This is a genomic window from Solibacillus merdavium (assembly GCF_014836935.1).
In the GTDB taxonomy this organism is placed as follows: domain Bacteria; phylum Bacillota; class Bacilli; order Bacillales_A; family Planococcaceae; genus Solibacillus; species Solibacillus ferritrahens.
The window spans coordinates 1-230,686 of record NZ_JACSPW010000002.1 but is presented as its reverse complement, the minus strand read 5'-3'; the positions used below and the strand labels follow the sequence as shown (position 1 = coordinate 230,686).

232 protein-coding genes, 1 tRNA gene, 1 pseudogene, 2 riboswitches and 3 other annotated features (1 of these 239 cut by a window edge) are annotated in these 230,686 nt (G+C 37.0%); of the genes and pseudogenes, 196 read left to right on the top strand and 38 right to left on the bottom strand.

Translation table 11 applies throughout. The features are described from left to right. Positions 1-560, bottom strand: the 5' portion of a protein-coding gene (locus tag H9632_RS04130; protein ID WP_191702842.1) for a coenzyme F420-0:L-glutamate ligase. It extends 631 nt beyond the left edge of the window; only the first 560 of its 1,191 coding nucleotides appear in the window; the start codon lies at positions 558-560; the stop codon falls past the left edge of the window. 152 nt (positions 561-712) lie between these two features. Between H9632_RS04130 and H9632_RS04125 the strand changes: the two genes are divergently transcribed. Both H9632_RS04125 and H9632_RS04120 read left to right on the top strand, forming a co-directional pair. After that, entirely contained in the window at positions 713-1,606 is an 894-nt protein-coding gene (locus H9632_RS04125) for a LysR family transcriptional regulator (protein ID WP_191702841.1), read from the top strand. A gap of 22 nt (positions 1,607-1,628) precedes the next feature. Continuing rightward, a complete protein-coding gene (locus H9632_RS04120) occupies positions 1,629-3,074 on the top strand; it encodes a DEAD/DEAH box helicase (protein WP_191702840.1) in 1,446 nt (481 codons plus the stop codon). Positions 3,075-3,421: 347 nt separating this feature from the next. Here the strand turns inward: H9632_RS04120 and H9632_RS04115 are convergent, their stop codons facing one another. Then, on the bottom strand, positions 3,422-4,315 hold the full coding sequence (locus H9632_RS04115; RefSeq protein WP_191702839.1) for a TetR/AcrR family transcriptional regulator: 894 nt from the start codon (positions 4,313-4,315) through the stop codon (positions 3,422-3,424). A 229-nt stretch (positions 4,316-4,544) separates the two neighbouring features. On the opposite strand from H9632_RS04115, the gene H9632_RS04110 reads away from it, so the two are divergent. Both H9632_RS04110 and H9632_RS04105 read left to right on the top strand, forming a co-directional pair. Next, entirely contained in the window at positions 4,545-6,071 is a 1,527-nt protein-coding gene (locus H9632_RS04110; protein WP_191702838.1) for a DHA2 family efflux MFS transporter permease subunit, read from the top strand. A gap of 89 nt (positions 6,072-6,160) precedes the next feature. Beyond that, the gene (locus H9632_RS04105; RefSeq protein ID WP_191702837.1) at positions 6,161-6,532 is read left to right on the top strand and encodes a VOC family protein; all 372 of its coding nucleotides are present in this window, start codon (positions 6,161-6,163) and stop codon (positions 6,530-6,532) included. Between the two features lie 47 nt (positions 6,533-6,579). Here the strand turns inward: H9632_RS04105 and rnhC are convergent, their stop codons facing one another. Next, positions 6,580-7,509 carry a ribonuclease HIII gene (gene rnhC / locus H9632_RS04100; RefSeq protein ID WP_191702836.1) on the bottom strand — a complete coding sequence of 310 codons (930 nt, stop codon included), beginning with the start codon at positions 7,507-7,509 and terminating at the stop codon, positions 6,580-6,582. Between the two features lie 264 nt (positions 7,510-7,773). Here rnhC and zapA point away from each other — a divergent pair, with 264 nt between their 5' ends. The 13 genes from zapA to H9632_RS04035 all read left to right on the top strand — a co-directional run bounded on the left by zapA (position 7,774) and on the right by H9632_RS04035 (position 22,736). Beyond that, entirely contained in the window at positions 7,774-8,034 is a 261-nt protein-coding gene (gene zapA, locus H9632_RS04095) for a cell division protein ZapA (protein ID WP_191702835.1), read from the top strand. A gap of 5 nt (positions 8,035-8,039) precedes the next feature. Then, positions 8,040-8,579 carry a CvpA family protein gene (locus H9632_RS04090; protein ID WP_191702834.1) on the top strand — a complete coding sequence of 180 codons (540 nt, stop codon included), beginning with the start codon at positions 8,040-8,042 and terminating at the stop codon, positions 8,577-8,579. 183 nt (positions 8,580-8,762) lie between these two features. Beyond that, entirely contained in the window at positions 8,763-10,478 is a 1,716-nt protein-coding gene (gene polX / locus H9632_RS04085) for a DNA polymerase/3'-5' exonuclease PolX (protein ID WP_191702833.1), read from the top strand. Positions 10,479-10,492: 14 nt separating this feature from the next. Next, positions 10,493-12,856 carry an endonuclease MutS2 gene (locus tag H9632_RS04080; protein ID WP_191702832.1) on the top strand — a complete coding sequence of 788 codons (2,364 nt, stop codon included), beginning with the start codon at positions 10,493-10,495 and terminating at the stop codon, positions 12,854-12,856. A 68-nt stretch (positions 12,857-12,924) separates the two neighbouring features. After that, positions 12,925-13,338 (top strand): DUF350 domain-containing protein, encoded by a 414-nt coding sequence (locus tag H9632_RS04075; RefSeq protein WP_191702831.1) that lies wholly within the window; start codon positions 12,925-12,927, stop codon positions 13,336-13,338. 446 nt (positions 13,339-13,784) lie between these two features. Then, a complete protein-coding gene (locus tag H9632_RS04070) occupies positions 13,785-15,476 on the top strand; it encodes a long-chain-fatty-acid--CoA ligase (RefSeq protein ID WP_191702830.1) in 1,692 nt (563 codons plus the stop codon). Between the two features lie 103 nt (positions 15,477-15,579). After that, complete coding sequence (locus H9632_RS04065; RefSeq protein ID WP_191702829.1) at positions 15,580-16,161, top strand: TetR/AcrR family transcriptional regulator; 582 nt, start codon at positions 15,580-15,582, stop codon at positions 16,159-16,161. Positions 16,162-16,176: 15 nt separating this feature from the next. After that, positions 16,177-16,950, top strand: coding sequence for an enoyl-CoA hydratase (locus H9632_RS04060; RefSeq protein WP_191702828.1), 774 nt, complete (start codon positions 16,177-16,179; stop codon positions 16,948-16,950). Between the two features lie 61 nt (positions 16,951-17,011). Continuing rightward, positions 17,012-17,785 (top strand): electron transfer flavoprotein subunit beta/FixA family protein, encoded by a 774-nt coding sequence (locus H9632_RS04055; RefSeq protein ID WP_191702827.1) that lies wholly within the window; start codon positions 17,012-17,014, stop codon positions 17,783-17,785. A 58-nt stretch (positions 17,786-17,843) separates the two neighbouring features. After that, on the top strand, positions 17,844-18,821 hold the full coding sequence (locus H9632_RS04050) for an electron transfer flavoprotein subunit alpha/FixB family protein (protein WP_191702826.1): 978 nt from the start codon (positions 17,844-17,846) through the stop codon (positions 18,819-18,821). Positions 18,822-18,993: 172 nt separating this feature from the next. Next, the gene (gene trxA / locus H9632_RS04045) at positions 18,994-19,308 is read left to right on the top strand and encodes a thioredoxin (protein WP_191702825.1); all 315 of its coding nucleotides are present in this window, start codon (positions 18,994-18,996) and stop codon (positions 19,306-19,308) included. 99 nt (positions 19,309-19,407) lie between these two features. Beyond that, positions 19,408-21,195, top strand: a complete 1,788-nt coding sequence (gene uvrC / locus H9632_RS04040; RefSeq protein WP_191702824.1) for an excinuclease ABC subunit UvrC — start codon at positions 19,408-19,410, stop codon at positions 21,193-21,195. Positions 21,196-21,231: 36 nt separating this feature from the next. Beyond that, a riboswitch (Lysine riboswitch) is annotated at positions 21,232-21,410 on the top strand. 93 nt (positions 21,411-21,503) lie between these two features. Next, positions 21,504-22,736: an aspartate kinase gene (locus H9632_RS04035; RefSeq protein WP_191702823.1), complete on the top strand. Its 1,233-nt coding sequence runs from the start codon at positions 21,504-21,506 to the stop codon at positions 22,734-22,736. Between the two features lie 125 nt (positions 22,737-22,861). Here H9632_RS04035 and H9632_RS04030 read toward each other — a convergent pair whose 3' ends face one another. Continuing rightward, a complete protein-coding gene (locus H9632_RS04030; RefSeq protein ID WP_191702822.1) occupies positions 22,862-23,278 on the bottom strand; it encodes a YslB family protein in 417 nt (138 codons plus the stop codon). A 272-nt stretch (positions 23,279-23,550) separates the two neighbouring features. On the opposite strand from H9632_RS04030, the gene H9632_RS04025 reads away from it, so the two are divergent. The 17 genes from H9632_RS04025 (at position 23,551) to H9632_RS03945 (ending at position 37,443) form a co-directional block, all read left to right on the top strand. Then, on the top strand, positions 23,551-24,168 hold the full coding sequence (locus tag H9632_RS04025; RefSeq protein WP_191702821.1) for a succinate dehydrogenase cytochrome b558 subunit: 618 nt from the start codon (positions 23,551-23,553) through the stop codon (positions 24,166-24,168). A gap of 87 nt (positions 24,169-24,255) precedes the next feature. Continuing rightward, entirely contained in the window at positions 24,256-26,001 is a 1,746-nt protein-coding gene (sdhA, locus tag H9632_RS04020; protein ID WP_191702820.1) for a succinate dehydrogenase flavoprotein subunit, read from the top strand. Positions 26,002-26,017: 16 nt separating this feature from the next. Beyond that, entirely contained in the window at positions 26,018-26,794 is a 777-nt protein-coding gene (gene sdhB, locus H9632_RS04015; RefSeq protein WP_191702819.1) for a succinate dehydrogenase iron-sulfur subunit, read from the top strand. Between the two features lie 195 nt (positions 26,795-26,989). Beyond that, positions 26,990-27,433: an acyl-CoA thioesterase gene (locus H9632_RS04010; protein WP_191702818.1), complete on the top strand. Its 444-nt coding sequence runs from the start codon at positions 26,990-26,992 to the stop codon at positions 27,431-27,433. Between the two features lie 69 nt (positions 27,434-27,502). Beyond that, entirely contained in the window at positions 27,503-27,724 is a 222-nt protein-coding gene (locus H9632_RS04005; RefSeq protein WP_191702817.1) for a helix-turn-helix domain-containing protein, read from the top strand. Between the two features lie 73 nt (positions 27,725-27,797). After that, complete coding sequence (locus H9632_RS04000) at positions 27,798-28,241, top strand: MarR family winged helix-turn-helix transcriptional regulator (protein ID WP_191702816.1); 444 nt, start codon at positions 27,798-27,800, stop codon at positions 28,239-28,241. 16 nt (positions 28,242-28,257) lie between these two features. Then, positions 28,258-29,058 carry a glutamate racemase gene (gene racE / locus H9632_RS03995; protein WP_191702815.1) on the top strand — a complete coding sequence of 267 codons (801 nt, stop codon included), beginning with the start codon at positions 28,258-28,260 and terminating at the stop codon, positions 29,056-29,058. 125 nt (positions 29,059-29,183) lie between these two features. Continuing rightward, positions 29,184-29,939, top strand: a complete 756-nt coding sequence (rph, locus tag H9632_RS03990) for a ribonuclease PH (protein WP_191702814.1) — start codon at positions 29,184-29,186, stop codon at positions 29,937-29,939. Next, a complete protein-coding gene (locus tag H9632_RS03985) occupies positions 29,936-30,529 on the top strand; it encodes an XTP/dITP diphosphatase (RefSeq protein WP_191702813.1) in 594 nt (197 codons plus the stop codon). The genes rph and H9632_RS03985 overlap by 4 nt, the downstream gene beginning before the upstream one ends. Positions 30,530-30,643: 114 nt before the next feature. Further along, on the top strand, positions 30,644-31,144 hold the full coding sequence (locus tag H9632_RS03980; protein WP_191702812.1) for a metallophosphoesterase family protein: 501 nt from the start codon (positions 30,644-30,646) through the stop codon (positions 31,142-31,144). 176 nt (positions 31,145-31,320) lie between these two features. After that, positions 31,321-31,394 (top strand) — tRNA-Arg (locus tag H9632_RS03975). Positions 31,395-31,804: 410 nt separating this feature from the next. After that, the gene (locus H9632_RS03970) at positions 31,805-32,398 is read left to right on the top strand and encodes a TetR family transcriptional regulator C-terminal domain-containing protein (RefSeq protein WP_191702811.1); all 594 of its coding nucleotides are present in this window, start codon (positions 31,805-31,807) and stop codon (positions 32,396-32,398) included. Between the two features lie 2 nt (positions 32,399-32,400). Next, the gene (locus H9632_RS03965; protein ID WP_191702810.1) at positions 32,401-33,099 is read left to right on the top strand and encodes an SGNH/GDSL hydrolase family protein; all 699 of its coding nucleotides are present in this window, start codon (positions 32,401-32,403) and stop codon (positions 33,097-33,099) included. A gap of 43 nt (positions 33,100-33,142) precedes the next feature. Further along, the gene (locus tag H9632_RS03960) at positions 33,143-33,961 is read left to right on the top strand and encodes an SDR family NAD(P)-dependent oxidoreductase (protein WP_225223668.1); all 819 of its coding nucleotides are present in this window, start codon (positions 33,143-33,145) and stop codon (positions 33,959-33,961) included. Between the two features lie 227 nt (positions 33,962-34,188). Further along, positions 34,189-35,331 (top strand): cation:proton antiporter, encoded by a 1,143-nt coding sequence (locus H9632_RS03955; RefSeq protein ID WP_191702808.1) that lies wholly within the window; start codon positions 34,189-34,191, stop codon positions 35,329-35,331. Positions 35,332-35,535: 204 nt separating this feature from the next. Next, positions 35,536-36,189, top strand: a complete 654-nt coding sequence (locus H9632_RS03950) for an SIMPL domain-containing protein (RefSeq protein ID WP_191702807.1) — start codon at positions 35,536-35,538, stop codon at positions 36,187-36,189. A gap of 192 nt (positions 36,190-36,381) precedes the next feature. Continuing rightward, on the top strand, positions 36,382-37,443 hold the full coding sequence (locus tag H9632_RS03945; RefSeq protein ID WP_191702806.1) for a YkvI family membrane protein: 1,062 nt from the start codon (positions 36,382-36,384) through the stop codon (positions 37,441-37,443). A gap of 40 nt (positions 37,444-37,483) precedes the next feature. Here the strand turns inward: H9632_RS03945 and H9632_RS03940 are convergent, their stop codons facing one another. Next, entirely contained in the window at positions 37,484-37,819 is a 336-nt protein-coding gene (locus H9632_RS03940; RefSeq protein WP_191702805.1) for a YwqH-like family protein, read from the bottom strand. Positions 37,820-38,124: 305 nt separating this feature from the next. On the opposite strand from H9632_RS03940, the gene H9632_RS03935 reads away from it, so the two are divergent. From H9632_RS03935 to H9632_RS03875, 13 genes are all read left to right on the top strand, one after another. After that, positions 38,125-38,418: a WXG100 family type VII secretion target gene (locus tag H9632_RS03935; protein ID WP_191700482.1), complete on the top strand. Its 294-nt coding sequence runs from the start codon at positions 38,125-38,127 to the stop codon at positions 38,416-38,418. A 148-nt stretch (positions 38,419-38,566) separates the two neighbouring features. Beyond that, positions 38,567-38,806, top strand: coding sequence for an EsaB/YukD family protein (locus tag H9632_RS03930; RefSeq protein ID WP_191700481.1), 240 nt, complete (start codon positions 38,567-38,569; stop codon positions 38,804-38,806). Between the two features lie 12 nt (positions 38,807-38,818). Beyond that, positions 38,819-40,147 carry a type VII secretion protein EssB gene (gene essB / locus H9632_RS03925; RefSeq protein WP_191702804.1) on the top strand — a complete coding sequence of 443 codons (1,329 nt, stop codon included), beginning with the start codon at positions 38,819-38,821 and terminating at the stop codon, positions 40,145-40,147. 65 nt (positions 40,148-40,212) lie between these two features. Further along, positions 40,213-44,685 (top strand): type VII secretion protein EssC, encoded by a 4,473-nt coding sequence (essC, locus tag H9632_RS03920; RefSeq protein WP_191702803.1) that lies wholly within the window; start codon positions 40,213-40,215, stop codon positions 44,683-44,685. After that, a complete protein-coding gene (esaA, locus tag H9632_RS03915; protein WP_191702802.1) occupies positions 44,682-47,426 on the top strand; it encodes a type VII secretion protein EsaA in 2,745 nt (914 codons plus the stop codon). Before essC ends, esaA begins: the two co-directional genes overlap by 4 nt. After that, positions 47,416-47,937, top strand: a complete 522-nt coding sequence (gene essA / locus H9632_RS03910) for a type VII secretion protein EssA (RefSeq protein ID WP_191702801.1) — start codon at positions 47,416-47,418, stop codon at positions 47,935-47,937. The genes esaA and essA overlap by 11 nt, the downstream gene beginning before the upstream one ends. A 49-nt stretch (positions 47,938-47,986) precedes the next feature. Beyond that, on the top strand, positions 47,987-48,289 hold the full coding sequence (locus H9632_RS03905; protein WP_191702800.1) for a YwqI/YxiC family protein: 303 nt from the start codon (positions 47,987-47,989) through the stop codon (positions 48,287-48,289). Then, positions 48,289-49,860: a ribonuclease YeeF family protein gene (locus H9632_RS03900; RefSeq protein ID WP_191702799.1), complete on the top strand. Its 1,572-nt coding sequence runs from the start codon at positions 48,289-48,291 to the stop codon at positions 49,858-49,860. The genes H9632_RS03905 and H9632_RS03900 overlap by 1 nt, the downstream gene beginning before the upstream one ends. Before the next feature lie 19 nt (positions 49,861-49,879). Further along, positions 49,880-50,665 (top strand): ABC transporter ATPase, encoded by a 786-nt coding sequence (locus H9632_RS03895; protein ID WP_191702798.1) that lies wholly within the window; start codon positions 49,880-49,882, stop codon positions 50,663-50,665. A gap of 13 nt (positions 50,666-50,678) precedes the next feature. Next, positions 50,679-51,128 (top strand): biotin carboxylase, encoded by a 450-nt coding sequence (locus H9632_RS03890; protein WP_191702797.1) that lies wholly within the window; start codon positions 50,679-50,681, stop codon positions 51,126-51,128. Beyond that, positions 51,125-51,574 carry a DUF5085 family protein gene (locus tag H9632_RS03885; protein WP_191702796.1) on the top strand — a complete coding sequence of 150 codons (450 nt, stop codon included), beginning with the start codon at positions 51,125-51,127 and terminating at the stop codon, positions 51,572-51,574. Before H9632_RS03890 ends, H9632_RS03885 begins: the two co-directional genes overlap by 4 nt. Positions 51,575-51,622: 48 nt before the next feature. Further along, complete coding sequence (locus H9632_RS03880) at positions 51,623-53,314, top strand: T7SS effector LXG polymorphic toxin (protein WP_191702795.1); 1,692 nt, start codon at positions 51,623-51,625, stop codon at positions 53,312-53,314. A 21-nt stretch (positions 53,315-53,335) separates the two neighbouring features. After that, entirely contained in the window at positions 53,336-53,809 is a 474-nt protein-coding gene (locus H9632_RS03875) for an SMI1/KNR4 family protein (RefSeq protein ID WP_008405100.1), read from the top strand. 268 nt (positions 53,810-54,077) lie between these two features. On the opposite strand, the gene tnpC is transcribed toward H9632_RS03875, so the two are convergent. Both tnpC and tnpB read right to left on the bottom strand, forming a co-directional pair. Further along, positions 54,078-55,640: an IS66 family transposase gene (tnpC, locus tag H9632_RS03870; RefSeq protein ID WP_318247666.1), complete on the bottom strand. Its 1,563-nt coding sequence runs from the start codon at positions 55,638-55,640 to the stop codon at positions 54,078-54,080. A 53-nt stretch (positions 55,641-55,693) separates the two neighbouring features. Continuing rightward, positions 55,694-56,047 (bottom strand): IS66 family insertion sequence element accessory protein TnpB, encoded by a 354-nt coding sequence (gene tnpB, locus H9632_RS03865; protein WP_191702794.1) that lies wholly within the window; start codon positions 56,045-56,047, stop codon positions 55,694-55,696. Positions 56,048-56,485: 438 nt separating this feature from the next. On the opposite strand from tnpB, the gene H9632_RS03860 reads away from it, so the two are divergent. The 18 genes from H9632_RS03860 (at position 56,486) to H9632_RS03775 (ending at position 67,994) form a co-directional block, all read left to right on the top strand. Next, positions 56,486-57,712: an IS110 family RNA-guided transposase gene (locus H9632_RS03860; RefSeq protein ID WP_191702793.1), complete on the top strand. Its 1,227-nt coding sequence runs from the start codon at positions 56,486-56,488 to the stop codon at positions 57,710-57,712. Between the two features lie 363 nt (positions 57,713-58,075). Next, positions 58,076-58,492, top strand: coding sequence for an immunity 70 family protein (locus H9632_RS03855; protein ID WP_191702792.1), 417 nt, complete (start codon positions 58,076-58,078; stop codon positions 58,490-58,492). A gap of 48 nt (positions 58,493-58,540) precedes the next feature. Then, positions 58,541-58,954, top strand: a complete 414-nt coding sequence (locus tag H9632_RS03850) for a hypothetical protein (RefSeq protein WP_191702791.1) — start codon at positions 58,541-58,543, stop codon at positions 58,952-58,954. 356 nt (positions 58,955-59,310) lie between these two features. Further along, positions 59,311-60,000, top strand: coding sequence for a hypothetical protein (locus tag H9632_RS03845; protein ID WP_191702929.1), 690 nt, complete (start codon positions 59,311-59,313; stop codon positions 59,998-60,000). Between the two features lie 11 nt (positions 60,001-60,011). Beyond that, positions 60,012-60,425, top strand: coding sequence for a hypothetical protein (locus tag H9632_RS03840; protein WP_191702790.1), 414 nt, complete (start codon positions 60,012-60,014; stop codon positions 60,423-60,425). 79 nt (positions 60,426-60,504) lie between these two features. Continuing rightward, positions 60,505-61,059, top strand: coding sequence for a T6SS immunity protein Tdi1 domain-containing protein (locus H9632_RS03835; protein WP_191702789.1), 555 nt, complete (start codon positions 60,505-60,507; stop codon positions 61,057-61,059). Positions 61,060-61,119: 60 nt separating this feature from the next. Continuing rightward, positions 61,120-61,521 carry a TolB-like 6-bladed beta-propeller domain-containing protein gene (locus tag H9632_RS03830; RefSeq protein ID WP_191702788.1) on the top strand — a complete coding sequence of 134 codons (402 nt, stop codon included), beginning with the start codon at positions 61,120-61,122 and terminating at the stop codon, positions 61,519-61,521. Positions 61,522-61,545: 24 nt separating this feature from the next. Beyond that, a complete protein-coding gene (locus H9632_RS03825) occupies positions 61,546-61,734 on the top strand; it encodes a hypothetical protein (protein WP_191702928.1) in 189 nt (62 codons plus the stop codon). Positions 61,735-61,836: 102 nt separating this feature from the next. After that, positions 61,837-62,031 (top strand): hypothetical protein, encoded by a 195-nt coding sequence (locus H9632_RS03820; RefSeq protein ID WP_191702787.1) that lies wholly within the window; start codon positions 61,837-61,839, stop codon positions 62,029-62,031. A gap of 20 nt (positions 62,032-62,051) precedes the next feature. Beyond that, entirely contained in the window at positions 62,052-62,558 is a 507-nt protein-coding gene (locus tag H9632_RS03815) for a DNA polymerase III (protein WP_191702786.1), read from the top strand. A 509-nt stretch (positions 62,559-63,067) separates the two neighbouring features. Next, positions 63,068-63,493: an SMI1/KNR4 family protein gene (locus H9632_RS03810; RefSeq protein ID WP_191702785.1), complete on the top strand. Its 426-nt coding sequence runs from the start codon at positions 63,068-63,070 to the stop codon at positions 63,491-63,493. A gap of 176 nt (positions 63,494-63,669) precedes the next feature. Continuing rightward, positions 63,670-64,023: a hypothetical protein gene (locus tag H9632_RS03805; RefSeq protein ID WP_191702784.1), complete on the top strand. Its 354-nt coding sequence runs from the start codon at positions 63,670-63,672 to the stop codon at positions 64,021-64,023. Between the two features lie 295 nt (positions 64,024-64,318). Further along, positions 64,319-64,651 carry a tRNA-Val4 gene (locus H9632_RS03800; protein ID WP_191702783.1) on the top strand — a complete coding sequence of 111 codons (333 nt, stop codon included), beginning with the start codon at positions 64,319-64,321 and terminating at the stop codon, positions 64,649-64,651. 313 nt (positions 64,652-64,964) lie between these two features. Continuing rightward, a complete protein-coding gene (locus tag H9632_RS03795; protein ID WP_191702782.1) occupies positions 64,965-65,441 on the top strand; it encodes a DUF2247 family protein in 477 nt (158 codons plus the stop codon). Between the two features lie 93 nt (positions 65,442-65,534). Next, positions 65,535-66,077 (top strand): T6SS immunity protein Tdi1 domain-containing protein, encoded by a 543-nt coding sequence (locus tag H9632_RS03790; RefSeq protein WP_191702781.1) that lies wholly within the window; start codon positions 65,535-65,537, stop codon positions 66,075-66,077. A 265-nt stretch (positions 66,078-66,342) separates the two neighbouring features. Then, positions 66,343-66,771 carry an SMI1/KNR4 family protein gene (locus H9632_RS03785; protein WP_191702780.1) on the top strand — a complete coding sequence of 143 codons (429 nt, stop codon included), beginning with the start codon at positions 66,343-66,345 and terminating at the stop codon, positions 66,769-66,771. A 262-nt stretch (positions 66,772-67,033) separates the two neighbouring features. Further along, positions 67,034-67,174 (top strand): hypothetical protein, encoded by a 141-nt coding sequence (locus H9632_RS18775; protein ID WP_225223666.1) that lies wholly within the window; start codon positions 67,034-67,036, stop codon positions 67,172-67,174. Positions 67,175-67,457: 283 nt separating this feature from the next. Further along, positions 67,458-67,994, top strand: a complete 537-nt coding sequence (locus H9632_RS03775; RefSeq protein ID WP_191702779.1) for a hypothetical protein — start codon at positions 67,458-67,460, stop codon at positions 67,992-67,994. Between the two features lie 400 nt (positions 67,995-68,394). Here H9632_RS03775 and H9632_RS03770 read toward each other — a convergent pair whose 3' ends face one another. After that, entirely contained in the window at positions 68,395-69,024 is a 630-nt protein-coding gene (locus H9632_RS03770; protein WP_014823221.1) for a hypothetical protein, read from the bottom strand. Positions 69,025-69,221: 197 nt separating this feature from the next. Here H9632_RS03770 and H9632_RS03765 point away from each other — a divergent pair, with 197 nt between their 5' ends. Then, positions 69,222-70,412: a M14 family zinc carboxypeptidase gene (locus H9632_RS03765; RefSeq protein ID WP_191702778.1), complete on the top strand. Its 1,191-nt coding sequence runs from the start codon at positions 69,222-69,224 to the stop codon at positions 70,410-70,412. A gap of 39 nt (positions 70,413-70,451) precedes the next feature. Here the strand turns inward: H9632_RS03765 and H9632_RS03760 are convergent, their stop codons facing one another. Beyond that, the gene (locus H9632_RS03760) at positions 70,452-70,733 is read right to left on the bottom strand and encodes a hypothetical protein (RefSeq protein WP_191702777.1); all 282 of its coding nucleotides are present in this window, start codon (positions 70,731-70,733) and stop codon (positions 70,452-70,454) included. Positions 70,734-70,915: 182 nt separating this feature from the next. Between H9632_RS03760 and H9632_RS03755 the strand changes: the two genes are divergently transcribed. Next, a complete protein-coding gene (locus H9632_RS03755; RefSeq protein ID WP_191700418.1) occupies positions 70,916-71,068 on the top strand; it encodes a YpzG family protein in 153 nt (50 codons plus the stop codon). A gap of 71 nt (positions 71,069-71,139) precedes the next feature. Here H9632_RS03755 and H9632_RS03750 read toward each other — a convergent pair whose 3' ends face one another. After that, a complete protein-coding gene (locus H9632_RS03750; RefSeq protein WP_191702927.1) occupies positions 71,140-71,328 on the bottom strand; it encodes a hypothetical protein in 189 nt (62 codons plus the stop codon). Between the two features lie 126 nt (positions 71,329-71,454). On the opposite strand from H9632_RS03750, the gene H9632_RS03745 reads away from it, so the two are divergent. Then, on the top strand, positions 71,455-71,658 hold the full coding sequence (locus H9632_RS03745) for a hypothetical protein (protein ID WP_191702776.1): 204 nt from the start codon (positions 71,455-71,457) through the stop codon (positions 71,656-71,658). A gap of 84 nt (positions 71,659-71,742) precedes the next feature. On the opposite strand, the gene H9632_RS03740 is transcribed toward H9632_RS03745, so the two are convergent. After that, positions 71,743-72,183: a cell wall hydrolase gene (locus H9632_RS03740; protein ID WP_191702775.1), complete on the bottom strand. Its 441-nt coding sequence runs from the start codon at positions 72,181-72,183 to the stop codon at positions 71,743-71,745. Between the two features lie 170 nt (positions 72,184-72,353). On the opposite strand from H9632_RS03740, the gene H9632_RS03735 reads away from it, so the two are divergent. The 5 genes from H9632_RS03735 to H9632_RS03715 all read left to right on the top strand — a co-directional run bounded on the left by H9632_RS03735 (position 72,354) and on the right by H9632_RS03715 (position 79,729). Then, positions 72,354-73,643 carry a LysM peptidoglycan-binding domain-containing protein gene (locus H9632_RS03735; RefSeq protein WP_191702924.1) on the top strand — a complete coding sequence of 430 codons (1,290 nt, stop codon included), beginning with the start codon at positions 72,354-72,356 and terminating at the stop codon, positions 73,641-73,643. Positions 73,644-73,812: 169 nt separating this feature from the next. Continuing rightward, positions 73,813-73,911, top strand: a riboswitch (TPP riboswitch). Positions 73,912-73,999: 88 nt separating this feature from the next. Then, positions 74,000-74,812: a bifunctional hydroxymethylpyrimidine kinase/phosphomethylpyrimidine kinase gene (thiD, locus tag H9632_RS03730; protein WP_191702774.1), complete on the top strand. Its 813-nt coding sequence runs from the start codon at positions 74,000-74,002 to the stop codon at positions 74,810-74,812. A 178-nt stretch (positions 74,813-74,990) separates the two neighbouring features. Beyond that, positions 74,991-77,354: a bifunctional 2',3'-cyclic-nucleotide 2'-phosphodiesterase/3'-nucleotidase gene (locus H9632_RS03725; protein WP_191702773.1), complete on the top strand. Its 2,364-nt coding sequence runs from the start codon at positions 74,991-74,993 to the stop codon at positions 77,352-77,354. 263 nt (positions 77,355-77,617) lie between these two features. Further along, positions 77,618-78,598 carry a CAP domain-containing protein gene (locus H9632_RS18770; protein WP_225223665.1) on the top strand — a complete coding sequence of 327 codons (981 nt, stop codon included), beginning with the start codon at positions 77,618-77,620 and terminating at the stop codon, positions 78,596-78,598. Between the two features lie 219 nt (positions 78,599-78,817). Beyond that, entirely contained in the window at positions 78,818-79,729 is a 912-nt protein-coding gene (locus H9632_RS03715) for a glycine betaine ABC transporter substrate-binding protein (protein ID WP_191702772.1), read from the top strand. A 77-nt stretch (positions 79,730-79,806) separates the two neighbouring features. On the opposite strand, the gene H9632_RS03710 is transcribed toward H9632_RS03715, so the two are convergent. Continuing rightward, positions 79,807-80,706: a MerR family transcriptional regulator gene (locus H9632_RS03710; RefSeq protein WP_191702771.1), complete on the bottom strand. Its 900-nt coding sequence runs from the start codon at positions 80,704-80,706 to the stop codon at positions 79,807-79,809. Positions 80,707-80,897: 191 nt separating this feature from the next. Between H9632_RS03710 and H9632_RS03705 the strand changes: the two genes are divergently transcribed. Next, entirely contained in the window at positions 80,898-82,205 is a 1,308-nt protein-coding gene (locus H9632_RS03705; RefSeq protein WP_191702770.1) for a globin-coupled sensor protein, read from the top strand. Between the two features lie 90 nt (positions 82,206-82,295). On the opposite strand, the gene H9632_RS03700 is transcribed toward H9632_RS03705, so the two are convergent. Continuing rightward, positions 82,296-82,973 (bottom strand): TraR/DksA C4-type zinc finger protein, encoded by a 678-nt coding sequence (locus H9632_RS03700; RefSeq protein WP_191702923.1) that lies wholly within the window; start codon positions 82,971-82,973, stop codon positions 82,296-82,298. A 132-nt stretch (positions 82,974-83,105) separates the two neighbouring features. Here H9632_RS03700 and H9632_RS03695 point away from each other — a divergent pair, with 132 nt between their 5' ends. After that, complete coding sequence (locus tag H9632_RS03695; protein WP_191702769.1) at positions 83,106-84,770, top strand: ribonuclease J; 1,665 nt, start codon at positions 83,106-83,108, stop codon at positions 84,768-84,770. A 275-nt stretch (positions 84,771-85,045) separates the two neighbouring features. Here H9632_RS03695 and H9632_RS03690 read toward each other — a convergent pair whose 3' ends face one another. Both H9632_RS03690 and H9632_RS03685 read right to left on the bottom strand, forming a co-directional pair. After that, the gene (locus H9632_RS03690; RefSeq protein ID WP_191702768.1) at positions 85,046-85,600 is read right to left on the bottom strand and encodes an integrase; all 555 of its coding nucleotides are present in this window, start codon (positions 85,598-85,600) and stop codon (positions 85,046-85,048) included. 290 nt (positions 85,601-85,890) lie between these two features. Beyond that, the gene (locus H9632_RS03685) at positions 85,891-86,142 is read right to left on the bottom strand and encodes a KGG domain-containing protein (protein WP_191702767.1); all 252 of its coding nucleotides are present in this window, start codon (positions 86,140-86,142) and stop codon (positions 85,891-85,893) included. Between the two features lie 423 nt (positions 86,143-86,565). Here H9632_RS03685 and H9632_RS03680 point away from each other — a divergent pair, with 423 nt between their 5' ends. From H9632_RS03680 to H9632_RS03660, 5 genes are all read left to right on the top strand, one after another. Further along, positions 86,566-88,362, top strand: a complete 1,797-nt coding sequence (locus tag H9632_RS03680; RefSeq protein WP_191702766.1) for a carbon starvation CstA family protein — start codon at positions 86,566-86,568, stop codon at positions 88,360-88,362. Between the two features lie 141 nt (positions 88,363-88,503). Next, entirely contained in the window at positions 88,504-89,253 is a 750-nt protein-coding gene (locus tag H9632_RS03675; RefSeq protein WP_191702765.1) for a carotenoid biosynthesis protein, read from the top strand. A 94-nt stretch (positions 89,254-89,347) separates the two neighbouring features. Next, the gene (locus H9632_RS03670; RefSeq protein ID WP_191702764.1) at positions 89,348-89,890 is read left to right on the top strand and encodes a lysophospholipid acyltransferase family protein; all 543 of its coding nucleotides are present in this window, start codon (positions 89,348-89,350) and stop codon (positions 89,888-89,890) included. A 13-nt stretch (positions 89,891-89,903) separates the two neighbouring features. Beyond that, entirely contained in the window at positions 89,904-91,004 is a 1,101-nt protein-coding gene (locus H9632_RS03665; RefSeq protein WP_191702763.1) for a glycosyltransferase, read from the top strand. Further along, entirely contained in the window at positions 91,001-92,449 is a 1,449-nt protein-coding gene (locus H9632_RS03660; RefSeq protein ID WP_191702762.1) for a phytoene desaturase family protein, read from the top strand. Before H9632_RS03665 ends, H9632_RS03660 begins: the two co-directional genes overlap by 4 nt. A gap of 8 nt (positions 92,450-92,457) precedes the next feature. Here H9632_RS03660 and H9632_RS03655 read toward each other — a convergent pair whose 3' ends face one another. After that, entirely contained in the window at positions 92,458-93,021 is a 564-nt protein-coding gene (locus H9632_RS03655) for a GNAT family N-acetyltransferase (protein ID WP_191702761.1), read from the bottom strand. A gap of 212 nt (positions 93,022-93,233) precedes the next feature. Between H9632_RS03655 and H9632_RS03650 the strand changes: the two genes are divergently transcribed. From H9632_RS03650 to H9632_RS03640, 3 genes are read left to right on the top strand one after another with little or no spacing between them, the layout of a single operon-like run. Beyond that, entirely contained in the window at positions 93,234-94,007 is a 774-nt protein-coding gene (locus H9632_RS03650; RefSeq protein ID WP_191702760.1) for an ABC transporter ATP-binding protein, read from the top strand. Positions 94,008-94,020: 13 nt separating this feature from the next. Continuing rightward, on the top strand, positions 94,021-94,950 hold the full coding sequence (locus H9632_RS03645) for an ABC transporter substrate-binding protein (protein ID WP_191702759.1): 930 nt from the start codon (positions 94,021-94,023) through the stop codon (positions 94,948-94,950). Positions 94,951-94,970: 20 nt separating this feature from the next. Then, positions 94,971-95,732 carry an ABC transporter permease gene (locus tag H9632_RS03640; RefSeq protein WP_191702758.1) on the top strand — a complete coding sequence of 254 codons (762 nt, stop codon included), beginning with the start codon at positions 94,971-94,973 and terminating at the stop codon, positions 95,730-95,732. Positions 95,733-95,748: 16 nt separating this feature from the next. On the opposite strand, the gene H9632_RS03635 is transcribed toward H9632_RS03640, so the two are convergent. Continuing rightward, positions 95,749-96,177, bottom strand: coding sequence for a winged helix-turn-helix transcriptional regulator (locus H9632_RS03635; protein WP_191702757.1), 429 nt, complete (start codon positions 96,175-96,177; stop codon positions 95,749-95,751). A gap of 207 nt (positions 96,178-96,384) precedes the next feature. On the opposite strand from H9632_RS03635, the gene H9632_RS03630 reads away from it, so the two are divergent. From H9632_RS03630 to H9632_RS03620, 3 genes are all read left to right on the top strand, one after another. Continuing rightward, a complete protein-coding gene (locus H9632_RS03630; protein ID WP_191702756.1) occupies positions 96,385-96,900 on the top strand; it encodes a DUF4242 domain-containing protein in 516 nt (171 codons plus the stop codon). Positions 96,901-96,920: 20 nt separating this feature from the next. Beyond that, positions 96,921-97,964, top strand: a complete 1,044-nt coding sequence (locus tag H9632_RS03625; RefSeq protein ID WP_191702755.1) for an acyl-CoA dehydrogenase family protein — start codon at positions 96,921-96,923, stop codon at positions 97,962-97,964. A 222-nt stretch (positions 97,965-98,186) separates the two neighbouring features. Next, positions 98,187-101,384, top strand: a complete 3,198-nt coding sequence (locus H9632_RS03620; protein ID WP_191702754.1) for a DEAD/DEAH box helicase — start codon at positions 98,187-98,189, stop codon at positions 101,382-101,384. A gap of 104 nt (positions 101,385-101,488) precedes the next feature. On the opposite strand, the gene H9632_RS03615 is transcribed toward H9632_RS03620, so the two are convergent. Both H9632_RS03615 and H9632_RS03610 read right to left on the bottom strand, forming a co-directional pair. After that, positions 101,489-101,938, bottom strand: coding sequence for a universal stress protein (locus H9632_RS03615; RefSeq protein ID WP_191700390.1), 450 nt, complete (start codon positions 101,936-101,938; stop codon positions 101,489-101,491). A gap of 136 nt (positions 101,939-102,074) precedes the next feature. Further along, positions 102,075-102,671 (bottom strand): biotin transporter BioY, encoded by a 597-nt coding sequence (locus H9632_RS03610; protein WP_191702753.1) that lies wholly within the window; start codon positions 102,669-102,671, stop codon positions 102,075-102,077. A gap of 205 nt (positions 102,672-102,876) precedes the next feature. On the opposite strand from H9632_RS03610, the gene H9632_RS03605 reads away from it, so the two are divergent. From H9632_RS03605 to H9632_RS03595, 3 genes are all read left to right on the top strand, one after another. Then, positions 102,877-104,340, top strand: coding sequence for a protein adenylyltransferase SelO (locus tag H9632_RS03605; protein WP_191702752.1), 1,464 nt, complete (start codon positions 102,877-102,879; stop codon positions 104,338-104,340). Positions 104,341-104,487: 147 nt separating this feature from the next. After that, complete coding sequence (locus H9632_RS03600) at positions 104,488-104,985, top strand: RNA polymerase sigma factor (RefSeq protein WP_191702751.1); 498 nt, start codon at positions 104,488-104,490, stop codon at positions 104,983-104,985. Then, positions 104,972-106,105: a hypothetical protein gene (locus H9632_RS03595; protein WP_191702750.1), complete on the top strand. Its 1,134-nt coding sequence runs from the start codon at positions 104,972-104,974 to the stop codon at positions 106,103-106,105. Before H9632_RS03600 ends, H9632_RS03595 begins: the two co-directional genes overlap by 14 nt. 38 nt (positions 106,106-106,143) lie before the next feature. Here the strand turns inward: H9632_RS03595 and nspC are convergent, their stop codons facing one another. The 5 genes from nspC to H9632_RS03570 form a co-directional block, all read right to left on the bottom strand. Then, positions 106,144-107,334, bottom strand: a complete 1,191-nt coding sequence (nspC, locus tag H9632_RS03590; protein ID WP_191702749.1) for a carboxynorspermidine decarboxylase — start codon at positions 107,332-107,334, stop codon at positions 106,144-106,146. Then, positions 107,334-108,563 carry a saccharopine dehydrogenase family protein gene (locus H9632_RS03585; protein ID WP_191702748.1) on the bottom strand — a complete coding sequence of 410 codons (1,230 nt, stop codon included), beginning with the start codon at positions 108,561-108,563 and terminating at the stop codon, positions 107,334-107,336. Before H9632_RS03585 ends, nspC begins: the two co-directional genes overlap by 1 nt. Positions 108,564-108,721: 158 nt before the next feature. Continuing rightward, the gene (locus H9632_RS03580; RefSeq protein WP_191702747.1) at positions 108,722-109,195 is read right to left on the bottom strand and encodes a hypothetical protein; all 474 of its coding nucleotides are present in this window, start codon (positions 109,193-109,195) and stop codon (positions 108,722-108,724) included. A gap of 108 nt (positions 109,196-109,303) precedes the next feature. After that, positions 109,304-110,113 (bottom strand): pyrroline-5-carboxylate reductase, encoded by an 810-nt coding sequence (gene proC / locus H9632_RS03575; protein WP_191702746.1) that lies wholly within the window; start codon positions 110,111-110,113, stop codon positions 109,304-109,306. Between the two features lie 157 nt (positions 110,114-110,270). Beyond that, on the bottom strand, positions 110,271-110,729 hold the full coding sequence (locus H9632_RS03570; RefSeq protein WP_191702745.1) for a hypothetical protein: 459 nt from the start codon (positions 110,727-110,729) through the stop codon (positions 110,271-110,273). Between the two features lie 260 nt (positions 110,730-110,989). Between H9632_RS03570 and H9632_RS03565 the strand changes: the two genes are divergently transcribed. From H9632_RS03565 to H9632_RS03380, 38 genes and pseudogenes are all read left to right on the top strand, one after another. Beyond that, positions 110,990-111,982: a DUF3196 domain-containing protein gene (locus H9632_RS03565; RefSeq protein ID WP_191702744.1), complete on the top strand. Its 993-nt coding sequence runs from the start codon at positions 110,990-110,992 to the stop codon at positions 111,980-111,982. A 108-nt stretch (positions 111,983-112,090) separates the two neighbouring features. Beyond that, complete coding sequence (tig, locus tag H9632_RS03560; RefSeq protein ID WP_191702743.1) at positions 112,091-113,380, top strand: trigger factor; 1,290 nt, start codon at positions 112,091-112,093, stop codon at positions 113,378-113,380. 401 nt (positions 113,381-113,781) lie between these two features. Further along, complete coding sequence (gene clpX / locus H9632_RS03555) at positions 113,782-115,053, top strand: ATP-dependent protease ATP-binding subunit ClpX (protein WP_191702742.1); 1,272 nt, start codon at positions 113,782-113,784, stop codon at positions 115,051-115,053. A 155-nt stretch (positions 115,054-115,208) separates the two neighbouring features. Next, on the top strand, positions 115,209-117,551 hold the full coding sequence (gene lon, locus H9632_RS03550; RefSeq protein WP_191702741.1) for an endopeptidase La: 2,343 nt from the start codon (positions 115,209-115,211) through the stop codon (positions 117,549-117,551). Next, positions 117,551-118,132: a ribosome biogenesis GTP-binding protein YihA/YsxC gene (gene yihA, locus H9632_RS03545; protein WP_191702740.1), complete on the top strand. Its 582-nt coding sequence runs from the start codon at positions 117,551-117,553 to the stop codon at positions 118,130-118,132. The genes lon and yihA overlap by 1 nt, the downstream gene beginning before the upstream one ends. 184 nt (positions 118,133-118,316) lie before the next feature. Continuing rightward, on the top strand, positions 118,317-118,490 hold the full coding sequence (locus H9632_RS03540) for a YjfB family protein (RefSeq protein ID WP_191702739.1): 174 nt from the start codon (positions 118,317-118,319) through the stop codon (positions 118,488-118,490). Positions 118,491-118,697: 207 nt separating this feature from the next. After that, positions 118,698-120,392 (top strand): phosphate ABC transporter ATPase, encoded by a 1,695-nt coding sequence (locus tag H9632_RS03535; protein ID WP_191702738.1) that lies wholly within the window; start codon positions 118,698-118,700, stop codon positions 120,390-120,392. Positions 120,393-120,472: 80 nt separating this feature from the next. Then, entirely contained in the window at positions 120,473-121,921 is a 1,449-nt protein-coding gene (locus tag H9632_RS19045) for an S-layer homology domain-containing protein (RefSeq protein WP_191702737.1), read from the top strand. Between the two features lie 12 nt (positions 121,922-121,933). Further along, positions 121,934-124,891, top strand: coding sequence for a VWA domain-containing protein (locus H9632_RS03525; protein ID WP_191702736.1), 2,958 nt, complete (start codon positions 121,934-121,936; stop codon positions 124,889-124,891). Between the two features lie 296 nt (positions 124,892-125,187). Beyond that, positions 125,188-126,546 (top strand): glutamyl-tRNA reductase, encoded by a 1,359-nt coding sequence (hemA, locus tag H9632_RS03520; RefSeq protein WP_191702735.1) that lies wholly within the window; start codon positions 125,188-125,190, stop codon positions 126,544-126,546. Positions 126,547-126,681: 135 nt separating this feature from the next. Then, positions 126,682-127,509: a cytochrome c biogenesis protein CcsA gene (ccsA, locus tag H9632_RS03515; protein ID WP_191702734.1), complete on the top strand. Its 828-nt coding sequence runs from the start codon at positions 126,682-126,684 to the stop codon at positions 127,507-127,509. Between the two features lie 18 nt (positions 127,510-127,527). Beyond that, a complete protein-coding gene (gene hemC / locus H9632_RS03510; protein ID WP_191702733.1) occupies positions 127,528-128,460 on the top strand; it encodes a hydroxymethylbilane synthase in 933 nt (310 codons plus the stop codon). Beyond that, complete coding sequence (locus H9632_RS03505; RefSeq protein WP_191702732.1) at positions 128,450-129,193, top strand: uroporphyrinogen-III synthase; 744 nt, start codon at positions 128,450-128,452, stop codon at positions 129,191-129,193. Before hemC ends, H9632_RS03505 begins: the two co-directional genes overlap by 11 nt. Beyond that, on the top strand, positions 129,190-130,170 hold the full coding sequence (gene hemB, locus H9632_RS03500; protein ID WP_191702731.1) for a porphobilinogen synthase: 981 nt from the start codon (positions 129,190-129,192) through the stop codon (positions 130,168-130,170). The genes H9632_RS03505 and hemB overlap by 4 nt, the downstream gene beginning before the upstream one ends. Before the next feature lies 1 nt (position 130,171). Continuing rightward, complete coding sequence (gene hemL, locus H9632_RS03495; protein ID WP_191702730.1) at positions 130,172-131,461, top strand: glutamate-1-semialdehyde 2,1-aminomutase; 1,290 nt, start codon at positions 130,172-130,174, stop codon at positions 131,459-131,461. 65 nt (positions 131,462-131,526) lie between these two features. Next, positions 131,527-132,180 (top strand): alanine racemase, encoded by a 654-nt coding sequence (locus H9632_RS03490; protein ID WP_191702729.1) that lies wholly within the window; start codon positions 131,527-131,529, stop codon positions 132,178-132,180. Positions 132,181-132,755: 575 nt separating this feature from the next. Then, positions 132,756-133,012 (top strand) — a binding site (T-box leader). 58 nt (positions 133,013-133,070) lie between these two features. Continuing rightward, positions 133,071-135,713, top strand: coding sequence for a valine--tRNA ligase (locus H9632_RS03485; RefSeq protein WP_191702728.1), 2,643 nt, complete (start codon positions 133,071-133,073; stop codon positions 135,711-135,713). 98 nt (positions 135,714-135,811) lie between these two features. Continuing rightward, positions 135,812-137,083: a bifunctional folylpolyglutamate synthase/dihydrofolate synthase gene (locus H9632_RS03480; protein ID WP_191702727.1), complete on the top strand. Its 1,272-nt coding sequence runs from the start codon at positions 135,812-135,814 to the stop codon at positions 137,081-137,083. Continuing rightward, complete coding sequence (locus tag H9632_RS03475; protein WP_191702726.1) at positions 137,080-138,336, top strand: bifunctional folylpolyglutamate synthase/dihydrofolate synthase; 1,257 nt, start codon at positions 137,080-137,082, stop codon at positions 138,334-138,336. The genes H9632_RS03480 and H9632_RS03475 overlap by 4 nt, the downstream gene beginning before the upstream one ends. Before the next feature lie 160 nt (positions 138,337-138,496). Then, entirely contained in the window at positions 138,497-139,096 is a 600-nt protein-coding gene (locus tag H9632_RS03470) for a translation initiation factor 2 (protein WP_191702725.1), read from the top strand. A 105-nt stretch (positions 139,097-139,201) separates the two neighbouring features. After that, positions 139,202-139,795 (top strand): Maf family protein, encoded by a 594-nt coding sequence (locus H9632_RS03465; protein ID WP_191702724.1) that lies wholly within the window; start codon positions 139,202-139,204, stop codon positions 139,793-139,795. 11 nt (positions 139,796-139,806) lie between these two features. Then, entirely contained in the window at positions 139,807-140,505 is a 699-nt protein-coding gene (gene radC / locus H9632_RS03460) for a RadC family protein (RefSeq protein WP_318247665.1), read from the top strand. 373 nt (positions 140,506-140,878) lie between these two features. Then, complete coding sequence (locus H9632_RS03455; RefSeq protein ID WP_191702723.1) at positions 140,879-141,895, top strand: rod shape-determining protein; 1,017 nt, start codon at positions 140,879-140,881, stop codon at positions 141,893-141,895. Positions 141,896-141,907: 12 nt separating this feature from the next. Continuing rightward, positions 141,908-142,825, top strand: a complete 918-nt coding sequence (gene mreC / locus H9632_RS03450) for a rod shape-determining protein MreC (protein ID WP_191702722.1) — start codon at positions 141,908-141,910, stop codon at positions 142,823-142,825. Next, positions 142,825-143,343: a rod shape-determining protein MreD gene (mreD, locus tag H9632_RS03445; RefSeq protein ID WP_191702721.1), complete on the top strand. Its 519-nt coding sequence runs from the start codon at positions 142,825-142,827 to the stop codon at positions 143,341-143,343. Before mreC ends, mreD begins: the two co-directional genes overlap by 1 nt. 92 nt (positions 143,344-143,435) lie before the next feature. Beyond that, positions 143,436-144,104: a septum site-determining protein MinC gene (locus tag H9632_RS03440; RefSeq protein ID WP_191702720.1), complete on the top strand. Its 669-nt coding sequence runs from the start codon at positions 143,436-143,438 to the stop codon at positions 144,102-144,104. Between the two features lie 87 nt (positions 144,105-144,191). Further along, positions 144,192-144,989: a septum site-determining protein MinD gene (gene minD / locus H9632_RS03435; protein WP_191702921.1), complete on the top strand. Its 798-nt coding sequence runs from the start codon at positions 144,192-144,194 to the stop codon at positions 144,987-144,989. 115 nt (positions 144,990-145,104) lie between these two features. After that, complete coding sequence (locus tag H9632_RS03430) at positions 145,105-145,644, top strand: hypothetical protein (protein WP_191702719.1); 540 nt, start codon at positions 145,105-145,107, stop codon at positions 145,642-145,644. Continuing rightward, on the top strand, positions 145,645-146,256 hold the full coding sequence (locus H9632_RS03425) for a site-2 protease family protein (RefSeq protein ID WP_191702718.1): 612 nt from the start codon (positions 145,645-145,647) through the stop codon (positions 146,254-146,256). A 45-nt stretch (positions 146,257-146,301) separates the two neighbouring features. Continuing rightward, positions 146,302-146,379: a sequence feature (ribosomal protein L21 leader region), on the top strand. Positions 146,380-146,393: 14 nt separating this feature from the next. Further along, complete coding sequence (gene rplU, locus H9632_RS03420; protein ID WP_191702717.1) at positions 146,394-146,702, top strand: 50S ribosomal protein L21; 309 nt, start codon at positions 146,394-146,396, stop codon at positions 146,700-146,702. Positions 146,703-146,717: 15 nt separating this feature from the next. Next, on the top strand, positions 146,718-147,059 hold the full coding sequence (locus tag H9632_RS03415) for a ribosomal-processing cysteine protease Prp (protein ID WP_191702716.1): 342 nt from the start codon (positions 146,718-146,720) through the stop codon (positions 147,057-147,059). Positions 147,060-147,072: 13 nt separating this feature from the next. Continuing rightward, positions 147,073-147,369 (top strand): 50S ribosomal protein L27, encoded by a 297-nt coding sequence (rpmA, locus tag H9632_RS03410; RefSeq protein ID WP_008405208.1) that lies wholly within the window; start codon positions 147,073-147,075, stop codon positions 147,367-147,369. 275 nt (positions 147,370-147,644) lie between these two features. After that, positions 147,645-148,169, top strand: coding sequence for a Spo0B domain-containing protein (locus tag H9632_RS03405; protein ID WP_191702715.1), 525 nt, complete (start codon positions 147,645-147,647; stop codon positions 148,167-148,169). A 5-nt stretch (positions 148,170-148,174) separates the two neighbouring features. Further along, entirely contained in the window at positions 148,175-149,464 is a 1,290-nt protein-coding gene (gene obgE, locus H9632_RS03400) for a GTPase ObgE (protein WP_191702714.1), read from the top strand. Positions 149,465-149,481: 17 nt separating this feature from the next. Then, positions 149,482-149,937 (top strand): ACT domain-containing protein, encoded by a 456-nt coding sequence (locus H9632_RS03395; RefSeq protein ID WP_191702713.1) that lies wholly within the window; start codon positions 149,482-149,484, stop codon positions 149,935-149,937. Positions 149,938-150,070: 133 nt separating this feature from the next. After that, entirely contained in the window at positions 150,071-150,943 is an 873-nt protein-coding gene (gene pheA, locus H9632_RS03390) for a prephenate dehydratase (RefSeq protein WP_191702712.1), read from the top strand. Positions 150,944-150,953: 10 nt separating this feature from the next. Beyond that, complete coding sequence (locus H9632_RS03385; protein WP_191702711.1) at positions 150,954-151,343, top strand: thiol-disulfide oxidoreductase DCC family protein; 390 nt, start codon at positions 150,954-150,956, stop codon at positions 151,341-151,343. 285 nt (positions 151,344-151,628) lie between these two features. Continuing rightward, positions 151,629-152,078, top strand: a pseudogene (locus H9632_RS03380) (FtsW/RodA/SpoVE family cell cycle protein); the annotation flags it as partial. Positions 152,079-152,130: 52 nt separating this feature from the next. Here H9632_RS03380 and H9632_RS03375 read toward each other — a convergent pair. Further along, positions 152,131-152,658, bottom strand: coding sequence for a transcription repressor NadR (locus H9632_RS03375; protein WP_191702710.1), 528 nt, complete (start codon positions 152,656-152,658; stop codon positions 152,131-152,133). A 124-nt stretch (positions 152,659-152,782) separates the two neighbouring features. On the opposite strand from H9632_RS03375, the gene H9632_RS03370 reads away from it, so the two are divergent. The 8 genes from H9632_RS03370 to H9632_RS03335 all read left to right on the top strand — a co-directional run bounded on the left by H9632_RS03370 (position 152,783) and on the right by H9632_RS03335 (position 159,931). Next, on the top strand, positions 152,783-153,766 hold the full coding sequence (locus tag H9632_RS03370) for a LysM peptidoglycan-binding domain-containing protein (RefSeq protein ID WP_191702709.1): 984 nt from the start codon (positions 152,783-152,785) through the stop codon (positions 153,764-153,766). 50 nt (positions 153,767-153,816) lie between these two features. Next, on the top strand, positions 153,817-154,599 hold the full coding sequence (locus tag H9632_RS03365; RefSeq protein ID WP_191702708.1) for a phosphotransferase: 783 nt from the start codon (positions 153,817-153,819) through the stop codon (positions 154,597-154,599). A 238-nt stretch (positions 154,600-154,837) separates the two neighbouring features. Then, complete coding sequence (ruvA, locus tag H9632_RS03360) at positions 154,838-155,458, top strand: Holliday junction branch migration protein RuvA (protein ID WP_191702707.1); 621 nt, start codon at positions 154,838-154,840, stop codon at positions 155,456-155,458. A 16-nt stretch (positions 155,459-155,474) separates the two neighbouring features. Continuing rightward, positions 155,475-156,479: a Holliday junction branch migration DNA helicase RuvB gene (gene ruvB, locus H9632_RS03355; RefSeq protein ID WP_191702706.1), complete on the top strand. Its 1,005-nt coding sequence runs from the start codon at positions 155,475-155,477 to the stop codon at positions 156,477-156,479. Between the two features lie 15 nt (positions 156,480-156,494). Then, positions 156,495-157,532, top strand: coding sequence for a tRNA preQ1(34) S-adenosylmethionine ribosyltransferase-isomerase QueA (gene queA / locus H9632_RS03350; protein ID WP_191702920.1), 1,038 nt, complete (start codon positions 156,495-156,497; stop codon positions 157,530-157,532). Between the two features lie 117 nt (positions 157,533-157,649). Next, the gene (tgt, locus tag H9632_RS03345) at positions 157,650-158,807 is read left to right on the top strand and encodes a tRNA guanosine(34) transglycosylase Tgt (protein WP_191702705.1); all 1,158 of its coding nucleotides are present in this window, start codon (positions 157,650-157,652) and stop codon (positions 158,805-158,807) included. Positions 158,808-158,929: 122 nt separating this feature from the next. Beyond that, a complete protein-coding gene (yajC, locus tag H9632_RS03340; RefSeq protein WP_191702704.1) occupies positions 158,930-159,190 on the top strand; it encodes a preprotein translocase subunit YajC in 261 nt (86 codons plus the stop codon). A 99-nt stretch (positions 159,191-159,289) separates the two neighbouring features. Beyond that, positions 159,290-159,931 (top strand): DUF421 domain-containing protein, encoded by a 642-nt coding sequence (locus H9632_RS03335; RefSeq protein WP_191702703.1) that lies wholly within the window; start codon positions 159,290-159,292, stop codon positions 159,929-159,931. On the opposite strand, the gene H9632_RS03330 is transcribed toward H9632_RS03335, so the two are convergent. Continuing rightward, complete coding sequence (locus H9632_RS03330; RefSeq protein ID WP_191702702.1) at positions 159,911-161,413, bottom strand: putative polysaccharide biosynthesis protein; 1,503 nt, start codon at positions 161,411-161,413, stop codon at positions 159,911-159,913. The two genes, H9632_RS03335 and H9632_RS03330, sit on opposite strands and share 21 nt — an antisense overlap. Positions 161,414-161,512: 99 nt before the next feature. Between H9632_RS03330 and H9632_RS03325 the strand changes: the two genes are divergently transcribed. The 9 genes from H9632_RS03325 (at position 161,513) to H9632_RS03285 (ending at position 171,939) form a co-directional block, all read left to right on the top strand. Next, positions 161,513-161,821, top strand: a complete 309-nt coding sequence (locus H9632_RS03325; protein ID WP_191702701.1) for a post-transcriptional regulator — start codon at positions 161,513-161,515, stop codon at positions 161,819-161,821. A 214-nt stretch (positions 161,822-162,035) separates the two neighbouring features. Further along, positions 162,036-164,306 carry a protein translocase subunit SecDF gene (secDF, locus tag H9632_RS03320; protein WP_191702700.1) on the top strand — a complete coding sequence of 757 codons (2,271 nt, stop codon included), beginning with the start codon at positions 162,036-162,038 and terminating at the stop codon, positions 164,304-164,306. Positions 164,307-164,416: 110 nt separating this feature from the next. Next, on the top strand, positions 164,417-164,791 hold the full coding sequence (locus tag H9632_RS03315; protein WP_191702699.1) for a LapA family protein: 375 nt from the start codon (positions 164,417-164,419) through the stop codon (positions 164,789-164,791). Between the two features lie 205 nt (positions 164,792-164,996). Beyond that, the gene (recJ, locus tag H9632_RS03310; protein ID WP_191702698.1) at positions 164,997-167,318 is read left to right on the top strand and encodes a single-stranded-DNA-specific exonuclease RecJ; all 2,322 of its coding nucleotides are present in this window, start codon (positions 164,997-164,999) and stop codon (positions 167,316-167,318) included. A 16-nt stretch (positions 167,319-167,334) separates the two neighbouring features. After that, the gene (locus H9632_RS03305; RefSeq protein WP_191702697.1) at positions 167,335-167,847 is read left to right on the top strand and encodes an adenine phosphoribosyltransferase; all 513 of its coding nucleotides are present in this window, start codon (positions 167,335-167,337) and stop codon (positions 167,845-167,847) included. A 196-nt stretch (positions 167,848-168,043) separates the two neighbouring features. Further along, a complete protein-coding gene (locus H9632_RS03300; protein WP_191702696.1) occupies positions 168,044-170,239 on the top strand; it encodes a RelA/SpoT family protein in 2,196 nt (731 codons plus the stop codon). A gap of 17 nt (positions 170,240-170,256) precedes the next feature. Next, a complete protein-coding gene (gene dtd / locus H9632_RS03295; protein WP_191702695.1) occupies positions 170,257-170,703 on the top strand; it encodes a D-aminoacyl-tRNA deacylase in 447 nt (148 codons plus the stop codon). A 70-nt stretch (positions 170,704-170,773) separates the two neighbouring features. After that, entirely contained in the window at positions 170,774-170,980 is a 207-nt protein-coding gene (locus H9632_RS03290; RefSeq protein WP_225223674.1) for a YuzF family protein, read from the top strand. Positions 170,981-171,045: 65 nt separating this feature from the next. Beyond that, positions 171,046-171,939, top strand: a complete 894-nt coding sequence (locus tag H9632_RS03285) for a manganese catalase family protein (protein WP_191702694.1) — start codon at positions 171,046-171,048, stop codon at positions 171,937-171,939. Between the two features lie 70 nt (positions 171,940-172,009). On the opposite strand, the gene hisA is transcribed toward H9632_RS03285, so the two are convergent. After that, entirely contained in the window at positions 172,010-172,771 is a 762-nt protein-coding gene (gene hisA / locus H9632_RS03280; protein ID WP_191702693.1) for a phosphoribosylformimino-5-aminoimidazole carboxamide ribotide isomerase, read from the bottom strand. Positions 172,772-172,932: 161 nt separating this feature from the next. Here hisA and recD2 point away from each other — a divergent pair, with 161 nt between their 5' ends. Together recD2 and H9632_RS03270 are read left to right on the top strand one after the other, a co-directional pair. Next, positions 172,933-175,428, top strand: a complete 2,496-nt coding sequence (gene recD2, locus H9632_RS03275; protein ID WP_191702692.1) for an SF1B family DNA helicase RecD2 — start codon at positions 172,933-172,935, stop codon at positions 175,426-175,428. 340 nt (positions 175,429-175,768) lie between these two features. Next, positions 175,769-177,001, top strand: a complete 1,233-nt coding sequence (locus tag H9632_RS03270; protein WP_191702691.1) for a NupC/NupG family nucleoside CNT transporter — start codon at positions 175,769-175,771, stop codon at positions 176,999-177,001. A gap of 77 nt (positions 177,002-177,078) precedes the next feature. On the opposite strand, the gene yeiL is transcribed toward H9632_RS03270, so the two are convergent. Continuing rightward, the gene (gene yeiL / locus H9632_RS03265; protein WP_191702690.1) at positions 177,079-177,747 is read right to left on the bottom strand and encodes a transcriptional regulator YeiL; all 669 of its coding nucleotides are present in this window, start codon (positions 177,745-177,747) and stop codon (positions 177,079-177,081) included. Between the two features lie 105 nt (positions 177,748-177,852). Between yeiL and H9632_RS03260 the strand changes: the two genes are divergently transcribed. From H9632_RS03260 to mtnN, 14 genes are all read left to right on the top strand, one after another. After that, a complete protein-coding gene (locus tag H9632_RS03260; protein WP_191702689.1) occupies positions 177,853-179,001 on the top strand; it encodes an MFS transporter in 1,149 nt (382 codons plus the stop codon). 54 nt (positions 179,002-179,055) lie between these two features. Continuing rightward, positions 179,056-179,263, top strand: a binding site (T-box leader). 66 nt (positions 179,264-179,329) lie between these two features. Then, on the top strand, positions 179,330-182,002 hold the full coding sequence (gene alaS, locus H9632_RS03255) for an alanine--tRNA ligase (RefSeq protein WP_225223661.1): 2,673 nt from the start codon (positions 179,330-179,332) through the stop codon (positions 182,000-182,002). A 117-nt stretch (positions 182,003-182,119) separates the two neighbouring features. Next, entirely contained in the window at positions 182,120-182,392 is a 273-nt protein-coding gene (locus H9632_RS03250) for an IreB family regulatory phosphoprotein (protein WP_191700322.1), read from the top strand. Then, positions 182,389-182,805, top strand: a complete 417-nt coding sequence (gene ruvX, locus H9632_RS03245; protein ID WP_191702688.1) for a Holliday junction resolvase RuvX — start codon at positions 182,389-182,391, stop codon at positions 182,803-182,805. Before H9632_RS03250 ends, ruvX begins: the two co-directional genes overlap by 4 nt. 152 nt (positions 182,806-182,957) lie before the next feature. Further along, on the top strand, positions 182,958-183,248 hold the full coding sequence (locus H9632_RS03240) for a DUF1292 domain-containing protein (protein WP_191700320.1): 291 nt from the start codon (positions 182,958-182,960) through the stop codon (positions 183,246-183,248). Between the two features lie 69 nt (positions 183,249-183,317). After that, positions 183,318-183,830 carry a DUF1292 domain-containing protein gene (locus tag H9632_RS03235; protein ID WP_191702687.1) on the top strand — a complete coding sequence of 171 codons (513 nt, stop codon included), beginning with the start codon at positions 183,318-183,320 and terminating at the stop codon, positions 183,828-183,830. A gap of 224 nt (positions 183,831-184,054) precedes the next feature. Further along, positions 184,055-185,146 carry an endolytic transglycosylase MltG gene (gene mltG, locus H9632_RS03230; protein ID WP_191702918.1) on the top strand — a complete coding sequence of 364 codons (1,092 nt, stop codon included), beginning with the start codon at positions 184,055-184,057 and terminating at the stop codon, positions 185,144-185,146. 209 nt (positions 185,147-185,355) lie between these two features. Continuing rightward, positions 185,356-185,988 (top strand): O-methyltransferase, encoded by a 633-nt coding sequence (locus H9632_RS03225; protein WP_191702686.1) that lies wholly within the window; start codon positions 185,356-185,358, stop codon positions 185,986-185,988. 5 nt (positions 185,989-185,993) lie between these two features. Next, positions 185,994-186,926 (top strand): peptidase U32 family protein, encoded by a 933-nt coding sequence (locus tag H9632_RS03220; protein ID WP_191702685.1) that lies wholly within the window; start codon positions 185,994-185,996, stop codon positions 186,924-186,926. Between the two features lie 15 nt (positions 186,927-186,941). Beyond that, positions 186,942-188,219, top strand: a complete 1,278-nt coding sequence (locus H9632_RS03215; protein ID WP_191702684.1) for a peptidase U32 family protein — start codon at positions 186,942-186,944, stop codon at positions 188,217-188,219. After that, complete coding sequence (gene udk / locus H9632_RS03210; RefSeq protein ID WP_191702683.1) at positions 188,220-188,855, top strand: uridine kinase; 636 nt, start codon at positions 188,220-188,222, stop codon at positions 188,853-188,855. Between the two features lie 351 nt (positions 188,856-189,206). Then, a complete protein-coding gene (greA, locus tag H9632_RS03205; RefSeq protein WP_191702682.1) occupies positions 189,207-189,692 on the top strand; it encodes a transcription elongation factor GreA in 486 nt (161 codons plus the stop codon). Between the two features lie 147 nt (positions 189,693-189,839). Next, positions 189,840-190,499, top strand: a complete 660-nt coding sequence (locus tag H9632_RS03200; RefSeq protein ID WP_191702681.1) for a YrrS family protein — start codon at positions 189,840-189,842, stop codon at positions 190,497-190,499. Positions 190,500-190,540: 41 nt separating this feature from the next. Continuing rightward, positions 190,541-191,233, top strand: a complete 693-nt coding sequence (mtnN, locus tag H9632_RS03195) for a 5'-methylthioadenosine/S-adenosylhomocysteine nucleosidase (protein ID WP_191702680.1) — start codon at positions 190,541-190,543, stop codon at positions 191,231-191,233. 130 nt (positions 191,234-191,363) lie between these two features. Here mtnN and sigK read toward each other — a convergent pair whose 3' ends face one another. Together sigK and pssA are read right to left on the bottom strand one after the other, a co-directional pair. Further along, positions 191,364-192,065, bottom strand: a complete 702-nt coding sequence (sigK, locus tag H9632_RS03190) for an RNA polymerase sporulation sigma factor SigK (protein WP_191702679.1) — start codon at positions 192,063-192,065, stop codon at positions 191,364-191,366. A gap of 83 nt (positions 192,066-192,148) precedes the next feature. Then, positions 192,149-192,688, bottom strand: a complete 540-nt coding sequence (gene pssA, locus H9632_RS03185; protein WP_191702678.1) for a CDP-diacylglycerol--serine O-phosphatidyltransferase — start codon at positions 192,686-192,688, stop codon at positions 192,149-192,151. 157 nt (positions 192,689-192,845) lie between these two features. On the opposite strand from pssA, the gene H9632_RS03180 reads away from it, so the two are divergent. The 12 genes from H9632_RS03180 (at position 192,846) to H9632_RS03125 (ending at position 202,456) form a co-directional block, all read left to right on the top strand. Beyond that, entirely contained in the window at positions 192,846-193,628 is a 783-nt protein-coding gene (locus H9632_RS03180) for a phosphatidylserine decarboxylase (protein ID WP_191702677.1), read from the top strand. Between the two features lie 34 nt (positions 193,629-193,662). Continuing rightward, positions 193,663-194,178, top strand: a complete 516-nt coding sequence (locus H9632_RS03175) for a YqeG family HAD IIIA-type phosphatase (protein WP_191702676.1) — start codon at positions 193,663-193,665, stop codon at positions 194,176-194,178. A gap of 52 nt (positions 194,179-194,230) precedes the next feature. After that, positions 194,231-195,334 (top strand): ribosome biogenesis GTPase YqeH, encoded by a 1,104-nt coding sequence (yqeH, locus tag H9632_RS03170; RefSeq protein WP_191702675.1) that lies wholly within the window; start codon positions 194,231-194,233, stop codon positions 195,332-195,334. Between the two features lie 37 nt (positions 195,335-195,371). Then, positions 195,372-196,202: a shikimate dehydrogenase gene (gene aroE / locus H9632_RS03165; protein ID WP_191702674.1), complete on the top strand. Its 831-nt coding sequence runs from the start codon at positions 195,372-195,374 to the stop codon at positions 196,200-196,202. A gap of 6 nt (positions 196,203-196,208) precedes the next feature. Continuing rightward, positions 196,209-196,514, top strand: a complete 306-nt coding sequence (gene yhbY / locus H9632_RS03160; protein WP_191702673.1) for a ribosome assembly RNA-binding protein YhbY — start codon at positions 196,209-196,211, stop codon at positions 196,512-196,514. 10 nt (positions 196,515-196,524) lie between these two features. Then, the gene (locus tag H9632_RS03155) at positions 196,525-197,118 is read left to right on the top strand and encodes a nicotinate-nucleotide adenylyltransferase (protein WP_191702672.1); all 594 of its coding nucleotides are present in this window, start codon (positions 196,525-196,527) and stop codon (positions 197,116-197,118) included. Continuing rightward, on the top strand, positions 197,087-197,647 hold the full coding sequence (yqeK, locus tag H9632_RS03150; protein WP_191702671.1) for a bis(5'-nucleosyl)-tetraphosphatase (symmetrical) YqeK: 561 nt from the start codon (positions 197,087-197,089) through the stop codon (positions 197,645-197,647). Before H9632_RS03155 ends, yqeK begins: the two co-directional genes overlap by 32 nt. Positions 197,648-197,653: 6 nt before the next feature. After that, positions 197,654-198,007 carry a ribosome silencing factor gene (gene rsfS / locus H9632_RS03145; RefSeq protein WP_191702670.1) on the top strand — a complete coding sequence of 118 codons (354 nt, stop codon included), beginning with the start codon at positions 197,654-197,656 and terminating at the stop codon, positions 198,005-198,007. Next, on the top strand, positions 198,000-198,737 hold the full coding sequence (locus tag H9632_RS03140; protein WP_191702669.1) for a class I SAM-dependent DNA methyltransferase: 738 nt from the start codon (positions 198,000-198,002) through the stop codon (positions 198,735-198,737). The genes rsfS and H9632_RS03140 overlap by 8 nt, the downstream gene beginning before the upstream one ends. Positions 198,738-198,864: 127 nt before the next feature. Beyond that, positions 198,865-199,512 (top strand): helix-hairpin-helix domain-containing protein, encoded by a 648-nt coding sequence (locus H9632_RS03135; RefSeq protein ID WP_191702668.1) that lies wholly within the window; start codon positions 198,865-198,867, stop codon positions 199,510-199,512. 84 nt (positions 199,513-199,596) lie between these two features. Then, positions 199,597-200,172 (top strand): ComE operon protein 2, encoded by a 576-nt coding sequence (locus tag H9632_RS03130; RefSeq protein WP_191700300.1) that lies wholly within the window; start codon positions 199,597-199,599, stop codon positions 200,170-200,172. Next, the gene (locus tag H9632_RS03125) at positions 200,141-202,456 is read left to right on the top strand and encodes a DNA internalization-related competence protein ComEC/Rec2 (RefSeq protein WP_191702667.1); all 2,316 of its coding nucleotides are present in this window, start codon (positions 200,141-200,143) and stop codon (positions 202,454-202,456) included. The genes H9632_RS03130 and H9632_RS03125 overlap by 32 nt, the downstream gene beginning before the upstream one ends. Before the next feature lie 48 nt (positions 202,457-202,504). Here H9632_RS03125 and H9632_RS03120 read toward each other — a convergent pair whose 3' ends face one another. Then, positions 202,505-202,678 carry a YqzM family protein gene (locus H9632_RS03120; protein WP_191700298.1) on the bottom strand — a complete coding sequence of 58 codons (174 nt, stop codon included), beginning with the start codon at positions 202,676-202,678 and terminating at the stop codon, positions 202,505-202,507. Positions 202,679-202,922: 244 nt separating this feature from the next. Here H9632_RS03120 and holA point away from each other — a divergent pair, with 244 nt between their 5' ends. Then, positions 202,923-203,933 carry a DNA polymerase III subunit delta gene (gene holA, locus H9632_RS03115; RefSeq protein WP_191702666.1) on the top strand — a complete coding sequence of 337 codons (1,011 nt, stop codon included), beginning with the start codon at positions 202,923-202,925 and terminating at the stop codon, positions 203,931-203,933. 120 nt (positions 203,934-204,053) lie between these two features. Here the strand turns inward: holA and rpsT are convergent, their stop codons facing one another. Next, on the bottom strand, positions 204,054-204,302 hold the full coding sequence (gene rpsT / locus H9632_RS03110) for a 30S ribosomal protein S20 (RefSeq protein WP_191700296.1): 249 nt from the start codon (positions 204,300-204,302) through the stop codon (positions 204,054-204,056). A gap of 164 nt (positions 204,303-204,466) precedes the next feature. On the opposite strand from rpsT, the gene gpr reads away from it, so the two are divergent. The 14 genes from gpr (at position 204,467) to H9632_RS03040 (ending at position 219,270) form a co-directional block, all read left to right on the top strand. Then, positions 204,467-205,495, top strand: a complete 1,029-nt coding sequence (gene gpr, locus H9632_RS03105; protein WP_191702665.1) for a GPR endopeptidase — start codon at positions 204,467-204,469, stop codon at positions 205,493-205,495. Between the two features lie 89 nt (positions 205,496-205,584). Then, entirely contained in the window at positions 205,585-206,406 is an 822-nt protein-coding gene (gene spoIIP, locus H9632_RS03100; protein ID WP_191702664.1) for a stage II sporulation protein P, read from the top strand. Positions 206,407-206,742: 336 nt separating this feature from the next. Further along, positions 206,743-208,572: a translation elongation factor 4 gene (gene lepA, locus H9632_RS03095; protein ID WP_191702663.1), complete on the top strand. Its 1,830-nt coding sequence runs from the start codon at positions 206,743-206,745 to the stop codon at positions 208,570-208,572. A gap of 121 nt (positions 208,573-208,693) precedes the next feature. Then, positions 208,694-209,038 (top strand): hypothetical protein, encoded by a 345-nt coding sequence (locus tag H9632_RS03090; RefSeq protein WP_191702662.1) that lies wholly within the window; start codon positions 208,694-208,696, stop codon positions 209,036-209,038. Between the two features lie 74 nt (positions 209,039-209,112). Further along, positions 209,113-210,648, top strand: coding sequence for a tRNA (N6-isopentenyl adenosine(37)-C2)-methylthiotransferase MiaB (gene miaB, locus H9632_RS03085; RefSeq protein ID WP_191702661.1), 1,536 nt, complete (start codon positions 209,113-209,115; stop codon positions 210,646-210,648). Beyond that, positions 210,645-211,082 carry a RicAFT regulatory complex protein RicA family protein gene (locus H9632_RS03080; protein WP_191702660.1) on the top strand — a complete coding sequence of 146 codons (438 nt, stop codon included), beginning with the start codon at positions 210,645-210,647 and terminating at the stop codon, positions 211,080-211,082. The genes miaB and H9632_RS03080 overlap by 4 nt, the downstream gene beginning before the upstream one ends. An 89-nt stretch (positions 211,083-211,171) precedes the next feature. After that, positions 211,172-211,372: an EAL domain-containing protein gene (locus H9632_RS03075; RefSeq protein WP_225223659.1), complete on the top strand. Its 201-nt coding sequence runs from the start codon at positions 211,172-211,174 to the stop codon at positions 211,370-211,372. Positions 211,373-211,490: 118 nt separating this feature from the next. Beyond that, on the top strand, positions 211,491-212,060 hold the full coding sequence (gene cotE / locus H9632_RS03070) for an outer spore coat protein CotE (RefSeq protein ID WP_191702659.1): 570 nt from the start codon (positions 211,491-211,493) through the stop codon (positions 212,058-212,060). A gap of 182 nt (positions 212,061-212,242) precedes the next feature. Further along, positions 212,243-214,861, top strand: coding sequence for a DNA mismatch repair protein MutS (mutS, locus tag H9632_RS03065; protein WP_191702658.1), 2,619 nt, complete (start codon positions 212,243-212,245; stop codon positions 214,859-214,861). A 13-nt stretch (positions 214,862-214,874) separates the two neighbouring features. Beyond that, entirely contained in the window at positions 214,875-216,752 is a 1,878-nt protein-coding gene (gene mutL / locus H9632_RS03060; RefSeq protein ID WP_191702657.1) for a DNA mismatch repair endonuclease MutL, read from the top strand. Between the two features lie 22 nt (positions 216,753-216,774). Next, complete coding sequence (locus H9632_RS03055; RefSeq protein WP_191702656.1) at positions 216,775-217,692, top strand: alpha/beta fold hydrolase; 918 nt, start codon at positions 216,775-216,777, stop codon at positions 217,690-217,692. Next, the gene (gene miaA, locus H9632_RS03050; RefSeq protein ID WP_191702655.1) at positions 217,685-218,584 is read left to right on the top strand and encodes a tRNA (adenosine(37)-N6)-dimethylallyltransferase MiaA; all 900 of its coding nucleotides are present in this window, start codon (positions 217,685-217,687) and stop codon (positions 218,582-218,584) included. Before H9632_RS03055 ends, miaA begins: the two co-directional genes overlap by 8 nt. Positions 218,585-218,664: 80 nt before the next feature. Further along, positions 218,665-218,892 carry an RNA chaperone Hfq gene (gene hfq, locus H9632_RS03045; RefSeq protein ID WP_191702917.1) on the top strand — a complete coding sequence of 76 codons (228 nt, stop codon included), beginning with the start codon at positions 218,665-218,667 and terminating at the stop codon, positions 218,890-218,892. A 75-nt stretch (positions 218,893-218,967) separates the two neighbouring features. Beyond that, entirely contained in the window at positions 218,968-219,270 is a 303-nt protein-coding gene (locus H9632_RS03040) for a rhodanese-like domain-containing protein (RefSeq protein WP_191702654.1), read from the top strand. Between the two features lie 127 nt (positions 219,271-219,397). On the opposite strand, the gene H9632_RS03035 is transcribed toward H9632_RS03040, so the two are convergent. Next, the gene (locus tag H9632_RS03035) at positions 219,398-220,006 is read right to left on the bottom strand and encodes a trimeric intracellular cation channel family protein (protein ID WP_191702653.1); all 609 of its coding nucleotides are present in this window, start codon (positions 220,004-220,006) and stop codon (positions 219,398-219,400) included. Between the two features lie 119 nt (positions 220,007-220,125). Here H9632_RS03035 and H9632_RS03030 point away from each other — a divergent pair, with 119 nt between their 5' ends. From H9632_RS03030 to glnA, 3 genes are all read left to right on the top strand, one after another. After that, on the top strand, positions 220,126-221,373 hold the full coding sequence (locus H9632_RS03030; protein WP_191702652.1) for a methionine gamma-lyase family protein: 1,248 nt from the start codon (positions 220,126-220,128) through the stop codon (positions 221,371-221,373). A 216-nt stretch (positions 221,374-221,589) separates the two neighbouring features. Next, positions 221,590-221,973, top strand: coding sequence for a MerR family transcriptional regulator (locus H9632_RS03025; protein WP_191700280.1), 384 nt, complete (start codon positions 221,590-221,592; stop codon positions 221,971-221,973). A 63-nt stretch (positions 221,974-222,036) separates the two neighbouring features. Next, positions 222,037-223,371, top strand: a complete 1,335-nt coding sequence (gene glnA / locus H9632_RS03020) for a type I glutamate--ammonia ligase (RefSeq protein ID WP_191702651.1) — start codon at positions 222,037-222,039, stop codon at positions 223,369-223,371. 95 nt (positions 223,372-223,466) lie between these two features. Here the strand turns inward: glnA and H9632_RS19110 are convergent, their stop codons facing one another. From H9632_RS19110 to H9632_RS03000, 4 genes are all read right to left on the bottom strand, one after another. Next, positions 223,467-223,748: a tyrosine-type recombinase/integrase gene (locus H9632_RS19110; protein ID WP_191702650.1), complete on the bottom strand. Its 282-nt coding sequence runs from the start codon at positions 223,746-223,748 to the stop codon at positions 223,467-223,469. Then, entirely contained in the window at positions 223,693-224,115 is a 423-nt protein-coding gene (locus H9632_RS03010) for a hypothetical protein (protein ID WP_191702649.1), read from the bottom strand. Before H9632_RS03010 ends, H9632_RS19110 begins: the two co-directional genes overlap by 56 nt. Positions 224,116-224,280: 165 nt before the next feature. Beyond that, complete coding sequence (locus H9632_RS03005; RefSeq protein WP_191702648.1) at positions 224,281-224,739, bottom strand: hypothetical protein; 459 nt, start codon at positions 224,737-224,739, stop codon at positions 224,281-224,283. A 563-nt stretch (positions 224,740-225,302) separates the two neighbouring features. Continuing rightward, positions 225,303-225,707: a gamma-type small acid-soluble spore protein gene (locus H9632_RS03000; RefSeq protein WP_191702647.1), complete on the bottom strand. Its 405-nt coding sequence runs from the start codon at positions 225,705-225,707 to the stop codon at positions 225,303-225,305. Between the two features lie 131 nt (positions 225,708-225,838). Here H9632_RS03000 and H9632_RS02995 point away from each other — a divergent pair, with 131 nt between their 5' ends. The 4 genes from H9632_RS02995 (at position 225,839) to H9632_RS02980 (ending at position 228,627) form a co-directional block, all read left to right on the top strand. Continuing rightward, on the top strand, positions 225,839-226,477 hold the full coding sequence (locus tag H9632_RS02995; protein ID WP_191702646.1) for a hydrolase: 639 nt from the start codon (positions 225,839-225,841) through the stop codon (positions 226,475-226,477). Between the two features lies 1 nt (position 226,478). After that, positions 226,479-227,186 carry a DNA alkylation repair protein gene (locus tag H9632_RS02990; RefSeq protein ID WP_191702645.1) on the top strand — a complete coding sequence of 236 codons (708 nt, stop codon included), beginning with the start codon at positions 226,479-226,481 and terminating at the stop codon, positions 227,184-227,186. A 78-nt stretch (positions 227,187-227,264) separates the two neighbouring features. After that, positions 227,265-227,810, top strand: a complete 546-nt coding sequence (locus H9632_RS02985; protein WP_191702644.1) for a 5' nucleotidase, NT5C type — start codon at positions 227,265-227,267, stop codon at positions 227,808-227,810. A gap of 121 nt (positions 227,811-227,931) precedes the next feature. Then, positions 227,932-228,627: a gamma-glutamyl-gamma-aminobutyrate hydrolase family protein gene (locus tag H9632_RS02980; RefSeq protein ID WP_191702643.1), complete on the top strand. Its 696-nt coding sequence runs from the start codon at positions 227,932-227,934 to the stop codon at positions 228,625-228,627. 86 nt (positions 228,628-228,713) lie between these two features. Here H9632_RS02980 and lexA read toward each other — a convergent pair whose 3' ends face one another. Continuing rightward, a complete protein-coding gene (lexA, locus tag H9632_RS02975) occupies positions 228,714-229,337 on the bottom strand; it encodes a transcriptional repressor LexA (RefSeq protein ID WP_191700274.1) in 624 nt (207 codons plus the stop codon). Positions 229,338-229,498: 161 nt separating this feature from the next. Between lexA and yneA the strand changes: the two genes are divergently transcribed. Together yneA and H9632_RS02965 are read left to right on the top strand one after the other, a co-directional pair. After that, on the top strand, positions 229,499-229,846 hold the full coding sequence (yneA, locus tag H9632_RS02970; protein WP_191702642.1) for a cell division suppressor protein YneA: 348 nt from the start codon (positions 229,499-229,501) through the stop codon (positions 229,844-229,846). After that, positions 229,833-230,489: a YneB family resolvase-like protein gene (locus tag H9632_RS02965; RefSeq protein WP_191702641.1), complete on the top strand. Its 657-nt coding sequence runs from the start codon at positions 229,833-229,835 to the stop codon at positions 230,487-230,489. Before yneA ends, H9632_RS02965 begins: the two co-directional genes overlap by 14 nt. Positions 230,490-230,686: the final 197 nt, after the last annotated feature.

Genomic DNA, 230,686 nt, shown 5'->3' with positions numbered 1-230,686 from the left:
ATCGTTTTTGCGTTGTTTGAGAAAATTACTTCAACTTCAGCGCCTTGTTCAATGATTAATTCTTTATAATATTCGATGTAATCCACACCTGTAAATGTATGTTTGTTGTAACCGAAATGGCCACGGAATTCAGCTTCAGTTAGCACATCTGTCCAAGGATTAATTCCTTTTTCATCAAGCTCATCCAATGTAACTAAATGGTTACCTACTTCATCAGAAGGGTAGCTTAGCATAAGGACGATTTTCTTTGTGCCTCCTGCAATTCCTTTTAAAATGTTTGAGAAGCGATTGCGCGAAAGAATTGGGAAAATAACACCTACTGTATCATCTCCAAATTTGGCTTGTACATCTGATGCGATATCTGAGATTTTTGCGTAGTTTCCTTGTGCGCGTGCCACAACAGACTCTGTTACAGTTACAATATCACGATCTTCAATAGCATAGTCTTCTGTCTTTGCTGCATTTAACGCTGTATCAACAACGATTTGAACAATATCGTCCCCTTCATTAATAATTGGGCCACGAAGACCTCGTACAACCGTTCCTACTACACGTTCCAAAATAATCTCTCCTTCAATAGCTGTAAGTTATATTTTAATGGTTTTGCTTACGAAGAAACAAAACTTGAGAAATCTCACAATGTTTACTATAACTCGTTCATGTGATATAAGTAAAATTAATAATTCTAATATCAGATATAAGTGAGGGTTATATGATTATAAAGTTGGAAGCTTATCGCATATTTAATGAAGTGAGTCGAAATAAAAGTTTTTCAAATGCAGCGGCAGCGTTGTACATGACACAGCCAGCAGTTAGCCAGTCCATTTCAAAACTTGAAAAAGAACTTGATATCATTTTATTTAATAGAACTCCAAAAGGGGTAACATTAACAGAAGAAGGCGAGCTGTTACATGAATATGTCAATTCCGCTCTTGGTATTTTAGACGCTGGGGAAGAAAAAATTGCCGAATTTAAAAACTTACGTACAGGCGTTTTACGTATTGGTGTGGGGGATACAATTTCAAGGTACTTTTTACTGCCCTATTTAGAAGCATTTCATATTAGATATCCTGGCATTAAGTTAAAGGTTCTAAACGGTACAACAAATGAAATATTAGCTTTTATTAAGTCTGGGGAAGCGGATTTAGGCATTTGTAATCTGCCAATACAAGATCCTCAGCTTCAAGTTATCCCTTGTAAGGAGATTCATGATATATTTGTGTGCGGACAAAAATATAAAAACTTAACGAAAAAACCGATTCGGCTCGATATGCTTATGAAGCTGCCATTAATTTTTCTTGAGAAAAAGGCAAATTCTCGTAATTATGTGGAAAACTATTTAAAAGAACAAGGCTATACAATTTCACCTGAATTCGAATTGGGCTCACATGATTTAGTATTGGAATTTGCGAAAATCAATTTAGGTGTCGCTAGCGTAACAAAGGAGTTTGCAACCGACTACTTAAAAAAAGGTCTTTTATATGAAATTGAGCTCCAACAGCCAATTCCTAAGCGCAGTTTAGGGATTGTCCATTTAAAAAATGTTTCACTTTCAAAAGCAACGAGAAAATTTATCGCCATTGTTGATCCGGGAATCATTCATTAATAGAAGAAAATGAGGAATAAATATGACAACTAATTTTAACGACTATTCATTATCACCAGAATTACAGCGTGCGCTTAAAGATTTGGATTACAGCACACCGACTGAAGTACAGCAAAAGGTTTTGCCCCATGCTTTAAAAGATGAAGATTTAATCGTAAAAGCACAAACAGGAAGCGGGAAAACTGCCGCATTCGCGATTCCAATTTGCGAAAATATAGAATGGATAGAAAACAAGCCACAAGCGCTAGTATTAACACCGACACGTGAACTGGCTGTCCAAGTAAAAGAAGAATTCACAAATATTGGACGCTACAAACGTATTAAAGCGACAGCATTGTACGGGAAGCAGCCGTTCCGTTATCAGCAAGATGAACTAAAACAAAAAACACATGTTGCAGTAGGAACGCCAGGACGCGTATTGGATCATATTGAAAAGGGGACGTTAAAACTCGATAAAATCCGCTATGTAGTTCTTGATGAAGCAGATGAAATGCTTAACATGGGCTTTATCGATCAAGTGGAAGCCATTTTAGCACATGTTGACCATCGTGAAGTTATGATGCTGTTTTCTGCAACTGTGCCAGATACGATAAAAAAACTTGCATCCAATTATTTAAAGGCTCCGATTGATATCGAAGTGCACTCAGAGGAGGCTGCTCCGAAAATTGAGCATGCTGTGATTGAAGTACACGATGAGGAGAAAACAGCAGCTGTAGAAAAAATTGCGGTTGTTGAAAATCCGGATACATGTATTATTTTCTGCCGTACGAAAGACCGTGTTGATGCCCTCCATGATTATTTATATGACCGTGAGTACAGTGTCGATAAACTGCATGGCGGGATGGAACAGTCTACGCGTTTACTTGTCATGAATGATTTCAAGCGCGGGGATTTCCGTTATTTAGTGGCGACAGATGTTGCAGCTCGCGGCATTGATATTGAGAACATTTCACTGGTGATTAACTATGATTTACCAATGGAAAAAGAAGCCTATGTCCATCGTACAGGTCGAACAGGGCGTGCTGGCAAGCAAGGGAAGGCTGTCACGTTTATTACACCGTTTGAACATGAGTTTTTAGCAGGAATTGAAGAATTGATTGGGTTTACCATTCCCAAAGTGGATTTACCAACACATGAAGAAGTAGAAGCAAAGGCAGAAGCATTTGATAAAAAAATGCAAAGTCGACCACAGAAGAAAAAACAAAAGAATGCAAAGGTTGATGCAAACATTACAAAGCTCTACTTTAATGGCGGTAAGAAGAAAAAGTTGCGTGCCATTGATTTTGTCGGGACGATTGCAAAAATTCCTGGCATGACTGCAGCAGATATCGGCATTATTACAATATTAGATACGTCCTCATTCGTGGAAATACTAAATGGGAAGGGCAATCTCGTATTAAAAGCGATGAAAACAACGCCAATTAAAGGTAAGCAATTAAAAGTGCATATTTCGACGAGCAGTAAATAGTTTAAAAAGAAGCTAGAACAGAAGTAGAAATTTCAAACGATAAGGAGAAACCCATATTAAGAAATGGATACTTTATAAAATTGATTGAAATGGAGGGGCGAGTGTAGCTGACGGCTAACGCCTTTCGCTACAAGCAAAGCTTCCTACGGGAATAGCGAAATTATTTTTGCGACGAGTAACCGCAGGAGCCTGACGCCTGAGACTACAGGCTCAGGCCACGCCCGTGGAAATCGTCCCCGGAATGGAAATCAATTTTGTGCACAGCAAAAAAGCACCATTTTTCTCTTAGAGAAAAATGGTGCTTTTGGTTTCTATCCCATCATCTTTTATTGTTTAAATGAGCCTGTTTATTTGGTTTCCTCATTTTTGATATAAAACCATAATAAATTTGCAAGCTCGACATTTTCCCCAGCATGCGGTGTATTTGTAAAAGCTTCACGAAATGGCTTTAGCAATGCTTCAATTACGGCAATACGTAACTCATCGCGCTGTAGCTCATCTAGAATGCTTTCCGTAAATTGAGCTCCCACCCCATTTGCGGCATCCAATTTTAACTGGTCAAGAAACCCTTGCACTTTTTCAATTAAATCGCTCTTTGTAACCGATTGGTAAATTTTTTTCTCTTCAACTAGTTGAAGAGCATCTTGAGTAATTAATATTTCGCCATTTTCCAGCATGGAAGGATAAATTGCTTTAATATTGCGAAGTGCAATCCTTAAAATTCTCTTCGGATCAATCATATCCCTATAAAATAAGCGATGACAATACGTTAAATGATGCACCATCGCGAAAAACAAAATAGCGAGCTCAAGAGTATAGGGACGTACTTTTTCGCCAAAGATATCGGTGAATCGATTAGATACCCATTCTATTTCCAGTAAGCGATAGCGCTCTAATAATTCCCGGAGTTCCTTATCGTTCGACTGAAAAATATTTTCGAACACGGATGCTAAATTTTGTTTCTTGTTTATTTGCATAAGTACGAGGATTTGTTCCAACAATAAATTTTCATCTGTATTATCTTGGTTTAATAGCATTTCATGGCGTAACAAGCTCGCTTCATAACGGGTTTGCTCCATAATTGCTGTAAAACATTCCACTTTTGAAGAAAAATAATTATAGAAAGTCCCTTTGGATATAAGTGCTTTGTCCAAAATATCTTGTATTGATGTTTCATGGAAGCCTTTTTCAATAAAAAGCTGTAATGCACTATCGAGCACCTGTCTTTTTCGTTGATTCATGAGTTTCCTCCAAATAAATATATCCGATTAAGTGTGCATATAAAAAATAAATAGAAAAAAACGCTTCTATCTACTCTGATTTATACTCTTATTCTACTGTTTGAAACGTGTATTAGCAATGTTTTTAGACTTAGAGTATAAAATTGTTGTATTTATTGGACTCCGAGTATAAAATAGTTCGAGTATAGAAATAGGAAGTTTGAACGTATAAAGAAGGGAAATAAAATTTATGGATAAAACACAAGATATAAAGACATTTAAAAAACCTCCATATTTAATGATTGCTGTATTATTTGTCGGGGCGTTTGTAGCATTTTTAAATAACACATTATTAAACGTAGCCTTACCATCTATTATGGTAGCGTTTGATATTCAAGATTATTCAACTGTTCAATGGTTAGCAACAGGCTATATGCTTGTAAGTGGGATATTGGTTCCGGCTTCAGCATATTTAATTACAAAGTTCAGAACACGTCCTTTATTCATTTTATCGATGGCGATTTTCGTTATTGGTACAGCATTGGCCTCATTTGCGCCTAGCTTCGAATTTTTACTAGCGGGTCGTATGATTCAAGCTGCTGGTGCAGCAACGATGGCACCGATTTTAATGAACGTAATGCTGATTAGTTTTCCGGTTGAAAAGCGCGGGCAGGCAATGGGGATGTTCGGGTTAGTTATGGTACTGGCACCAGCAATCGGACCAACATTGTCAGGATGGATTGTCGAACATTACGACTGGAGCGTTCTGTTCAAAATGATTCTTCCAATTGCCGTTTTATCACTCTTACTGGCAGTTTGGAAACTGGAAGATGTCCTTCCAAATCGTGATGCTAAAATCGATATACTTTCTATTGTACTGTCTACAATCGGTTTTGGCGGATTATTATACGGCTTCAGTACAGCTAGTTCAGCTGGCTGGTCAGCAATAGAAGTATGGGGTACGATTGCTGCAGGGGCAATTGGTTTAGCGTGGTTTATCGTTCGCCAATTCAACTTAGACCAACCATTACTAGATTTACGAATTTACACATATCCTTCGTATGCAATGGCTTCTGTCGTATCAATGGTACTATCTGTAGCTATGTTCTCAGGGATGATTTTAACACCGGCTTATGTACAAAGTGTTCGTGGAATCGAACCATTTGAAGCAGGATTAATGATGTTGCCTGGTGCAATTGTGATGGGAATTATGTCACCGATTACCGGGAAGTTATTCGATCGATTCGGACCGCGTATTCTAGCCGTTATTGGATTAACAATTACAACATTGGCGACAGTAGGTTTAGGTTATTTGGATATCGATTCATCATATTTATATATCATTTCGGTATATACAATTCGTATGTTTGGTATTTCAATGGTAATGATGCCGATTATGACAAACGGTTTAAATGCATTACCAAACCGTTTGAATCCACACGGTACAGCGATGAACAATACAGCTCAGCAAGTTGCTGGAGCGATTGGTACAGCTGTCTTAGTAACAGTATTCAACTCTCATACAAAAACACGTGCAGCAGAAATTACGGCTGATCTGAAAGCAAATGCTTCATCTGCTGCCCAACCGACAGCAGAGCAAATTGCACAAATTCAGGCACAGGTAATGCAACAGGCAATGCTTGACGGAATTACATTCAGTTTCTACGTAGCAGCAGCTGTTACATTAGTTGCTTTAGTGTTAGCATTATTTATTAAGCGTGTTGACGTGACGAAACGCGAGGACTATACAGGTCCAGTGCCACTAAAAAATAAATAATCGGATCAATCGGCGGGAGTTTTTTGCTCCTGCCTTTTTTTATTTGATATAATTGGTAAAAATATATTTTATAAAAGAGGAGCAGAAAAATGATTGGACAAATAGGGCAAGTAATGTTGTATGTAGAGGACCAGGAGCAATCAAAAAAGTTTTGGACTGAAAAATTAGGCTTTACTGTAGTATCTGATATTAATAATGGAATGCGTATTATTACAATAGTGCCAAATGATAATGCACAAACAAGCATTGTTTTACATGATAAAAAGAAGATTGCGAAAATGTCTCCCGAGTTAAATTTAACGACACCTTCTTTAATGTTTTATGCTGAGAATTTAGATGATTTATATAGAGACTATCAAACTAAAGGAATTACAGTTGGAGAGTTTATGGAAATGCCTTTTGGTAAAGTATTTAACTTTGCCGATGATGAGGAAAATTACTTTGCAGTAATGGAAAAGTAACGTAAAAGAGATGACACCTATCAGGTGGCGTCAGCTCTTTTACGTCATTATTTTCTTTTTTGCAGGAGTTTCCGTGCTTTTTCTGTATTGGCAAAATGCCATTTTGTCATAGAACGAAGTGTCTCCTCTCCAAATTTCATCCAAATTTTTGCAGCCATGTCATCCACTTTACCACTTGCTCCTTTTTGAAGTGGAAAACCTGTAACTTTTGAGAGACGATCCATTTCCTTTAAAAAAGCATACCTTGCTAAAATTGATGCTGTCGCAACGGCTACATGCAGATTTTCGGCTTTTGTCGAGAACAGGACTTTTTCCCGTACAATTTCTTTCTCATTTTTAATGTGATTGTAATAAATTCCACGCTCTGCGAATTGGTCTATTAAAATATATTCAGGCGTCTCGGGGGCTATTTTAGTCAAAACATGCTTTATAGCCTGGTTGTGGAGCAGGGCTTTTATTTTACCTTGTGAATATCCTCGAGCCTGGATTTCGTTATATTTTTCATTGCGAAGTGTCAAAATGCTATGTGCACATACTTCCATTAAGTCTGGTGCAATTCGTCGCATATAATCGTCCGTTAATTGTTTCGAATCTTTGACCCCCAATTCCTTAATGAGTGCGATTTTGTCGGCAGGAACATATACTGCGGCTACCGTAACAGGTCCGAAGTAATCTCCTGTACCTGTTTCGTCTGAACCAATTACCGATAATGATGCAAAATCTTCAGGAAGCTTATCTCCTTTATTTGTCGCTACTTTAACTGGCGCTGAACTTGCATTCCCCCAGCGCGCTGCTTCTCGTTCTGCCCCGGCACCCTGAAACATTACTTTGCCTGATTTATAGGCGGTGATGGCTGTATCGGCAAGTTTCACTGCAAATAGTACTCCAGGAGCCTTTCGTTCAATAATAGCGTCTTTATAGAAATGGTGAATTGTTTGCTGTTGTTTTTCATTGCATAGTAAAACGATATTTGTCATAAGCGATCCTTTCAAAAAACATTCATTTTTAAGTAGTATAACTTTTGACGAAGGAAAGGGGAAATAGCAATTTGATTTAATGTTTCGATGAACATTATCGTAACGGTGTTGCGATAGTGAAATGGGAAATGTTATGATATACAATATGAAAATAGCATCGTTTTATAAAAAACAGCAATCGGGTTTGCTTTTAACCATTTCATTAAGTAAAGAATTGAAAAAGTATTTTCGTACTGTTTACATATTCTTTCTGGAGGGATTATTTTGGCTGAGCAAGAGAAGAATCGCATTTCCGTAGAAATATATGGCAATACATATAAAATGGTAGGAACAGAATCATCGGGCCATATGCGTCTTGTCGCTTCAATAGTAGATGACAAAATGCGGGAAATCGGTGCCCATAATCCATCATTGGATACAGCGAAACTTGCTGTACTTACTGCAGTTAATTCAGTGCATGACTATTTACTATTAAAAGAACAATTTGAAAAATTAGAAGAACAATTGAAACATTTGAAGGGTTGACATACATGTTAGATTTAATTATTTTTGCTGTCTTTATCATTAGCCTAATAGTTGGAGCGAAACGAGGACTTGTTGTCCAATTAATAAATATAGGTAGTTTTTTAATTGCTCTTGTTGTGGCTATAATTTATTATAAGCCGCTTGCAGAAAAATTTGTTCTATGGATACCATATCCTGGTTTTACAGAAGGTGCAACGATGACACTAGTACTCGACTCACTTGATGTCGACCGTACATTTTATCGTGTGTTTGCATTTGCAATTATTTTCTTTGCTGTAAAAATAGCACTGCAAATTGTTGGATCAATGTTTGATTTTTTAACGTATTTACCTGTGCTTAGTTCGTTAAACTTTTTATTGGGTGCAGTGCTGGGTTTTATTGAAATGTATATTATTTTATTTATTGGATTATATGTAGTTGCACTACTGCCAATTGAATCCATTCAATCTTTTATTGACGGATCTATTCTTGCCGGATTGATATTAGAGCATACACCAATTATTACGAGCATGTTTCAAAACTGGTGGTATATTTATAAAAACTAACTTATTCTAGTTAGTATCCTACAATCAGTATGAAGTTCTTGAAGAAAATCAGCGACGATATACACTAACAGCTGACTTATCTACGTCCAGGCGCAAATGCACCGAGGTGTAATGGATTGAAAATCATGCGAAAGCTTCTCTCGATTTTCGGGAGGAGCTTTTTTAAAGGGGAGGCAATTATTGATGAACAAAAAAATTATTATTCGTACTTTAGAGAAAATCGCGTTATATATGGAATTGCAGGCGGAAAATCCTTTTAAAGTATCTGCATTCCGTAAAGCAGCAGCTGCCCTCGAGGCGGATGAGCGTAGCCTAAGTGAAATAGATGATATTACTGCAATTAAGGGCATTGGCAAAGGTACTGCCTCGGTTATTATAGAACTGATGGAAAAGGGAGAATCCAGCGTATTAAAGGAACTGGAAGGAATCGTACCTAAAGGGCTAATACCGCTTATGAAATTGCCGGGCTTAGGCGGAAAAAAACTTGCGAAACTCTATCAGGAACTTAACATTGTCGATGCGGAAACATTAAAGAACGCGTGTGAAGCAGGAAAAGTACGTGAGCTGGCTGGTTTTGCGGCAAAAACAGAAGAAAAGATCTTAAAGGAACTTGAGAATTTTGGGACGCGAGCAGAACGTTTACCAATATGGCAACTTGAACCTGTAGTTTTGGAAATTAATGAGCTTTTGGCAAGCCTGCCTGAAGTTGAGCTCTTTTCGGTAGCAGGCAGCTTTCGACGAGTTGCAGAGACGAGTAAAGACATAGATTTTATCGTGGCTACTAAAGAATATGAAGTTGTTCGTGAGGCTATTTTTAAACGGCTGGCAATATTGGAAACAGTTGCTGCTGGTGATACGAAAGTGTCGGTGGTTTTAGACCGTGAAGAGCCGGTAAGTGTAGATTTCCGTCTAGTAAAGAGAGAAGAGTATGCAACAGCGCTTCACCATTTTACAGGTTCAAAAGATCATAATGTCCGCATGCGTCAATTGGCTAAATCATTAGGTAAGAAAATTAGTGAATACGGTGTCGAACAAGAGGATGGCACTATCGAAACGTTTGAAACAGAAGAAGCGTTTTTTGCTCATTTCAATTTGCCATTTATCCCGCCAACAGTACGGGAGAGTGGGAAGGAACTCGATCGCTTGGATGAACTGCAGGACTTAATAACGTTAGATAATATCGTAGCGGATCTACACATGCACACAACTTGGTCTGATGGCGCGCATTCTGTCAGTGAGATGGGGCATGCTTTAATGGAAAAGGGCTATTCATATGCTGTAATTACCGATCATTCTCAATATTTAAAAGTAGCAAATGGTTTAACTCCAGAACGGTTAGAATTGCAGAAGCTAGATATATATGCATTTAACAAGGCGAACCCTGACTTCAGACTATACCGTGGAACAGAAATGGATATTTTACCAGATGGTACACTTGATTTTGAAGATGACATGTTAAAAGATTTAGATTTCGTTATTGCATCCATTCATTCCAGCTTTACGCAATCTCAGGACAAAATTATGGCGCGTTTAAAAACAGCAATTGAAAACCCTTATGTCCATATGATTGCACACCCGACCGGTCGTATTGTAGGGCAGCGTGGAGGCTATGATCCGGATGTTCCACTTTTAATTGAATGGGCAGCAGAAAACGGTAAAATTTTAGAATTAAACGCAAGTCCATATCGTTTAGATTTAAGTATCGAGTATCTACAGCTTGCAATGGAAAAGAACGTTCCAATAGCAATCAATACAGATGCACATGCAATTGACCAATTACGCTACATGGATATGGGCGTTAAATATGCACAAAAAGCATGGTTAAAGAAAGAACTAATTGTTAATACATGGTCTAGAGAGAAATTCGAAGCATTTATCAAAAAAAATAAAGAAAAGTAATAGGAGGTGTTCTCATGATCGAACAGCGAGCATTGAAAACACTAGAATTTCATAAAGTACGTGAGCAAGTTTCCACATTTTGTACAAACTCTATAGGTAAACAGGCGATTGATGAGCTGGTACCTGAAACGAATTTTGAAACTGTTGTGGAACTACTGGAAGAAATGGATGAGGGACTTGCTATTTTACGAGTGAAAGGAAATGTGCCAATGGGTGGTATTTTTGATGTGCGGCCTCATGCACGACGCTCCCAAATTGGTGGTATGCTCAGTCCGATGGAATTAATGGAAATCGCAAGTACAATTCGTGCAAGCCGAATTTTACGTAATTTCATTGAAGACATCGAATCTGAGAATGCGATTGACATTCCTCACTTTATAGAACGGAAAGAACAAATGCCTGTATTGACGGCATTACAGCATGAAATTAATGATTGTATTGATGATAACGGGACAGTCCTTGATTCTGCAAGTGCTGCACTACGTTCGATCAGGCAGTCATTGCGATCAGAAGAGTCCAAAGTACGTCAAAAGCTGGAAAGTCTGACACGTGGGTCGAATGCAACGAAAATGCTGTCAGACGCGATTATTACTATTCGTAATGACCGATTCGTAATCCCAGTCAAACAAGAGTATCGTTCACATTATGGAGGGATTGTTCACGATCAGTCTGCTTCGGGTCAAACATTGTTTATTGAGCCTGATGCAGTGATTCAAGCGAACAACGAAGTACAACGTCTAAAAGTGAAAGAAAAGGCTGAAATCGAGCGCATTTTATCCGAGCTTACATTAAAGGTACAAGAAGTCGGTCATGAAATATTTGTTCTCGTGCAATTACTGGGAGAAATCGATGTAATTTTAGCAAAAGGGAAATATGGACAAGCGAATAAATGTACAATGCCAAAGATGAATAATGAAGGCTATACACGCCTAATACGTTCCCGTCATCCGCTTTTGCCAATTGAAGAAGCAGTTGCCAATACAATTGAATTTGGGCGTGATGTTACAGCAATTGTAATAACTGGACCAAATACAGGTGGTAAAACAGTTACTTTGAAAACAGTGGGGCTTTGTACGATCATGGCACAATGCGGCTTGCCTGTCCCAGCTCTTGACGGTTCGGAGCTAGCTGTATTTGAGCAAATTTTTGCAGATATAGGTGATGAGCAATCGATTGAGCAGTCCTTGTCAACATTCTCTTCTCATATGGTAAATATAGTAGATATTTTAAGTAAGTTTAATGAAAAATCTTTAATTTTATTTGATGAGCTTGGAGCAGGTACAGATCCACAAGAAGGTGCAGCGCTGGCCATTGCCATTTTAGATGAAACAGTAAATCGTGGCGCACGTGTTATGGCAACTTCGCACTACCCGGAGTTAAAAGCATATGGATATAACAGACCATTAGTTGTCAATGCAAGTGTAGAATTCGACGTAGAAACACTTAGTCCAACTTACCGATTATTAATCGGTGTACCAGGTCGTTCAAACGCATTTGAAATTTCCAAACGTCTAGGCTTGAAAACAAATATCATTGAACATGCGAAATCATTCACAGGTACAGACCGTCATGAAGTGGAGTCAATGATTGCGTCGCTTGAAGAAAGCCGATTGCGCTCCGAGCGTGAAGCAGACGAAGCACATATTTTACTCGAAGAAGCTCAACAGATTCGAGCAGAACTGGAAGAACGCCTTCGAATTTATGATGAGAAAAAAGAGAACTTAGAGAAAAAGGCGAAAGAAAAAGCACGTAAAATTCTTGATGAAGCGAAAAGAGAAGCCGAATCGGTAATTGAAGATTTAAGAAAAATGAAAGTAAATGCAGCATTAACTGTAAAAGAGCATGAGTTAATTGAGGCGAAAAAACGATTGGACAATGCAACACCAGTTGAAAATAAAGTACTGCAAAAGGCAGTTGCGGCCCGAGAACGTAAGCAAAACCTTCAAGTAGGCGACGAAGTAAAAGTATTAAGCTACGGACAAAAAGGGACAATTCTTCAAAAGGCTGGCAATGAGTGGGTAGTTCAAATTGGTATTCTAAAGATGAAATTACCTGAATCTGATTTAGAATATATGAAACCTGAAAAAGAGCAGGTTACTCGCCCGATGATGAATGTGAAAAATCGCAATAGCGTCGTAAAGTTGGAACTTGATTTACGTGGAGAGCGATATGAGGAAGCGCTCATTCGCACAGAAAAGTATCTGGATGATGCTTTATTAGCCAACTATCCACGCGTCTCGATTATCCATGGGAAAGGAACTGGGGCATTACGACAAGGTATTCAAAGTTTCCTGAAAAATCATAAGCGTGTTAAATCGTTTCGTTACGGTGAAGCAGGCGAAGGTGGTTTCGGTGTAACAGTCGTGGAACTAAAATAATAGTTGCTCCTTTTTAATTATCCGCTAATATTAGTAATAGGAAGAAAATTTAAAGGGGGTAAAATGGATTGCTAGGTTCAAATTTTTGGCACCATCCTCTCGTAGAAACGGCAGGCTATTTTAGTGTCGTAGTCCTTTGCTTATTCGTATCGATGATTTTGTTTGAAGTTGTAACAAAGTATAAAAATTGGGATGAAATAAAAAAGGGGAATGTCGCAGTCGCTTTAGCTACCGGCGGGAAAATTTTGGGTGTTTGCAATATTTTCAGATATTCCATTAATCAACATACATCCTTTATTGAAATGCTTGGCTGGGGTTTGTTCGGGTTTACACTGCTGATTTTTGCCTATTTTTTATTTGAATTTTTAACACCAAAGTTCAATGTTGATGAAGAAATAGCGGCAGATAATCGCTCGGTAGGTTTTATTTCATTTACGATTTCACTTGGTTTATCATTTGTAATAGGAGCAAGTATATCTTAGGAGTTTAAATATGGAAACTTTATCGAAAATACTAATAGCCGTCTGCATAATATTTCTAGTAGTCGGCATTTACTACATGGTGACCCTTTAGGCTTAGGAGCAAATGAACTAGCGTAACTGTTAGTTTGTTTGCTTTTTTTGTTGAATTTTTTACTGGAATATTATGTTATTCATAAAAAAGATTAATCAATACTATAATTAATACAGTAGTTGAAATAAAATTTTGAATGTTAAAAAATTTTACTGAAAAAGTATATTTCTATACTAAATGGGTGATCTCATGTCAATTTGCTACGATAATACTATAAAATCAAAAGTAAATAACGAGAAAATAAACGTATAAACGAGAATAAAATGTATAAATCTATGAAAATAGTTTGAAAGAATTTCCTTTTTTACTTATAATAATAAAAACAAGTAAAGCTTTAGCAAAGGGGAGAAGTTTTATGACAGAAAAAGTTTGGTTTTCGAGCTATCCGCAAGAAGTACCACATGTATTGGAACTGCCTGAATTTCCGGTACATCAATTTTTGACGCAGGCATATGAGTCTTTACCTAACAAAGTTGCTATACACTTTATGGGGCGCGAACTGACGTATAAAGAATTATATGAATCTGCAATGAAGTTTGCTAATTATTTACGTTCTCTAGGGGTGGAGAAAGGTGATCGAGTAGCAATCATGTTACCGAATTGCCCGCAGGCTGTAATTGCTTATTATGGTACGATGTACGCAGGTGGAATCGTTGTTCAGACAAATCCCCTTTATACGGAGCGAGAGTTGCAGTATCAAATGGCAGATTCGGGTGCTAAAGTTATTTTAGTAATGGATATTCTTTATCCTCGTGTAATGAAGATTATGAACAAAACGAGTATCGAAAATGTCATTGTTACAGGAATTAAAGATTACTTACCGTTCCCCAAAAACCTAATATATCCATTTATTCAAAAGAAGCAATATGGGTTTAGCGTAAAAGTGGAACATAGTGGCACTAATCATTTATTCACAGAAGTCATGAAAATGGCCAAAATGGATAAAATCGAGCTTGATTTTGATTTTGAAAATGACTTGGCTTTATTGCAATATACAGGTGGAACAACAGGGTATCCAAAAGGCGTTATGCTAACACACAAAAACCTTATTGCCAATACGATGATGTGTGATGCATGGATGTACAAATGTAAAAAAGGTGAAGAGTCAATTTTAGGAATCCTGCCTTTCTTCCATGTCTATGGTATGACGACGGTGATCATTTTATCGGTAATGCAGCAAGGTAAGATGATATTATTACCGAAGTTTGATGCTGAACAGGCTTTAAAAACAATCGATAAGCAAAAGCCTACATTATTCCCGGGTGCACCAACGATGTATATTGGTTTATTGAATCATCCTGATTTAGCAAAGTATGATTTATCATCGATAAAAGCTTGTTTAAGCGGTTCGGCACCATTACCTTTGGAAGTACAGGAGAAATTTGAAGCATTGACAGGCGGACGTTTAGTAGAAGGATACGGTTTAACTGAAACTTCTCCGGTTACACATGCCAATCCAATTTGGGAAAATCGTATAAATGGTTCAATCGGTTTACCGTGGCCAAATACAGATTCTGTAATCTTACGCTCTGGTGAAACAGAAATCCTGCCGGTAGGTGAAATTGGTGAGATTGCTGTTAAAGGACCTCAAGTAATGAAGGGCTACTGGAATCGCCCGGAAGAAACTGCGATGACTTTTGCTGATGGCTGGTTCTTAACAGGCGATTTAGGGTATATGGATGATAAAGGTTATTTCTATGTTGTAGATCGTAAAAAAGATATGATTATTGCTGGTGGTTTCAATATTTATCCGCGTGAAGTGGAAGAAGTTCTTTATGAGCACGAAGCAATTCAGGAATGTGTTGTAGCAGGTATACCTGACCCATATCGCGGTGAAACAGTTAAAGCCTATATTGTCTTAAAAGAAGGTAAGTCTGTTACAGATAAAGAGCTAAATGAATTTTGCCGGAAAAATTTAGCTGCCTATAAAGTACCACGTTTTTATGAATTCCGTGCTGAGCTGCCAAAAACAGCAGTAGGTAAAATTTTGCGCCGTACTCTTATCGATGAAGAAAAACAGAAAATGCCACAGCAGGAAGCAAAATAATTAATTGTAGAGCAAACTATTGACAGATTGAAGAACAAATTATAATATGAAAATATGAATGAATGGTCATTCATGTTTTCATATTTTTTTGGTGGTGATCAGCTTGAAACGAAATAAACCCAAATACATGCAAATAGTAGATGCTGCAGTCATAGCAATCGCAGAAAACGGCTATCATCAAGCTCAAGTTTCAAAGATTGCAAAACAGGCTGGGGTAGCTGATGGTACGATCTATTTATATTTTAAAAATAAAGAAGATATTTTAATTTCTGTATTTCAGGAAAAAATGGGTATATTCGTAGACAATTTACAGGCTATAATAAAAAGTGGGGATAGTGCTTCTGATAAGTTATGTAAGATGATTGATAATCATTTACACGTTTTATCAAGCGATCGGCATCTGGCAACTGTAACTCAACTTGAATTAAGGCAATCGAATAAAGAAATTAGACTGAAAATTAATGCTATTCTAAAAGAATACTTAATTTTACTTGATCAAATTTTAATTGAAGGTATGCTTAACGGTGAATTTAATCAAGCGATGGATGTTCGTATTGCGAGACAAATGGTATTTGGTACAATCGATGAAATTACAACGACTTGGGTAATGAATGACAATCGTTACAACTTATTGGAACAGGCTCCAAAAATACAGCAATTATTGTTAAATGCATTAAAAGCTTAAAGGGGATGTAGAGAAATGGAGTTTCTAAGTTGGAAAGTAGAAGAAGGTGTAGCTATTGCTACTATTTCAAGACCACCAGCCAATGCACTTTCACAAGGCTTAATTCAAGATGTTAATGCACTATTAGATGCTGTTGAAAATGATGAAACTGTACGTGTCATTGTCATCCATGGTGATGGACGATTCTTCTCTGCAGGTGCTGATATTAAAGAATTTACAAACGTACAGACTGGTGAAGAATTTACAGGATTGGCGAAAAAAGGACAAGACGTTTTTGAACGCGTTGAAACATTCAGTAAACCAGTAATTGCCGCCATTCACGGTGCAGCATTGGGGGGAGGGTTAGAACTTGCGATGGGATGTCATATGCGTTTCGTAACAGAATCCGCAAAACTTGGACTTCCTGAATTATCGCTTGGACTAATACCTGGTTTTGCTGGAACACAGCGTTTACCTCGCTATGTAGGTATGGCTAAAGCAGCCGAAATGATGTTCACCAGCGATCCGATTTCTGGAAAAGAAGCTGTAGAATGGGGCTTAGCAAACCGTGCTTTCTCTGATGAAGAGCTTCTGACAGAAACTTTAAAAATTGCGAAGAAAATTGCAAAGAAATCGCCAATTGCCTTAAAGGCAGCGATTCAAATGCTTAATTATTCAAAACCATCTTCCTACTATGATGGTGTAAATGCAGAAGCTAATAGCTTTGGGGATGTATTCGTATCAGAAGATGCAAAAGAAGGCATCCATGCTTTTATTGAAAAACGTGAACCAGTATTTACAGGAAAGTAAATAAATGTATCCGCCCCGTTTTTACGGGATTAAATTAAAAAGCTTTTAGGAGGTCTAGATTATGAATATTTTTGTATTAGTAAAACGTACTTTTGACACAGAAGAAAAAATCGTCGTATCAGGCGGTAAAATTCAAGAAGATGGTGCTGAGTTCATCATCAACCCATATGATGAGTATGCAATTGAAGAAGCAATTCAAAAGCGTGACGCATTAGGCGGTAAAGTAACAGTTGTGACAATCGGTGGCGAAGATGCAGAAAAGCAATTGCGAACAGCTTTAGCAATGGGTGCTGACGAAGCGGTATTAATTAATACAGAAGATGATTTAGATGAGCTGGACCAATATTCTTCAGCTTATATTCTATCAGAATATTTAAAAGATAAAGAAGCAGATTTAATTTTAGCTGGAAACGTAGCAATTGATGGTGGTTCAGGGCAAGTAGGTCCTCGTCTTGCAGATTTACTCGGAATTAATTACGTAACAACAGTTACAAGCCTTGAAATCGATGGAACGAATGTAAAAATTGTTCGCGATATTGAAGGGGACTCTGAAGTATTAGAAACATCTTTACCATTATTAGTAACAGCTCAACAAGGGTTAAATGAGCCACGTTACCCATCTTTACCAGGTATTATGAAAGCGAAGAAAAAGCCGCTTGAAGAGCTTGAGTTAGATGATTTAGATATCGATGAAGACGATGTTGAAGTAAAAGTAGAAACAGTTGAAATTTACTTGCCGCCACAAAAAGCAGCTGGTCGTGTATTAGAAGGGGATCTTTCAGCGCAGGTAAAAGAATTAGTAAACTTACTTCATAGTGAAGCGAAAGTAATTTAATAGAATATCAACTTGAGATACGAAAATTTTTACGAAGATGGTAATGGAGGGATATTTTATGACGAAAAAAGTTTTAGTGTTAGGTGAGGTTCGAGAAGGGAGCTTACGTAACGTTACATTTGAAGCAATCGCAGCAGGTTCAAAAATCGCTGACGGTGGAGAAGTAGTAGGATTATTAGTAGGGGATTCAGTAAATGATTTAGCTCAAGAGTTAGTTGCCTATGGCGCAAGCCGCGTAATTACAGTCGAGCATCCACACTTGAAAAATTATACATCTGACGGCTACAGCCAAGCTATTTTAGCGGTCGTTGAACAAGAAAGCCCAGAAGCAATTGTCTTCGGTCATACATCTTTAGGCAAAGACTTATCTCCAAAAATTGCCTCTCGCTTACAATCCGGTTTAGTTTCGGATGTAACAGATATCGAAGGTTCTGGCGATGATACAGTATTCATCCGTCCAATCTATTCTGGTAAAGCATTTGAGAAAGTAAAAATTAAAGACGGCGTAATCTTCGCGACAATCCGTCCGAATAATATCGCACCTTTAGAAAAAGACGGTTCTCGTACTGGTGAAGTATCGTCTGTATCAGTTGATATTACAAATTTACGTACTATCATTAAAGAAGTTGTTCGTAAATCAACAGAAGGTGTTGACCTTTCAGAAGCAAAAGTAGTAGTAGCAGGTGGTCGTGGGGTAAAATCCGAAGAAGGATTTGAGCCATTAAAAGAACTTGCCAATTTACTAGGCGGTGCAGTTGGTGCTTCTCGTGGTGCATGTGACGCAGAATATTGTGATTACTCATTACAAATTGGTCAAACAGGTAAAGTAGTAACACCTGACCTTTATATTGCAGCTGGTATTTCTGGTGCTATCCAACATATGGCTGGTATGTCGAATTCGAAAGTAATCGTTGCCATTAACAAAGATCCGGAAGCAAACATTTTCAAAGTAGCGGACTATGGTATTGTAGGCGATTTATTTGAAGTAGTACCAATGTTAATCGAAGAATTTAAAGCGCTTAAAGTAAACGCATAATAAGTAAGCTTCCCTCTTTTGAGGGAAGCTTTTTATGTCCGAAATAAATGGGAAAAACATGAAAAAAGACGGTGAAATATCCTGCGTTCATATTCCCGAGCATTTTACTACTTTTTAAATGGCAAAACATGCTATACTACAACCATATGTTATTGAAGGAGGCTATTTTATTATGGCAATTGTACACGGTACAGATCAAACTTTCCCACAGGAAATTTCAAACGGCACAGTTTTAGTAGACTTTTGGGCTGCATGGTGCGGACCATGTAAAATGATTGCTCCAGTTCTTGAAGAATTAGATGCAGAAATCGGTAACGATGTAAAAATCGTAAAAGTGGATGTAGATAACAACCAAGGCACTGCTGCAGATTATCAAATTATGTCAATCCCATCATTATTATTATTTGTTGATGGTGAATTAAAAGCAAAAACTGCTGGCTTCATGCCAAAAGAAGCTTTAATCGACTTTATTAACGATAACAAATAATTAAATTGTAAAGCCGTATGCCTAATAAGGTGTACGGCTTTTTTCTTATAGGACTATAAGTTAAAATAAAGTGAATGACATATCCAAATGGGTGAGAATATGAATGCAAATATTAAAGCAAAGCTAGAAATATTACCGAATGAGTCCGGCTGCTATATTATGAAAGACCGTCAAGGCACAATAATATATGTCGGCAAGGCGAAAGTATTAAAAAACCGAGTGCGTTCGTATTTTACAGGCAGCCATGATGGTAAAACAGCGAGATTAGTCAGTGAAATAGAGGACTTTGAATATATTGTAACTTCAAGTGATCTTGAAGCACTTATACTAGAGCTGAATTTAATAAAATTACATGATCCGAAATATAATGTGAAGTTAACAGATGATAAAACATATCCTTATATAAAAATAACGAATGAACGTTACCCTCGAATAATAACAACTAGGAAAGTAAAAAAGGATAAGGCAAAATATTTTGGACCTTATCCAAATGCGTATGCTGCCAATGAAACGCGGAAATTGCTCGATCGTTTATATCCACTTCGTAAATGTACACATCTGCCAAATCAAGTATGCCTGTATTATCATTTAGGGCAATGTTTAGCCCCCTGTGTAAAAGACATTGAAAAACAAGTATATGATGAAATGATTGGTGAAATTTCAAAGTTTCTAAACGGTGGTGTCGAAGAGATTCAAAATGACCTTCAGCAAAAAATGCTGGATGCCGCCGAAAAGCTTGAATTTGAACGGGCCAAGGAATTCCGGGATTTAATTGCACATATCGAGCAGGTTATGCAAAAGCAAAAAATAGTATCGGATGATTTGAGCAATCGAGATGTATTTGGCTATGCGGTCGAAAAAGGCTGGATGTGTGTACAAGTATTTTTTGTACGGCAAGGAAAATTAATTGAACGTGATGTTTCCATTTTCCCTATTTATAACGAGGCGGAAGAAGAATTTTTAACATTTGTCGGACGTTTTTACGAGCAGCCACATCATTTACTACCAAAAGAGATTTTCGTACCAAAGACAATTGATGGAACGATTTTGCAAAAGCTTTTAAATGTAAAGGTACAAACCCCAAAGCGCGGAACAAAAAAAGAGCTGGTCGATCTAGCGATGAAAAATGCCAATATTGCAATACATGGGAAATTCCAGTTAATTGAGCGGCAGGAAGAACGAACAGTAGGAGCTTGTGAAGCACTTGCCGAAGCTATGCAAATTCCATTGCCACTCCGTATAGAAGCTTTTGATAATAGTCATATGCACGGTGCGGATCCTGTTTCTGCAATGGTTGTTTTTGTTGACGGGAAGCCTGCAAAAAAAGAATACCGGAAATATAAAACGCGGGAAGCCGCAAAACATGATGATTATGGCGCGATGCAAGAGGTCATTCGTCGTCGTTATACACGAGTATTGCGGGAGAATTTACCACTACCGGACTTAATCCTAATTGATGGGGGAAAGGGACAAATGGAGGTCGCAAGAGAAGTAATTGAAGATGAGTTAGGATTAATGATCCCAATAGCAGGTCTTGCAAAAGATGATAAGCATAATACATCACAGCTGTTGTTTGGTGCTCCACCGGAAGTTGTACCTTTAAAACGGACAAGTGATGGATTTTACTTATTGCAGCGTATACAAGATGAAGTACACCGGTTTGCCATTACATTTTTGCGTCAACAACATCAGACGAATGCAATTACATCCGTACTTGATGGCATTGCAGGGGTAGGACCTAAACGTAAACAACAACTTATGAAGCATTTCGGATCGGTGAAGAAAATTCGTGAAGCAACTGAGCTGCAATTGCAAGAAGCCGGTGTCCCTGCAAAATTAGCAGAAGTGATTTATCGCCATTTTCACGAAGCATCATTGAATAAATAATAAGGTTATGTTACTATAAATGGTAATTCAATAGTTACTAATGATAGAGGTGCAGTATTAAAGAGTAAATTGCTCGAGGAAGAACAATTCCAGCGACAGCAATTGAAAGGGAATTCTGCCGAAGTGAAATGCGTATTGTTCACGTGTTTTGCTGGTTTTACATTTAAGAAATGTAAGATTGTCAGAACTTTATGTTCTGGAGAGCTATCCTGAAAAGCATATAAACTTTTATTTGTATTGACGGCGACTTTCCATGAACATATGGAAAGTCGTTTTTTTTTATGCGCAAAAATAAGGAGTGGAAGAGATTGCAAACAGTCGTAGTAAAGTTTGGTGGACCTATGTTGGCAACAACAGAAAAAATAGTACAGGTTGCAAAAAAGGTGATAAAAGAGCAAGGTCGCGGCATAAACTTAGTCGTTGTCGTTTCTTCGATGACACCCATTCGTCAAAATTTACGCCAATTTGCAGCGGAAATTACGCATGAACCGTCGAAGCGTGATATGGATGCATTAATCGCTACAGGAGCGCAGTTGACTAGTGCCCTTCTTGCAATAGCGATTCAAGAGCATGGTGGGAAAGCAGTTTCACTTGTCGGTTGGCAGGCAGGTATTCAAACGAATGAAAAATATGGTAATGCCCGGATTGATTTTGTAGATAATAAACGTATTGAAAAGCATTTTGAATTAGGAGAAATCGTTGTTGTATCAGGTTTTCAAGGAATAACAGAGACCGATAACATTTCGACATTAGGGAAAGGTGGATCTGAAACTTCCGCTGTTGCATTAGCGGTTGCTTTAAATGCGGAGCGTGTCGATATTTATTCATCGGTGGAGGGTATTTATACGGCAGATCCTCAGCGTGTTGAAAGTGCTACAAAACTTTCTGAGATTTCATATGATGAAATGTTGGAGTTTTCAAATTTAGGTACTAAAATTTTGCATCCTCGTGCGGTTGAGCTTGCAAAAAAATACAATATGCCAATCGTTGTACGCTCAGCTAAAGAGGATGTAGAAGGTACATTAATAAAAGGGGATGTAGACATGGAAAAGAATTTACTTGTGCGCGGGGTGGCATACGAATCTGATATTATTCGTTTAACAATTGGATATGATTCATATGAAACAGCGTCATTAGCCGAAGTATTTAGTGTTTTAGCAGAAAATGATATCAATGTTGATATTATTGTGCAGGCAGTAATTGATGGGATAAAGCCTACTATTTCCTTTACAATATCTAAAGTAGAGTTTGCAGAAGCTTTACGTGTATTAGAATCGAGTAAACTGTCACTAGGATTTAGTTTTGCAGATTTTGAAGTCGGTTTGGCTAAAGTATCGATTATTGGATCAGCGATGGCTTCGAATCCAGGAGTTGCGGCACGCATGTTTGCGCGTCTAGGACGTGAGCATATTCCGGTTAAAATGGTTAGTACATCTGAAATAAAAGTGTCAGTCGTTGTTCCACAAGAAGATATGGTGTATGCTGCAAACGCTTTGCATGAGGAATTTAATATAGCAATGAAGGAAGTTCCGGCTTCATAAAATAAGGTAGAAGATAAATTTAGAGCTTTCTTGGTGCTAATTAATAGTGATAATGCTATATTTATGATATTAAAGGAACTAAAAACTGTTGCTTTCTAAAAAAAAGCAACAGTTTTTAGTTATGCTCAAATCTTCTCTTTTAAATCCCACTTTAAAATGAATTTGACGTAATTCTTCTTTTCGATTTTTTCTACATAGCATTCGGTTAAGTAACCGAGTTGCTTTTGTTTTTGCTCGGCCAAAAAGCCAGCCTCTAAACGAAAACAGCGCTGCTCAATATTAATCGACATTTCCTCGGTTGTCATAAGTATGTAATGAAGTTCATCCTTTATTTCTTTATCTAAAATTAACTGACCCCAACCGGCCTCCCCAAAAAATGAAGGAAGCTCATCCATGGCAAATAGCGGAAATTTACGTGCGAGTTCTTTCCCTGCCCAATATAAAACATCTTCCTCATGCTTACCTAAAATCGATGGTAGAAGATGATCGCGAAGGATTTCATATCCAAAACTTGGAATCGTTTTCATTTTGTACCCCTCCATATTAAAAACCTCTTTCATAAATTTTCTTATAATTTTCATTCTTTCAGGAAGAAAATAGTTATAAGTAGAAAAAACTGGACTTTAAATAGCATAAATCCGTCTTTAAAATGATTATAAAATATCCCTCGTTACCTTGACGCTAGTATCTGTTGAGAGTACAATGGACATGTCATAATATTGTACCATGATGAAATGCGCAGTCAATAACACAACGTTTACAATTTTGAGGCGTTGCACATTGTGTATTTCAAGTACTAAGGGGGGTAACAGTTTTGTCGAAAGATCGTGAATTTTTATGGCGCCGCTTACACTCGTTATTAGGTGTAGTTCCTGTCGGGTTGTTCTTGGTGTTCCACTTAACTTTGAACTTCACTGCAGTTGGTGGTGAAGAGGTTTACAATAACGCAACAGGTATGATGGAATTAGTTCCACATTCGTTATTGTTAGCAATGGAATGGATTATTATCTATATTCCATTAATGTTCCACGGATTCTATGGTGTGTTTATTGCATTTACATCTACACACAATACGGGTCGTTTCAGCACATTCCGTAACTGGATGTTTGCTTTACAACGTTTTACAGGAATCTTCCTAGTAATTTTCATTGCGTGGCACATTTTCCAAACGCGTATTCAAAAAGCGTTTGGTGCTGAAGTTAACTTCGATATGATGGTGGAAATCGTTGACAATCCATTAATGTTGGCATTCTATATTGTCGGTATCGTTTCAGCAGCATTCCACTTAGCTAACGGCCTATGGTCATTCTTAGTAAGCTGGGGTATTACACAGTCTAAAAAATCTCAACAGATCGCAACTTATGTTACGTTATTATTCTTCGTAATATTGGCGATCGTAGGTGTTGCAGCTATCATCTCATTCGTAATTTAACTTGATCACTAATACACAGTTATAAAGGCAGTTCGAATGAATTATGAGTAAAAGTAATTAGCAATTAATGAGGAGTGAGAAATAATCATGGCAAAGAGTAAAGTAATCGTCGTTGGTGGCGGTTTAGCAGGCTTAATGGCTACGATTAAAGCAGCTGAAGTTGGTACTGCAGTTGAATTATTCTCGTTAGTTCCCGTAAAACGTTCACACTCTGTATGTGCACAAGGCGGAATTAACGGAGCAGTAAATACAAAAGGTGAAGGGGATTCTCCATGGATCCACCTTGATGATACAGTATACGGTGGAGATTTCTTAGCGAACCAACCACCAGTTAAGGGTATGTGTGATGCAGCCCCTGGAATTATCCACTTAATGGACCGTATGGGTGTAATGTTCAACCGTACACCAGAAGGTTTACTTGACTTCCGTCGTTTCGGAGGTACGTTAATGCACCGTACAGCATTCTCAGGTGCTACAACAGGTCAACAATTATTATACGCACTAGATGAGCAAGTTCGTGCACAAGAAGTTGCTGGTTTAGTTACAAAATATGAGCACTGGGAATTCTTGGGTGCTGTTCTTGATGATGAAGGCGTTTGCCGAGGTATCGTAGCACAAGATTTAAAATCTGAAGAAATCCGTTCATTCCGCGGTGATGCTGTTATTATGGCAACTGGTGGACCTGGTATTATCTTCGGTAAAACAACGAACTCTGTAATTAACACAGGTTCTGCAGCATCAATTGTTTATCAACAAGGTGCAACATATTCAAATGGTGAAATGATCCAAATTCACCCAACAGCGATTCCTGGAGACGACAAAAACCGTCTAATGTCAGAATCTGCTCGTGGTGAAGGTGGACGTATATGGACTTATAAAGACGGTAAGCCATGGTACTTCTTAGAAGAAAAATATCCTGCTTACGGTAACTTAGTACCACGTGATATCGCTACACGTGAGATTTTTGATGTGTGTGTAAATCAAAAACTCGGTATTAATGGCGAAAACATGGTATACTTAGACCTATCCCACAAAGATCCACATGAATTAGATATTAAATTAGGTGGTATCATTGAAATCTACGAGAAATTCGTAGGGGATGACCCACGTAAATTACCGATGAAAATCTTCCCTGCAGTTCACTACTCAATGGGTGGATTATGGGTTGACTATGATCAAATGACTGAAATCCCGGGCTTATTTGCTGCGGGTGAATGTGATTACTCACAACATGGTGCAAACCGTTTAGGTGCTAACTCACTATTATCAGCAATTTACGGTGGTATGGTTGCTGGACCAAATGCTGTGAAGTACATTAAAGGACTTCAAAAGCATGCAGAAGACTTACCAGAAGAGATTTACTCTCGTCGCGTACAAGAAGAAACAGAAAAATGGGAAGCTATCTTAAATATGGATGGTACAGAAAACGCTTACTTACTTCATAAAGAGTTAGGTGAGTGGATGACTGACAACATGACTGTTGTACGTGTTAATTCAAAATTAGAAGAAACTTATGCGAAATTAACTGAGTTACAAGAGCGTTGGGAAAACATCAACATTAACGACACTCAAAAATGGTCGAATCAAGGTGCCCACTTCACTCGTCAGTTAAAGAACATGCTATATTTAGCTAAAGTTATGACTAAGGGTGCATTATTACGTAACGAATCTCGTGGTGCTCACTATAAGCCTGAATTCCCAGAACGTGATGATGAAAACTTCTTAAAAACAACTATGGCGAAGTTCGACCCTGTAACGGGCGAGCCAATTATTTCTTATGCAGAAGTAGACGTTTCGTTAATTCCACCACGTAAACGCGACTACTCAGCGTAGAAAGGGGAACTAAACAATGGAAACAGTAAGTACTGAAAGAACAGTTAAGTTAGAAATCGTTCGTCAAGATAGTGAGAACGGTGCTACACGTGTTGAGAAGTTTGAAGTTCCTTACCGTCCAGGTATGAACGTTATCTCTGCGCTAATGCATATTCAAAAATACCCTGTTACTGCTGACGGTCAAAAAACGACACCGGTAACTTGGGATATGAACTGTTTAGAAGAAGTTTGTGGTGCATGTTCAATGGTTATTAACGGGCGTCCACAACAATCTTGTTCAGCATTAGTAGATAAATTAACTCAACCAATTCGCCTAGAGCCAATGAAAACTTTCCCGGTTGTACGTGACTTACAAGTAGATCGTGAGCGCATGTTCAATGCACTTAAGAAAGTTAAAGCATGGGTGCCAATCGATGGTACTTATGATTTAGGTGAAGGTCCACGTATGCCAGAACGTAAACGTCAATGGGCTTATGAGCTATCTAAATGTATGACTTGTGGTGTTTGTATGGAAGCATGTCCAAACGTGTCTGAAAAAGCTTCATTCATGGGTCCAGCACCATTATCACAAGTTCGTTTATTCAACACTCACCCAACTGGTGCAATGAATAAAGACGAGCGTTTAGCAGCAATTATGGGCGACGGTGGTCTTGCAAACTGTGGTAACTCTCAAAACTGTGTAGCTGCTTGTCCAAAAGGGATTCCTTTAACAACATCTATCGCTGCACTTAACCGTGCGACAACAGTTCAAATGTTCAAGAACTTCTTTGGTTCAGACCATATGGTTGACTAATAGAATAGATTTAAAAGACTCCCGCTTTGGTGGGGGTCTTTTTTTTATATAAAACTATCTGCTAAACAGTAACTCTTGTAAGAAAAATTCCCTATAACCGTTATCTCGTATTTATTCAAAATTACACATTATGCTATAATGAATGCATATTCATTATCAGGGGATGATGATTTATTTAAAAAGGGGGATATTTTTATGCGAGCTACATATATTCAAGACGTGAAAGAATGGGTGTCAGGATTTTCTTTTTCAACAAAAGTACGTATTCGTTTTTCCGAAACCGACATGTTTGGCCATGTAAATAATACGAAGGTATTTGCCTATTTTGAGTATGCGAGAATTGAATATTTTAAAGCAATGGGATTTAATTTCACAGGCGAAACAGAGGGTCAAAATATGTTTGTCGTTGCAGATATACAATGCGACTATTTGAAGGAAGTATTTTTTGACGAGGAATTGACAATCTTCGTAAAAACGGCATCAATTGGTACATCATCGTTGGATTTGCATTATATGGTGAAAAATGAAAAAGATGAAGTATGCTATACAGGGCGCGGAACGCTTGTACAATTGAATCATAATACGGGGAAAGGTGTCCCTTTATTAGAGGAGCAAAAAAAATTATTGCTTGGGAAATAGTTAAATGCCCTCACCTGCTTTGTATATTCGACATAATGTACAAGGAAGAGGATAGGAGGGTGTTGCAAAATGAATCGTCCGCAGCATCGTTCGCTGTTAACAAAAAGAGAACGTGAAATTTTTGAGCTTTTAATAAAGGACTATTCAACTCGGGAAATATCAGTAAAGTTAGGTATTAGTGAGAAAACTGTTAGGAATCATATTTCCAATACGATTCAAAAGCTGGGTGTATCAAGTCGTACGCAAGCAATTCTTGAGTTGTTACGTCTTCAGGAATTGTCGATATACTGATTGAAGACTTGCTATTTCACAAAAAAAACCTCAAAATAGAACTATGAAACGCATCGAGGAGTGAATGGAGTAGATGAAAGATAACAGCACACATAGCTCTGAATCTGTAGCAATCCTAGAAAAAGAATTAAGATATATATCCCACTTAATCAAACAAAAAGGTCGCGAAATACTAAGCAATTATACAATTACCCCACCGCAGTTTATTGCATTGCAATGGCTGCATGAATCTGGTGATATGACGATTGGTGACTTGTCGACGAAGATGTATCTAGCTTTTTCGACAACGACAGATTTAGTAGACCGGATGGAAAAAAATGAATTGGTACAACGTGTGCGTGACGAAAATGATCGCCGTGTTGTACGTATTCATCTTTTATCAGAAGGCGAACGAATTATTCAAGAAGTAATTCTTAAGCGTCAAGACTATTTACGGGATATTACAGAGGAATTTACCGAAGAAGAATTCGAGCAATTATCACGAACTTTACAAAAACTACATTTATTAATGAAATAGGATAGAGGCGGTACAAGTGAATGCCCCAATTGGTGTAATCGATTCTGGAGTTGGCGGTTTAACAGTGGCAAAAGCGATTATGGAGCTTTTGCCAAATGAAACAATATACTATATAGGTGATACGGCGCGCTGTCCATATGGACCTCGCACGAAACAAGAGGTACGTAATTTTACATGGCAAATGGCAAAAGTGCTTGAAAAGAAGAATGTAAAAATGCTTGTCATAGCATGTAATACTGCGACAGCCGTTGCATTAGAGAGTTTACAAAAGCATATGCCATTTCCTGTTCTAGGTGTAATTAATGCTGGGGCACGAGCTGCAATAAAAAAGACAAAGCGCAATGAAGTTGTAGTACTCGCAACAGAAGGCACGATTAAGAGTGGTGCATACGAACAGGCAGTAAAATCGTTAGCTACTAAAGCCACGATTATTCCACTTGCCTGTCCAACATTTGTTCCTCTTGTTGAAAGTGGCGAATATGAAGGACAATTTTCATACGATCTTGTCGCAAAAGGGTTAAAGCCATTGGAAGATGAGCGATTTGATACAGTCATTTTAGGCTGCACACATTACCCTATTTTACAAAAGCAAATAGAAGCAGCTGTTGGTCCACATGTTCATGTTTTGTCATCTGCTGAAGAAACGGCCAAAGATGTCGAAGCGATTTTAAGCTATAAAGGGCAGCTGCGTACAGATGCCGAACCACCGAAACATATTTTACATGCGTCCGGTTCTGTTCCAATTTTCCGTTCAATTGCAGAACGCTGGTTGGAGAATGACGAATTGGATATACGCAAAATTACATTTGAAAAGTAATTGAAGGCTCAGATTAGGCATTTTGTCTAATTTGGGCCTTTTTCCTTCTCTGTCCTGCATTTACGCTTTTGACCGTTCTGAAAGTGTGTTAAGATAAGTGCGCGAACAAATTGAGGAGGTCACGAATGACTAGACATGACTTACGAGCTGTGAATGAATTACGTCCAGTTCAAATTGAAAATAACTATTTAATGCATCCTGAAGGCTCGGTACTAATTACGGTTGGACAAACGAAAGTAATTTGTACAGCTACGATTGAAGAAAGAGTACCAGGTTTTTTACGTGGACAAGGTAAAGGCTGGATTACGGCTGAATATTCAATGCTACCACGCGCTACAGAGCAACGCACACGCCGTGAAAGCTCTGCAGGGAAGGTTAGTGGTCGCACAATGGAAATTCAACGCTTAATCGGCCGAGCATTACGCGCTGTCGTGGATTTAGAAGCATTGGGCGAAAGAACAGTTTGGATTGACTGTGATGTAATTCAAGCAGATGGTGGTACTCGTACTGCATCGATTACAGGGGCATTTGTAGCAATGTCACAAGCAATTGCCAAACTAGCTGCTGAAAAACCTTTCGTAAAATTTCCTGTAACGGACTATTTAGCGGCTACAAGTGTGGGCAAATTAGCTGAAATCGGTGCAGTATTGGATTTAAATTACGTAGAGGACTCAGCTGCCCAAGTCGATATGAATGTTATCATGACGGGTGCTGGCGAATTTGTTGAATTACAAGGTACTGGAGAGGAATCGACATTTACGCGTTCAGAGCTAAATGAAATGCTGGATTTAGGCGAATCAGGAATTTCGGAATTGATTGTTATTCAAAAAAATGCTTTAGGTGAAATCGCACAACTGATTGGAAAGGTGGAACCAAAATGAAACAGGTAGTCATTGCAACGAAAAACAAAGGGAAAGCAAAAGACTTTGAAGCGTTGTTTGAACCATTCGGCTATAAGGTTGTTACAATGTTTGATGTAGCACCTGATGTGGAAATTGAAGAAACAGGAACAACATTTGAAGAGAATGCGATTTTAAAGGCTGAAACATTAGCCAACTTATTAGGTCAAATGGTGATTGCAGATGACAGTGGTTTAGCTATCGATGCATTAAACGGTGAACCGGGTGTGTATTCTGCACGCTATGCAGGTGATCATGACGATGAAGCGAACATGGTAAAAGTACTGAAAAACATGAAAGATGTACCAGAAGAACAGCGTACAGCCCGTTTTTGTTGCGCATTAGCGATTGCAGGTCCTAATATGGAGACTAAAACGGTATTTGGTACATGTGAAGGTGTAATTGCGCACGAGAAGAAGGGAACTAACGGCTTTGGTTATGACCCGATTTTTTATGTGCCTGCTTTAGAGAAGCATATGGCCGAACTTTCAGCCGAAGAAAAAGGCGCTATATCGCACCGTGGTAATGCGATTCGCAAGCTTGCTTTACAGTTAGCAGAATTTCTAAAATAAGTGGTGTTTATCTTGCATTGTCATCTATTATAAAAAGAATTGTGCCATAACGATTGAATTTTTGATTCTTTCCTGTCACACTATGTATATAAATGGAAAGGATGTGGTTGCGAAATGAAGCTATTAATAATGAGTGATACACATGGTGACGAGGATATCATTGAACGTGTAAAGGGCTACCATCCAGACGCATATAAAATAATCCATTGTGGTGATAGTGAATTACCGTATGCCCATCCATCGATGCAAGAAATTGAGCGTGTGAAAGGTAACTGTGACAATGACCCAAACTATTTAGAGGAGATTTTATTCCAAATAAATAGCGACCGTGTGTATGTGACACATGGCCATTTATATGATGTGAAAAACTCTCCGATGAAGCTTGTTTATCGGGCTCAGGAGGTTGGTGCCCAAATCGTGTGTTTCGGTCATTCGCATGTGTTAACCGCTGAGTATATAGAAGATACTTTGTTTATTAATCCAGGTAGCTTATTGAAGCCCCGGCGCATTAAAGAAAAATCTTTTGTTACATTAACAATTACTGCAACACATTTTACTTTAGATTGCTATGATGATAATAATAATTTAATCGATCAATTGTTTTTTGAACGATAGATAAAGATGTGAAGCCTTTTTATCAAGGGGGGGGCTTCACTTTTTTATAGAGTCTTCTGGAAAGTGAATTTATTTTAGTTGAATAATAATTTTTATGGAATTGGTTGTTGACTTTCTAGTTAATGTACCATATAATAAAAATTGTCTTTAATACCAATTACGTTATTAAAGCAGTTGTCTCCATAGCTCAGCTGGATAGAGCACACGCCTTCTAAGCGTGCGGTCGTAGGTTCGAATCCTACTGGGGACGTATCTAATTTATGCGCTATAAATCGCAACAAAAAAACCTTCTAACAAAATGTTAGGAGGTTTTTTTGCGTTTAATATAACAATCTTTTTTATGCTTAAATAATTCCAAAAACATTATCTTATCTATCCGCTGTAACTGAAATATCTTCATTAATTAAAATGAATGTATCTCTAATTCTTATATAACTTTCAACAGCTTAATCTAGGTCCTGATCTTCTTCAAATATCTCTTCATTAACGTTTTTTTTTGAAGAATTCTTGAGATTAAAATGCTGAAGTTACCGGAGCCTAAATGAAAATGTTAATATTTAAAATTTTGTGAATTTATTAGTTTTACAATATATTTTCCGTTTAATGGAATATAATGAATTAGAACGGTCGTTCAATTCTTATGAAGAGGTTTGAGGTACTTTGAACAAAAGACGATATAACAGTGAAAAGGCTAAACGTGACATTATTGAAAAGGCAACTTTAATATTCTCACAAAAAGGATACAATCAGGCTTCTGTCCAAGAAATATCAAAAGCTTCCGGATATAGCAAAGGGCACATATATTATCATTTTGAAAATAAAGAAAAGCTATTCGTTTTACTAGCACAAAATACAATGCAAGATTGGTATACAAAATGGGCAGTGAAGGAATCCTCATATTCCACAGCAACTGAAAAGCTTTATGGAATTGGCAAACACGTCCTATATAACTATCAAACACCTTTATTAAAAGGCGGGCAAGAACTTGCCTCAAATCCAGCTTCTAGTTTGGAATCTATTAAAGCATTACATGATTTAGCGGTTATTCCGATGGGTGTTTATCGTGCAATACTTCAAGAAGGAGTGGAAAACGGAGAATTTGAAGAAGGAAATATTAATGAGTGGACCATACTTATCGGTACATGGTTAGGGGGATTATGTCAGTTAACAAATACTCAGGATTTACACTCACTTGAACCACTTTTTATTCAGGCCGTTACAATATTTTTAGCTTCTATTAAGAGGAGGATATAGAAATGAAAATTGCTTTAATTGGTGACAGTTTAACTGAAGGTCGTCCAGGGGTTTCTTTTCATACGCTATTAGAAGATAGGTTTCCGAACATCACTTTCGTTAACCTTGGTAAACCGGGGGAAACAGTGAAAAGTTTATATACACGCCTTTTAGATAAAAATTTAGAGGGAAATTATGATCTTTCTTTCCTTTGGATTGGCGTAAATGATGTCTATTCAAAATTGTTGAGTGTTCAAGCGCAACCCGTAGCGAAAGATAATGATGAATTTCAAGCCTATTATGAGAAAGTATTAGAGCTAGTTATTGCATCATCAAAGAAGGTTGTGACAGTTACCCCTGCATTAGTTGGTGAAAATATTGATAATGCTCCTAATAAAGAAATTAAAGAACTGAATCAGCTTATCCAATCCTTAGTACTTAAACAGAGCAATGTCAGTTTTCTAGATATCCAATCCGTTTTTTTTAATAATCTTTCGACAGTGAATAGCTCGGATTACATCAGTACAAAAGTATTGAGTGTTATGGTCGACGTTCTCTTTTATAACAAACCTTCAAGAATAGATAAGAAATCAAAAAAACGTGGTTTGCAACTTACATTAGATGGTATACATCTTAATAGTACGGGTGCGCAGCTTGTTGCAGACATTTATACATCTGAAATAGAGCAGTTGCTTAAAAACAGCCAACAAGAGGTTCAGTAAATCGATTTAGGCTTGGAGGTGTTAAATATAGGAGGGCTTAGTGATGAATAGAAAAGTTGCGGTAGTTACAGGTGGTGCTTCAGGTATAGGTAGGGCGATATGCTGTGAACTAGTTCGACATAATATATTTGTAATCATATCCGATATTAATGAAGAAGCAGGCAGGCTTTTTGAAGAAAATCTGAACAGTGTATCGGTAAAAGCGAGGTATGTTTATTTAGATGTCACTAAGTATGATTGTGTAGAGCGGCTACTAACAGATATATATAATGAATTTGGGCGTATAGATTATCTTTTTAATAATGCTGGTATCGCTATGTACGGTGAACTTTTTGATTTGACGATAGAGGACTGGAAAGAGATTATGGATGTTAATCTTTGGGGAGTCATTAATGGAACCCAGGTGGGCTATAACCTCATGAAAAAACAAGGATTCGGTCATATTGTGAACACCGCCTCGGCAGCAGGTTTAGGACCTTCTCCAGTATCTACAGCCTATGCGACTACGAAACATGCAGTTGTAGGCTTAACTACTTCGCTTCATTATGAAGCAGAAGAATTCGGTATTAAAGTAAGTGCACTTTGTCCTACGTTTGTTGATACCCCTATTTTTGAAGAAGCTAAAGCAATTAATATCAATAAATCCATTATATTAAAACAGCTAAAAAAGCAAAAAATGATGTCTCCTGAAAAGCTTGCTAAAATTGCAATAAGTGGCATTCATAGAAACAATCCCATAATCTGTCCGATGCCAATGCGTCGAACGATGGATATTTTTTTCACGCTTTTTCCATCAGCACATAAAGTAATGATGAGGTTAGTTTGTAAAGTGAGTAGGAAAGCTAGGATTCTTGAGAATTGAAGAGTCAAAAACTAAGATATTTTGCGACTTTGAACTGCTAAATTCACTTTAACACTGTCGAATTGTGTAAAATGATTGTGAAAAAGAAATAATCAGTACTTGCAATTAAAATGGCTAATATATTAATATATAAATAGGAACAATAAATTTAATAAATGCAAGACAAGGTGGAGTCGTAGTCAGCTACGGCACCGCCTTGTCTTTTTTGCATTTGAAAGGGGAAATTTATGTTTATTTTACAAATTGTTATTATTTTATTTGCTACAAAATTGGCAGGGCACTTAGCTGCTAGGTTAGGCCAACCATCAGTATTGGGAAAAATAATTGTTGGTATCATTCTAGGGCCGGCTTTACTTGGTTGGATTCACGATACAGAATTATTAGCGGTATTTAGTCAAATTGGAGTTTTATTATTAATGTTTTTGGCAGGACTTGAAACAGATCTTCAGGAAATGAATAAAAATAAAAAGGCAGCGATATATGTTGCATTAGGCGGTATTATTTTACCGATTATTTTAGGTTACGCGGGAGCCCAATACTACGGAATGTCTGCAGGAGAATCTATTTTTATTGGACTATTGCTTTCTGCTACATCTGTAAGTATATCTGTTCAAGCAATGCGTGAACTAGGCTGGTTAAATAGTAAAGAAGGTTCAACGTTACTGGGCGCTGCTGTATTGGATGATATAGTAGTCGTAATTTTAATTGCCATAGCAATGAGTTTCTTTGCAGGTTCGGATACGAATATTGGATTATTAATAGGGAAAAAAATACTGTTCTTTGCAATTTTAATCGTACTTGCAAAATGGTTTATTCCACATTTTATTCGTGCATTTAAGAAATTTAGAGTAACAGAATCAATATTGAGTGCAGGTTTGATTATTTGCTTTGGTTTATCGTACTTTGCAGAATTTTTAGGTATAGCGGGAATTATCGGTGCATTCTTTGCCGGTATTGCCATTGCACAAACGGAATTTAGAAAAGAAATTGAGCACAAAGTTGAACCAATCGCGTATGGAATTTTTGTACCGTTCTTCTTTGTTAGTATCGGATTAGCGGTATCATTCGATGGTATTGGGAATCAAATTGGGTTTATAGTCGTATTTTCAATTATTGCAGTTGTTTCCAAATTTGTTGGTTCAGGGTTAGGTGCCAAATTAGCTGGTTTCAATACGAAATCATCGATGGGTGTTGGTGCAGGAATGGTTTCCCGAGGTGAGGTTGCACTTATATTGGCTGCAATGGGACTTGAAGGGGGATTACTACCGGCAAATTATTATACTTCCGTGATTATCGTCATTATTGTAACGACAATTGTTACTCCGCCTTTACTAAAAGCAATTTTTGGCAAGAGAATTGTCATAGAGTAAGAAGAGGACGGGACATAATTAGGCCGTGCCCGTGGAAAGAGTAGTCAAAACGAAAAACAATTATCCCACAAAATACAATTTTTCTCTCCGGAGAAAAATTGTATTTTTATTTTGACCCACCCGGATTAAAAAGATCAGAAATTAAAATGAATTAATACTTACTCGCATAGTATGTTAAAAAACATTAGAAGAAAGGTGGGAGGTATGTATTATCCACAAATGAAGTATCAGCCATTACCTACTTCACGGGAAATGACAGTATCGGGTAATGGAGAAATTATGGTTCAACCAGATTATGCGCAAATTCAAATTGAAGTGCGTACAGAAGGGGATAACGTCAGTTCTGCTCAACATGAAAATGCGATTATTATGAATCGGGTTATTGAATCGCTCTTGAATTTGAATATTCGAAGAGATGAAATCCAAACGTCAGCTTATAATATATTCCCAACCTATGACTATATTGATGGAAAACAAGTATTAAGAGGATATGAAGTTCAAAATGCAATTACTGTAAAAATAGTGGATATTAATCAAGTTGGTACGGTTATCGATACAGCGACACGAAATGGGGCGAACCATGTATCGGGCATACAATTCAAAATAGAGCACGTAGATACTTACTATCGTCAGGCACTTCAGTATGCCCTGATTGACGCGTTAGGTAAAGCAAAATCCATGGCTGAAACGATGCATGCAACTTTAGAACCGTTACCTATAGAAATAATTGAAGAGACAAATACTGCTACTCCTATTCCATACAAAATGCTTCAACTAAGTAACCAACAGGCTGTTACACCGATTGAATCCGGATTGATAACAGTAACAGCTACTGTAAAAGTCAAATTTCAGTATTAGTGCAGTAAGTTAGATATTCTGATTTTAAGTTCCGATTTCAAGCAAATAAAAAATAGACATGAACCAAACTGTTAAGAACTTTTTCAGTTTGGTTTTTATTTTGTATTGCTTATTCTTTCATGTAAAAGCATGATTGGATCCTTTGTATACATAAAGTAACAATGATAAAAAGTGAAATAAAGAAGGTGCGTATTGAAAAAGAGTATACAAATTGCAGGTACATTTGTCAGTTTGGTAGTCGGTGCAGGTTTTGCTTCTGGACAGGAGATTATGCAGTACTTTACAAGCTTTGGACTAGTTAGTGTGTTTGGTTGTATTGTTGCAGCGATCATTTTTGCTTTCTTAGGCATGACACTTGCGCAAATCGGATCGGATTTGCAGACGACTTCCCATAAGGAGGGCATTCATTACATTGGCGGTCGTGCTTTTGGTCCGGTACTGGATTTATTAATTTCTATTGTATTATTTGGTATTGCGATTGTTATGTTCGCGGGTGCAGGAGCTACATTTAATCAAATGTATAATATGGAGCCGTCATTTGGAAGTATGCTAATGACTCTTGCAGTAGTTTTTACACTTTTACTAAATGCGAATAGCATCATCAACATGATTGCGGCATTAATGCCATATTTACTGGGCGTTATTTTTATTCTTTTGATTTATTCTTTATTTACAGTCGATTACTCAATAAGCGAGCTGAATATCCTAGCAAAAAAACAGCAATCTGCAAGCTCTCATTGGCTAACGAGCGCGGTATTGTATGTTTCATATAATATTGCTGCAGGGGCGGCCATGCTTATTCTAATGGGAGGAACGACAAAAGACAGAAAAGCTGCAAGAAGGGGTGGCGCTTTAGGAGGGGGAGTACTTGGCTTATTAATATTGCTCATTAATTTAGCTCTTTTTGCGAAAATGGATATTGTGGCAGGCGTGGATATGCCAACGCTTGAGCTAGCAAAACAAATTCATCCAACAGTAGGGAATATTATGTCCATCGTTTTACTAGCAATGATATACAGTACAGCGGTAGGCACACTATATATACTGGCAGTACGAATTGTAAAGAAAGAAAATTTAATGATGAAAATCATTGTGATACTACTTAGTTTAGTAGGTTTTGCAGCTAGCCTCATTGGCTTTACAACATTAGTCGGTAAATTGTATACCATTATGGGCTACCTCGGGATGGTGTTAATAGTGGCTATTGTATTGGCGCAAGTACGTATCTTACGTACCAACAAGAGAAAAACATAAAAACTAAAATGCAGAATTCCTCAGCTGGTAAATTTAACTCTTATATTGCTGCTTCAAGGCGGGCAATGATAGCTCGAATTGATTCGATTTCTTGACGGATTTTCTCCATCATGTCCAACAGTGCAGCAAATACGTTATTCAATTGTATATTTTGTATAGCTTCATAGCTGTTGAGAATTCCGTTGTTTCGAATATCATCAAATCGTGTTGCTAAACTCCCATTCCATGCCATTGTTGTTAATTCAGGTTTTGTCATAAGGTACTTATTGTTGGAAAATTCATTTTGCTTTCCTGTTAATTGACTATTGCACGTTTCCAAACGGTTTAAATGACTTTGCTTTTTATTCAACTCAGAATACCAATATCCTAACGACATTTCGTCACCTCATAATCTATTAGTTTTTGCGGATTAGCTTTTTAACTTAACTATTTTAGTTAATTTTAAGTTCTAAAATATGACTCCGATTTGGACTATACCTCATTAATATATCACAATTAAAAAATCTTAAACTGATATAGTTTGCTTATTTTATTAAATTAAAATTAGTATAAAACTCCTTTTTTACACAAATCTTGTTGACCTTGTTATTTTTTGGTTTATAAAATTAAAATACGGGTATTAAATTGCAGGATATATTTTACAATTTATACCTAAATAAACAAGAAAAAGGAGAGAATTTTATGTCAGGAATTATTCGTGTAACCCCAGCTGAGTTAGAAGCAATGTCCAATCGTTATGGAACTGAAAGTGCACAGGTTGAAGAGCAAATTTCACGATTAGATAATATGATTCAAGAATTACAGTCTATGTGGGAAGGTGAATCAAGTCGAGCCTTTGCAGATCAATACACGACTTTACGTCCATCAATTCAAGATATGCAACGACTTTTACAGGATGTATCTGTACAACTGAAAAATACTGCACATGCTCTTGCAGATGCAGATCGTCAAATTGCAGGGCAAATTCGCAGTTAAGTTTCATCTAGAATTAAGATTTAAAGAGCGTCGTATTCAGATGAAGGCGCTCTTTTCATTTGCTGGACAGTTTTGTTTTTGTTCCCTATAAATCGTCTTTCACTTTGAATTAGTCAACCTTACTTTGATTGAATGAGGTGAATATAAAATGTACATAGAGGTATCTATAGACTTAAAAAACTATAGCGAGGAGTGTTTTGATTTACGTCTGTCAAATTCCTATTCAGTCAAAGAGTTGGTCAATATTGTTTGGCAGGCAAAGTCAATAACATATCCTCCAAAGGAAGGTTATTGGATTCGAATTGTAAATAAACAAACCGTATTATCCGGAAATGACCTATTGGCAAATAGTGGTGTTACTACAGGTGATCGACTAGAAATCTTGTAAGGAGTCAAGCAGATGTCAAAAAAGAAACTATCCTATTTAGAAAAGCAATTAGAGGCTATCCTCAAGTTTGAACAAGATGAGATCACAATTACTTTTCAAAAAGAAAAAATAAAACTAGCAAATGAAATAGAAATTGCACTATTACAAGAACATAACCCTTTCATAAATAAAAGTATCACTTTAACAGATGATGAATTAATTTTCACCTATAAAAAAGAATCAAATTATATGACTTTTGGAGAATTGCGGAAATTAAAAGAACTAAGTCGCTGGATGTTTGCTTCACAAGTTTTAAAAGTGCAAAGCCGCCATTCATTTAACCGGCTCCACCTTATTGTATGCCCGGAAAATGTATTAATCGATGAAAGCTTAATGCCATATTTTCTACATTACGGGGTGAAGGAAAGCATTCCTCCCTATGAAAAAGACAGTAACCGAATTTGGAATGAAACGAAAGCGCTTATTGCTGCTGCAATTGATCCTAAATATACATTCGAACAATATATTCAGTTCTCTCAATCTATTGAACTTAGTCCCATTGCTGAAAAGGTAATGAGTGCTAAGGATGAAAATGAACTAAATGATACGATAAAAAAACAAATAATTCTACTGAAAAATGAAGAAAAAAAGCTAGTAACAGTTTCAAAAACAAAATGGAGCTGGGTACGTTACGGTATTGCAGGTCTTTTATTCGCACTTATACCTCTAGGAGCATATACAGGATATTCGGCACTAGTGCTTCAACCTCGTCAAGAAGCTTTTGTGGAGGTTCAGAATTCCTATCTTCAAGGAGATTATAGTGAAGTAATTAATAGACTGACAAATTATGATATTGAGCATATGCCTAAAGTTATACAGTATGAGCTATCGCTTGCTTATATCGTAAATGAAACATTGACCGAGGAGCAGAAAGAAAATGTCTTAAAGACAATAACGCTGCAGACAGATCCAAATTATTTTAAATATTGGATTTATATTGGCCGTGGACAGGCAGAGGAAGCATTAGCCTTAGCACGACAACTCGAGGATTTGGATTTAATAATGCTAGCTTTACTGCATTATGAGGAAACTGTAAAAGGAAACCTCGATCTGGAAAGTGAAGAACGAGAGCAGTTACTAGATAAAATTCAAACTGAAAAAGAGGAAGTAACGGAACAGCTTGAACAATTAAAAGAAGAACTCGAAATAGAGGAAGCAAGTTCCAGTAATAAAGATTCAACCAAAAATGAGGAAATAAAGTCTGAAAAACCAAGCACCAACAAACCAACCGCAGAGGAAAATAAGGAAGACAATGCGGGTTCTACAGATGCAGAAAGCGCGGATAATTCAACAGAAGAATAATTAATTTTAAATAAAGTTATTCCAACACTATTTAGTAGTAAAAGTCCCTATTAGAAGGTGATTTAATGAGTATGCTTTTGTTTTTTTATGATAACTATTACCAAGCGATACAACTGGATCAGATGAAAAGTAAAACCGTTACAGTTGGTCCCGATTCATCGCATACAGTGACGATTCAAAACTTACCATTTACAAATGGTTCACTACTGATTACCGAAGATTCCTTTGGCTTTACAGTAAAACAGCATGAAAAACTGCTTGGGAAAGTAAATCCGAAGCAATTTTTTGAATGGCAAGATGAAAAAAGCAATAAAAAACTGAAAATCATTCTATTTCTAGCCGTAACAAACAGCAATACCTATTTCATTGGAAATAGACAGGAAATTCTGTTTTCAACTAAGTTTGAAGAAGCAGATATCTTCTGGGAAGAAAATTACGAAAATACGCAGACGTTCTCACTAATAAGAGTAGAGAAAAAATGGCTCCTCGAAATATCGAATGAGAATCACCTATATATAAATGGTCAAAGAAAGTTTGCAAGTAAGGAAATACAAATTGGGGACATTATATTCACACCCTTTTTGATTATTCGACTTTTGGAAGAGGACGTACTCGAAATTAGCAGTTTTGAAAACTTCGATGCAACTCTTTCCAATATTATCGAACCTGCTTCAGAGATGAAAAAAAAGTATCCAATTTATAGAAGGACTCCAAGGATGGTATATGAGCTTCCGAATGAAAAAGTAACACTTTCTTTTCCTTCGCAAGAAAATGATCCTTCAGGTAGAGGGTTGTGGATAATAATTTTACCGCCGCTTGTAATGTTGATTGTTATGGGAATTGTAGCCGTTATTCAACCTCGAGGAATTTTTATTCTAATTACGATGGTTATGTTCGTTATGACATTAATTACATCATCGGTGCAATATTTTAAAGATCGCAGCAACGAAAAAAGAAAAAAAGAAAAGCGAATCCGTGTGTACACAGCTTATCTTGAGAACAAACGCCATGAACTACAGGAGCTGGCAGATAAACAGAAGTTCACAATGGAATTTCACTTTCCTACATTTGAACGGATGAAGTATTTAACAAATCAGATATCCGATCGAATTTGGGAACGATCTGTAGAAAGTGAGGATTTTCTACAGTTTCGTTTAGGAACTGGTACTGTTCCGTCGAGCTTTTCTATTTCGTTAAATTCAAATGATATGGCCAATCGCGAAATGGATAATTTAATCGAGCAGTCTCAGAAACTTGAAAAAGTATATAAAGAAATCGCTGACATGCCAGTTATCGCAAATTTAGCGAAAGGACCGATTGGATTAATTGGTAAAGATCGAGTAGTAAAAAAGGAAATACAACAGCTAATTGGTCAACTCGCCTTTTTTCATAGTTATCATGATCTCCGTTTTATTTTTATTTTTGATGAAGAAGATTATGCTCAGTTTGAATGGATGAAGTGGTTGCCGCATTTTAATATACCTAATATGTATGCAAGAGGACTCATTTATAACGAAAAAACGAGGGATCAGTTGCTTTCCTCCATTTACGAAATGGTTCGTGATCGGGATCTGAAAGAAGAAAAAGAGCAAATGCAATTTACTCCACATTTGGTGTTTATTGTTACAAATCAACAGCTCATCTCAGATCACGTTATTTTAGAGTACTTGGAAGGTGACCATACTCATTTAAATATTTCTGTCATAACTGCAACTGATGCAAAGGAAAGCTTATCTGACAATATATACACGCTCGTCCGGTACTTAAATGATACGGAGGGTGATATTTTAATTCAGAACAAAAAAGCGGTAAATATACCGTTTACATTAGATAGTCACCAAAAGGAAAACAATGAACGCTTTTCACGGATGTTACGTACCTTAAATCATCAAACGGGTATGACAAACTCCATACCAGATAATGTAACATTCCTTGAAATGATGAGTGTAAGAGAAGTAGAAGAATTAAATATCGCACATAAATGGATGGAGAATAAATCTTCCCAATCTTTAGCTGTACCAATTGGGCTTAAAGGCAAAGATGATCTTGTGTACCTGAATCTGCATGAAAAAGCTCATGGACCCCATGGTTTACTTGCTGGTACTACGGGTTCAGGGAAAAGTGAATTTTTACAATCGTACATTTTATCATTATCCGTTCATTTCCACCCGCATGAAGTAGCATTTTTACTGATTGACTATAAAGGCGGGGGAATGGCACAACCGTTTAAAAAATTACCGCATCTTTTAGGGACGATAACAAATATAGAGGGAAGCGTAAACTTTACAAATCGTGCGCTTGCTTCCATTCGAAGTGAATTAAAACGCCGTCAGCTTCTGTTTGACCGATATAATGTAACGCATATTAACGATTACACAGATTTATACAAACAACAACTCGCAGAAGAGCCGCTACCTCATTTATTTTTAATCTCGGATGAGTTTGCGGAATTAAAAAATGAAGAACCTGACTTTATTCGCGAACTAGTTAGTGCAGCCCGTATCGGAAGAAGCTTAGGGGTTCACCTTATTTTAGCTACCCAAAAGCCAGGTGGCGTTATCGATGATCAAATCTGGAGTAATGCTCGCTTTAAAATAGCCTTAAAAGTTCAGGATGCGACGGACAGTAAAGAAATACTGAAAAATACGGATGCTGCATCAATCACTGTTACAGGTAGAGGTTATTTACAAGTTGGAAATAATGAAGTGTATGATTTGTTCCAGTCGGCCTGGAGTGGAGCACCTTATCTTTCAGAACATTCAGGTGGTGAAGACGAAATAGCCATTGTAACCGATTTGGGGCTCATTCCTTTATCGAATATAGCAGCAAAGGAAAATAAGCAGAAGTCGATATCCGAAATTGAAGCGGTTGTTTCGAAAATTGAAGAAACACAAAATATATTAGGCGTTAAAAAGCTTAGAAGTCCATGGTTATCACCTCTTGAAGATAGAATTTATAATAATTCCTACACTTCGGAGGAGCGAAATCAAATTGCGATCGCTTTAGTCGATGAACCGGAAAAACAAAAACAAACGCCTTATTACTATCAAGTAATGGAAGATGGAAATATAGGTATATTCGGTTCAAGCGGTTATGGTAAATCTACGACAGTGCTTACGTTACTATTAAATATTGCACAGAACTATAGTCCAGAAGAAGTGCATTATTATTTAATGGACTTTGGGAATGGATCATTGCTTCCATTAAAACAACTTCCTCATACTGCGGATTTCTTCTTAATGGAAGAAAAGCGGAAAATGGAAAAGTTTATGAGAATGATCCGGGAAGAGATTATCCGGAGAAAACAGCTATTGCAACAGTTGGAAGTTGGTAACATTAAATTATATAACAGTGTTGCAGAGAAAAAGCTTCCGTTAATTTTTGTTGCTGTAGAAAATTTTGACTTTATAAAAGATGAAATGCCCGATTTCGAAACAAATTTCAATCAATTTGTAAGGGATGGACAATCATTAGGTATTTATATGATTTTTACTGCGACTCGTATTTCAGCAATTCGCCAAGCAGTAATGAACAATTTAAAAACGAAAATAGTTCATTACTTAATGGACCACAGTGAGGCGTATTCAGTGCTGGGTAAAACAAATCTAGCTCCTGAAACAATTCCTGGAAGAGCCATCATAAAGAAGGATGAAGTACATTTCTCTCAAATGTTCCTGCCGGCTAATGGGACAAATGATTTTGAAATGCTTGAAGCAGTAAAAGAAACCGTTAAATCATTAAAGGCCAAGTACCACGAGTATGCTGCCCCACAGCCTATTCCAATGCTTCCTAATGACTTAACATTAACGAAGTTTTCTGAGTATGTCCGGCTGGAAGGGCAACCACAAATTCTACCAATTGGACTGGACGAAGAATTTGTTCAACCTGTCGCAATTAATCTATTAACAAATAAACACTGCTTAATAATCGGACAAGCACAAAAAGGAAAAACAAATGTATTAAAGCTACTAATAACGACCGCTATACAAAAGGGATTAGGACACATTGCTGTATATGATTCTTTCGACAGAGGCTTGGCTACGTTAACAGAGAATGAGGTAGTGACACAACTAGAAGGAAAGGATCAAGTTGAGCAATGGTTGACCGCAATTGAAGAAGAGCTCGCTGCACGCGAAATGACCTACACTAATACAAATTTCAGTGATCGATCAGAACTCAATTTTGAGCCAATATTATTTGTAATAGATGACTTTGCACGATTCAACGCAGCTATGGATACTAGATTACAAGAACATATTGTAAAACTGATGAAGAATGCTAGTTATTTAGGATTTAACGTTATCGTTACAGGCAATGCGTCAGATATTTTGAAGGGCTATGATTCGCTGTCGGCTGAGGTTAAACAAATTAGACAAGCAGTCTTATTAATGAAGAAGTCCGATCAAACATTGTTCACACTTCCTTACGATCGTAAAGAAGAGGAGATCCAGGCAGGGTTTGGTTATTATGTTTTAAATAACAAAGAAATTAAAATACAACTCCCACTATGTGATGTTGAAAGGAAGATATACTCATGACGTCTCAAAAGAGGTTAATGTTAAAAATTGCAATCGTCATGATTTTGATTATCGGAGCCCCGATTATTTATTTCTTTGCAATAGGTGAAAATCCGTTTTTTGATGAATCAAATGGAACGAAAAATATCGCTGTTGTAAATGAAGATACAGGTGCAGAAAAGGAAGAAAATGCACTGGAATTCGGAAAAGAGGTAGCAACAGTTCTCACGACAGACTCTGACTTTAACTGGTCTGTTGTGAGTCGTAGCGCTGCTGAAAAAGGGTTGGCTGGTCAAGATTACGATGCAATCGTCTATATTCCATCAAATTTTTCAAAAAATATTATGACATATGAGGAACAACAACCAGTTAAGGCTGAATTTAAATATACAGTTGGCGGTCAATTAAATGCAGCAAATCGTGAGAAAGTATTACGTGAAATTGATAAAGCGACTGCACGTGTCAACGGGAAAATCGCTACTCTTTACTGGAGTTATGTATCTCAAGATTTAGAGAAGGTCCGTAATGAGTTTGATACGATTCTTCAAAAGGAAATAGAATTTTTAAATACAATATCGGAATTTTACCGTCCAAATTTAGCGAGCGTAGTAGGGGATATTGAAAGTCAAAAACAAATGCTAGAAAATCTAGCTTCAACTGTAAGTGGGACTCCGATCGATGGAAGTATTCAGGAAGCTGGAGAATTTGAAGTGCTATTATCCCAATTTGTATCGTATGTAAATGACTACAAAGAATATCATACGACCCAACAACAGCTATTACAGCCACTACAGCAGGAAAGTTTGCTTTCAGTAGTCTTTATGAAAAACGATCAGGAACCTCGATATAATGAAACGAAAAATTATTTGATTGATCACAACGATAGCATTAATGAAAACGTCCAAATGCTTGAAGATCAACTGGCAAAAAATAAGGAGAGTGTAAACAACTTAACTAGCCAGGTCGTTAAACAGAGAGAGGAAATTATCGACCTTTTAAATCAAGTGGAAGGCGAATTACTTGTTCAATATGAAAATCAATTAATTACGTTAAAAGATCAGCTAAATACTAGTTCACCTAGTCAAGTACAACCAATACAGGCTAAAAAAAGTGGAGATGAAAAAAACAATACGCGCCAATTTATCGCATCCTCTAAAATTGCAGCATTAGATTCTGAAAGAGATAAATTAATAAGCTTAATTCAAAATATTAATTCAGTGAAAGAAGAAGTAGTCATTGCTTCGGCAAATACAACTGAAACAAATGATGAAAATTCTAATAAAGAAGTTCTAGCTGTAAATGATCAACTTTCACAGCTGTCTTCTCAAATAGCTGTAATTGAATCAAATATTAATCAAATTCAACAGCAAGAAAGACAACTGCAAGAGGAGTTAATCGAGTCTCAAGAATCTCAGGAAGACGCCAAAGGAGATGAGCTGAAGCCTGAAATAAATGAATTCACAATTGTAGAAGAAGTAAAGCGAAAAGAATCTGAAATTATGAATTCACCATTGATGAATGGGGCGAAAAAGGAAAGGCTAAAAAGTGTTTTCTCTAAAACTATTGATAGAAACAATACAGCAATGCTCATGGAATATTACGGGGCATTAGCACAATACGAAACCATTTTAAAGACAAACTTAAGTGTAAATAACCTTTTAGTTATGAACAATGAAGGTTCAAGCATTCTAAATGAATTACAACAAGGGGTTCCGGATTCCCAGGAACAGTTAGTAAGTTTAGAGGAAGGTGTTAAATCTTTCTTTACAGAGTATACGGCCAAAGTTGACTCTGACTATGAGGCAATTTCATCACAAATTCAGGCTGTTGAGACAAGTGCTAACAATATGCAGAAAAGCTTGGATTCATTTATATCGGGTTCCACGGTATTTTCAGTACCACCTGCAGACGGCAATGCATTAGTTTCAAATCAACATAGTATTATTCAAAACTTAACAGCAATGAGTAACTCAATGAACAGTATTATGACTAATCAAGATAATATTATGCTCGTTACGAATGATTTGTATGCCAAAGCATCTAATGTAAACGCAGATACAAATGAACTAAATAATAAATGGAATGATAACGTAAGCACAACAGAAAAATACCGAAATGATATTCATAACGTATTAAATAATGCGTTTGTGGATGGACAAAGAAATGGGCATATATATGATCATTTATCAACACCGCTTACATCTACTAGCTTAAATGCAACGGTAGAAGAGAATAAAGTACCGCCAGTCATCGTACTTGTCATTGTATTAATTAGTAGTTTATTAATCGGCTACTTCTGCTACTATTTCAACAATAACAAACCGGGCGTACGTATCGCGTTATTCTCTTTATTAAACTTAATCGTCGGGTTGATTATAAGTATTTACGGCATGGAAATTTATTCTCTAAATGAAACAGGAACAATCGAGTGGACGATTTTCACTATTTTATTATTAGCTGCTGTATCGACAATTATTTTTGCAAGCTTCTCAATTGGACCTTTAATCGGTTGGTTTGTAAGTGTGGCAGTGATCGCGTTTTTCGTAACACCAATGTTAACATTGTTAGCTTCGAATCTAGATTATGAAGATCCGATGTCAAAAGTTTATTTATCGATTCAATACGGTCCGGAATCATTAATTATCCCTGCAAGTATTGTTTTATTGGTGATTATTGGAGTGTTTGCATTAATACCGTATATCGCAGGGAAAATCAAAAACCGTTCCAATGAACAAGATGAGGAACCTATGTATGAAATGTAAGATAGTAGTTGGTTTCTTTAGTTTATTTCTAATTTGGGGAGCTGGATTCATATTTGAAACCAGCTTCCCGTTGGATTTAAAAGTTGGAATGACTGGCTATGCATCTACCGACCTGTATAAATTGAATCCAAACGAATATAAAGAAAAAGAGTTTAAACATAATAAGGAATACCTTCATAATGAGGCTTTACTAGAGATTCGCAAAAATATTCGAGAAGAGCAGAAAAAACTGGATTTCCTGCCAAAGGATAATAACTCCAATGAAAAAATAAAGGAAGAACTCTTTATTAATAACTTTGAAAACCGTAAAACAATTGCTTATGAATCAACAAAATATCAATTATTCTCAAGCGAATTAAATGCTGCTAAAGAACAAGTTTCAAATGCAACGCCCATTAACCAAAGTAAAAGTAAAAATTTACGAATTATTTATATTGGTATATTAATAGTAAGTATTTTAGTTGTGCTAATTTGGCTTGTACCTAAAATGGTGCAAAGTGAGAAAAAATAAGAAATGGTAGGAGTAATGTCTAGATTCCATTAGAAAGGAGAGAGTACATTTGTCAAATGAAGTGAAAATCGTCTATGCGGATGTAGAAGAACAGCTATCTGTGATTGAAAATGCAGCTTCATCACTTAAGCCTACTGCAGAACTTCCGATTGAAGGAAATACATTAGATGTAGTAACAAAGTTAAACGAGCTCTCTATACAATTAGAGCAAATCTTAACAAGTTACCAAGCGGTGCTGCAAAATAATATTCAGACTACAAGAAATTCTGTTCAATATATGAAGGAGCAGGATCAACGTATTTCGACGAATATTAATGGCACCGTTTCTGGTCCGAGGAGGCTAATAGATTAATGAAAATACTAGATTCGAGTAATTTCCACAGTGGTATTTCACGAAATCTAACTATGCTAACAAGACTTGAGACAGAAATGAAAACAGTTGAAACATCCATTCAAGAGCTTATTCAGCTTGAGGAATCATTAAAGGGGCAAGGCGGCAGTGCAATACGAGCATATTATCAGGACTGTCATGTGCCCTTTTTGCAATTTTTCTATTTAGTTAAAGGTAATTTCCAGGATATTCTTACGCAAATGCAGTCAGCACTTGATAGCCTAGAACCTGATCGTAATGGATATATTCAACAATCATTCCTTGAAAATAATGTGGAGCAAGGTTTGAACAATGCAAAACAAATTACAGAAAGCCTAACAAATGAAACAAATACAATAATAGGTAGCGTTTCAGATATTGTACCGCTTCCGCAATTAAATGATTCCGAAGTTCATAATGAAATCCAAATGGCAAAAAAGCATCGCGATACAACAGTAGAAGATCTAAATACATTTGACAGCAGCCAAACCTCAGCTCTGACAGCTGTTGAGAGTGACTTTTTAGCAATGAATACATGGATAAAAGATTTGGAAACGATGATAGCGGAAGGTTTAACAGATGTGAATTTCCCTAAAGAGCTTTGGGCACAGTATGCTTCAACGACAGCGCTTCTCACGGGGTTAACGAGTAGAACCAATCCAGTAGATGGAGTAACAGAAGGGGCACCGGGAGAAAAGACCGGTAATGTCTCATCAGCTGATGAAACAATTATGGGATATAAGGAAGACACAGGTAATTTTAGGAGATTTAATACGGCTTTAAATGGAGCAGTTGAAAGCTTTGGAATGTTTATGGCGGGTAAAAAGGGTGGTTTGAAAATCGAGTTAGTACGTGATACACGTACTGGTGGACCTGCTTACCGTTTACGTGCTAGTAAAGAGGCACTTCACTATTTGAGGGTTACTCCAGATGCAAGAGCGTTAAGAGAGCTAAATTATAAACTACCAAAAGGGGACAAACCATGGAAGCCGCAACACCATCAGCAGCAAGCTAATAACAGTGCAATTTTAAAATTCGGCACACAAAAAAAGGGGCAATCGGGCTGGTCAAAAGTGGGAGAAGCCGCATTAAAGGACCACTCTTCCCTTAAGTACTGGAATGATAAAGCAAGTATAACTGAAAAGGCAAAAACTGTAGGGAAGGCAGCAGCGGCGGGTGCTGGAAAATCATTTAAAGATATTGTAGATGTGAAAGGTATCTTTACGAATGGATTTGCAAAAGGAGTTACAAAAGGATTGGCGCCCATCACGGCCGGATTCAACTATTATGCTAACTATCATAATGCGAAAGATGCCGGGTTATCAGGCGGAGACCTGCATAAGAGTGCCATAAGAGATACAGCGATAGATACAGCAGTCGGCGGTGCGGTTCAGGCTGCCAGTGTTGCATTTTTCACTGCAGCTGTTCCTATTCCCGGTGTTGGGACTGCAATTGGTGTTACAGCTGGTATATTTATCAATGGTTTGTTAAATAAAAAAGATAAAGAAACAGGGGAATCGGCCATGGATAAAATAAAGGGCTGGTTCCGTTAAAAATAGGAGGCTTCACCTCATGTTAAAAAAACTATCAGAAGAAGATTTCGCTGTATTAAGAGGACCGCTGGAATCTGGTAGACAAAGCCCAAATTCATTAGCTACTGTGTTTATATTAGGTATGTTCATACAGGCATTGGTATTTTATCTTACTTATTATGTTGCTGGTAAGTACACAATCTATCCAAATTTCGAAAGTATTCAAACAATCCATATGTGGTTGACAGCAATTTTGATTTTATTATCCGTTGTTTTTGCGATACCATCTGTTTTTAAAAGAGCGGAGAAGGTACAGTACTTCTTATCTATTATAGTCACTCAAAATTTCACCGTTTTTTTCTACCTATCTGCGCTTTTTTATCTAGGAGAAAGTAATGATGCAACAGTTGGATCTCTAGTAAACTTAACATGGATTACACTTACAATCGGTGTATTATTATTTCTCGCAACATTTATTCGATTTTATATACTCCTTCAGAAAGGTTATTATCGCAAAGGATCTAAGAGTGATGAAATGCGCGGAAAATTTGAAACGAAATCTTATATCCCTATTGCTATAATCGGCAGTATTAGTCTTGTTTTTATTATCCAATACGTAATGAAAATGGGATCTTCTGATTTCTTTGATACAGTAATGTTTGTTTTTTTACCATTTGGTCTTTTTTACACATTGATTTTTGTCTTGCCCGAACAGCTCGTTATTCTTTATTGTAAAATTCGTTTTAAAAGCTTTAATTTTGATATAAGTGGCTATCTGTACACGGAAAGAGTAGCTAAAAATAATAGAAAAGTTAAACATAATTAGGAGGCTGGATTTAATGGATATTCGCAGCTTACATTTCGATCATTTAATTACATTTCAAGTAAGAGATAAAAAAGAAAATTGGCTAGAAGGGATTAAGATTTTAGAAGATTTCCCATTAAATCATGAAGTGTATCAAAATGGTCCTATATTTTTTTCCTATGAAGAAGAAAAAGATAATGAAGGCCTGTTCACATATTATTTACCGATAAATGATGCCGTGGAATTTGAAGAAGGTATTACAGATTTTGAATATATCCACCAATTTAGTATAAAAAAAGCGCTATTAATGCGACAGGCACAGGAAGAGGCAGATTTTAGTACAGCTATCCAGAAGATCAAAAGTTATGCAGCAACTGAGAATATCTCAGTAGAGAATTCATTCATTTGCGTACTATTGAATGTTTACGGAGAATATTTAATTGATTTATACGTCCCGTTAAAAGAATGGAGCGAAGTGAAATGATTGTAGAAAATCACCAAATTTCTTACCGGAATGTAGCTTCTAAATATTATAACTTCGTGCCAGAAGAAATTGATCTGGCTTTTGCGAATTTTGATCAAATTCTCTCAAACAATGGTTTTCATATTCAAGACACGATGTTCTTTTCTATTATTAGTGACCCTACTGCTCCTGTAATGACAGCTGAAATATTCCGTTCTATAGAGGAAAGCAATGTTTCGGATATGAAAGCTGCTGAAGATGTCAATTTTAGAAGCTATTTTTCAGTAAATCGTATGCTTATGACAAGGATTACGAACGAATTTGATGCGCAGTCTCAGGAGAAGTACTGGGAGCTAGTGGAACACTTACAAAAAAATAATTTTAGTCAAAGTAGCCCAATCTTTGTGGAGTACAAACGCAGCCATTCCGGTACAGTATATGCGGAAATGAGTGTAGGAGTAAGGTAATTAATGGTTGGTCAATTTAGATGGAACTATTAAAAAGATGGTGATAAATTGAAGGTATTGGATGTAAATGAGTTTCAGCAAGGACTTGAAAGAACTGTTAATCAGTTAACCCGCCTGGAAAGTGAAATGAAACAAATTGAAAGTGCTGTTCAAGGTCTCACACAATTAGAAGAATCGCTAAAAGGTCAAGGTGGAGAAGCATTACGTGCATATTACGAGAGTTGCCATTTGCCATTCCTCACATTTTTCAATACCTTTAAAATTAGCTTTACTATTGTTCTTCAAGAGATGAAAACAGCCCTTTCATCGCTTGAACCGGATTCATCAGGCTTTATTCGCCAAGCAGCATTGGAAGGCGAAATTGAGCAAGGCCTCAATCGTGCCAAACAAGTGACAGAAGAGCTAACAGACGAAGCCAATAATATAATGGACCAAGTGTCAGATATCGTGAGCTTGCCAAAACTGGATGATAGTGAAGTCCATCTGGGTGTACATGACGCGAAACGACATCGGGACGAAACCGTTGAAAAACTCATTGAATTTGACGTATCCCAAACAGATGCATTAACGACAATTCAAACAGACCTGATGCATATGAAAACATGGATTACCAACATAGAAACGATGATGACAGAAGGGGTAACAGATGTTAACTTCCCGGCAGAACAATGGCAGTCATTCGCTAGCCAGAATCCGTTAATGATTGCACTGGCCTATCGTACGCAATCGTTGGATCAAGTGATTAATATGAATCCACTATTTAATCCTGGAGGAATCGGAGGAGCGAATCCGTATACCCTCCCTGGTCTTTATCAAAATGGTCAGCAGCCTTTAGGTACTTTCGGTCTCAGCGGTGCAATGGTTTCAACGAATTTTGTATCATTTATGAAGCAACAAGAAAAAGAAATCGTAAAAGAGCTTTCCACTACAGCCACAACAGTAGATAATGTGAAAGAAGATGGGAATGGTTTTCTTAATTTCCTAGGAGATGTCGGAAGTGGTGCTACAAAAGTCGGAAAAGGTTTGTTGGATTTCTTAATATTGGACGATGTGAACACGCTCGCTGATAAAAATGCTTCAGGTCTTGATAAAGGTATTGCGTTAGCATCCTTCATCCCGATAGGAAAAGTTTTGAAAATCCCGAAAGCGATTGATAAAATTGTAGATAGTAACGTGGGTGAGGTTGTTAAGAAGAGTAATGTTGATGAGGTTGTTGGTAAGGGCGCGGATAAAGGTAAGGGAGTTAGTGAAACTAATTTAAGAAATATCGATGATTTTATAAATGGTAACAAGAAATTTGATGAAATCATTGAAGACTATGCAAAAGTATATAAAGAACATGTTGATTTAAATAAACCTTGGTCTTGGGATGATACCATTCCGGGTGGGGATAGCTTGTCTTCTGCTCAAAAAAGAAAGATAAAAGAAATGGCTATAGCAAAAGCACATATTCCTGAAATAAAGATTACAAAAGCAGATGGTATGAGGTATGGATTTGCCGATTTTGCAAGTGCAGGTGTTGTAGAAGAGACTGTTCAGCTACCAGATAGATTTTGGAAGCTATCGGATAAAGAACAGTTTAAGTGGTTAGATGAACAAATAGGTGGTACAAGAAAAGGGATGACGTGGCATCATACGGAGGTTCCTGGTAAAATGGAGCTAGTCCCCTTTGGTATTCATAATATTACACCTCATAATGGTGGAAGGACTAAAGGTATGTGGGCCGACGCTCCAAGATAATAATATTGAGGAGGTATAGAAATGGAATTTAAGGATGGATCAATAATTTATCCCTTGCCGGACGATACTTTACTTTCTGAAAAGGAAGGTAAGTGGAGAATAAATTTACCAGAAACGTATAAAGAATTTATAAAAAAATATAATGGTGGTACTCCTATAAAGGATAGTTTTAAGTGTAATAGCCATGTTTATGCGATTGATAGGTTTTTATGTATTTTAAAAGTAACCGGGGAAAGAGATGATGAGTATTACGATATAGGAGTAGTTAGAACTCAACTAGACGAAAGAATTGTTTTTGATGAAAATTTAGTAGGTACTGAACTGCTACCAATAGCTGTTTTATTTGCAGGTGACTTTGTTTGTTTAGACTATCGTAACAATGTTGAAGAGCCTGTTGTATGCGTTTGGAATCATGAAGAGTCTTCAGATTTAAATCCTATAACATATATTGTAAGTAATAGCTTTGAAGAATTTCTAAATATGTTAACAGAATAGATACTTTTTGGTAGATTCTAACTCTTGATAGAATGCCAGTAAGTTAGTCACACTTATTTAATTAACCTCAAGCACTTGATTGTCTACTATAGACAACAAGTGCTTTTTATTTTTTTGTGAGAAATTTTTGTATTGAACAATTTAAAAAGATTCTATGAAATTCATAGCTCATGAAGGTAGTACGTAAGCCCGAAATATAAAAAATAGCGCACCTTTACGGTACGCACGACGAATGGCCAACTATCCGGAGTTTTTTTCGGATAGTTGGCTATTTTGCACATGTGGCTTGAATATTTTCTGACCAAGGCATGTAGTTATGTAAAATCTCAGGTTGTTGATGAAACGGTAAATTCGGTAATTCCATCATTAGCTTCACCAGATACTGATAAAAATCGATTCCGTTTGCTTTGGCCGTTTCAGCCAAGCTTAAACAGATGGCATTCGCATTGGCACCTGCTTCGCTCACAGAGAAAAGCCAGTTTTTACGCCCAATCACATTTGGGCGAATTGCATTTTCAGCGGGATTATTATCAATTGCGATGTGCCCGTTATCAAGAAAGACTTTTAACTCCTCAGCTCGGCTCAATGTATAGTCCGCTGATTTCGCAAGCGCATTTTTACCAAAGAAAGGAGAACGGTCAATCCAATCGAAAAATTCAGCTACGATGGGCTTTGCTTCTTGTTGACGAACTCGCACACGTTCTTCCGGTGAAGATTGTTTGATTTTACGCTCGATGTGAAATAAACGATCGCAGTATTCAACACCTTTTCGTCCGTTTTTACTATCGGCTTTCAGCCAATAACGTCGTACGTGTGCCCAACAGTTAGCGAATTGAACATTAAGTAATTGACCATAAGCCGAATAGCCGTCACAAATCACAATACCTTTGAATCCCGAAATTAAATTTTCTAATATAGCTCGCCCTCGTGAGAGTGCGCTCTTAAATAAAACGATAATAGGACCTTCACTTTGTACACTACGACATACCCAGTTATAGGCGTTCGATTGAGCGGATTTCCCATCTGAACGTTTGAGTATTTGTGCATACGTTTCATCCACATGCAGCACAGATTTCGTCGTCAATAGTTGCTTCATCAAATCATAAAGCGGTTGAAGCCAATCTTCTGCTACACGTATTACCCAATTGGATAAATTCTTATCGTTTGTATGTAGACCATGTCGCTCCCATTCATTTACCTGACGGTAAAGAGGCAAGTACTGAATAAACTTATCATAGATAAGCTTTGCTAAAACAGTGGGTCCTGCAATGCTTCTTTGGATAGCGCCTTGTGGTGCTTTACCACGTTTAATTTGTGCTTTTTGTAGGGCTTCTTTTTTACACGCTTTGCACTCATAAGCATGTTCAAAATGTTGTACACGTTTCAATGTCGCTGGTATAAATTTGGCTTCTTCACGTACCATTGTTGAACTGAATTCTACCATTTCTCCGAGACAACAATCACAAGCTAAATTAGTTGGATGATGATGAATTTCCTCAATTTCAATATCCTCACGAAACGAATCATTTCGTTTTTTATTTTTCTTTTTACGAGTAACAGTATAACTAACCGTTTCCGTGCTTTGTTCTTCTGTCTGCTCAGGTTCGCTAAAAGACGGATCGTCTTCAAATAAAGAGCCTTGTCCGTCTGGTGCTTGATATTTGGATTTCTCTGATTTAGAACCGTATAAAGCTTTTGTTAAATGGCGAATTTGTTCAGTTAATGCTTCAATTTGTTTGGTTAAACTTTTATTTTGTTCTTTTGTATAGGCTAGTTGTTCTTCCAATAATTGAATCACTTTTTCATTTGAAGCGTTTCCCAAATCATTCACCACATTTCGTTCAATTTAAGTTATAAATGATTATACCACTTGAAATAGGGCTATTAAAAGACACCTTTTGCAGATTTTGCAATCGCCTTTGGCTGTTGCAGGGATAAGCCTTCTAATAACCACCTAAGCTCTTGTTGCGAAAGATTGCGCACCTCATTTTCATTTTTTGGCCATTGTAACTTTCCATTATCTAACCGTTTATAAAGCATAGCGAAACCATCTCCATCGAAGTACAAACATTTATAGCGGTCCTTGCTCCATCCAGAAAACAGAAAGATAGAATCACTATACGGATCCAATTCGAAAGAATCTTGAATGAGCGTTGCTAGACCGTCAATACCTTTACGCATATCTGTCTTGCCGCATATGATGTAGATATTTTGCACGCTCGTAAAATCCTGTTTCATCGACTGTTCAGCTCCTTCATTATGGTATGGATAATGCGCTCATCTACGCCATTGAAGAAGGAAATTTCAGCCGCAGCGGTTTTAATTACACAACTTGGCTCAGCAGTGTATTGGCTAGAATGGAACGAAGAAGTTTCAATTGGAAGAGGGTCGAGTTTGACGGGAACAATGGTTAATTTGTTTGTTGGCATAAGAAACATACTAACATTAGTAGTACAAACCAAGGCCATGGTTTGTGCTACTATTTTTTATAGTAGAAGTGAAGAAAGGTCGAGAGGTGCCAGGGACCATTTCAGAGTCCGTATAAAAAACAGGCCCACTTCACACCCTTATTAGAATCAGTTTAGTATGTTGGGTCCAAAGAGATCGTGTATAAGAAAATGGAATCGATAAGGTCATGTGAAGACTTCTAGGATTGGCTAAAAAGGAGAAAATACAATGAAACATGTCATTGCTTTAGATATAAGTAAAGGAAAAAGCAACCTTGTGATTTATGATGGCTATCGCCAATGCGAGTTCGAAGGTGAATTGAATCATACACGTGCTGATTTTGAACGGTTACATGAGCAGATGGAAGAAATCGCACGTCAAGATGGAGTAGCGCCAGAAATCGTCTTTGAAGCAACAGGCGTCTATTCTAAGCCCGTTGAAAAGTTTTTTATTGATTATGGCTATACATATTGCCGGATGAATCCGCTTGAAGCGAACTTACAAATGGCTACAATGCGCCGTAATAAAACGGATGTCAGTGATGCCCATGAGCTGGCCAAAACACATTTTAAAAGCGAACGCGAGTCAACTTATGTACAGGATGATTATTATGAACAAATGCGTGCGTTAACGCGTTATTACGATGAAATTGATGAGGAGGTTATTACACTAAAAAGTCGAATGCACGCCCTTTTACATCTGAGTTTTCCAGAATTAGAGAAACTCATAACACCAAGTTCAGCGCTATTCTTAAATATTGTCCAATTGTTTCCACATCCAGCTCTTCTATTAGCACATTCGAAAACGGTGATTAAAAATCGTTTGAAGGCTAATACACGTAAAAAGCTATCATTGGCACGTGCAGAGGCAAAAGCAGAAGTATTATTGGAGGCTGCTCAAAATAGTTATCCAGCCATGAAAGATAATGATATTCGATGTGATCAAATTCGAGATTACGCAGCTCGTATTATGGATTTAGTTGAAAAAAAGGAAGCTATTATTAAACAAATGGTCGGTATGTCAGCTGAAAGAAATGAATATCGCATATTCCGTTCGATTCCAGGTATTGGGGATACGACCGCCTGCCGATTAATTGGTGAATTAGGCGATATTCGACGCTTTGAAAATGCCAAACAGCTCAATGCGTACGCCGGTATTGATATCATGCGCTATCAGTCAGGCAATACACAATATCGTGATCGAATCAACAAACGAGGTAATAAAAAATTACGAAAGATTTTATTTTTTATGATTTGTACGATGATTACGCTTCGGAAAAAGACCGATAACCATCTCATCGATTATTATGATAAATTAAAAACGCAACCTCAGAGGAAACCTCACAAGGTCGCGATTGTGGCGTGTATCAATAAGTTTCTGAAAATGACGTTTCAGCTACTGAAACACGATATCCTCTACGATTATGAGTCCGCATTACCAGCTCAGAAATCGTAATACATCTAATTAAACTATATCACAACGACCTTTCGAAAAAAATAAAAATCGGGAGGTCTTTATGGCGTGCGCAATTTTTGGGTAAGGGAGGGGGTACCCCCTCCCTTACCCAAAAATCTATTCAACACCTAAAATATTTTCTAAAAAGCTATTGACTGGAGGTAAGAATGGCACCTCCTTTGAATGATAACTTTATCGTACCGGCGGTGCCAGGTTATTTATATGCGTTATTTGATTACGGGCTTACTGTCTTTCAAGGTTTTTATATTTTTTTTACACAATATTTGAATCAAAAATTCATAATGGTTATCATACTAACTAAGTAGATAAAAGATTTAAAACAAATTGATTGAGGTGAGAAGAATGGCTGTGGGATTTAAAGTGAAATATTACTGGTATCAAATCGGGCATGGTGATTTCTTACACTCTTTTTTCTCTACAATAAGTTATCATTTAGAACAAAATGGATGGGGAACTGAATATCCTTTCTTATTAAATGAACTCTATAATGGGAAACTTGAGAATAAGAATATTGATAGCGCTATAAATGAATTAGAAGAAATTAAAAAGAAATTACAGGATTTTAGCCCATCACAAGTAATATGGGACATTGATAACTTATCTAAAAGTCCGCCTTGGGGTGATAACATTAGTAAGGATATAACAAACTTATCTAATTATTTTATAACAAGTGAGGGTGAGGACTTAATAGATATGTTAATGAAAGCATTAGAGAAGGGACAAAAAACTAATTCCGATGTTTATATAGAAAGCATATAAATATCGTCCATTAGGTTTTTAATTCAAATTTATGTGGAGGTACCAAATATGTACAAGGAATTAGATAATCTTTTATCTGCAGATACAACGGTAGATTCTTGGTATGATGACGGTTGTACTATAGCAGGCGAGATACTTTTAGAATTTAGTTTAAGTGATTGGGATGAATTATCCAATCAAGTACTTAGTAAATCAATAGAATGGCAGAGAAAAATAGCATATTGTTTGGATAATCAGTGTAATGAGCATGAACTTAATATTTTAATGTCCTTGCTGAATACTGATGATGAAGAATTATTTGCGACTTGTATAGATACATTAAGGAGTTATACAAGCCAAGAAAGTAAAAGAATGATATTAGGTAGCCCTGAAATTCTGCAACGTATAAATGACCTATTACCAGGTGCCAGTGCACCAGTAAGGAAAATCCTTCAAGACTTTCTGTCTAAAGTTCATTCATAATATTGTTTTGTACTTTGATAAAGTAGTTATGATTTAGACCTTGACTGGCAATATGCCTCTCAAGGCTTTTTTTTATTTAAAGAAGTTTGTGGTTAAAAAATAATCTGAAATTTGAATTCGTCGTCAAAAAAGGTCCTAAAAAGGTCAAGAAAAAGATAGAAAAGTCTACACCAAGGCCCAAAGATATAAAATAACCTATCCAAAATAAAATAGTGAAGAAGACGCAATGCCCTGGCCTACTGTACGCAACCGCTGGATATGAATCCCCTATTTAATCCAGGAGGCATCGGAGGAGCGAATCCGTACACCTTACAAAACAGACAACAGCCTTTAATTACTTTCGGTCTGAGCGTGGGATGGTATCAACGAATTTTGTATCATTTATGAAGAAACAAGAAAAAGAAGTCACAAAAGAGCTTTCTTGCCCAGCCCCAACCGTGGATGATGTGAAAGAAGAGGAAAATGGTTTTATTGGTTTCCTTGAAGGTGAGGGAAATGGCGCTAAGAAAATCGGAAAAGGTTTGTTGGATTTCTTACTATTGGACGATGTGAACACGCTGGCTGATCAAAATGCTTCGGGTCTTGATAAAGGTATTGCGTTAGCATCCTTCATCCCAATAGGGAAAGTTTTGAAAATCCCGAAAGCAATTGATAAGATTGTAGATAGTAACGTGGACGAGGTTGTTAAGAAGAGTGATGTAGATGAGGTAGTTGGTAAAGGTAATGCTCTTGTGGATACAAGTAATTTTGTGAAAAATGGGAAAATTCCAGTTGATGATTTGAAGTCAATAATACCAAACGACATACCTAATACATTTAAACCGAGTGAAACTATAACTGAAGGATATAAATATAATTTTGAAATAGACGGGCAAAAGATAGAAGTAAAATGGCATTCACCAGATTTAAATGCAAAACAACTGTACCCTGATAGTAATTCAGGGAATATGTGGACTGCCCAAATAAAAATAGGGAAAAAACTTCTAGGACAGGATGGTAACCTTTATAAAAAGCCGAATAATTTAACACATATTCCAATTGAGTAGGAGAATTAAGAATGGATTTTTCTAAATTTGATGAGTTACCCGATTATTTATCTGAGGAAATACTAAAAATGTATTTTGAACAGGTTATTGATTATTACGAAAATAATGGGGATATAAGTAAGATTGATTTGTCTGAAGCTATATATCAATTAGCAGAAAGACAATGGCATACCTATAAATATTTGGATGAAAAAATTAAAGATAAGGTAGATTCGATAGTTCAAGAAATATTAGACCCAAATTCTTATGAGTTAATGGATAATGTAACGTCAATAATTGCATATCTTGGACTCTCAAATAGTTTTCAAACATTAAAGGAAATAGATAGTACAAGTCTAAGTATTAATGTTAAGGAAGTAATAGAGGAAACAATAAATGAATTAGATGGAAACATTGGTAATCCTTATTCAGGGTTAGAGGAGTAAGTATGATTAAAACCTTTAGTTATTGGAGCTAGCCCTGTCTATTTAATTGCTATGCTGCCATATCAGAGGAGGGTGTAATTTGAGCTTATTTAAAGATTTTAAAAAAGTAAGTGAAGTTGAGGAATATACAATTAATAAATATAAGAATATGCTCCCAGAAGCTTTAATTGAAGTATGGAAATTATATGGGTATGGTACAATTATGAATGGATACTTAAAAATAATTAACCCTGATGAATTTAGCTCTTTAGTAAATGAGTCTTATTTAAGAAGTAAAGGGACAGTACCTATTTTCAGTACATCCATGGGTGATCTAATACTTTTTGAAAAGGATGAAAATCAAGAATCCTATATTGTAACAATAAACTACCGAAAAGGTAAAACAAAAGTTGTAGCTTCAAAATACTCCTTGTTTCTAAGATTTTTAGAGGAAGAGGCTTTTAGACAGAAGGCTTTAGATTGGCTTCCTTATCCAGAAGCAATAGAAAAATATAATGAACCAGAGTATGATGACTGCTTTGGCTATACACCTTTGCTAGGTTTAGGTGGAGCAGAAAAAGTAGAGAATCTAAAAAAAGTCAAATTGAAGGAACATATTCGTATTATTACTGAATTTATGGGTCCAGTGCAGTAATGTACAGGAAATATGGTTAGAGTTAACTATGAGCACTTGATTGTCTATATTAGGCGACGAGTGCTTTTTTATGTTTTCAATATTCATACCGATGTTAACTTCCCGGCAGAACAATGGCAGTCATTCGCTAGTCAGAATCCGTTAATGATTGCACTGGCCTATCGTACGCAATCGTTGGATCAAGTGATTAATATGAATCCACTATTTAATCCTGGAGGAATCGGTGGAGCGAATCCATACACACTCCCAGGTCTTTATCAAAATGGTCAGCAGCCTTTAGGTACTTTCGGGCTCAGCGGTGCGGTGGTGTCAACAAATTTCTTTTCATTTATGAAGCAACAAAATAAAAAAGTCGCAAAAGAGCTTTCCGCTACAGCCACAACAGTAGATGATGTGAAAGAAGAGGAGAATGGTTTTCTTAATTTCCTAGGAGATGTCGGAAGTGGCGCTACCAAAATCTGAAAAGGTTTATTGGATTTCTTAATATTGGACGATGTGAACACGCTCGCTGATAAAAATGCTTCGGGTCTTGATAAAGGTATTGCGTTAGCATCCTTCATCCCAATAGGAAAAGTTTTGAAAATCCCGAAAGCGATTGATAAAATTGTAGATAGTAACGTGGGTGAGGTTGTTAAGAAGAGTGATATTGATGAGGTTGTTGGTAATGAAGGGTGATGCTCCATTTCCTACCAAACCAGGTGGTGGTAGCAATTCTAAAGACTTTGTTAACCCACATTCTGAAAAACATATGTTTGAGCCAAGTTAAGGCAAGAAACAATGAGTAATCCTGATAAAGCTTATTCAAACTGGCCAAATCCTAACAATCCAAATCCAAACAAAATAACTAAGTATTATAAAGAATTTGACGGAAATATCAGTACACCTGATACACCGACAGGGAGTCATCGGGTATTTGAAAATCTTGTTGATCCAACCAGAAGCTCATATTTCCCATATGTTCCAAGAAAATAACTATTAAGTAGGTGAAATACTTGAGTAATATGTTGTATCATGCATATTTACCTGAAAATCATGAACATCATGTTTCGCTGGAAGAAGTCATGAATGGTGGCATTAAATATTCTACTAAGTCTAATAATAGATATAGTAATGGTGGTAGAGTAAAATTTGAGATAACAGAACTATTAAAACCCTCTAATGCTCCTGCCTGGCTTAACTTTAAAGAAGCAATAGGTGTTGATATAACCAATCGTTTTTCCAAATCTTTTGGCTTTCCTATATTTACGGATAAAATCTTAGTATTTGATGGTGATATTTCCCTTTCAATCTATGACCAAGCATTCTATGAGGATTTGAAAGACTTTGATGAGGAAGCTTTAAATTTTGATACTGGAGAAACTATTGAATATTGGCTAAAACTATATTGGAAAAGTATGATGACACTTGAAGACTATTTAATAAAGAGGTCTTATCCAAAGCCAGAAGTTTTAATTTTTGAATCTGTTCCCAAAGAAATTAATCAAATATGTGAAGAATAGACTTGTAAACCTTAATTGGCCTTAGCCTTTCAAGGTTTCTTTTTTGTGGGTCTGCCCAGTAAAGTGGAAAGTCACCGTCAAATTCAAGCATGGTAAAGATTGATGATAGGATACAGGTAGATTCTGATATACATTTATTACATCGCGAAATTTAAGAGTCAAAATTTGAGGGTATATTCCTGAGCTCGACCCTTGATTGGCTAATGCTTTTCAAGGTTTCTTTTTTGTAGGGCTACCCAGTGACGAATAAAACATTCTTTATTCAGATAGTAGAGGTATTCCTGGCTTGTAACACCTATGACTACTTCTGAGTGTACCAAAAAAAAGAACCTGGTGGAATGGTTGAAATTGCGGAGTTAACTCACGATAAATACGATTCGACGTTACAAGGTTTTGTTGAAAATGGGTGAAGTTTTAGAAATAATCCAGAACTTGAAAAAATGTATAATAACTTTAGAAGTAACTATTGAAAAATGCGTGCTAGTTCATAATAGGAGTGAGTTTAATTTATGGATGAAAGAATTATTAAGATGATTGATAATTATGGTGAAGAAGATGATTTTTTTGGAGAAGTATCAGAAGAATATATTAATAATGCTGAAGAAAAACTTAGAGTTAAATTTCCTGGAAGTTATCACAATTTTATAAAAAAATATGGTTCGGGAGGAATATGTGGAGTTGAGCTTGAAGGCGTTCAGGGTAATTTAGGGGCATCTGTAGTTGATGCAACCGAGAGATGGAGAAAATTAGGGTTGGGTATGAACTTAATTGTTTTAGAGGATTCGGGAGAATTTGCTAGATGTATGTATTGTGCAGATATATATGATGATAGAGTATTTAGTTGGGAAAGGGGGGGGATAGATTTACACCCTAGATATAATACATTTGATGATTATGTATTAGACATATTCCAAGAAGGAATTGATAATTGGTAAAAAACAATGAAGTTAATTCAGTGGATACTTATAAATCAATTAACGGACCGGTAAAACTCGTATAGAAGTAATAGAAGCTGAACATTTGTTCGTGAATCCGCTTGATGTAAACCTAAATGTTGTGGTAGAAAAAGCCCGGAATCTCATATTCCATATAAAAAGTGAGGTGGAGTAACTTGAATGCACAGAAAATACTAAATGAAATTGAAGAACTGCATTATTGGGATGCAAGAGTACTGCAAATGGAGTCCAGTTTTTTTGGAGATGAACTTAGAATTGTATTTGAAGATACAGATTTTAATGTAACCTTACTTTTTATTGGATGTTCGAGATTCTCATTTATAACAAGTGTTGAAGATAGATTGAAACCCTTAAAAGAGTTAACAAAAACTCAAATTCCTTATTTTATTCAGGAAGTTGAGATTTCAGATATACAGATTGATGGAGAAGATATATTAAAATGTAATATTTTTATGCCGCCTTTAAATGTAGAAGTTGTTTGTAATACTATACTAATTGAAAAAGAATAATAAAAGAACCTTTACGGATAAAATCCTAATATTTGTTGGTGATATTTCCCTTTTGATCTATGACCAAGCATTCTATAAGGATTTTAAAGACTTTGATGAGGAAGCCTTAAATTTTGATACTGGAGAAACTATTGAATATTGAATTAAACTATACTGGAAAAGTATGATGACATTAGAGGAAATAAAGGTGTTACTTCCACGGGCATTAAAATAGAAATGTATTTGAATAAAGATGGTTCAATAGCTACGGCATATCCACTGTATAAAAAATAACAGAAGGTGATAACTAAGGTATATGAGATATGTATATGAATTTAAAGAAGATCCATTTGGTGATTTACGAATAGTTTTACCAGAAGAAATAAGCCTTTTCTCGGATTTTATTGAAAATATTGCATCGGAAGAACAAATAGATGAGTATATAAAATATATAAAGAATGTTTTAGAAGGTGTATATGAAGACTTTGAAATAGAATTAAATGCTACAAGCATATTTATAAAAAAAGATATTAGTATCGTGGAAAATAATTTTCGGGTTGAAGAACCTTATAAAAATACAATAGAAACGGAGCAACTTATAGAGCTGTTACTAGTATGGAAAGAAAAGATCCAATTACTAGCTGATTAAAGAACAATAATAAAACATACCTTGAATGGTTTTACGCCTTTCAAGGTTTTTTACTTTTGTTTAACTGAGTAAGACTAAAAGAAATACAGTTGCAATCATTCGCTAGCCAACATCCATTAACGATTGCACTTGCCAATCGTACACATTCTCTGCTCTTTACCAAAATGATCAGCAGCCTTTAGGTACTTTTGGTCTCAACGGCGCAATGGTATCAACATAGATTAAACGGTAATGTGAGCCACAGGAGGTTCATAGAAAATGGAGAAATAACTGGTAAGCCAATCAAATTACAAAAAAGTAGGTTGTGAGAAATATGAACTTAACAGATTTTAAAAATAGAAATATTAAATATGATTGGAAAACTATTTTTGTAGGAATCAATGAAAATTACTTCAGTAAAAAGGCTATTTCTGACTATGCGGTAGAGTCGATGGAAAATGGTGATGAAAATGAGTTTGCATGGGGAATACCTATTGAAGATTTAAACAAAGTAATGTTGGAGATAAAGGACATTTATTTCCCACAATTAGACGAAAATAGCGCATTTTTAATAGCTGAGAATAGAAAACTTCGATTTGTTTGTTTATCTAAAATAAAAGAAGAGTGTAAAGAAGATAATGAATTATTAAATAAAATAGCCGAGTTTTATGAAAATCATCATTACCCAGAAGATATGTTGGGTTTCATAAATTATATGCCTCAAGAAGTCCCAACTACAATAGCAGATATGGTAAAAAGGTTTGAAGAATTTTTAAAATTAGAGAAAGATATAGTTAACTCATATTCTTGAAATTTAAATATGGGAAAATTCCCATTTTCAAGGTGCACTTAAAGCATTTGTTTGTTTCCATGGAGTAAAAATTCATTAGTTTGAGGAGTTTAAATGGAAAAATATTTAATAGATTTTAAATCGTATAAAAAAGTTCCGAGTGAAATGATTGTAAAATATACTAAACTGGTACCAAATGAAATTATAGATTTATGGAGTAATTATGGATTTGGTACATTTATGCAAGGGTATTTTAAAAGTGTAAATCCAGAGGAATTTAAAGAGATTTTGGGGGAGAGTAGTCAAAGATACAAGGATTCATTTGTGTTATTTGCTACAGGTATGGGTGATCTGGTTATTTGGTCAGATGGATATGTTAGATTACTTAATTACAGGTATGGTGTGGTAAAGACAATTATGTTTACATTTGAATTTTTCTTTCAAAATATTAATGACTTGGAATTTAAAGATGAAGATTTGTCTTGGCAACCTTATCCCGAAGCCCTTAAACAATATGGTGAGTTGGATTATGATGAGTGCTTCGGCTATACACCTCTATTAGGTTTAGGTGGAGCAGAAAAAGTAGAGAATCTAAAAAAAGTAAAACTGAAGGAACATATTCTTAATATTACTGAATTTATGGGACCAATTAAGTAATATTCAGGAGTAGAATTAACCACAAGCACTTGATTTACTTTATGAAGCGACAATTGCTTTTATCTATAGTGGTTATTAGTGCTATGAAAAAAACCTTCAATTAGCTAATGAGCAATTAATGCTAAAAGAGCTCCACTACATCCTTATAAAGGAAAGTTAAATCCATTTTATCCAATGGATGAGACAACTAGAGGGGCATTTCAAAAAGTAGATTCTATTAATTATTGGAAAATATGAGGAGAAGAAGCTTTAGGAGGAAAATAATATGAGTATTTTGCCCGAGAGACTAGATGAAATTCTAGGAGAAGAAATATATAAACGTGAAGATAGCAATCTGGTACAGGAGGCTTTAATAAGGCTAGGTGTAGACGCATCAGATACTTTCCAAGAATTTTATATACAATATGCAGGACCTTTTTGGGAAGAACATGTACCCTTTGAATTACTAGATATAGCAGATGAAGAAAATAATATTGAATCATACACACTAATTTCTCGAAAAGAACATGGTTTTCCGCAGCAATATCTTGTTTTAAGTGGAATGTCAGCAAATGCTGTATTAGTGGTGGATACTGTAACAGATAAAGTTTATATAGTTAACTTTGAGGGTGGCGATGAACTGCTTTTAAAAGGAGAGTTAAAAGAAGCTTGGTCATCGTTTTTTGATTTCTTAAAGGCATATTTTAATTGTTAATTATTGTTCAATAATGGTTTTACGCCTTTCAAGGTTGTTTACTTTAGTTTAACTTAGTAAGACAAAAAGAAATTAATTTTTTTGGGGATGAAAAACCTTAATCAGGTGCTCGTACTTAGTCGAGTTTTCTTTTCCCTTTTGTATTAGAATCTCATGTAAGTTAGCTGACATATGCAGATGAAGTAACAGATTTAAAGTTGTATTATCAGAAGATGGAGGCAGGTTATCAGCTTATCCAATAAAATAGAAAGGCGAGATTATTATGAATGTTATAGAAGGATTTTTGCAGGCAGAAATTAATACACAGGAATTATATGAAGATATAATGTCTTTTATAACTTCATATCATATCAGATGTGGAGAATTTGAAGGAAATGAATATATAATAAAAAAAATGGATTAAACAAATTTTATTTTATTTCCAGAATATATAGATGCAGATGGTGAAAGAGAAATACACGGAGCAATATCAGTTTATAGAAACAATTTAATCAAAGAGATTAATACCTGTGCTCAGGTTAAAGGAATACAAGTAATTGATGTGAATTAGTAGTTTCTTTCTTAAGGTAATAAGGATGAATAAGTTTGATGATAATATATTAATCGAGGGAATTTTAGTAATTTCTAAGTAATGATTACAGTTCGAAAACGTAGAGTAAGAAAATAATAAAACGGAGTTGAAACATATGTTATTAGTACCTAAAGCACTTGAGAATATTATTGTAGGTGTATTAATTAATAATCATTTCAAATGGTATGTTTCCACAAAAGATATTTGGTTTTTAGATAGAAAAAAACTAGAAGAGGCATATAAAAAGAAATTTAAAGAAATGGGAATTGCATATACTGGTCCTTTTATCGAAGAAGATGATGAAAGGAAAGGCATAGATATATTAGATGAGGATTCATATGCAGAATTTGCGCCAAGAATTGCAAAGTATGCTGTTTCAACAAAAGAATTAAGAGAAAGACTTAAGTTAAATTTACTTACTGAAACGAAAGAGGACACTTTTTATAGTTTTATGCCTTCGTTATATATAAATTTCGATAAAAGAGAACTGTACTCCCTTTATTCAGAACCAGCTTCCTACGAGGATTTTGTACCTGGAAATTGGAAAGGACGCTACGAAGATTTTTTATCATACATAGATAGAGCAGAAAAGTACTGGTACGATGAAAATGAGATTGTTCTATTAAATCTTGAGGGAGGCAGTTGCAAATGACTGCTTCTTTTTTTGTTCTCCATAATTATTTCGACGGAAAACTGCGCACGCACCGGTAAAAGGGTAAGTAAAACAAAAACCGAATTCGCCAAGAAAGCGAATTCGGCATTTTATTTTGCACAACAATAGCTGCCTGGTGGAGCCACAGACGGTCATGAATCGGCATACCTAAACCATGACCCAGGATTTGGATGAGCTTTATCATTTGAACATTGAGCTTTAAAAGTTAAGAGCTTTGACATTTGATATTTCAGCTTTGACCTTTAAGCTTTGAACTTTTCTATTAAGGTTCAAATATTAATTGTAGGTTGAGTGACTGTTTGGTTGTTTCAACTCGCACACAGTCAAAGCACGAGCGCCGATCCGTTTACTGTTTTCGCTACGCTATGCAAATTATTAGTTAGATCTCAATAAATGTTGTGGCATTTGATTCTGATAATACAGCGTCTACTTCTGACTCAAATTCCTCGATTTTCGCTGCAAGCTCGTCAATGGTTTTCTTTACTTGCATCGGGTCGATCAGTTCGTATTCATTGCGCTTCATAAAAGTATCGGTGTGAAGCTTCACTTCGTCTGAGGATGATTGCTTTTCCTTGCTGCCTAAAATATTAATCAGGTAATTTTCAAGCTTTTCAGGAAGGGCCTCATTCGCAGCTGTTACTTCATCGATTGCTTCAAAATATTGGCGGCGTAGATGATTCAGTAAATCCTTCTCATATGCAATTGATTGTTTGCGTTCAATTGCTTCAGCCACTGTCATTTCATTTGCTCCAATTTTAACGATTGTTTTAGCATTTGATTCGACAACGAGTGCTTTTAGTTTATTGCGGTATTGAATAAGGCTTGTGACTTTGTCATACGAACCTTGCATTTCTTTTTTGTATTCATCAATTGACATGCCTTCAATTTTTTCGTTGCTTTTTCGGTTTGCTCGAGCCAGCACTACGCGGTACGTAGCCGATTGGATCCGTTCACCAAGCATTTTTAACTCAGATAGTGCACGATGCAGCGATATTCTTTTCGTCTCCATGATGAACCTCCATACAATAAAAATTTAGTAGATTCTACTATAACATAATGCTGCTCTCAATTTCAGCTATATAGGGGAAAATTAGGGAATACAGAAAGTGATTGAAGATAATAAATCAGTTTTCTCGAACCGTGTTAATAATCAATCCCCACATTCATATACTTTTCTATTGATCATTTTATTGAGGGAGGAGCTTAGTGGAGATTTTTGTTAGGCCGGGTGATTCCTTTTGGTATTATAGCCAAGTTTTTAATCTTCCTTATCAGGTAATTATTGATTCAAATCGTAATTTGAATGCACAGGAGCTAATCCCGAACCAACCTGTCCAAATTCCAGGCTATGTAACAAGTCCATACACGGTTCAACGTGGAGATACGGTTTGGTCGATTGCACAAAGAATAAATTTGCCGATGGATGCGATTTTCCTTCTCAATTCAGGTATCAGTCCATATGCACTTCAAGTCGGTACCCAATTACTATTACCTGTTCGTATAACATGGCGAGTTGTAAATGGGAAACAAAATTATGATTACAGCATGATGGTACAGGATATTCGTACATTGCAGGCAATCTATCCATTCCTAGTAAATGAGTCGATTGGAAATTCTGTATTAAATAAAGAAATACCGGGACTCACGATTGGAAAAGGGCAGAAACGTGTTCATTATAATGCTTCCTTCCATGCCAATGAATGGATTACAACAGCGATTGTCATGACGTTTCTTAATGATTACCTATTGTCGCTTACGAATAATGGTTCAATACGAGGGCTTTATACATTGCCATTGTATAATCAAACGAGTTTAAATATTGTTCCTATGGTAAATCCAGACGGAGTGGATTTAGTGCTGAACGGACCACCGGAAAATGAAACCATCCGGAATAATTTAATTGAGTGGAATAAGGGCAGTACAGATTTTTCCGATTGGAAAGCAAATATTAATGGGGTCGACCTGAACGACCAGTTTCCTGCTGAATGGGAACTGGAAAGAGAAAGAAATCCGAAAACACCGGGTCCGCGAGATTATGGTGGGGAAAGTCCGCTATCTGAGCCGGAGTCCATTGCAATGGCGGAGCTAACGGTTGAACGGGACTTTGCTCGTGTATTGGCTTTTCATACACAAGGCCAAGTTATTTTTTGGGGGTTCATGGGGTTGGAGCCTCCTGAAACAGAACAGCTTGTTAATGAGTTTGCCAGAGTTAGTGGGTATAAGCCGGTGCAAACAATTGAAAGCTATGCCGGTTATAAAGACTGGTTTATTCAAGATTGGCGTCGCCCAGGTTTCACCGTTGAATTAGGTCTTGGAACGAATCCTTTGCCAATTAGCCAGTTTGATGAAATATATGAAGAGGCATTGGGGATTTTTTTAAGTGCACTTTATATGTAAATGAACTCCCCCGTTACGAACATGCAACGGGGGATACTTTTATGAATTTAAGTTTTCATCAATTTCTAGGATGTTTTGCTTTAGTTCATCCAGTTTGGCTTTATTTTGCTCAACAATATCCATATGTTCCTGTTTTTGTTCTGCATTAGAGAGTGCGTTTTCGGTACGTTCCAATGAATTGAATGCATGTTCTACTGCAAATTCTTCCGGGTGAGACATTGCCTGTTTTACTGCTCGCTCTGTTCTTTCAACTGAGTTGGATAGTAAACTAATCGGGTGATTTTGCTTCCAGCTAGGTGTGCCTGAACTTTTTTTAGCCACTGTTCCTCATCCTTTCCGTCTTCGGGACTGTTTTCACTGTTAGTATTGATCCTGACGAGTAATCCATCCGTCAAAAAAATTGCCAGTAAATGAATCCAAAAAGTACTTTACTTTAAGAATAAATGAAGTAATTCGTACCATACTAAATTGGATTTCACTTTAAACATAGGGAGGCGGAACGAATGAGCAAAAAGGGTGCATTAGATCCAAAATCTCAAAAAATCCACCAGAACTGGACAAGAAATAAGCATCAGAAATCTCAGGTTAATGGTCAAACAGAGGTTACTCTGCAAAACCAAATATTGAGAATTAATGCGAAAGCTAAACAGTTTTAACCTTTGTTAAGAAGTAAATCAGGCCTTCACCAACAGTAATATTCTGTTGTGAAGGCCCTTTTACTTATTACTTAAAATTTCTTTGCAGCGTTACTTTTACCCTTTTCTACAAGGCGATGTAGTTCATTTAATTCATTTGCGATTTCTTCTCTCATTTTGTTTGGAGCAATTTTTTCATTCTTAGGTGTTTGAGGTAACGACCTCTTATTAGTTCCTTTACTTGTGCTGTCGTCTCGGCCCATTTCGTATTCTCCTTTCAATTGGATTCCTTCTTAATATGGCATTAGATAATTTTTTTATCACAAAAAGTAAGGAAGTAAATGAAGATGGAAAAGGCATAAAACCCCCAATACTGAGCACATTAAATCAGTAGGAGGTGGATGAATATGAGCAAAAACAACAAAAAGACGTTGAACGAAAGAACACATAACCCTTATGCTACTTATAAAGAATTGCATCATAATAAGACAAGTCATGATCGAAATCCAGAAGATAATGTAGCTGAATTTGCAGAAGAATTTGATGCTAAACTCAAAAATAAAAATAACAAAACAAATCACGATAAAAACCAGCAGTCCAACAAAAAATAAGTATAATTATCACTTTCTTTTCAAAATAAAAAAAGAGCCTTATTTATTTTAAAAGGCTCTCTAATGATTTAGCGATAGGAAAATCTATCCTATATATACACTTTCACATGTTCCGGCTACAGGTTCATAGAAGCAATGTTGTTTAAATTGCCCTGTAAATGGTTGCCCATACCATGTCGGAGGACATTCACCAGACGGATTAAAATACCACAGGGCATATTTTGCAGGATGTTCTCTCCAATAATCTAAAGCTTGTCGCGCCAATCTTTGTTCAGTAGGTCGTGCTCGCTGATAAAACATATTCCCTTTTTGAACAGCTTCAAATGAATAGTTATTTCCTTGTACTTGATAAATGACTTGTTCAATTGTCCTTACATCATTAAAGTCTAAGCAAGAAGCCACTGCACGATTGACAATGACATTCCCAACATATAACATCCCCTGTTTTCCTTCACCTTCAGCCTCAGCTCGCATCATTCTTGCCATCAAATCGACATCTGCGTCTCGATATTTTACTCTTGGCATTTTTTCACCTCACATTTATAGTATGAAAAAGTTTGCTAGGATGCGCATATCTTAATTAGTTTTGTATAAAAATTATTTCAAAAAGTACTCTTATTCATTTATGACTTTTTCTCTCGCATTAATAGAGCATTAAGTTCATAAATTAGTATATAGAAAAAGGAGGACCGACAATTCAAATTCATGTTGTACAGCCAGGAGAATCGCTATGGGGAATTGCGCAAGCTTATGGAACGACGATACAGAATATTGTGGATGCCAATCAAATTCCCGAGCCTAATCGCTTAGTTGTAGGGCAAGCGCTTGTGATTCCAGTAAATGGTCAATATTATATTGTTCAACCGGGGGATAGCTTATGGTCAATAGGACAACGTTTTAATGTGAATTATTTGACACTTGCACAAGTAAATGGTTTATCGCCAAATGCATTATTAATGATTGGAACGCGTTTATATATTCCTCCCGCTGCGAAAACATCTGCTGAAATTTTCGCTTATGTTGAACCAAGAGGCGATGAAGTAAGTGAACTACTAGTAAATCAAGTGCGTGAAACGAGTCCCTATTTAACGTATTTAGCCCTATTCAGCTATGAAGCTGGACGGGATGGTTCATTAAAGGCGCCAGTAATTGCACCATTACCTAGTTTGGCGGCAGAAAATAATGCAAGTATTGCAATGGCGATAACGAATCTAGAAGATTATCAGTTCAGTAGTGAGCTAGCACGTGACATTTTTCAAAGTAAAGCAGTACAAAACTTACTTTTTGACAATATTATTGCAGAAGCAAAAAGAATTGGGAATGTGTCGGATATCCATTTTGATTTTGAGAGAATACCAGGTGATCAAAGGGAAGCCTATAATAATTTCTTGAGAAGTGCGGTAGAGCGTATGCATGCTGAAGGTTATACAGTTTCCACGGCACTGGCACCAAAATCGAGTGCGAATCAGCCAGGGGAATGGACGGTAGGTCATGATTATAGAGCTCATGGGGAAATAGTAGATTTTGTTATGCTAATGACATATGAGTGGGGGTATTCTGCAGGACCACCTCTGGCTGTCTCCCCGCTCCCTCAAGTTGAACAAGTAGTTCAATATGCTTTAACGGAAATTCCGGCAAATAAAATTTTACTTGGGCAAAATTTGTATGGGTATGATTGGACGTTACCTTTTGTGCAAGGGGGGGAATATGCAGAAGCATTAAGTCCACAGCGTGCAATTGAAATAGCCAAACGTTATAATGCTGCCATTCAATATGACTATACGGCACAGGCACCGTACTTTAACTATTATGATGAGCAAGGACGTTCACATATTGTATGGTTTGAAGATGCACGTTCCATCCAGGCAAAATTTAATTTAGTAAAAAGACTGAATTTACGGGGTGTCGGTTATTGGAAACTTGGTTTACCTTTCCCCCAAAACTGGCAACTTATCGGTTCAAACTTTAATGTCGTTAAGAAATAAAATAGGATTAAATAAAAACTCAGATGAAATGGTATATAGCTCATCTGAGTTTTTATAAGTGATGTGGCAATTTACAATCGTACTTTGCATTAGAAAGTATATTATGAATCTAAAATTTTACCATTTACTTGCCATGTAAATTTTATTCTGATACACTCGACGTAATTAAATGCATTTGCAGGGGGACACATTTGTGTTGAGAAGGTTAAAACCTGACCCTTAGAACCTGACCGTTAATACGGACGTAGGGAGCAAAGTACAATTATACATATGTACTTACTAAGACCCCGCGTATTTTACGTGGGGTCTTTCTTTTGCAGTGACACTTAATAATATTTTTATTAGGAGTGGTAAAAATGATTGCATGTACTATAGCAGGATCCGATAGTGGGGGCGGGGCTGGCATTCAAGCTGATTTAAAAACCTTTCAAGAGCTTCGAGTTTTCGGCACATCAGTGATTACAGCTTTAACGGCTCAAAACACAAAAGGGGTGCATGGAATCTATCCTGCTACTGCTGATTTTGTAAAGGATCAATTAAATGCAGTACTCGATGATTTTGATTTAAAAGCTGTTAAAACAGGTATGCTGTTTAATGCAGAAATCGTAGAAACAATTGTCTCGGTATTGGAATCTAAAGAAATACCACTTATTTTAGATCCAGTAATGATTGCAAAAGGCGGGGCTAGCTTATTGAAAGAGCAAGCAACAATAGCTTTAAAGGAAAAACTACTTCCGGTTGCAACGGTTTGTACACCGAATATACCCGAAGCAGAAGTATTGACCGGGCTTACGATCAAAACCGAAGAGGAAATTAAATTTGCAGGGGAATATTTATTAAATTTAGGTATGCAATGTGTAGTGATAAAAGGTGGTCATTTAGCGGGTAAGCATGCGATTGATACGGTGTTTATTCGAGGGGAAAAGCCTTTTAAAATGAAAACAGAAAGACTGAAAACAATTCATACACATGGAACAGGATGTACATTTTCAGCAGCAATTACCGCAGAAATTGCGAAAGGGAAACCATTAAAAATAGCGATCATTGAAGCAAAAAAGTTTGTTCAATTAGCGATTCGTTACCCACTGAATATTGGTCATGGATTTGGCCCTACAAACCATTTTGCCTACCAGGAGCACCGCGGAATTTGCGACGTGCAAGTAATTTAATTAATTTATTGAGTAAATTGTACCCGTTTCTTGAAGTGAATAACTTGTGGCATTTTTTTAACTCTCAAAAAGTACTACTTACCTCGATATAGTAATGTATCAATTTGCTCTTTTCTACTATTCTGGCAATTTAGTATGATGGACTTGTTGAACAATTTAGATAATAGGAGTGAAATAAATGTGGAAAAAACTTTCTGCTTCTGCCCTTACATTAACACTTTTAACTAGTGGAATGGCTGGAGTATCAGCGGCATCTACTTCCAACAATGAAGAAATGACACGTGGAGATTTTGTGAAGGCAGTCATTGATGCATTAGGGGTAGAAGTAGGTTCTGGACAATCCGTTCAATTCAAGGACGTACCCGATTCACTGAAGCCATATATTGAAAAGGCTGTGGAACTAAAGTTAATTAAAGGTAAAACACCGACGCAGTTTGCACCAAATGAAAAATTGACACGCACACATGCCTTCCTTATTGCAGCTAGGGGTATACCGGATGAAAAACAATATTCCGAAAATGTATTAAATCAATTTAAAGATGCGAATAAAATTGGATCTGGGAATCGTCAAGAGATGGCAAAGGCAGTAGAGTTAGGCTTATTAACAGGCTATGAAGACGGGACGATCAAACCGAATGAGTTTGTCACGAAAGTCCAAATGCAAAAGATTCTGCAGCGGTTTTTGGCGGAATATAACCCAGTTGAAGCAAATACGACCGTGGCATTGCGCATTTTAGGTACGACGGATATTCATACTAATATTATGAATTATGATTATTACAAAGATGCGCCAACGAATAGTTTAGGCTTGGCAAAAACTGCGTTGCTCATCGAAAAAGCTCGTGAGGAAAACCCGAATACAGTATTATTTGATAATGGAGATGCCATTCAAGGAACGCCTCTTGGCTCTTACATTCAATCCGTGAAAAAATTAAAAGAAGGAGAAGTCCATCCTTCTATTGCATCAATGATTGCGTTGGATTATGATGCTGCGACTTATGGCAATCATGAATTTAATTACGGCTTGGAATTTATTGATGAAGTAACAGATGATGCACCATTCCCGTATGTCAATGCGAATGTACGCAATGCTTTGACAAAAGAATTAATGTATGAGCCGTATGTCATGATTGAAAAAGAAGTAATTGATTCAACAGGAAATAGTACGATGATTAAAATTGGTGTAACAGGCATTGTGCCTCCACAAATTTTAAAATGGGATAAAGCAAATTTAGAAGGAAAAGTAACAGTAGATGATTCTGTAGAAGCGGTAAAAATAATCGTTCCACAGATGAAGAAAGCTGGCGCGGATGTAGTAGTTGTACTGTCGCACTCAGGTATGGGTGATGCAACACATGAAATCGGCGAGGAAGATGTATCCTATCTATTAACAAAAATCAGCGATGTAGATGCGGTCATAACAGGACATGCCCATGAAGTATTCCCTGGAAAAGTAGATAGCACTTTAACGAATGTGGATATTGATAATGGAACAATGAACGGTGTACCTATCGTAATGGCAGGTAAATTTGGTAGCCATCTAGGAGTAATCGATTTAGAGCTTGAGAAAAAAGCTGATTCTTGGGATGTGATTTCAGGAACAGGTGCCGTGCGTGAAATTGCAAAAGATAATGAAAATGTAAGCAGTACAGTTGTGGAAAGCGTAAAAGAAGCCCATGAAGGTACAATTGATTATGTGCGTCAGGCTGTAGGAACAACGACAGCAAATATTCATAGTTATTTCTCACAAGTGCAGGATGATCCTTCCATTCAAATCGTGACAAATGCCCAAGCGATTTATGTAAAGGATAAAATTAAAGGAACACCATTTGAAAGTCTACCAGTATTATCAGCAGGTGCGCCATTTAAAGCAGGAACGAGAAGTGATCCAGAGTACTACACATTCGTACCAAAAGGTGAGTTGGCAATTAAGAATGTTGCAGACCTATATTTATATGACAATACATTAGCTATGTTAAAAGTAACAGGTGCGGATGTGAAAGAATGGCTTGAAATGTCTGCTGGTCAATTCCACCAAATCGATATAAATAAAGAAGATGAACAACAACTAATTAATTCTGACTACAGATCATATAACTATGATGTCATTGATGGAGTCACTTATGAAATTGATGTGACACAACCAGCCAAATATGATGCTAGTGGAAATATAGTAAATGAAAAGGCTTCCCGCATTGTAAATTTACAATATGATGGAAAGCCGATCGATTTATCACAGGAGTTCATTGTAGCGACGAATAACTATCGTGCAAATGGAACATTCCCAGGTGTACGAAACGCGACTGCAGTTGAAGTTTATCCAGATGAAAACCGTCAAGCAATCATCGACTATATTTTAGCTGAAAAAACAATTGATCCAAGTGCAGATGGTAACTGGAAATTTGCTGCGTTTCCAGAAAACGTGAAAGTGGTATTTGAATCGTCGAAAAAAGCAGTCGATGTGTTAGATGAAAATAGTAAAATTCATTATATTGGTGAAGGTACAGATGGTTTTGGTAAATATGGATTAAAAACTAACTAAAAATTTTAAAAGCAGAAGTTCCTCACCCAAAGAGAAACTTCTGCTTTTTTGTTTATGGGTGTATAGAAACGGAGAATTAGGATTTTGTCAACACCATATTGAATGAAATTTTCGGAGTTAGTGGTAACTATTGGTCAACTTTTATTTCACAAAATACCATTTTAATAGCATTCATAATTCGCAATGGGTATCGTACCAAATTATAGGTGAAAAATTTTAATAAAAAGTATTTTACGATAGGGGTACGAAAGGAGGCGTACAAAATGAAAAAAAGCTTTATCACATTTTGTGCATTTGCACTTTTAGCTACTCAAGCTCCAGCAGCTAACGCAGCATCAACAACTGGAGAAGAGGTGACACCACAATATAAATCTACTCAAAATTTTGAATATAAAAAGATAGCATCTAATAAATATTTTATTAATGGGAGCTCGGTGTCTAACTTTATTGAAATTAAAAATGATAATTTTAAAGATGGAAAAATTTCTATTAAAATTAAAAAAGTTAAAAAGTCTGTTTCCAATAAAAATGAAAAAGGTACTGTTGAAGAGGTGCCAGCTAAACAACTAAAAGCACCAGTGAAGGAAGCAACACCAGAACAACCAAAAGCACCAGTGAAGGAAGCAACACCAGAACAACCAAAAGCACCAGTGAAGGAAGCAACACCAGAACAACAAAAAGTACCAGTGAAGGAAGCAACACCAGAACAACCAAAAGCACCAGCAAAGGAAGCAACATCAGAACAGCCAAAAGCGCCAGTGAAGGAAGTAGCACCAGAACAACCAAAAGCAACTGAAACAACACAAACGTCGACTCAGTCACCTGCAAAACAACCAACAAACACAGTAGCATCTAATTCATCGGACATTGATGCTATTGAAGCAGCGGTTGTAGAATTAACAAATGCAGAGCGAGTTAAAGCAGGTTTACAACCATTTAAAACACATGCCCCATTAATGGCTGCAGCCCGTGAAAAATCACAAGATATGAAAGATAAAAATTATTTCTCTCATACAAGCCCAACTTACGGTAGTCCATTTGATCGTTTGAAAGCACTAGGCATTAGCTATAAGGCAGCTGGTGAGAATATCGCCAAAGGTCAACGTACAGCACAGGAAGTTGTTACAGCTTGGATGAATTCTGAAGGTCACCGTGCAAATATTTTAAATGCAAACTTTACACATATCGGTGTTGGGTATGTGAAGGACGGTAATATTTGGACGCAACAATTCATTAAACAATAATAGTTATTTAAAGAAGCATCTCCATGACTGAGCAAATCAATCATGGAGATGCTTCTTTTTTGTTCAATATACTGCTTATTCATATAGATAACAGCGCTCTGCCAAAAAAATAAGTCTGTATAGAGTACTCGTTTGACATTAGTAACAACCTCTTGTTAAAATTGGGTTGTTGCTTTTGAAGGAGCAGACGAAATTATATTTTTGGAGTTGATATTTAAGATGAAAAAATTTAAAACCTTTGGGATGACTTTAGGGGTTTCTTCAGCACTTCTTTTGGCTGCGTGCGGAGATGATACTAGCGGTAGCAGTAGTGAAAACGGAGATAACAATAACCTTAGTGAACAAGTAGACTATACGATAGTCGGAGTTGAACCCGGCGCTGGATTGACAGGTCTATCACAAGATGTATTAGATGAATATGAAAATCTGGAAGGATGGACATTGCAGGAAAGTTCAACTGCAGGAATGCTTGGAACTTTAGAACAGGCAATTCGTAATGAAGAGCCAGTCATTGTGACAGGCTGGACACCGCACTGGAAATTCTCGGCTTATGATTTAAAAATCCTTGAAGATCCTAAAGGTGTTTTAGGTGGATCAGAAAATATTCAAACACTTGCAAGAAAAGGGTTGGAAGAAGACTTACCAGATGTGTATACAGTAATGGATCGCTTCTATTGGGAGCCGGAAGATATGGAACAAGTGATGTATGATGCACAAAATAGTGGTGATTTTGATGCAGCTGCAGCTCTTTGGATTGAGAACAACGAAGAAAAAGTAAATGAATGGACAAAAGATATCGCCCAGGCTGATGGTGAGAAGGTTAAAGTCATTTCAACTCCTTGGGATTCTGAATTTGCATCAAGTAGTGTAGTCAAACTTGTCCTTGAAGGATTAGGTTATAATGTTGAAGTTACACCCGTTGATCCTGCAATTATGTTCCAAGCAATTGCAACAGGTGAAGGGGATGTTACTGTAGCACCATGGTTACCATCAACTCACAATGCATTCTATGAGAAACATAAAGATGAGATTGTTGATTTAGGTGAAAACTTGGAGGGTACACAAAATGGATTCGTTGTACCTTCTTATGTAGACATTGATTCAATTGAAGATTTAAGTCCGAAAGAGTAAGAATTTAATAACCTTAAAATATGTACAGCCTGTTATTGCAAAAATAACAGGCTGTATTTTTTTATTTGTAATAAAGTTTATTTTTCTCCCTTCAGTATTTCTTCGATATTCGTAGCGACCGCTATCGAAATAGTCGTATTACTTTTTAAATACTCAAGTGAACCTGCTCCGCCTATATAGAACCGGATTGAAGGATGATTTGCTGCAAATTCATCTAACCTCTGTAAAACATCCGGATGAAGCTCAAACGGTATTGTAGTAATTGCAGAGAGGAGAACGACTTTCGGTTGTAATTGTGTCACTAGAGATTCTATTGTACCCATTGCAGGAGAGCTTCCGACAAGAAAGGAGCGCCAACCATTTATCATTGCCTGTAGCATTAAAATATGAAGAGGCACTTCATGGTATTCTCCAGGCAAGCATGCACACATTAGAAGTGGTGCATCCTCATGGCAATAATAATTTCTTCTTATTTGTACTAAATAATCCCGTATAACCATTGTGGAAACCGATTCCTGATGCTCTGTCCACTCTTGGTTCTCCCATCGATTACCGACCTCTTTTAGAAATGGGATAACAACAATGGACAGAAATTTTTCCAAGCCTAATATATGTGTAGCTTGCTGGAGAATTCGATTTAATTCCAACTCATTGCACGTCTGTCCATAATGCAATAAGTATTTTGTATAGTCATTCATTTCTTCTTCCGTATTAACGGGCAAAGTATCACTATTTAGCTGTTGCTGACGAATTATTAATACCGCCTGTTTAATGGAATAGCCTTGCAATGAAAGGTTGCGCACTTTTAAAATTTGCTGAAGGTCGTCTTCAGAATAGACACGGTGCCCGTTCTCCAAACGTTTTGGCTGCACTAATTGGTAACGCTCTTCCCATTTTCGTATAACTTGTTTAGATAGCTGTGTAATTTCAGAAACTTGCGTTATGTTATACTGCCAACTCGAAGAATGTGAAACCATTATGTATCCTCCTTTCTTAATTAATTATTAAAATCTAAACTATTCCATAAAATACTGATATAAATATTATTATACTATAAACTTAAAAACTTTATACAACCTTTGTATAGTTTTGGTGCTTTTATTAAATCAATTGACAATAATAACACTTTAATGTTATACAAAGATTATACAAAAAAGAGGTGGATATAATGGGGAATTGGTGGAAGCAAAAATCGGACAACGGTAAAGCCGATCAACTAGCGCATTTGCAAAATTTTGAGCCGATTATGAAATTTACGAGTAGACCTGAATTAGAGCAGCAAATGAAATTGATAGGTATTCAGGAAGAGAATTTACGGCAAATCAAGTCATACCAGCCTTATATAGCAGAAGGCGTTTCTACTATAACTGATGTATTCTATGAAAGTGTCCTGGCGATATCATCCTTGAGGGAAATTATAGAGGAACGGACAAAAATCGAACGCTTAAAGAAATTGCTAGATGTCTATATTGTTTCAATGTTCGATGGGATATTTAATGATGAGACAATTGAAGCTAAAAGAAAACTGGCAAGTATGCATTTTAAAATCGGCTTAGACCCGAAATGGTATATGGGGACATTTCAAAAATTGCAGGAAGTAATGATTACATTGATTTGCAAAGATATAAAAGATCTTGCTCTAAGGGAACAGATAAATTTAAATGTTTCCAAGCTAATCAATTTAGAAATGCAAATAGTTTTAGAAGAATATGAAAAGGAAAATATTAAACTTCGAAGTGAACAATATAATATTGTAAAGCAGGAATTAAAGGGCAATCTTTCTTCGATTATTCAAAACCTTGCAGATTTAACGGAAGAAACAAACAAATCAATTGAACAAGTTAACAATCATACATCGCAAATTAGTCAGACAATCGAGTCAAATGTAGAGATTGTGCTACACATTCATGAAGACGCAATGGTTGGAAAAGAAAATGTAACTCAACTTGAGAAAGAGATGCTGGAGATTAAAAATAGTACTATGGAAATGAGTCGATTAATCGGCCAATTAAAAGTATCCTCAGAGCAAATTATTAATATTGTATCGTTAGTAAGAAATATTGCAGATCAGACAAATTTGCTTGCATTAAATGCCTCGATTGAAGCAGCTAGGGCTGGAGAACATGGGAAAGGGTTTGCGGTTGTGGCTCAGGAGGTTCGCAAATTAGCGGAGCAATCTAAAAATTCAGTGGAAAATATAACCGATTTAATCCAAACATCCACATCTCTAACAACAACGGCGGTTAATATGATTGAAGGTGTACAATTAAGGGTCGATTCAGGATTGGATGTTTCGGTTAATACTCAAACAAAATTTCATCAGATTTTGAAAGCGATTGATCAAAATGAAAGGCAAATTAAACAAGTATCATCTGATATTATGGACTTAAGTGGCGTCATTAGTAATATTGGACATGAAACTAGGGACGTAGCAAGTACCGCAGACCAGTTATATAAAATGACTACACATTTATAATATTTTTATATTTTTGTCTAAAGATTAAGGCTGTGTTAATCGTCAATTTGACTTTTAACACAGCCTTTCTCCATAACTAAGTATTACTTGTTAATCCAAATAGTCATATTTGCTTGCTTCATCCGCGTACTTTTGCGAAATTTGCCCATTTAGCTGATCTTCTTTGGAGACATGCAAGAATTCCAATGCCGAATACATTTCCTCACCATCTTTATCCTTATATAAATCATTGTAATGGTCATAATCTCCTTCGAAATCGGCAGGTGTATCCGAATTTCCGTATTGAGCAACGATTTGGAACGAATCTTCATTATCTTGCAGTTCATCATGATCTTCTCTATCTGAAAATGAATTGTCTACAGCAGGATGAAGCAGTTCTTCTTCGATTGGACGATCGGTTGGTACTGATTTTGCTTCACTATGATCAATGCAAAATGTTGTATACGGTATTGCGCGAAGGCGATCATAAGGAATTTCTGCATGGCATGTTGCACAAACTCCATATGTACCATGCTCCATTCTTTCAAAAGCAGCATTTACCTGTACCAATAGATCATCACTATGGACTTTTAGCGCCATATCCTTTTCGCGATCGTATAACTCAGTTGCTAAATCTGCCGGATGATTATCTACTGTTGATAATTCATCTGTTGAATCACGTAAGCTTGCGCGGGCAAGTAGTTCATTTTCATTTTCATCACCGATTAATTCTGATTTTTGTTCGATCAGCTGTTTTTTTAATTTCGCAAGTTGTTTTTCTGTTAGCATCATTATCAATCCTTTCTTAGTTAGTATGAACGAAATGACGCAAAATATTTCATGACTTCAATCTCTGTTCTCGTATAGTTCATACCGTATAGGCAATACTATTTTTTATGATGCGAACAGGAGGAATAAAAGTTGCTAAATACCGATAATAAACTTTCCATTTTCGCTTTAGGTGGTATAAATGAAATCGGAAAAAATATGTATGTCATTGAATATGGAGAAGAGCTAGTAATTATTGACTGTGGTGCAAAATTTGCAGACCAAAGTTTATTGGGAGTTGATTTGATTATTCCCGATTTAAGTTATTTAGAGGAAAATAGACATAAAATAAAAGCTTTAGTTGTGACGCACGGGCATGAAGATCATATTGGCGGCATTCCCTTTATGCTAAAGAAGTTAAATATGCCTATTTATGCTTCACGATTTACTCTTGGATTAATCGAATTAAAATTAAAGGAACATAAACTTTTACGCGATACTGTTTTAAATGAGATTAATGCTGAATCTCGTATTGATTTTGAACATTTGTCTGTAACATTCTTTAAAACAAGCCATAGTATTCCTGATTGTTTAGGTATTGTATTTGATACTCCAGAAGGGAAAATAGTCCATACTGGAGATTTTAAATTTGATTTTACTCCCGTAAACGATCAAGTTTCGGATATTCATAAGATGGCAGCAATCGGTACAGAAGGGGTGTTAGCGCTAATATCCGAAAGTACAAATGCTGAGCGACCAGGGTTTACCCCTTCTGAACAAATTATTGCCAGCCATTTAGAAGAAGAATTTCAAAGAGCGACAGGCAAAGTATTTATTTCTACATTTGCTTCCAATGTAAATAGAATTCAACAGATTGTAGAAGCAGCAAAAAAGACGAACCGAAAACTTGTACTGCTTGGTCGGAGTATGGTAAACGTTACTTCTGTAGCAATGCGACTTGGTTATTTAGATATCCCAGGCTGGATGTTAGTTGAACCACGGGATATGAGAGAACTTCCTCCAGAGAGGATAGTTGTATTATGTACAGGTAGCCAAGGAGAGCCACTAGCAGCATTATCCCGTCTTTCAACGGGTCGAAATCGTGATGTGAAAGTTGTACAGGGAGATACGGTGATTTTTGCTGCTTCGCCAATACCGGGAAATGAAAAGGACGTTTCTAAAATTGTTGATAATTTATTTCAGCTTGGTGCAAAAGTTGTATATGGAAATTCCAGTGTAACCGGAATGCATGTATCTGGTCATGGCTATCAGGAAGATTTAAAAATGATGCTGACACTTATGAAACCGAAGTATTTTATCCCTATTCATGGAGAATATCGCATGCTTCATATCCACCGATTACTTGCAGAAGCAGTTGGTGTTAATTACAACAATACCTTTATTCTTAAAAATGGAGAAATTGTCGATATTAAAAATGCTGAAGCTAGGCAAACTCGTGCCATTACTGCAGGAGATACGTATGTAGATGGTGTTGGCAGCGATGAAGTGGGGGAGATTGTACTACGCGATCGCAAGCAGCTATCAGAGGAAGGCATGCTCGTAATTGTTGTAACCATCAGTCAATATGATGGTTCGATTATTTCGGGACCAGATAGTATTTCACGAGGTTTTGTTTACGCAAAAGAATCCGAGGCATTAATAAATGATATAAATGAGATTTCAAAAGCGGCAGTAATGAACTTTAAGGAATCTAATCCTTTTGCTATGAAAAAAGCGATTAAGAAAGCTGTAGATCAATATATATTTACATTGAAAATGAGAAAACCAATGATTTTACCTATTGTTATTGAAATCTAAATGCAACGAAAAAAGAGCCTGGGACATAAGTAGTAATTTGTTTGTATAGGGGAAATATCCTTATTAAGAAACTGATACTATATGAATTGATTGGAGTGAAGGGGCGACTCCTGGGGGAACAGCACGACGCCTGAGACTACAGGCTCAGGCCGTGCCCCCGGAAAGCGTCCCCGGAACGGAAATCAATTTTGGCAGAAGCAGAAAAACATCCATTTATACATTGGAAAAATGGATGTTTTTCGTTTTGTCCAGGCTCTTTTAAATTTTCTAAATTATTATGCCGGTAGAAGTTCTGCTTCATCTTGAATTTTCTTAAATAGGGCTAAATCTTCTCTGTAATTATTCAAGTATGAGGACAAACTGTGATTTTTTATTTTTTCAAACGTATCGGTATTTACTAATTGTAACTTATTATTAAGGATTTTTGCATTAACCCATGCTGTCTCTTCGAAGGCAATATTCATTATATGTTCTTCAATAATCATACTTAAAAGGCTAGGTGTATTATAGATTTCATTTAAAGAATTTTCATTTCTCATTTCAAAAAAATCAATTGTTCTTGGCAGGGAAGCCTGTAATGCCGGTCTGTCAATAGCATGTCCCAACTCGTGGAGTGTTAATGCATTTATATATATTTCTAAAGGTATAATATTAGAGAATTCTGCGGCAGCTTCTACTAAACGATTAGCATCGAAACTAACGATATGCGTAATGAAGTTATAACTCATATTTACACCTGTATAATCTTGCTTTAGTTCAATATTCATGCCGGTAGCTAGAATAGCAGAATGAATAATTTCTTTAAGATATTGATTTGTATATTGTTGCATGAATATTGTCATTTCCCTCTCTATATTAAATAAGTTATATTAAAATATTTGTTTTTATAAATGAACATAAAGTAATATATAATTTTTTTTGAATAATTTCAAATTGTTTGTTTACAATTTTATGTAATATGCTATTTCTTTGAAGTGAAAAATAGTCTTGAAGCTTGTTATGGTGCTTATTTATGCATAAAAAAGATGCCTGCCGTGTTTTATACAACGGCAAGCATCTTTTTATTAAATACGCGTATTTTACTGTTCATTTTTATTTGATTTCATTCATGTTGATTGTCTTAATTGTTATTATTGTTGCTGTTATTTCTACGGCTAGCCTCTCCGCCTTTGCGGCCAGCTTCTTCACGGCTCATTTTGCCGCCATTGTTATTGCCATTGTTGTTTCCATTACTTGCTTCTCCGCCTTTACGGCCGATTTCTTGATAAAATTCTTGGTTGTGGTTATTGGATGTAGCTTCTCCGCCTTTACGACCGGCTTCTTGAACTGTCATTTTCCCATTGTTGTTCTGGTTACGATTGTTATTAGCCATTTCTAACATCCTCCTAGAATATTTTTTAAGCCTATTGCTAAGCTTATTAGTTTAATTCCCACCCTTACATTTATTAAACATTAATTATATTTCAAATATATTACAAGTAAATGATTGATTTTTATTATATATCTTAATTGAACATGGTGTGAACCCTTAGAGTGCCTGGTTACAGTGCCATGTTAGATAAGAATTTATCATCGAATTATAACAGCCAAAAAAAAAAAAATTAATTCTTCTTCTATTTAAAAAAATATTTAATATCTTTTTATTAAATGGAAAATGTATTCAATTTTGTAACTTTGTACGTTAAAATAACTATTACACAAAATTTTCTGTTAATTTTTAATTTTTGTAGTACAACAGAGGATTTTTTTGATATTGTTATATTACAACAAAATAGAATTTAGGAGGAAAAGAGAAGTGAATGCAATTACACTAGTTATAGGGGCTATTTGTATTTTAGTAATAGCTTATCGATTTTATGGTATTTTCTTTACAAAAAAAGTATTAAAAATTAATGAAGACAAGCCAACACCTGCTCATGAAAAAAATGACGGACAAGACTATGTACCGACAAATAAATGGGTAGCATTCGGGCATCATTTTGCGGCTATTGCAGCTGCAGGTCCATTAGTAGGACCAATTTTAGCTGCACAATTCGGTTATTTGCCAGGTTATCTTTGGCTATTAATCGGTGCCGTTATTGGAGGAGCAGTCCATGACGCAGTCGTACTATTTGCATCGATGACAAAAGGCGGAAAATCATTGTCTGAAGTTATGCGTGAAGAGTTAGGACCAGTGGCGGGCTTTTGTACAGGTCTTGCAATGCTTTTCATAATCACCATTACAATGGCAGGGTTATCAATGGTAATTTTAGGTGCATTAGCAGAAAATCCTTGGGGAACATTTGCTGTTGCAGCGACAATTCCTATTGCTATGCTGATGGGGTTAATTAATAAGTTCACGGGTAACTTGAAGCTCTCTACTATTTTAGGGGTCGTCTTGCTCGTAGCGGCTGTCTTCTACGGTCCATCGATTCAAGGAACTTGGCTCGGTGAGGTATTAACATTAGATCGTGAAACACTATCAATTTTATTACCAATTTATGCATTCTTTGCGGCAGCCTTACCAATATGGTTCTTATTAGCGCCACGTGATTATTTAAGTAGCTTTATGAAGATAGGTGTATTTATTGCCTTGATTATCGGGGTATTTATTATTAATCCTACAATTCAGTTTCCAGCAATTATCCCTGACTTTTTAGGTGGCGGAGGACCAATCGTTGCGGGTCCTGTTTGGCCTTTCGTTTCAATTACAATTGCCTGTGGTGCGATTTCCGGTTTCCATGCTTTTGTCGGTTCAGGAACAACACCGAAAATGCTAGATCGCTGGGAAGATATTCGTGTTGTAGGTTTTGGGGCAATGCTCGTAGAATGTGTCGTTGGGGTTATGGCTCTAATAGCAGCAACGGTTTTACATCCTGGAGATTATTTTGCAATTAACTCAACACCTGAAAAATTTGCGACATTAGGAATGTCTGTAGTGGATTTACCTGCATTATCTGAAGCAATTGGGATGGATTTAGAAGGACGTACAGGGGGCGCGGTAACGCTTGCTGTCGGTATGGCATCAATATTTGCCGGGGTGGAATGGTTCAGTCATTTAACGGCATATTTCTATCAATTCGTGATTATGTTTGAAGCGGTATTTATATTAACAGCAATCGATGCAGGTACACGTACTGCTCGTTACTTAATTCAAGATTTCTTAGGAAATGTGTATAAGCCATTAAAGAAAACCGATTGGCTGCCCGGTGCAATCGGTGCGAGCGCCCTGGCCTGTATCATGTGGGGCTACTTACTGAATTCCGGGGATATTGCATCCGTCTGGGCATTATTCGGCGTATCCAACCAATTAATGGCGTCGATCGGTTTAGTATGTGGTGTAACTTTCGTACTGAAGGTTGCAGATAAACGCATTTACGTATTAACATGCTTTATTCCATTAGTATATTTATATATTACAGTAAACGTAGCAGGATTCTGGATGGTGAAAAATGTCTACTGGAACAGCATGGCTGGTGGATACAATATTTTAAATGGAATTTTATCCATCATCATGTTAACGCTAGGTTTAATTATTGTCATAACATCATTTATTAAATGGCGTGAACTATGGGCACATCCGCGCTTTACAGAACAGGCAACAGCAAATTAAATGTAAGATCTATACACCGAAATGGAACCTAACATCCATTTCGGTTTTTATTTGAAACGAAATCGCATTTGTTTACGGGTTACATGAGAAGTGAATATAATGGAAAAAAGGAAATAATAGTTTAATAAGGGAGTGAATAAAATGCGTATTGCAGATTACATATTTTACTTTTTTCTTTTTTGGTACATATGCGGAGTAGTACTTGTTGGCTTTGATTTGTTGCCCAGTTGGCTGGAATGGTCGAATAGTATATTTATTATTACATCCGGAATATTAGGAGGAATTTATTTCCTCATTCATTTCCGCTTTAAATTGGGCTTCTTAATATTTGTTGGAATATTTGTGTCTACATTCATCATTGAATACTATGGATCATCTAGTCAATTTTTGTTTGGTGATTATACGTATTCAAATTATTTTGCACCGAATGTTATGGGGGTTCCAGTTGCAATCGGTTTCGCATGGGTAATGGTTATTGCGACAGGTCATGCTATTATCATGAAGTTTGGAGTGCAAAATATAATTTTAAGAGCACTACTCGGTGGTGTTTTGGCGCTTACGATGGATTTAATATTAGATCCAGTAGCCTATAAAGCAAAACAATATTGGATATGGCACGAGCCGGGAATATACTATGACATTCCGTGGACGAACTTTTTTGGCTGGTTTATTGTCGCTTTTTGCATTCATATAATTCTATCATTCATTTCTGTTTCACAAGTGAATAAAGTTTGGCAGGATCGACTCGTTCTTTTGTATATCCTGATTATTATCATGTTTGCTTTAATTGGGTTAATGAATGGAATATATTTGGCCAGTACAATAGTTGTGACAGCACTTCTCTTTTTAATATTCTCACTTCGAAAAGAGGGGCAATATGCGAGTAGCTAAAAAGAATAAAGTTGCTATGAGAATGTTTCGGTTCGTCCAACAGAAATTGATGAAGCGAAGTTTTGCTCATATTTGTATAAAGGCGGATTTCCCTATGCCCAGCAATGCACTATATATTGCTAATCACAGTTCCTGGTGGGATGGTCTGCTTTTGTTTGAATTGGAACAAAGGGGATATATTCCAAATCTATTTGTCATGGTAGATGAGCAGGGAATAAAGAAATTCCCAATTTTTCAATGGATAGGTGCGTATTCAGTTAATCAACAAAACCCGAAACATATTATAGAATCCATCCGCTATACGAAAAGTCTATTACAGGATGGAAAAAATATTTGTATATTTCCTCAAGGAAAGGAATGGCATTTAGAACAAAGGCCACTTTACTTTCAACAAGGTGCAGCAATGATTGCCAAGCAAATGAAAGGTATTTCGGTCGTTCCTATAACTTTTTACTATACATTTCGGAATGAACGAAAAGCTGAAGTGTGGATTGATATCGGAAAACCAATTCAATATGAAGATAAATGGAGTCGAGAACAGATGACACAATATTTTGAAGAGGTAGTCACGGAGCAGTTAAATGCTCTGAAAAAAGATGTTGTTCAAAATGATTATACAAGTTTCATAAAAGTATGATGAGGTGACTAGGATGCTATTTATTTACTGTATTGTGTTAAGTATTTTTGTCATTTGGACAATTTTGAATGGCTTGTTTTTACCTCGAATTAAAAAAGGGCATGGGGAAAATCTAGATCGTATTTCCATTCTTATTCCTATGCGTAATGAGCAACGAAATGTAAAACAGTGCATCTCCATGCTAAAGCAACTTACATATCCACAGCTAGAGTTCATCATTTATAATGATCAATCAACCGACTTAACTGGACAAATGCTATATCAGGAAATTGAAGGTGATGCGCGCTTTCGTGTGATAGAGGGAGTGGAGTTGCCGTCTAATTGGGTAGGGAAAGTGCATGCCTGTCATCAGCTACAGCGAGTAGCCACTGGAAAATATTTAGCGTTTATTGATGCAGACGTAACCTTGTCATCACACATCTTTGAAAAAGTAGTTCCACTTATGAGGGAAAACAAAATTGGTCTAATTACCGGGTTTCCGCATTTTATGTATTCTAATTGGCTGGATCGGCTTGTACTTCCGATGATGCATTTTCTTGTGAATTTTCATTTGCCTGTTGCTCTGGCGAATTATACGAAATGGCCGGCTGCTACGGCTGCCAATGGGACATTTTTATTTTTCGAACGAGAAGCTTATGAGAAAATGGGTGGTCATCTTGTAGTGAAAAACTCTCTATTGGAAGATGTGGAAATAGCGCGGGCGATGAAAAAATCAGGAATGCGGGTGTTATTAGTTAATCTTAGTAAAGACAGTTCATGTAAGATGTACACTAGCGCGTTTGAAACGTGGCAAGGTTTTTCTAAAAATACATTTAATGGCCTAAATTATTCTTTTAGAAATGCCGTGCTGTTTGTCCTTTTTTATAGTGTGACTTATGTGTTTCCGCTAGTGCTTCTTATTAATAGTATTGTTTTTTCTAATTGGCTGTATGCTATACCGTATATTTTGATTGTTATTCAAAGAATGGTTTCCGACTTCAAAAGCAAGACACCCTTATATTACGCATTGTTCATGCCACTCTCTTCATTGGCAATGCTAATTATTTTGTGTAATTCAATTTATTTGTATCAAACGAAACGATCGTATGTTTGGAAGGGACGTGAATACGGATGAAGAAAGTAGCGGTAATTGGCGGCGGTCTAGGGGGGCTATCCGCAGCTATAACACTTGCGAATGCAGGCATGGATGTTACAGTATTTGAAAAAAATAAAGAATTGGGCGGAAAAATGCGCTCAATAGATCTCGGTACGCATCATTTTGATTTTGGACCAAATACGATTACAATGCGCCCTGTCTTTCAGCAGGTATTAGCACAAACTGGCGTAGATCCGGATGATTATTTAAATTTTATCCCTTTACGAGTTCATATGAAGAATGTAAGTTCGAAAGGAGAAGTATTATATTTTTCCAACGACCAGCAATATATGATTGAGCAAATTAAAAAGATTTCTTTAAGTGACGCGAAAAATTATCCTGCTTTTATTACGGAAATTTCAAGAATCTACTTTTTGGCACAGCGTCATTTTTTGCAAACAACATTTACGAGCTGGCGAGACTATATGAAACCATCATTACTATCGGCGCTAGTAAAAGTACGGCCTTTTGAAACTTTGGACCAATTTATAAGAAAGTATTTTCAGCATCCGTTTATCGTTCAATGTTTTTTACGCTATGCGACATATATTGGTTCATCGCCATACATAATGCCTGCAACATTTGCAATGATTGCTTATTTGGAATTGGTTGATGGTGTCGATTACGTTGAAGGTGGAACATCAAAGATTGCGCAAGCATTTACAACCCGTGCTAAGCAGCTAGGTGTGAAATTTCATGTAGGGTGTGAAGTGACAAAAGTTAAATATGGAAAGACTCAAATTCACAGTATTATCGATCAGTATGGAAATACACATACAGTCGATGCTGTCTTTATGAATTCAGATCGATTAAGTGATTTATTTGAGCTTGATGAAGTTAAAAAAGATATTCAGCCATCCAGTTCAGCATTTGTCTTATTGCTTGGGCTTAATAAACGGATTGAAGGGTTGCATCATCATAATGTCTATTTTCCTGAAAACTATGAATTGGAGTTTGACGCACTCTTTTCAGATCACTATGTTGAAGATCCCACAATTTATATTTGTAATTCTTCCTATACCGATCCTTCCATTTCACCAAGTGGAGATAATTTGCTGATTTTAGTTAATGCCCCTCCAACCCAAAATGGAACTTTACAAATTGATTCGCAGAAATATCGCCAACAAATAATCATACAGTTAAAGGACCTTGGTCTTGATATCGAAGATGCTATTGTGGAGGAAAAAGTAATAACACCCGAGTATTTAGAGAAGGAATTTTATGCATTTCGAGGGGCATTGTATGGAGCTGCATCCAATTCAGTAAAATCTGCATTTTTTAGACCGAGTAATCGGCATGCAAAGCTGAAAAATTTATATTTTGTTGGAGGGACAGTACATCCAGGTGGGGGGTCTCCACTTGTCACACTTGGAGGCATGAATGTGGCAAAAAAATATATAGCAGAAAAAGGTCAGGAAAATTAGAGATACCTCTAAATTTCCTGACCTTTTTGTGTAATGTATAAATAATTTAAGTAGTCTTCTTTTAAAATTGCATTTAAAACACAAGGCTGTTTTTGTCTCTCTTCCAATAGTAAATGTTCTTCTGGAAATTGCTGTTCAACATTTAAGGAGATGAACGGTAATTTTTCCTGTGCTTTTTGTGAACGGATATTAACAGTACGGGCACCTGCAAACACAACATCCAATTTCAGCTGCTCAAATGCAATTTTTAAAATTTCAATTTTCGACGGCAAATTATAGCCAAGCCCCCAAAACTCAAAACCAATCCAGCTACCGATGTGACAAAGTTTTTTATGTTGATCAATAAACATTAGTGTCGTAATACCAACTAATTTTTCTTCCTCATTAAGAATTACACGAGAAACCGTCTTTCCTTCAGATTCTTCTATTAAATTATTAATAATAAAATTTTCCGTATCTTCTATGGATTGAGTAGGTAAACCAAGTGCATTTTTTACTTCGGGTGCCTGAGATAAACGATGTATTTCCTTCGCATAACGAAGATCATGGGGAACTAACTTCACTTTTTTCATTTTGTTTCAACCTCACTTTTTAAATGAACTACCATCACTATGTAGATAACTATATATTGTTCCATTTTATATTATATTCATAAAATAACCGACAATTTTTTAGAAAATAAAAATAAATTGAAAAATAAGGTTGTTTTATTTAAGTAAGTATAATAATATAACTCATATAATATAAAACCGAGTTGAATAATCGGCATTGGGGTGAAAGGTAATTGTCTTCAGTAATGATTGATATTAGGAATGTAAGTAAGTCTTATAGTGAACAGGGTCCGACAGTACTGCAGGATATTTCTTTCGATATAAAAAAAGGTGAAGTTATCGCAATTTTAGGAAAAAGCGGCTGTGGAAAAAGTACATTGCTTAATTGTATAGGTGGCTTTGAAGCGGTAAACAATGGCCAAATCTTGCTCGATGAAGTGTCTATCAGGAAACCGAGTAAGCGATGCATTATGCTGATGCAAAACTATGGGTTACTGCCATGGCGCTCTGTCCGAAAAAATGTAGAGTTAGGCATTGAAAATATAAGTTTATCAAAGCAGGAAATATCTGAAAGAACTCTACATTATTTACGAATGGTTGGATTAGAGGATCGGGCCAATGCTCTCCCAAGTGAATTATCTGGTGGGATGCAGCAACGAGTTGCTATTGCACGTGCCCTGGCGATGCAGCCAGAGGTCATTTTAATGGATGAACCATTCGGTGCGCTCGATACATTTACACGCTACTATTTACAGGATGAATTAATGCAAATTCAGCGTCGAGAAAAGATGACAATTGTTTTAGTAACACATGATATTGATGAAGCCATTTATTTGGCAGACCGCATATTAATTATGAAGCCAAATCCTGGGGAGATTCATAAGGAAATTGTATTGAGATTGCCAAAGGAACGAAATCGTGCCGATGCAGACTTTCAGCATTATAGGGAACTAATTTTTAATGAATTTCAATTTACTCATGAAACAACGATAGAATTTAATATTTAAGGGGGGGTAGTGGATGAAAAAGATATTTTTAATAATGACAATGTTATTTGTTACATTTTTAGCTGCATGCGGAAATAATTCTGCAGTCGATGGTGAAAAACCAACAATAAAAATTGGGTATTTACCGATTACACATGCGGTGCCTTTATATATGCAGAATGATGAGAACTATGAGGATTATAATTTAGAGCTAGTAAAGTTTGGTTCTTGGCCAGAACTAATGGATGCACTTAATACGGGAGCAATCGATGGGGCATCCGTACTAATCCAATTAGCTATGAATGCAAAGGAAAAAGGCATTGATTTAAAAGCAGTGGCACTCGGTCATCGAGATGGCAATGTTTTAATTGCAGGTAATGATATTAATTCTGTTGAAGAACTCGTCGGGAAATCCTTTGCCATCCCAAGCAGATTTTCCACACATAATATTTTGTTGTATGAAATGCTGGAAAAACATGGCATTGCCTATGATGAAGTTGATGTAATCGAACTACCGCCAGCAGAAATGCCTGCAGCTTTAGCAGAAGGGCGAATTGCCGGCTATGTTGTAGCTGAACCATTTGGAGCGATTTCTGTAGCACTTGAAAATGGCAAAGTATTGTATCAGTCAGAAGAAATATGGAAAGATTCCATCGATTGTGGCTTAGTATTGAGAGGTAAATTTATTGACGACAATAAAGAATTGGCCGACAAATTTGTTAACGACTATGTAGCAGGTGGAGAGCTTGCACAAGGAAAAGACGAACATATGCATGAAGTAGTCGGGCAATATTTAACAGTGGATCAAAATGTTTTGGATATTTCTCTTGATTGGATTTCATATGACAATTTAAGTATTGAACAAGAAAGCTATGCTATTTTACGTGATGCATTAATGGAAATGGGATTATCTGTTAATCCACCATCCTACGAAGACTTTGTTGATGATAGCTTTGTAAATTAATAGAGGAATGGAGGGATATTATGGCCAAAGTGAAAAAACTGTCACCGATTGCGATTGGCTTTATTCTGCTTCTTGTCTTCTGGCAATTTGCAATCTTCATCGGTGGCCATCAGTCAGCACTCTTCCCTCCACCTTTAAAAGTGGGGGAAGCATTATTAGCAATCATTTCGGATGGTTCTTTGTTTGCTCATATTCAAATTAGTTTATTTCGATTTTTCTCGGGTTATTTAGCAGCAGTAATTGTGGCCGTCATTTTAGGGCTTCTACTAGGTAGATCGATGCTCGTATGGAAAGTAGTGGACCCAATTGTTCAAGTATTGCGTCCGGTTTCTCCAATTGCATGGTCACCTTTTATCGTATTATGGTTTGGCATTGGCAATATGCCCGCGATTGTCATAATTTTTATAGCTGCTTTTTTCCCGGTCCTTTTATCGACCGTATCAGCTGTCAAAAAAGTCGACAGAACATATTTACGTATTGCCTCCAATTTTGAAATGAGCCCGTTTGAAACATTACGGAAAATAGTATTACCGGCATCATTCCCGATGATTGCAAATGGTTTGCATATGGCGTTAGGTTCTGCGTGGATCTTCCTTGTAGCGGGTGAAATGGTCGGTGCGCAATCAGGGTTAGGGTTTTTAATCATTGATGCAAGAAATTCTTTAAGTCTTGATTTAGTAATGGCTTGTATCGTTGTCATTGGGGTTCTTGGATTAGCGTTAGATAAAGGCATTCATTATTTTGAAAGTTGGGTCAATCGCATTTGGGGCAGCGCAAAATAAAACTGCCTAAAAATTTTTAGACAGTTTTTAAAGGTCGTATTTGAATATTGTCGATTCGATCACCCGTTTTAGTAGAGTAATAACCAATTTCAACCCGGTTTTCATCAGGATCGACAATTTCTTTATAACAAGTTTCAAGATGCTCGGCTCCCCAAATAATCATCGCATTAAATACATGCTCAAGGGCAGTGCCTTTTTCGGTTAATGTATAGCGATAGCGAGGTGGGTGAGCAACATAAAGCTCGCTCTGGACTATATGGGCTTCTTCTAATTCCTTTAAACGATTCGAAAGAACGTTTGCCGAAAGTCCGGGAAGCTTGAGCTTAATATCATTGAAATTTGTTTCACCTATTAGAAGTTCGTGGATGATTAGAAGTGTCCATCTATCCCCGAGAATATTTAATGTTTGTGCAATGTTACAAGGTAAATCATAACGAGTTTTCATGCTTATGCCTCCTTCGTACTTAGTATAAACATTAATTTTATGCAAAGCGAGTTAATTTTTTTAACTTTCAAAGGAGCTTGAAACTTTCAACATGCTGTACCTAATGATGAATAGGTGCAATTGATAATTGATATTCATAGTGCGCTCTAATTTAATCGCCTATTTGAATATAAAGAAATTTAACATTAACTACTAGGAGGAATTTAAATGAGTTTATATTTAGTGGAATCAACAATTAATGAAGTATCTTCAAAAGAGGCATTTTCGGCATTGGTAGATAAAGTGCACGCGACAAAAGATGTAGGGGTTATCGAAGTACAAGTAGCGAAGGATTTTTCACGTGGCTATTTCATTATTGAAGCAACTGAAGAAGAAGCAGTAAAAGAAGCTTTACAATCACAAGGTGTTTCGATCGACTTAATTAAAGAAGTTCGTTTAATCGGTAAAGAATTAGATGAAGTAAAAGCTGGTGGAGAGCAAGTAAATTATTTAGTTGAGTGGGAAATCCCTGCTGAAATCACGATGGAAAAATATTTGGAACGCAAAAAGAAAAACTCTGTAAAGTATGAAGAAGTACCTGATGTAAAATTCTCTCGTACGTATGTATGTGAAGATATGACAAAGTGCTTATGCTTCTATGATGCACCAGACGAAGCAGCTGTAAAACGTGCACGCGAAGCAGTACAAACACCGATTACATCGCTAACGGAACTATCGGACTAAAAGGAAAGGATGCGGAGAGAATGGCATTGAACAAACAATTATTAGCGCAAATCATCGAGGACAAACTAAAACCTTTAGTAAAGAAAGTCGATGAGCAGGCACATTATGCAGAAAGCTATATTTTAGCGTTAGGCGAGGGTGGATTTTTTCAATCGGCAAATAAAGATCAATCAAGTTTATTAGTAGATGAAGCGACAGTTGTCCGTGAAACGGCAAAGGTATGTATGACAACAGCGTTTTGTGTTTGGTGCCATTTAGCCGCATTAACTTACTTACGAAATAGTGATAATGCCTATTTGAAAAATGAAGTGTTGCCCCAATTAGAAAATGGCCGTAAGTTAGGGGCAACAGGTTTATCAAATGCAATGAAATACTATTCAGGTCTGGAGAAGCTTCATTTAACTGCCGAAAAGACAGAAGAAGGCTATATTATTAACGGAACACTACCAGCTGTATCAAATTTAGGGAAGCGCCATTATTTTGGTGCGATTGCTACAATTGATACTCGGGAAGTGATGGTGCTCGTTTCAACAGATGCATCAGGTTTGGAAATGACCGAACGACTTGGGTTTATCGGGGTAAATGGAAGTGCAACATATACTTGTAAATTTGAGAATGTACTAATTCCAAATGATTTTGTTATATCGGAGGATGCAAAAGCATTTTGCGATATTATACGCCCGACATTCATTTACTACCAAGTTCCGCTTGGTGCCGGTGTTATAGCTGCAGCAGCTGATGGCATTGAAAAGGTAAAAGCAAAGCAAAATGGCTGTAATGACTTTTTGAAAGTACAGGCAACTGAACTACGTAGCCATCATGAAAGAATTGAAGCGGAGTTAACTCAATTAGCAAACAATTTAACACTAAAAGATGTAGTAAATACGCGTTTACAGGCAGTCCATGATACATTAGCTGCAGTGCAGGCAAATATGATTCATAATGGTGCAGCGGGCTATGTAGCCGGTAGCGTACCTTCTCGCAAACTGCGTGAAGCATACTTCTTTGCAAATTTAACGCCAACTGTCCGTCATTTAGAAAAAATAAAATCAAATTTCACTTAAGTAAAAAGGGGCTATCCAGTTAGCCCCCTTTTTTAGTTTATTCTTCTTTTCAATCCTCCAGCGAATCAATCCCCAGGTTGCCAATCGAGCGCTTCACAAATCGCTTCCAGTTTAGAAATGCAATAACTGAAAAACTGGAATTAATTTTCTGTGAATTGCTTCGAACTAGTAATTCAATGTACTACATGAGAAAATGAACTAAAAAGAAAAAGGGGGATCGGCATGGATATTAAACTTTCGGAAAAACAGATAAAAGATCTATGCGGGACCGTTTCTTTTAAAAAAGGGCATACTTTTTATCAAACAGGAAAAGTGAATTTCCTGCAATATACGGATACATTTGGGGAAGCCGTTGTGAAAAGTACAGAACAATTCGTTGTCCGTGTTGAAAAAGAAAGTACAGGTAAAGTTAAAACCTCTTGTAGCTGCCCGACGTTAGGGGACTTCAGTAAAAGCTGCCAACATGTGGCGGCAGTACTGATTGCTATTTTAAACCGCAATAAAAAAACATCACCTTCTTCGCTAACTATTCCGCTTGAGGAGAACGTAGATTTAAAAAATAGCTTTCTTTCAATTTTCAAAGAGCAGACAGTGCAAACAAGTCGTCAGCAACGTCACTTTGAAAAGCGTGAAATAATGGACGTACATTTTTTATTGACCCCCGTTCAACTTTCCGTAGAAGAGACGCTTTTTGCGATAAATCTCCAAGTGAATGGGGAGCACATTTTATCTATTCGTGAATTTTTAACGCATATAAAAAATAAAAAAACTTACCGCATTTCAGAAAGCACGGTATATAATTTTGAGGAATTCTGCTTCGAAGTACAGCACGATGCTATATTACAACTCCTTATTAAAATAGTAGAAGATGATGCACTATATAGAGAGACATTGCAATATAAGCAAATTCATTTTCAGGAGCATCTACTAATCATTCCGCCATCATCATGGCATCTCCTTGTACCACTACTCTTGAATATAGAAGATGTATCACTGTTTTATCAAAATGAAAGCTACAGTAAAGTGAAGATTTTAACACGTCCTACAGCGCTGCGTTTTAATATTCAGGCAAAAGGGGAGCATTATGAGCTTAATATAGAAGGAATTGAACGGACGGTCCTACTGCCTGGTTATCGATTAGTGCTCTTTAACGGAGAAATGACACAAATCAGCGATGAAAGTGTGATGCAACTTCTGGAATTAAAGAAAATGCTCCAGCAACAATCCACGCTAACGATTGAGCAATCACATTGGGACTACTTTTTAGAAAAGATTATTCCGAAACTGAAAAAAATAGGTACTGTGACAATGGATAGAGAGCTTTCATTACAGCAAATGCAAACACCATTAGTCGTCAATGTTTATTTAGACCGTGTAAAAAATCGCTTTCTAGCAGGTTTGGAGTTTCAATATGGGCAGTTTGTTATTCAACCATTAAGTGAATATGACATATCGGATGAAGTGCTAATTATTCGAGATATTGAAAAGGAGTCGACTATTTTAGCGTTAATGGATGAAAGTGGCTTTACGAAAACAGATGGCGGTTACTATATGCAAAATGAGGAGCTCGAATATAATTTTTTATTCCATCAACTTCCGAAATTAACAAAGCTTGCTCAAATTTATGCAACAAATTCTGTTAAATTACGTATTGCAAAAGAAAATAACTTCCCTAAAATTCGAGTAAATGTACAAAAGGAACGGACAAATTGGCTTGAATTTAAATTTGAAATGGATGGGGTTTCAAATAACCAGATTAAAGAAATATTAGCGGCTATTAAAGTGAAGCAAAAATATTACCGACTGAAAGATGGAGCATTGCTGTCATTGGAAACGCGGGAAATAGAAGAAATTCAGCGCTTTTTAAGAGCGATTCCAGCACAAGATGATGAATACGAATTAACGTTTAACATGCCGATTTTAGATAGCTTGCCGTTTTTGGAGCAATTTGAAGAGAGTACAATTTTTGAAGCGGAACAATCGTTTAAAGAATTTACAGGACAATTGTTAAATCCAGCATCACTAACATTCGAAGTTCCGGCAAGTCTACAATCTATTCTTAGAGATTATCAAAAGCATGGTTACAATTGGTTAAAATTACTTTCCAATTATGGATTTGGCGGTGTACTGGCAGATGATATGGGACTTGGCAAAACGATTCAAAGTATTGCGTTTGTCGTTTCAGAATTAGATGTAATTCGCGCGAATAAACAACCTGTATTAATCGTTTGTCCATCATCACTTTCTTATAATTGGCTCTATGAGTTCATGCAATTTGCTTCAGAAGTTGAAGCAATTGTTGTGGATGGGGATGTGTCAGAGAGAAGGGCACTGCTGCGAACAATGGAAGAACAAGATGTTGTAATTACGACATATCCGTTATTGCGACGTGATATATCATTTTATGAACGACAACATTTCCATACTGTATTTTTTGATGAGGCACAGGCATTTAAAAATCCGGTTACCCAAACAGCACGTACTGTCAAAAAAATTAACGCGACCAACCGTTTTGCTTTAACGGGTACACCAATTGAAAATTCCTTGTCCGAATTATGGTCCATCTATCGCGTTGTTTTTCCTCAGCTATTCCGGGAGCTAGAGGAATTCCGACATATGCAGCGAAAAGATATTGCACGCAGAGTCCGTCCATTTTTGTTGCGCCGTATGAAAGAACAGGTGCTGGACGAGCTACCTCAAAAAGAGGAGATTATCGAAAAAACAGAACTTTTCCCAGAGCAAAAAGCGTTATATGCAGCGTATTTGGCGAAGTTACGGGTGGATACAATGAAGCATTTAGACAAAGAGACGTTTCATAAAAATCGTATTCGAATTTTGGCTGGCATAACCCGACTACGGCAAATTTGCTGTCACCCGGCCCTATTTGTCGAAGGCTATAAAGGAAGTTCTGCAAAATTTGAGCAGTTGTTTCACCTGTTGGAGCAATCGAAAGCATCAGGACGCCGTGTGCTAATATTTTCGCAGTTTACGCAAATGCTGAAAATGATTGCAACTGAGCTATCCAAGCGTGGAGAATCGTATTTTTACCTGGATGGCCAAACTCCATCAGAGGAACGTGTAGCACTTTGCAATGCTTTTAATAATGGAGAGCGCGATTTGTTTTTAATTTCGTTAAAAGCAGGCGGAACAGGATTGAATTTAACGGGGGCAGATACCGTAATTTTATATGATTTATGGTGGAACCCGGCAGTGGAGGAACAAGCAGCTGACCGTGCGCATCGAATGGGACAAAAGGAAGTTGTACAAGTAATCAAACTCATAACAAATGGGACGATAGAGGAAAAGATGAGCGAACTTCAGCAAAAAAAGAAACTGCTCATTTCCGATATTTTGGATGGAGACGACCAGTCTAACAGTAGATTAACCGAGCAAGACATCCGTGAAATTTTAATGATTTAACTTTTTACGTATGTTAACGTAAGAGGAGCTTTTAAAAGTAAGTTCGCATCGTGCGTAATTTAAAAAGGTTATGAGGACATTAATTAGCCTCATAACCTTTTTCTCTATTTGATAGGTGTACGTACAATTAATACGTCACAAGTTGCATGTCTGACGATTGCTTCAGTACTGGAGCCCATGAACATTTGCTCCATTGCATTTAAGCCTGTTGCACCACAAATAATAATATCTGCAGGCGCATGTTCTGAAAGCTTTTTGGATAAAACATTTTTCGGAGTACCTTTAGTTAAAATCTTATTAACATTTACAATGCCAGCTTCTTTTGCTTCTAATTCATAGCGGTCCAATAACACTTCACCGTGCTTACGGACTAATTCAACCATATTATCATAAAGCATATCAAAAGATGCGGAAAAGCTTGTATCGATTACGTGGATAATATGTAAAGTCGAGCCAATATTACGTTTTGCTACATCAATTGATTTTTGAAAAGCGAGTTCGCCTAACTCAGAGCCATCTACTGCCACAACGATATTTTGATAATGATTTGCCATACGGAATTCCTCCTTTATCAATATGATAAATTATATCAAATAAATAGATTTCGGTATAATGATGGCGCCAAAATATTGTATAAAAAAAGATAAATGTGTCCAGCAAATAGTAATTTCTCTCCATATTTCCAACTGTTTACGATTGTTTAATCGGAAGAATCTTTAAAACTTTTTGAATACGAAAGGCAAAGAATCCTGCAAAAATAGCTAGAATAATATCTTTTGGCATCGGCGGAATCATCCAAAACCAAGCCAGTTTATAGGAAAATCCTTCTGGCGCTGCAGCCCATAATGTATAAGCAAAATACATCCAAGTTGTCCCTAGTATATAATTTATAGCCATCGCTATAAGCGCCGCAATAATATAGGCAAGTCTAGTTTTGTATGTTTCAGCGATTTTACCGGCAATATAGGCACTAACGATAAATGTAACAATAAAACCGAATGTCGGTAGCAAAATTGCTGAGAAGCCACCTGTGAATTTTGAAAAGACCGGTGCACCAGCAAGCCCAATAGCCATGTATACAGTACAAGCAATGGCTCCTTTTTTAGATCCTAGAACCAATCCTGCTAAAATAGCAAAAAAGGTTTGTAATGTAATTGGTACACCACCAACTGTTAAGAAGGGTGCAAATGATGTTATGTTTGCACCAATCATAATTAATGTTGCAAACAAAGCACTGTAAATTAAATCTACTGTTTTAAAGGTTTGTGTTTTGTGAACGGTTTCCATTTTCTAACCCCTTTGTTAACTGGAATATTTTTTTCGGTTAACGTAAATATAAAATGTAAAACGAGTTGTGTCAACTGAAATTTATTTTTGGTTAACTAAAGTGAGGCTAGGTTACATTTTTCGTTTTAAAAGACTGGATTTTGGTTAACTAATCTTAAAAGGTTTATAATAAACGCATCAACTAAAAGAAATGAGGCGAAAAACAATGACAGAAAAAGAAGACAATTTTGGTTTTCGTTTTGATAATAGTTATATGGATTTGCCACAAATGTTTTATACCGAAATAGCGGCAAATAAAGTTACTGCACCAGCGATTGTCATTTTTAATCGTACGCTAGCAGATAGACTGGATTTAGATGCAAATGAATTAAAAGAGCAAGGGGCGGCAATTTTAGCCGGACATGAAATGCCTTCAGGTGCAGCGCAAATTGCCCAAGCATATGCGGGACATCAATTTGGTCATTTCAATATGTTAGGAGATGGACGAGCACTATTAATTGGAGAGCATATTACAAAAGATGGGGAACGCTATGATATTCAATTAAAGGGTTCAGGGCGCACACCGTATTCACGAGGGGGAGACGGAAGAGCGGCATTAGGTCCAATGTTGAGAGAATTTATTATCAGCGAAGCAATGCATGCACTTTCAATTCCTACAACACGTAGCTTAGCGATTGCTGCTACAGGGGATGTTATTTATCGTGAAAAGGCACTTGATGGTGCTGTGTTAACCCGTATAGCGGCTAGTCATTTGCGCGTCGGTACTTTTCAATATGCAGCTCAATTTGGAGAAAGGTCTGACGTAAAAGCATTAGCGGATTATGCGATAGACCGGCACTATCCTGAGATTCGTAAAGCAGATAATCCTTATATTGCATTATTGGAAACGGTATTAGAAAAGCAAGCGGCACTTATTGCAAAATGGCAAAGTGTTGGCTTTATTCACGGTGTAATGAACACGGATAACATGACAATAAGCGGTGAAACAATAGATTATGGTCCATGTGCTTTTATGGATACGTATAACACCTCTACTGTGTTTAGTTCAATTGATACTCAAGGACGTTATGCATATGGTAACCAACCGGCAATTGCTTCATGGAATTTAACACGCTTTGCAGAAAGTTTATTGCCAATAATTCATGAGAATGAAGAAGAGGCGGTTCGTTTAGCGCAAGGTATTCTAGAAAAATTCCCTTCTGTTTATAAAGCACATTATTATAGTGAAATGCGTGAAAAGCTCGGACTTCTCTATCCAGGTGATCAGGATGAACAGCTTATTAATGAGTTGCTTCAGCTAATGGAATACAATGATGCGGATTATACGAATACGTTTCGTTCATTGGCAGAGGGAGAACGACCAAACAATAAACTATTCCAATCAGAACAGTTCAAACAATGGGAAAAAGCTTGGTTCGAGCGTATTGAGCAACAGGACATGACAAAAGAAGAAACTTTACAGGTAATGAAATCGGTTAATCCTGCCGTAATTCCAAGAAATCATTTAGTAGAACAAGCTATAGAAGAATTTGTTGCAGGCAAGCCTTCTATGTTTGCCGAAATGCTGCAAGTCTTATCAAATCCCTATGATACAAATGAACAGCTTTCAAAATATACACAGCCGCCAACAGATGAAGAACCACCATTTGTCAGCTATTGCGGCACATAAAAATTGAGCGCGGTACAACGTTAAAGTTGAAACCGTGCTCTTTTTTTGTATCATAATTAGCCTTGAAGAAATTATTATGGAAGATTTTGAACAATTTTTTAAAAAGCAAACGTCTAAGTTGTAGAATTGAAAAGAGGTGAGTGATCGGTGGAGGAAATTGTAGAACAATATGGAGAATATTTATATCATTTTAGCTATTTATACGTAAAGGATCGTCAACTTGCAGAGGAAATCACACAGGACGTCTTAATGAAGTTTCTGTTACATAAAGAAAATTTCCGTAGTGAAGCTTCACTGAAAACCTATTTAACTCGTATAGCGATTAATTGTTGTCATGATGAGCTACGCAAACAAAAGAGAAAAGCACTTCTAACAAAATTAATACCAATGCGTAAAAATGTGCCTTCAAGTGAACAAGCGTATTTAGAAATAGAAGCTTTTACTACATTAAAACAACATATTTTCGCCTTGCCTGTCCATTATCGTGAGGTCATTATTTTATTTTACTATGAGGAATTTGAGGTATCAGAAATTGCTGATTTACTAATGGTTTCACAAAATACCGTTCGTACAAGAATTCGTCGGGCGAGAGAACTTTTAAAAAATGATCAAGAATTGGAGGAGCTATTTTATGAAGGAATTTAAAAATCAGTTGAAGCGGGAATTGCAGCAGGATGCACCCTATACAAATGAGCTCAAGCAGCGATTGTTACAGACAAAGCGAAAGCCGAAAAAACGCAATTGGCAAGTACTATCGGTTTCTGTTGCGATGTGCTGTTTAATTGGAATGATATTATTGGCACAGTTCTCCCCGTCAAAAAGTGTCCAAACAGCAAATGAAGGAACCCCACTATTGCCGATTATTGATGTTGTTAATGAGTTAGAGGTGATTGAACCCCAAAAAGCGTATTTACTTGGGGAACAATGGATGCTACATGGCTTCCCAATGGTAATTGATGAAGATGCAACCATTACATATGGGGATTATGTAGCCTATTACTCGCCTAATGGGATTGTTGTATCGACAGTGCTCGGTTTAGCGAATGATACGGTGACAATGGATGAGGGGCAAATCCGGGTAAATGGTACGATATTAACTGTTCGAGGTCTTGGAGAGAAAATAGGGGAGGGAGAAAAGAAAGATCCCCTTAAAAACCCGTATTATTTTTATGAATGGGGAATAAAATATACACCTTTTGCCAATGAAACGATAGATACCGCTAAAGATGAACTACTTGTTTACAGTAATGACGATCATCAGCGATTATTAAAAATTAAGAATGCTCAACTAGTGGGCAAGGTGACCGCTATTCAAGCTTCAGATGAATTGGCGCTTACATTGACACCTGAAGAACAAGCTGTGTATGAGGCATTCAAAACGGATTATGAATTGGAACGTTTGCGGGCGATTTCACCGGTTACAATTACTAAAATGTTTTTGTTAAGTGAAATTGAGCAAGATTATGAAACATATGAAGCACTTTTTACAAATGTTGAAAGTAAAGATACACTTGAAGTAAAGCAGTATTATGAAAAAACAAAAGCTGTGCGTCAACAGCTATTTACACCAGAATTAAACCGTATAATGGTTGTAAGTGGCTTTAATGGATTAGAACAGGCTACTTTTGAAGTACGTTCAGAAACGGAAGGCTGGGTTGTTTTTACAGGGGAAAATGGATTACCAGCAGAAGTGAGAATGGTAAAAAACGAGCAAGGTATATGGCAGCCGGCGTTTAGTCGTCCTATTTACTTCCCACTTGAATAAAGAAAAGCAGAAACGTGATAAAACGTTTCTGCTTTTTCTTATGATAAACGACCTTTATAATCTTCAAACTGGAATGAACGAATGACTTTAATTCCTTGTTCATCATTGTACGTGCAAATACTCGGCAAGTTCACACCGTTGAACATATGCGTTTTTACCATTGTATAATGGGCCATGTCAGTAAAGACGATTTTGTCGCCTGCCTGAAGTGGCTCATCGAAAGAGTAATCCCCAATAATATCGCCGGCTAAGCACGTCATCCCACCTAAACGGTACGTATATGCCTTTTCACTTGGCTGACCAGAACCGATAATGTGTGCACGGTATGGCATTTCAAGTGTATCCGGCATATGACAAGTGGCAGAAGAGTCTACAATTGCCAGCTCCATACCGTTATGAACGATATCAAGTACTGTTGCTACTAAATAACCTGTATTCAGTGCAATGGCTTCGCCTGGCTCTAAAATTACTTTCACGTCATATGTTTCTTGAATACGATTGATTAATGACACTAATAGTTCTACGTTATAACCAGGTTTCGTAATATGATGTCCGCCACCGAAGTTAATCCATTTCATCTGATGTAAGTACTTTCCGTATTTTTCTTCAAAATGAACTAAAATACGTTCCAGTACTTCTGCACCTTGTTCGCACATCGCGTGGAAATGAATACCTTCTACACCGTCAAGCTCATCTGGCTTAAATGATTCGAACGGGATACCTAAACGTGAATTAATATAGCATGGATCATATAGTGGTGTTTCCACCTCTGAATAGCCCGGGTTTACACGTAAGCCGATTGAAATATTTTTCTCGTGATTTAACACTTTGTCTTTATATTTGTTTAACTGATCAAAAGAGTTAAATACAATATGGTCGACATATGTTAAATATTCATCAATTTCATGTTCTGCATAAGCAGGGGCATAAGCATGTACTTCCTTGCCGAATTCTTCAAAACCTAAACGAGCTTCAAATAATGAAGAAGACGTAATACCTGCTAAATAATTGCGCGCCATCGGGAATGTTGACCACATTGAAAATCCTTTAAGAGCAAGTAAAATATCACAATTTGTACGATCTTGTACAGATTTTAATAGCTTTAAATTGCGCTCGAGTAATCGCTCGTCAACTACGAATGCTGGAGATGGTGCCTGAGACCAATCAATTCCAGTTTCTTTCGCTAAAGCTTCCTCCATAATAGGCTTTTTCACTTTTAAATCAGCCATTATTTTGTTACTCCGTTAGAAGTGAAGTCTAAGTCAATTAATTCAGGATTTTCAGTTTCGTGCCATGGTAAGCCCCATTTGTTTAAAGCGTCCATGAATGGGTCTGGATTGAAGTCTTCTACATTCCAAACGCCTGGTTTTTGCCATTCACCGTTCATTACAAGCATTGCACCGATCATTGCTGGTACACCAGTTGTATATGAAATCGCTTGTGAACCAACTTCTCTGTAGCATTCTTGGTGATCACATACATTGTATACATAATAAGTTTTCTCTTTACCGTCTTTAATACCGCGAACGATACAGCCGATGTTTGTTTTACCTTTTGTAAGTGGACCTAATGTAGCTGGGTCTGGTAAAACAGCTTTTAAAAATTGGATTGGCTGAATCATTTGTCCTTGGAATTCAATTGGCTCGATAGATGTCATACCTACATTTTCCAAAACGTTTAAATGTGTTAAGTATTTCTCGCCAAATGTCATCCAGAAACGGATTTGTTTTAATCCTTTAATGTTTTTTGCTAAAGATTCTAATTCTTCATGGTATAGAAGGTAGCAATCTTTTTCACCGATTTCCGGTAGGTTATAAACTGTTTTATATTCTAAAGGCTCTGTTTCAACCCACTCGCCATCTTTCCAGAAACGACCGTTCGCAGTAATTTCACGAATGTTGATTTCCGGGTTGAAGTTTGTTGCGAATGGAAGTCCGTGGTCTCCACCGTTAGCATCAACGATATCGATGTAATGAATTTCATCGAAATGATGCTTTTGTGCATGCGCTGTGAATACGCCTGTTACACCTGGGTCAAAACCTGAACCTAGAAGCGCAGTAATGCCTGCTTCTTCAAAACGCTCTTTATACGCCCATTGCCATTTATATTCGAATTTAGCAGTATCTAAAGGCTCGTAGTTTGCTGTATCTACATAATGAGTCTTTGTTGCTAAACATGCATCCATAATAGTTAAGTCTTGATATGGTAAAGCGACATTAATCACCACATCTGGATTAAATCCATTGATTAGGTCAATTAGTTCCTCAGTGTTGTCCGCATCCACCTGTGCTGTATGGATAATCGTTTTCCCACCATCTAATTTTTCTTTTAAAGCATCACATTTAGACTTTGTTCGACTTGCGATCATAATCTCTTCGAATACTTCTGAGTTTTGTACACATTTATGTACGACAACGCTAGCTACTCCGCCAGCTCCAATAATCAATGCTTTACCCAATTTCTTGTCACGCTCCCAATCTATAATTTAATTGTGTTTCATTTTGAAACAAGATTGATTATATAGAATAGTACGTGACTTAGCAATTATGTTCTCGTATTTTTTTACAAGTTTTAGAGATAATTATAAAAACATGTAAAACATAGTTGTTTTACATGTTAATAGGGGGAATTAATAACTTCAAGCAATAGGTAATAATAGCGTAGATTAGCTTCGGTATGTTGAAGGACTTCATAATAGGAATAACTTTTGATCAGGAATATACAAGAGATGATGACGCTGCTCCAAAAGAGTGGATGTTTTAAGCGTTTTGGCTTAGTAAATGTAAAGAGTACTGCGAATACGAGAGTGAAGATTATAAAGCAACTATAAATTGTCAATGGAAGAACGTTGCTCGTAGCCTGATCGATTAAGCTTCTGAACTGTAACAATAATTCAGCCGATTTTTCGCTTTCTTTAATCTGCAAAAACCGATCTTCATATTGTATGTTCCAAATTATTTTATCGTTTTGCTCGATTATTTCATAATGGAATTGAAGTGCATGCCCTTTTTCACCAGTCATTGCTTCACTAGAAGAGGTGAAAAAAGAACTGAATAGGATAATAGCCAAAACTCGCAAGATTAAAGTCATGATACACCTCTTTTTGAATGTTTCACTAAATAAAGGTAATTATACTATGATAAAAAAGTAAAGCAAGATGAAAAAACCTAGTGAAATTTGATTTCACTAGGTAACAGCCTATTTTGATGTTTGCTTTTGCAGAAGAGTATCACGGTTTGTAACGGCATCAACTGCATCGTAGATTGTACTTTCGAAATGGTTAACTTGTAGGGATGTGACACCTTGTATCGTCGTTCCACCAGGTGAACAAACTTGGTCGATTAATGCCCAAGGATGTGAGTCGGACTGTAATACCATTTTCGCACTACCCATTACAGAACTTGCCGCAATTTTAAGCGCCATATCTTTAGGCATGCCTTCGCGAACAGCAGCACGTGCCAACGAATCAATGTACAGATAAGTAAAGGCGGGGGAGGCGCAACCAATCGTTGTAAATATAGAAAATAATTCTTCAGGAAGCTCGTCAATAGTTCCTACTGTAGCAAACAGCTTTTCAACAATGTCTTTTTGTTCATCATTACCTACAATTGTTGAAAAACAGCTTGTAGATGCGCCAATAGTTGAATTTATATTAGGCATGACACGGAAAATAGGCGTCTGTGCCCCAAGCTCACGATGTAGATAGTCAAGTGATTTTCCGGCAGCAATCGAAATAACAATATGATTGCTCTTTAAATGCTGTTGAATTGATGGAATTACTTGATCAAACATTTGAGGTTTTACTGCAATAATAACGACATCTACTTGTGACATTAGTTGCTCTATTGAATCTGCAGTTTGAATCCCATATTGACTGATGAGTGCCTCTGTTTTTTCGATGCTACGATTAATCCCATATACATCTGTAGCATTAAATTGTCGACTTGTAATCATTCCATTAATAATCGCGTTGGCCATGTTTCCAAGGCCGATAAATCCGAATTTCATAAATATATCCCACTTTCATTCATTAAAAATGTGCATAGCGCTTAGTATACAGCACTGAATTTTCAATGCAAATAGAACGTATTATCAGCTTAAAAGATTAAAAAATTCACCATCTTTCTATTTAAGGAAGATGGTGAATGCTATGTACTTAATTATTTTATAAAAAATACGCGTTTTTAATTCCCACAGGCCAGTCGACCAATTGATCATTATCGGCTTTTACTTCCAATACTAAAATCTCATTTTCAATCGCATCTAATAGCCAATCACTATATAATAACAATGGCTTATCATTTGTTACTAATGTTTTTAGTTCATTATTTGTAATTGTTAAAATTTCATATTCACATGTAAGATGTATATGTTGAGGCAAAATCGTGATGGAACCGATTTTAATTGTTCCCGGAATTGTTCCTTCGATTTCAATTATATTTGTCGTCACGATTTGTCCTTTATAATTTACAATCGTTTCCGTTATGAAATCAAATTTTACTGGGTATTCTATATCGTTTACAATTGCTGTACTTAGACTTACTACACTAATCGGCAGCTTTTCCATTGATTTTTCGAACCGATTTTTAAACTGTAGTAGTACATTTTCCGAAAGTACCACCATAATAGACACTCCTTTTATGAATAGTAGATGTATTTTACTACGATTATTTACTAAGAATAATGGGAATATTGAATTAGAAGTTTTTATATTAGCAAAAATTCCAAAAATACTAGTACTTAGTATATAACTTTTTTAAGTATTGTAAATTAATATAAGTATAAATTTTGTGAACATATTTTTGGAATATGGCAACGGAGTTAAAATAAGTGCAATTGACAAGGATGCGAAGGTGTACCTATGTCGTCAATGGAGTGATTATGATGAATGAAAATAAAGAGAATAAAAATAAAAGGAAAGTTATTTTATTTCCGGGCACAGTGGACAGGCTATTTAATGAAGCAAAAAAATTAGCTGAGACATTACATTATAATGAAGCAAACGAAATGTTTGAGCAAGCCTTGCTATTAGGAGAAGGAGATGAAATATCACTTAGTATTTTTGCCTATTCTTTGTATGAAGTGAAAAATTTCGAGCGGGCAAAACAAATATGTGAAGAATTATTGGCAATTGGCCCAAGTATGTATTTTGAAGTGATGGAACTTTACTTAACGATTTGCATGCAATTACGTCAATTTAAACAAGTGGAAAAAATTATAGAGTCATTATTTGATGAAGAATTAATACCTGAGCATGAAATCGAAAAGTTTGAACGACTAAAAAACTTAAATGCGCATATTGCCGAAAATCAGGGATCACAGTTGCAATCATCACCTGTAAACGATGATGATGGGGATTTTGAAATTATCGCAAGTGAACTTCTAAAGTTATCTGTACAAGAACAGCTAATGATAATTAATGAACTACCTGAAAAAAATATCCGCCCATATGTAAAAGAAATTAAAGCCGTTATTGAGACAGAAGATGTGCACCCATTTATTCAAAGTTTGCTGCTTATATTATTAGTAGAGCAGGAAGTCAACTTGGACTTGAATATAGCTAAATTTGACATGACAAAGCAAGTCAATCCAGCTCAATTACCGTTACCAACCAAAATGCCCCAATATGAGGAAATTGCGACCATTATATCGGAAAAACTTGTACAAGAGCCCTCTACATTAGAGTTTGCTCAACATTTAATGGCAAAGCATGCAATTGTCCTTTATCCATTTGAATGGGCAATTTTCAGAAGTGAAGATATCGCGTTAAGTTATATTGAATTTGTTAAATCCATGTTTGGGGAAATAGTGGAAATAAACAGTGAAATAGTTGATTTTTTACAGAAGATAGAAAAAATATCAGATTTACAAGAGTAGTGAAAAAAGTTGAAACATTGTTCATCTATGTTATACTAAAATGGTTGTCAAACAATATATATGACAGTTTGTTTATTCAAACGAATGTTAACTTTGGAGGTAATATATATGTCAGTAAAATGGGAAAAACAAGAAGGTAACGAAGGTTTATTAACTGTTACTGTAGAAGCTGCAGAAGTAGATAAAGCTTTAGACCAAGCTTTCAAAAAGGTTGTAAAACAAATTAACGTACCTGGTTTCCGTAAAGGGAAAATGCCTCGTAATGTATTCGAAAAAATGTACGGTGTAGAAGCTCTTTACCAAGATGCTTTAGAAATCGTTATCAATTCTTCATACCCAGTCGCTTTAGATGAAGCTGGTATTGAACCTGTTGATTACCCAGAAATCGCTGGTACAGAAAACTTCGCTAAAGGTGCTGACTTCACTTACACTGCTACAGTAACTGTGAAACCAGAACCAAAATTAGGCGAATACAAAGGTTTAGAAGTAACTAAACAAACTACAGAAGTAACTGACGAAGAAGTTCAATCTTTAATCGACGCTCAATTAGCTAAAAAAGCTGAATTAGAAATTAAAGAAAATGAAGCAATCGTTGAAGGTGATACTGCTGTTATCGATTTCGAAGGTTTCGTAGGTGAAGAAGCATTCGAAGGCGGTAAAGGTGAGGACTACTCATTAGAAATCGGTTCTGGTTCATTCATTCCAGGTTTCGAAGAGCAATTAGTAGGCGCTAAAACTGGCGAAACTAAAGATGTTGTAGTTACTTTCCCTGAAGAGTACCATGCTGCTGAATTAGCTGGTAAAGAAGCGAAATTCGTAGTAACAGTTAAAGAAGTAAAAACTAAAGTATTACCTGACTTAACAGATGAGTTCGCAAAAGAAATGGACCCAGAAGTTGAAACAGTAGAAGCTTTACGTACAAAATTAAAAGAAACTACTTTAGCTAACAAAGAAGCTGATTCTGAAGCATCATTACGTGATGAACTTGTAGAAAAAGCAGCTGCTAATGCAGAAGTTGAAATTCCACAAGGTATGATCAACACAGAAGTAGACCGTATGGTACAAGAGTTCGGTCAACGCTTACAAATGCAAGGTATGAACTTAGATTTATACTACCAATTCTCTGGTCAAGACGAAGAAGCATTACGCACTCAAATGGCTGAAGAAGCTGCAAACCGTGTACGTGTAACATTAGTGTTAGAAGCAATTGGTCAAGCAGAAAATATTGAAGTAACAGAAGAAGACATCAATGTTGAGCTTGAAAAAATGGCTGCACAATTTGGTATGTCAAATGACCAAATCTTAACTGCTTTAGGCGGAACAAAAGTTCTTGAGAACGACATCCGTACACAAAAAACAGTTGAATTCCTTGTAGAAAACGCTAAAATTACTAACTAATTTATTTGACTGAAATAATTTATTGAATCGTACTTTGTATAATAACCATGGCTAACTATTAACATTGTCGATTATTATTAGTTTAATCACTGGGCTACCGTCTTTCATATATGAGATAACTAGTAATGAATAAATTAAATCAAAATTTTGACAAGGTGCGGTTTTTTTCCGTGCCTTGTTTTATCACTTAAATAAATTATTTGTGATTTGAATACATACATATAATGGTTAGGGTATTTGAATATTTGTTGAGAAAAAGCTACAATAAAATCCAATGAATGTTGATGCGCTAACGCGAAAATCATAAGACATAAATCAAGCCAGTAACAATATGCAATCAATTTATTTGATAAAACAACTAGAATCTTGTAAGATTGTTGCTTGAATAGGGGTGAACCAAATTGTTTAAATTTAATGATGAAAAAGGCAATTTAAAATGCTCTTTTTGTGGTAAGCCACAAGAACAAGTTCGTAAACTGGTTGCAGGACCAGGAGTATATATTTGTGACGAATGTATCGAGCTCTGCTCAGAGATCGTAGTGGAAGAACTAGGAATCGAAGAGGAAATTGAGTTCAAAGATATTCCGAAGCCTAAAGATATTTTGAATATATTAGGCGAATATGTTATCGGACAAGAACGGGCAAAAAAAGCTTTAGCAGTTGCTGTTTATAATCACTATAAACGTATTAATTCAAATTCGAAAATTGACGATGTTGAATTATCGAAATCAAATATTGTTTTAATCGGTCCAACTGGTAGCGGTAAAACATTACTAGCTCAAACATTGGCACGTATTTTAAATGTACCATTTGCCATTGCCGATGCAACTAGCTTAACTGAAGCGGGTTATGTTGGTGAGGATGTTGAAAATATTCTTTTAAAATTAATCCAAGCTGCGGATTACGATATTGAACGTGCCGAAAAAGGGATTATTTATATTGACGAGATTGATAAAGTGGCTCGTAAATCTGAAAATCCATCAATTACTCGCGATGTATCAGGTGAAGGTGTACAACAGGCACTACTTAAAATTCTAGAAGGTACTGTGGCTAGCGTTCCTCCACAAGGTGGACGTAAGCATCCACACCAAGAGTTTTTACAAATTGATACATCAAACATTTTATTTATCGTTGGTGGTGCATTTGACGGAATCGAAACGATTATTAAACGTCGTCAAGGTGAGAAAGTAATAGGATTTGCTTCAACTATGAATAACGTTGTTGAAGAAGATGCTTCTATTATGTCTCAATTAATTCCGGAAGACTTATTGAAATTTGGACTAATTCCAGAATTTATTGGTCGTTTACCAGTATTGGCAACGTTAGAGCAGTTAAATGTTGATGCATTAGTTCAAATTTTAACAGAGCCTAAAAATGCTTTGGCAAAACAATATCAAAAAATGTTAGAACTGGATAATGTTGAGTTGGAGTTTGAAGATGAGGCACTTGTTGAAATTGCAAAATTAGCGATCGAACGTAAAACTGGTGCTCGTGGACTTCGTTCTATTATTGAAGTAACAATGTTGGACGTTATGTTTGAATTGCCTTCACGTGAAGACATTAAAAAATGTATCATCACAGCAGAGACAATTCGCGATAAAGCAGAGCCAAAATTAATTTTGGATGATGGTTCAGTATTGAAAAAAGATGATAACGAAAAAACCTCAGCATAATTTTTGCTGAATGTTCCAATTATGTAGCTGACTTAGACTTCTTAAGCAAGTCCAAAGTCAGCTTTTTCTTACAAAAAGGATATACATATTGGTTGGATGAAAATTTTATGAATAGCTGACACATACTTATAATGCGGGTTGTTTTTAAGATTTGGATGGAGGTGAATACCCGCGTGACAAAAAAATTATCTAATATGCCAGTTTTACCGTTAAGAGGACTTCTTGTCTACCCAACAATGGTTTTACATATTGATGTTGGTAGAGAGCGTTCTATTGCTGCACTTGAACATGCGATGCTTGGAGACAGTACGATCTTTTTAGTTACTCAAAAAGATTTACGTGTTGATTCACCTGTAAAATCAGATCTTTATAAAATGGGTACTTTAGCGAAGGTTAAGCAAATGCTAAAGCTTCCAAACGGCACATTACGCATCTTGGTTGAAGGTTTAAACCGTGCGGAGATGGTAAGTTACAAAGATGCTGAAAAATTTACAATTGCGGATTTGGAGATATTTGAAGACGAGCAATTTAAAGATTCTGAAACGGAAGCTTTAATGCGTACGGTACTATCTTATTTCGAAAAATATGCAAAATCATCAAATAAAATTACGACTGAAACAATCGAATCTGTTCTCGATATTGAAGAACCAGGTCGATTGGCGGATGTAATTGCCTCTCATTTACCATTTAAAATTAATGAGAAGCAGGAAGTATTAGACATCACTAACATTAAGAAACGTTTAGACCACTTAATGATTCGTCTACATGATGAGCAGGAGATTTTAAATCTCGAGAAAAAAATCAGTACAAAAGTGAAGCAAGCGATGGAGCGCACGCAAAAAGAATATTATTTACGTGAGCAAATGAAAGCAATTCAAACAGAGCTTGGTGATCGTGAAGGAAAAACAGGTGAAGTTGCAGAGCTTCGCAAAAAAATTGATAGCTCAGGCATGCCAGATTCTACATTAAAAGTGGCGTTAAAAGAGCTTGATCGTTATGAAAAATTGCCTGCTGCAAGTGCAGAAAGTGGCGTTATTCGTAACTATCTTGAATGGCTTGTATCGATACCTTGGACGGAGAAAACGGAAGACCGTATCGATATTGCCCACGCTGAAGAGGTATTAAATCGTGATCACGACGGTTTAGAAAAAGTGAAAGAGCGTGTTTTGGAGTATTTATCAGTCCGTCAGTTGATGAATTCATTACGCGGTCCAATTCTTTGTTTAGCAGGACCTCCAGGTGTTGGTAAAACAAGTTTGGCACGTTCCATTGCGGAGAGCTTGGACCGTAAGTTTGTCCGAGTTTCACTTGGTGGTGTACGTGATGAATCGGAAATTCGTGGTCACCGTCGTACGTATGTAGGTGCAATGCCTGGTCGTATTATTCAAGGAATGAAAAAAGCAGGTACAACAAACCCTGTATTCTTACTTGACGAAATTGATAAAATGTCAAACGATTTCCGTGGTGATCCTTCTGCTGCAATGTTGGAAGTTTTGGATCCTGAGCAAAACAATACGTTTAGCGATCACTTCATTGAAGAGCCATATAATTTGCAGGATGTACTGTTCATTGCAACAGCAAATGATTTAAGTACAATACCTGCACCACTTCTTGATCGTATGGAAATTATCAATATTGCCGGATATACGGAGTATGAGAAAATTGAAATTACGAAAAACCATTTAATTCCGAAACAAATGAAGGAACATGGTTTAAAGAAAGCACAACTACTCATAAAAGACGAAGCAATTACAGATTTGATTCGTTATTATACACGTGAAGCTGGAGTTCGTGGACTAGAGCGACAAGTAGCAACTGTTTGTCGTAAAGCTGCAAAAATCATTGTTTCAGGTGAAAAGAAAAAAGTGACTGTTAGCTCAAAAGTATTAGTGGATATGCTTGGCAAACATCGATTCCGTTACGGACAAGCAGAGCTTGAAAATCAAGTAGGTGTTGCAACAGGTCTTGCTTATACGACTGTTGGCGGCGATACTTTACAAATTGAAGTTTCATTAACACCTGGTAAAGGGAAACTAATCTTAACAGGGAAGCTTGGAGATGTAATGAAGGAATCCGCACAAATTGCACTATCATTTGTCCGTACATTAACAGGTGATTTAGGACTTGATTCAGATTATTTTGATCAACATGATATTCACGTCCATGTTCCAGAAGGCGCAGTGCCTAAGGATGGTCCTTCAGCTGGTATAACGATGACAACTGCCATCGTGTCAGCAATTACTGGAAAAGCAATTAAACGCGAAATTGGAATGACAGGGGAAGTAACTTTACGAGGTCGTGTATTACCAATCGGTGGTCTAAAGGAAAAATCATTAAGTGCTCACCGTGCAGGATTAACGACGATTATTATCCCGAAAGACAATGAGCGTGATATTGATGATATTCCAGAAACAATTCGTGAGCAACTCACATTTAAACTAGTTTCACAAGCGGAAGAAGTTCTTGCGCTCGCACTAGATGGAGGTTTTAATAAGTAATGAAAGTCCATAACGTAGAAATGATCGGCAGTTTTGTCCGACCAGAACAGTTCCCGGAAGACGGGCTACCTGAATTCGCTTTAGCGGGTCGTTCAAATGTCGGCAAATCTTCGTTTATCAACCGTATGATTGGCCGTAAAGCAATGGCACGTATTTCGTCAAAACCTGGTAAAACGCAACAGTTGAATTTCTATAAAATTGAAGAGCAACTTTATTATGTTGACGTTCCAGGATACGGCTATGCAAAAGTTTCAAAATCAGAACGCGCAGCTTGGGGAAGAATGATTGAACAATATTTCATGGGACGTGAGCAATTAAGGGCCGTTGTATTGATTATTGATATTCGTCACAATCCCACTAATGATGACTGTATGATGTATGATTTCTTAAAGCATTATAATATTCCGGTTATTGTAGTAGCGACAAAAGCTGACAAAATCCCAAAAGGTAAATGGGATAAGCATAAAAAGCATGTGCGGGAAACATTGCAAATGGATAAACAAGATCCATTAATTGTGTTTTCTTCAGAAAAAGGTCTTGGCTTCGAAGAGGCATGGGCTGAAATTGAATCGCGTATGTAAAAATAAAAAGAACAACCTCGATTAAATTCGAAGTTGTTCTTTTTTTAGGTTTTAAAAAACAAATTACTGGAAATATCTCTCTTTTAATCTACTGCAGTAATAACAGTTCAGTCTTCATCAAAATTATAATAATTACTTGATATTAATGTTGTTTTGTCGATAAAAATTGTAGGAGGTGCTACATATGGATATCGCAGCTTTAGCAATATCGATGAAACAAGCGGATTTAATGCAAACTGTTTCATTAGCTGTTACAAAACAATCAATGGAATTTCAAGAACAAAGCATAGAACAATTAATTGAAGTAATGGATGTGTCCCACCCAACACTAGGTCATACAATTGATGTCTCTATATAATTTATAAAGACTTTCGATGCTATTGCCTGGGTAATTTGGTAAACTAAATTAGGTGATGTAACATTATTTGTAAATTTGTACAAACATTGAGCTCTAGACTTTATAAATAAGATAAAGAGTTTTAATTATGAATTTTAAGAAATAAGGTTACATAAAGCCATTTTGAAATAAAAATAATGAGAAGTAATGAATGAGGAGGCGAAATAATTGCTTAAAAAAATAGTAACACTGCTGACAGCAATTACACTTGCTTTAGCAATTCTACCGATAGGTCAACAAGCTGAAGCATCTACTACATATACCTTTATGAAAGCGAATTATGATGAAACTGAAGATAAGAACGGAACGGTAACGCGTACATTAAAAAGTGTTACTTTGAAAAATAGTTCTGGAAAAACAGCAACATTTAACTTTTCAAACACAGGGAAATTCTATATTAATAATACGCTGACAAATATAGATGGTTTTAAAGCAGGTATGAGTGTCACTATTAAACTAAAATCAGGTAAGATTTCTGAATTACGCGGTTCTACAAATGACGGCGACGGTTCGATTGTTGAAAACAGTAAACAAATTTCAGGTGTTGTAACACAAATTGATCCAAACGGTTTACAAATGCGAGTAAAGGTAGATGGGTCATCCACGAAAACATATACCGTTACTAATAATACAGAAGTGTTTAAGGGAAAATCTTTTGTAGATATTAGTAACCTTTACGTAGGGGACCGTGTACGTTTGAAATTTGCTACAGCCAATACATCACGCATTGCCGAGATTAATATTATGAGCACAGCCAATACGGTTGCAGATTTATATAAAGCGAATTTAAATGCGGTTAATACCAATAAAAATACGCTAAATGTAAAAAATGCCCATACTTTATTGGATTGGCGATTCGGAACTGGAAGCATAAAAACAAAGGCTACATTCAACTTTACAAATAATACAACCATTTATGCAGGAAACAAAAAAATATCAAAAAATCAATTAAAAAACTACAGCAACAGCGATATTTATTTTGTGACAAAAGCCCAATTCAATAAAGAGGTTATCGATAAAATTATTGTATTAGCTAAAAATGAACGTACATTCTATCAACCAATTAAAAGTGTAAATATTGGTGTAAATATGCTGGAGCTAAAAAATTCACAGAAATTAAATTACCATAACGGTTCAATTTTAATACGTAACGGACGATTAGTAGAACCTGAAGGATTAATTGCATTGGATTTAGCACAGAAACCAATTTCTACAACAGCCTTTGTATTAACGGATGGCGGTGCAAAAAATGACTATGCACATGTTGTGAATATAACAAATGATGCGTTTTTAGCACCGAATTTATCAAAATACCAACTTTACTTTGGCCGAATTGATGTAGCAGATTTAGATGCATACGAAGTCGACTTATCTGACTTGCAGCGTTTTGACAATCATTTCTGGAATTCGGATAACCGTATTTCCCAATTTGGATACAGTAATTCTACAATTGCTTCTGAACTGGACGGTACAAAGCAATTTAAAGTAATTCCTGAATTGGATTTAGATTTATACGATAATTATACAAATTCGCCAAATCCGTATTACGGATACTTCTATGTAAATGATGGACATATTCAAGGAATTCACTTTGTTCCAAACGAAAGGTTGGCTACGCTAACTTTGACAGGACGAGTAAGCTCTGTGAATTTCAACACGAAAAAGATTTCATTAAATAATAGCAGCCAGTGGGGGAACGATGGACACTGGAACTTCCGATACGGTTCACTTACATTAGACTTATCAAAAGCAATGATAGTTAAAGATGGAAAAGTGGTTGATATTGAGGAGATTTATAAAGGGAGTCATGTAACTGCAATTGCACGTTCCACATCCGATGTATATGTACTACTAGTAAACTAAAAGTTTAATGGCATGTGAGGGGATTTCTCACATGCCAATACAACTTTAAAGGAAAATATGAGGAAATGAGGGACATTTTAGTGGGGAAAAAGCTTAGTTTAAACTTCGTAGCGGCATGTTCGTTTTTAATTATAGTACTACTTATCCACCCATCGACTAGTTCAGCGCAGTCAATTGATATAACAGGTGGAGTTAAAAATGAGTATGAATACGAAGAATATTTCTTTTTAACGGGGAAACCGATTAAATTTACGGGAACTAATAAAAACGTTTCAGTAAACAAGACAGAGCGTCAAGGTAAGTTAACCGAAACATATAAATTTACGTTAACAGGACCAAGTGGAGAAAAATTAACTAGAAACTTTACGTATACATATGATGTAACAAACTATGATCAAGTTGGTCAAAGTTCAGCGACTGGTAGCGTAACAAAATTTACAGAAAAAATTACAATTGGAGACCGCACATTTACATTGGCGGATTACCAGCTCTCTAAAAGTACCATTACAGACAAGCGTCCGGCATCGGATTATTATTCTGGAGAAGCGATTGCCCGTAAAACGTATACCGAATCGACAGGTCGGGGAAGAGATGCAGTGACGAAAATAATTACAGTAGAGGCAAACAGTCGAAATGAAGGTTACGAAAACTTCTGGGGTGCAACTGAAACCCAAATTACCGATTTTGAAATTGTTTATGAAGATGGATCAATTGGGACAGTGAAAAATAAAGTTTCAACTGCTAAATCACGTACTTTGGAATTCAATCAAAGTGACGCTACTTTATCCAGTTTCAATGGAAACTATAAAACAGTAAGTTCGGCAGATTCATTATCTGAATATGAATACGATTTACCGGCAGGCAGAGGAAAAGTTGCTAGTAATATTGACTATATGCCAAAGCTCGAAATGCTGAAAATTCCAAAGTTCCGTGACTTATCAACAAACTGGGCTCGTGAGCAAATTGAGAAATTATATTCACTTGGCATTTTGGATGACCAATCAAATTTCTTTTCTCCGAATACACCAGTGCAACGTTTTGACTTTGCCGTTGCAATTGGTAAAGCAATAGACCTGCGTGTATTAGAAGAAAATAACAATCGCCGTACTTCTTCACAACCAACAATTTTTAAAGATGTAAAGCGTACAGCGAAAGACTACAATTATTTAGGTGCAGCAGTAAACAAGGGTGTTATTAAAGGAACCAATCCGAATACTTTTGACCCTGACGGCTTTTTAACACGTCAGCAGGCAGCGACAATTTTAGTCCGTGCCCTAGGTTTAGAAGGAAAAGCACCAGATCCAGGCTATACAACAGACTATAAAGATGATTATAGAATTACCGATTATGCACGGGATGCAATTTATGTAGCGACACAGTTAGGATTAATGTCCGGCAGCGACGGTTATTTCAATCCCAAAGGTACGTTAACACGCGCACAATCTTCAGCGATTATTGAACGATTTTTACGCTATTTAGAAACGGATTTAAAAGAAAACTACCGTGACAATATTCTGTTTTTTAACTAAGGAGTTGCAAAAATGAATAAAATGAAGAAACTAATGGCAATGCTGCTATCTTGTCTTCTAGTTCTCTCTTTAGCTTTTCCCTTTGGTCCAATAGAGGTGGAAGCAGCAAATAAGCAAATTTCGGATATTACCAAATCTAATTCGAAATATAAAGCAGCTAAATGGGCAGTAGACAAAGATTATATGCAATTATATGGCGGGAACAAATTCCAATCAGGCACTCTAGTTATGGAATGGCAAATGCTTCAATTTTTGGCGAAGTTAGATAGTAACTATCACTTTAATACGAATAATAAGGATATGTTGTATGAATATTACAAGGATTTAAATATACCGCTATATGGAGCGGACAATCCAGCAAAGCGTAATGCAAATATTTCCAGAGGTCATTTTGCTCGCTTATATGCGGCGGTGAATGGTTTGGATTTATCGGAAGTACAAGCAGTTCAATATTTATATATGAATGAAATCACTACGGGTACATCAGGCAAGCGAACATTTGAGGACTATAAGCCGACCCGCAATATTAACCGTGGTGATATGGCTGTATTTATGTATCGCATTAATCAACAAGGGAAAATGGCGATTGAAGGATTATCAAGTGCTCCTACTGGTAAGGACAATAATAAAATAACATTACCAACAAACTTTGTTGAAAGTAAAGATGGAACGGTTGCAATTCCGACCAAGCCAGGGAAAAACCCGGATGATAAAACAACTAGACCAGATATATACAAAGCTGTAAAAGACATTAAAGTAGCAAAGGAAGAACTAACTGCCAATGGCCTCGATTCCTCTTTAGTTACAATTAATTTACGTGATAGTTATGGCAATGACATATCATTTGATGAATCTCTTGCCTTTAAAGTTACTTCTGTAGCGGGGGCGAAAGTATCGGAAACGAATGCGAGTACAAGTGGGCAATCGACAGTAGTATATACAGATGGACCACAACTTAACGTATACGTGACGGCACCTGCACTAACAAAGTCAGTAGTCGATACGATTCGCTTTGAAATGGTCAACCCAACGGAGAAATATCACACATATAAAAATCAAGTGATCGAAGTGGCAATGCGATATGTACCAAAAGCAGAACTTCGTATTACGTATGAAGTATTTGATCCAGAACAGACAGAATGGAATGGCGGGACTGTTGATCCAGGAGTGAGACCATTACCGGCTTTACCACAAGGTGTAGTTGAGACTACTACTGTGCCGTTTACAACAAATGGAATTATTACAATTTCCAATTATGATGAAGATATGAAAGTTATGACGGGATCTAAATGGGAATCGTATACTACTTCGGATGGTAAATTAACACAAGGTCAAGTCACTTCAAAGGACATTCAATACGGAAATGCCGACTTGAAATTAGAGGGTCAAATTATTTCTGTTTGGTTATTTGAGCAAATTTTAGACTATATGATTGAAGGTCCAAAAGATGAATCTTCATGGGGCGGTTTAGGAAGTGCTAAAGTAATGTACACAGTAAACAATGAAGGGCGAGCAACATATGATCTTCAGGGCGTCATGAGTGAAGAAGATACGGTTCCTTTCAATTCTATGTTACATGCTGTAATTATTTATTTAACAGGCAAGTTTTTGCCGATTGCAGATCAAATTACATTGGCACATGAAGAATCAGTTGAAGTAATAAAAGCAATGTATGATCGTTTAGGACAAATTGATAAAAATTTACTGCGTAAAGATTATGCGGATTTAATCGGGAAGCTGGAAGGTGCTGTATCAAAAATTGCGGTCTTACAAGCAGGAAAAGAATTGCAGCAGCGTCCGGAAGGTATGGATCGGTATACGAAAGTAATTGTTAATTTAGTGGCGCCAAGCGGTGTTATTATTACTGATTACAAAGGGACGGTAGAAGTAACGTTCAATGGAAAAACACGTGTTGTATCATTTGATACGAATACAAAGGACTACAATAATAACACGGGTAGCCGTGGCTCTGCAGTTGTATACTTTGATGATATCCTATATGGCAATTCTCAGGTGAAAGCACGCTTAATTGACTTGGATCCACGTTATGATAAAATTTTCCAAGGATTAAAAAATACAACAGTTACACAATCTGTATTTTCAAATCCCCGCTTTGAAAATAATCTTTGTGCCATTGAATCTGAAGTGATGTTTGTTGTCGATCATTCAGGTTCGATGAAAGTACGAGATGCGAAAAACTATACGGCAGATAAAGTGAAGCAGACAGTGAAGCAAATTGGAGCTAAGCCGAGTCATGTGTATCGATTCAGCAATCGTTCAAACCATGAAGCAACAGATACTGCAGCAATCGTTTCAAGTATCGATAGTTTATTGAGCTATAAAAATGAAAATCGTTCGACGAATATTGTAGCAGCATTAAAAACGGCAGTGAATAATTTCACTACAAATCAATATACAAATAAAGCGATTGTATTAGTTACAGATGGCTATTCGAACAGTAATGGTTTAGATGAGGTCATCCGAATGGCAAAAGAGAAAGGCATTGCAATTCATACTGTTTCGGTTGGTTCGTATACAACTGTGAATGAAAAATTACTGAAAGATATTTCATCTGAAACAAAAGGTACGTATCAAAATATCTCAACAATAGAAAATTTACATGGTTCGTTACAGTCGATTATTACTACGATTTTATGTAAAACGCCTACTATGAACAATAGTTGTTTAGTAGGGGACACAATCTTTAATCGTACAGATGTAAGAATAGAAGAACGTGTGACAATTCTTGCTGATGTAAATACAGGCTGTGAAAATGTAAAAGCGGTGCGTGTCGTATTTATTTCGCCAAGTGGAGATGTGCGTTATGATTTACCTGAACGTGGTTCATCTCGCTTTATGCATCGACCGCAATTGTACGAATTCCCTGAATTTGATTTATACGTAGAAGTTGAATTCCAAGCTCTTGATGAATCAGGGAATGTAATTGCAACAAAAATTCATAATATGTGACAAAAAAGAAGCTCATTACAAAAGTGAGCTTCTTTTTTAGTTTGTATCATTGAAATCATTGTCGAACTTTGTTAAACTTACATTAGAATAATTCTAATTTAAATTTTTGAATTTAGGGTATATATCATCGTAGTAAAAAAATTTTTCAACTCTTACCGCAAAAAATCGGAAAAGAGGATTTGACTTATCATATTTTGCAAATACTTTCATAGCATGTTCACAAACTAAACGTGAGTCATGCTAACTTTATGTTACAATATAATCTATGAATTAGAACGTGTGAGGTGTAGAGGTTCATGCATACATTAGTAGTAGGCTTGAATTATAAAACAGCGCCAGTAGAAATTCGTGAAAAGTTATCGTTTATCGAATCGGATCTTCCGAATGCTATGGAAGCGCTACAAAAGCAAAAAAGCATATTAGAAAACGTAATTATCTCTACTTGTAACCGTACGGAAATTTATGCGGTTGTTGATCAATTGCACACTGGCCGCTATTATATTAAACAATTTTTGGCTAACTGGTTTAACATCCCAATGGATCAATTCGAAGATCATTTATTCATTTATGAAGAGGATAAATCGTTAAATCACCTATTCCGTGTAACGGCGGGCATTGATTCAATGGTGTTGGGAGAAACACAAATTTTAGGACAAGTTAAGAAAAGTTTTTTACAGGGTCAAGAAATAGGTACTACTGGAACCGTTTACAATCAGTTATTTAAACAAGCGGTTACATTTGCAAAACGCGCCCATAATGAAACAGCGATTGGTGAAAATGCAGTATCTGTTTCATATGCAGCGGTAGAACTTGCTAAGAAAATTTTCGGTTCTTTACAAAATAAACATGTTGCAATATTAGGTGCCGGTAAGATGGGCGAACTGGCAATTCAAAATCTTTATGGCAACGGTGTAGGGAAAGTTACGGTTATTAATCGGACATTTGAAAAAGCTCAAAATTTAGCATCAAAATTCGATGGTAAAGCAAAAGCGATGAATGAATTACAATGTACGCTTCTAGAAGCAGATATTTTAATCAGTTCTACTGGAGCAACAGATTATGTCATTGATTATGATTTAATGAAGGACGTTGCAAAATTCCGTAAGGGTGACCCATTATTTATGGTCGATATTGCAGTGCCACGAGATTTAGATCCGCGTATTGGCGATGTTCCGAATATTTTTCTATATGATATTGATGACTTACAAGGAATTGTACAAGCGAACTTGGCGGAGCGTGAGCGTGCGGCAAATGAAATTATGACTATGATTCATGATGAAATCATTCAATTTAAAGATTGGTTTAATACACTGGGTGTTGTTCCGGTTATTTCTGCCTTGCGTAAAAAAGCGTCATCCATTCAAGAAGAAACTATGATGAGCATCGAAAATAAAATGCCAAACTTGACGGAACGTGAGCGGAAAATTATTAATAAGCATACGAAGTCAATTATTAATCAGTTGCTGAAAACGCCTATTCTTCAGGCAAAGGAGCTTGCTAATGAGAAAGATGCAGAAGCCCAGCTTGCACTATTCCAGCAAATTTTTGGAATTGAAGATGAAGTGCAGCAAGAAGTACAGCAGCTACACGCAGTTAAATCAAAATCCAATGAAAAAGTTAAAGAAGCAAACTTAAGTCCGGGTTTATCTTATTAATTGAACAATAGCCATTAGACATTGAGCCTTAACAAATAAAACAATAAGCGTTTTCGTATCTATATGGTAAAATCATAGATACCGAAAGCGCTTTTTTCGTAAGGTGTTTCAGTTTTAAATAGGAGAAGGGTGCATATGACAGAACTAGTAATGACAAGATTATATGAGCTTATGATTATTCTCTATGCGCTCTGTATCGTACTGTATTTTACAGATTATCTTTACAAAAATGTAAAACTCAGACGCGTTGCTTTTTGGTTTGTTTCGATTGTATGGATATTGCAAATATTATTTTTAGTATTGTTTATTTTCGAAACGAAGCGATTCCCCATTTTGTCTTTGTATGAGGGTGTATTCTTTTATGCGTGGCTTTTAACTACGCTGTCGATTGTGCTGCATTGTATTGCGCGTGTCGACTTACCGGTATTTTTTATAAATGTGTTGAGTTTTATATTCATGACAATCCATTTATTTGCACCTCAATCAAATGCTCAAATTGTGGGAGATTCTTTAGTTTCGGAAATGTTATTGATCCATATTAGCTTTGCGATTATGTCTTACGCTGCTTTTTCTGTTGCGTTTGTCTTTTCGCTACTATATCTAATTTTATATCGAATCTTAAAGCGGAAAAAGTTAAATAATTTGTGGGCAAGATTGCCAAGTTTGCAACAAATGGTTAAATGGATTAATCTATCGACAATAATCGGAATCCCATTGCTGCTTATAAGTTTAATTTTAGGGTTGGAATGGGCATTTTTAACATTAGAGAATGTTTCTATTTTTGATGTTAAAATTTTAGGTTCTTTCATAGTATCCGTTATTTACTTAATTATTTTCTTGCTGCATCAAAGAGGTAGGTTAGTTGGGACGACATATGCACAAGTGCATGTTGGTTTATTTTTGCTCGTCGTCATAAATTTCTTTCTGGGCAGCAAATTATCAAATTTCCATCTATGGGTTTAACAGAAAGGTCGGAGTATATTGAGAAAAATTATTGTAGGATCTCGTAGAAGTAAATTAGCATTAACACAGACAAAATGGTTTATTAATGAATTAAAGGCTGCAGGCGTTCCTTTTGATTTTGAGATAAAGGAGATTGTTACAAAGGGAGACCGAATTTTAGATGTTCAGCTTTCTAAAGTTGGGGGTAAAGGTCTTTTTGTAAAGGAAATTGAACAAGCTTTATTTGATAAGGAAATCGATTTTGCGGTGCACTCGATGAAGGATATGCCGGCAGTATTACCGGAAGGTCTTGTTATTGGGTGTATCCCGCCACGTGAAGATGCGCGTGATGCCTTTATATCAAATGGTCATGTGAAATTTGCAGATTTACCAAAAGGAGCAGTAGTTGGGACGAGCTCATTACGACGAAGCGCCCAGTTATTACAGGTGCGTCCGGACCTTGAAATTAAATGGATTCGTGGAAATGTTGACACGCGCTTAAACAAATTAAAAACAGAAGGCTTTGATGCGATTATTTTGGCTGCAGCTGGTTTAAAACGTCTTGGCTGGAGCAATGATGTCGTAACTGAATATTTAGATACAGATATTTGTCTACCGGCTGTTGCACAGGGATCTTTAGGGATTGAGTGTCGTGCTGATGATAAAGAGCTTCTTGAACAATTAGCGAAACTAACAGATAAAACAACTTGGAATACAGCACATGCTGAGCGTTCATTTTTAGCGGCGATGGATGGCGGTTGCCAAGTTCCGATTGCTGGCTATGCAATAGCGGATGGAGAAACACTTACTTTAACAGGTTTAGTCGCTGCACCGGATGCTTCTGTGACATATAAAGAGACATTATCAGGAACAAATGCTGATGAATTAGGCAAAGCAGTTGCCGCAAAATTAACAGAGCAAGGCGCCTTTGATTTAATTCAAAAAGTAAAGGCTGAGCTTGATGCCGAGTAATGCTCTTTCAGGAAAAACAATAATTATTACAGGTTCAGCGGTTGTACGTTCAGTGCAGCAATTAATTGAGCAGCACGGTGGGGAAGTATATAATTATCCATTAATCGAAACGGCTGAAATAGTTTCGGATGAAGATAAAATGTTTGCGGATAATTTCGATTCTTATCAATGGTTAATTTTTACGAGTCAGAATGCAGTGGCAAGCTTTATAAATAAGTGTGAGCGTAATAGAATGAAGGTTCCGTCGTCTATAAAAGTCGCAGCTGTCGGAGAGAAAACAGCTGCACTTTTACAACAGCACGGCTATCCTATTCACTTTATGCCGACTATTTACAGTGCTGATGTATTCGTTAAGGAATTTGTCATGGAGCCAACAGAACGTGCATTATTTATACGTGGTTCAATGGCGAAAAGTACAATTCATGACGGTACAGGGGCAGACGAATGGACAGTTTACGAAACACGTCCTTGTACAACTTATTTACAGGAGCTTGAGCAATGCATACTTGAACACGAAGAACCAATTGTTATTTTTGCCAGTCCATCTGCAGTTGACATTTATGCTGAGCATATCGTTCCGAATGTGGACTGGCAATATGTTAAATTTGGCTCAATTGGTCATGTAACAACATCCGCCCTTGCTAAATATGGGGTAAAACCAATTGTACAACCAAAAATCTATACGATGCAGGCTGTTATTGAGCAGCTCATCCTGGAGGAACAGACAAAATGACAGAACTTTATTTCCAGCGTCACCGTCGCTTACGCCAAAGTGCAGCGATGCGTGCCCTTGTAAAAGAAACATACTTACAAAAAGAAGATTTAATTTATCCATTATTTATTATTGAAGGCGAAAATATTAAAAATCCTGTTAGCTCTATGCCTGGTGTATTTCAATTATCATTGGATAATTTAAATGCCGAAGTAGATGAAATTGTTGATTTAGGCATTCAAGCTGTCCTTCTATTCGGTATTCCGGCTGAGAAGGATGCTGTTGGTACTGGAGCTTACCATGACCATGGAATTGTTCAAAAAGCGACTCGATTAATTAAAGATCGTCACCCTAATTTATTAGTAGTAGCAGATACTTGTTTATGTGAATTTACTGACCATGGTCATTGCGGTGTGATTGAAGGAGAGCAGGTATTGAATGATCCATCACTTGATGTGTTGGCTCGTACTGCTGTTTCTCAAGCAAAAGCGGGTGCTGACATTATTGCCCCTTCGAATATGATGGACGGCTTTGTTGTGGCAATTCGTGCAGGATTAGATGCAGCAGGATTCCAGCATATTCCGATAATGTCTTATGCCGTGAAATATGCATCAAGCTATTACGGTCCATTCCGTGAAGCAGCTGAAGGCGCACCTCAATTTGGTGACCGTAAAACGTATCAAATGGATCCTTCAAATCGAATGGAAGCAATTCGTGAAGCAACTTCAGATGTAGAAGAAGGCGCGGATTTTCTGATCGTTAAACCCGCACTGGCATATATGGATATTATTCGTGATGTGAAAAATAGCTTCCCTATACCTGTAGTTGCGTATAATGTTTCAGGAGAATATTCAATGGTAAAAGCAGCTGCACAAAATGGCTGGATAGATGAAAAGGCTGTAGTACTTGAAACATTATTAGGTATGAAGCGTGCAGGTTCTGACTTAATTATTACTTATCACGCAAAAGACGTTTGTCGTTGGCTGGAGGAAAAATAATATGACTAGTTATGAAAAATCAAAAGCAGCATTTACGGAAGCTGTTGACTTAATGCCAGGTGGGGTAAACTCACCTGTACGTGCGTTCAAATCAGTGAACTTGGACCCGATTTTTATGGAATCGGGAAGTGGTGCCGTAATTAAAGATATCGATGGCAATGAATATATTGATTATGTCTTATCGTGGGGTCCGTTAATTTTAGGACATGCTCATTCGGATGTAGTAACTGCCATTCAGGCACAAGCAGCTAAAGGTGCATCGTTTGGTGCCCCAACGCTTTCTGAAAACAAATTGGCAAAGCTTGTAATGGACCGTCTACCTTCTGTGGAAATGATCCGTTTCGTTTCTTCAGGTACTGAAGCAACGATGTCGGCATTACGTTTGGCTCGCGGTTTTACAGGGCGTGATAAAATATTGAAATTTGAAGGTTCTTACCACGGTCACGGCGATTCTCTTTTAATAAAAGCAGGTTCAGGTGTAGCAACGCTTGGTTTACCAGATTCTCCCGGTGTACCGGCAGATATAGCGAAAAATACATTAACAGTGGCATACAATGATTTAGAATCAGCAAAATTAGTATTTGAAAAATTCGGTTCAGAATTGGCAGCTGTAATTTTAGAGCCGGTTGCAGGGAATATGGGTGTTGTACCGCCTCAACCAGGTTTCTTGGAAGGCTTGCGTAAGCTTACTGAAGAAAATGGGACAATATTGATTTTTGATGAAGTCATGACAGGCTTCCGTGTCGATTACGGTTGTGCTCAAGAGTTCTATGGCATAACGCCTGACCTTACATGTTTGGGTAAAGTTATCGGTGGTGGTTTACCAGTAGGTGCCTTTGGTGGTAAACGTGAGATAATGGAGCAAATCGCTCCGGCAGGTCCGATTTATCAAGCGGGAACATTATCAGGAAATCCACTTGCCATGACTGCTGGCTATGAAACACTATCTCGTTTAAATAAAGAATCATATGAATATTTCCGTAGGCTAGGTGATCAACTAGAAGAAGGTTTCCGCTCAGCAGCAACGAAATATAATATTCCACATACCGTAAATCGTGCGGGTTCAATGATTGGGTTCTTCTTTACAAATGAAGATGTAATTAATTTTGAAACGGCCAAAAGCTCCGATCTAGAATTGTTTGCGGAATACTTTAAATTAATGGCGGAAGAAGGTATTTTCTTACCACCTTCCCAATTTGAAGGATTGTTTATATCAACAGCACATACAGAGGGACATATTGCTAAAACGGTTCAAGCATTCAATAATGTATTTGCTAAATTAGCAAGATAATCTTACCTTAATAAACTCATAAATCCCCTTTCTATGCATAATGTAAGCGTAGGGAGGGGATTTTTATGCAACAGTGGGAAATGAACGAAATGTTTATATTTCCAAAGCAATTAGGGAATATTCAACAAAATTCCAAAATAGTAGTTGAACCGAAATGGCATGAAGAGATTAATGAGGATTCTGTCGTGCTAAGAGGGATTTATGTAGTAAAAGGAAATATACAATTTGACCATAAAGCGAGAGAGGAGGAAATAGAGGAAGGCATATATATTGAGCATATCGATATAGAAAAGGATTACGGCTATTTTGAATATGCATTGCCTTTTTCTGTTGATTTCCCAAATGATCAAATTGAAAAGGTTTCGCTGCAAATAAATGAAATAAAAATCGAACCAAATAGTGGGTACTGTTTATGTAGCTGGAAAGTTAATTGTGATGTGGAAAGAAAAGTACAAGCGATGGGGGAAGTTGAGAAAATCGATGAGGTTAAGGAAGTAAAGGCGGAGAAGGAAGTGGAAGCAATTCAAGAAATTAAAGAAACTGTCGAGCCAATTCAGCATATGTCTACTACAGATCAAGAAGCAGAAGAGGTTCAAAGCCATATTTTGTTCCATGAGGAAGTGCAGCGACAAGCACAGCAGCTTCCGGCAGAAGAGATCGATTTCTTGGAACAGTTAGCAGATGCATACAGTCGTGTCCAAATTCAATTGAAAAAATAATAAAAGAGATTGGATATAATCCAAAAATTCCATTATTCTCCCTGAGAATAATGGAATTTTTTTGCTGGCATAAAAATTGATTTCCATTCTGGGACGCTTTCCGCGGGCACGGCCTGAGCCTGTAGTCTCAGGCGTCGTGCTATTCCCGCAGGAGTCGCCCTCCATTCCAATCAATTTTTAAAATATTTGTTTCTTAATAAAGGCCTTTTCTTTTATCCAATGAAATTTCTACTTCTGTCCTAGCCTATTTTGTTTAAAAAAGCCAGTCTTAAATAAAATCTGTCAATAATAAGTAGCAAAATAAAATCAATATGGCTAATAATATGATATCGCCTGTTGTCGGAATGAGTATTGTACGTATTGCCTGGAAAATTGTCAGCGGTAGAATGCAATATCTCATGTAAAATCGGAATTTTCGTAACCATGGAGGTAATAAGAAAGGGTTATAATTTTTTCGCAATTTCCAAACTCCTTTTGCATAGTATATGTTTAGAAATTAAAAAAAGTGTTTTCCCATAATAAATAAGATACTTGAAATTTCATAAAAAACAGCTTAGAATTATTTTAACTATATATTTGAAGCGTTGAATAGGAAGAGTATGTATGAACATGATGTGAAGAGAGGAAACAGTAGCTGAGAAGTTTCTACATCATACTTACAGAAGGTAGCCTAGGAGCTGACTTAGTGAAATAGCAGTAGCTGAGTTCCGGTTAGACACCGTTATCGAATGAAGTGCCGATTGGGCATAGTAACGCCGCATTGTTTGCGAGCGCTTGACTAAACCCTTCGGAATTAAAGGTGGTACCGCGAATTAACTCCCTCGTCCTTTTTAAGGCGAAGGGAGTTTTTTATTTTTATTCAACTTGTATTTGAAAAGGAGAGATTCATCATGACGGAAATTACAATGCCAACAAAGTATGATCCAAAGTCAACAGAAGCCGGCCGCTATGAATGGTGGTTAAATGGTAAGTTTTTTGAAGCAGATCCAACGAGCGATAAAGAGCCGTACTCTATCGTTATCCCACCCCCAAACGTAACAGGGAAACTACACCTTGGTCATGCTTGGGATACAACATTACAGGATATTTTAATCCGTATGAAACGTATGCAAGGATATGACGCGCTTTGGTTGCCGGGTATGGACCATGCGGGTATTGCGACACAGGCAAAAGTAGAAGAAAAACTACGCGGAGAAGGCATTTCTCGATACGATTTGGGACGCGAAAAATTCCTGAAAAAAACATGGGAATGGAAGGAAGAATACGCGTCTCATATTCGTGAGCAATGGGCGAAACTTGGTTTAGGCTTAGACTACTCAAAAGAGCGCTTCACATTAGATGAAGGCTTATCTGAGGCTGTTAAAGAAGTATTTGTTAAGCTGTATGAAAAAGGTTATATTTACCGTGGTGAACGTATTATTAACTGGGATCCAGCTGCAAAAACTGCACTTTCTGACATCGAAGTAATTCATAAAGAAGTAGAAGGCGCATTTTACCATATGGAATACCCATTGGCAGATGGCTCTGGGAAATTACGTGTAGCAACAACACGTCCAGAAACGATGTTAGGTGACTCTGGTGTAGCTGTACATCCAAACGATGAACGTTATTCACACTTAGTTGGGAAAACGGTTATCCTTCCAATCGTTGGCCGCGAAATTCCAATTGTTGCGGATGATTACGTAGATATGGAATTCGGGACAGGTGTTGTAAAAATGACACCAGCACATGACCCGAACGATTTTGAAGTAGGAAATCGCCATAATTTAGAACGTATTTTAGTAATGAACGAAGATGGTACAATGAATGATTTAGCCGGTAAATATGCTGGCATGGATCGTTTCGAGTGCCGTAAGCAGATTGTAGCCGATTTACAAGAGGCAGGCGTATTAATTGAAATTGAACCGCATACACACCAAGTAGGCCACTCTGAACGTACCAATGCAGTAGTAGAGCCGTACCTTTCAAAACAATGGTTCGTAAAAATGGCCCCACTTGCAGAAGAAGCTCTAAAAATGCAAGAGGATGAAAATGAAAAGGTAAACTTCGTACCAAACCGTTTCGAAAACACATACAACCGCTGGATGGAAAACATCCATGACTGGTGTATTTCCCGTCAATTATGGTGGGGTCACCAAATTCCAGCTTGGTACAATAATGAAACAGGCGAAATCTATGTTGGTAAAGAAGCACCAGCCGACAAAGAAAAATGGACGCAGGATGAAGACGTATTGGATACTTGGTTCTCAAGCGCTTTATGGCCATTTTCTACAATGGATTGGCCGAATGAAGAAGCGGAATTATACAAACGCTACTATCCAACAAATACATTAGTGACTGGCTATGACATTATCTTCTTCTGGGTAAGCCGAATGATTTTCCAAGGAAAAGAATTTACAGGTAAACGTCCATTCAAAGACGTTTTAATCCACGGTTTAGTACGTGATGCAGAAGGTCGCAAAATGTCTAAATCACTCGGTAATGGCGTTGACCCAATGGATGTAATCGGCCAATATGGCGCGGACTCACTACGTTACTTCTTGGCAACAGGTTCTTCTCCGGGGCAGGACTTACGTTACTCTACAGAAAAAGTAGAATCTACATGGAACTTTGTAAATAAAATCTGGAATGCTTCACGTTTTGCGTTAATGAACATGGAAGGCCTAACATATGAGCAAATTGATTTAACAGGTGACCTTTCTACAGCGGATAAATGGATTCTTTCTCGTTTAAATGAAACAATCGACCGTGTAACAACATTATCTGATAAATATGAGTTCGGTGAAGTAGGACGAGAGCTTTACAACTTCATTTGGGATGATTTCTGTTCATGGTATATCGAAATGGCGAAATTACCATTATACGGTGAAGATGAAGCAGCGAAATTAACAACGCGTTCAGTACTTGCGTACGTTTTAGACAATACGATGCGTTTACTGCACCCATTCATGCCATTCGTAACAGAAGAAATTTGGCAACACTTGCCACATGAAGGTGAGTCAATTACAGTAGCGGCATGGCCGACTGTAAACCCTGCATTCAACTTTACGGCTGAAGCAGGCGACATGCAATTGTTAATGGATATTATCCGTTCAGTACGTAACATCCGTGCAGAGGTAAATACACCGATGAGCAAAAAAGTAGCTATGACAATTTCAGCGAAAGACGATAGCATTGCAGCTGTTCTTGAAGCGAACAAAGGTTACATCGAAAAATTCTGTAACCCTGATGGATTAACAATTGGTACAGAGCTTGAAGCACCAGCACAAGCAATGTCGGCAGTTGTATCGGGTGCAGAAATCTTCATGCCACTTGCAGGTTTAATCAATATTGATGAAGAAATTGCACGTCTTGAAAAAGAGCTTGAAAAATGGGCAAAAGAAGTGAAATTAGTTTCAGGCAAATTATCTAATGAACGTTTTGTATCAAAAGCGCCAGAAGCGTTAGTAGCAACCGAACGTGAGAAATTAGCCGACTACGAAGCAAAATATGCAACGGTTGAAAAACGTATTGCAGAATTAAAAAATATGTAGTTTAAACGGAAGGGGTACCGGAATTCGGTGCCTCTTTCTTTTTATTTCGTTATAATAGAACTGATTATATATTAGCCTTATTAGGGAGAGAGTTTAAAATGTTTCAAACGATGGAGCAATGTACTAATTTTATTTTTCAATTAAAAGCAAGTCAATACAAAGGGGAACCGCTGCAGTCAGCCCGAATAATTTTAAATGCGCTTGGGAATCCAGAGAAAAAGAACAAATTTATTCACTTTGCAGGTTCGAATGGAAAAGGTTCTACTTTAAACGCGACACGCGAAATATTAATGGCGCACGGTTTAACGGTAGGTGCCTTTATCTCTCCTCATTTAGAACGAGCAAATGAACGTGTAACTATTAATAAGCACCAAATATCAGATGAAGATTTCTTACATATCGCCAACCGACTATGTGAAGTAGTGAAGGAAAAGTTAGACGGAAAGTTCCCGAGCTTTTTTGAATTTATGACACTGCTTGCCTTGCAATATTTTGCGGAACAACAGGTGGATGTGGTACTGCTAGAAACGGGGATCGGAGGACGTTTGGACTCGACCAATGTCGTCATACCGGAAGTAAGTGTCATAACAACGATTTCATTAGAGCATACAGAAATGCTTGGTGAAAGTTATGGGCAAATTGCAGCAGAAAAAGCCGGGATTATAAAAGCAATGAAACCTGTAGTTGTAGGAGTAAAAAATAAAGAAGCATTATCGGTGATTAAAGAAGCGGCGATTCAATTACATGCACCTCTTTATTTGATAAATGAGCAATTCTATATTGAGCATGCAAAAAGCTCAAACTTTGACTATGTATCAGATGTAAGTATCAGGGATATTGAAATGGCTATGGTCGGTGAGCATCAAATAGCGAATGCGGCACTGGCAATTACTGCAGTAAAATTATTCATGCCAGCTGTTGATGGACTAAAAGTAAAACAAGCACTTCAAAAAGCAAAATGGGAAGGCCGATTTGAAAGGGTATTAGGCAATATCATATTAGACGGTGCACATAATTCTGAAGGTACCGCTGCATTAATCGAAACAATAAAAGAGATAGCCCCACATCATAAAGTGAAGTTTGTATATGCAGCATTACAGGATAAAGACCATGCTGTCAGTATTGAATTAATGGATAAAGTAGCAACTGAAATGCATTTCACTCAGATTAATTTACCGCGCGCGGCAACAGCTAATCAGCTTTTCGAACAAAGTAACCATGCAAAAAAGTTTATGCATCCTGATTGGCAACAGTTGATTGAAACAGAAAAAGCAATACTGGCGGAGGACGAAATGCTCGTCATTACGGGTTCTTTATATTTCATAGCTGATGTACGAAGTCTCTTTCTTAAGAAAGGATGGATTTCATGATTCCGTTATTGAATCTCTATAAAGAGCGGTGGCAAGTGGAAAGTGAGCAAACAATTAAGCCTGGGTTAGCAGCAATTGAATCAGCGCTAAATATATTGGGACATCCTGAAAGTCAATTGAATGTCGTTCATTTTGCTGGTACAAATGGGAAAGGTTCTACATTGTCGTTTTTAGAAGCAGTGTCAAGAGCTCACGGGCTGTCGGTAGGCAAGTTTATGTCACCATGTGTTGTAGATGTCCATGATCAATTACAAATCGATGGGAAGCCTATTACAACGGATCAAATGGATCGGATGTTTCAGCAATTGGCTGAGGTGGGGCTGAGTGGGAAATTAACGGACTTTGAATTATTAACGGTTATGGCTTTTCTCTATTTTGCTGATCAAAAGCCTGATTTAGTATTAATCGAGGCGGGTATGGGCGGAAGAGAAGACAGCACGAACGTAGTCATACCTATTGTTTCGGTTGTTCCGAGTATTGCATTGGAACATACAAAATTTTTAGGTGATACATTGACGAGTATCGCACGTCATAAAGCAGGGATATTCAAAGAAAACCGCCCTGCCGTAATAGGGGATATGATTGGTAATGTAAAGGATGTTTTTGTACAGGAAGCCAAAGCAAAAAACGTAGCGTTATATTGTTATGGGCAACATTTTACCGTTACAAAAACAAACGGCTCCGAACTTTACGAAAATACGGTGTACGAAGTGAAATTCGGAAATTTACAGCGTCAGCTTTTAGGAGCACATCAAGGTCACAATATGTCTTTGGCCATTACTGCCTTTATGGAAGTGGCGAAAAAATTCCAGTTGGAGCTTGATGAGAGTAAAATTCAGCTTGGTATAAAAAATGCTGTTCTTGCAGGTCGCTTTGAACAAGTTCTGCCAAATATTTATTTTGATGGTGCACATAACCCGGCAAGCATTCAATCATTAGTCTCGACAATAAAAGAGCACTTTCCTAGGAAGCGGATTGAATTCGTTGTCGGATTGCTTGCGGATAAAGATGTCCAATCGATATTAAAACTATTAGAGGAAGTCGGGGATGCTTTTTACTTTGCTGATATTCAAAATGAACGTGCAATGAAAGCATCAGTTATTTACGAACTGAGCCAGGCAGAGAATAAATATATAATTAACGACGCATTAACGTTATTATCGGAGCCGGTGAAAGCTGATACAGTCAGAATTGTAACTGGTTCATTATATTTATTGAGCGAGATTCGACAAGAGTTTAAAAATATTATATGAAAATGCAAATAAATTATGATTTGATGGAATTTCTTTGAGGTAGATTGCAAATAAAGAAGAATATTAGCGAAACATTTTTAAAGGGCGACGACAGCAGTCTCGCCCTTTTTTATGTCTATTTTGCTATGGTTGATTAAAAAGAGATGGAGCTGTAGCAAATATGAAAGCTTTAAAGAATAATGCCATTTTCCAAGCAATGTTCATTGGAAGTCTTACAGGGCTTGCTGGCGTCCTAGTATTTGTTTTTATTTTACAATTACCAACAACAGAAAAAGAAGTTGCAGAAACCATTCCAACAGTGCAAACAACAGAGGAACAACAGCAAGTGAAGCAGCAATATTTTGCATTACAACATGGTGTTTTCTCAAATTTTGATAGCGCAGCTCAATTTTTAGCGACTTATCCTACTTTAAATAAGGCGGCTGTAGTGAAAGTGGACGAGCAGTATTTTGTTTGGTCACGCCTTGATACAACGAAGGTCGATGCTGCATTAGCGTTAATACCAAGTGGATTTTATAAAAGTATAACAATTGCAAGCAGTTGTCCTAATAATGCTGAACTTCAGCTGCCAATTACCTTGAAGGATACAAAAATGTTTACAAGTCAGCAGGCTGATACAATTGATGAACAACTTGTGCCAAAGGATTGGATTGGGTTGGCGTCGGAAGTTTCGAAGCTTTCTACAAACCCTAATATTATTCGGTTGCATATGTTTTTAAATTATTATGAGCGCCTAGATTGCCTGAAAGTGACATTTTAATATAGAAATATGCTAGAAATAGTCTATTTTAATGAAAAGCATCCACGGTAGTACAATGTTCAAATTTCCTATTGTCGGTTACTATAGATAATAGGAGGATTGGAAATGAATTTTACTACGAACGAACAACTTATTTTAGCTTCTTCATCACCACGAAGAAAAGAATTGCTCCAAATGATAAATATTCCCTTTACTATTGTCACAAGCGATGTAGTGGAAACGAGTGTCAAAGCAAATACAGTCCAGCAATATGTAACAGAAGTAGCGCTTTTAAAAACACGTGATGTCGCAAAAAAATGCCCGAATAAGTGCATTATTGGAGCAGACACTATTGTCGTGTTTAACGATCAAATATTACACAAACCTACTTCAAAAGAAGAAGCGATTCAGCATCTAACGCAGCTGGTGGGCAATCGTCATGAAGTGATGACTGCAGTAGCAATTATTTTAGCAGATGGAACAGAGCATACATTTGTTGAAAGGACTGCAGTTGTTTTTAAACAGGTCTCTCCACAAATGATAGAAGCATATGTTCAGACAGGAGATCCATTTGACAAAGCAGGGGGATATGGGATTCAAACGAGTGGCGCCATGCTCGTGGATCGCATAGAGGGAGATTATAACAATGTCGTCGGCTTGCCGATTGCATCGTTAGTTCAAAAAATGCTTACATTGCAACTACTAAAACTAACCTTTTAGGAGTGATGTCAATGACTGGAACGCCATTGTTGAATTTAAAAATCCATGATGTGCTAGAGGTAGACCGTCCGCGTGAGCGTCTTATACGTCAAGGTGCAAAAAGTCTATCGAACCAAGAGCTTATTGCAATTCTACTGGGGACAGGTACGAAAAAAGAGTCGGTACTGACCGTCGCTAACCGGGTATTGATAAACTTTGAGAAATTGCATAATCTTAAACATGCAACTCTTGAGGAAATTACGGATATTAAAGGAATTGGGGAAGCAAAAGCGGTATTATTATTAGCCGCGATTGAACTTGGTAGAAGGCTTGCAACGAAAGACTTAGAAGAACGTTTTACAATACGCTCGCCTGAAGATGCTGCTACATTTTTAATGCAAGATATGACGTCATTGCAACAGGAACATTTTGTATGCCTGTTTTTAAATGTCAAAAATCAAGTGCTCCATAAACAAACAATTTTTGTTGGAAGTCTAAATGCGAGCATTGTTCACCCGAGGGAGATTTTCCGTGAAGCTGTAAAACGTTCTGCAGCATCGATTATCTGTGCGCATAATCACCCTAGTGGGATACCTACACCTAGCCCAGAGGATGTCGATGTCACAACACGGCTATATGAAGCGAGTAAAATTGTTGGCGTTGATTTGCTTGATCATATCATAATTGGTGATCATCAGTTCATAAGTATGAAAGAAAAAGGGTATTTTTGACAGGAAAGACAAACGTAAGTGCACGTTTGTCTTTTTAATATGGATAGTGACATAGAAGAATTGTTACATTACAATAACAATTGTTATATAAATTAATGATTCGTCGACATATTTCGCATATGCAACTTTTATTTGTTATATTCGTCATGTGTATGTGGTGATTTTGTTAAATCTTACATATTAATTTTATTTGTTTCAAAGCGAAAATAGAAATACAATAGTAAAGTAGTGTTGTAGAAAAAAACATTCGACAAAAGTCGAGATTGAGAGCATGTGACACTATAATTATTTGATGAAATTCGTTATAATAGAGCGTATGATTTTAGTAACATCATAAAATAGAAATTGTTTTATAGGAAAGGGAGTACTTAATTTGTTTGGATTAGGGAATAAAGATGTCGGGATTGATCTTGGCACAGCTAATACATTAGTATTTGTAAAAGGAAAAGGTATCGTATTACGAGAACCTTCAGTAGTAGCGAAGAATACAAAAACAGGTGACATTGTTGCCGTTGGTAATGATGCAAAAAATATGATCGGACGTACACCAGGTTCTATCGTGGCAATTCGCCCAATGAAAGATGGTGTTATTGCTGATTTTGAAATTACAACAGCAATGATTCAATATTATTTAAGAGAAGCAATGAAAGCATCAGGCTCTAATTGGAAAAAGCCAAATGTTATGATTTGTGTTCCTTATGGTATTACATCTGTTGAACAACGTGCTGTTATTGATGCAAGCCGTCAAGCTGGCGCAAAAGAGGCATTTACTATAGAAGAACCGTTTGCAGCTGCAATTGGTGCTAACTTACCGGTTTGGGAGCCAACAGGTTCTATGGTAGTGGATATCGGTGGTGGTACAACAGAAGTAGCAGTCATTTCTCTAGGTGGTATTGTAACTAGCGAATCTGTACGTGTTGGTGGTGACGCAATGGATCATTCGATTATTGCCTACATCCGTAAGACATATAATTTAACTATTGGTGAACGAACAGCTGAAAGCATTAAGATGGAAATTGGTACAGCACTTTCTGAAGGTCCTGATGAAACGATGGAAATTCGAGGTCGCGATTTATTGACTGGTCTTCCAAAAACAATTGAAATAACTTCAAGTGAAATTTCAAAATCTTTACATGAAGCAATCGTTGTAATTTTAGATGGTGTGAAGAAAACTTTAGAGCAAACACCACCTGAGTTATCTGCAGATGTTATGGAACGCGGAATCGTACTAACAGGCGGTGGCGCATTATTACGTAATCTTGATAAAGTAATTAGTGATGAAACAAAAATGCCTGTATTCATAGCTGAAAACCCACTCGACTGTGTAGCGATTGGAACAGGTAAAGCGTTGGATAATATTGATTTAATTCGTTCGCAACAAGTGAAATAAGGAGGACTCGCAGTGCCACATTTCTCAAATAAAAAATTAATAATATTATTAGTAAGTGTTATTTTCCTTGTGGCATTGATTGGGTTCTCTCTACGTGATCGTCATAACGCAACATTACCCGAGCAAATTATTAAAGATACAGTTGGCTTTGCACAATCGATTGTCGCAAAGCCGACTAATTACATAACAAGTATTTTTAGCAATATTGATTCGCTGTTAAATACGTATGAAGAAAATCAGCGGCTAAAAATGCGCCTTGAGGATTTTGCCGTATTGCAGGCAGAAGTAAGTACTTTAAAAGCCGAAAATTCTTCATTGCGTGAACTCGCGTCAATCGAGGAAAGTTTGCGTGATTTCGATCCGATTCAGGCGACGGTCATTGCGAGAAACCCTGATCAGTGGGAAGAGAAAATTATATTAAATAAGGGTACAGCACACGGTGTTGAAAAAAATATGGCTGTTAGGACTTCTCGTGGGCTAATAGGTAAAATTGTAATTGCTACACCATATACATCAGAAGTGGAGCTCCTTTATACAAATAATGAAAATTATCGTGTATCTGCTATTGTAGTAGATGAAGACAATAAAGAAATTCATGGTTTAATAGAAGGGTATGACGATGAGCGTAACGAATTACTATTAAAACGAATTGATTCCAATGTTGAACTTGATGTAGGCGGTAAAGTATTGTCTTCTGGTCTTGGCGGGATTTTTCCAAAAGGTATTTTGATTGGAGAAATTACAGAAGTGACGACAGATGACTTTGGCTTAACAAAAATGGCCTATGTAAAACCGGCAGCAGATTTTTCAATACTCGATCATGTTATTATTGCCAAACGTAAAACGATTTCGATTGACGGTTCAGATGGGTCTGGCACAAATGAAGATTTAACGAATGAACCGATTGTGGAAGTTGAGGGGGAGGAATAATGCTCGCTCGGTTTTTAATAGTGTTTGTAGGTATTTTGCTGTTTTTATTTGAATCTGGATTAGCTATGTTTTCACCTTTACAGCTAGGTGATGATACTTACTATTTAATTCCTCGGTTTTTAATTTTATACTTAATCTTTTTAGCCATTTATTATAGTCGTAAAAAAGCCATGATTTATGGTCTTATTTTTGGACTATGTTTTGATGTGTTTTATATTAATATTATAGGATTGTACATGGTGTTGTATCCAGCTGTTTGCTATATTGCAGCATGGTGTGTAAAGCGGATTCATCCCCATTTAGTATTTTCGATGTTTTTGGCTTTATTATTAATGGTTATTTTTGAATTTGTAATATATGAATTTTTCTATATTCTACAGTTTACAACAATGGCAGTGCAGCCATTTATAGTTAATCGATTAGTTCCTACAACAATAGGGAATCTATTATTTTTAATAATGCTTGCTTGGGCGTTTAAATATTGTATTAGCGCTCGCGTATTTCAACGTGCACAATAAGCATTGTAAAACAAGTGATGAAGAGACAACTCGAACATTAGTTTCGGTTGTTTCTTTTCACCATTATGTAGCGCGAGGTGACTTGAAAAGCTATGAAAAAACAACTTATCCATATTAAAGGAACTAAAGATGGATTGGTCCTTCGTTTGGATGATCAATGTTCTTATTCTGAATTAGTAGAAGAACTTGAGAAAAAAGTTACAGAAGGACATCTGGATGGTAAAATAGATGTACAACTACACTTAGGGAAACGTTACTGTACACCAGAACAAAAAGCGCAGCTTACAAAAGTTGTTGAGGAACATCAAAAGTTATGTGTGAAAAAAATTCAAAGTGATGTCATTACGATAGAAGAAAGCTTTAAACAGCTTGAAACAAATCGCTTTGAAACATACGTAGGAATTGTTCGGTCTGGACAAACACTACGCGTAACGGGAGATCTTCTTGTCCTGGGCGATGTAAACCCGAATGGGCGGATTGAAGCAGGCGGTAATGTACATATTGCGGGTAAGTTAAAAGGAATAGTGCACGCTGGTGTAAATGGGAATGAGGAAGCGATTGTGTATGCCTCGCATTTTGAACCGACACACGTATTAATCGGCAATCATGTTGAGGTCATGACAAACGAATCGCAATTTATATTAGATCATACCCATCAAATATTTGCATATCTTGGAGAAAATGACATAATTGCTTATGATAGAATCCAAGAGTTAAGAAATATACGACCGAATTTATCAACATATAAAGGAGGAAGCTAAATGAGTGAAGACGAATTATTATTCTCTAAGAATATTGATGATGCAATTACTCAAGATGCTACCTTACATAAGGAAGGGGCCGCTAATGTGGGAGAAGCAATCGTTATAACTTCAGGAAAAGGTGGCGTAGGGAAAACGACTACGACGGCAAACCTAGGAACTGCATTGGCACTTCAAGGCAAGAAAGTTTGTTTAGTGGATACGGATATAGGTTTACGTAATCTGGATGTGATTTTAGGGTTGGAAAATCGTATTATTTATGATTTAGTGGATGTTATCGAGGGCCGTTGTAAAATGCATCAAGCGTTAGTTAAAGATAAGCGAGTAGATGAACGTTTGTATTTATTGCCTGCTGCTCAAAATACAGATAAAAATGCAATAAACCCGGAACAAATGAAGATCGTAGTAGATGAGCTAAAGCGAGAGTTTGATTATGTGTTAATCGATTGTCCTGCTGGTATTGAGCAAGGCTACCGTAATGCTGTTGCTGGGGCAGATCGCGCTATCGTCGTGACAACACCTGAAATTTCAGCAGTGCGCGATGCAGATCGTATTATCGGTTTGCTTGAGCAAGAGCCTATTGAACCACCCAAACTTATTATTAACCGTATTCGAAAAAGCTTAATGGCCAACGGAGATGCGATGGATATTACGGAAGTTACAACGCATCTTTCCATTGATTTATTGGGGATTATTGTCGATAGTGAAGATGTAATTAGCTCTTCGAACAAAGGTGAACCAATTGTAATGAATCCGAATAATAAAGCATCTTTAGGCTATCGCAATATAGCCCGTCGTATTTTAGGGGACTCTGTACCGTTAATGAGTTTGGAAGACGACCAGCCAAAAGGTGTATTTGCCAAGTTGAAATCATTATTTAAATAAAGTGTGAGCTGTATGGAATGTTTCGGCCGTCCATGCAGCTTTTTCTATTAACGGCTTTCTTGAATTGAAATGTCTTTCATGACATATAATAGTTCAAAAAGATTGGATGGTGAGCTTGAAAAAATGGCAATGGCTCATCGCGAGCGTCGTCTTTGTGATTATTTATGCCTGTAATTATTATGGGGATATATCTACAAAACGTGTTATTCATTCCATTGTATATAGCTCGGATGACTTAGTCATGATGAGAAAGGCAGTTGTGAATATACTGTCCAAGGATGAATCACAGATCCCTGTAAGTGCAGATATATCAATCAATCAATTACAACTTTTCCAGACGATTGATCGCTTTAACGATGGCTTTTTACTCGCTTATGATGAACCTTTTGTATTAAATGCTTTGTTTGATGGCCTAATTGTTTTTACTGGGCATACAAAATATAATGGAAAAGCAATTTCGATTGTATATGATACAGGGGACACAGTTACATTTGGCTTTGTCGATGATTTTTATGTATTACCTTATACAACTGTAACGAAAGGGATGGTTGTTGCAACTAAAAAAGCCGGAAAACTGTATGTGCAAATTGAGCGCAACGGGCAGGTTTTGAATATGGAAGAAACGATTCGCTGGCTAAAGGAACAGTCCATCTAAATGAAAATTACGATACATCCATTATTTTTGTTACTGCTCTTATCTATTATTTTGTATGGAGATATTGCGATATACAGTGTCATTATTGTATCGTTATTATTTCATGAATTGGGTCATTTCATCGCAGCAAAAATAGTTGGAGCGCACATTACTCAATGTAAAATCGTTCCGTATGGCGGTGAAATGAAGATTAAGGATGAAATGCAATTATCCTACAATCAGCTCATTATTATTGCTTTAGGGGGACCGATTGCAACTTGTATTGGAATTTTTATCAGTGCTTTTTTGCCTCCTATGCTTAGTGCGAGGTTAATAGAAGTTCAATTATTTATTCTAGCTATTAACCTCATTCCGATTTGGCCTCTTGATGGTGGTAGGATATTATGCTATAGCTTATTAAAATGGCGGCCGTTTTCTAAAATTTTCGAATTTTATTTAACGGCCTCTTTTTATTTACTTACAGTAATAATTATCGTACTATTATATTTATTGCCGCAATCATTGTCATTAACAATCATTGGTCTCTTTTTATGGACCAAAGTAATAGGCGATTGGAAATTTCGGAAATACCGTTCTGCATTTGAAAAAATAGTAATGAATAGGTTGACTTGATATTTTTGATGTGGTAATATTTTAATGTTATTGTTTGTAGCACCCGTGCTACTGCAACCGCGCTGAACAGGTTTAAGTGCCTTTATTGGTCACCTGCAATTCCGGGCGAGTCTGAGTCTAAGAGGAGGTGCATTTTAATGTACGCAATTATTGAAACTGGTGGTAAACAAATCAAAGTTGAAGTAGGCCAAGAAATCTATGTTGAAAAACTAGGTGTTGAAGCTGATGAGGTTGTAACTTTTGATAAAGTTTTATTCGTAGGTGGCGAAACTGTAAAAGTTGGAGCTCCAATGGTAGCTGGCGCAACTGTGACAGCTAAAGCCGTTAAAGAAGGTAAACAAAAGAAAATTGTTGTTTTCAAACTTAAAGCGAAGAAAAACTACCGTCGTAAACAAGGTCACCGTCAACCATATACAAAATTAGTAGTTGAATCAATCAACGCTTAAGAGTAGGTGATGGATATGATTACAGTAACTATTTATAGTGATGAAAATCGTAAATCGTATGGATTTGAAATTTCAGGACATGCTTTATCGGATGTCTATGGTCGAGATTTAGTTTGTGCAGGTGCATCTGCTGTTGCCTTTGGTGCAGTAAATGCTATTCCACAAATTACTGGTATTACACCAGCAATCGAGCAAGGTCCGGAGGGTGGTTACTTAAAAGTAACGATTCCTCAAGCTGAACTGAATGATGAAACAGACGCAAAATTACAGGTTATTCTGAACACAATGGTAACGCAGTTTTATACAATGACTGCCAGCTATTCAGAATATATCGAATTGAAATATAAAATGATCTAGGAGGTGGAACAGTATGTTATTATTAACTTTAGATCTTCAATTCTTCGCATCTAAAAAAGGTGTAGGTTCTACTAAAAACGGACGTGACTCTGAGTCAAAACGCCTTGGTGCTAAACGCGCTGATGGTCAATTTGTTACTGGTGGTTCAATTCTTTACCGTCAACGCGGTACAAAAATTTACCCAGGTACAAACGTAGGCCGCGGTGGTGACGATACATTATTCGCAAAAGTTGACGGCGTTGTTAAATTTGAACGTTATGGTCGCGACAAGAAAAAAGTATCTGTATACCCTACAGCTCAAGAAGCATAATTCTTGCAATGAAAGGACTGCATTTATTGCAGTCCTTTTTTTCACTTTTTCACTTTTTTTAGCGGATGTCACGGTTCGGGAGAAAAACGGCTCAGTGATCCACTGTAGTCAACTAGCTGAACTGGTTGCAATTATGCCGAGGTATAATTGATATGAATGGTTGAAATTTTCTTAAGTATCGATTATGTCATTCTTTTGAGAACAGATGAATAGAAGGAAAATAGATGTGAAACTTGTTATACTAGTAACGATACTGTAAAACGGAGAGTGGAAAAATGACTGATTCAAAATTAACTGTAACTGAAGCGTTACGCTATGCAAATCATGACTTTTTAAATCATCTTCATTTGATTCAAATGAATTTAGATTTAGGTCGAGTGGACGATGCAAAAAAAGTGATTTTTGAACAGTCAGAGCATTGTAAGATGCTTTCGAACATCAATCGACTTCAATTACCTAATACGATGGAATGGCTTCATACAGTACAATGGCGTTTCCCAGCTATACAGCTTCAAATGGATAGCGATGTAAGTGCACCAGTTGAAAGCAAGTACGATGAAGCTATTACTCAATACTTGGAAAATACAATTATTCATGTTTATGACACGCTTGATCCATATGAAGAGCACAAATTGCAGTTAAGTATCGAAGCAAAAGAAAATAAGTGGAATATTTCATTTCATTTAACGGGAAAATGGGAACAGTCGCTATTTTCAATAGAACAGAATATTTTTGGTGTGGACACATATGAACAAACTAATACAAGTTGGAGATATGTCCTTCACATGCATGAGGAGTGAAAGAAATGTTTGTCGATCACGTAAAGATTTACGTTAAAGGTGGAGACGGTGGAGATGGAATGGTTGCATTCCGCCGTGAAAAATATGTACCGAATGGTGGTCCAGCAGGTGGCGATGGTGCCCGTGGTGGTAACGTTGTTTTTGAAGTAGAAGAAGGTTTACGTACGTTAATGGACTTCCGCTACAAACGCCATTTCAAAGCTGAACGTGGAGAGCATGGGATGAGTAAAGGGATGCACGGTCGTCGTGCAGAAGATTTAATCGTTAAAGTGCCACCAGGAACAGTAGTGATGAATGCCGAAACTAAAGTTGTAATTGCCGATTTAGTTGAACATGGTCAACAGGCTGTTATCGCTAAAGCAGGGCGTGGCGGACGTGGTAACTGCCGTTTTGCTACACCATCAAATCCAGCACCAGAATTAGCCGAAAAAGGTGAACCAGGTCAGGAATTAGAAGTTATTCTAGAATTAAAAGTATTGGCTGATGTTGGTTTAGTTGGTTTTCCTTCTGTAGGAAAATCTACATTATTATCTGTCGTTTCTTCAGCAAAACCTAAAATTGGTGCTTACCATTTTACAACAATTGTACCGAACTTAGGAATGGTAGAAACAGATGACGGTCGTTCATTTGCAATGGCCGATTTACCAGGTTTAATTGAAGGCGCGCACCAAGGCGTGGGCTTAGGAATGCAATTTTTGCGTCATATCGAGCGTACACGTGTAATTGTACACGTAATCGATATGTCTGGGATGGAAGGCCGAGAGCCATATGACGATTATGTAACGATTAACAACGAGCTAGAACAATATAATTTACGTTTACTTGAACGTCCGCAAATTATCGTTGCCAATAAAATGGACATGCCAAATGCGGAAGAAAACTTGGAAGAGTTTAAAAAGAAAGTAGGCGAAGACGTAAAAATCTTCCCAATTTCAGCAGTTTCTCGTCAAGGTTTAAAGCCATTACTATTTGAAATTGCCGATCTTATAGAAGTAACACCAGAATTCTTATTGCATGATGTATTGGAAGAAGAGTCGGATGCGGTAGTAATGTACAAACATGAAAGCCAAGGTAGCGACTTCGAAATTACGCGTGATGATGATGGTGCATATGTACTTTCAGGTTACACAATTGAACGTTTGTTCAAAATGACTGACTTCAGTCGTGAAGACGGTATTCGACGCTTTGCCCGCCAACTACGTGCGATGGGTGTCGATGAGCAATTACGTAAACGTGGTGCTCAAAATGGCGACACAGTACGTTTAATGGAATTCGAATTTGACTTTGTCGATTAATTAAGTGGGGGATGACGATGAAAAACGTAGCTAATCAGCGATATTATTTAGTGCGTGAGGACGTATTGACAGATGCGATGCAAAAAACGTTAGAAGCAAAACAATTATTGCAAAAAGGCTCTGTTACTTCCATTTGGGATGCGGTAAAAGAGGTTGATTTATCTCGAAGCGCCTTTTATAAATATCGTGATGCTGTTTTTCCTTTCCATTCGATTGTGCAAGAACGTATTTTAACGGTGTTCATTCAACTGCAAGATCGTAAAGGTACACTTGCCAAATTACTCGAAACAGTATCGGATGCACATTGCAATGTGCTGACGATTCACCAAACGATTCCGATTCAAGGGCGTGCAAATGTTACGCTGTCATTGGACGTTACAAGTATGTCGAATGAATTGGATGAACTCATTCGCAGCTTAAATCATCTTGAATTTATCGAATCGGCTGAAGTTATTAGCTCGGGTGCATTTTAACCTCTTGTATTTACGCAATTGCACCAAGGCATAACCGAATAATTAGGGCTGTCCAATCTGCTAGGGCAAATGGACAGTCCTTTCTTTTAATTGTATTTAACAGAAAATTTAGAATGATATTGAGGTGTACATTATGTCAGAAAATAAATGGGAAAAGCGAATTGCCTATCTAGGTCCTGAAGCATCTTTTACATATTTAGCAGCAAAGGGATTATACCCGCAGGATTGGCATATTCCGTATAAATCGATTCCGGAATGTATTGAAGCTGTATCGGAGGGGAAAGTCGAGCTAGCGGTTGTCCCTGTCGAAAATGCATTGGAAGGTTCAGTCCCGTTAACAATTGACTATTTATATCATGAAGCAGAGCTATTTGTAACAGCTGAAGTAATGTCAAAAATTCAACAGCATTTATTGGTAAATAAAAAGTTCGCTGAAAATTTAGATGTGCTTGAAGAAATATATTCACATCCACATGCATTGGCACAATGTCATAAATTTTTATTTTATACGCATGGTAGTGTGAAGCAAACACCATATGCTTCAACTGCAGCTGCCGCCGAGCTTGTTTCGCAAACAGAAGATCGCTGTATTGCAGCCGTTGCCAACCTTTCAGCAGCTGAAAAATATAACCTACATATTGCAGAACATAATATTCATGATTTCCATTTTAATCATACGCGCTTTTTTGTATTATCGAAGCAAAATATAAAGCATGGCTTAGTACCGTTGCAATCACAGCCGAAAACAACATTTATGCTTACATTACCGACAGATGTGTCCGGTGCGCTTCATCAAGTATTATCTGTATTTGCATGGCGTAAAATAAATTTGAGTAAAATAGAATCACGACCACTAAAAACAGGGCTCGGGAATTATTTCTTTATTATTGATATACTAGCTGATGAAGAGGAGCCGATGATGAAAGGTGCTGTTGAGGAGCTTATCGCTCTTGGCTGCACAGTGAAGTCGCTCGGTACATACTTTACTTATGTAACACCAGAATGAGGTGGAAATCTTGAGACGTCTTATACTATTTGATGGAGAATGCAACTTCTGTGATGCGAGTGTTCAATTTATTATAAAGCGTGATCCGAAAGCATTGTTTAAGTTTACCTCGCTTCAAAGTGATAGCGGGATGGAAATGTTGAAAAAGTTCGGTGTCTCCGAAAAAACGGACAGCATTGTATTGATTGAAGGGGATAATCACTATACTGAATCGACAGCAGCGCTTAAAATTGCACGAAATCTAACTGGTCTCTGGAAGCTGTGCTATATTTTCATTGTAGTGCCAAAACCACTGAGGGATATTGTCTATCGGTTCGTTGCAAAAAACCGCTACAAATGGTTCGGGAAAAAACAGGAATGCATGTTGCCATCAGCAGAGCAACGAAAAAGATTTTTATAAAATGAAAAAGTGCACTCGGATGAATAGAGTGCACTTTTTTTATGCTTAATTTAATGGAATAATACGATGCGCGTCATTTTATTAGAACAATGCTGAGGGATATTAGAAGATGACAGTTGGATATTAGCAAATCCAACGGAGATATTAGATAAAAGTCATTGCATTTTAGCACAAAGGGACACTTTATTAGAAAATCGGGATTTTATTAGAAAAAATAAAATTATATTAGAAGATTTATAAATATATTAGAATTTCCCGCGTACTTAATCCAGCAATCCAGAAAGCTATGCTACACAGGAAGGCTATGTTTATCTGGCAATCAAAAATGCATTAAATGAAGCTGGGTGGTTTGGGGCAGAGACGGTTCGTTATATTCCGGAAGGGCATACAGATTTTGCTTTAGTACAGCTTATCCAGGAATTTGGTTATATTGCAGGAATTGCTGTCATAACGGTATTATTCGCCATCGCAATTCGTATACTTTGGAAAGCAAAACAATTAGCCCGTTCATATGGCAAATTGCTTATAATTGGAGCAGTATCTTTTTATTGCATGCAGTTTGGATATTCTGTGGCTATGATTCTTGGCTGGTTGCCGATTATCGGATTATCGCTTCCGTTTGTAAGTTACGGTTTTACATCTCTCCTACTAAACTCATTTGTCATCGGGATTGCACTTAGCGTGTATCGCCGGAAGACATTCATCGGGAGTGGCGTGCAGCAGAACTATTCATAAGAAAAACAGCTTATTCATGTGACAGGGTGTCTTTTGAATAAGCTGTTTTATCTTAGTTTTCAATCAAAAACCCGCGCTGACGTAATTTCTCTTCGGCCAGATTCAAGCTTTCTTCAGAAGTCGAGCTAATGACGTGTAAGTGTGTACCGTCCGTTAATGTAGAAAGATAAAGGGCATTAGTTTCGTGGACGCGTTTTACAAAATGCTCAACTTCTAAGCGGTTAGATACCATAATAGAGGCTGTAATTTCGCCATATACCGGATGCTCGACAATAACGCTTTCGACCATAACCCCACAATCGACCAAAATGAATAGCTCTTCTTTCGCTTCCTCGGCATTATGCATGCAGACAATTTTGCGTTGTATACGCGTTTGTTGAACATTATGCATATAAATATAACCTTGGCTTGTAGCGACAATAGGTTCATTACGTGCTTTTAATAAATTCATATCATTTACAATGACTTGTCTCGAAACATTTGTATGCTTTGCTAAATCCGTGCCTGTTAGCGGTTGTGCTGCATTCTTTAATAATGCAAGCAATTCGAGACGGCGTTCTTCGCCTAATAATTTTTTCATCAATTCCACCTCAATTAGCATACCAGTTACATTACATCTTATCATAATTATAGTGTACTTACTGTGAACATTGTGGCAATAGCACAATTTATGCATATGCTATTACGAGAAAAGGAGGAAAGATGTGCGCGTTCATATTGTTCAAAAAGGAGATACTTTGTGGAAAATCGCGAAGCAATATGCGATTGGCTTTGAAGATTTAAAGAGATTAAATGCACATTTAGCTAACCCTGATTATATTGTTCCAGGGATGGAAATATATTTACCGGATTCAGTGCATAAAAAAGAAGTGAAACAAGTTGTAAAGGAACAACCAAAACCTGTGAAGGAGCAACCTAAGCCTGTGAAAGAGCAACCTGTTCAAATGCCGGCACCGGCACCAATGCCAACACCAGCACCAATGCCCCAACCACAAAAGCCACTTTGGCAAGGGGACATTTACTTGCAGCCTACTCCTCAGCCAATGCCAATGCCAATGCCGAATTGGCAAACAAATGTTCATGTACAACCAACTTTTGAAAATAATTTTATACCACAACAACCGCAACCCGTCTATATGCCACCGGTAATGCCACAGCCACAGCCACAGCCACAGCCACAGCCACAGCCACAGCAACCAATCTTTATCGAACAACAACCACAGTTTATACATCCGATGCCAATGCCAATGCCTCAAATGCCAGTGTGTCCATCGTGTCATCGAATGCCAATGGAAATGCCGATGCATCAAATGCCAATGCATCAAATGCCGGTATGCCCGTCATGTCATCGAATGCCAATGGAAATGCCAATGCATCAAATGCCGGTGTGCCCATCGTGTCATCGCATGCCAATGGAATCAACAATGTATATGCATCCGCAAATGCAACCATATATGCATATGGAACATCCAATGCATATGCAGATGCAGCCAGTTTATCAAGAAGAGTCTTCAGTAAAAAGAAAACATTGCCCGGATAAGGAGCAATTAGTAAACCATTACTATAACGAAATTGATTATATGATGCATCAACAAAACCCTTGCTGTCACCCACAAATGATGCCTTATCCAGCAAGTATGATGCCTCAAATGCAACCGATGCCACAACCGCCGAAGTCATGTCAATAGTCATAAAAGAAAATTGCTGGAAGTGGGATACACAAAAAGGGTCTTATTTTATGAAGTATTATGAAGATGGATTTATTGCACAAAAAGTGAAAATGATTCATCATGAGCTTGAAAAAATACAATTCCCATATCATATTTCCATTGAAGAAAATGAAGAGCCACATATAATAAAACAGCGGTGGTTTGATGGGAAAAGTGTGGATTATAAGCGTTTTGAACACCAACATTTTGCTATTCATGCGCTCCAAAAGTTACATGAAACAAAAGAACAAATTAATTGGGACGAAACAGGCATGCTTTCATTGTACCGATTGCCGGAGAAGTGGATGAGGCGCTTCGAACGCTTTATTACGAATGAAAGAGAACTAAGACGGTTATTAAAAAATAATTATGATGATTTAGTTAAGCATGCTTCCTATGCGTTAAATTTAATGGCGCAAAGGACTGTACCGTCTGAAAATAAAACAATTCTACATGGGGATGTCGTTCATCATAATGTGATGTTACGTGGTGAAGAAGTAAAGCTTATTGATTTTGATTTAGCTTCTTTAGGAGAAGCATCAGATGAAATTATTTTATGGCTTCATCGGGTAATGCCTCAAACTAAATATGAACTACAGCAGGCAATGAATGATCATCCTTATTTACAGATTGTTCAGCCGAAGCTTCATTATTTAAATTACCCTAATGAAATTTTGAGGGAATGTTTATTTTATCTGAAGTTAAGCGACCGACAAAAAATTGCCTGCTATCCATTCATTCAATCTATTGTGTATGAATGGCTTAAACATAAAGATACTTTAGCAGAACAAATTGAAATTTTGCAAAACTAATTGAGAGTATATAATTCGGTGATACATGTTAAATAATATGATAAACTTAAGGCTGTCTTAGAGGACAGTCTTTTCTTTACGTTTTTAAAATGTAAAATTTAACGAAACTTAAAATCGTATCGGCATTAATTCATGCTAATGTGTGCAAACGATGTTTATCTCGAATGGAAGCAACATACGTTCGGTAACTTACCTCTTTCGTGTGCTATAATAAAGCAAGAAATGTGAGGGATGAACGATGTATGATTATTTAAAAGGACAAGTAACCCGAGTTACACCAGAATATATAGTATTAGAACAGCAGGGCATTGGCTGGATGATCTTTACACCCAATCCATATGCATTCCGTACTTCTGCAAGCGAACAGCAAATATTTGTGTCCCTGCAGGTACGGGAAGACGCTCAAAATCTATATGGCTTCAATAGTTTGGAGCAGCGTGAATTATTTAAAAAACTGATTCAAGTATCAGGCATCGGTCCGAAAGGTGCACTTGCGATTTTAGCAAGTGGGAACCCCACTTCAGTTATACAGGCAATTGAAATGGAGGACGAAGCATTTTTAATCCGCTTCCCGGGAGTAGGTAAAAAAACAGCACGCCAAATGATTTTGGATTTAAAGGGAAAGCTCGATATGCTGCTTGATTCAGTCGAATTACCGAGCGCAGAAAATGAGCTGCCGTTATTTGGTGTAAATCCAAATGAACACGAGCTACAAGAGGCAATGCTTGCTCTTATGGCATTAGGTTATTCCGAAAAGGAATTGGATAAGATTAAACCACAGTTAAGCGAAGATGAGAATTTAATGACGACAGATGCCTATATTAAGCAGGCGTTAAAGTTATTGTTGAAATTGAAATAAAAAGGAGTGAGAAAACATGTCAGACCGTGTACTTTCAGGTGAAGCAACAGATGCTGAAGAGCAATTTGAGCTTTCTTTAAGACCGCAGCGTTTAGTGCAATACATAGGTCAAGATAAAGTGAAGGAAAACCTTAAAATATTTATCGAAGCCGCTAAGCTACGTCAGGAAAGTCTTGACCATGTTCTCCTTTATGGTCCACCAGGTTTAGGGAAGACAACATTAGCCGTCGTCATCGCAAATGAAATGAATGTAAACGTAAAGATGACAAGTGGCCCGGCGATTGAGCGACCAGGGGATTTAGCAGCAATTTTAAGTTCTTTGGAAGCTGGAGACGTGCTTTTTATTGATGAAATTCATCGTTTGCCACGTGCGATTGAGGAAGTACTTTATTCTGCAATGGAGGATTTCTGTTTGGATATTGTTGTCGGAAAAGGTCCTGAAGCACGTTCAATTCGATTAGAGTTGCCACCATTTACACTTGTAGGTGCGACGACACGGGCAGGAGCTCTATCTGCACCGCTTCGTGATCGTTTTGGTGTTTTGGCGAGACTGGAATATTATGATGAACAGTCGCTAGCGGAAATTGTCATTCGATCGGGCGAATTGTTTGGGGTTGCATTAAATGAACAAGCAGCCTATGAAATTGCAAGACGTGCCCGTGGAACCCCGCGTATAGCAAATCGTTTATTAAAAAGAGTTCGCGATTATGCACAAGTATTAGCGGATGGCGTTGTTTCGCACAATTTGGCGAAGCAAGCATTAGAGCTGCTACAAGTTGATCCAAGAGGGCTTGACCATATCGATCATAAACTGATGCAGTCTATGATTGAACGTTTCGGTGGTGGTCCAGTAGGGTTAGATGCGCTAGCAGCATCCATCGGAGAAGAAAGAATTACAATTGAGGATGTGTATGAGCCGTTTTTATTGCAAATTGGCTTTATTCAACGTACACCACGTGGTCGGATAGCGACAAATTTATGCTACGACCATTTCGGTTATCCACCGGCACAAAAAGAATAGAAGGAAGTAATGAACGTGAAAGTAGAAGATTTTGATTTTCATTTACCAGAAGAATTAATTGCCCAAACACCATTATTGGACCGTACAGCAAGTCGCTTAATGGTCGTTAACCCAAACTCTTTGGAAGTAGAGCATCATACATTTGCTCATATTTTAAATGAATTACAGGCAGGGGATTGCCTCGTATTGAATGATACACGAGTGCTACCAGCTCGGTTAATGGGGACTAAAGCAGACACAGGGGCCAATATAGAGCTATTACTATTAAAGCAAACAAATGAAGATGAATGGGAAACGCTAGTTAAACCTGCAAAGCGTGTAAAGGTCGGGACGACGGTTACATTTGGCGATGGACTGTTGACTGCCACATGTACAGGTGAATTGGAACATGGCGGACGTACATTTAAATTTACGTATGATGGAATTTTTTATGAAATCCTGGATAAACTAGGTGAAATGCCTTTACCACCATATATTCGTGAAAAATTAGATGACCAGGACCGTTATCAGACGGTTTTTGCAAAAGAGCGTGGATCTGCAGCAGCACCGACAGCCGGATTACATTTTACCGAGCCTTTACTTGAAGCAATTAAAGTAAAAGGCGTAGAAATCGTGTTCATTACATTACATGTGGGACTAGGTACATTCCGTCCTGTAAGTGTCGATTCTATTGAAGACCATGATATGCATTCAGAATTTTATAGTGTATCGGAACAAGCTGCTACTGCAATTGAGCGTGTGAAACAAGCAGGAGGGAAAGTCATTTCGGTAGGGACTACTTCTACTCGTACCCTCGAAACAGTTGCATCAAAAAATGAAGGGAAAATTGTCGCATCACAAGGGTGGACAAATATTTTCATTTATCCAGGCTATGAATATAAAGCAATTGACGGACTTATTACTAATTTCCATTTACCGAAGTCAACATTAGTCATGCTAGTCAGTGCACTTGCTACGAAAGAAACAATTATGAATGCCTACGAAAAAGCAGTTGAAGAAAAGTACCGATTCTTTAGCTTTGGGGATGCAATGTTCATTCGTCCAGTGAAGTAATTTGCAATTCAGGTAACATATCGATACAATTATTATTTGTGTGCACCTACTACAACAGTGGTAGGTGTTTTCATTCGAAGTAGTGTTCTTACTTTAGAAACGAGAGGATTTTTAAATATGACAGAAACAACAAAACAATTACCAATTCGATACGAATTAATTAAAACTTGTGCCCAAACGGGTGCCCGTTTAGGGATTGTGCATACACCACATGGTTCTTTTGAAACACCAACATTTATGCCTGTTGGTACACAAGCTACCGTGAAAGCGATGAGTCCTGAAGAATTAAAAGAAATGAATGCAGGAATCATTCTATCTAATACGTACCATTTATGGCTTCGTCCAGGAAATGATATTGTAAAAGAAGCGGGTGGCTTACACAAATTCATGAACTGGGACCGTCCTATTTTAACAGATTCAGGTGGCTTCCAAGTATTCTCTTTATCAAAGTTCCGTAAAATTGAAGAAGAAGGCGTATATTTCCGTAACCACTTAAATGGAGACAAGCTGTTTTTATCTCCGGAAAAGGCAATGGAAATCCAAAATGACCTAGGTTCAGATATTATGATGGCATTTGACGAGTGCCCACCTTTCCCGGCGACATACGAGTATATGGAAGCATCAGTTGATCGTACAACACGTTGGGCTAAGCGCTGTAAAGAAGCACATGCACGTCCAGACGAGCAAGGGCTATTTGGTATTATTCAAGGTGGGGAATATGAAGAGCTGCGCCGTAAATCTGCTGAAGCATTAGTAGAGCTTGATTTCCCAGGTTATGCAATCGGTGGTTTATCTGTTGGTGAGCCAAAAGATATTATGAATAAAGTATTAGACTTTACTGCACCGATGATGCCGGCTAACAAACCACGCTATTTAATGGGGGTTGGTTCACCAGACTCTCTAATTGATGGGGCAATGCGCGGAATCGATATGTTTGACTGTGTACTGCCAACACGTATTGCACGTAACGGTACACTTATGACTTCTGAAGGGCGTATGGTCATCAAAAATGCAAAATATGCAAAAGACTTTACACCAATTGATGAAAATTGCGATTGCTACACGTGTAAAAACTATACGCGTGCATATGTACGCCATTTATTACGTACGGAAGAAACATTTGGCTTACGTTTAACGTCGTACCATAATTTACGCTTCTTAATTAAATTAATGGAAGATGTACGCCAAGCGATTCGTGAAGATCGACTAGGTGATTTTAAAGAGGAATTCTTCGAAAAATATGGCTATAATAAACCAAATGCTAAAAACTTCTAAATTAATATAAAATCCATTCATGTAAATGAGTTTTTTTATAAAAGATTTGAGTTTTTTTACGCAAAAACTAGCGGTTCTGTACTATACTATGAAAGTGAGAAATAGAAAGGGGGTATATGAGAATGGAAGGTTTAGTACAATTTTTACCAATTATCGTAATGTTCGTTGCGATGTGGTTCATTTTAATTCGTCCAGCACAAAAACGTCAAAAGGCAACAACGGCAATGCAAAATAGCTTAAAACGTGGTGATAGAGTTGTCACTGTAGGTGGTTTACACGGAGAAGTTGATGCAATTGAAGATACAGTTGTTTACTTGTTAGTTGACGGGAATACACGTATGAAATTTGAGCGCCAAGCAATTGGTCGTGTAGAATCAGTTTAAACGAATGAAAAAGCTTGCGGAAATATTAAATTCCCGCAAGCTTTTTGTATCTTTCCTACATTTTTGTACAAGCTAAAATGTAAGAAAGAGGTGAGCGAATTGAATGATTATATGATTATTATTATACGTACAGTTCTTTTGTATATTATTTTACTTGTAGTATTTCGACTTATGGGCAAACGTGAAGTTGGTGAGCTAAGCATTGTTGATTTGGCGATTTTTGTATTGATGGCTGAAGTTGCTGCACTTGCACTAGATGACATACATAGAGAGTTTTCAAAAGCCATATTGCCGATTATTTTATTGTTTTTAATTCAGTATTTAAACTCTTGGTCTATATTAAAAAATAAACGATTACGTGACTTTATAGAAGGTGATCCTACCATGGTCATTAGAGATGGCTGGATTTGCGAGTCGGAAATGAAAAAACAGCGTTATAACTTGGATGATCTACTCCAGCAGCTTCGCGAGCAGGGAGTCTGCTCTGTACAAGAAGTGTCCTTTGCATTTTTGGAACAGTCCGGTAAATTATCAGTTTATAAAAAAGAGCAAGGTAAATTTATTTTGCCATTAATACTTGATGGTTATGTTGATAAACGACATTTAAAAATATTAGGAAAAGATGAAGATTGGCTAGTAAATGAATTATTAGTCAATGGTTATCCTAATATAAGGGATATTTTTTACTGTACGTATGAAAATGAAAAGTGGTTTGTCCAATTACGAGCGAGAAAAAATTGATCGGATGTACTGGAAATCATTAATTCGGATTTGTTTTGTGATGAATAGTAACAATATTACGAAGCCAATAGTAACGAAACAACTTGCAATTATCGGTATACCTTTCGTGAACAATGGCAGAACAATGCAAGTAATGATGAAAATGCAGTATGGCAGGAAAAAGAATCTAAAGCCAACATTGATTTTCTTCTGTTGCTTAATGGATGCAATATGCAGGAATGATGTGATTAATACACCAAAACCAATGGCGATAATTGCCCCTTTTTCCTGAATGGATGGCTGTGATGCCAGGAAAAAAAGAATGAAAAGTTTTCCAATACCACCATAGATAGAATTCATCATGGCAGCCTGAGCTTCATCAATTGCTTGTAAAATTGAATGGAGTGGACTTTGGATATAGTAAAAGTAAAAAATTGGCGCTAATATTTTCATATATCCGCGGTTTTCTTCTAAATGAAAAAGTAACATCGTGAGTTCGTCCCCATGCAAAAAGAATACTGATGCCGCTAAACAGCCAATTAATGAAGATAGCCGTAATGAATGGGTCACTCGTTTATTCACCAAAGTGTAATTGCTGCTGGCCATCGCACTACTTACTGCAGGGATAAGGACAATAGCCAGTGCTGCTGGAATAAATGCAGGGAAAAGAAGCAACGGTATATGAACGCCCGAAATAATCCCATAAAGTGTTGTAGCAGCACCTGCAGCTAAGCCCGAAACAGTTAGAGCTTTCAGGAAAATAATTGGCTCTAAAAACCATGTAAATGTTCCGAATAATTTACTGCCTGCTGATGGAAGTGCAATATTAAAAATTGGTTTTGCGAACGATCCGCTACTGTTGCCTTTTTTAAATGTTTTGCTGGACCTTTTATAGAAGTATGCCAAAAATATTAAAGAAAAAATCTCACCTATTGCTGTTATACCCATAGCTGCAGCTGCAGTTACTGCAGGTGATTCATAAATAAAGTATGGCAGCAACACAACAATAAGACCGATACGTACGAGCTGTTCAAGTAGCTGTGCCCATGCAGTCGGCGCAATTTTAGCTAAACCTTGCAAATATGCTTTTATTAAGCTTGAAAATACAACGATTGGAATTGTGAAAAGGCTAATATAAAGTGTGAAAATCAAATTTTCATTATGTAAAAGCACTTTCGCAATATACGGGATAATAAAATAAACGAACGGACTAAATAAAATAATGGAAATAGCAGAAATTTTAATAGCTGTTTTCATAATCGTCGAGACATGTTCAACTTTTCGTTTTGCGAAGTATTCCGCAATTAGCTTAGAAATTGCAATGGGAATACCTAATTGAATAAGAGAAATGAAAAAAATAAACGTTGGATAAGCAGTCATATATAGCCCTACTGCCTCTTCTCCCGCAATACGCATAAACTGCATTCTGTAAATAAACCCAAGACATTTAGATATGAATATGACAAACATTAAAAATAATGTTCCTTTTAAAAATGAGCCCAAATAACTTCAATATTCTCCCTTCTCATTTTAATTTCATTCAGATACAATAAAGTATGCAATACTAATCGCAGTTAAAACCTAAGTATAGGAGTGATCGAAATGCAAATTCCATTTTCCAGTCTTTATGAAAAAGTTCAACTTATATTAACGAACAAAATTGAGGAATTCCATTACTATGGATATGATGCTCTAACAGAACAGGATTTATGGAAATATTGTGTCGACAAAGTTTGGCGCAAACAAGATGTGCAGAACTTACGATTACATGAGTTAACGTCTGGCATTTTTGGCACTACTGCTTCAGAAGTACTAAACTATGTGCAAATGAGCGATTTTAAACGTAATGAATTAAAGTTAAAGCTCTCGGAAGAAGAGATTCATGGATTATTCCATCCGCTTAAGGAATAGGGGTAAAACATAGAGAATAATAAAGTAAATTATCTAGTAATAATTTGACAGTTTCCACAAGCTGTTTCATAATGAGAGTGTTGCGCTTTTTAAAGTATCGATGTTATTTTTAAAAAGCAATAAAAAATTTGTGATATAGATACATAGATTTTTGTAGTTATTTTTACGTTTTACATCACAGTGCTTTTCTTGTGATATTGAGGAGGATTTTTTAATGAAATTAGCAAACCGTATCATTACGTTTATTCTTGTCGTAGCATTGCTATTTACAGGAATGGGCACAACGGTAGAGAAGGTTTTAAACGACGTAAAGCTTGGTTTGGACCTTCAAGGTGGATTTGAAGTACTGTATAAAGTGGAATCTCTTGTGGATGGACAAAAGATTACACAAAGTGTATTGGCAGATACAACATCAGCATTAAACAATCGTATTAATGAATTTGGGGTTAGTGAGCCAAGCATTCAAATTGAAGGAGAAGACCGAATTCGTGTACAGCTTGCAGGTCTAGCAGATCAGGCATCTGCACGTGAATTACTGTCTAGTACAGCGAATTTAACATTCCGTGATGTAAACGACAATATTTTATTGGATGGTACAGATTTAAAGGAAGGTGGCGCTAAACCGTCATTTGACCAACAGAACCAGCCAATCGTAACTTTAACATTGAAAGACGCGGCAAAATTTGCGGAAGTGACGCAACAAGTCATGGGCATGGCGCCGAATAACTTATTAGTTGTTTGGTTGGACTTTGAAGAAGGTGTAGACTCTTACGCCGAAGAAAGTAAAAAGCCATCTAATGAACAAAAATTCGTTTCTGCAGCAACTGTTTCTCAAGTTTTAAATACAACAGATGTTATGATTTCAGGTAAATTCACTGTAGACGAAACGAAAAACTTTGCGTCTATATTAAATGCTGGTTCTTTACCTGTTAAGTTAACGGAAATTTATTCGACATCGGTTGGGGCACAGTTCGGTGAAGATGCTTTAAATGATACAGTGTTTGCAGGGGTTGTCGGCGTACTGTTAATCTTCCTGTTCATGCTGCTATACTACCGTTTACCAGGTTTTATCTCAATTATTACATTATCGGTATTCACATATTTAGTGTTAATCGTCTTTAATGGTATTAATGCCGTATTAACATTACCGGGCATTGCCGCGATTGTATTAGGTATCGGTATGGCTGTAGATGCAAACATTTTAACAGCAGAGCGTATTCGAGAAGAATTACGAGTAGGTCATTCTGTAAAAGATGCATTCAAAATTGGTTCTAAACAATCTTTATCAGCGATTATCGATGCACAATTGACAACTTTACTTGCTGCAGTTGTATTATTCTACTACGGTACAAGTTCAGTTAAAGGTTTTGCAACAACGTTAATTATTTCAATTTTATTATCCTTTATTACAGCTGTATGGGGTTCTCGTATATTGCAGGGACTGCTTGTAAATAGCGGTTACTTTAATAACCCAGCATGGTTTGGAATTAGCAGATCAAAACAACATTCACTTGATGAAGAGATTACTTCATTGGATTTAACAACGAAATTCGATAGACTTGATTTCGTTGGAAATCGTAAAAAGTTTTATGCTATTTCGACACTTATTTTAGTTGTCGGTATAGTTGTACTTGGTGTATTTAAGCTGAATTTAGGGATTGACTTCTCAAGTGGTACACGTGTTGAAGTTCGTTCTGATACAGTGTTAACGCAGGAAGAAGTTGTAGATTATTTAGATGAAATAGGCTATGAAAACAAAGATGTAGTAATTTCAGGAGATGACCAGAAAATTGCCGTAATGCGTTATAAAGATGACTTCTCTCAACAAGAAGTACTTGATTTTAAAGCGCAAATAATTGAGAAGTACGGACTTGAGCCGAGCTTAAGTACGGTATCAGCTACAGTCGGAAAAGAACTGGCAAAAAATGCCATGTATGCATTAGCATTGGCTGCATTAGGAATTATCATTTATGTAGCGATTCGCTTTGAATGGCGTATGGGTCTTGGTGCCATAGTTTCATTACTGCATGATGTATTCTTTATTGTTGTGATTTTCAGTATGCTACGTTTGGAAGTAGATATTACATTTATCGCAGCTGTATTAACAATTGTTGGTTATTCAATAAACGATACGATAGTAACATTTGACCGTATTCGTGAGAATATTGACCGTCACGAAAAAATTACGTCAAAAGAAGAGCTGGCACTGATTGTCAACAAGTCTCTTCGTCAAACGATGGGACGTTCTGTCAATACTGTATTAACAGTTATTGTTGTTGTAGTGGCACTTATTTTCCTAGGTGCACCATCAATTCAAAACTTCTCGATTGCGTTATTAATCGGTTTAGTTACAGGTATCTATTCTTCAATCTGTATCGCTGCACAAGTGTGGTATTCACTGAAATGCCGCGAAATGGACAAAAAAGGTACATCTGTAGTGAAAAAAGAGAAAAAACAATGGGGTTCAGACGAGCCTCAAGTATAATAGTGATAAAAGCATGCATTTTGTTGGTAAACAAATTGCATGCTTTTTGTTTAGGTAAAAAAGAAAAAAGGAATAACCAATAATGAATAAACATTCGAAGGGGGCATTTCATGAAAATACAATGGACATTTGTTATTGGTCTAATCTTTGCTATTATTGTCGCTGTTTTTGCAACTGTAAATGTAGAGAGTGTCCCAGTAAACTATGTTTTTGGAGAAGCAAGCTGGCCTTTAATTTTGGTCATTTTAGGCTCAGTGTTAATCGGATTCATTATTAGTTTTTGCTTCTCAACATTTCGTATGTTGAACAGTAAACGTGAAACAAAAATAGTAAAAAGGGAATTGGAAAATACACGGGTATTGCTAAATGAAAAAGATTCCGAGATTTTACGATTAAAGGCCGAGCTGCGTAAGAACGAAGCACACAGATTAGCAGTGGAGGAAATTCCAGATGATTATGAGACAAACAAAGATGGGACTAAATAACGGGGTGTTTCCTAAAAATGCTATCTAAAAAAGTAATCGACTTTTTAGAGAGCATTTTTTAATTTGCCGGATTTAGAGCGTATAAGCAAATAATCTTGAATTTATTTCTACTAAATCCTATAGTAGAAAGGTGTTTTCCTAAATTACCTTTAGGAAACAATCATATTTTTCGGTATAATGTACTGCATGAGGAAGTGAAATTTACATGATACAGTCGCAAAAAGTTTGGGAAATAGAAGTACAAGATGAACAACTTATAAAACAACTAAGTGCACAATTAAATATTTCATCAATCGCAGCAAAAATTTTAATTGCAAGAGGCTGTGAAAATCCAGAGCAAGCCGCCTCCTTACTAAAAATTGATGAAAGTCAGTACCATGATCCTTATTTAATGGCGGGGATGGAAGAGGCTATTACCCGCATTGAAGAAGCATTAGAGAATGGGGAAAAGATTTTAGTATATGGTGATTATGACGCGGACGGAATTACAAGTACAACCGTTTTATTAAATGCTCTACTTGATATAGGAGCAGACGTGAGCTTTGTTATTCCTGATCGTTTTATCCATGGATATGGTCCAAATGAAGAACTTTTCCGAAAAGCACATGAAGATGGCGTAAATTTAATTATTACTGTCGATAATGGTATTAGTGGTATCGAACAAGTTAAGTTGGCACGGGAGCTAGGGATGGACGTTATCATTACGGACCACCATGAGCCGGGAGATGTATTGCCGGACGCAAATGTCATTATTCATCCACGTATACCACAAGGACATTATCCGTTTGGAGAGCTTGCAGGAGTGGGAGTGGCTTTTAAGTTAGCGCATGCTTTATATGGCGAGTTACCCGACCATTTATTTGAATATGTCGCAATTGGGACGATTGCCGATTTAGTTCCTCTTGTTGGAGAAAACCGCTATTTGGTACAGCGAGGTCTACAAGCATTGCAACAGTCCGCAAACCCATGGGTGAAAGCGATTTGCGATGCCTCAGGTGCCAATCAAAGAGAGATTAATGAAGAAACAGTTGGGTTCTATTTTGGCCCGAGGTTAAATGCGATCGGTCGGTTAGGAAGTGCCGAGCCGGGTGTACATTTTTTAATGAGTGAAGATCAGCTCCAAGCCAATGACCTTGCAAAGCAGTTAAATGACAAAAACACCGAACGGAAAAAAATAGTTGAGGAAATTGCCAATGAAGCTATTTCAATGATTGAGAATAATGATGACTTAAAACAATCGCTAGTTTTAGTAGTTGCTGGGGAAGGCTGGAACCCGGGGGTTGTTGGAATCGTAGCCTCCCGATTAGTGGAAAAATATTATCGTCCGACAATTGTTCTTTCCAATAATCATGAAAAAGGAATTGCAAAAGGTTCAGCCCGCAGTATCGAAGGATTCCATTTATACAATGAACTGGCAAAAAATCGTGATATTTTGCCTCATTTCGGGGGACATCCGATGGCAGCAGGCATGACATTACCAATTGAACATGTCGAAGCTTTGCGTACAAGGTTAAATGAGCAGGCAAAAGCGTGTTTATCGGAGGAACAACTTGTACAAAGACTGCAAATTGATGTTCCGATTGATTTAAGTGAAATTACAGTTGATGCAATTCAGGAAATCCGTCAATTAGCGCCTTTTGGAACGGAATTTCCGAAACCGATTTTTGCTATTCAAAATGTGAAGGCAAAGTCACTTAGAAAAATTGGTTCAGCTGAAAACCATTTGAAGATGGAATTGGAGGATGCTTACCATTCATTAGATGCAATTGGTTTTAATAAAGGCTATTTACATGAAGAAATTTCTTATGGCATCGCTTTATCTCTAGTAGGGGATTTACAAATTAATGAATGGCAAGGAAATAAAAAGCCGCAATTTATGGTTCAGGATGTACGTATAGATGAGTGGCAACTATATGATTACCGCGGAAAAAGTCAAACAAGCAATTGGGTAGCAAAAGTTAATATTGAAAAAACCGATTTTATTGCATTTACTAAACAGACAAAGGATCATTTTGAACAAGCGATTCCAAAAGAGATTATACACTTAACAGACGAGGTAAATCCTTTAACGCTTCGTAAAAATATTGTTTTGCTTGATTTACCTGGGAATTTTTCGCTGTTGGAAAAATTGTTGCACAAAGTACAGATTGAGCGTATTTATGCACATTTCCATACGGATCAATCGGCTTATATGAACGGAATGCCAACACGGGATCATTTCAAATGGTACTATGGTTTTTTAAAAAAACGTCCTGCATTTAACTTAAATGAACATATTGAGAAATTGTCGCAACATATTGGCCTAAATATGGAAGTAATTAAATTTATGACAACAGTGTTTTTTGAGCTAGGATTTGTTACAATAGAGAATGGTCTGACGACAGTAAATGAAAATGTACCAAAACAAGCATTGTCAGAAGCCCCGTCATATAAAATGCGTACACAACAGATCGAGCTTGAGCAGAAGCTGGTATATGCTACATACAGCGAGCTTAAACAATGGTTTAATGAACGATTGAGTTCTTGAGGAGGACATAGGAAGAATGGATTTAAAACAATACGTAACAACAGTTGAAAATTGGCCGAAAGAAGGCATCAGCTTTAAAGATATTACAACAATCATGGATAATGGTCCTGCATATAAATATGCGACAGATGAAATTGTTAAATATGCAAAAGAAGTTGGCGCAGAAATTATTGTAGGTCCAGAAGCGCGCGGATTTATTATCGGTTGTCCGGTTGCATATGCACTAGAAATCGGTTTTGCACCAGTACGTAAACCAGGGAAATTACCACGTGAAGTAATTTCTGCAGATTATGGTTTAGAATACGGAACAGATACTTTAACAATGCATAATGATGCTGTAAAGCCAGGTCAAAAAGTTTTAATCTGTGATGATTTACTTGCAACAGGCGGTACAGTGGAAGCAACAGTACGCTTAATTGAGCAGTTAGGCGGCGAGGTAGTAGGCGCTGCATTCATTATAGAGCTTACAGAATTAAAAGGACGTAACAAAATCGGCACTGTTCCGATTAAAACTTTAATTCAATATTAATTTATCATCCAACTATCTCGCATGTTTATGTGAGATAGTTTTTTTTTGAAATTATTACTAGCCACTGTCACAATAATTCTACAAATTTCGACTTTCTATAAACTAAATGAACGCGTGTCTTTACATTTAGTAGCTATCTTTTATACAATTGAAGTTATACTTATTGCGAAAATTAAAAGAACAGGTGGACTAATTGATGGCGAAAGAACAAATATTGGCGCCCGAAGATGTTTTCGAGCTCGTCAAATCTTATATGAATGAAGAACATGTTGCCTTTGTTGTAAAAGCATATGAGGTAGCGAAAGAAGCACATAAGGAGCAGTTCCGGAGCTCTGGAGAACCATATATTATTCACCCAGTACAAGTAGCAGGTATTTTGGCAGAACTGCAAATGGATCCTGAAACAGTTTCCGCTGGATTTTTACATGATGTCGTAGAAGATACGGACGTAACACGTGAAGATTTAGTGAATGAATTTAGTGAAGAAGTTGCCAAGCTTGTAGATGGTGTAACGAAGCTTGGAAAAATTAAATATATGTCAAAAGAAGAGCAACAGGCAGAAAACCATCGTAAAATGTTCGTCGCTATGGCTCAGGACATACGTGTCATTTTAATCAAACTGGCAGACCGTTTACACAATATGCGGACATTGAAACATTTGCCGGCTGAAAAACAGCGTCGCATTTCACAGGAAACACTGGAGATTTTTGCCCCGTTAGCGCACCGTTTAGGAATTTCGAAAGTGAAGTGGGAACTGGAGGATACGGCATTACGCTATTTAAATCCACAGCAATATTATCGAATTGTTAGTTTAATGAAGAAAAAGCGTGATGAGCGCGAAGCCTATTTAGATAATGTAATGGACGAGATCAATTCTCAGCTTCAGGAAGTTGAAATTGAGGCGGATGTTTATGGTCGTCCCAAACATTTATATAGCATCTATCGGAAAATGGTTCTTCAAAAAAAGCAATTCAATGAAATTTACGATTTGTTGGCTGTAAGAATTTTGGTCGATAGTATTAAAGACTGTTATGCAGTTATTGGAATTATCCATACATTATGGAAGCCGATGCCTGGCCGTTTTAAAGATTATATTGCGATGCCAAAGCAAAACTTATATCAATCTTTGCATACAACGGTTATTGGTCCATATGGTGACCCGCTGGAAGTGCAGATTCGTACGAAAGAAATGCATAAAATTGCTGAATTCGGTATCGCGGCACATTGGGCATACAAAGAAGGCAAAACAGTCGAGCGTAGTACGGAAAATATTGACCAAAAGTTAACATGGTTCCGTGAAATCTTGGAATTCCAGAATGAATCTTCAAATGCAGCGGAATTTATGGAATCATTAAAATTTGATTTATTTTCAGACATGGTTTACGTATTCTCGCCATTGGGGGATGTTATCGAACTTCCAGCGGGATCTGTCCCAATCGATTTTGCGTATCGTGTGCATTCAGAAGTTGGAAATAAAACAATCGGTGCAAAAGTAAACGGCAAAATGGTACCGCTTGATACCCCATTAAAAACAGGGGATATTGTTGAAGTTTTAACATCAAAACAATCATTTGGGCCAAGCCGTGACTGGATTAAAATTGCACAAAGTTCACAAGCGAAAAATAAAATTAAACAGTTCTTCAAAAAGCATGTTCGTGAAGAAAGTGTTATTAAAGGTAAAGAGCTTGTAGATAAAGAAATAAAAGCACAAGAGTTTGATATGAAGGAAGTACTGACACCTGAAAATATTAAACGCGTTATTGATAAATTCAACTATACACATGAAGAGGATTTATATGCAGCTGTTGGTGTCGGTGGCATTACGGCACAGCAAATCGTCAATCGTTTAGCTGAAAAGATGCGAAAAGAGCGTGAACAGGAAGAGGCGCTTGAAAAAATCGTTAAAAGCATGAACAATCCTACACCTAAAAAACGTACTGAATCAGGTGTTATTGTTAAAGGCATTGACAATTTACTGATTCGCCTCTCACGCTGCTGTACGCCGGTTCCAGGTGATGATATTGTCGGGTTTATAACAAAAGGTAGAGGTGTATCGGTACACCGAGCCGACTGTCCAAACATTCAGGAAGATGGAAATTTAGAGCGTCTTATTGAAGTGGAGTGGGAAAATGACGGCACACAAATACGTAAAGATTATCCAGTAGATATCGAGATTTCCGCTTTTGATCGTCCTGGTATTTTAAATGATGTGATGCACGCAGTAAGTGAAGCAAAAACGAATATTTTAGCAGTTACAGGTAGAGCTGATCGTGAAAAGATTGCAACGATTCATTTAACAATTGCAATTTCAAATATTTCAGGACTTCATAGAGTAGTTGAGAAAATTAAGCAGCTACCGGATATTTATTCGGTACAACGTGTAATTAATTAATAGATAGAGGTTATGTTATGCGAGTAATATTACAACGTTCAAAACAGGCTTCAGTAACAGTTGACGGAAAAAAAACTGGTGCCATTGATAAAGGCTATGTGCTGTTAGTTGGCATTACACATAGCGATACAGAAGAGGATGTCGCTTATGTGGCAAAGAAGATTGCGGATTTGCGAATTTGGGAAGATGATGAAGGAAAGATGAATCGCTCTATACTGGAAATGGGGGGCGACATCTTATCCGTTTCACAATTTACTTTATATGCTGATACACGTAAAGGGAAGCGACCGAGCTTTGTAGAAGCAGCTAGACCAGAGCAGGCTGAACCTTTATGGAATGCTTTTAATGAACAATTAAAAGCACATGGTTTACATGTTGAAACAGGGGTTTTCGGAGCTATGATGGATGTCTCACTTATTAATGACGGACCAATCACAATTACGATAGAATCGAAAGCTAAATAATCAATGAACGCATCACTCCTTGAAAGCATATTGTACAGTATGCATACAAAGGAGTGATTTTTTGGTTCAAATGAGTACTTTTCCAAATGCTTATTGGTTGGAAGCAATTCAAAACTATTTAGGGCAAATGGTGGCTGTACAACAAGATGGAAATCGCGTTCAACAAGGAGTTTTAGCGGCTATCTGTCCTGATTATATTGTGCTCGATGTTTGTCAAACACCGTTTTATATTCGTATTGACAAAATTGTATCGATTATGCCATTTCTAAAAAAATAATATGATTCTGGTCTACGCATCCTCAATTTGTCATAAGCTTACTATGACAATTAGGGGGTGCTTTATTGTTCCAACGCGTTAATCGTTTAGCTATTGATTTACCACAGGTTGAATATGGGGATGCAAATGCAGCAAGTGCGGTACAAGAATTGTTAGGTGGGAAATTCGGAGAAATGTCGACTCTGAACAACTATATGTATCAGTCATTCAACTTCCGTGGTAAGAAAAAATTAAAACCTTTTTATGACTTAGTGGCGAGTATTACAGCAGAAGAATTTGGACATGTAGAACTCGTAGCCACTACGATTAATTTATTAAGCAAGGATACAACGTTTTCCGGAAACCCGAATCTTGCACCGATGATGAACGCTAAAAATATGCGCAATACGCAAAGTTTCATTGCATCTGCACAAACATCTTTACCTGTCGATTCGATGGGGAAACCATGGAACGGGGAATATGTGTTTTCTAGTGGAAATTTAGTGCTTGATTTACTGCACAATTTCTTTTTGGAATGTGGGGCGCGGACTCATAAAATGCGTGTGTATGAAATGACAGATCATCCGACAGCACGTGAAATGATTGGCTATTTATTAGTGCGAGGTGGTACACATGTTGTTGCTTATGCGAAAGCAATTGAGATGGCGACAGGATTGGATGTAACAAAGATGCTCCCGATACCTAGCCTTGATAATCATGTATTTGATCACGCGCGGAAGTATGAAGATCGCGGATACGGAAATGTACTGTTTACGTGGAATTATGTAGGGGATTATCAGGATATAAACAAAATTTGGAAAGGAACACATCCATGGACAAATGCTCCCCTCATTGTAGAGGAAGGAATGCCAAAGGGTGCAAAAATGCCTGATTTAGATGAATTGCCGGAAGAATTTGCGCCTGGTATTGGTCCTGAAGAATTCCAAATGATTGCAAAACGTCTGATGGCGAATATATAAAGTAACAAGGCTGCTAAAGAAATTACTCTTTAGCAGCTTTAATTTTGCTGAAGGCTGTTATAAGTTTTGTTTAAACAATGCCTTCACAGTAATTCACAACCGTTTGAAAATCTAAGTCCCCACCAAAAATGGACAGTGCACTACCGATTGTTACATGTAATTTACCCTTTGAAATGGCTTCAAACTTTTTCAGGTCATCAAGCGAACGAACGCCTCCAGCATACGTTGTTGGAATCGTTGTCCATTCAGCCAAATCACGTACTAAATCCGCCTGCATGCCTCCACGCTTACCTTCAACATCAACTGCATGAATAAGCAGCTCATCGCAATATGCTTCAATTTCTTTTATCGATTGAGCATTTACTTCAAAATCACTGAATTTTGTCCATTTATCAGTCACTACAAACCATTTATCATCTCGCTTGCGGCAGCTTAAATCAATGACAAGATGTTCTTTACCGATTTTTTCAACTAATTGTTCCAATCGATTTAAATCAAGCAATCCATCATGGAAAATATATGAAGTGACAATGACATGTGTTGCCCCGGAATCGATATACTTTTGCGCATTATCTGCAGTAATGCCGCCACCAATTTGTAGTCCATTTGGATATGCGTGTAATGCACGAATGGCTGCTTCTTCATTCCCAGGACCAAGCATGATAACATGTCCACCAGTTAAATTGTTTTGCTGAAATAATGAAGCGTAATAGGAGGCATCCTGATCGGATGTAAAATTTTCAATGACTTCTTTATTCTCATATCCAAGCGTACTTCCGACAATTTGTTTAACTTTCCCGTCATGTAAATCAATACAAGGTCTAAAGTTCATATTTTTCACTACTTTCTCTTGAAATCTATTCCTATCATAACATTTTACTATACTAAATTAATAGAAAAATCAGACGTAACAGTTCATGCACTATATAGTAAGACAGAGCGCTGTGTGTATGATAAAATGAGCATACAATTATTAGAAAGTGTGGCATGAAAATGGCGGAAAATCTAAATTTGTTTGACATAAATAAGTTATTTATTTTAGGTCGACCTATTGTAACAATTTTTCATAATGCAACGAATATGTACTCCATTGTTCGTGTCAAAATACAAGAAACAAATCTTCAGTATGATGAAAAAGAAATTATTGTCGTAGGCTATTTTCCAAAGTTAGTAGACGATGAACTATATCGATTCACCGGACAAATGAAAAGTCATCCAAAATACGGGATGCAATTTCAGATTGAAACATTTGAAAAAGAAGTACCAACAACAGAGCAAGGGATTGTCCATTATTTATCCAGTGACTTATTTTCAGGAGTAGGGAGAAAAACAGCAGAAACAATTGTTGAGAAGTTGGGGATGGATGCGTTAACGAAAATTTTAGAAGATCCATCTGCACTTGATGCGGTTCCTCGTTTATCTGCTGAAAAGAAGTTACATATTCGTCAAACAATCGAAGAAAATCTAGGGTTAGAGAGGGTAATGGTTCGTCTCAATGAGTGGGGATTTGGACCACAGCTCGGTATGAAGATATACCAGGCATATCGTGAAGAAACCTTAAGTTTATTAACAGAAAATCCTTACCGCCTTATTGAAGAAGTAGAAGGAATTGGATTTATTCGTGCCGATGAACTTGGTGCCAAGCTAGGGATAACCGGAAATCATCCGGACCGTATAAAAGCGGCCATTTTCCATGTACTGACTAATGCAGCATTATCAGAAGGTCATGTCTATTTGGATGCGGAAATGGTACTTCCAATGGTTAAAGAAATGCTTGAGCAAAGCCAGCGTATCGAAATTCCATATGAAGCGATCTCAAAAGCAGCGATTGATATGCGAGAGGATTCAAAAATATGCGGCGAAGAAACGCGTATGTATTTACCTTCTTTGTATTTTAGTGAAGTCGGCATTGCCAGCAAGATAAATGAGCTTAAAGAAAAAAATAAAGTAGCTGAGAATTTTTCACGTGATGAAATTCGTAAAGCAATTGGTGATATTGAAGAACAGTACGATGTGACATATGCACCTACGCAAGCATTAGCTATTGAAACGGCTCTAAACTCTGCTGTTATGATTTTAACAGGTGGTCCGGGTACCGGGAAAACGACTGTTGTGCGTGGTCTAGTCGAAGTTTATGCAGAACTTCACGGATTATCATTAAATCCAAAAACTTATGCTGAAAAAGAAGAGCCGTTTCCTATTGTCCTGGCAGCACCAACTGGCCGGGCAGCGAAAAGGTTAGCCGAATCAACAGGTTTACCAGCAATGACAATTCACCGATTATTAGGTTTTAATGGTCAGGAAAAGGATGAGGAAACTGAGCGTGAAGTTGTAGGTCGCCTCATTATTATCGATGAGATGTCAATGGTAGATACATGGCTTGCCCATCAGCTGCTTAAAGCGCTTCATGAAGATGTGCAGGTCGTATTTGTAGGGGATCAGGACCAGTTGCCGCCTGTAGGTCCTGGACAAGTTTTAAAAGATCTGCTTGCATCTAAACAAATTCCAACAGTAGAATTAACTGATATTTACCGTCAGGCAGAAGGTTCTACAATTATTGAAATGGCCCATCAGATTAAGAAGGGGACTGTTCCAGAAACATTAACTGCTAAAACAACGGACCGCTCGTTCATTCAGGCCGGAACTGCACAAGTGACAAGTGTTGTTACACAAATTGTGAAAGGTGCTCTTGCTAAAGGGCAAGCAATTCGTGATATTCAAGTACTTGCTCCAATGTATAAAGGTCCGGCTGGAATTGATAGCTTGAACAAAGAAATACAACAGCTTGTCAATCCGAATGACGGAACACGAAAGGAAATCGTTTTTGGAGATACGATATACCGAATCGGGGATAAAGTACTCCAGCTTGTCAATCAGCCAGATAATAATGTATTTAACGGTGACATGGGTGAAGTGATTTCCATTATTCGAGCAAAGGAAACAGTGGAAAAGCAGGATTTGCTGATTGTTAGTTATGATGGGATTGAAGTGACATATCAACGTGCAGATTTAAATCAAATTACTTTGGCATATTGCTGTTCCATTCATAAATCCCAGGGCTCGGAATTTCAAACGGTAATTATGCCGGTAGTTCGCAGCTATTCTAAAATGCTACGTAGAAATTTACTGTATACGGGAATAACACGTGCAAAAAACTTTTTAATTTTATGTGGCGAGCCTGATGTATTAGCGAGTGGCTTAGCCAAAAATGATGATTTAACACGACTGACAACATTAAAGGCACGACTTAATCCTGAAATTGTAGCAACCGAGGTAGTAAATGAAATACCGAAAAAAGAAGAAAATGCAGTTGAATTCAATGACAAAAAACAATCAAAAACATCTACTGAACAGTTAGGCCTTCTAAATACTACATCTTCACATAAAATCGGAGAATCATTACCGAATCATTTAACGGTAGAAACTGCACCATATATTCACCCATTAATTGGCATGAATGACATTTCCCCATATGACTTTAATGAATAATAAAACCAGCTATTTTTTTCGTTATGAATAAAAATAGCTGGTTTTTTATTGTATAAAAAGTTACTGATTTCAAGATTTTTATTTGAAAATTAGGATAGTTTATCATCAATAAAATAGGGAAATGTTTTTAAAATAATAATAAAAAATTATGGGAAGTGCATAATATCTTGAGAACATTTATCAAAAAAATATAAATGTCAGAAGTTTTTAAAGAAACTATTAATTAATAATATGAATTTGATTATGTTAGTATAATAAAAACTTATATGACGTCCGAAGTTGAATGTCAAATAATGTAAAATGAAAAGGTTTTCAAAATTAAAGAAGAAGGTGCGCAAACATGGATTTCGTTTGGGGAATCATAGGTATTGTTGGAATTGTAGCGATTGCTATAGCGTTATCAAATAACCGTAAAGCAATTCAGTGGAGAATTATTATATCAGGCTTAGTTGTACAACTAATCTTCGCTTTTATCGTTTTAAAGTGGTCATATGGCCGTGAGAAGTTAATGGAACTTTCTGGAGGTGTGCAAAAGTTAATCAGTTATGCAAATGAAGGGATTTCCTTCGTTTTTGGCGGATTAGCAGATGCCGATAATGTAGGTTTTGTATTTGCGATGAGTGTATTGACGATTATTATTTTCTTCTCTTCTCTAATCTCTGTTCTTTACTACTTAGGGATTATGCAATTCATTATTAAAATTATTGGTGGCTTTTTATCAAAAGTATTAGGTACAACAAAGGCAGAATCAGTGAATGCTGCTGCAAACATTTTCGTTGGTCAAACAGAAGCGCCACTTGTTATTCGTCCGTTTTTAAATAAAATGACAAAATCTCAAATGTTCGCTGTTATGACTGGTGGACTTGCATCTGTTTCTGGTTCAGTATTAATCGGCTATTCTTTATTAGGTGTTCCTCTTGAATACTTATTGGCGGCAAGTTTCATGGCTGCTCCTGCTGGTTTGGTTATGGCAAAGTTAATGATTCCTGAAACAGAAGAAATTGATGAAGCAGATTTCAAATTAGAACGTAATTCTGAAGCTACAAACGTTATTGATGCTGCTGCTGTTGGTGCATCTGACGGTTTAAAATTAGCAGTAAACGTTGGTGCAATGTTACTAAGTTTCATCGCATTAATCGCATTGCTGAATGGTATTTTAGGTGGCGTAACTGGCTGGATAGGTAACTATACAGGATGGACAGCCTTAGATAACGTAACCCTTGAAGGGATTTTAGGGTATGTATTTGCTCCGTTGGCATTTTTAATTGGTGTACCATGGGATGAAGCGGTTCGCGCTGGTTCGTTTATTGGTCAAAAACTAATTTTAAACGAATTCGTAGCCTATTCTAACTTCGGTCCTATGATTGGTGAGTTTACGGATAAGACAGCGATTATTATTTCATTTGCCCTATGCGGGTTTGCTAACTTAAGCTCAATGGGTATTTTAATCGGTGGTCTTGGTGGTATGGCTCCTGAAAAACGCAGCATGATTGCAAAACTTGCCGTTAAGGCAGTTGCTGCAGGTACGTTAGCATCACTACTATCAGCTGCTATTGCAGGTATGTTTATTTAAACTTTTTTATTTTGTTCAAAATATAAGAAATTATTTTATAGGAGACTGTGCTAAAAATTACTTTTAGCACAGTCTTTTTAATACGTAATTTCGCTAGCGAGTTTTTCTAATGCTTGTCGATTTGTTAGTACATATCCCCGATCTTTCTTCGTTAAGTATTCTTCTTCGCAAAAATGTGCAAGAACAAATAATAAGTGTCGGTATGATACCCCTAAATATTCGCATACCTCTGTATGTTTTTCTTTATAGAATTGTTGATCAGACGATAGTAAAATGAATGATGCGAGTCTATTTTCTAAAGGATAAGCCTGGTTTTGTGTATATTTGGCTGTCGCATTCATTGTCTTTTGACTTAAAAAAAGACAGAGCATTTTTAAAAATACCGGATCAGCTAATAATTTTTCCTTTACTTCACGTATTGAGATTGCAAAACAAATGGATGTTGTAACGGTCTGGATGCCTTTTGAATAGCGCTCCGCATTTAATAACTCCATTTCTCCCATAAAAGTAGGAGATGTTATAAAATCAATAAGAGAAATTTTTCCGTTTTTATGTGTAACATATAATTTCGCTTTTCCTTCAATCATGTAATATAAATAATCAGGAAATGAATGCTCATGGAAAATATACTCTCCTTTATCAAATTCATATACTTGGATAAAGGGAGTAATATCAAATGAAAAATATTGAGAAATAGGGTAATGCTCAATATAATGTTTACTTTCTTCTAGTGATAACTTTCTCAAATTATAAAGCAACTCCTTAATAGAAAATATGAGATATCTCACATTATTGTACAAATTGTCGTGCTATTATTCAACATTATAAGAATGGAAGAAGGCTGTATTATTATGAACAATCAGCGTTGGCTGGCAAAGAATTTTTTTATGTTCTTTATTACATGGGGTATTTTTTTACCTTATTGGACAGGCTGGCTTATTAATGACAAAGGTTTAACCGTTTCAGATGCGAGTATTATAATGGGGTTTGGTTTAGTTGCACGAGCAATATCAACAATCCTAATTTTCCCGTATGTATCAAAAATAATGAGTAATAAAAATGTACTCGTATTCTTCACAGTAGCGTCTTTAGTAACCGCAATACTCTATGTACCGATCGATTCTTTTATAGGCTTATTCATCATGACGATGCTTTTTAGTGCATTGTATCCGGCATTATTACCAGCAGTGGAAAGCAGCGCAGCGACATTAATGCAACACGGGGGAATTCATTATGGAAAAGCACGTTCACTTGGCTCATTCGGATACGTAGTTGCTGTGTTAATTATTAGTATGATTACGGGAATGTACGGCGAGCAAATGATTTTATGGGCAATGATTTTCGGTTTAACAGCATTATTAGCAATTCAATTAATGCCTGCCCCTGATGTATTGAGTTTAGCTCCTGCAAAGGAAACAGGAAAATCATTATCGATGAAAGGGCTTTTCGATGTAAAAAGTTTCATCGTCGTATTATTTGTAGTTATTCTACTTCAAGGAGCACATGCATCTTACTATAATTATGGATATATATATTTACAGGAGTTAAATGTAAATCCGTTTTATATTGGAATGATTTTGAATGTAGCAGTGTTATTTGAGATTATATATTTTTTAAAGGCAGATACGTTTTTAACGAAATGGAAGCCGTCTTCGTTAATGTTACTGGCGGCAATTGGCTCTACTGTTCGCTGGATTTTAATATATGCTTTTCCGAATATGCCAATGTTTATTGTGTCACAGGCACTTCATGCCCTGTCATTTGCAATGGCGCATTACGCATTCATTCGCTATATTTCTCAAGCTTTACCGAAAGAACAAATTCCTAATGCACAGGGGATTTATTCTGCGCTTGCAATGAGTTTAAGTGCAGCCATCTTAACTCTTTTAGGAGGAGCTCTGTATGAAATCGAGCCTAGTTTGGCATTTTTAGGAATGGTTATTTGTACAGTACCAGCCATTGTTTTGATCTTATTAACGAAAAATCGTTTTAATTATTAAGGATTGCGGATTGACAGCACGAAATCAATTTTTTATAATGAAGAACATATATATATGAAAACGATGATGGAACAAGTACGTATTGGACTTCGTGAGCAGAAAGAGATTTCTAGGCTGAAAAAATCTCCGCGAAAATTACGGAAAGCTACTCCAGAGTGCAGCTAATACCTGCCGTATGCTTACGTTAAAAGCACTTGAGATATAATGCTTATTGCATTATAAATTAGGGTGGTACCACGAGATAATAGTCTTCGTCCCTTTACCGGGATGAAGGCTTTTTTTGTGCCCAATTCATCGTACTTCAAAAACATTATAGGAGGAAATAATTATGACTACAAAAACAATGACAGGTTCTGAAATTCGTCGTCTATATCTTGATTTCTTTAAAGAAAAAGGGCATCACATTGAACCATCAGCACCATTAGTACCAATCAATGACCCATCACTTTTATGGATTAACTCAGGAGTTGCAACATTAAAGCCATATTTTGATGGACGTATTATACCGGACAATCCACGTATTACAAATGCACAAAAATCGATTCGTACAAACGATATTGAAAACGTAGGGAAAACTGCGCGTCACCATACTTTCTTTGAAATGCTGGGGAATTTCTCAATCGGGGATTACTTTAAAAAAGAATCCATTCATTATGCTTGGGAATTTTTAACGGATGAAAAATGGATGGGCTTTGACCCGGAAAAATTATCAGTAACGATTCATCCTGAAGACCAAGAAGCGTATGACGTATGGCATAACGAAATTGGAATTCCTAAAGAGCGTTTAATCCGTTTAGAGGGGAATTTCTGGGATATCGGAGAAGGTCCTTCTGGTCCGAACTCAGAAATTTTTTATGACCGCGGAGAAGAGTATGGTTTTGGTGCACCACCAGAAGAAATGTATACAGGTGGGGAGAATGAGCGATATTTAGAAGTGTGGAATTTAGTGTTTTCTCAATTCAATCACAATCCTGACGGGACATATACACCACTACCGAAGCAAAATATTGATACAGGTATGGGTCTTGAGCGTATCGTTTCTGTCGTACAAAATGTACCAACAAACTTTGATACGGACCTTTTCATGCCGATTATCGAAAAAACAGAAAGCTTTGCTAACCGTTCATACAAACGTCCACATGAAGTAAATTTAAAAGAGATTTTCGGTTCAGCAGAAGATATTAACACACCATTTAAAGTAATTGCGGACCATATTCGTACAGTAGCATTTGCAATAGGTGACGGAGCATTGCCATCAAACGAAGGACGAGGCTATGTTTTACGTCGTTTATTACGCCGAGCAGTTCGTTATGCGAAAAAAATCGGTATTGAAAAGCCATTTATGTTTGAATTAGTTCCGACTGTTGGGGAGATTATGCAAGATTTCTATCCACAAGTAAAAGAAAAGGAAGCATTTATTCAACGTGTTATTAAAAACGAAGAAGTTCGCTTCCATGAAACACTTGATGGAGGACTGGCAATCTTTAACGAAGTAGTGGAGAGCCAAAAAGCAAAAGGTGAAACAGTTATTCCTGGCGCGGATGCATTCCGTCTTTACGATACATTCGGTTTCCCAATCGAATTAACGGAAGAATATGCAGAAGAAGTTGGTATGACAGTAGATCATGATGGTTTTGAAGCTTCTATGGAACAACAACGTAATCGAGCTCGTAACGCGCGTGCAGATGTGGATTCTATGCAAGTGCAAAACGAAGTACTTTCAAACTTAAAACAGCAATCAACATTTATTTATGATGCATTTGAAACTTCAGCAAAAATTGCTGCAATTGTTGTAAATGGTCAAGAAACGACAACGGCTAATGAAGGAGAAGAAGCATTAATTATTCTTTCTGAAACACCATTCTATGCTGAAATGGGTGGTCAAATTGCCGATACTGGTGTCATTGAAGCAGACGGATTTACAGCAATTGTTAAAGATGTTCAAAAGGCGCCAAATGGTCAACCGTTACACACTGTTGTAGTGGAATCAGGTGAAATGAATGTTGGGGATGAGGCTACTGCGAAAGTAGATGAATCAAAACGTAAATTAATCCTTAAAAACCATACAGCAACACACTTAATGCACCGTGCCTTAAAGGATGTATTAGGTGACCATGTAGCACAGGCAGGCTCTTACGTTGGACCCGACCGTTTACGTTTCGACTTCTCTCACTTCGGTGCAGCAACGAAAGAGGAGCTTGCACAAGTAGAGCGTGCAGTAAATGAAAAAATTTGGGAAGATATCGAAGTCGTGATTCAGGAGATGGATATCGATTCTGCAAAAGCAATGGGCGCAATGGCTTTATTCGGTGAAAAATATGGTGATGTTGTACGCGTAGTAGCTGTTTCGGATTATTCGATTGAGCTATGCGGTGGATTGCATGTAAGCCGTTCTTCAGAAATTGGCATTTTCAAAATTGTTTCAGAAGGCGGTATCGGTGCAGGCACTCGTCGTATCGAAGCTGTAACTGGTAAAGCAGCATATGAAGCTATTAAAGAAGAAGAAGCAATTTTAAATGAAGCATCTGCTCTTTTAAAAGCAAATCCAAAAGATGTAGCAACACGCGTAGCAGGTCTACAGGCAGACTATAAACAATTACAACGTGAAAATGAATCATTATCACAAAAAATTGCAAATGCACAAGCAGGCGCAGTATTGGATGCAGCACAAAAAATAGGTGATGTAACGGTACTTGCAACAAAAGTGGATGCAAAAGATAATAATCAATTACGTCAAATGATGGATGATTTAAAAGAAAAAATGCAGGCAGCTGTTATTGTACTAGGTGCAGTAGATGGCGATAAAGTAATGCTATGCGCAGGTGTAACGAAAGATATCGTAGGTGGTAACTACCATGCAGGTAACATTGTAAAGGATGTTGCTGAAGCATGTGGCGGTAAAGGCGGCGGCCGTCCTGATATGGCTATGGCTGGTGCTAAAGATGCTTCAAAACTAGAAGAAGCGTTAAATGGAGTCTATGAAAAAGTAAAATCTTTCTAAACATCTAAAATTTACTACTAGCATATTTGAAGTGCTTGCGGGAATAAGTTATAATGATAAAAATGGAGATGGGCTTCTATGCTCCATCTCTTTATTGCTGAAAGCGAGGTGCTGGTCTTGAGTTCTTTCGATAAAACGATGAAATTTAGTTTTCCAGAGGAATCTATGGAACAAGAAGTAAAGCAAGTGATGCTGAAGGTGTATACGGCTTTAGAGGAAAAAGGGTATAATCCAACAAACCAAATTGTAGGGTATTTATTATCTGGTGACCCGGCATACATCCCTCGCCACCAGGACGCACGTAATTTAATCCGCAAGCTGGAGCGCGATGAAATTTTAGAGGAGCTCGTAAAGTTTTATATTAGAAGGAATGCTGAGGCGGAAAAATGAAGATTATGGGTTTAGACGTCGGCACGAAAACAGTCGGCGTTGCAATTAGTGATGCGTTCGGTTGGACAGCGCAAGGTATCGAAACAATAAAAATTGATGAAGCAGCAGGCGAGTTTGGGATTAAACGTATTAACGAGCTTGTAAAGGCACACAATGTTACTGAATTCGTTGTGGGCTATCCAAAGAACATGAATAATACTATCGGTCCGCGTGGGGAAGCTTCTGAAAACTATAAAAAGTTATTGGAAGATACTTTCGGTTTCCCTGTCAAACTGTGGGATGAGCGTATGACGACCATGGCTGCTGAGCGCATGCTTATTGAAGCGGATGTTAGCCGAAAAAAACGTAAGCAAGTGATTGATAAAATGGCTGCGGTCATGATTTTACAAGGTTATTTAGACAGTAAAAACTAAACGCCGCTTTGTTTCAAACAAGGCGGTTAGTTTTATCCTTTCTAACAATGTTGCTTAAACTAGGGCTTATTTGTATTTATATGCACTAGCTTTATGTATAATATACGAAGCAACAACCGGCAATACTTAAATTTAATGAAGAGGTGACTTTCATGTCAGAACAACAAAACAATATTACTGTAGTCGATGAAAACGGCAATGAACAACTTTGCGAAATTTTACACACTTTTGATTCTGAAGAATTCGGTAAATCATACGTATTATATTCTTTAGTAGGAGCAGAAGAAGATGAAGATGGAGCAGTAGAAATCTTTGCTTCTGCATTCGTTCCTGCTGAAAATGGTGAAGATGGTGAATTAACGCCTATCGAAACTGAAGCGGAATGGGATTTAATTGAAGAAGTATTAAACCAAATTGAAGACGAATTAGGCGAAGAAGAATAATTCATTCGATACCATAAAAACAGAGTGGGTGATGAGCCTTCTCTGTTTTATTATTTAGGAGGAAAAGGAATGGAAGATAATATTTTTATTTTACAAACAGAAGATGGCGGGGAGCAACAATGCCGCGTCGTATTCACTTTTGATTCAGATGAACATTCATATGTACTGTTTACGCTAGTTGGTGATGAAGAGGCTGGTATTTCAGCGTTGCGTTATGTTCTGGATACAAATGGCGAGATGGGAAGCTTCTCTGATATTGAAACAGATGAAGAGTGGGCGATGGTAGAGGAAGTAATGAATACTTTAATGGCTGAATTTGGTGCAGATCAAACAAATTACTTCACAATTACGAATGACGACGATGAAGAAATTATGTGTCAAATATTACACCGATTCGAAAATGACGGGAAAAATTATTTATTTTACGCTACTTTAGAAGACGGTGAGCCACAACTGGAAGAAGTATTTGCTTCTGCCTACATCCCAGGTGAGAATGGTGAAGTAGATGACTTATTGCAGATTGAAACCGATGCCGAGTGGGAAATGGTCGAGCAAGTTTTAAACTCACTATCACAAAATTAGTCCCAAACCTAACTGACGTTATTCGTTAGTTAGGTTTTTTTATATTGTTAATAAATTTATCAAATATACTTTTAAATAGAACATTTTATTCTATATAACGTCGCTAATAAAATACAAATCATGTAACATTCATTGTTCATTATTGTATCGCAAGTGAAATTTATGTATCATATGAAAGAGAAAAAGGGGGGGCTCCCGTGCTAGATGAAAATTCAAAAAAAGAAATGTTCAATAAGATGAATGAGCGTAAAGGAGAAGTTAAAACTGTGCGAAAAATTGTAGGAATCATCGCACTTGCCGTTCTCATCATTATCGCCATTGCAGGATTCTCTGGCTATAATTATGTATCATCCGCATTAGAACCAATGGATCCGGAATCAAATAAGCAAATTGAAGTTGAAATTCCTATGGGTTCGGGAATTACTTTGATTTCAAGCATTCTTGAAGAAAAGGGAATCATTAAAGATGCAAGGATTTTTAAATATTATACAAAATTTAAAAATGAATCTGCATTCCAAGCGGGTGACTATTCTTTAACACAATCGATGACCCTGGACGAAATTATTGAAAGTTTAAAAACGGGCAGAGTGTATCGTGAACCAGTATTTACAATGACAGTTCCAGAAGGATTGACACTTGAGCAAGTAGCTGGTGTCATACAGAAAAATACACCTCATAAAGCAGAAGATTTCTTGAAAAAAGTAACGGACAAAACTTATGTGGAGCAGTTAATGACTGAATATCCAGATTTATTAACAGAGAATATTTTAAATGAAAATATTCGCCATGCATTGGAAGGTTATTTATATCCTGCAACATATCCGTTTTATGAAGAAAATCCATCGATTGAAGAGATTGTAAAGACAATGCTCACTTCGATGAACACAATTGTTTCGGAATATACACCGATTTTGGTAGAACGTGAAATGACAGTGCACGAATTATTGACTTTTGCTTCATTACTTGAAGAAGAGGCAACAGCGCAAACTGACCGTGAAACAATAGCTAGTGTATTTTACAACCGTATGGATATTGATATGCCATTACAAACCGATCCGACTGTTTTATATGCTTTAGGCTCACATAAGGATCGCGTGTTGTATGAAGATTTAGAAGTAGACAACCCATATAATACGTATCAGAATGTAGGATTGCCTCCTGGACCGATAGCAGGAGCGGGGAAAACGTCGATAGAAGCGGCTTTAAATCCTTCACAAACCGATTATTTATACTTCCTGGCTGATAAAGAAGGTACGAATCACTTCGCAAAATCATATGATGAGCATTTGGCAAACATTGAGAAATATTTGCGATAATTAGAAGGAAAGGAATCGGATAGCTTTTAAAATCCGTCTAAAGATGAATTTTAGTAAAGATTATTCGCATTCCTTTTCTTTTCATGCTATTATAAGTTGTGATTTTTTGTCCTTATATAACAATTTTGTAGGCGCAAACATCTTCGTTTCGTCTTTTTTCTTATGGATATAAGATATGCGTAAACAACCAGGTAAAGGGAGAATGAAGAATGGAATTATCAGACGCTTATATTGCTTCCTTCATTTCTGAGCGTGATGAGTTATTAGTAGAAATGGAAAACTTCGCAAAACAACATCATGTCCCAATTATGCAGCTTGCCGGAATTGAATCATTGAATCAATTATTGCGTATTCAAAAACCGAAAGCTATTTTGGAAATTGGTACGGCCATTGGCTATTCTGCACTGCGAATGGCAAAAGCATTACCCGATTGTCAGATTGTGACAATTGAACGGGATGAATCACGCGTTCAATATGCTAAAGAGTTTATTGCAAGGTCAGAGGCGGCAAACAGTATACAAATAATTGAGGGCGATGCGTTAGAGGTAGAAATGGAAAAGCTTCCAACTACTTTTGATGCTGTTTTTATTGATGCGGCAAAAGGTCAGTACATGAAGTTTTTCGAAAAATACTCTCCACTTGTTCCATCGGGTGGGGTATTATATATCGATAATATGTACATGCATGGGCTTTCAAATTTAGATATAAAAGAAGTGCCTAGAAGAAAAAGAACAATGATTCGTAATTTAAAAACATTCTCAGATTGGATTATGTCGCACCCGGATTATACGAGCGCTTTTTTCCCAGTCGGTGATGGATTGTTAATTTGTTTGAAGAGGTGATTAGAGTGAATAAACCAGAATTATTACTTACTCCCCAATCCGTTGAGCATGTGGCTGCATTACTTGATGCAGGAGCAGATGCTTTCGTTATTGGTGAACAGAAATTTGGTCTGCGATTGGCTGGAGAATTTACAGTAGCACAAGTGGAAGAAGCTACGAAATTAATCCATGCTGCAGATAAAAAAGTGTATGTAGCTGTCAATGCTTTATTTCATAATGACCGTTTAGATGCACTGGATGAATATTTAAAAGAAATGCAACGTATTGGTGTTGATGCACTTATCTTTGGTGATCCGGCCGTTATCGTAGCAGTGCGTGAATTAGGAATTACTATTCCATTGCATTGGAATCCTGAAACGACAGCAACAAATTACTTCCAAGTGAATTATTGGGGTGATCGCGGTAGTAAACGTGCTGTACTTGCCCGTGAGCTTTCTGTTGATGAGGTCATTGAAATCAAAGAAAACACAAAACATGAAATTGAAGTGCAAGTACATGGGATGACATGTATGTTCCAGTCAAAGCGTTCACTATTGGGTAATTATTTCCTATACCGTGATGAAGCGATGCAAATCGAAAATCGTAAAGAAAATAAAAATATGTTTTTACATGATAAAGAACGTAAAAATAAATACCCGATTTACGAAGATTTAAACGGTACGCACATTTTCTCACCAAATGATATGTGTATTATCGAAGAACTGAATGAATTATTTGAAGCGGGAATAGACTCATTGAAAATTGATGGTGTTCTCCATTCATTTGATTATGTTGTGACAGTGACAAATCTTTACCGTCAAGCTATTGATACGTACTTTGAACAAGGCGAAGATGCATATGACGAAATCAAATCATCGCTCTTTGAACAAGTGGAAGCAATTCAGCCAGCGTTACGCCCACTGGATACTGGCTTCATTTACAAGGAAACAGTTTACTAGGAAGGAGAACGCAACATGCTACAGTTAATTCAAAACGAAAAAATCCGTGAAACAATTAACGGAAAAACAGTTATTACAAAAAAGCCTGAGTTACTTGCACCGGCAGGAAGCTTGGAAAAATTAAAAGTAGCCGTACATTACGGCGCAGATGCCGTATTTATCGGTGGCCAGGAATTCGGTTTACGTTCAAATGCGGGTAACTTCACGATCGAGGAAATGAAGGAAGGCGTTGAATTCGCCAACAAATACGGCGCGGTTATTTATGTAACGACGAATATCTTTGCCCATAATGAAAATATGGACGGGCTTGAAGAATATTTACAAGCAATCGAGGGAGCCGGCGTTAAAGGGATTATCGTTGCGGATCCACTTATTATCGAAACGTGTAAAAAGGCAGCGCCAAGTTTAGAAATCCACTTATCGACACAGCAATCTTTATCGAACTGGAAAGCAGTAAAGTACTGGAAAGATGAAGGTTTAGAACGAGTAGTTTTGGCACGTGAAGTAGGCGGGGAAGAAATGCGCAAAATGAAAGAGGAGGTAGACATTGAAATCGAGGCATTCGTGCACGGTGCAATGTGTATTGCCTATTCAGGACGCTGTACACTTTCCAACCATATGACGGCACGTGACTCGAACCGAGGCGGTTGCTGTCAATCATGTCGTTGGGATTATGATTTATATGAAAACAATGACGGTGAAGAAGTGGCATTATTTAACGAAGGTGAAGCACCTTTCGCAATGAGTCCAAAAGATTTGAAGTTAATTGAATCTATTCCTCATATGATTGAATTGGGCATTGATTCGTTAAAAGTGGAAGGCCGTATGAAATCTATTCACTATGTAGCCACTGTAGTTTCTGTATACCGCAAAGTGATCGATGCCTACTGTGCTGACCCGGAAAATTTCAAGTTTGAAAAAGAGTGGCTAGAAGAGCTAGCACGCTGTGCAAACCGTGCAACAGCTTCATCATTCTTTGAAGGTGAACCAAGCTATAAACAGCAAATGTTCGGCTTCCATTCACATAAAATGAAATGGGACTTCGCAGGATTTGTAATGGATTATGATGCTGAAACACAAATGGTTACGCTGGAACAACGAAACTATTTCAAATCGGGAGATACGGTTGAATTTTTCGGTCCAAATATGGAAACATTCAAAATGACAGTTGGTCAGATATGGGATGAAGACGGCAATGAGCTTGATGTTGCCCGACACCCACTGCAAATTGTAAAATTTAAAGTAGATCGCTCATTATCACACTTTGATATGATGCGAAAGGAGAATAACTAAATGTCAAAGCGACCAGTTGTCATCGGGATCGCAGGTGGCTCATGCTCAGGTAAAACGAGTGTAACACGTGCAATATATGATGTTTTTAAAGATCGTTCGGTAGTTGTAATCGAACAGGATTATTACTATAAAGACCAAAGTCATATGACGTTTGAAGAGCGTCTAAAAACAAACTATGATCACCCTCTTGCGTTTGATAATCAGTTATTAATCCAACATATTAATGAGCTATTGTCTTATCAGCCGGTAGAAAAGCCGGTGTATGACTATGTTCAACATACACGCTCGGCCGATGTAATACATGTAGAGCCAAGAGATGTTATAATAGTCGAAGGAATTCTAGTATTAGAAGACGAAAGCTTACGCGATTTAATGGATATTAAATTATTCGTTGATACGGATTCGGACTTACGTATTATCCGTCGTATTCAGCGTGATATTAAAGAGCGTGGCCGTACAGCTGATTCTGTTATTGAACAATACTTAACAGCAGTTCGTCCGATGCATAATCTGTTTATCGAGCCGACAAAGCGATATGCCGATGTTATCATTCCAGAAGGCGGAGATAACAACGTTGCTATAGACTTAATGGTTACGAAAATAAAAACAATTCTTGAAACTGAGGCAAACTTGTAATATGATGATGTAGTATTTACAATATTTACATTTTACTTTATACAACTCTCATATTTTTAATTGGTGGATGTAAAAAGTTAGTACCTGGCAATGTCACAGATTTTTTAGAGAGTTATTCGAGTGTATTTGAATAAAATCTGGGCGTAATTTATGCCGAAAATTTGTTGATAGATAAATAAGTATTCATGAAATTCGGCTGCTAGTATTTGCAGTGTAAATCTCTTCTAAAAGAAGTAATTTACACATACTGTAAACTAGTAGTCGGGTTTTCTGTTATTTATGAACGCTAATACAGAAGAGAAAAACGTAGAAAAGTAAACGTTTTCAAGTTATTACTAAGGAGTGGGAATAATGTCAAACGAAAAGCAATATCCAATGACACTTGAAGGAAAGCAAAAATTAGAAGATGAACTAAACACGCTTAAAACGGTAAAGCGTCCGGAAGTTGTGGAGCGTATAAAAACTGCTCGAAGCTTTGGTGACTTATCGGAAAACTCGGAATATGATTCAGCAAAAGAAGAGCAAGGATTTGTGGAAGGGCGAATTTCGCTAATTGAGCAAATGCTTCGTAACTCAGTAATCATTACAGAAGATGATTCATCAAATACTATTTCATTAGGGAAAACTGTTACATTCGATGAGTTAATTAACGGGAAACGTGCTAATTTTGAAGAGTCATACACTATTGTTGGTTCTGCAGAAGCTGATCCGATGGAAGGTAAAATTTCAAATGATTCACCAATTGCAAAAGCCTTAATGGGAAAACATGTTGATGATGTGGTTAAATTAACTACACCAGGCGGAGATATGGAAGTTGTTATTTTAGAAGTAAAATAATTTCTTAGCAGTTAGCATTGAAATCGCTAGCTGCTTTTCTTTTGTTGCAAGAAATATAAGTAATTCGAAATGATGTTCTTTCGTGTGTTTTTAGTGCACAATCTGTTTTTCTAATGCTAAAATAATGATGCATAGGAGGAGATTGAAATGGAACGTAAACGGCGATTTCAAACACGACAACAGTATGCGGAACAAAAAATAAAACAAACGAAGTTTCAGAAAGCGGATAAAAGCCTAAACTACCTAATCGCAATTGTTGCTGTATTAATTGTCGCGACATTGATTTTTATTATTTCTCGAGAGCCAGCATCTAATGAAGCCCAGCAAGAGGAACCACCAGCTAATCTAGCTGCAGGTGAATCAGAAGCGACAGAAGATGAACAAACAGCAGAAGAAGGGCAAGATGTTAAAGAAGAGGGCGAAGATGCATCCAATGAAGCGGATCCATTACCTGAAGAAACAGAGGATACAGTAAGCCCTTCAGATACCGCGGCCGTTCAAAAAGTAATTACAAATTCGAATTGGCCTGTCTATCCGACCGCACAAACAGGTGAACATGTGTCGACATTCGAAAAAGGGCATATTGACTATGAGGAAAAGCTAAAAGCGATCTTCAGTGTCATTGAATTGGAACAGGAAAACAGCATAGTAGTACGTGTAAATAATAACGGAAATGCAAAAAGTGCAATTGCTGTTGTGACATCAATGGATAAGGAACAAAAGTATCGGGTAAGTATTGAATGGATTGACAATGAAGGATGGAAACCTATTCAAGTTGAAGTGCTAAACACTCTTGAAGGTGTTTAACGATATAATTCAAGAAATAGTTTTATTGGAGGAATTAACAAATGAAGATTGCAGTAATTGGCGCAATGGAGCAGGAAGTAGAATTATTACGAGGTGCTCTACAAAATACGAATACAGAAACAATTGCAAACAGTGAATACACAACAGGTACATACGAGGGTAAGGAAGTTATCCTGTTGAAAAGCGGTATCGGAAAAGTAAATGCAGCTATGTCAACAACGATTTTATTGGAGAAATTTAACCCAACAGTTGTAATTAATACAGGTTCGGCAGGTGGTTTTGATGCCGCTTTAAATGTGGGGGATATTGTCATTTCAGATGAAGTGCGCCATCATGATGTAGATGTAACTGCATTCGGTTATGAAATTGGTCAAATGGCCGGGATGCCTGCATGCTATAACTCAGATGAAAAATTGATGGAAGTTGCTAAAGAGGCTGTAAAAGAAGTTGGGGAACATAACTACAGTGTGGGACTCATCTGTTCAGGAGATGTATTTATGAGCAATCCTGAGCGTGTTGAGGCGGTTCGAAAAGATTTCCCAACAATGAAAGCAGTGGAGATGGAAGCAGCTGCAGTAGCGCAAGTTTGCCATCAGTTCAACACACCATTTGTTGTCATTCGTGCATTATCCGACATTGCTGGACAAGAATCCGGCATGTCATTTGATGAGTTTTTACCGGTAGCAGCAAAGCACTCGACAGAAGTCGTGTTAAATGCCATTACAAAACTTTAAGTAGTTAAACGTAACGGCAAGAATAATTCAATTTACACTGCCTAATCGCTGATAAAGGATTAGGCAGTTTTTTAGCAATAAAAATTAAATTAATGCTCTTCGGGTATCCGAAAAATTTGTAAAAAAGAACTTATTCTTTCTCACTATGTTTAAACTGCTGGTAAAGCTTAATTAGCGCACGTTTTTCAATGCGGGATACATAGCTGCGGGAAATATTGAGACGTTTTGCTATTTCTTTTTGAGTATGTGGGTCAAAGTTTTGTAAACCATAGCGATAAGAGATTATTTCAAGTTCACGAGGGTCTAACGTATCTAAATAACGATACAGCTGTGCGAAATCTTCCCGTAATTCAATTTTTTCAATGGTCGAAGGTTCATCCAACTGTAGTAGATCCCGTATTTGCAGTGACTGTCCATCTTTGTCTACTCCGATTGGTTCAAATAATGATACGTCTTTTTGTACTTTTTTCTGAGCACGTAAATGCATTAAAATTTCATTTTCAATACAACGTGCTGCATAAGTAGCGAGGCGGGTCTTTTTTTCAGGAGTAAAGCTGCTTACTGCCTTCATAAGACCAATTGTTCCAATTGAAATATAATCGTCCAGTAAGTCATGAGGGGGATGGAACTTCTTTACGACATGGGCAACTAATCGCATATTACGTTCAATCAGTTCAACTCGTGCCGTTTCATCGCCATTTATAAAACGATTAATGACTTCTTCTTCTTCCTCACGTGATAAAGGTTTGTAAAACGTTTGACCTTTTAAATAGCCCAATAGTGCGGGAAGCTCAAGCCAAAGTTGAAGCAATGCTGTCACAAAACCGCTCAAGCAATATACATCCTTTCGTCTTTTCGACAGTATATGATAAATTTTGCGGAGAAATGAAAAAAGTGTAAGAGCTGAATTTGCTCTTACACCTTCTTTAATGTAAATGTACTTACCATCAGTAGTGCTAATACGGGGAAAAGAATCATGTAAAATGTGTTAGACAATGAATTTGTAAAGAAATAAGAGAACGTGAGCAATGTACCGGCTGCTGTAATTGGCAAACCAACGAAATATCCAGTCGAATCCATTACATTAAATCGTGCTAACCTTAATGCACCAGCAGCAATAAATAGTACAGGCATCATCATACCGGTAATACCTGCATCCATTAACGCCATTTCATACATTAACAGGGCTGGGGCGACACCGAAAGAAATAATATCAGCCATGGAATCAAGTTGTTTTCCTAATTCGGATTCCTGATTAAATTTGCGGGCAACTTTCCCGTCATAACGATCTAAAAAAGCAGCAATAAAAATTAATAAAACACTATAGCTATAGTATTCATTTAAGGTTGCCATAATTGCGGCGCCACCAAATGACATATTTGTAATTGTAATAATATTTGCAGCATTGGCTTTAATTTTTTTTAATGTTGAATCCACTTTTTGAAGTAAAAACATTGGTAAAACACTCCCTTGCGCTTCGGCTATTCTCTATTATACTTCTTCCTTAGAAAAAAAGGTAATAGTTTAATTCTGCATAATACCTTTCCTTGAGCGCCTATACATTATATAATTTATCTTTATTCCATATTTATTATAAATGGGAGGACATAGAATGAAGGAAAAATTATACCGCAATTTGATAGAACTATCAAACGGTAAGCTCTCTTCGAAAGTTTTACAACATGTTGCTCAATCACGTATGAGTAAAAATTTTATTCGTAGTTATAGTCAAATATACGGAATTAATATACAAGAAGTTTCAAAATCACCAAAAGATTTTACAAGTTTACATGATTTTTTTGTCCGTGAGCTAAAAGGTGAAGTGCGTCCTGTAGATATACGTTCAAATATATTTGCGAGTCCTGTGGATGCGAAATTGGAAGCGTTTGGCGATATTAAGGATGGTATGATGTTTACAGTTAAAAATAAACCGTATTCATTAGTGGATTTATTGGGAAATGAAGAGCAGGCTAACAGATATAGCAATGGCAAGTATATTGTCTTTTATTTAAGCCCTGCTGATTATCATCGTATTCATAGTCCGGTTGATGGTGTCATTACGCGTCAATACATTTTGGGTAAGAAATCCTACCCAGTAAACCAAATGGGTCTACAATATGGAAAAAAACCGATTAGTCATAATTATCGTATGATTAGCGAAATTAACTATGAAAAAGATTTTTGTACTGCCTTTATTAAAGTAGGTGCAACATTTGTTAATTCTATTCAACTTACAAACAAATCAACGCAATGGAAAAAAGGGGAAGAAGTCGGCTATTTTTCTTTCGGATCGACTGTTGTTATGCTATTTGAACAGAATGCTATTGAATTTACTGAGAATGTAACGAATGGTGCGAAGATAAAAATGGGAGAAGCATTTGCTACTATGTTATAATGATTAAATAAATTTTGAGTTAGGGGTAACGGCTTTGTACAACTTTTTATTACCAGATGAATTTGTTCGTAGTGTATTTGAAATTACACCAGAAAAATTAAACGAATTAGGCATTAAAGGTATTATTACGGATTTGGATAATACCCTAGTGGAATGGGATCGTGCGGATGCAACAGATGAACTTGTACAATGGTTTGAAATGATGCGTGAATCAGGCATCAAAATTATTATTGCATCAAATAATAATGAAGCACGCGTACGTCAATTTGCAGAACCTCATGGTATTCCGTTTATTTTTAGGGCGAAAAAACCGTTAGGTGCGGCTTATTATGCGGCGCTTGTACAGTTACGTCTACGTCGCCATGAAGTAGCTATGTTGGGAGACCAATTATTGACGGATGTAATGGGTGCGAAGCGTCAAAAGCTGTATACATTTTTAGTGCGCCCCGTAGCAGATTCCGACGGACTTGTTACAAAATTTAACCGTTTTGTAGAACGTCGTGTTTACAATGATTTAAGAAGAAAAGGAAAGTATCCTTGGGAAGACTAATAAGTAGCCCAAGTTGTATAGTTGTGCAATACCAGTTAGGAGGAAATAGTTAATGAACGAAATGCCACAATGTATTGGCTGTGGAACAGTGATTCAAACAGAAGATAAAAATGGATTAGGGTATGCCCCTGCATCCTCTCTAGAAAAGGAAATGATTATTTGCCAACGCTGTTTCCGTTTAAAAAATTACAATGAAATTCAACCAGTCAGCTTAACAGATGACGACTTTTTACGTATTTTAAACGGTCTTGGACAACAGGAAGGCCTCATCGTAAAAATCGTAGATATCTTTGATTTTAATGGCAGCTGGTTACCTGGTTTGCACCGCTTTGTAGGAAATAATCCTGTGCTATTAGTGGCCAACAAAGCAGATCTTTTACCTAAATCAGTGAAAGAGAAGAAAGTAATTAATTGGCTAAAGCGTGAAGCAAAGGCGTTAGGGTTAAAGCCAATCGACGTTAAACTTGTATCCGCTCATAAAGGAATGGGTATGCAGGAAGTAGTCGAAGCAATTGAAGAATATCGTAATGGCAAGAATGTATACGTAGTGGGCTGTACAAATGTAGGGAAATCAACATTCATTAACCGTATAATTAAGCAGGCTACAGGGGAAGGTGAAATTATAACAACATCTCACTTCCCAGGGACAACATTGGATATGATTGGAATTCCACTGGATGACGGTGCATCATTATATGATACACCAGGTATTATTAATCATCATCAAATGGCTCACCATATTGATTCGAGCGAATTGAAATACATTATGCCAAAAAAAGAAATTAAGCCAAAAGTTTATCAGCAAAATCCAGGGCAAACATTATTTATTGGAGCACTTGCCCGTTTTGATTTTATTCAGGGTGAACGTGCTGCATTTACAATACATGCAGCAAACGACTTACCAATACACAGAACGAAGCTGGAACGTGCGGATAGCTTATATGAAGAGCATAAAGGTGAATTATTGGCTCCCCCAACTACAAAGCATATTGAACAACTGCCACCGCTAGTACGCCACGAATTCTCAATTAAAGAAGCAAAAACAGATGTGGTCATTTCAGGATTAGGATGGGTAACGGTACAGCATGCGAATGTAGTTGTAGCCGCTCATGCTCCAAAAGGGGTAGAAGTATTCATCCGCCCATCGTTAATTTAGTTGAATGATTGTGATAAGTTGAAAGAAGGTATTGTTGATGAAGAAGTGGTTTGCGGTTATTGGGGATCCGATTGCACAGTCAAAATCTCCGGAGATGCATAATGCATGGTATGAAGAAGAGAATGTGGATGCGGCTTATATTCCGGTACATGTGAAGCATGAACATTTACAACAAGCTGTAGCATCATTCAAGCTGTTGGGCGCAAGTGGCTGGAATGTAACAATACCGCATAAGCAAACGATTATTCCCTTTTTGGATGAACTTGATGAACTCGCTGCAAAGATGGGCGCGGTCAATACTGTCGTTCGTACAGCTGAAGGGAAACTAAAGGGCTATAATACAGATGGTCCGGGATTTGTGAAAGCATTAGAGCAAGTAATCGGTACAAACAAGCGTGATGCACCGATTCTATTAATCGGAGCCGGTGGAGCAGCACGTGGTATCGCATTTGCCCTTCAACTTATAGGTTATTCAGATATAACGATTGCCAATCGAACGGTTGAAAATGCACAGCAAATTACAGATGAGATGAATGAAGGCCAAGCTATTTCATTGCAACAAGCAGAACAGAACTTAGCTGCTTTCCAAATTTTTATACAAACAACACCGGCAGGAATGACAACGGGGGACTTTGCCCTGCCGTTTTCGCTTGAAAAGTTCCCGGCAAGCGCAATTGCTGCAGATATTGTGTATAATCCATTAATGACGCCATTTTTGCAAGCGGCTGAGCAAAAAGGGGCGACAATTGTTAATGGTTTAGGCATGTTCGTGCATCAAGGGGCGATTGCCTATGAATATTGGTTAGGCCATTATCCAAATACAAATGCAATGATTGCCCGTTTGACGGCGCAATTAGGAGGAAAGTAAATTATTATGTTAACAGGTAAACAAAAACGTTTTTTACGTGCTGAGGCACATCACTTAGATCCAATTTTCCAAGTTGGAAAAGGTGGCGTAAATGATGCAATGCTTGCACAATTACGCGATGTATTAGAAGTACGCGAGCTTATTAAAGTACGCATTTTAGATAACTGTGAAGAAGATAAAAATGTTGTAGCAGAAGAGCTTGCTGAAGGAACACGTGCAGAGCTGGTACAACTAATTGGCTTAACAGTTGTTTTATATAAAGAATCACGCAATAACAAAAAAATCGTATTACCAAAAGTAGCTACGAAATAGGTGAATCGAAATGAAGAAAGTCGGTCTTTTTGGCGGTACATTTAACCCACCACATATCGGACATTTAATGATGGCCAATGAAGTGTATGCTGCACTTGATTTAGCGGAAATACGTTTTATGCCCAATGCAATGCCGCCACATAAGGAAATGTTGAGTTCTGCTACAAATGCACAGCGTCTTCGGATGGTTGAGCTGGCGATTGAAGAAATCTCCTATTTTAAAGTGGAGACCTTTGAGCTTGACCGTGGAGGTGTATCCTATACATTCGATACGATGAAAGCTATGCGTGAGCGTGAACCGCTAACTGAGTTTTATTTCATTATCGGTGGGGATATGATTGATTCATTACCTACATGGCATCGAATTGACGAGTTAATGGAGCTTGTAACATTTGTAGGAGTGAAGCGTCCAGGTAGTGAAGCGCAAACATCTTATAATGTACACATGGTTGATGCGCCCCAAATAGACCTTTCTTCAACTTATATCCGAAACCGATTACAGCAAGATAAGGCTAATTTGCATTTTATATTGCCTAAGGCTGTTGAACAGTTTATTCGAGAGGAAGGTTTGTATGGATCGTCAGACGTTATTGGCAGCAATTAAAGAGCGAATGCCCGAAAAACGGTATATTCATTCGATTGGTGTTATGGAAACGGCGATTCGTTTAGCCGAAAAATATCAGGAAGATCCAAAAAGGGCAGAAATCGCAGGCATTTTACATGATATTGCGAAGTATGCAGATGTCGAATGGATGAAAAAAGTTGTGATTGAACAGCAGATGGATCCTCGTTTACTTGAGTGGAATGCTGAGATTTTACATGGTCCTATCGGGGCATGGATTGCCCAGACTGAATTTCACATTGAAGATGAAGAGATTTTAAACGCAATTCGTTACCATACAACCGGGCGAGCGGATATGACAACTTTTGAAAAAATAATTTTTGTTGCAGATATGATTGAGCCAAACCGTAAATTTCATGGTGTAGAAAAACTAAGAGCCGATGCAGACATTAATTTGGATGATGCATTTCGGGCATGTATAACACATACCCTCAGTTTTTTAGTTTCATCACAGCAGGCTATTTACCCTGTATCAATTGAGTGCTATAACTTTTTAATGAGAGAGGAATAAACATACATGAATGAAACGTTATTAAATATTACGTACAAAGCAATAGATGACAAGCGCGGGGAAGATATTGTTGCCCTAAATATGAAGGGGATTTCTTTATTGGCTGATTACTTCATTATTGCTGAAGGTAGTTCAGAACGCCAAGTACAGGCTATTGCTAAAGAAATCAAAGATAAAGCTGAAGAAGCGGGCTACACTGTTCGTAAATTGGAAGGCTTTGATACAGCACGTTGGATTTTAGTTGATATGGGTGATGTTGTAGCGCATATTTTTCACAAAGATGAGCGTGCATACTATAACTTGGAGCGTTTATGGGGAGATGCAGCACAATTAGACGCACCACAAGCTGACAATGAATAGTTATGAGCGTTTTGCAGAAGTATACGATGAGTTGATGACAGATATTCCGTACGTGGAATATGTAGAGTGGATTCAATCGCATGCCCCTGCACAGAACTATAAAAATTTATTGGATATTGGCTGTGGCACGGGAACACTTGCTTTATTATTGCATCAATCAGGCTACAATGTATCAGGTATCGATTTATCTGAGGAAATGCTTTCGATTGCAAGCGCTCGTATGGATGTCAATGGCATTACAATACCACTGTATGCAATGTCGATGGACGAACTAGACGGTTTCAGTGACTTGGATGTAGCAATCATTCCAATAGATTCGATTAATTATTTAAAAGAAGAACATCAAGTAATTGAAACATTAAAAAGGATTTTCCAAAGTCTTCGGACTGGGGGACAGCTATTTTTCGATGTGCACTCCATATACAAAATGGATGATACATTTTTAGACGGTCCATTTACGTATGATGACGGAGATATTTCCTATGTGTGGCATACAGAGCACGGGGAGTATCCGCATTCAGTCTACCATCAAATGACATTCTTCTTACAGACAGAAAGTGGATTGTATGAACGATTTGATGAAGAACATTTTCAAAGAACTTTTAGCTATGAACAATATGTTATTTGGCTAAAAGAAATCGGTTTCTCACATGTCGAGGTTTCGGCTGATTGGACAAACGACGAGCCGACTGAAGAAAGTGAACGTATTTTTATCCGTGCTGTAAAATAAATAAAATGCCCGAAAAAGAATGTTTCGGCAGTTTTAGATGAAATACCTTTTCATAAAGAAGTGAAATTTGTATAGTGGAAGTAAGCTCCATATATAAAACCTTCTTTATGAAAGGGTGTTTTTTAATTTGCAGCCATTTGTGGAGAAGTATAAAAAGCAAGTCACTATTCTGGGTAGTGTACTTGCGGTAATAGTTGTCTATTTCTTTTTTATTCAAGATTCCTCGAACAGTGCTACGATTGAAACAATTGACCAAAACGCCTTGGCTACTATAGGCTCTACTCCTAATATTCCGGAAACAGAAATGGAAGACACTCCACAAACAATTATTGTTGATGTAAAAGGCGCAGTAAAATTTCCGGGTGTTTATACCTTGTCAGAAGAACAGCGAATTATCGATGCAATTGAAGCGGCAGGGGGCTATACGGATGATGCAAATCCAATGCTCATTAACCATGCACAAAAATTACAGGATGAAATGGTTGTCTATATTCCTAATTCTAGTGAAGATGCATTGGAAGAAATGGAACTTTTTCTGCAAATGACGGAAATAAATTCAACAAGCAGTGGTAACAGCTCCGGAAAAATTAACATAAATAAAGCGGCTGAATCAGAGTTAACCCAATTGCCTGGAATAGGACCTTCGAAAGCCAGTGCAATTATTCAGCATCGATCAGAGCAAGGGAATTTTCGCACGGTTGAAGATTTGAAGCAGGTGACAGGCATCGGGGACAAAACATTCGAGCAGTTAAAGGACTTAATTGATGTAAAATAAAGTGAAATTTCAAAAAATCATACATTGCGAATGGTTCGAACTATGTATAAACTGATAAGTGATATAATTTTTGGGGGTTATCATATGGAGCGAATTACTTGGGATCAATTTTTTATGGCGCAAAGCCATTTACTTGCATTAAGAAGTACATGTGCCCGTCTTGCGGTAGGGGCAACTATTGTAAGAGAGAAGCGTATTATTGCCGGTGGATACAATGGATCAATCTCCGGTGATGAACACTGTATTGAAGAAGGGTGCTATGTAGTGGACAATCATTGTGTCAGAACAGTCCATGCCGAAACGAATGCGCTGTTGCAGTGTGCTAAATATGGTACACCAGCAAATGGGGCTGACCTTTATGTGACGCATTTCCCATGCTTGCCTTGTTCGAAGACGATAATTCAAGCAGGAATTAAAAACGTGTACTATGCCAAAGATTATAAAAATAATGTATATGCTTTGGAACTATTTAAGAAGGCTGATGTCCATGTTCAGCACATCCCATTCGATGAAGCAAAAATAGATTTTCTTCAAGATGAAAAGTTTGCCTTAACATTTGAAATGCTCGAGAAGCTTCGTGAGTTAGGTGCAAGTAATGAACAGTTGCTCCCTCTAGAGGAGAAGATGCATGCTTTATTTGGTAAACTTGTTCAAGCATAACTGGATATTTTACGCCTTGTCGATTTGTATTAGTGCAGGTGCTGCATTAGAATCGGTAAGGCTACTTGCATTATTAGTTATTCTGTTGCTGTTTTGTCATTATAAGCAATTACTCAAAATACATCTCGTCTTCGTTTTTTTCACGGGGATTGGGAGTTATCTTTTATTTTCCTATGAAGTAAACAAGCTTTCCGTTTCAGTCGAACTTCCGGCAATCTTGACATGGTCTGATGAATACAGAATTAACGGCGTTATGCTACGAGGTTTTATGACCAATGCAGAAGGCGAAAAGCTATATGTAACCTACGAAATAAAAAGTGAACAGGAAAAGCAACTCCTGGAAGCCCAGCAACTCGCTGGTTCGAATTTTTTTGTTGTCGGGGAGCAAGTATCCCCATCTGTTCCTGCGCACCGCTATGGCTTTTCTATGGCCCAGTATTTGCAAAGTAAAAACGCGAGAGGGATTATCGAAATTCACCAACTTACCTTTGTGGGCAAGGGAAATTCTTTTTTACAGCCTTTATATGACCAACGCTTTCGATTAAAACTCCATATAGAAGAAACTTTCCCTCCTTCGCTTGTTGCTGAAGCACAAGCCCTTTTAATCGGTTTACAGCATAATGTCGATGATGAATTGAACCGAGCCTATCAAAAATTAGGGATTACACATTTATTTGCGATTTCCGGACTGCATGTTGCCCTCGTTTCTTTCCTATTTTTCCAGTTGTTATTAAGAATGAGCATTCGCAGAGAGTCGGCCACAATTCTCCTTCTTGCAATATTACCGATGTATGCAATTGTAGCAGGAGGTGCTCCATCTATATGGCGTGCAGTAAGTGTTGTTGAATTTATTATGCTTGCCCGGTATTTCCGGTGGAATATTCCGATGGATGATGCTTTGTCACTGAGCTTTATCATTTTTGTTCTATTAGAACCTGGTGTTATTTTTCAAGTAGGTTTCCAACTTTCTTATTTAGCTACATACAGTTTAGTGTACTCGAGTCGGATTTTAGCGCGGTATTCTAACTTTTGGATTCAATCCTTTTTCATCACCTTTGTTTGTCAAATCCTCGTTTACCCATTGTTACTCTTTCACTTTTTTGAAATCAGTCTTTCTTCTTTTATAGCGAATATCTTCTTCGTACCGCTTTTTTCTTTTGTTATCCTACCGATTAATCTTGCGGTTTTAGTTCTTACTTTTTTACCACTCCCGTTTGATTCTTTTGTTTTTCTCCTATACGAGCCATTGCGTACGGCACTTACAAACTTTATATTCATCATTCAACAGCCAATTATTCAAATGTGGAACCCGGGAAAACCATCTATCTTATGGTTGGTCTTCTTATATAGCTCCGTTTTCATTACCTTCTATTTGCTTGATAAACAATCCACTTTAAAGGCAATTTTACTATTAGTACTGCCTGCAATAGTTTTTCACTTCCAATCCTATTGGGACGGTGATTTAAAAATTTCCTTTGTAAATGTGGGGCAGGGAGACTGCATTGTTATTGAATTACCTTACCGGAAATCCGTTATAGTGATTGATGCGGGAGGGTTATTAAGATTTGATCAGGAGAAATGGAAAGAGCGTCAAACACCTTATGAGGTGGGTCGCCAAATAGTAGTACCTTATTTAAAAGGGCGCGGCATACAATCGATTGATACATTTGTATTATCTCATGCCGATGCCGACCATGTGGAAGGGGCTGAAGAAGTTTTACGAGAGGTGATTGTGAAAGAGGTACATGTCACGCCAGGTTCGATTTCAAAGCCTGTAATGAATGATTTTTTACAGGAACTGAAGAAGACAAATACAAAACTTATCGAAAAGATGGCAGGGGATTATTGGAAAGTTGGTGCGACGACGTTTGAGTATTTATGGCCTGCTGATATTGAATACGAAGGGAATAATGATTCGCTTGTTATTATGGTAACGCATAATCAGTATAAGGCATTGTTTACAGGAGATCTTGAAAAAGAAGGGGAACAGCAATTAATTCAACTATATACAGAAAAGCTAAGGAATATTGATTTGTTAAAGGCCGGTCATCATGGGAGCAAGACTTCAAGCATTGAAGAGTTTGTTGCGCTGACAAACCCGAAATTTGCAGTGTTTATGGCTGGGGAAAACAATCGGTACAATCATCCGCATATTGATGTAGTAAATCGTTTTGAATCATACCATATCCCACACGCAACAACTGGATTGGAAGGAACGATAGAAGTAACGATAACTAAAGGTGAAATTACGATAGAAAAATCGAATTCAATTTATTTGAAATAAAAATGGAGTGATTTCTATTATTTATATAGAAATCACTCCATTTTAGGATTACATACGTGTAGCTGCTTCTACAATAATTGCAATGATAAAAATTGTAATAAAGAAACCGCCACCAATTACGAAACCGTAACCAGCATCTGGGAAGTCGTTGCCTTTCATCGCACGGCCACGACCTTCAAATGGGTTTTCAGTTACATAGTTTGGATCTTGATGTCCTGCCATAAGTATCCCTCCTAATCTCCAATCATTATAGAATAATCTAATTAAAAATGCTATATGAAATGCTAATTATTCCTTTTATTGGTGATAATAATAAGTGTAAATTTCAAGAAAAGTCCACAAAGTAATTAGCTTGTTATTTTAAATTGTTTTTCCCTGTTCTTCGGGATTGTAAGCGAATCTGTACATTCTCAATTAATTAAAAAATGTTATACTAAGAAATACGAAAGTAAAGGAGGTTCCCCAGATGATAACAAAAATGTGGCAGGATTTTAAAAAAGGGAATTTCGCACCGGTTTACTTGCTTGTAGGAGAAGAATCTTATTTTGTAGATGAAACAATAAAGCAATTGAAATCTGCACTTCAAAAAGTGGAAGAAGCAGAAGTGATGACCTTTGATTTAAATGAACAACCGATAGATTATGTCATCGATGAAGCGGATACGATTCCGTTTTTTTCTGAACGCAAACTAATAATTGCTAAAAACACATCTTTTTTAAAAGCAACTGAAAAGGGAAAAGAAAAGATTGATCATGATTTAAAACGTCTTGAAAGCTGGCTCGAACACCCTACTGATACTGCAATTACGGTATTTATCGCTCCATATGAAAAGCTGGATGAACGAAAAAAAATCACGAAACTTATGAAGGATAAATGTACAGTTATCCTTGCAGAAACACCGCAAAATCATGATTTAAATGTGTGGGTTCAAAATGAAGCCCATAAGCACGGGAAAGCTATTACGGATGAAGCAATCGGAAAGTTGCTTGAAATGGTTGGACCTAATATGCTCCAACTTCAAATGGAAATGGAAAAGATGGCATTATATTTAGGTGAAGAGCTGGAAATTACACGTGAACTTGTGGAAGATTTAGTAGCGAAGACGCTTGAACATGACGCATTCAAAATGCTGAATGCCTATTTGGAGCATAATCAAGAAGAGGCACTTAAAATTTATCATGATTTATTGCGCCAAAAAGAAGAACCTATTAAGTTGGTTGGGTTACTCGCAAATAATATTCGCACAATGACACAAGTTTTCTATTTGCAAAAAAAGGGCTATCATCAGCAGCAAATTGCAAAGCAACTTAAAATCCATCCTTACCGTGTCCAAATTATCTCGAACCAAAAAAGTCGTCCTACCGATCAGCGTTTACTCCAAGCGCTTTACAGTCTGGCTGAGGTAGATCTTCAACTGAAAACAACAGGTGGAAATCGCGAACGTCATTTAGAGCTATTTTTAATGAGGAAGCTATAAGATAAGGTATTTTAAGATTTATCCATCTACTTAATGATTCATAACCGTCTTATAAAACTATTTATATTATACGAAAAAAGCCAACTGCACAAATGCGCAGTTGGCTTTATAACTTTACAATTAAGCTTTTTTCGCTAAACGAGACTTTTTACGAGAAGCCGCGTTTTTGTGAATAAGACCTTTAGAAGCAGCTTTATCTAATGCTTTAGAAGCAGCAACTACTAATTCTTGAGTGTTTTCAGCACCTGTAGCGATGGCTTGTTCAGCTTTTTTAACTGTAGTACGCATAGCAGATTTTGCTTGTACGTTAGCAGCGTTAGCTTTTTCGTTAACTTTTACACGTTTAATAGCAGATTTAATGTTTGGCATTTCTTTCACCTCCTAGATTTAGGTACGAGATGAGTATTTTCTCACTGTTTCATGTGTCAATACAACAAAAATCATTCTACCAAAGGATTGAAAGAATTGCAATACATAAATGCAAAGAATATTTACTTGACAGTTTGAACAAACTGGAATGTGGAGGTGCATTTATGAAAAAAATAGATTGGAATCGCACAGATTTAATTGATGAAACAGCAGGAGTCCTACTTCAGCAAACGCAAGCGGACAAGGAAAAATTAAAGCATGAACGTGGCGTTCATATGGAGGAGTCGCAACAAAACCGAGTAAAAATTACTAAGGTTGAAGTGAATGCGGCTGGGCAAGAACAAATCAGCAAAAAACAAGGGGTGTATATTACATTATCAATACCTACATTAACTTCGGAAGACCAACATGGCTTTTCACAACTACAGGAATCATTAATTCATTATTTACATGATCTGCATAAAGATTTGAAAATTACTGCACAATCAAAAGTTTTAGTAATAGGCTTAGGGAATAAGACGATTACACCAGATGCAATTGGTCCATATACTATTGATGCAATGCATAAAAAACAATCGGAACTGCAGGAGCCTAAATTTATTTTATATGCGCCGGGTGTGACGGGTCAAACTGGATTTGAAACAAGTGATTACATTCATGCATTAACAGAAAAAATAAAGCCATCGCTCGTAATTATAATCGATGCACTCGCTACAAGTGGTAGTGCGCGTTTATGTAGAACCATTCAGTTAACAGATACAGGGATTCATCCGGGTGGGGGTGTAGGAAACCATCGTAAGGAAATTTCCAAGGAAGTGTTAGGTGTACCTGTAACGGCAATCGGAATTCCAACAGTTGTAGAAGCTCCGATATTGATTGCAGATGCAATAGATGTAGCTTTTAGGTCGATTGCAGCAAAAATACAAGAAAAAGGGAAGCCTTCCGGGAAGCTGTCTGTAACAAATTGGACACCTGTAAATGAAGAAGTGGACCTATCTAAAGTGGAGCCGATTTTCGGACAATGGGCAACGTGGCCAAATGAAGACCGCCGACAATTATTTGAAGAAGTGTTTAGTACCCATCCTGAGCGTCTTATGGTTACGCCAAAAGAGGTTGATTTTTGGCTAAGTCAATATGCCTTTTTATTAGGGGAAAGCTTGTTTAATTGGATAGAGCAAAAACAATCTACTTAAAATAAGAAAAAATAAATTTTAGATACACTAAAAACTAGTTATACGTTCTAAGTTTTGCTCTTCCCCCATATTGTATTGGAGAAAGGGTGATGTGTTTGCGGAAACTAAAACGCTTCTCATTATTGTTCTTATTTTTATTTTCACTGCCTATCATTATTGGGCAATTCCCTTTTCCAAATAATGAAATGACCACAAAAAAACCTGAAAATACACACGTCGTCTATGCTGCAGCAGATCCGCTACCAACAGTAGTCGAAGAACCGCCGTATAATCCAGATCCATTTAATGTATTACTAATGTTTACACATTCTCATGAGTCGTATAAGCCAATTGTCAAACAAACTAAAGGGATGCAGGCAGTATATGATGAGGAAATGAATATTTTCTCTTTACAGCAAATGATGCAGTATTATTTCGAATTAAATGAAATCACACCACATGTTGTTGATGTTGATGTAATGAACGAAATGAAGTTAGTGGATGCAAGGTTACCTCAAGCCTACAAAGTTGCTCGCCCTATATTAAAACAATATTTGGAAGAGCGTGAATACGGACTGGTAATTGATTTTCACCGTGATGCAGTTCCGAAAAAGGCTACTACACATACAGTGAATGAGGAAAGCTATGCAAAAGTGGCATTTGTCGTGGGGGCGGAACACCCGGCATATGAAGCAAATTTAGCGTATGCAACAATGCTGGATAAACAGTTAAACAACATGTTACCTGGTATTTCACGCGGCATATTAAAACAACAAGGGGATCATGTGAATGGTGTTTATAACCAGGATCTTGCTCCGAATATGTTGCTGATTGAACTTGGCGGTATTGACAATACGGAAGAAGAACTTCACCGAACAATGGCAGTATTAGCGCAGGCCATCCGACTCGCATTTGTTGAGGCGGCGGTGTAATTATTTTAGAGGGAATTTATAAAATGAAAGTGAGCAGTGGCATTCCTAAAAGGAACTTAAACACTACTCCTTGCACAAATATGTAAAAGCGCATTTCGCAGTAGTCTGAGCGAAATGCGTTTTTCCTATGGCAGTTGAAGGTTCGCTGTTGTCGTTTTACTACGATTCATAGTATAATTTAAAATAAGAAAGCCTCTATTGTTCCATTACATTCAAATTGGATGGATATAGGGGCTGTATTTTAGTAGAAAAGTAAATGGATGATAATCTACATACGTAGTGACACCAACCCATAATGGGCTCAGGTGTTTTTTCTAATTAGGAGAGGAATTATACATGAACCGAGAACAACGTTTAAAACGTCAAGAAAATATCCGAAATTTCTCGATTATTGCACACATCGACCACGGGAAATCAACTTTAGCAGATCGTCTTTTAGAAACAACACAAACAGTTACACAGCGTGAAATGAAATCACAGCTATTAGATTCAATGGATTTGGAGCGCGAGCGTGGAATTACGATTAAATTAAATGCAGTACAATTAAAATATAATGCTAAAAATGGAGAAATTTATACATTCCATCTAATCGATACTCCTGGTCACGTCGATTTCACATACGAAGTATCGCGTTCGTTAGCGGCATGTGAAGGTGCCATTTTAGTTGTTGATGCTGCGCAGGGAATTGAAGCGCAAACATTGGCAAACGTATATTTAGCATTGGACAATGATCTGGAGATTTTACCTGTAATCAATAAAATCGATTTACCAGCTGCAGACCCTGAGCGTGTGCGCCAGGAAGTTGAAGACGTAATTGGCCTTGATGCATCTGAAGCAGTACTTGCATCTGCAAAAGCGGGTATTGGGATTCAGGATATTTTAGAGCAAATTGTTGAAAAAGTACCGGCACCACAGGGAGATCCGGATGCGCCATTACAAGCATTAATTTTTGACTCAGTTTACGATGCTTATAAAGGGGTTATCATTTCTATTCGTATCGTAAATGGAACAGTAAAAGCAGGCGATACAATTAAAATGATGGCAACCGGTGCTGAGTTTGAAGTTATCGAGGTTGGCATTCATACACCAAAAGCAATACCTCAAGCTGAATTAACTGTTGGCGATGTAGGCTATTTAACTGCATCAATAAAAAATGTACAGGACACACGCGTTGGTGATACGGTAACTTATGCCGGCAGTCGTGCAGCGACAGAGCCGCTACCAGGGTATCGTAAGTTAAACCCGATGGTATATTGTGGTCTTTATCCTATTGATACAGCGAGATATAATGATTTACGCGAAGCATTAGAAAAATTGGAATTAAACGACTCAGCACTTCAATATGAAGCAGAAACGTCTCAAGCATTAGGCTTCGGTTTCCGTTGCGGATTTTTAGGTCTTCTTCATATGGAAATTATCCAGGAACGTATTGAACGTGAATTTAATATTGATTTAATTACGACAGCTCCTTCTGTTATTTATGAAGTAACAAAAACGGATGGTACAGTATTGAAAGTCGATAACCCTTCAATGATGCCGGATCCACAAAAGATTGACGAAATTGAAGAGCCATATGTTAAAGCAACAATAATGGTGCCTAACGATTACGTAGGAGCAGTTATGGAGCTTTGCCAGAAAAAACGCGGAAACTTCTCAGGTATGGATTACATTGATGATAGTCGAGTTAAAATCGTTTATGAAATGCCGTTAGCTGAAATAGTTTACGACTTCTTCGATTTCTTAAAATCCAATACAAAAGGCTATGCATCATTCGATTATGAGTTAATTGGATACAAACCATCAAAATTAAACAAGATGGATATTTTATTAAATGGTGAACAAGTCGATGCACTAAGTTTCATCGTGCATAAAGACTTTGCATATGAGCGTGGGAAAATAATTGTAGAGAAATTAAAAGAACTAATTCCTCGTCAACAGTTTGAAGTACCAGTTCAAGCTGCAATCGGTCAAAAAATTATTGCCCGTTCTACAATTAAATCAATGGGTAAAAACGTACTTGCAAAATGTTACGGTGGTGACATTTCTCGTAAACGTAAATTACTTGAAAAGCAAAAAGCAGGTAAAAAACGTATGAAACAAGTCGGTTCAGTAGAGGTTCCACAGGAAGCATTTATGGCGGTACTGAAAATGGATGATAGTAAATAATGTTTTTAAAAAGGCAGATGGAGCAATCTTTCTGCCTTTTGCTTTTTGGGTGAGAAATATTTACTAATCTGCTACAGTAAGAAGGAAATGAAATCCAATTTTTAAAATGGGGCTGTATGCTATGACGGACATTTTAAACTTTCTACAATATAAAAACGAAAAACTTGAGGGCGAACTGACGAAACTGTTCGAGCGTGGCAACTCACCTGCAGGCAGAGTGGATGCTCTAATAGAAAATAAAGAATTACAATTAGAGGATCATAAGCTGTTCTTGGCTTTCCTGGCATATTTATCACAGCATGAGCTTGATGCAAAAACAGTGTTTCAAGATGTTTTGCGTTTGCCAAAGCACCAATTTGAAGCAAAATATGAGATGAAATGGACTCAAGTGATTAAATTAAGTGTCACATTTCTTACAATTTTGCGGACGAATGATGTAAATAGGTATAAAAAATTCATTGACTAACTTGTCGGGACTAGTAACAGTTCGCTATAATGATGAAATGAGTAAATGTAATAAATGAGAGGGGCTCTGGGTCGATGAATGAGGAACAACGACTAGCTAGTCAGCAGATTAAGCAACCTAAGGAAGAAAAAGACTATAGTAAATATTTTGAAAAAGTATTTACTGCTCCTTCACTTAAAGATGCAAAAAAACGCGGTAAAGAAGAAGTGAAATATCATAAAGATTTTGATATTGATGAAAAGTATATAGGTATGGGACAAGACCGAAAGTTTTATATTCGCACATACGGCTGTCAAATGAATGAGCATGATACTGAAGTAATGGCCGGTATTTTCATGCAGCTTGGCTATACACCGACTGAATTAATCGAAGAGGCTGATGTTGTATTGCTAAATACTTGCGCCATTCGAGAAAATGCAGAAAATAAAGTATTCGGTGAGCTTGGCTTCCTGTTAAAATATAAGCGTAAAAACCCAGAAATGCTAATTGGTGTTTGTGGATGTATGTCGCAAGAAGAATCCGTCGTCAACAAAATCCTAAAACAATACCAGCATGTCGATATGGTATTTGGAACACACAATATTCACCGTCTGCCAAATATATTACACGATGCATACATGTCAAAAGAAATGGTTGTAGAAGTTTGGTCAAAAGAAGGCGATGTAATTGAAAACCTTCCGAAGAAACGCCTAGGCTCAATCAAAGCATGGGTAAATATTATGTACGGTTGCGACAAATTCTGTACATATTGCATAGTTCCGTATACGCGCGGCAAAGAACGTTCACGTAGACCTGATGAGATTATTCAGGAAGTGCGCGATCTGGCGGCACAAGGTTATAAAGAAATTATGCTTTTAGGTCAAAATGTAAATGCCTACGGGAAAGACTTTGACGACATCGACTATCGTTTAGGCGATTTAATGGATGAACTTCGCAAAATTGATATACCACGTATTCGCTTTACGACTAGTCATCCACGAGATTTTGATGATCATCTGATCGAAGTACTGGCCAAAGGTGGCAACTTGGTGGATCATATTCATTTACCTGTCCAATCAGGTTCAAATGAAATTTTGAAAATCATGGCACGTAAGTACACACGGGAGCACTTTTTACAATTAGTGGATAAAATTAAAGCGGCGATTCCAGGTGTAACATTGACGACTGATATTATTGTTGGATATCCAAACGAAACGGAAGAACAGTTCCAGGAAACGCTTGAATTGTATCGCCAGGTAGGTTTTGATATGGCGTTCACGTATATTTATTCGCCACGTGAAGGCACACCTGCAGCCAAAATGACAGATAATGTAACGGATGAAGAGAAGAAAGACCGTTTACAACGTCTTAATGCAGTTGTAGGAGAGTATTCCGCAAAAGCATTAAAAGATTTGGAAGGTCAAACAGTTGAAGTTTTAGTTGAAGGCAGCAGTAAAAGACGAGATGATGTTTTAGCTGGCTATACACGTAAAAACCGTCTTGTGAACTTCAAAGCAGATCCAAAGTATATAGGAAAGCTTGTGCAAGTTAAGATTTTAGAAGCAAAATCATATTCATTGTTAGGTGAGTTTGTAGAAGAAGTAATCGAAGAGGTGGAATTTGTAAAATGACAACAAAATTATATACTAAAGACGAAATTATTGAAAAAGCAAAAGAAATTGCCCATATGATTGCCAATACTGAAGAAGTTGAGTTCTTCAAAAAAGCGGAAGAGCAAATTAATGAAAACCAATTTGTCCGTGAAAAAATTGCATCATTAAAAACATTGCAGAAGCAAGCCGTTAACTTCCAGCACTTAGGGAAAGAGAAAGCGTTAAAAATGATTGAAGGCAAAATAACAGGTATTGAACAAGAAATTGACGATTTACCAGTTGTTCAACAATTTAAACAATCTCAAACAGAGGTAAACGGTTTACTGCAATTAGTTTCGAATGCTATTGCTAACAATGTTACAGATGAAGTGATTGCTTCTACAGATGGCGATCTATTAAAAGGTGAGACTGGTTCAAAAATACGTAATAGCACACCAGGTTCATGTTCATAAATAATATGAGAAGATACCCAATATAGGGTATCTTCTTTTTTGATATCAAATTTGTATCTGTGATGATGGATAATTTATCCAATCCATGAATGAATGTCGTCATTAAAACAATTATCCAGCTTTCGAGCAACTTAAATAAGGTTTCAATTGCTGAAGGGATAGAAACAGAAGAACAACATAACGAATTAAAAAAGTTATGCTGTAAAATTGGTCAGGGTTACTATTATTATAAACCAATGCCTATTGAACAAATCAATGATTTATTGGCTGAAGAAATGACCGTACAATAGTGAAAGATGCTACTACAACTTGTTTGTAGTAGTTTTTTCTTTTATAAAAACTCATTTCACCCTTTAGGCACCTGCCGCATACAATAAATCGAGTAGTTGAAGAAAGGAGAGATGTTCGGTGAAGCGTTTACGCCAAATTGTGACAAAAGCAGTTATAGCGAAAGGGAAAAAGCGTACCGAATGTGTTGAAACGCTCAGTCCACCGAATGCACCAACAAGCATTTTAGGTTGCTGGGTAATCAATCATCAATACCAGGCAAAGCGTAATGGTAAATTTGTTGATGTGACAGGGAAATTCGATGTGAATGTTTGGTATGCTTATAGCAACCATTCAAAAACGGCAGTTCATACTGAAACAATCACTTATAAGGATCGTATAAAACTGTCATTCCGTGATGGAGAAGAAGTAGATTCAAATGATGTGAAGACTCGTGTATTGCAGCAGCCAAATTGTATTGAGGCTATAATCACGAAGCAGGGAGATAAATTCCAAGTAACGATCGAACGCGAGTTTTTAGTGGAGATTATCGGTGAAACAACGGTAGTGATTAATGTGCACCCACTTGACTATGAAGAAGATTGGTCTTATGAGGAAAGCTCACAGCAGCCATCCAGCACGTCATCTTCTAGCTCGTCTAGTTCATCTAGTTCGTCTAGTGGAGACTATGAATCCTCGTCATTTTCGTAAACGGGTTTAATCGGAACACGTGTATAGTAAATAGTAAACATTATCAACATTATAATCTGTACAATTTAGGATTGTTTGAAGATTTCTTTCAAACAATCCCTTTTTTCATTGCGTTTACAAGGAAAATTACGAGGCAAATGGTATAATACTTGTACAAGTTTTAGCAAGTGAGGGAAATAAACATGACTACATACACACCGATGATGCAACAATATATGCTCGTAAAGCAAGATTATAAGGATGCTTTTTTATTTTATCGTCTAGGCGATTTTTATGAATTATTTTTTGATGATGCTATAAATGCATCACAATTATTGGAAATTACATTAACGGCGCGTGCAGGTAATACGGATAATCCCATCCCGATGTGTGGAGTTCCACATCATGCTGCACAAGGCTATATTGAAACACTTGTAGCAAAAGGTTATAAAGTGGCGATTTGTGAACAAACAGAGGATCCAAAACATGCAAAAGGTGTTGTGAAACGTGAAGTTGTCCAAGTTATTACGCCCGGAACAATTACTGAAGGAAAAGCGCTCGATGGGAAGTCGAATCATTTTATTGCAGCCGCAGAAAGCATAGGGGAAAATGAAATCGCCTTTGCCTATTTAGATGTATCTACAGGGGAATCAAATTGTTCAATTATTGAAGGCAGTGCGAAACAATTGATTCAGCAAGTACAGTCATATGCAATAAAAGAAGTGATCGTTACAGAGCAGCTACAGTTACTGCTTGCAGAGTATGCCGAGGCAGGCGGCATCGTATTGTCATTGGAAATGGAGGAAATGGAAGGGGCACGCGCTGCGCAATATGTGTCTCATTTACCGGCCAATCTACAAGGTGTGGCTAAACGGTTGTTGCAATATGTGGAAAGAACACAAATGCGCTCTTTATCCCATATTCAGCCGTTCAATTATACGGAGGCAAACAATTTTCTTCGAATCGATACAAATTCCAAACGAAATTTAGAGCTTATCCAGTCAATCCGGAGTGGAGATTCAAAAGGTACTCTGTTATGGCTGTTGGATGAAACAGTTACGGCAATGGGCGGACGGAAATTAAAGCAATGGCTACACCAACCATTGGCTAATAAAAATGCAATTGAATCACGTCAATCAATTGTGACCGAGTTGTTAGAAGATTTCTTTTTACGTGATGAATTAACAGGATTATTAAAAAACGTGTATGATTTGGAACGATTAGCGGGCCGTGTTGCATTTGGTTCAGTTGGAGGGCGTGATCTTGCCCAATTACGAGAGTCTTTACGTCAAGTACCAACAATTCAAGAGAAATTAATTAATAGCGGTCATGAAAAATGTAGAATTCTTGGGCAAAAGCTGGATGTTTGTGCTGATGTAGAGCGGCTTTTGGCAGAGGCAATTACTGATCATCCGCCGATTTCGATTAAGGAAGGCGATGTAATTCGCGATGGGTACAATGAACAGTTGGACGAATATCGGGATGCTTCGCGTAACGGCAAAGATTGGATAGCCCAACTTGAACATAAAGAGCGGGAACTAACAGGAATTAAAAACCTGAAAATCGGCTATAATCGAGTATTTGGATATTATATTGAGATCACAAAGTCTCATTTAAATAATACGGACTTAAGCCGGTATGACCGAAAACAAACTTTAGCTAATGCCGAGCGCTTTATTACTGAAGAGTTGAAAGAAAAGGAAGCACTTATTTTAAATGCGGAAGAACAAAGTTTGGCCCTGGAATATAATTTGTTTGTTGCATTGCGCGATCGATTGAAAGCCTATATTCCGCGTGTGCAAGCATTAGCATCTGAGATTAGTGAACTTGATGTTTTGATGAGCTTTGCTGCGGTGACGGATAAATATCGTTTTACAAAGCCTGAATTTCACGAGGGGCGCTCACTGCGAATTATTGAAGGACGACATCCTGTAGTCGAAAAGATGCTTAATAAACAAAGCTATGTACCGAACGATTGTGTGTTAACCGATGATAAAAATATGATGCTTATTACTGGTCCGAATATGTCGGGGAAAAGTACGTATATGCGTCAAGTTGCCCTAATCGTCGTATTAGCACAAATGGGATGTTACGTACCAGCAGATGAAGCGATCCTGCCAATTACCGATCAAATTTTTACACGTATAGGGGCAGCGGATGATTTAGTTGCCGGGCAATCGACATTCATGGTTGAAATGCTAGAGTCACAGCATGCGATCACACATGCGACGAAAAACAGTTTATTGCTGTTTGATGAGATTGGTCGCGGAACTTCAACATATGATGGTATGAGCTTAGCGCAGGCAATGATGGAATATATTCATGAAGAAATCGGGGCAAATACTTTATTTTCAACCCATTATCATGAGCTGACTGACTTGGAGAACGAACTTGTTCGATTGCAAAATGTTCATGTAAGTGCCACAGAACAAGATGGCCGTGTCGTATTTTTACACAAAGTAAAAAAAGGGGCAGCTGACAAAAGCTACGGCGTACATGTGGCTGAACTTGCAGAAATGCCTGAAGCCATTTTACAGCGTGCCCGTATTTTACTTGAGCAATTTGAGGCAACAAGTATCGAAAAACCTAATACAAGCGTTGTTCGTGAACAAACGCCATCCATTTTAGAGCAGGTCCCTCAAAAAACTGCAGACGAAGAATTGCAGCTTTCATTATTCTCAATCAATGAGGAACCCGTTATTGCACCCGAACAGCAGGAAGTGCTTGATACTTTAACAAAATTGAATGTTATGGGTACGACACCGATGCAGGCAATGACATTATTATACGAACTACAACAAAAGTTATTAGGCAATAAATAAGGAGGGAACAGCTTTGGGGAAAATTCAAATAATGGATGAGTGGCTATCCAATAAAATTGCAGCCGGTGAAGTAGTGGAACGTCCATCATCCGTCGTCAAAGAATTAGTTGAAAATGCAATTGATGCGGGCAGTACATCGATTGAAGTTTTTCTTGAAGAAGCTGGTCTTAGCTCTATTCAAGTAATAGACAACGGCAGTGGAATGGATGAAGAAGATGCACTTAAATCTTTTTCACGACATGCCACATCAAAAATAGAAAAAGAGCAGGATTTATTCAGAATCCGCACACTTGGCTTTCGCGGTGAGGCATTGGCATCTATTGCCTCTGTCTCTAAATTAACTCTGCGCACATCGGATGGAGATGGGGGTGTGCATTTATATTTAGAAGGCGGCCATTTAAAAGAGCATCAGCCTACTGCGCTTCGCCGTGGGACAGATATTACAGTAGCCCAGCTCTTTTTCAATACACCGGCACGATTAAAATATTTAAAGACGATTCAAACGGAGCTAGGGCATACAATTGATTTTATTAATCGGATTGCGCTTGGCTACCCAACGATCGCGATAAAATTAGTGCATAATGATCAAACATTGCTTCAAACAAATGGACGCGGCCAAGTACAGCAAGTACTATCAGCAATATATGGAGCACATCATGCAAAAAAAATGCTACCATTTGAAGCTAGTAATAATGACTATAAGATCCATGGCTTTGCCAGCCTACCAGAAGTAACCCGTGCGTCGAAAAATTATATGTCATTATTCGTCAATGGGCGGTGGGTCAAGCATTTCGTCATTCAAAAGGCAATTATTAATGCCTACCATACGTATTTACCAATTGAGCGGTTTCCAATCGTGCTCCTCTATGTAGAAGGGGATCCACAATTAACGGATGTCAATGTACATCCTGCAAAACATCAAGTTCGATTAAGTAAAGAGCCAGAGCTATTAAAGTTAATTGAAGATACAATCCGCTTGGCTATTCGTGAAGAAATTCGGATTCCGCTTGCCGAAAAAAAGGAAAAGCCAATTCGTCCGCAGCAAGAGCAAATGAATATTTGGAATCCAAGTAAAGCATCGGCACCGGTATTTGATGAGAATAAGCTAACGACTATTGTGGAAAGATTATCGGGTGATTCTTCAGTTGTAAAAGAACCGCATACACCAATTTCAATTGGAAATCAGCATTCTGTACAATACGCGGACGTCCATAATGAAGTGCCCGAGACGGAATTACCTGCAGTGCCAATTGAATCAAAGCCTATACAAGATGAACAGCCATTTGTTCAGCCTGAGGTGAAACGTCATTTTCCAGACGTTGAAGTTGTCGGCCAAATTCATGGAACTTATATAGTGGCTCAAATGGAAGACGGCTTTTATTTAATCGACCAACATGCTGCCCAAGAAAGAATTAAATATGAATATTACCGTGATAAAGTGGGAGAAGTAAATGCAAATGAACGTCAAACATTACTAATGCCCTTAACATTTCATTATGCTGCAGATGAGGCTTTGCGTTTAAAAGAATCCAAAGAAGCACTTGAAGAAGTAGGTGTTTATTTGGAGGAATTTGGACTATCGTCATTTGTTGTACGGGAATATCCGACTTGGTTTCCAAAAGGGGAAGAGCAGGAAGTTATTGAAGAATTGATCGAGCAAGTTTTAAAAGTACGGAAAACAGATATTAAAAAATTGCGTGAAGATGCAGCTATTATGATGAGCTGCAAAAAGTCGATTAAAGCAAATCATTATTTAAATAAAGAGCAAATGGACAGACTGATCAATGATTTGCGAAAAGCAGATAATCCATTTACATGTCCCCACGGACGCCCTGTTTTAATTCATTTTACATCATATGAAGTCGAGAAAATGTTCAAACGAGTAATGTAAATTCCTAAAAGGGGTGGAGTTTTTGGAACAGCAATCTTTCTTTGTAACAATGTCAGATGGACACGATATATTTGTGCGCACTTTTAAACCAAATCAAGTAACGATGGGACATGTTCATATTTTGCATGGAATGGCAGAGCATAGTCAACGCTATGAAGCTTTTGCCGAAAAACTCTGTGAAGAAGGCTATTTCGTAACGGCCCATGATCATCGAGGTCACGGATATACAGCACAAAAAAATGGTATGCTCGGTTATTATGGAGATCAGAATGGTTTTGACCGTGTAGTGGAGGATGTATATGAAATACTCGCATATTTTAAAGAAGATAGTGTAAGTCGTCCTATATTATTTGGTCATAGTATGGGCTCATTTATCGCTCGACGCTTCATACAGCAACATAGCGGAATGATTGAACGCTTAGTATTAAGTGGTACAGGTTCTTCGAAATTACTACATGAAGCCGGTCATGCCATTGCAGGTCAATTAGTGAAGCTGCAAGGCGCAAAAGAGCAAAGCCTCCTAATGCATAAGCTTAGTTTTGCAGGTTTTAACCGGCACATAGAAAATCCAAAAACGAACTTTGACTGGCTCACTACTGATGACGACGAAGTGAAAAAATATATTGAGGATCCTTTATGCGGTTTTATCGCGACGCACCAGTTTTTTTCGGATTTAACCGGTGGGATTCTCACGTTAAAAAATAAAAGTCAAAATGAACGAATTCGCCCTGATTTAAAAATATTGCTTATAAGCGGTACACTTGACCCGATTGCAGATGAAAATGGAAAAAGTGTTCTTCGCACAGGTAAACAGCTTGTGGATGCTGGGCTGGAACATGTGAAGGTACATTTGCTTGAAGGAATGCGACATGAAATATTAAATGAAAAAAAGAAGGATCAAGTAATGGAAATAATAGTACGGTGGTTAAAAGATGAATAATAAAATTGATGTAGTGGCCATTATTGGCCCTACAGCATCTGGTAAAACAGCGCTGAGCATACGTTTAGCAAAAGAAATAGATGGGGAAATTATTAATGGGGATTCAATGCAAGTATACCGCAATATGGATATCGGTACAGCAAAAATCACTGATGATGAAATGGAAGGGATTCCACATCATCTGCTGAGTATTAAAGAACCTACAGAAGCATTTTCCGTAGCGGAATATCAACGACTAGTCCGAGGGAAAATTGAAGAAATTCAAGCCCGCGGTAAAATGCCAATTATCGTAGGAGGAACAGGACTTTATGTGCAATCCGTTCTCTATGATTTTCAATTTACAAAGCAAGAAGTCGATGAAAAAGCACGTCTTCAATATTATGAAGAACTTGTGAAATTAGGACCAGAGGCGATGCATACTAAGTTGGCAAAGATTGATCCGGTTTCTGCGGCAGAAATTCACCCGAATAATACGAGACGCGTCATACGTGCATTGGAAATGGCAGAGCTTGCCGGTGTGTCACGAGCGGAAGAGCAATTCAACCGTGGAAATATTCCTTTATACAATCATTTAATAATTGGCTTAGACATGGATCGCGAGAAATTATATGAACGTATAAATTTACGTGTAGATTTAATGATGAAAGCAGGATTGCTTGAAGAAGTACGTGCATTATATGATGCAGGCATCCGGGATGTACAGTCGATTAAGGCTATTGGCTACAAAGAATTATATGCATATTTTGATGGTTTAGTAACGATTGAAGAAGCAATCGAACAAATTAAGCAAAACTCCCGCAGGTACGCTAAACGCCAATTGACCTACTTCCGCAATAAAATGGATATCTCATGGATCGGGAATGACTGGAACAAGATAATTAGTTTAATTTAAAATTTTAAAAGGTATATCATATATGGATAACGAATAGTTAACTATTGCATGTATTTTATGGTAAGGGAGATTGGACGATGATGAAATCACTGAATTTGCAGGATACGTTTTTAAATAATTTACGTAAAAATAATGTTTTTGTAACGGTATTTTTATTGAATGGTTTCCAATTAAAAGGCTTAATTAAATCTTATGATAATTTTACTGTTTTACTGGAGTCGGAAGGGAAACAGCAATTAATTTACAAGCATGCCATTTCTACCTTTGTTCCTTCCAAAAACGTTACATTACTTGATGAAGAAGAGTAATCCGGCTAAACGGTAGCGCAATATTAATTGTTTGATTATAATGACTAAGATGGTACAAGTATTGGAGGAATTATAATGAAAACAATGACAACAGATGAACTGATCAATTTATTGGATGCAAATGAAGATTTGCATGTAATCGATGTACGTGAAGATTTTGAAGTGGAGCACGGAATGATCCCAGGTGCAGTACATATTCCACTTGGCTCAGTTCCGGAACGTGCAGATGAACTAGATAGTTCAAAGTCTTATATTGTTGTATGTAAAGGTGGCGTTCGTAGTGCGAATGCTTGTGAATATTTAATAGAAAAAGGCTTTGATGTAACGAATCTAGAAGGCGGCATGATGGCCTATGATGGAGAGTTGGAATTCAAGTAATTATTGATAGGTGAATGTGCAGTGTTATTTTGGACATACCTTTACGATAGTAGCCAGCTCGTTTACTTTATTACTTAAAAAGCTGTATCAAAAGTCGCATTAACTTTTGATACAGCTTTTTTTTCTGTTATTTTGCTATGTTAATTTTTTTTGATGGTAATCCCCAGCCCTTTGTATACGATAAAATACGCAAAGCGGTAATTAGGACAAATAATATATATAAAAATAAATCTCCCTGAAAGATTTCAAGACCCAACAAGAAGCCGGCACTAGCAGCCCAAACCCCATATATTTCATGGCGCAATACAATAGGTTTTCTTCCCGCAAGAAGGTCACGTACAACACCACCGCCAGCTCCAGTCAATAAAGCTGCTACTATAACAGCGGCAAGTGGCAAATCTAAATGTACAGCATACATCCCACCCTGAATCGCAAAGGCGGACAATCCAATCGCATCAGTAACATTTCCCCAACGATTCCAATGCTTTATGAGGTGATGAGGTATTAAAAAGAAAACGGTAATTGCAAACAGTGCAATTTGAAACATCATTTCCTGATTCCATAGTGTTGAGACGGGTAAACCAATTAATATATTACGGATTGCACCCCCACCAAAAGCGGTAACAATTCCTAATATATATACACCAAATAAATCATATTCTTCCTCCATAGCCACAATTGCACCTGATATTGCAAATGCAATTGTTCCAATAACACTGAATACCTCCCAAGCCATAAACATCTCTCCCAAATAATACTATCGCCATGAAGGATAGCAGTTTTTCAAACATTCGTCAAAATTAATTTTTTTAAGGTATAATGGTTACAGTTTGTACAGAATGGAGTAGTAATATTATGGCATTTCAATCATTATTAACACCTGAAACTATAAAGCTAGCGACGAAAGTGGAAGAAAAAGTACGTACTTATCATCAGCAGGTAGATGATCGTGCATTTTATAACCAACAAAAGGTGCTCGCTGCTTTCCGAAATAATCAAGTAAGTGATTTTCATCTGCATCCTTCTACCGGATATGGCTATGATGATGAAGGTCGCGACAATTTAGAGCGTGTATATGCGGAAACTTTTGGAGCGGAAGCGGCGATTGTGCGTCCTCAAATTATATCCGGTACACATGCAATTACATTAAGTCTATTTGGCATTCTGCGTCCGGGTGATGAACTTCTTTATATTACAGGGAAGCCTTACGATACACTTCAATCAATCGTCGACGGTGGTGAAAAGGATACAGGATCATTAAAGGATTTTAAGATTGGCTATTCTCATGTTGATTTAATCGGAAATAAGGAAATCGATTGGGAAGGTGTGAAAAATGCAGTTAATGAAAATACAAAGATGATTGCAATTCAACGCTCAAAAGGTTATGCCACACGACCATCCTTTACAATTGAACAAATTTCCCAGATGGTATTAAAAATTCGTGAAATTGCACCAAATGCAGTTATATTTGTTGATAATTGCTATGGTGAATTTGTTGAATTGCTCGAACCAACGGAAGTAGGCGTCGATTTAATGGCGGGTTCTTTAATTAAAAATCCTGGCGGTGGCTTTGCGAAAATAGGAGGTTATATTGCAGGGCGTACAGATTTAGTGGAAAAATGCGCATACCGTATGACATCCCCAGGGATTGGTGCAGAAGCTGGTGCATCGTTGAATACGTTAGCAGATTTTTATCAAGGTTTTTTCATGGCACCTCATATAGTCGCGCAAAGTTTAAAAGGCGCGATTTTTACATCGGCAATGCTTGAAGAAATCGGTATGACGACCTCCCCTCATTACACGGATGTACGTACAGATTTAATTCAGTCAGTAGCATTCCGTACTCCTGAACAAATGGTAGCGTTTTGTCGTGAAATTCAGGCAGCATCGCCAATCAATGCTCATTTCGCACCAGAACCTGCGTATATGCCTGGATATGAAGATGACGTAATTATGGCAGCAGGAACTTTCGTTCAAGGGTCAAGCATTGAATTGACAGCGGATGGTCCGATTCGTCCTCCATATACAGCTTTTGTACAAGGTGGCTTAACTTATGAACATGTTAAATATGCGATTTGTGCTGCTGTACAAAGACTAACTTAATTTGTAAAAAATCGTCCAATTTAACGGGCGATTTTTTTGTTTGTTATAAAGTTGACAAAAAAGGGTAATAGTATATTGTCAGTTCATTATTTGCTCATCACCTCTCTAGAAACAGTATATAAAATGCTAACTTAAACACTGTATGTCAGTTTTTCTAACATATAATTGACAATGAACGTAACAAGTCGTAATATAGCGGTAAGGGAGGTGAATTAAATGAGTAGTGAAATTCGACGTTCAATGCCACTATTATCGATAAGTATCGTCATGCAATTAACGGATCTAACAGCCAGACAAATTCGTTATTACGAAGAGCATGATTTAATTCAGCCACACCGTACAGAAGGTAATCGTCGGATGTTTTCATTAAATGATGTCGATATCTTATTGGAAATTAAGGATATGCTTGAACAGGGTATTAACATGGCAGGTATAAAAAAAGTATTTGACATGAAAAATGATCCAGCGATCCAGCAGGCGAGTAAAGAGGTTATTTCAGATTCAGATTTACGTAAAATTTTGCGTGAAGAAATGCGTCAAGCACAACGCATGCAAAAAACATCTCTTCGACAAGGGGATTTATCACGCTTTTATCAATAGCGTGTAAATTATATAACTTTGGTAAGAATCGTTTACTGAACAATTTTAGGAGTGTGGAATTTAGTGGGTAAATACACAAAAGAAGACATTAAGAAACTCGTACAAGAAGAACAAGTAAAATTCATTCGTTTACAATTTACAGACATTTTAGGCACAATCAAAAACGTAGAAATTCCAGTAAGCCAACTAGATAAAGCATTGGATAACAAAATGATGTTTGATGGCTCTTCAATCGAAGGTTTCGTACGTATTGAAGAATCGGATATGTACTTATACCCAGATTACGATTCATTTATGATCTTCCCATGGACTGCCGAAAAAGGGAAAGTAGCGCGATTCATCTGTGATATTTATAATCCAAACGGTACGCCATTTGCTGGTGATCCACGCAACAACTTAAAGCGTGTATTAAAAGAAATGGAAGAGTTAGGATTTACAAACTTCAACTTAGGTCCTGAACCAGAATTTTTCTTATTTAAATTAGATTCAAAAGGTGAACCAAGTTTAGAAGTAAATGACCATGGTGGCTACTTCGATTTAGCACCTACAGATCTTGGCGAAAATTGCCGTCGTGACATCGTTTTAGAGTTAGAAGAAATGGGCTTTGAAATTGAAGCTTCACATCATGAAGTTGCACCTGGCCAACATGAAATCGACTTTAAATATGCAGATGCAATTACGGCTTGTGACAATATTCAAACATTCAAGTTAGTTGTTAAAACAATTGCCCGTAAGCATGGCTTACATGCTACATTCATGCCAAAACCTTTATTCGGTGAAGCCGGATCAGGAATGCACTTTAACGTTTCTTTATTTAAAGGAAAAGAAAATGCCTTTTATGATGAGTCTACTGAATTAGGCCTATCTGAATCGGCGATGCAATTTATGGCGGGGATTCTGGAGCACGTACAAGGCTTTACAGCAATTACAAACCCAACAGTTAACTCATATAAACGTTTAGTACCAGGTTATGAAGCGCCATGTTATGTAGCATGGTCAGCGCAAAACCGTTCACCGCTTATCCGTATTCCTTCTTCTCGTGGAGTTTCAACACGTATAGAAGTTCGTTCAGTTGATCCATCTGCAAACCCATATTTAGCGATGGCAGTTATTTTAGAGGCTGGTTTAGAAGGTATTCGTAGAAAGTTAACTCCACCACCAGCAATTAACCGTAACATTTATGTAATGAACGAAGAAGAGCGTAAAGCAAACGGCATCGATAATTTACCAGCAGCTTTAGACGACGCGTTAACATTACTTGCAAAAGACGAGGTTGTGCAAAAAGCATTAGGCAACCACATTTATGCAAACTTTAAAGAAGCAAAAGAAATTGAGTTTGATATGTACCGTTCAACTGTCCACCAGTGGGAACGTGATCAATATATGAAGATGTACTAAGAAGAAAGCGTTGGGGCTGTAGGCTCCAACGCTTTTATACTTTTAGCTGCCCACAAGCTGATTTTTTATTGCCCACATTTTGCCCACAAACTTTTTTATTGCCCCAATTTTTCCATGTATTCATCAAAATTATGAAGTGTATTTTCTGCATGTTTATGCGATATGTGTGCATAAGTATTGATAGTAGTTGTTGGCGATTCATGACCAAGTCTATCAGCAATAGATTTCATATCCCATTCAGCTTCAATAAGCATAGCAGCATGCGTGTGCCGTGTAGAGTGAATTGGAATTGGCTCAAGTTCTAGGTGCTCTTGAGCGGATTTAAAGGCATTCCATAACGTTGATCTTGAAAGAGGGCTTCCATCTAACCGTTGCATTATTTTTTGTGGAAAATGGCTGAACTGATGGGGCTTCGCTCTCTAATTTTTCAAGTCCAACAATATCTATTGAATTGCTCTCGTAATCATTATATTGTTGTAGGGCAGACTCATAATTTGAAAGGGCGTTGAGTGTACTCATACCATTACTCACTGCAGATTCAACTTTGGAAGCGCTTTTTTCTAATTGAATTTTAAGTTCTTCTAATTTGACAAAGTAATCGTTTATTTCCTGTGCCCGTTTTTCTAACTTTACATCTTGTTGAATAGACGAATATTCAGTATCGCCTTTAATTTCTGAAGCTAAAACACTAGTTGGGATGATACACGCAAATATGAACAGTAAACTTCCAATTGCTTTTTTCATACTATCACTCCTTATTTTATAGAATTTATTTTTGGCCTACCCTTTTTTAATTTTATATGATGTTTAATTATTATTTACATTTTATTCCTAAATGAATATCCTTTTTAATATAAAAAAGCATATTTAGAATTTATCTAAATATGCCTTGGTTTAAATTTATCTAAATTAAAAATCTACATCTTGAGGTATTTTCAAAAAAATAATATCTTCATTATCCACCCAATGGTATACTTCTATTTTTAGAGTAGTGCCTAAGTTACCGGCAAATTGATTCTTAGTGTAAATATGCTCAATACGTATAAGTTTTCCGTTCGGTTTATAATATGGAGTTATATCTTGTTTATCCCAACCTCTCTCTGAAAGGGGGAAAAATATATTCTTGTCTATACAGATAGTATCCTTACATGTATACCAATCAAAATTATTTTCAGTAGCAATTTTCAAAAATCCGCTCTCAGAACTTTCTTCCTCGAAAATACGAATAACCTCTTTTGAAGTGAGAGACTCAAATGGTGGAGATGGATAATGCCAGTAATTACTGAAAAAGATCCAAATAAATATTAATAAAGCAATAGCTAAAAGAAGAGCTTTTCTGTCTTCAATTATTTTTAATTTCTTTTGCAATAGTTTATCCTCCTGTTCAATTGCATAGCAATAATGATTTTACCAATAGTATTTAATAGCCGTATTGGACTGCATATAACGGCTTTGAATTATTATACTATCTTGGATAATTTATGTAAAATATCCTTTTGCAGATTTCATTTTTGGGTTGATGATAGGGAAAACTTTTAATTAGCCATCGTCAAGAATGGATCAAAAGGTAAAATAGCACGTCCGATAAACACTGTGGATAACCTTTACCAATATGCATATTTTCTTGTATAAAATTTGCCCACAAATGATTTTCTACTTTGCCCACAAATTGCCCACAAACTAATAATTTTCTGCAGTGTTTTATAATGAACGAACTCCCCAAAACATTGATTTATCAACATTCCTAGTGAACTAAATTTCCACCTATTATATAGGAGCAGAAACCGTTCAACTGTCCACCAGTGGGAACGTGATCAATATATGAAAATGTACTAAGAAGAAAGCGTTGGGGCACTAAGCTCCAACGCTTTTTTTCTTTTTTAATGAAAAAAACCGGCAATAAAAATTGCCGGTTTGGGGATGATATTCGATTATTTATTACCGTTTTGGGAACGAATTTTAGCAAATAATCCAGAAGCTTGCTGCTTTTCGGCTTCAGCTTGTTGGTTTTGCTTTTTAACTTGGCTTACATCTGTTTCCATTCCAAACTCCGCGTTCATTGAACTTAGTTTCTTTTGTAAACCACTATTTGCAAAAATACCAGAAGCTTGCTGCTTTTTAGCTTCAGCTTGTTGGTTTTGCTTTTTAACTTGGTTCACATCGGTCTCCATACCAAATTCCGCGTTCTTTGAACTTGGATTTTTTTGTAAACCGTTATTAGCGTATAAACCAGAAGCTTGCTGCTTTTTGGCTTCAGCCTGCTGGTTTTGCTTAATAACCTTGTTAACGTCTGTTTCCATTCCAAATTCAGTATTCATGTTTTTGTTGTTTTTCATGAATATCACCTCCTGAATTTATTCTGTTCAGAGGTTGCTTTATTATGCTGTGGTATATTTTAACTTTTTAATAAAAGGGATTTTTATCTGTTAAATTGAATTTAAAATTACATACTATAATGGAGGTACTTATGGGCTCAAGAATTATGCATGCTATTATTGCTTATAAAGTGGCAGAGGCATTAAACATACAAGATCAAGCAACATTTATAATAGGTGGAATTGCAGCAGATGCAGCTATAATGGCTAAAGACGCATCACATTTTTACAGTGGAGAGCTACAAAGGTTTACTAGAACAATTAATTACGAAGCATTTTATAAAAAGTATAAAAATGAGGTTTCAAAAAACTATATCAATGGTTATTATGTACATTTAATTGCCGATGATTTATGGTTGCAGGGATTTTTCATCCCTTGGTTAAAAAATCGTTTGGAAGCAAAGCCCGAACTGTTGAATGCTTATCATAACGATTTTAAAATTTTAAATGCACAATTAGTTGAGCACTATCATTTGAATGAACAGCTTTCTGCATTATTGAAAGAGCCCTTTGAAATATGTTATTTGCAGGAGGTTTCCCATGAGGAAGTAACTGCATTTATTCCTAGTATTTTAAGTGACCTGCAATATGATACAGAAATACTCAAAATACCGCTTACTGTATTTACAATGGAGCAAATAGTCGGCTATATTGAAACTTCAATAGAGAAGAGTATTTTATTATTAAAACAATCGAGTAAGAACAACTTATCAATTCAGAAAGGATACTAATATGGATTTCAATACTGTAATACAGGAATTAGAAACATTAGGAAAAGAACGTACAAAAAAAATATATATGTCAAACGGGGCCAAGGAGCCAGTATTTGGTGTAACGATTGGATCGATGAAACCATATGTTAAGCAAATAAAAATAAACCATGAACTTGCAGAACAATTATATGCAACGGGTAACTATGATGCAATGTACTTTGCAGGAATCATCGCCGATTCAAAAGCAATGTCGGAAGCAGATTATAATCGATGGATGGACCAGGCTTATTTTTATATGATATCTGATTATGTGGTTGCAGTTACATTAGCAGAATCCGATATTGCCCAACAAGTAAGTGATAAATGGATTGCAAGTGGAGACGAGTTGAAAATGTCTGCTGGCTGGCATTGTTATTGCTGGCTCCTCGGTAATAGAAAAGATGAGGAGTTCTCAGTTGAGAAACTGCGGGGAATGCTTAAACAGGTAAAACAAAATATCAATTTGGTACCGCTACGTACACAAGTTGCGATGAATAACTTTGTAATGACTGTCGGTGTTTCTTTTAAGCCTTTACATAATGAAGCATTGCAAATTGCTAATGATATTGGTGTAGTGGAAATTAAGCGTGAAGGAAAAAAGCCCGGAAAATTACACGCGTATGCAGAAATAGTAAAGCAAGTTGAAAAAGGGCGTATCGGATTTAAACGTAAATATGTTCGTTGTTAATTGTAGAGAGTAATACCTTGTTATTTCACAATATAATTGTATAAACTAAAATTAGGAAATTCCAAGGAGGCCAATTACATGAAAAAAAGTATTGCAATTGATATGGACCAAGTATTAGCTGACTTTTATTCAAAGTTACGTATTACTTACAATGAGAATTTCGGTACTTCCTTTACGGAAGAAGAATTTTTGTTGACTACACAGCGTGATTTACCACGTGAAGATGCAAAGAAACTGTTTGCACTATTAAATGAGCCAGATTACTTCCGCGATTTGGCGTTACTAGATGAAGATGCAATTGAAGTCATTCAGGAGCTTCAGGAGCATTATGAAATTTTTATAGCTACTGCTGCAATGGATGTACCAGGATCATTTACTGCCAAATATGATTGGCTAATCAAACATTTACCATTCATTAAAACACAAAATATTGTATTTTGCGGGAATAAAGCGGTTATACATACCGATTATTTAATTGACGACAATCCAAGGCAGCTTGCGTCATTTAAAGGAACAGGACTATTGTATTCAATGCCATACAATACGGCGGAAGAAGGATATACACGCGTTCATAATTGGAAAGAAATTAAGCAATATTTTTTAAAACAACTCGAAATTGTTTAATCGTAAAGGGATTGCATTTAAGCAATCCCTTTTTTTATAAATTTTTGTAGTCATCTAAGGCGATATAATAGTATAATTTAAATTATTTGAATTATCTTTTAACTTTAAGGGGATAGAAGGAATGAAGCCGATTATTGGGTTAACGATGTATGACTTTGATAAAAAAATGGATATTAATAATGTCTATTTAACATCAATAGAACAAGCAGGTGGCATTCCGATTTGTATACCGAATGCGACAGCAGAAAATGTAGAGGCTCTATTGGCTATTGTTGATGGCCTTGTATTGATTGGTGGTGCGGATATTGACCCATTAATATTTAATGAAGAGCCACACCCTAATATTGGGAGCGTAGTGCGAAAGCGTGATGATAGCGATCTTTTGCTAATGAATGAAGCATTTAAAAGACAAATACCCATTCTAGGCATCTGCCGAGGACAGCAGATTATGAATATAGCCTTTGGGGGGACGATCATTCAGGATATTCCATCACAGGTGGAAAATATAGTCCAACATAAGCAACCATCCAAGCGCGGAGAATTAGCCCATACTGTGGATGTGAAAACACAAAGATTTAAAGAGATTTTTGGTGAAGCATCTTTTCGTGTAAACACTTTCCATCACCAATCAGTAGGTAAGCTGGGGAAAGGGCTAGTCACATCGGCTGTTGCAAAAGATGGTATTATTGAGGGAATCGAACACGAATCCCATCCTTATTGTGTTGCTGTTCAGTGGCACCCTGAAGAGTTGGCGCCAAATGGTGATGTTTATGCGCAACGTTTATTTAGAAGTTTTATAAATGCATGTAAAAAGTAGAGGAAAATCCAGTCGATTTCGGCTGGGTCTTTTTTGTTTGAAATAGAAAAAGCCTGCCGATTCTATTAGAATGGCAAGCTTCTTAATTAATGAATATTTCGATATAGCCCAACTACTTTTCCTAAAATAGATACTTGATTAACAATGATTGGCTCCATCGAACTGTTTTCAGGCTGTAAGCGGAAATGAGTTTTTTCTTTATAGAAACGCTTGACAGTCGCTTCATCTTCTTCGGTCATTGCAACGACGATTTCTCCATTGCTCGCAGTGGAAGTTTTCTTGACAATAACGTAATCCCCATTTAATATGCCGGCTTCAATCATTGATTCACCCATTATTTCAAGCATAAATAATTCATCTTCTGATGAACCATATGCATCGGGTAACGGGAAATATTCTTGGATATCTTCAATGGCCGAGATAGGTAAACCAGCTGTAACTTTACCGATTAATGGTACGTGAATTACACCTTGTTTAGCTATTGATAGCTCTTCTTGATCCAAAATTTCAATGGCACGCGGTTTAGTAGGATCGCGACGTATAAGCCCTTTACTCTCTAATCGAGCTAAATGCCCGTGGACAGTTGAGCTAGAAGCTAAGCCTACAGCCTCTCCAATTTCACGAACTGATGGCGGATAGCCTTTTGAACGAACTTCCTCTTTTATAAAAGTTAGAATAGCTTCTTGTCGTTTGGAAATTTTTTGTGTCAACTAACTCACCTCTTTATCATGCTATTTTTCTTAGTGTAAGTATAGCAGTATGCGAACACGAATGCAAACATAAGTTCGAAAAAACGATTGACAAAAACATATGTTCGTATTATTATGAGAACAAACATTCCGAACGTATATTCGAAAGAGGGGTTTTTCTTATGAAAAAAATCAAATTAAATAGCTTTACATCAATGTTTCTAATGTTCTCTATTGTGTTATTAGTATTAATCTTCCATAAAGACGATAATATAGAATTATACGAACAAGTATCTATCGAACAAGGGGATACTTTATGGTCGCTTGCGGAACATTATCGTGGTAAAATGGCAACGCATGATTGGATTAACGAAGTGAAAAAAGAAAACGGCCTACGAGATGGAAAAGTTGTTTCAGGGCAAATATTGGTGGTGCCAGTTGAAAAGGAAGCACAATATATTGTCCAGTTGAATGACTCCTCCGATGTGTCGACAATTAAGGTAGCGAGAGATAATAATGACAAAAACTAAAGCAGTTATTTATTGCCGTGTCAGTACCGAAAAAAGTGCGCAGGAAACATCGTTGCTGCGTCAACAGGAAGAACTGACGAAATATGCTGTAACATTCGGTTTTAAAGAAGTAGAGATTTTTACGGATCAACATAGTGGCTATGACGTGGAACGTGATGGTTTACTGGATATGCTCGATTATATGAGAGAATATAAAATCAAAGCATTATTTGTACAAGACGAAACACGTTTAGGACGAGGGAATGCAAGAATGGCAGTTCTCCATCTTTTACAAAAATACGAGGCGACTGTTTATACATTGAATGATGCTGGTCCTGTAGTATTAAACGAGATGGATACGATGCTACTCGAAATATTGGCTGTAGTTGAAGAGTATCAGCGCCGTATGCATAATGCAAAAATTCGTCGAGGAATGCGTCGAGCAGTAGAAAATGGATATCAACCCCAAAATAATTTAAAAAACCGTGGAAATATTGAAGGGCGTGAACGAAAAGAAGTGCCGGTAGAAGAAATTGTACAGCTTCGTCAAAAAGGCTTAACGTTTGCTGAAATTGCCACTACGTTATCAGGATTGGGGATACCAATCAGTAAAGCAACAGTACATAGACGATATATTGAATATATAGAACAACTAAAAAAGTAGTCACATGCCATTTAAATATCTCAACAGCAAATAAAGAAAATAAAAAAACAAATAGTTTAAAAAACAGAAGCCATGTCATTCGAACATGGCTTCAGACTGTAGACAAACTCGAAGAAATTCGAGTTTGCCTACAGTCTTTTTTGTTTTAAAATAAAGTTAACTGATGAAAACCGTTGATTTCCATTCCAGGGGACGCG

Excerpts from the sequence above, each read along its gene's own strand:
- H9632_RS04125 (WP_191702841.1), top strand. The coding sequence starts at position 713 with ATGATTATAAAGTTGGAAGCTTATCGCATATTTAATGAAGTGAGTCGA.
- H9632_RS04120 (WP_191702840.1), top strand. The coding sequence starts at position 1,629 with ATGACAACTAATTTTAACGACTATTCATTATCACCAGAATTACAGCGT.
- H9632_RS04115 (WP_191702839.1), bottom strand. The coding sequence starts at position 4,315 with ATGAATCAACGAAAAAGACAGGTGCTCGATAGTGCATTACAGCTTTTT.
- H9632_RS04110 (WP_191702838.1), top strand. The coding sequence starts at position 4,545 with ATGGATAAAACACAAGATATAAAGACATTTAAAAAACCTCCATATTTA.
- H9632_RS04105 (WP_191702837.1), top strand. The coding sequence starts at position 6,161 with ATGATTGGACAAATAGGGCAAGTAATGTTGTATGTAGAGGACCAGGAG.
- rnhC (WP_191702836.1), bottom strand. The coding sequence starts at position 7,509 with ATGACAAATATCGTTTTACTATGCAATGAAAAACAACAGCAAACAATT.
- H9632_RS04090 (WP_191702834.1), top strand. The coding sequence starts at position 8,040 with ATGTTAGATTTAATTATTTTTGCTGTCTTTATCATTAGCCTAATAGTT.
- polX (WP_191702833.1), top strand. The coding sequence starts at position 8,763 with ATGAACAAAAAAATTATTATTCGTACTTTAGAGAAAATCGCGTTATAT.
- H9632_RS04080 (WP_191702832.1), top strand. The coding sequence starts at position 10,493 with ATGATCGAACAGCGAGCATTGAAAACACTAGAATTTCATAAAGTACGT.
- H9632_RS04070 (WP_191702830.1), top strand. The coding sequence starts at position 13,785 with ATGACAGAAAAAGTTTGGTTTTCGAGCTATCCGCAAGAAGTACCACAT.
- H9632_RS04060 (WP_191702828.1), top strand. The coding sequence starts at position 16,177 with ATGGAGTTTCTAAGTTGGAAAGTAGAAGAAGGTGTAGCTATTGCTACT.
- H9632_RS04055 (WP_191702827.1), top strand. The coding sequence starts at position 17,012 with ATGAATATTTTTGTATTAGTAAAACGTACTTTTGACACAGAAGAAAAA.
- H9632_RS04050 (WP_191702826.1), top strand. The coding sequence starts at position 17,844 with ATGACGAAAAAAGTTTTAGTGTTAGGTGAGGTTCGAGAAGGGAGCTTA.
- trxA (WP_191702825.1), top strand. The coding sequence starts at position 18,994 with ATGGCAATTGTACACGGTACAGATCAAACTTTCCCACAGGAAATTTCA.
- uvrC (WP_191702824.1), top strand. The coding sequence starts at position 19,408 with ATGAATGCAAATATTAAAGCAAAGCTAGAAATATTACCGAATGAGTCC.
- H9632_RS04030 (WP_191702822.1), bottom strand. The coding sequence starts at position 23,278 with ATGGAGGGGTACAAAATGAAAACGATTCCAAGTTTTGGATATGAAATC.
- sdhA (WP_191702820.1), top strand. The coding sequence starts at position 24,256 with ATGGCAAAGAGTAAAGTAATCGTCGTTGGTGGCGGTTTAGCAGGCTTA.
- sdhB (WP_191702819.1), top strand. The coding sequence starts at position 26,018 with ATGGAAACAGTAAGTACTGAAAGAACAGTTAAGTTAGAAATCGTTCGT.
- H9632_RS04010 (WP_191702818.1), top strand. The coding sequence starts at position 26,990 with ATGCGAGCTACATATATTCAAGACGTGAAAGAATGGGTGTCAGGATTT.
- H9632_RS04005 (WP_191702817.1), top strand. The coding sequence starts at position 27,503 with ATGAATCGTCCGCAGCATCGTTCGCTGTTAACAAAAAGAGAACGTGAA.
- H9632_RS04000 (WP_191702816.1), top strand. The coding sequence starts at position 27,798 with ATGAAAGATAACAGCACACATAGCTCTGAATCTGTAGCAATCCTAGAA.
- rph (WP_191702814.1), top strand. The coding sequence starts at position 29,184 with ATGACTAGACATGACTTACGAGCTGTGAATGAATTACGTCCAGTTCAA.
- H9632_RS03985 (WP_191702813.1), top strand. The coding sequence starts at position 29,936 with ATGAAACAGGTAGTCATTGCAACGAAAAACAAAGGGAAAGCAAAAGAC.
- H9632_RS03980 (WP_191702812.1), top strand. The coding sequence starts at position 30,644 with ATGAAGCTATTAATAATGAGTGATACACATGGTGACGAGGATATCATT.
- H9632_RS03965 (WP_191702810.1), top strand. The coding sequence starts at position 32,401 with ATGAAAATTGCTTTAATTGGTGACAGTTTAACTGAAGGTCGTCCAGGG.
- H9632_RS03960 (WP_225223668.1), top strand. The coding sequence starts at position 33,143 with ATGAATAGAAAAGTTGCGGTAGTTACAGGTGGTGCTTCAGGTATAGGT.
- H9632_RS03955 (WP_191702808.1), top strand. The coding sequence starts at position 34,189 with ATGTTTATTTTACAAATTGTTATTATTTTATTTGCTACAAAATTGGCA.
- H9632_RS03950 (WP_191702807.1), top strand. The coding sequence starts at position 35,536 with ATGTATTATCCACAAATGAAGTATCAGCCATTACCTACTTCACGGGAA.
- H9632_RS03940 (WP_191702805.1), bottom strand. The coding sequence starts at position 37,819 with ATGTCGTTAGGATATTGGTATTCTGAGTTGAATAAAAAGCAAAGTCAT.
- H9632_RS03935 (WP_191700482.1), top strand. The coding sequence starts at position 38,125 with ATGTCAGGAATTATTCGTGTAACCCCAGCTGAGTTAGAAGCAATGTCC.
- H9632_RS03930 (WP_191700481.1), top strand. The coding sequence starts at position 38,567 with ATGTACATAGAGGTATCTATAGACTTAAAAAACTATAGCGAGGAGTGT.
- essB (WP_191702804.1), top strand. The coding sequence starts at position 38,819 with ATGTCAAAAAAGAAACTATCCTATTTAGAAAAGCAATTAGAGGCTATC.
- essC (WP_191702803.1), top strand. The coding sequence starts at position 40,213 with ATGAGTATGCTTTTGTTTTTTTATGATAACTATTACCAAGCGATACAA.
- esaA (WP_191702802.1), top strand. The coding sequence starts at position 44,682 with ATGACGTCTCAAAAGAGGTTAATGTTAAAAATTGCAATCGTCATGATT.
- essA (WP_191702801.1), top strand. The coding sequence starts at position 47,416 with ATGAAATGTAAGATAGTAGTTGGTTTCTTTAGTTTATTTCTAATTTGG.
- H9632_RS03900 (WP_191702799.1), top strand. The coding sequence starts at position 48,289 with ATGAAAATACTAGATTCGAGTAATTTCCACAGTGGTATTTCACGAAAT.
- H9632_RS03895 (WP_191702798.1), top strand. The coding sequence starts at position 49,880 with ATGTTAAAAAAACTATCAGAAGAAGATTTCGCTGTATTAAGAGGACCG.
- H9632_RS03890 (WP_191702797.1), top strand. The coding sequence starts at position 50,679 with ATGGATATTCGCAGCTTACATTTCGATCATTTAATTACATTTCAAGTA.
- H9632_RS03885 (WP_191702796.1), top strand. The coding sequence starts at position 51,125 with ATGATTGTAGAAAATCACCAAATTTCTTACCGGAATGTAGCTTCTAAA.
- H9632_RS03875 (WP_008405100.1), top strand. The coding sequence starts at position 53,336 with ATGGAATTTAAGGATGGATCAATAATTTATCCCTTGCCGGACGATACT.
- tnpB (WP_191702794.1), bottom strand. The coding sequence starts at position 56,047 with ATGAAACAGGATTTTACGAGCGTGCAAAATATCTACATCATATGCGGC.
- H9632_RS03860 (WP_191702793.1), top strand. The coding sequence starts at position 56,486 with ATGAAACATGTCATTGCTTTAGATATAAGTAAAGGAAAAAGCAACCTT.
- H9632_RS03855 (WP_191702792.1), top strand. The coding sequence starts at position 58,076 with ATGGCTGTGGGATTTAAAGTGAAATATTACTGGTATCAAATCGGGCAT.
- H9632_RS03850 (WP_191702791.1), top strand. The coding sequence starts at position 58,541 with ATGTACAAGGAATTAGATAATCTTTTATCTGCAGATACAACGGTAGAT.
- H9632_RS03845 (WP_191702929.1), top strand. The coding sequence starts at position 59,311 with ATGGTATCAACGAATTTTGTATCATTTATGAAGAAACAAGAAAAAGAA.
- H9632_RS03840 (WP_191702790.1), top strand. The coding sequence starts at position 60,012 with ATGGATTTTTCTAAATTTGATGAGTTACCCGATTATTTATCTGAGGAA.
- H9632_RS03820 (WP_191702787.1), top strand. The coding sequence starts at position 61,837 with ATGAGTAATCCTGATAAAGCTTATTCAAACTGGCCAAATCCTAACAAT.
- H9632_RS03810 (WP_191702785.1), top strand. The coding sequence starts at position 63,068 with ATGGATGAAAGAATTATTAAGATGATTGATAATTATGGTGAAGAAGAT.
- H9632_RS03800 (WP_191702783.1), top strand. The coding sequence starts at position 64,319 with ATGAGATATGTATATGAATTTAAAGAAGATCCATTTGGTGATTTACGA.
- H9632_RS03795 (WP_191702782.1), top strand. The coding sequence starts at position 64,965 with ATGAACTTAACAGATTTTAAAAATAGAAATATTAAATATGATTGGAAA.
- H9632_RS03790 (WP_191702781.1), top strand. The coding sequence starts at position 65,535 with ATGGAAAAATATTTAATAGATTTTAAATCGTATAAAAAAGTTCCGAGT.
- H9632_RS03785 (WP_191702780.1), top strand. The coding sequence starts at position 66,343 with ATGAGTATTTTGCCCGAGAGACTAGATGAAATTCTAGGAGAAGAAATA.
- H9632_RS18775 (WP_225223666.1), top strand. The coding sequence starts at position 67,034 with ATGAATGTTATAGAAGGATTTTTGCAGGCAGAAATTAATACACAGGAA.
- H9632_RS03775 (WP_191702779.1), top strand. The coding sequence starts at position 67,458 with ATGTTATTAGTACCTAAAGCACTTGAGAATATTATTGTAGGTGTATTA.
- H9632_RS03770 (WP_014823221.1), bottom strand. The coding sequence starts at position 69,024 with ATGGAGACGAAAAGAATATCGCTGCATCGTGCACTATCTGAGTTAAAA.
- H9632_RS03755 (WP_191700418.1), top strand. The coding sequence starts at position 70,916 with ATGAGCAAAAAGGGTGCATTAGATCCAAAATCTCAAAAAATCCACCAG.
- H9632_RS03745 (WP_191702776.1), top strand. The coding sequence starts at position 71,455 with ATGAGCAAAAACAACAAAAAGACGTTGAACGAAAGAACACATAACCCT.
- H9632_RS03740 (WP_191702775.1), bottom strand. The coding sequence starts at position 72,183 with ATGCCAAGAGTAAAATATCGAGACGCAGATGTCGATTTGATGGCAAGA.
- thiD (WP_191702774.1), top strand. The coding sequence starts at position 74,000 with ATGATTGCATGTACTATAGCAGGATCCGATAGTGGGGGCGGGGCTGGC.
- H9632_RS03725 (WP_191702773.1), top strand. The coding sequence starts at position 74,991 with ATGTGGAAAAAACTTTCTGCTTCTGCCCTTACATTAACACTTTTAACT.
- H9632_RS18770 (WP_225223665.1), top strand. The coding sequence starts at position 77,618 with ATGAAAAAAAGCTTTATCACATTTTGTGCATTTGCACTTTTAGCTACT.
- H9632_RS03715 (WP_191702772.1), top strand. The coding sequence starts at position 78,818 with ATGAAAAAATTTAAAACCTTTGGGATGACTTTAGGGGTTTCTTCAGCA.
- H9632_RS03710 (WP_191702771.1), bottom strand. The coding sequence starts at position 80,706 with ATGGTTTCACATTCTTCGAGTTGGCAGTATAACATAACGCAAGTTTCT.
- H9632_RS03705 (WP_191702770.1), top strand. The coding sequence starts at position 80,898 with ATGGGGAATTGGTGGAAGCAAAAATCGGACAACGGTAAAGCCGATCAA.
- H9632_RS03700 (WP_191702923.1), bottom strand. The coding sequence starts at position 82,973 with ATGCTAACAGAAAAACAACTTGCGAAATTAAAAAAACAGCTGATCGAA.
- H9632_RS03690 (WP_191702768.1), bottom strand. The coding sequence starts at position 85,600 with ATGCAACAATATACAAATCAATATCTTAAAGAAATTATTCATTCTGCT.
- H9632_RS03685 (WP_191702767.1), bottom strand. The coding sequence starts at position 86,142 with ATGGCTAATAACAATCGTAACCAGAACAACAATGGGAAAATGACAGTT.
- H9632_RS03675 (WP_191702765.1), top strand. The coding sequence starts at position 88,504 with ATGCGTATTGCAGATTACATATTTTACTTTTTTCTTTTTTGGTACATA.
- H9632_RS03670 (WP_191702764.1), top strand. The coding sequence starts at position 89,348 with ATGCCCAGCAATGCACTATATATTGCTAATCACAGTTCCTGGTGGGAT.
- H9632_RS03665 (WP_191702763.1), top strand. The coding sequence starts at position 89,904 with ATGCTATTTATTTACTGTATTGTGTTAAGTATTTTTGTCATTTGGACA.
- H9632_RS03660 (WP_191702762.1), top strand. The coding sequence starts at position 91,001 with ATGAAGAAAGTAGCGGTAATTGGCGGCGGTCTAGGGGGGCTATCCGCA.
- H9632_RS03655 (WP_191702761.1), bottom strand. The coding sequence starts at position 93,021 with ATGAAAAAAGTGAAGTTAGTTCCCCATGATCTTCGTTATGCGAAGGAA.
- H9632_RS03645 (WP_191702759.1), top strand. The coding sequence starts at position 94,021 with ATGAAAAAGATATTTTTAATAATGACAATGTTATTTGTTACATTTTTA.
- H9632_RS03640 (WP_191702758.1), top strand. The coding sequence starts at position 94,971 with ATGGCCAAAGTGAAAAAACTGTCACCGATTGCGATTGGCTTTATTCTG.
- H9632_RS03635 (WP_191702757.1), bottom strand. The coding sequence starts at position 96,177 with ATGAAAACTCGTTATGATTTACCTTGTAACATTGCACAAACATTAAAT.
- H9632_RS03630 (WP_191702756.1), top strand. The coding sequence starts at position 96,385 with ATGAGTTTATATTTAGTGGAATCAACAATTAATGAAGTATCTTCAAAA.
- H9632_RS03625 (WP_191702755.1), top strand. The coding sequence starts at position 96,921 with ATGGCATTGAACAAACAATTATTAGCGCAAATCATCGAGGACAAACTA.
- H9632_RS03620 (WP_191702754.1), top strand. The coding sequence starts at position 98,187 with ATGGATATTAAACTTTCGGAAAAACAGATAAAAGATCTATGCGGGACC.
- H9632_RS03615 (WP_191700390.1), bottom strand. The coding sequence starts at position 101,938 with ATGGCAAATCATTATCAAAATATCGTTGTGGCAGTAGATGGCTCTGAG.
- H9632_RS03610 (WP_191702753.1), bottom strand. The coding sequence starts at position 102,671 with ATGGAAACCGTTCACAAAACACAAACCTTTAAAACAGTAGATTTAATT.
- H9632_RS03605 (WP_191702752.1), top strand. The coding sequence starts at position 102,877 with ATGACAGAAAAAGAAGACAATTTTGGTTTTCGTTTTGATAATAGTTAT.
- H9632_RS03595 (WP_191702750.1), top strand. The coding sequence starts at position 104,972 with ATGAAGGAATTTAAAAATCAGTTGAAGCGGGAATTGCAGCAGGATGCA.
- nspC (WP_191702749.1), bottom strand. The coding sequence starts at position 107,334 with ATGGCTGATTTAAAAGTGAAAAAGCCTATTATGGAGGAAGCTTTAGCG.
- H9632_RS03580 (WP_191702747.1), bottom strand. The coding sequence starts at position 109,195 with ATGACTTTAATCTTGCGAGTTTTGGCTATTATCCTATTCAGTTCTTTT.
- proC (WP_191702746.1), bottom strand. The coding sequence starts at position 110,113 with ATGAAATTCGGATTTATCGGCCTTGGAAACATGGCCAACGCGATTATT.
- H9632_RS03570 (WP_191702745.1), bottom strand. The coding sequence starts at position 110,729 with ATGGTGGTACTTTCGGAAAATGTACTACTACAGTTTAAAAATCGGTTC.
- H9632_RS03565 (WP_191702744.1), top strand. The coding sequence starts at position 110,990 with ATGAATGAAAATAAAGAGAATAAAAATAAAAGGAAAGTTATTTTATTT.
- tig (WP_191702743.1), top strand. The coding sequence starts at position 112,091 with ATGTCAGTAAAATGGGAAAAACAAGAAGGTAACGAAGGTTTATTAACT.
- lon (WP_191702741.1), top strand. The coding sequence starts at position 115,209 with ATGGAGGTGAATACCCGCGTGACAAAAAAATTATCTAATATGCCAGTT.
- yihA (WP_191702740.1), top strand. The coding sequence starts at position 117,551 with ATGAAAGTCCATAACGTAGAAATGATCGGCAGTTTTGTCCGACCAGAA.
- H9632_RS03540 (WP_191702739.1), top strand. The coding sequence starts at position 118,317 with ATGGATATCGCAGCTTTAGCAATATCGATGAAACAAGCGGATTTAATG.
- H9632_RS03525 (WP_191702736.1), top strand. The coding sequence starts at position 121,934 with ATGAATAAAATGAAGAAACTAATGGCAATGCTGCTATCTTGTCTTCTA.
- hemA (WP_191702735.1), top strand. The coding sequence starts at position 125,188 with ATGCATACATTAGTAGTAGGCTTGAATTATAAAACAGCGCCAGTAGAA.
- ccsA (WP_191702734.1), top strand. The coding sequence starts at position 126,682 with ATGACAGAACTAGTAATGACAAGATTATATGAGCTTATGATTATTCTC.
- H9632_RS03505 (WP_191702732.1), top strand. The coding sequence starts at position 128,450 with ATGCCGAGTAATGCTCTTTCAGGAAAAACAATAATTATTACAGGTTCA.
- hemB (WP_191702731.1), top strand. The coding sequence starts at position 129,190 with ATGACAGAACTTTATTTCCAGCGTCACCGTCGCTTACGCCAAAGTGCA.
- hemL (WP_191702730.1), top strand. The coding sequence starts at position 130,172 with ATGACTAGTTATGAAAAATCAAAAGCAGCATTTACGGAAGCTGTTGAC.
- H9632_RS03490 (WP_191702729.1), top strand. The coding sequence starts at position 131,527 with ATGCAACAGTGGGAAATGAACGAAATGTTTATATTTCCAAAGCAATTA.
- H9632_RS03485 (WP_191702728.1), top strand. The coding sequence starts at position 133,071 with ATGACGGAAATTACAATGCCAACAAAGTATGATCCAAAGTCAACAGAA.
- H9632_RS03480 (WP_191702727.1), top strand. The coding sequence starts at position 135,812 with ATGTTTCAAACGATGGAGCAATGTACTAATTTTATTTTTCAATTAAAA.
- H9632_RS03475 (WP_191702726.1), top strand. The coding sequence starts at position 137,080 with ATGATTCCGTTATTGAATCTCTATAAAGAGCGGTGGCAAGTGGAAAGT.
- H9632_RS03470 (WP_191702725.1), top strand. The coding sequence starts at position 138,497 with ATGAAAGCTTTAAAGAATAATGCCATTTTCCAAGCAATGTTCATTGGA.
- H9632_RS03465 (WP_191702724.1), top strand. The coding sequence starts at position 139,202 with ATGAATTTTACTACGAACGAACAACTTATTTTAGCTTCTTCATCACCA.
- radC (WP_318247665.1), top strand. The coding sequence starts at position 139,807 with ATGACTGGAACGCCATTGTTGAATTTAAAAATCCATGATGTGCTAGAG.
- mreD (WP_191702721.1), top strand. The coding sequence starts at position 142,825 with ATGCTCGCTCGGTTTTTAATAGTGTTTGTAGGTATTTTGCTGTTTTTA.
- H9632_RS03440 (WP_191702720.1), top strand. The coding sequence starts at position 143,436 with ATGAAAAAACAACTTATCCATATTAAAGGAACTAAAGATGGATTGGTC.
- H9632_RS03425 (WP_191702718.1), top strand. The coding sequence starts at position 145,645 with ATGAAAATTACGATACATCCATTATTTTTGTTACTGCTCTTATCTATT.
- rplU (WP_191702717.1), top strand. The coding sequence starts at position 146,394 with ATGTACGCAATTATTGAAACTGGTGGTAAACAAATCAAAGTTGAAGTA.
- H9632_RS03415 (WP_191702716.1), top strand. The coding sequence starts at position 146,718 with ATGATTACAGTAACTATTTATAGTGATGAAAATCGTAAATCGTATGGA.
- rpmA (WP_008405208.1), top strand. The coding sequence starts at position 147,073 with ATGTTATTATTAACTTTAGATCTTCAATTCTTCGCATCTAAAAAAGGT.
- H9632_RS03405 (WP_191702715.1), top strand. The coding sequence starts at position 147,645 with ATGACTGATTCAAAATTAACTGTAACTGAAGCGTTACGCTATGCAAAT.
- obgE (WP_191702714.1), top strand. The coding sequence starts at position 148,175 with ATGTTTGTCGATCACGTAAAGATTTACGTTAAAGGTGGAGACGGTGGA.
- H9632_RS03395 (WP_191702713.1), top strand. The coding sequence starts at position 149,482 with ATGAAAAACGTAGCTAATCAGCGATATTATTTAGTGCGTGAGGACGTA.
- pheA (WP_191702712.1), top strand. The coding sequence starts at position 150,071 with ATGTCAGAAAATAAATGGGAAAAGCGAATTGCCTATCTAGGTCCTGAA.
- H9632_RS03375 (WP_191702710.1), bottom strand. The coding sequence starts at position 152,658 with ATGAAAAAATTATTAGGCGAAGAACGCCGTCTCGAATTGCTTGCATTA.
- H9632_RS03365 (WP_191702708.1), top strand. The coding sequence starts at position 153,817 with ATGAAGTATTATGAAGATGGATTTATTGCACAAAAAGTGAAAATGATT.
- ruvA (WP_191702707.1), top strand. The coding sequence starts at position 154,838 with ATGTATGATTATTTAAAAGGACAAGTAACCCGAGTTACACCAGAATAT.
- ruvB (WP_191702706.1), top strand. The coding sequence starts at position 155,475 with ATGTCAGACCGTGTACTTTCAGGTGAAGCAACAGATGCTGAAGAGCAA.
- tgt (WP_191702705.1), top strand. The coding sequence starts at position 157,650 with ATGACAGAAACAACAAAACAATTACCAATTCGATACGAATTAATTAAA.
- yajC (WP_191702704.1), top strand. The coding sequence starts at position 158,930 with ATGGAAGGTTTAGTACAATTTTTACCAATTATCGTAATGTTCGTTGCG.
- H9632_RS03325 (WP_191702701.1), top strand. The coding sequence starts at position 161,513 with ATGCAAATTCCATTTTCCAGTCTTTATGAAAAAGTTCAACTTATATTA.
- secDF (WP_191702700.1), top strand. The coding sequence starts at position 162,036 with ATGAAATTAGCAAACCGTATCATTACGTTTATTCTTGTCGTAGCATTG.
- H9632_RS03315 (WP_191702699.1), top strand. The coding sequence starts at position 164,417 with ATGAAAATACAATGGACATTTGTTATTGGTCTAATCTTTGCTATTATT.
- recJ (WP_191702698.1), top strand. The coding sequence starts at position 164,997 with ATGATACAGTCGCAAAAAGTTTGGGAAATAGAAGTACAAGATGAACAA.
- H9632_RS03305 (WP_191702697.1), top strand. The coding sequence starts at position 167,335 with ATGGATTTAAAACAATACGTAACAACAGTTGAAAATTGGCCGAAAGAA.
- H9632_RS03300 (WP_191702696.1), top strand. The coding sequence starts at position 168,044 with ATGGCGAAAGAACAAATATTGGCGCCCGAAGATGTTTTCGAGCTCGTC.
- dtd (WP_191702695.1), top strand. The coding sequence starts at position 170,257 with ATGCGAGTAATATTACAACGTTCAAAACAGGCTTCAGTAACAGTTGAC.
- H9632_RS03290 (WP_225223674.1), top strand. The coding sequence starts at position 170,774 with ATGAGTACTTTTCCAAATGCTTATTGGTTGGAAGCAATTCAAAACTAT.
- hisA (WP_191702693.1), bottom strand. The coding sequence starts at position 172,771 with ATGAACTTTAGACCTTGTATTGATTTACATGACGGGAAAGTTAAACAA.
- recD2 (WP_191702692.1), top strand. The coding sequence starts at position 172,933 with ATGGCGGAAAATCTAAATTTGTTTGACATAAATAAGTTATTTATTTTA.
- H9632_RS03270 (WP_191702691.1), top strand. The coding sequence starts at position 175,769 with ATGGATTTCGTTTGGGGAATCATAGGTATTGTTGGAATTGTAGCGATT.
- H9632_RS03260 (WP_191702689.1), top strand. The coding sequence starts at position 177,853 with ATGAACAATCAGCGTTGGCTGGCAAAGAATTTTTTTATGTTCTTTATT.
- alaS (WP_225223661.1), top strand. The coding sequence starts at position 179,330 with ATGACTACAAAAACAATGACAGGTTCTGAAATTCGTCGTCTATATCTT.
- ruvX (WP_191702688.1), top strand. The coding sequence starts at position 182,389 with ATGAAGATTATGGGTTTAGACGTCGGCACGAAAACAGTCGGCGTTGCA.
- H9632_RS03240 (WP_191700320.1), top strand. The coding sequence starts at position 182,958 with ATGTCAGAACAACAAAACAATATTACTGTAGTCGATGAAAACGGCAAT.
- H9632_RS03235 (WP_191702687.1), top strand. The coding sequence starts at position 183,318 with ATGGAAGATAATATTTTTATTTTACAAACAGAAGATGGCGGGGAGCAA.
- mltG (WP_191702918.1), top strand. The coding sequence starts at position 184,055 with ATGTTCAATAAGATGAATGAGCGTAAAGGAGAAGTTAAAACTGTGCGA.
- H9632_RS03225 (WP_191702686.1), top strand. The coding sequence starts at position 185,356 with ATGGAATTATCAGACGCTTATATTGCTTCCTTCATTTCTGAGCGTGAT.
- H9632_RS03215 (WP_191702684.1), top strand. The coding sequence starts at position 186,942 with ATGCTACAGTTAATTCAAAACGAAAAAATCCGTGAAACAATTAACGGA.
- udk (WP_191702683.1), top strand. The coding sequence starts at position 188,220 with ATGTCAAAGCGACCAGTTGTCATCGGGATCGCAGGTGGCTCATGCTCA.
- greA (WP_191702682.1), top strand. The coding sequence starts at position 189,207 with ATGTCAAACGAAAAGCAATATCCAATGACACTTGAAGGAAAGCAAAAA.
- H9632_RS03200 (WP_191702681.1), top strand. The coding sequence starts at position 189,840 with ATGGAACGTAAACGGCGATTTCAAACACGACAACAGTATGCGGAACAA.
- mtnN (WP_191702680.1), top strand. The coding sequence starts at position 190,541 with ATGAAGATTGCAGTAATTGGCGCAATGGAGCAGGAAGTAGAATTATTA.
- pssA (WP_191702678.1), bottom strand. The coding sequence starts at position 192,688 with ATGTTTTTACTTCAAAAAGTGGATTCAACATTAAAAAAAATTAAAGCC.
- H9632_RS03180 (WP_191702677.1), top strand. The coding sequence starts at position 192,846 with ATGAAGGAAAAATTATACCGCAATTTGATAGAACTATCAAACGGTAAG.
- yqeH (WP_191702675.1), top strand. The coding sequence starts at position 194,231 with ATGAACGAAATGCCACAATGTATTGGCTGTGGAACAGTGATTCAAACA.
- aroE (WP_191702674.1), top strand. The coding sequence starts at position 195,372 with ATGAAGAAGTGGTTTGCGGTTATTGGGGATCCGATTGCACAGTCAAAA.
- yhbY (WP_191702673.1), top strand. The coding sequence starts at position 196,209 with ATGTTAACAGGTAAACAAAAACGTTTTTTACGTGCTGAGGCACATCAC.
- H9632_RS03155 (WP_191702672.1), top strand. The coding sequence starts at position 196,525 with ATGAAGAAAGTCGGTCTTTTTGGCGGTACATTTAACCCACCACATATC.
- yqeK (WP_191702671.1), top strand. The coding sequence starts at position 197,087 with ATGGATCGTCAGACGTTATTGGCAGCAATTAAAGAGCGAATGCCCGAA.
- rsfS (WP_191702670.1), top strand. The coding sequence starts at position 197,654 with ATGAATGAAACGTTATTAAATATTACGTACAAAGCAATAGATGACAAG.
- H9632_RS03140 (WP_191702669.1), top strand. The coding sequence starts at position 198,000 with ATGAATAGTTATGAGCGTTTTGCAGAAGTATACGATGAGTTGATGACA.
- H9632_RS03130 (WP_191700300.1), top strand. The coding sequence starts at position 199,597 with ATGGAGCGAATTACTTGGGATCAATTTTTTATGGCGCAAAGCCATTTA.
- H9632_RS03125 (WP_191702667.1), top strand. The coding sequence starts at position 200,141 with ATGCTTTATTTGGTAAACTTGTTCAAGCATAACTGGATATTTTACGCC.
- H9632_RS03120 (WP_191700298.1), bottom strand. The coding sequence starts at position 202,678 with ATGGCAGGACATCAAGATCCAAACTATGTAACTGAAAACCCATTTGAA.
- holA (WP_191702666.1), top strand. The coding sequence starts at position 202,923 with ATGATAACAAAAATGTGGCAGGATTTTAAAAAAGGGAATTTCGCACCG.
- rpsT (WP_191700296.1), bottom strand. The coding sequence starts at position 204,302 with ATGCCAAACATTAAATCTGCTATTAAACGTGTAAAAGTTAACGAAAAA.
- gpr (WP_191702665.1), top strand. The coding sequence starts at position 204,467 with ATGAAAAAAATAGATTGGAATCGCACAGATTTAATTGATGAAACAGCA.
- spoIIP (WP_191702664.1), top strand. The coding sequence starts at position 205,585 with ATGTGTTTGCGGAAACTAAAACGCTTCTCATTATTGTTCTTATTTTTA.
- lepA (WP_191702663.1), top strand. The coding sequence starts at position 206,743 with ATGAACCGAGAACAACGTTTAAAACGTCAAGAAAATATCCGAAATTTC.
- H9632_RS03090 (WP_191702662.1), top strand. The coding sequence starts at position 208,694 with ATGACGGACATTTTAAACTTTCTACAATATAAAAACGAAAAACTTGAG.
- miaB (WP_191702661.1), top strand. The coding sequence starts at position 209,113 with ATGAATGAGGAACAACGACTAGCTAGTCAGCAGATTAAGCAACCTAAG.
- H9632_RS03080 (WP_191702660.1), top strand. The coding sequence starts at position 210,645 with ATGACAACAAAATTATATACTAAAGACGAAATTATTGAAAAAGCAAAA.
- H9632_RS03075 (WP_225223659.1), top strand. The coding sequence starts at position 211,172 with ATGAATGTCGTCATTAAAACAATTATCCAGCTTTCGAGCAACTTAAAT.
- mutS (WP_191702658.1), top strand. The coding sequence starts at position 212,243 with ATGACTACATACACACCGATGATGCAACAATATATGCTCGTAAAGCAA.
- miaA (WP_191702655.1), top strand. The coding sequence starts at position 217,685 with ATGAATAATAAAATTGATGTAGTGGCCATTATTGGCCCTACAGCATCT.
- hfq (WP_191702917.1), top strand. The coding sequence starts at position 218,665 with ATGAAATCACTGAATTTGCAGGATACGTTTTTAAATAATTTACGTAAA.
- H9632_RS03040 (WP_191702654.1), top strand. The coding sequence starts at position 218,968 with ATGAAAACAATGACAACAGATGAACTGATCAATTTATTGGATGCAAAT.
- H9632_RS03035 (WP_191702653.1), bottom strand. The coding sequence starts at position 220,006 with ATGGCTTGGGAGGTATTCAGTGTTATTGGAACAATTGCATTTGCAATA.
- H9632_RS03030 (WP_191702652.1), top strand. The coding sequence starts at position 220,126 with ATGGCATTTCAATCATTATTAACACCTGAAACTATAAAGCTAGCGACG.
- H9632_RS03025 (WP_191700280.1), top strand. The coding sequence starts at position 221,590 with ATGAGTAGTGAAATTCGACGTTCAATGCCACTATTATCGATAAGTATC.
- H9632_RS19110 (WP_191702650.1), bottom strand. The coding sequence starts at position 223,748 with ATGCAACGGTTAGATGGAAGCCCTCTTTCAAGATCAACGTTATGGAAT.
- H9632_RS03010 (WP_191702649.1), bottom strand. The coding sequence starts at position 224,115 with ATGAAAAAAGCAATTGGAAGTTTACTGTTCATATTTGCGTGTATCATC.
- H9632_RS03000 (WP_191702647.1), bottom strand. The coding sequence starts at position 225,707 with ATGAAAAACAACAAAAACATGAATACTGAATTTGGAATGGAAACAGAC.
- H9632_RS02995 (WP_191702646.1), top strand. The coding sequence starts at position 225,839 with ATGGGCTCAAGAATTATGCATGCTATTATTGCTTATAAAGTGGCAGAG.
- H9632_RS02990 (WP_191702645.1), top strand. The coding sequence starts at position 226,479 with ATGGATTTCAATACTGTAATACAGGAATTAGAAACATTAGGAAAAGAA.
- H9632_RS02985 (WP_191702644.1), top strand. The coding sequence starts at position 227,265 with ATGAAAAAAAGTATTGCAATTGATATGGACCAAGTATTAGCTGACTTT.
- H9632_RS02980 (WP_191702643.1), top strand. The coding sequence starts at position 227,932 with ATGAAGCCGATTATTGGGTTAACGATGTATGACTTTGATAAAAAAATG.
- yneA (WP_191702642.1), top strand. The coding sequence starts at position 229,499 with ATGAAAAAAATCAAATTAAATAGCTTTACATCAATGTTTCTAATGTTC.
- H9632_RS02965 (WP_191702641.1), top strand. The coding sequence starts at position 229,833 with ATGACAAAAACTAAAGCAGTTATTTATTGCCGTGTCAGTACCGAAAAA.